Genomic DNA, 225243 nt, shown 5'->3' with positions numbered 1-225243 from the left:
CGGCGGGGGACGGGGCCGCAGCCGGGCGAGCATGCCGGCGCGCGGCGGGACCGGCCCGTCCGCCCGGCGGCGCAGCGCCCCGAGCAGCAGGGCGGCCAGGGCCCAACTCCCCAGGACGGCCAGGCACAGCGACGTCATGTCCATCCCCGCGCCGGGCCCGTGCGAGGCGGACCCGGCGCCGGGGTGCGCGGTGGCCGGCCGGTGGCCGGCGGCCGGCCCGGTGGCCGTGGCCGCGCCGTGGCCCGGGGCCGGGTGGATGCGGGCGGCGGCGCCGTGCGCGGCGGTCCCCGCCGGGGCGTCCGGCGTACCGGAGTGGCCCGTGGGGTGGCCCAGGGTGTGCATCGCGAAGACGCCCAGGGCGAGCACGGCGACCAGCAGCAGGTGCCCCCAGGCACCGGCCGCCCGCATCCGCCGGTTCGTCCGCATCTCCTCGACCTCCCGGACCCGAGGGTAGGGCAGGCCGCGCCCGGCACACCCCCGCCCCCTTTGCCCGGGAGTCACTCGCCGGCCGCCCGGAACCCGCGCAGCCGCAGGCTGTTGCCGACGACGAAGACCGAGGAGAAGGCCATCGCGGCCCCCGCGATCATCGGGTTGAGCAGCCCGGTCGCGGCCAGCGGCAGCGCCGCGACGTTGTACGCGAAGGCCCAGAAGAGGTTGGACTTGATGGTCCCCAGGGTGCGGCGGGAGAGCCGGATGGCGTCGGCCGCGGCCCGCAGGTCACCCCGGACGAGGGTGAGGTCACCGGCCTCGATGGCGGCGTCGGTCCCGGTGCCCATGGCCAGCCCGAGGTCCGCCCGGGCCAGCGCCGCCGCGTCGTTGACGCCGTCGCCGACCATCGCCACGGTCCTGCCCTCCTGTTGGAGGCGCTGGACCACCTCGACCTTGTCCTGCGGCAGCACCTCGGCGATCACCTGGTCCGCGTCGATGCCGACCTCCGCCGCGACGGAGCGGGCCACCGCCGCGTTGTCGCCGGTCAGCAGCACCGGCGTCAGGCCGAGCGCACGCAGCCGGCGAACGGCCTCCGGGCTGCTCTCCTTGACGGCGTCGGCGACCTCCAGCACGGCCCGCGCCGCGCCGTCCCACGCCACCGCGATCGCGGTCCGCCCGTTCGCCTCGGCCGCCGCCTTGGCGCGGGCCAGCTCGTCCGGGAGCGGGATCGCCCACGCGGCCAGCAGCTGTTCCCGGCCGACCAGCACGGCGTGCCCGTCGACGACGCCCTGGACGCCGAGCCCGGCGACGTCGGCGAAGTCCTCCGGCACCGGCAGGGTGCCCACCCGCGCGCTCGCGCCCGCCGCCACGGCCCGCGCGATCGGGTGTTCCGAGGAGTGCTCCAACGCGCCGGCCAGCCGCAGCACTTCGGCCTCGTCGGTACCCGCCGCGGTGCGCGTGGCCAGCAGGGTCATCCGCCCGGTGGTCACGGTGCCGGTCTTGTCCAGGACGACGGTGTCGACCTTGCGGGTGCTCTCCAGGACCTCCGGCCCCTTGATGAGGATGCCGAGCTGCGCGCCCCGGCCGGTGCCGACCATCAACGCGGTCGGCGTGGCGAGCCCCAGCGCGCACGGGCAGGCGATGATCAGCACCGCGACCGCGGCGGTGAAGGCGGCGGTGAGGCCGGCTCCGCTGCCGATCCAGAAGGCGAGGGTGGCCAGGGCGAGCGCGATGACGACGGGGACGAAGACCGCGGAGATCCGGTCGGCGAGCCGCTGGGCCGCCGCCTTGCCGTTCTGCGCGTCCGCCACCAGCTTCGCCATCCGGGCCAGTTGGGTGTCGGCGCCGATGCGGGTGGCCTCGACGACCAGCCGGCCGCCGACGTTGAGGGTGGCACCGGTGACGCCGTCGCCGGCCGCGACCTCCACCGGCACCGATTCGCCGGTCAGCATCGAGGCGTCCACGGCGGAGGCGCCGTCCACCACCGTGCCGTCCGTCGCGATCTTCTCGCCCGGGCGGACCAGGAACCGGTCGCCGACGCTCAACCGCCCGATCGGCACGGTCTCCTCGCGGTCGCCGCGCAGTACGGTGACGTCCTTGGCGCCCAGTTCCAGCAGCGCCTTGAGTGCCGCGCCGGCCTGCCGCTTGGCGCGGGCCTCGAAGTACCGGCCGGCCAGGACGAAGGCGGTGACGCCGGCCGCCGCCTCCAGGTAGATGTTCCCCGAGCCGTCAGTGCGGGCGAGGGTCAGCTCGAACGGGTGGGTCATGCCGGGCATGCCGGCCGTGCCGAAGAACAGTGCCCACAGCGACCACAGGAACGCGGCGGAGGTGCCGACCGAGATCAGGGTGTCCATGGTGGCCGCGCCGTGCCGGGCGTTGGTCCACGCGGCGCGGTGGAACGGCCAGGCGGCGTAGGTGACGACCGGTGCGGTCAAGGTCAGCGACAGCCACTGCCAGTACGTGAACTGCAACGCCGGCGCCATGGCCAGCACGATCACCGGGACGGCCAGCACCACCGCGGTCACGAGCCGCTGCCGCAGCGGCCGCAGCGGGTCGGCCTCCGCGGTGCCGCCCGCGGCGTCCCCGGTGCGGTCCGCCGTGCCGGCCTCGCCGGCGGGGACGAGCGGCGCGGGCTCCCGTGCGGTGTACCCGGTGGCCTCGACCGTGGCGATGAGATCCCGGACCGACACGTCGTCCCGGAAGGTGACCTTCGCCTGCTCGGTGGCGTAGTTGACGGTGGCCTCGACCCCGTCCATCCGGTTGAGCTTCTTCTCGATCCGGGCCGCGCAGGACGCGCAGGTCATGCCGCCGATGGCGAGTTCGACCTCGGCGGCGCCGGGACTGGTGGTGGTCATGTCTGCTCCTCGCAGCTCACGGAAAGGGGGGTGCGGACGTGCGGGCCGGTGAGGGGGCCGAGCCCCCGCAGTTCCATACCCTAGGGGGGTATGGAAGGCATGGCTCCATGTATACCCCCCACCCGTATCCAGGGCAAGCGCTCCGAGCGAATTCTCTGAATACCCCATGGGGGTATGGAGTGCGCGATGTGGTCGGCCGCGGTGCCGGCGGTACTCGCCACCGGCGGCCCGCGGGGAGGGGTGGCGTCAGGTGCGCCGGACGCCCCGGCCTTGACCTTTTCCACCGCGAGAGCAGCCGGGAGCTTTACTGCACATTGGTTGCAAGTAAAACCAACCCGCAGGAATGTAGGGGGGTGCTCCGGTAGAGGCCGGTGCCGAACGGAAGAAAGCAGTACCGCTCATGCCTACGCCCCCCGCTCCGACCCTGGCCGGACAGGCCCCGCCGTCACGCCGGCAGCGGATCGCGCGGTCCATGACCCGCGCCGAGTGGGGGCGGATGGCGGGCATGGCCGGGTTCATTCTCGCGCTGCACGTGATCGGCTGGTTCACCCTGGTGGCGATCGTGGCCCCGGAGCACTACAGCCTCGGCACCAAGAGCTTCGGTATCGGCATCGGGGTGACCGCGTACACCCTCGGCATGCGGCACGCCTTCGACGCCGACCACATCGCCGCCATCGACAACACCACCCGCAAGCTCATGCACGAGGGGCAGCGGCCGCTCTCGGTCGGCTTCTGGTTCTCGCTGGGCCACTCCAGCATCGTCTTCGGCCTGGCGTTCCTGCTGTCCCTCGGCGTCAAGGCGCTCGCCGGACCGGTCAAGGACGACAACTCCCAGCTGCACGCGGTGACCGGCCTGATCGGCACCACCGTCTCGGGCGTCTTCCTCTACGTCATCGCCGCGATCAACATCGTGATCCTGGTCGGGATCTGGGGCGTCTTCCGCCGGATGCGCGCCGGCGACTTCGACGAGGCCGCGCTGGAGGACCAGCTCAACAACCGCGGCCTGATGAACCGCCTGCTCGGCCGCGTCATGAAGTCGATCACCAAGCCCTGGCAGATGTACCCGCTGGGCCTGCTCTTCGGCCTGGGCTTCGACACCGCCACCGAGGTCGCGCTGCTGGTGCTGGCCGGCTCCGGCGCCGCCTCCGGCCTGCCCTGGTACGCCATCCTGTGCCTGCCGGTGCTGTTCGCGGCCGGCATGAGCCTGCTCGACACCATCGACGGCTCGTTCATGAACTTCGCCTACGGCTGGGCCTTCTCCAAGCCGGTCCGCAAGGTCTACTACAACCTCACCATCACCGGTCTCTCGGTGGCCGTCGCCCTGATCATCGGGACGGTGGAACTCCTCGGCCTGCTCGCCGACAAGTTCGACCTGCACGGCGCCTTCTGGGACTGGGTCGGCGGCCTGGACCTCAACGTCATCGGCTTCGCGATCGTCGGGCTGTTCTTCCTCACCTGGATCGTCGCCCTCGCCATCTGGAAGCTCGGTCGCATCGAGGAGAAGTGGACGGCCCACGTCCGCCCCGCGGAGGAGCCGGCCGGGGACTGACCCCACCGTGCCACCCGACACCCCGCGGCCCGCTCTCCCCGGCGGGCCGCGGGGCCTCGGCGGGTCAGGGCGCGGGGGCCGCGGCGTCGCCGGAACCGGTGTTCTCGGCCGCGTGCGAGGCCAGCACGCCGGTGCGGTGCCGCTGTACGAACCAGTAGTAGGCGAACCCGCCCAGCGCCACCACGCCGATGAACAGGAACGCACCCCAGCGCAGGTACCAGTGCTGCGGGCCGGTGGCGTTGTAGACCGCCGCGCGCGGCCAGGCGAGGTTGATCGACATGGCCAGGCCCCAGAGCACCGCCAGCACGTTCACCGGCAGCCCGAACCTGCCCAGGGAGAAGCTGCCCTTCGGCACCGACCAGTTGCCGCGCAGCCGCTGCACCAGCATCGGCAGCGTCACCATCAGGTACGCCAGGTAGATCATGATGATCGCGATGCTGGTGATCACCGAGAAGATCTGCGGCTGGTCGACGTTGATCAGCAGGATCACGATCCCGACCAGTCCGATCACGATCGCCGGCACCACCGGCGTCTGGAACCGCGGGCTGACCCGGGCCAGCTGCCCGGACGCCGGCAGGTTGTTGTCGCGGGCCATCGCGAACGCCAGGCGGATCGCCGCGGTGTGCACCGCCAGCTCGCAGACGGTGATCGCGATGACCACGCACCACAGCACGGCCTGACCGACCGTCGACCCCAGGGTGGCCAGGACCACGTACTGCAGGCCGTCCACCGACAACCGCTCGTCGTGCAGGTCGGGCACCGCCAGCAGCGCGAACAGCAGGATCAGCCCGCCGATGAGGAACGAGGCGACCAGCGCCCGCAGGATCGCCCGCGGCGCGTTGCGGGCCGGGTCCTTGGACTCCTCACCGAGCGAGGAGGCGGTGTCGAAGCCGTACATGACGTAGGCGGAGGCGAGCGAGGCGGTCAGGAACGCGCCCAGGTACCCCAGGCTCTGGCCTTGGCCCTTGCCGAAGGTGTCCGTCAGCGCGGTGGCCGGGCCGCGGGTGACGTGCGCCGCCAGCAGCAGGATCAGCACGACGGCGGCGACCAGCTCGATGGCCACGCCCGCCGAGTTGATCCGCGCCATCAGCTTCACACCGAAGGCGTTGACCAGGGTGGTGAAGGCGATCAGGACGGCGCCCAGCAGGACCGCGTTGGCGGCCGCGTCGGTCTTGCCGGTGCCGTCCCCGACGAACTGGAACCACGACGAGATCTGCGGCAGCGTCACCTGGTACGCCAGCGCCACCGCGGCCAGCGACACCATGGACGCGGTGAGCATCATCCAGCCGCCGAGCCAGCCCACGTGCGGACCGCCGAGCTGTTTCGCCCAGTTGTAGATCGACCCGGCCACCGGATAGCGGCAGGCCAGCTCGCAGAAGCAGAGCGCGACCATCAGCTGGCCGGCGAAGACCATCGGCCAGGACCACCAGTACGCGGGACCGCCGTGGCTCACGCCGAAGTAGAAGAGCTGGAAGGTGCCGGTGAGGATGGAGATGTAGCTGATGCCGGCGGCGAAGGTGTGGAAGTTGCCGAGGGTGCGCTTGAGTTCGGGCTTGTAGCCGAGTTCGGCCAGTGCCCCGTCCTCGTGCCCCGCGTCGGGCCCGCCGCCGTCGGACGGGCCGCCGGCGCCGGACCCCGGGGGCACGGAACCGCTCACTCGAACCACCTCTGCGGGACCGGCGCGGTGTTCCGCCAGACGTGCTTGGCCTCCTGGTACTCCGCCAGCCCGGCCGGCCCCAGCTCCCGACCGACCCCGGACTGCTTCATCCCGCCCCACTCGGCCTGCGGCACGTACGGATGGAAGTCGTTGATCCACACCGTGCCGGCCCGCAGCCGGGCCGCCACCCGGTGCGCGCGCTCGGCGTCCTGGGTCCACACCGCCCCGGCCAGGCCGTACACCGTGTCGTTGGCCAGCGACACCGCCTCCGCCTCGTCCCGGAACCGCTCCACGGTCAGCACCGGCCCGAACGACTCGTCGCGCACCACCGACATGTCCGGGGTGCACTCGTCGAGCACCGTCGGCAGGTAGTAGAAGCCGTCCGCCAACTCCGGATCGTCCGGTGGCGCCCCGCCGCAGCGCAGCACCGCCCCCTCGGCCACCCCGGCCGCCACGTACGCCGCGACCTTCGCCCGGTGCTCCGCGGAGATCAGCGGACCGGTGCGGGCGCGCTCGTCGAACGGCCCGCCGAGCGGGATCCGCCGGGCCCGGGCCACCAGTTCGTCGACGAAGCGGTCGTGCAGCTCGTCCTGGACGAGCAGCCGGGCGCCGGCCGAGCAGACCTGCCCGGAGTGCAGGAAGACCGCCGTCAGGGCGTAGTCGACGGCGGTGTCGAAGTCGGCGTCCGCGAAGACGACGTTGGGGTTCTTGCCGCCCAGTTCGAGGGCGATCTTCTTGACCGTGGGGGCCGCCGCGGCCATGATCCGACGGCCGGTCACCAGCCCGCCGGTGAACGACACCAGGTCCACCCGCGGATCCTCGGTCAGCGGCGCCCCCACCAGCGGACCGGTGCCCAGCACCAGGTTCGCCGCCCCGTCCGGCACCCCGGCCTCGGCCAGCAGCCGCATCAGGTGGATCGCGGTGTGCGGCGTCAGTTCGCTCGGCTTGAGCACGAAGGTGTTCCCGGCGACCAGGGCCGGCGCGACCTTCCAGGCGGTCTGCAACAGGGGGTAGTTCCACGGCGTGATCAGCGCGCAGACCCCGACCGGCTCGTGCCGCACGGTGCTGTCCACCTCGGGCGTCCCGGCGTCCACCACCCGGTCGGTGCCGCCGGACGCGCCGAGGTTGCCGAAGTACCGGAAGCAGCCGGCGATGTCGTCCATGTCGTAGCCGCTCTCCACCAGCCGCTTGCCGGTGTCCAGCGACTCGGCCCGGGCCAGCGCCTCCCGGTCCCGTTCCAGCAGCTCGGCGACGCGGAGCACCACCCGCCCGCGCTCGGCGGCCGGGGTCCCGGGCCAGGGCCCGGCGTCGAACGCCAGCCGGGCGGCGCCGACCGCGGCCGCCGCGTCCTTCGGGCCGCCCTCGTCGACCGTCGCGACCGGCGTGCCGTCCGCCGGGCAGCGGATCTCCCGCACCTGCCCGTCGGCCGCTGCGGTCCACTGACCGCCGATGAACAGCTCCGGCATGGGTGCGCCTCTCGGTCTCGTCTCCGGGCGGGTGCCGGCGGGGGCACGCACGGGACGGGCGCCCTGCCGCGGTGATCTGTGACGTCGGTGATCTCGGTACCGAGCGTAAGGCGGCCGTCGGGGGACCGCACGGTGCGCGACGGCGGCGCGCGCGGGCGGGGCGCGGGGAGGGGCCGATGGGGTGACCGATCGGCGCTGTCCGACAATGGGGGCATGCACCTGGTCCCCGACGCCGCCGCGTACCTCGCCGGCCGCTGGCACATCGAGCGCACCGTGCACGACCTGCGGGCCGGCACCACGGGCACCTTCCGGGGCACCGCGGACTTCACCCCGGACGGCTCGGACGGCTCGGACGGCGCGCTGCGCCACGCCGAGGAGGGGGTGCTGACCTGGCAGGGCGTCGAGCACCCGGCGACCCGCACCCTGTGGCTGCGGCCCCGGCCCGACGGCACCGCCGCCGTCACCTTCGCCGACGGCCGGCCCTTCCACGACCTGGACCTGCGCAGCGGCCGGTGGACCGCCGTCCACCCCTGCGCCGCGGACCGTTACGAGGGCACCTTCGCCGTCACCGCCGCGGACCGTTGGGACCTGACGTGGCGGGTCACCGGCCCGCACAAGGACCAACTGCTGCGCTCGGTCCACCGCCGGGCCGACTGACGCCCGCACCCCGGCGGCCGGAGCCGCGGCCCGCTACGGCTTGACCGCCTTCAGCGCGTACAGCATCGGAATGATGGGTTCCGAGTCGGGCAGCCGCCACCAGCCGTTGGCGTCCGGCACCATCGACGAGAAGCGCGGCCACGGCAGCACCTCGGTCTCCCGCACGCCCTGCACGCTCAGCCCGGCCCCGACCACCGCGGTGACGACCTCGCCGACGCCGTGCCGCCACTCGTAGCTCGTCGTCGCGCCCTGGAGGGGCGGGCCGTCGGTGTAGGTGGTGGGGGTGTCGCTGCGCAGTGCGCCCCGACCGGCCAGGTAGTCGTTGCGGAGCAACAGCGGTGGGGCGGTCGGGTCCGCGGGCGGCGTCGCACCGAGGGCGTTCAGCAGCGGGTGGAACTCCACGAGGTAGAAGGTCCCGCCCGGCCGCAGCAGTTCGGCGACGGTCCGGGCCCAGGCGGCGAGGTCCGGCAGGTAGCACACCGCGCCCTTGCCGGTGTAGACCACGTCGAACCGACGGTCGCCGAGCGCCTCCACCGCGCGGTACACGTCCGACCGGACGAACTCCATCTCCCGCCCGGTCGCCGCGGCCAGCTGCCGCGCCTGCGCCACCGCCTCGGCGGAGAAGTCCAGCCCCACCGCCCGCGCGCCCCGGTCGGCGAACGCCGCCGTCTCGGTGCCCAGGTGGCACTGGAGGTGCAGCACGTCGCGTCCGGCCACGTCCCCGAGGTCGGCCCACTCGAACGGTGCGAACCAGTCCTCGGCGCTCCGCGATCCGTCCAGCCCGTAGAAGGCACTGGCGACGTGGACCGGGGTACGCGCGTCCCAGTTGGCTTCGTTGGCGCGCACCATCTCCGCGGTGCCGGGGGGTGGTCCCGCACGTTCGCCGACGGGGCCGGCGGGCACCGCCCGGTCGGGGGACTGGCTCTGTTCTGTGGTCATGCCCCCTCTTCTACCTGTCGACGCCGCCCGCACACCAGGCCGTCGCCCCGCCCCGACCGGTACCGGCCACCCGGCCGACCGCCGTCACCCGGCCGCCGGCGAGCGCCATCCGCCGGGTCGCCCGCCCGGCGAGCGCCTCGTCGTCGGTGGCGATCACGCACGTGAGCCGGTACGCGCCCCACACCCGCACCAGCAGCGCGGCGAAGTCCGCCCGGGCGGCCGGCGGCAGGCCCTCGGTCGGCCGGTCCGCGAGCAGCACCGCGGGCCGTTTGACCAACGCCCGGGCGAGCGCCGCCCGCCGCCGCGCGTACCGGTCCAACTGCCCCGGCAACAGGTCGCCGTGGTCGGCCAGACCGACCTCCGCCAGCGCCTCCCCGGCCAACTCCCAGCGGTCCACCGGCCGCAGCCCCAGCGGGGCCAGCGCGGCGGCCACGCCCTGCCGCACGGTCGATCCGGCGAGCGACCCCAGGGCCTCGTCGTCGCCGGTGCCGAGCAGCCCGACCGATTCGGCGCGGATCCGACCGAGCCGGGACGCGGTGACGGTGGCCAGATCCGTACCGTCGAGCAGCACGCTGCCCTGGGTCGGGCGCTCCAACCCGCCCAGGATCCGCAACAGCGTCGAGGAGCCCGCACCGGGCGGCCCCTGCACGGCGAGCGCGCCGCCGGCCGCCAGGGAGAACCCGACGTCGTCCAGGGCCCGCACCACGTCACCGCCGCGTCGGTAGTGCTTGGTCACGCCGCTCAGGTGGTACACGGTGCCGTCTCCTCACGGGCCGCCGGGCCGCGGCTCCGGGGTCGACCGTAGCCACCCCGTGTGACCGACCCATGAGCGGAACGTGAGAGCCGGATGAGAACGCCCGCGCGGATCGCCCGCCGACGCCGCCCCGGCGACGTTCCCCCGACCGGCGCGGGCGCGCGGCCCGCGCCGGTCGGTGCACCCGGCCGACTGCCCGCCGTGACACGGCAGTTGGAGAAGGGGCGCGGCAGCCGTACGGTGGCCGTCACCGCAATCCGACGGGAAGAGTGGGGAATGAGCCAAGAAACCCGGCCGCTGTCCAGCGCTGTCGACGTGAGCATCCCGAGCGTCGCGCGGATGTACGACTACTACCTCGGCGGCAAGGACAACTACGCGGTGGACCGCGAGGCGTGCGAGGAGCTGAGCAAGGTCGTCCCGAGCACCCAGGTGCTGGCGATCAACAACCGGCGCTTCCTGCGCCGGGTGGTCCGCTGGCTGGCCCAGGAGCACGGCATCCGGCAGTTCGTCGACCACGGCTCCGGCCTGCCCACGCAGGACAACGTCCACCAGGTCGCCCAACAGGTCGATCCGCAGTCCCGGGTGGTGTACGTCGACAACGACCCGATCGTGCTGGCGCACGGCCGCGCGCTGCTGGAGGAGAACGACAACACCGCCGTCATCCAGGCCGACATGCGGGACACCGACGGCATCTTCGACAGCCCGGAGGTCCGCCGGCTGATAGACCTCGACGAGCCGGTCGCCGCGCTCTTCGTCTCCGTGCTGCACTGCATCCCGGACGCCGACGACCCCGCCGCGCTGGTCCGCCGGGTCGCCCAACGCCTCGCCTCGGGAAGCTTCCTGGTGGTCTGTCAGCTGGTCAGCGAGGACGCCGCGACGCGGGACTTCGTCACCGAGTTCATGCGGGTCAGCACCCAGGGGAACTGGGGCCGGGTCCGTCAGCAGGGCGAACTGCGGTCCTTCCTGGACGGGTTGGAGATCCAGGAGCCGGGGTTGGTGGAGGTCTCGACCTGGCGGCCGGACCCGTCGGACGCCGGACCCAGGCAGCTGACCCAGGAGTGGATCGAGTACGGCGGCGTGGCGCGCACCCCGTAGCGAAGCGACGGGGTGGGGCGGCAGCGGGCGGGGCGGGCCGGGGCGGCGGTCCGGCCCCGCAGCCGTCACCCCAGCTGCTCCAGCAGCTGTTCCAGCATCGCCAGCGACTGCCGCGGGGACTCGGCCTGGGCGCTGAGCCGGTCCATCACCGCCAGGTAGTGGTCGACGTCGTCCCGCTTGTCCAGGTAGAGCGCGCTGGTCAGCTGTTCCAGGTAGACGATGTCCGGGAGGTCGGGTTCCAGGAACCGCAGGATGGTGATCGGTCCACCCGCCGCGGCCAGGCCGCCGAGGGCGAACGGCGCTATCTGGAGGGTGACGTTGGGGCGCCGCGCCATCTCCAGCAGGTGCCGGAGCTGATCGGCCATCACCTCCGGCCCGCCCAACGGCCGGCGCAGGCACGCCTCGTCGAGGATGGCCCACAGTCGCGGCGCGTCGGCGAGCGCGAGCAGCTGCTGTCGCTGCATCCGCAGCGCCACCCGCTGTGCGGTCTCCTCCGGCGCGGAGCCCGGGTGTCCCAGCAGCGCCACCGCGCGGGCGTACTCGGGGGTCTGCAACAGGCCCGGTACGAACTGGACTTCGTAGGTGCGGATCACCGAAGCGGCAGACTCCAACCCCAGGTGGGTCTCGAACCAGCTGGGCAGCACGTCGCTGTACTGGTGCCACCAACCGGGCGTGCTGGTCCGGCGGGCGAGGGTGAGGAAGGTGGCGCGGGCGGCGCTGTCGAGGACGCCGTACAGCGTCAACAGGTCCGCGACGTCCCGCTCCTTGCAGCTCACCCGGCCCAGTTCGAGGCGGCTGATCTTGGCGTGGGACGCGCGGATGGCGTCGCCGGCCGCCTCGCGGGTGATGCCGGCGGCCTCCCGGAGCCGGCGCAGCTGGGTGCCCAGCACGATGCGCAGGACGGTGGGGCCGCCGCGTGGATGTTCCAGATAGCGGCGCAGGGACAGGTCGCTGTGCGGCTGCGCGGCGCTCATAACTGACTCCCCTGAGTGGTCGGGCCGAGGCCCAGTGTCCCATTGCCCCGAGGAGGCGTACACCTACGCCGACTATCCGGCCGACATATGCCTCAGTCGTTGCCCCCGAAGGCGGTCGACTGCTCAGTCGTGGGGGAACAGATCGTCGAATTCACCGTCCTTGGCCCCCTGGACGAAGGCGGCCAGTTCGGCGCGGGTGTAGATCAACGCCGGGCCGGAGGCGTGTCGCGAGTTGCGTACCGCGACCCCGCCGTCCGGAAGAAGCGCCAGTTCAACGCAGTTGCCACTGGGGTTGCTGCGGCGGCTCTTGCGCCAGAGCGCGCCCTCGATGTCGCTCGCCGGCATTCCGTTGGTCATCGATTCCATCACGGCTGCTCCCTTGGTGGGGGGTGTGCTCGGGACCGATCCGGGGCGGTGATCACGGTTGGCGTGATCCTGCCCCTGGCTGGCCGTCCGTACCGATGTAATTGCAGATGCACTTGCAGCGATGGGCGGCCGACGAGGATATTAGCCCTCCGGGGCGGCCCCGCCCAGACCGTCCCCGACGCGCCCAACTCGTATGCCCCTCCGCGGAGATCGTGATGACCACACACCCGGCACAGTCCGAGCGCGACGTCCTCCGGGAAGGAGGGGAGCCAGTGACCGGCGACACCGGCCGCGAGGCGTGGTCGCTGCCGGCACCCGACGGGTTCGCGGCCTGCGCCCTCGGCGGCGGGGCGTGCACCGTGGCCGAGGCCCGCCGCTTCACCCGGAACACCCTCGACGCCTGGCGGATGTGTCCGGGACTCGCCGAGAGCGCGGTCCTGATCGTTTCGGAGCTGGTCAGCAACGCGCTGCGGCACGGCGCCACCGCATCCGTCGAAACCGTCTTCGACTCCCTCTTCGAGAACCGCTTCTGCCACGCCTGGTTGGCGCTGACCCGGCAGGAGAACGGGGTGTTGTGCGCGGTCTCGGACGGCGGAGTCCAGTCACCGGTGCTGCGGCCGCAGCACGCACTGGCCGAGTCCGGGCGCGGGCTCCACCTCGTCGACCGGCTCAGCGACTCCTGGGGCTGGACGCCGCCCGACCGGTCGGGGAAGACGGTGTGGGCCTCGGTGGTCACGGCGGCCGGCTGACGGTTCAGCCGCCGCCGCGCAGGAGGTAGCCGTTGCGGATCGAGGAGGGGGCGGCGAACGGTCCGCTGCCGTACGGGTGCAGGGCGATGGCGAGTTCGTTGGCGGCCGGGCCGGCCTCCGGATGGGGTGCGAAGTCCCCGTCCCTCGCGTCCAGTTGACGCTGCACACCCCGCTGGCAGCTCTTGGCCAACTGGTCCGCCGCGACCGGGGACAGCGTCAGACCGGGACGCAGCTGCACGTGGACGACGGGCCCGGCCTCCAGCTCGCCGGACGCGTCGAGGGTGAGGCAGAACCCGGCGATCAACGCGGCCAGCGGATTGCCGTCGAAGAGTCCGCGCTCGACGTCCCGCGGATAGCTGTTGGCCCCCATGGTCGACTCCCAGGCCCCGGACGGTGGGTTGCTCCGCCATTTTCGGGGCCCGGCAACCGGGCGTCATGAGTCGGGCTACTCAGGTGCGCGGGTGAGTACGCTCATCTGGTTTTCAACGCCTGACGGACAGTCAAGTGTGTTGTCCATGGCCTGTTCTGACGAGTCGTCTGGCGTCGGTCCGGGGTAGTCAGTGCCCGGTGTCGCCGGCCGGCGGGTCCACCGGCGCGTCGCCCAGGCCGAAGGCGGCGAGCAGGCGCTCCGCCGCCAGGGTCGCGGTGAGTTCGCCCGCGCGGACCGCCCCCTCGACCTCCGGACCCAACCGACGGACGTCCGGATGCTCCTGGAGCCGGTCGATCAGGCGCTCGCGGACCATCGACCACGTCCAGTCGACCTGTTGGGTGCGGCGGCGCTCGGCGAGCGCGCCGCTGGAGTCCAACAGGGCGCGGTGCTGCTCGATCCGCTCCCACACCGTCTTCAGCCCGGTGCCCTCGCGGGCGCTACAGGTCAGCACCGGCGGCGTCCACGCCGCGTCGGCCGGCTGCAACAGCCGCAGGGCGCCGGCGAGTTCGCGCGCCGCCGCGCGGGCGTCCCGTTCGTGCGGCCCGTCCGCCTTGTTGACCGACACCAGGTCCGCCAGCTCCAGTACGCCCTTCTTGATGCCCTGCAACTGGTCGCCGGTGCGGGCCAGCGTCAGCAGCAGGAACGTGTCGACCATGTTGGCGACGGCGGTCTCCGACTGGCCGACGCCGACCGTCTCCACCAGCACCACGTCGTACCCCGCGGCCTCCATCACCACGATCGACTCGCGGGTCGCCCGCGCCACCCCGCCCAGCGTGCCGGACGTGGGGGAGGGGCGGACGAACGCCGCCGGATCGGTGGCCAGCCGCTCCATCCGGGTCTTGTCGCCGAGGATGGAGCCGCCGGTCCGACTGGAGGACGGGTCGACGGCCAGCACCGCCACCCGGTGGCCCAGCCCGGTCAGCAGCGAGCCCAGGGCGTCGATGAAGGTCGACTTGCCGACGCCCGGAACCCCGCTGATGCCCACCCGCCGGGCCGCCCCGGAGTACGGCAGCAACCGCACCAGCAACTGCTGGGCCGCCGCCCGGTGATCGGCGCGGGTGGACTCGACCAGGGTGACCGCACGGGCGATCCAGGCCCGGGAGCCCGCCCGCACCCCCTCGGCGTACCGGTCGACATCGATCCTCGCAGGCATGGCCCTCCGCCCTACAGCTCGTGGCCCAGGACCGACGCCAGGTCCCGCACCAGGTCGTGGGCCGCGTCCGGAATGACCGTGCCGGGCAGGAAGACCGCGGCGGCGCCCATGTCCCGCAGCGGCTGGACGTCCTGGGGCGGGATCACCCCGCCCACCACGACGGTGATGTCCTCCCGGTCCTCCGCCGCCAACGCCTCCCGCAGCGCCGGCACCAGCGTCAGGTGACCGGCCGCCAACGAGGACACCCCGACGATGTGCACGTCGGCCTCCACCGCCTGCCGGGCCACCTCGGCCGGGGTCTGGAACAGCGGGCCGACGTCCACGTCGAAGCCCAGGTCGGCGAAGGCCGTGGCGATCACCTTCTGTCCGCGATCGTGGCCGTCCTGGCCCATCTTGGCCACCAGGATGCGCGGCCGGCGGCCCTCGGCGCGCTCGAACGCGGCCACCAACTCCCGGGTGCGCTCGACCCCCGACGAGGGGCCCGCTTCGTCTCGGTACACACCCGAGATGGTACGGATCTGGCCCGAGTGGCGGCCGTAGACCTCCTCCAGGGCGTCCGAGATCTCCCCGACGGTCGCCATCGCACGGGCCGCGTCCACCGCCAGCGCCAGCAGGTTGCCCTCCAACCCCGGGCCGGGCGCGGCCTTCGCCGCCTCGGTCAGCGCCCGCAGCGCCCGCCGGCAGGCGTCCTCGTCGCGCTCCGCGCGCAGCCGTGCGAGCTTCTCGATCTGCTGCGCCCGCACCGCGGAGTTGTCGACCTTGAGGACCTCGATCTCCTCGTCGGTCTCCACCCGGTACTTGTTGACGCCGATCAGCGCCTGCCGCCCCGAGTCGATCCGTGCCTGGGTGCGTGCCGCCGCCTCCTCGACCCGCATCTTCGGGATGCCCGCGTCGATCGCCTTGGCCATGCCGCCGGCCGCCTCGACCTCCTCGATGTGCGCCCAGGCGCGGCGCGCCAGATCGTGGGTGAGCCGCTCGACGTACGCGCTGCCGCCCCACGGGTCGATCACCCGGCAGGTGCCCGACTCCTGCTGGAGGAAGAGCTGCGTGTTGCGGGCGATCCGCGCGGAGAAGTCGGTGGGCAGGGCCAGCGCCTCGTCGAGGGCGTTGGTGTGCAGCGACTGGGTGTGGCCCTGGGTCGCGGCCATCGCCTCCACACAGGTGCGGGTGACGTTGTTGAACACGTCCTGCGCGGTCAGCGACCAGCCCGACGTCTGCGAATGGGTGCGCAGCGAAAGGGACTTGGGGTTCTTCGGGTCGAACTTCTGGACCAGTCGCGCCCACAGCAGCCGGGCCGCGCGCAGCTTGGCGACCTCCATGAAGAAGTTCATGCCGATCGCCCAGAAGAACGACAGCCGCGGCGCGAACGCGTCCACGTCCATCCCCGCCGCCAGCCCGGCGCGCAGGTACTCCACCCCGTCGGCGAGCGTGTACGCCAGCTCCAGGTCGGCCGTCGCGCCCGCCTCCTGGATGTGGTACCCGGAGATCGAGATGGAGTTGTACCGCGGCATCTTCTGCGAGGTGTACGCGAAGATGTCGGAGATGATCCGCATCGAGGGCTGCGGCGGATAGATGTAGGTGTTGCGGACCATGAACTCCTTGAGGATGTCGTTCTGGATGGTCCCGGCCAGCTTCTCGGGCGCGACGCCCTGCTCCTCGGCGGCCACGATGTAGAGGGCGAGAACGGGCAGCACCGCGCCGTTCATCGTCATCGACACCGTCATCCGGTCCAGCGGGATGCCCTCGAAGAGCTGGCGCATGTCGTAGATCGAGTCGATCGCCACGCCCGCCATGCCGACGTCACCGGTCACCCGCGGGTGGTCGCTGTCGTAGCCGCGGTGGGTGGGCAGGTCGAAGGCGACCGACAGGCCCTTCTGCCCGGCGGCGAGGTTGCGCCGGTAGAAGGCGTTGGACTCCTCGGCGGTGGAGAAGCCCGCGTACTGCCGGATCGTCCAGGGCTGGTTGACGTACATCGTCGGGTACGGGCCACGCAGGTACGGCGCGATGCCCGGGTACGTGCCCAGGAAGTCCAGATCGTCGAGGTCGGCCGCGGTGTAGAGCGGCTTGACGTCGATGCCTTCCGGCGTCTCCCAGGTCAGGTCCGCGACGCTCTTGCCGGTGGCCTGCTGGACCGCGTCCGTCCACCGGTCCCGATCGCCGGCCGCGGCCGTCCCGGACAGGTCGCCCAGCTCCACCGTGCTGAAGTCGGGGACGGCTCCCGCGCGTCCCGGGGCGTGGCGTGACGCAGCGTCCATGGCGCCCTCCTGCCGTGCCGTCTCCGTCATCCCGCCACCTCCGTGACATCCAGGGCCGAGGACAGCGCCCCGGCCACGTCGCAGCCCACGAACACGAACGTGTCCACTCCGGCCGCCACGAACTCCTCGCGCTGCCCACCGGGCTTGCCCGCCAGGTACACCCGCACCGCGCCCGCCGCCTTCAGCGCCGCGGTCACCTCCGCCGCCTGCTCGGCGTAGACCGCGTCACTGGAGCACACGCACGCGATCCGCGCGCCGCTCGCCGCGAAGGCCGCGGCCACCGACTGAGCCGTCACCCGCTCCGGCACGGTCTCGATCCCGCCCGCCTGGAAGAGGTTGGCGGCGAACGCCACCCGCGCGGTGTGCGCCGCGACCGGACCCAACGCGGCCAGGAACGCCTTCGGTCGCGCCCCGGTCGCCGCCAGGTGCTCGTCGGACCGGGCCCGCAGCGCCTCGAACGCGTCGTCCCGACGCACCCGCGGCAGCCCTCCACCCGCGGGAGCCGGCGCCGGCTCCCGCTCCAACGGCGCCTCGGCCAGGTGCGGGAACTCGCTGACCCCGGTGATCGGCTCCCGTCGGTGCGCCAGGTCCGCACTGCGTCGCCGCCAGGTCGCCGCCAGCCGCTCGCCGATCATCTGGGACCGCAGCGCGGCGGCCTGACCGCCGACCGCCTCGATCTCCTGGAAGAACGCCCAGCCGGCGCGGGCGAGTTCGGCGGTGAGCCGTTCGACGTACCAGGAGCCGCCGGCCGGGTCGATCACCTTCGCCAGGTGCGACTCCTCCAGCAGCACCGACTGGGTGTTCCGGGCGATCCGCCGGGCGAACGCGTCCGGCAGGCCCAGCGCCGCGTCGAACGGCAGCACGGTCACCGCGTCCGCGCCGCCCAGGCCCGCGGACAGCCCGGCCACCGTGGTCCGCAGCATGTTCACCCACGGGTCCCGACGGGACATCATGACCGCCGAGGTGACCGCGTGCTGGCGCTGCCCGGCCGCGGCCGGCGACACCCCGCAGACCTCGGTGACCCGGGACCACAGCAGCCGGGCGGCGCGCAGCTTGGCGATGGTCAGGAACTGGTCGGCACTGGCGGCGTAGCGGAACTCCAGCTGCCGGCAGGCGTCGTCGAGGCTCAGCCCCCGCCCGTCCGCGGCCAGTTCCCGCAGGTAGGCCACGCCGGTGGCCAGCGAGGCGCCCAACTCCTCGGCCGCCGAGCCGCCCGCCTCGTGGTAGGGCAGCGCGTCGACGCTCACCGTGCGCAGGCCCGGGGCGCTCCGGGCGACCTGACCGGCCAGCCGGGCGGTGGCCGCCAGCCCGTCGGCCAGCGCGCGGTCGTCGCCGGTGCGGGCCAGCAGCCCCAGCGGATCGGCGCCCAGGACGCCCGCCGTCTCGGACGGCGCCACCCCGGCCTCCCGGTACAGCCGCAGCAACTCCTCGGCCGCCGCCGGGAATTGTGCGCCCGCGTCCAGCACCACCGGAGCCAGGTCCAGATAGACGCCCCGCAGCGCCTGTGCCAGGCCGGACACCGGTACCCCGCCGTCGCCCACGGTCAGCCACACGGAGGTGACGCCGTTCTCCAGGTCGGCGAGGAGCGCCTCGTTGACCCGCTGCGGATCGGTACCGACCTGGCGCTGGCGGACGTCCCATCCGGAGATGGTGCCCTCGGGCCGGGCCGCCCGGACGAACGGGGCGAAGCCGGGCAGCCCCGCGGCGGGCGGCGCGTCCTCGGCGGTGTACAGGGGAGGGACGCGGATCCCGTCCTGGAGATCGGTGGCGAGCGCGTCCTCGGCGGCGGCGCCGGTGGCCTCGGACGCGCCCGATTTGCGGAGCACGCCTTCGACGAGACGCTGCCACTGCTCGCGTTCGGCAGCCGGGAAGGCTGCGGCCAGGGGGAGTTCGGGGGACTCGGCGGTCATGGCAGCAGGCTAGGCGAACGACCGTTAGCCGGAGCAGGGGCCCGAGCTGTGACCTTGCACTCGTTGAGGGCGGCGCCGATCGCCGTGTACAGGGCGAATCCACCGAGGAGGGGCGGCGGCCGGCCCCGCCGACGGCTCCCGGAACCCGATCTTCCGGCGCGCTACGGTGGCCCCGGCACCCCACCGAGGAGCGGAATGCGCACACCGCCGATCCCCCGCACCACCCTCGCCGTCGCCCTGCTCGCCCTCCTGGTCCTGACCGTCACCGCGGCCCTGCTCGTACCGGCGCCGGCGCGCGCCCCCGAAGAACCCGCCGCCTGCCAGGGGCGCGCCCCCGCCCACTGGTCCACCGACCCGGCCACCACCAAGGCGTTCGCCCACTACGGCGACGACGACTCCCGCACCGACGACTGGACCGGCGGCGACGGCACCCACTCCGTGCGCCTCCCGGACGGCCGGACGCTCTGGCTGTTCTCCGACACCTTCCTCGACGTGGTCCACCCGCCCCCCAACCCGCAGGGCGCGCCCACCCGTTGGCGCACCACCGGCACCGGTGGCACCCCGTTCCTGCGCCACAATTCGCTCGTTGTGATGACGCCGGAGGGCCGACCGGAGCGCACACTGACCGGCCGGACGCCCGCCGCGCCCGGGCCCTTCTTCCCCGACCCGCCCGGCGGCGGCTGGCGCTGGCCGGTCCACGCGACCGTGGAGCCCCGCGCACCCGGTGCCGCCGAGCAGGTCGTCCGGGTGCTGCTGTGGAACCGCGTCCCCGGCACCGGCCCGTGGGTCTTCGGCGTGCCGCACGGCACGGAGGTCGCCACCCTCTCGCTGCCCGACCTCCGGCTCCGGTCCCTCACCCCGGTCGCCGACCAGGGCGCCGTCGCCGACCCGGGCCGCCGCGTCCTCTACGGCACCGCACTGGTCCGCGCCGGCGACGTCGACTACGTCTTCGGCGGCGACGACCCGCCCGGGTCCCCGGCGGACAGCGCCTACCTGGCCAGGGTCCCGGTCGGCCGGCTCGCCGACCGGGCGGCCTGGCGGTTCTGGGACGGCGCCCGCTGGCGGCCGGACGCCGCGGGCGCGGTGCCGGTGCTGCGCGGCGGCGGTCGGCGCGGCGTCGGCAGTGCCTTCACCGTCGTCCGCGACGGCCGGACGTGGGTGCTGCTCACCATGGACACCGCGGGCGGCGGCACCGCCGGGCTGCGGACCATCACCGGCTACTGGGCCTGTTCGCCCCGGGGCCCCTGGCACGGTCCGGTCGGCCGGATCACCCCACCGCGCCCGACCGGCCCCGATCCCGACCACGTGGTGGTCTACAACCCGCAGGCGCACCCGGAATTCACCGACGGCGCCGGCCTGTTGCTGAGCTACGACGTCAACTGGCTGGGGCCGCCCGGCGCCGCCGCCGATCCGGTGGTCAACGGCGACGTGGAGCTGTACCGCCCGCGGTTCCTGCGGGTCCGACTGGCACCGGCGGGGCCGTGACGGGCGGCCCCGCCGACGCTCACCTCCCGTGCGCGACCCGCCAGGCGCGGGCCTGCTCCTCGACGTCGAACGGGACGCGGTTCAGCGGCGGGCCCTCGGGCGGGCTGGCCAGCGCCGCCCGGATCCGGACGTTGATCTCGGTCAGGAGGCGGCGCAGCGCGGCCTCGCTCGGCGCGTCGGCGGCGGCGGCCTGCGCGTCCTCGATCTCCTTGCGCAGGACGAGGCTGGGCGGGAGGAAGGACACCTGTTCCCGGTCCATCTTCTCCTTGATCCACCACATCTCGTCGTAGGGCCGGTCGAGATGGCGCAGCGGCTTGCCGAAGCCCGGCAGGTCCTCGAACCCGCCGCGCTCGGTCGATTCGCGGATCTGCTTCTCGACCCAGCTCTCGTAGCTGACGCCGGGGGGTTTGCGCTCGGTCATCGTGGGGGTCTCCCAAGGTGTGGCCGGACGGTCCTCGTGCCTCCACGGTAGTCCAGCCGAGCCCGGCCGTCCCGGGCCTGGGGACAAGGCTCCCGGTCAGCCGCCGCCGCCCTCGACCGGGCCGGTCGGGCTCGGCTGCACCAGGGGGAAGGCGTTGCTGCCACCGCACACCATCGGGCCGACCCGGACGCCCTCGCCGACCAGCGTCACGGTGACCTGGCCGGGCGGCTTGTTGCCGGGCACCCGGGCGTTGGCCGCGGTGCACACCAGTTGGTTGAGCGAGGCCGGGTCCAGCAGTTTGGCGTTGACCGGCAGGGTGATGGTGACCTGCCCGGTACCGGACGTGGCGGTGAGCGGGGCCGGGAACTTCGGCACCACGCTGGACAGTCCGCGCATCCGCTCGGCGTGGTTCGGCCCCTGCACCAGCAGGTCCATCGCGGCCTGCGGGTCCAGCGGCTCGCGTGCCGGGCGGATCGCCGGGTGCAGCCCGTCCGGACCGTAGAAGAACAACTGCACGTTGGCGGTGGGCTTGCCCGGGGCCCGCACCCCGGTCGCCGGCTCACCGGCGTCGATCACGTCGGTGGGTTCGATCCCGCAGCCGGCCAGCGTCGCGGTGAGCACGCCGGCCAGGGTGCCCAGGACGACCCGTCGGGCGGGCGTCCGGCCCGCGGCGGGGCGGCCCGCGGCGGTGCGGCGTGCGGTCAGGCGTCGGTCGGTCATGCGGTGTCGTTCCCCTTCCCGGCGGCGCCGGGCTTCTCGCCGGGCTCGTCGGCGGACCCGTCGGCCGGTGCTTCCTCCTGGTGCAGCGGCAGTTCCACGGTGAACACCGCACCGCCCTCGGACGCGTTGGCGGCACGCAGCACACCGCCGTGCAGCCGGACGTTCTCCTGCGCGATGGCCAGGCCCAGGCCGCTGCCCTCGGACCGGGCGCGGGCCGAGTCCGCCTTGTAGAACCGGTCGAAGACGTGCGGCAGCACCTCGGGGTCTATGCCCGGGCCGCTGTCGCGGATCTCGATGAGCAGCACGGCGTCGGCGGGCTCCGGCGCGTGCAGCTCCACCCGGACCGGTTCGCCGCCGTGGTGCAGGGCGTTGCCCACCAGATTGGCGACGACCACGTCCAACCGGCGCGGGTCGAGCCGGGCGCGGACGTCTGCCGGCAGGTCCGCCGTCACCCGGCTCTGCCAGGCCCGGGCCTGGAGGGTCTTGCGGATCGTCTCGCCGACGTCCACCTCGTCCAGGTGGAGGGCGGCGGCGCCGGCGTCGAACCGGGAGACCTCCATCAGGTCCTCCACCATCCGCGCCAGCTTCCCGGTCTCCTGGCTGATCAGCCGGACCGCGGAGGCGGTGTCCGGGTCGAGCGAGTCGGCGTCCTCGTCCAGGACGTCGGTGACCGCGGACATCGCCGCCAGCGGCGTCCGCAGCTCGTGCGAGACGTCGGCCGCGAACCGCCGGGCATTGGCCTCCATCCGGCGCAGCTCGGCCATGCTCTCCTCCAGCTTCGCCGTCATCTCGTTGAACGACCGTGACAGGTCAGCGAGTTCGTCGGCGCCCTTGACCTCCAGCCGGGTGTCCAACTTGCCCTCGGCGATCCGACCGGCGGCCTGCCGCAGCCCCCGCACCGGCCGCAGCACCCCGCGCGCCGCGAACAGCGGCAGGATCACCGCCAGCGCGAACGCCGGCAGCGCCCCGCCCCGCGCGGCGGTCACCAGCGCCTCGACGTTGGCCTCCTCGGCGCGCAGCGGCAGCTGGGCGTAGACCGTCAGCGGGGACGGCTGGTTGTCGGTCTGCCGCACCGGCATCCCGATCAGCAGCCACGGCGAGCCGTCCCGGTCGATGCGCTGGAACGCCGGCACCCGGCGCTTCTCCACCGACGCCTTGAAGGCGGCCGGCACCACCATGTCGCGTCGCAGGCCGCCCTCGTCGTCGTCCGGCACGCCGTTGTAGTGCACCGAGACGTCCCAGTCGCGGGACTTGCCGGAGCGCTCCAGCTTCACCCGGAAGAAGTCCAGGTCCGACCGGGACGGCGGCACCGCCAGCTCCGGCGCCAGCGAATTGACCTGGGCCCGCAGGTCGTTGACGGCGCCGTCCTGGGACCGCTGGAGGATGGCGTTGCGGGCCTCCCGGTAGGTCAGTCCCGCGGTGGTCAACGCGCTGACCGCCGCCACCAGCAGGAACGCCACCACGAGCCGGGCGCGCAGTCCGCGCACCGCCGAGACGCCGGGCACCAGGCGGCGGAGGCGGCTCACAGGGGTCCGAAGCGGTAACCGAAGCCGCGCACGGTCTGCACGTACCGGGGGCTGCGTGGGGTGTCCTCTATCTTCGTCCGCAGCCGCATCACGCAGGCGTCGACCAGCCGCGCGTCGCCGTGGTAGCTGTGCTCCCAGACGTGTTCCAGCAGCTGCTGCCGGCTGAAGACCTGGCCCGGGGTGGCGGACAGGAAGAGCAGCAGCTTCATCTCGGACGGCGCCAGCGCCAGGTCCTGGCCGCCCTTGCTGACGACCAGTCCGGCCCGGTCGACGGTGAGTTCGCCGTACGTCTCCACCGGCGCGGGCCCCGGCTCGACGGCCGGGGCGCCCTCGGCGGGCAGCGCGGTGCGCCGCAGCACCGCCCGGATCCGCGCCTCCAGGACCTCGCCGCGGGCCGGCTTGACGATGTAGTCGTCGGCCCCGGCCTCCAACCCGAGGACCACGTCGAGGTCGTCGCCGCGGGCGGTGAGCATGATGATCGGCAGCTGGCGCTCGGCGCGGATCAGCCGGCAGATCTCGAAGCCGTCCTTGCCCGGCAGCATGAGGTCCAACAGGACGATGTCGGGGCGGAAGCCCGGCAGCGTCGCCAGCCCTTCCTCACCGCTGGCCGCGGCGGCGACCTCGTGGCCGCGCCGGCGCAGCGCGAGGGACACCCCGTCCCGGACAGCGGCGTCGTCCTCGATCAGAAGTACTCGTGGCATGGGACCAGTATCAATAATTTTCATGATGGATCCGTAACAGGAGCAGCCCGACCCGAGTCCTGTGCATCTGTGGAGGTGCGGGCGGCGTCCGTGCAAAGGGGCACACCACGCCGCCGGCAGGTAGACAGCACAGCACACGAGGGGCGGGATCGACATGGCAAGGCGCTTCGGCACGGGACGGCGCTTCGGGATCGAGGGCGGGATCATCGGCGTGGCCACGGCGGCGGTGGCGTCGCTGGCGGCGGTCGGAGCGTTCGTGCTCCTCCAGCCCAGCGCCGAGGCGGACACGGTCAACCAGGCACGGAAGCCGGCCCAACCGCCGCGCACCGCCCCGGTCGATCCGACCATCGTGCACGCCTCGGACCGCCCCGGCCGCAGCCTGAACATCACCATCGACGACGGCCCGGACCCCGTCTGGACGCCGAAGGTCCTCCAGGTCCTCAAGGACAACGGGGTCAAGGCCACCTTCTGCATGATCGGCCCGCAGGCCGCGGCGCACCCCGCCCTCGTCAAGAAGGTGGTGGCCGACGGGCACCGGCTCTGCGACCACACCGTCAGCCACAACACCGCCATGGACCACCGGCCCGACGACTACCAGTCCCGGCAGATCCTCGAAGCCAAGAAGATGATCGAGGACGCGGCCGGCGGCGCCAAGGTCGAGTACTACCGCGCCCCCGGCGGCGCCTTCACCCCCTACAGCCGCAAGCTCGCCGCCGACAACGGCATGCGCCCGCTGGGGTGGAACGTCGACAGCAAGGACTTCGAGGGCGGCTCGGTCGCGACGATCGAGTCGACGGTGCGCGGCGAACTCAAGAACGGCCCCACCGTCCTCTTCCACGACGGCGGCGGCAACCGGGCGCGCACGGTGGAGGCGTTGGAGCGGCTGCTGCCGTGGATGAAGCAGCAGGGCTACGGCTTCGGGTTCCCGCAGCGGTAACGCCCCCGGACGCAGTCGAACGGGCCGGTCACCACCGGCCCGTTCGTCGTGTCCTGCCCGTCGCCCGCCCGCGGCGGCGTCCCGCACGCCGCCGCCTCACGCGGCGCCGAACAGTTCCGCCAGCCCCTGCTCCACGCCCAGGTGCTCGTGCTCCCGACCGGCCGGCACCGCCTCGTAGGAGCGGGCCAGGAAGAGCCGGACGTCCGCGGTCCGCAACTGCACCATGGCGATGCCCTCGTCGGCGTGGAACTCCATCACCGTGCGGTCCGGGCCCGACGGCCGCACCCGCACGTCACCCCGGCCGACCGCGCCGCGCAGTCCGTCGGCGAGCAGGTCCCGGGCGAACGCCCAGTCCACCGCCGCGCCGTCGAGCGAGATCTCCGGCGGGAAGGTCATCCGCACCGCCAGCGGGTCGGTCCGCTGGTAGCGGAGCACCGCCGGCACCGAGTGGCCGACCGACGTCGCGAGGAGGCGGACCTGGACGGCTTGGTCGATGGCGGTGTGCATCGCGGCGACTCCCTCACGGCTGGGCGACCCGCGCGGGCGCGGGCGTGGTCATCCTGTAGGACGGTCTGCCCGGCCCGGCCGTGCATGCGGCGGGGGTGTGATCTGCGTCATGTCGACGGGGTCCGGCCGCCGTTGCGTGCCGGGTGGGTGAGGAATTCGTCCAGGATGCCCGGTGTCGCCGTCGCCGCGAAGCCGGGCGCCGCGCCCGCCGCGAGATCCGGTACGCGGTAGCCCTCCTCGCCCGCCGCCACCGCCGCGGTGAGCGTCACCAGCCCGGCCCGCCGGGTGAACGGCGAGGTGGTGAACGTCCAGGCGGCGACGGCCTCGCGGCGCAGCGCCAGGGTGTCCCGGCTGAAGGTGCCCGAGCGGACGACGAGGTGCTCCCCGACGATCCCGTGCCCCAGGTTCCGGTACGCGTCCCGGGCCAGCCACAGCACCGCCGGCGTGGTGAGCACCGCGTAGATCCACGCGGCGTGCAGCAGCACGGGGCCGAAGACCGCCCCGAGGCCGGCCAGCAGCGCAACCCCCGGCAGCACGGCGAACAGCAGCCCGCGCATCCGTCGCCGGCGCAACGCGGCCCGGGGGTGGGGTGCCAGGTGGTGACCACCATCGATCTGATGGCCCGTCACTTCTGGGTCCGGGAAGGGGGTGCGCAGCGTCCCGCCGGCCACCCGGACCGCCTCCCGCCGGGGTGCCGGCGGGAGCAGTCCGCTGCGCTTGCGGTTCTCCTCCTTGTTGCCCAGGCCGCCCGCCACCGCCCGCACCGTCGCCCCGCCGCCGGCCCGCAGCAGCAGCGGTTCGCGCACCACCACGCCGCGCAGCCGGGCCCGCTCGACGGTCACCGAGCGGGTGGTCAGCAGCCCCCGGTGCACCCGCAAGGTGCCGGCGTCGGCCCACTCCAGGCGGTAGTTCCACCAGTTCTCGACGTAGAGGACCAGCGCGCCCACCGAGCCCAGCGCGATCACCGCCAGCAGTGCCGCCGGGAGGGTCAGCCACAGCATCCCGTTGCCGAACTCCTCGAACGCCCGCCGGACGAAGCCGAGCTTCCAGGGCTCGATCCCCATCTCGTGCAGCGCCCGGTACGCCGAGCCGCCGGCGACGAACACGCCGCCGACCACCCAGAAGGTGAGCGGCGCGTACCGCAGCCAGCGCCAGTTGATCCGCGCCAGCACCGGGTCCTCGGCAACGGCACCGGTGGCCGCCCGGGCCAGCAACTCCGCGCGCAGCCGCTCGGCCTCGGCCACCGGCAGGGCCTCCAGGGCCAGCTCGCCGCCGCCCTCCCCTGAACCCGCCGTGCCGGCGCGCAGCACCGTGACGCCCAACAGTCGGTGCAGCGGCGACGCGGTCAGGTCGACCGTGCGGATCCGGTGCAGCGGCACGCTCCGCAGCCGCCGGGTGAGCAGGCCGCTGCGCACGTCCAGGCTCTCGCCGGTGACCCGGAAGTCCGTGCGCGCCCAGCGGACCAGTCCGACCGCGGTGAGCACGGTGAAGGTGGCGGCGATCGCGGCGAGGGTGACCCACGCGCCGCCGGTGATCCGGCCGCCGGTGGCCAGCGCGGTCAGCGCCAGCGAGCCGAGCGGCGCGCCGAGCCAACCGCAGTGCACCAACAGGGTGCGCGGGCTCAGTCGCCGCCACCCGGCCGCACCGGGCACCGCCGGCCCGTCGTCGTGCGGCGCGGGAGCCGGCGCGCCGTCGCCGGTGTCGGGCCCGTCGTGCCGTGCGGCGCTCATGCGGCGTCCCCCGGCACGTCCTGGGCGACCTCGCCGATCCGCCGGGAGAGCGCCTCGGCGTCCGCGTCCGACAGGCCGGCGATCTTGATGTCGCCGGCGGTCGAGGCGGTGGTGACGGTGACCGTCGCCAGCCCGTAGCGCCGCTGTATCGGCCCGCGCACGGTGTCCACCGTCTGCACCCGGGACAGCGGCGCGATCCGCCGCTTCTGCCAGAACCAGCCGCCGGCCGCGTAGACCGCGCGCTCACCCAGCTCCCAGGCGTGCACCGCGTACCGCATCCGCGGCATCACCAGGAGGTAGGCCACCGCCGGCAGGACCAGGACGACCAGCAGCAGCGGACCCAGCCACGGCAGCGCACCGGGGAAGAAGAGGACCGACAGCACGGCCATGACCAGCGCCGTCAACAGCATCGGCCCGCTGAGCGTGAGCAGTGCCTGCACCCGCCACCAGGCGCGGGCGCGGGGATCGACGCGGTGCCGGGGCGGGCGCAGGAGCGGTGCGGCGTGCTCGGACATGGGGGTCACCGTTTTCCAAGTCAAACGTATTGTGTGGCGGTACGTTATAACGGTACGAGCGACTTGTAAAAGTGCGCCGGTCGGCGGGGGCGAAGGGGCGCTTCGCGGCGCGGTGTCGCGACGAAGAGCAGTGACGTACGGAAGAAGGGAAGCCACCCGTGCCGAAGAAGGTGGATCACGAAGCCAGGCGCCGGGAGATCTCGGCGGCGCTCTGGCGGCTCGCGAACACCCGGGGCGTGGACGGGGTCAGCCTGCGCGACGTCGCCGCCGAGGCCGGCATCTCGCTCGGCCGGATCCAGCACTACTTCCGCAACCGCGACGAGCTGCTGCTGTTCGCCCTCCGGCACATCAACCACCAGGCCGCCGAACGGATCCGGCAACGCATCCTGGCCCTGGAACGGGACCCGACACCGCGCACGGTGATCCGCGCCTGCTGCGCCGGGATGCTCCCGTTGGACGCCGAGAGCCGCGCCGGTCTCCTGGTCGCCGCCGCCTACTACTCCCGTGCGGTCCACGATCCCGCCCTGGGGGCGGAGGCCCGCGACGGCATCCCCAAGCTCCGTGACCTCTTCGTCGACCAGCTGCGGTCGGCCGCCGAGCGCGGTGAGGTGCCGCCGGAGCGCGCCACCGCGGACGAGGCCATGATCCTGATCGCTCTCGCCGACGGCCTGGCCTCCTACGTCCTGCTGGGCATCCACGGCCCCGAGCAGGCGCTCGCCCTACTGGACCGACAACTCGACGACCTCTTCGGGACGGCGGGCGCCTAGGGCGGATGGGGTGGATGAGGTAGATGGGGCGGACAGGGCGGATGGGATGGACGGGGTGGGGGAGCGGCGAGGTCGATGCGGGAGCAGGGTGGTCCCGGACTGGACCGGCCCGGCCCGGCCCGGCCCGGCCCGGGCTGACCTGACGGTCGGTCAGTCGATGGTGGGAGGCACCTCGGCCGGCTTTCCGCGCTTTCCCGCCACCGCCAGCCGGCCCGTTCGCACGGTCTGCCATTCTGCTGTCCGACCGTCGCGCTGGACCCGCCCCCGCCGCACTCCGGTGGGGCGCTTTCGCGCGGCACCAGCACGACCAAGGGGAGGCGGCCATGCCGTACATCGGGGAGACCTGGCGGGTGGAACGGGGCGCCGACGTGGTCGGCGAGATCACCGTCACGCAAGCGGACTTCCCCTGGCTGAACGGACGCTTCACCCCCGGTCCGGCCTTCGCCGAACTGCGGCCGCACTTCGCCCGCGAGTTGGCGCTCGTCGACACCATCGACGACGACCTCACCGCCTGGGAGGACGCCTACGCGCGCGCCAGCGACGGCGTGCGGCTGATCGCCCCGGGCGGTCCGGTGGCGGAGTTCCTGCTGCACATCGAGGACGACGCGGCGTGGTTCCGCTGGAGCGACGAGCCGTTCCCGGCGGTGTGACGAACGGCCCGGCGGTGTGACGAACGGCCCTGCGTGTGCCGGCCGGTCCCGCGGTGTGCTGACAGGTCCTGGGGTGAGCTGACAGGTCCTGGGGGCGGCGGGTGTGCGTGATGGTGCGGCGAGTGTGTGTGGTGGCGCGGCCTGAGTTCGTGGCGATGCGGCCGGTGTCCGTGGTGGTTCGGCTGGCGTGCGTTTGCGGTGCGTCGAGCTAGCGGTCGTGACGGTGCGACGAGAGCGTCGCCGGGCGGGCGTCGGCGCGCCCGGCCACCCGTCAGTCCATCAGGCTCCCCAGCCGTCCCTCCAGCACCACCAGCAACTCACCCAGCGCCGTGGAGAGTTCCTCCTGCCGCTGTGCGCCGATCCCCTCCAGCAGCGCGGCCTCGTAGCGCAACTGCTCCGGCAACAGCCGGTCGATGGTGTCCCGCCCCTCCTGGGTGAGCGAGAGGTGGGTGACCCTGCGGTCCCGGTCGTCCGGCCGGCGACTGATCAGCCCGCGCTCCTCCAACTGCCGCAGGCGTTTGGTGACTGCCGCCCCGGAGGCGAAGGTCTCCCGCGCCACCCGGCCCGGCGTCAACTCGCGGTCCATCCGGCGCAGCGTGCCGAGGACGTCGAACTCGGGTCGGGTCAGCCCGGCCCGCCGCAGCGGTGCATCGGCGGCCTGCTGGAGCAGCGCGGAACAGCGGTTGAGCCGTCCGATCACCGCCATCGGGCCGGTGTCCAGCCCGGGGTGCACCTGTTGCCACTGGCGCAACACCCCCGCGACGATGTCCTCGGTCACCCGCACGCTCCTCTCCGCCCCGTCCGTCCGGCCGGCACCCCGGTCGCCCACAGACTTCATTGTGCCTGCCCAGGGCGGGCGGAGGGCACGTCAGGCGGCCGGCGCCAGCGGGCAGCTCAGGCGGCGAGCGCGGGCGTGGTCAGGCGCCGCACCAGCACCGCCAGGGTCCGGTGCCCCTGCCGTTCGGCGCCGGCGATCCGCTCCTCGGGCAGCGCCCGTTGCCACCACTCGCCGTTCGCCACGTCCACGGCCTCCCGCAGCTCGACCAGGCACCCCGCGAGCCGATCGCGCGCCCAGCCCGCTTCGGGCGCCCAGCCGGCTTCGTGTGCCCAGCCGGTCTCTTGCCCTCCGTCGGTCTCGTGCGTCCCGTCGACCTGGTGCGCCTCGTCGACCTGGTGCGCGCCGTCGGCCTGGCGCGCCCCGTCGGCCTGGTGCGTCCCGTCGATCCGGTGCGTCCCCTCCGTCTCCTGTGTCCTGTCCGCCTCGTGCTTCCTGCCCGTCTCGGGCGTCCCAGCAGCTGCGCGCGTAGTGCTCGCCGTGGTGGGCCGACCGTCCGCTCCTGTGGGCGCACCGTCGGTCCCGATGCGGGGTGCGTTAGCCCCCATGGGCGGTGCGCCCGGCCCCACGGGTGCGGTACCGCTCCCGGCGCGTGCCGCGTTCGCGCCCGGTCCGGCCACCAGCAGTCGGGCCGCAGCCGCCTCGGCCTCCGCGACCCGCTCCAGCGCCAGATCGATCCGGTCGGCGGCCCGCCGATTGGTGACCAGCACGCAGCAGACGAGTCCGACCGCCGCGCCCACCACGGTGTCCAACCACCGGTCGGCGACCAACGTGCCGGCCGGCAGCGGCCGGCCGAACTCGGTCAGCAGCAGCGCCATCGGCGTCACGCACACCGATCCGAGCCAGTAGTTCCGGGTGATCGTGGCCTCCGCACCGAGCTGGAACGCCAGCGCCAGCGCGATCATCGTGACCTGACCGGTGTGGATCAACGGCAGCAGCACGGTGAACAGGACCAGTCCCAGCAGGTTCCCGAGGGTGCGTTGGAAGGCGCGCTGCCAGGAGAGCGTGGTGTTGGCCTGGTAGATCGACGCAGCGGTGACCACGGCCCAATACGGATGCCCCACGCCCACCGCCAACGAGGCCCAGCCCGCCAAGACGCACCCCACCGCGACCCGTGCCCCGATGGGCAGCAGGGGCGACCCGGGACGGAGCCGCCCGACCACCGCCCGCAGGCCCCGCGGCCGCCCGGGCGCCGGACGCCGTAGTCCGCCGCCGTCCACGAACCGCCCGGCACGGGACCCGGCGGCCGTGCCGCCCTCCGGGGACGTACCGAACTCCGCCGCCCCGCGGGCCGGCGCCGCCTCACCGGTTCGGACCCCTGCGCCCTGCCGAGCCGCCCGCGCCCGCCCCGGGGCCACGGACCGCGAGGCCATGCCGGACCGCAGCGCCATACCGGGCTCCAACGCCACCCCGGCCTCCCAGGCCGCCCTGGCCTCCCACGCCACCCCGGCCAGTTCCGCGGCCTCCGCACCGGTCAGCGTCACCTCGGGCAGCGGACGCCCGCTCCGGAGTTCCCGCGCCCATCCGCCGAGCCGCCCGGCCTCGGCCGCGACGTCCCGCGGCCCGCCGCCCAACGACGACTCCGCCCGCACCAACAGTCGCTCCAACCCCTCCCGTGCCGCGGCCTTCGCCGGCGTACGGGTCGGGACCAGGAACAGCGCGTGCCAAGCGGCGTTCACGGCCGCCGCGGTGGCGTGCCGGGCGTGCACCACGCCGGAGGGTTCGGGCTCCCCGGCCGACGACGCGCCGGCGGCTTCCGCCCGCGCCCGCAGCAGCCCGGCGGCGGCCTGCAGCGCCCGCGCGGTGGCGATCCGCTCCGGCCCCTGCGGCCGCACCAACGCCGGCGCCATGCACACCACCCACGCGAACGCCCCGGTGGCCAGCGCCAGCGCCGCGTGCGGCAGCACGTCGGCCGGTCGCTGCGGAACGAAGAACGCCGAGGCCGCGATGAACGTCAGGATCAGGTTCCCGGGCGGCCCGATGTGCGTCGCGTCGCACACCACCTTGTGCGCCGCGGCGACCAGCGAGGCCAGCACCACCAGCACTGCGGCCGAGGTGACCAGCGACGCCGCGGTCAGCGCCACGGCCAGGCTCGCCACCATGCCGAGCACCACCCACGGCAGGGTCCGGGCCCGTGCCGCGTACGGCAGGCCGTGCGCGTACAGCGCGCACATCGCGCCCGCGGAGGTGTACAGGACCAGGTCGAGCCGCCCCAGCCCCAGCAGCACCAGATCCGGCACGGCCAGCGCCACCAAGGCGCTGAGCGCGGGCTTGTGCCAGATGTCGACCGGCCGTCGCAACCGCACCGTGCTCCGGACCGGCAACGGACGGAACCGCACGGTGCCCGTGCCCGTTCCGCCGGGCGCCGTCCCCGTCTTCCACCGCCCCGTGGGCCTGGCGTGCTTGGCATGCTTCCCCATGCCAAAAGCTTAACAGGTATTTTACCTGTAAAAGATATGCGCTGAGTCACCTCACGAGCGCGCGACAATGACCCCGTGCCAACCGCGAAGAACGTCAAGAACACTGCGAACGCCGCGACCGCCGAGGCGACGGAGCCGACCGAGCCGGGCAAGTCGACCGGGTCGACCGGGTCGGCTGGGCTGACTGAGCCGACTGAGCCGGACGAGTCCGCCGAGGCAGCCAGGACCCCCGAGACCGCGAAGACCGCGAAGGCCACCGACGACACCAAGCGGCCCCAGGGCACCAGGAGCACCCAGAGCACCAGGAGCGCCCGGGAAACCAAGTCCACCACCGGAACCAAGTCCGCCAAAGCCGCCAAGAGCACTGGTGGCACCAAGAGCACCGGTGGTACCAAGAACGCCGGTGGCGCCAAGAGCACCGGGGGCGCCAAAACCGCCCGGAGCGTCAAAACCGCCCGGAGCGTCAAGAAGGGAGAGGCGGCCCCCGCGCCCGCTTCCCCCGACCGCCGCCGTGAACTCCTGGACACCGCGGCGGAGGTGTTCGCCGCGCAGGGCTACAACGCCACCACCGTCCGCCAGATCGCAGACGCGGCCGGGATGCTCGCGGGCAGCCTCTACTACCACTTCGATTCGAAGGAATCGATGGTCGACGAGATCCTGGCCACCTTCCTGGACGAGCTGTGGGCCGGTTACGACGCGGTGCTGGCGGCCGACCTGGCGCCGCGGGAGACCATCGAGGCGCTGGTCACCGAATCGTTCCGGGAGATCGACCGGCACCGCGCCGCAGTCGCGATCTACCAGAAGGAGGCCCGGCACCTCGCCACCCAGCCCCGCTTCGACTACCTCGCGGCATCCCGCCGGAAGTTCGAGCGGGCGTGGCTGGGCACACTGGAGCGTGGGGTGGCCGAGGGCGCCTTCCGCGGCGACCTCGACCTCCGGCTCGCCTACCGCTTCCTGCGCGACACGGTCTGGGTCGCCGCCAGCTGGTACCGCCCGCAGGGCCGACACACCCCCGAGGAGATCGCCCGCCAATACCTCGCAATGGTCCTGGACGGCATCGCACTCCCCGGGACCGCATGACGCTGGACGCGTCCGCGGTTGCCCGCGCCTCTGGCCGTTCCCGTGCACCTGCGCATATGCGAGTGCATGAATGCGAGCGGGTGTGAAGGAACACGTCCGCCCGCACGGTGCGAGGACCTGCGCAGGGAGCCGGTCCGGTCCACCGCCCCTCAGCCCCCGCCGTCACCCCCCGCCCCTGCCCGCAAGGGAACGCGAGCGCACGGTGACGCGGCGCGACAACGGCTGTGCGCGGCCCAGGGACGGGGCGTGACGCGGAACGCTGGCCCGGCTCGCGCAATCGGCCCCTGGCTCAGAGGGCCACGGCCACGGCCAACGAAACGGCGGGCCGTGACCGCTCGGGAGTGGGCCGCGGTCCACGGGAGCGCGTCACCGCCCGCGGGTCCCGTCGCTTCAGCAGGCCACGTTCTTGACGTACAGCGCCCGCGAACCGGCCGTCGTGCCGTACCGCACGTCCTTCGTCGTTCCCTTGGGGAGCCGCCCCCGTGGATCCGCCTGGTGCGGGATGACGATGGTGTAGCAGGCCGGCCGCTGGGCGCACAGGTTCGTCAGTCGGACGTAACGCTGCCCGCCCTGGTCGAAGAACTTGCGCACCTTCACACAGCGTGGCACCTGATCGGCCATCGCCTGCGTCGCAGTGGCCAGCGTCATCGAGGCACCGCACACCGCACCCGCCAGCGCTATCGACATGATCTTCCGCATTCGGTTTCCCCCGTTCCTCGCGCGGCGACGGTCCGCTTCCCGGCCCTCATCTCCGCCCGGTCGGCGTCCGCCCCGGCGCGCTCTCGGCCTTCTTCGCCGTTTCGGCTGTCCGGGCTGCCCACGCCTTCGTCGGCCCCGTCCCATTGTCCACACCCGCACCCCGAATTTCAGCCCCGGCTGCCGCCTGGAGTTCGTCCACCCGTAGGTACGCGAGCGCCCGCCGCGTGAGTTCCGCCACGTCGTCCGGCTCCTCCTGCCACGCCCAGTGCTCCATGGCCACCGACAGTGCGTCGATCAACGCGCAGGCCAGCAGTCGCACTTCCATGCTGTCCGCGGACGCTCCGGTGCGCACCGCGAGCACCGGGACCAGCTGGTCCTGCATGTCCCGCCCCGCCGCCAGCCACCTCATCCGGATCGCCGGCACGCTCCCCATCACGCGGATCAGCCGCCGGGCCTTGTCCGGGTCGGCCAGCCGCCGCGCCGCCTCGGCGTCCTCAAACGCCGCCCGTACCGCACTGGTCAGCGGCTCCTCGACGGGCCGACCGGCGAGCTGCTGGACGAGCACCCCCACGCTGGACGTCAGCACGGGCGTGAGCGCGTCCTCCTTCGCCGCGCAGTACCGGTAGAACGTGCGCAGTGAGATCCCGGCCGACGCGGCGATGTCCTCGACGGTGGTCGCCTCGTAGCCCCGCTCGGAAAACAGCGCGGCCGCGGTCTCGGCGATCTCCATCCGCGTCTCCTGTCGCCGTCGTTCGGTCAACGAGGGTCTGCCTCGCCCTGCCGTCATGCGCCTCTCCCCCTCCCAGCGGCCACCCGGCCCGCCTCACCCGATTCCGCATATTGTCACGAACCAGCACCTTGGCACGACATGCCAAAAAAGCTATGTTGGCCCCGGCTGATCACCAGGCGCCGCCCCGCTCCACCCCATCACCCGACCCCGCCCTCCCACACACCGATCTCTCCTCCACCTCTCCACCTCTCGACCCATCCGCCTTCCCGACTGCCCGCCCGGCCCACCGGCCCGGCCCGCCGTGCACCGCACCCACGAACCCGAGCCCGAGAGCCCGGCCGCGAGTCCCTGCACGAAGCCCGAGCGCAACAGGCCGGGTCCACACGGACCGTCCCTCACGAGCCGCCCGCCTCCCACCGCCGTCTCGCCGTCGTGCCTGTCTCGCCGTCTCGCCGTAGTGCTTTCTTGTGCCAACCACGCCGCCTTCCCCGTACGGCGCCGCCGGTTGTCCCGGGCCCCATTCGGCTCCTGGGCGGGATTTCCTGATCCGGGTCTCGTGATCCGGGTCTCCTGATCCGCCCGTCGGGCATCGTCCACCTCGCCCGTCGCAGACGGCCTGCGGCGGGCGGCTCGGGATGGACGGTCCGCGGCGGGCGGTCCGAAGCGAACGGTCCGCGACGCCCCCCCCCGCGACGCCCCTCGGCCTTTCACCTGCGACGTTCCACCCATGAAGTCCACCCGTTACGTTCCATCCACGGCATCTCACCTGCGCGTTTCGCGCGTTTCGCACCACGAGGGATCGAAGGAGCCAACCATGCCCCGCCGTACCTACCTCGTCACCGGCGCCGCCTCCGGCATCGGCCGGGCCACCGCGGCCCGCCTCCGCGACGGGGGCCACACCGTGATCGGCGCCGACCTCAAAGGCGCCGACATCTCAGCCGACCTCGCCACGCCCGCCGGCCGAACCGGACTCGTCCAACGTGCCGACGAGTTGACCGGCGGCCGCCTGGACGCCGTGATCGCCTGCGCCGGGCTCGCCCATCCCGACCCCGTCACCCTCCGAGTCAACTACTTCGGCATGGTCGCCAGCCTCGAAGGGCTGCGCCCCCTGCTCGCCGCCGGCACCGACCCCCGCGCCGCCCTCGTCTCCTCCGCCATCGCCATCCACCCGTCGGACCCGGCGATCGTCGACGCCGCGCTCGCCGGCGACGAGGCGGCGGCCGTCGCCGCCGCCCAGGCCGCCGTCGACCGCGGCGAGGGCCACACCATCTACGGCGCCTCCAAACAGGCCATCGCCCGTTGGCTGCGCCGCACCGCCGTCACCGAGGGCTGGGCGAACGCCGGCATCCCGCTCAACGCCGTTGCCCCCGGCACGGTCGTCACGCCGATGACCGCACCGCTGCTCGACGACGCCGCGACGCGGGAGGTCGTCGACGCCAGCCTGCCGATGCCGTTGAACGGGCACGCCCGCCCCGAGCAGATCGCCCCCGTCCTCGCCTGGCTGACGTCCGCGGACAACACGCACGTCACCGGTCAGATCCTCTTCGCCGACGGCGGGGCCGACGCCACCCTGCGCGGCGAGACAGGCTGGTGATGCACCGACCCCGGTGATGCACCGGCCCTGCTGACGCACCGATGCTGCTGACGCACCGAGGCCGATGATGTGCATGCCGACCCTCGCACCGCCCGGATTCCGCTGCCCTCGGCGCTCGCCCTGCGGACCAACGTCCCGCCGGCGCCGGGGGACCGGTCCTCGGCGGTGCGGGGTCAGTCGTTCCCCGACGGGCGGGCCGCCACCACCTTCAGTCCCCGCTCCGCGAACTCCCGACGGGTCTCGTCGGTCACCGCGCCATCGGTGATGAGGGTGTCGAAGACGTCGGCGCCCCCCACCCGCGCGAAACAGCGCTCGCCGATCTTCGACGAGTCCGCGACGACCACGGCCCGCTGGGCGCGCTCGGCCATGAGACGGTTGATCCGGGCCTCGGCCTCGTCGTGCACCGTGGCCCCCCGCATCGGATCCACGCCGTTGGCACCGATGAACGCGATGTCGATGGAGATCTGCTGGAGCACCAACTCACTGAACGGGCCGACCAGTTCGTAGGACCGCGAGTGCGCCACCCCACCCGTGAGCACGATCTTGATCTGCGGTCGGACCGCCAGCTCGCTGGCGATGTTCAGGGAATTGGTGACGATGGTCAGATGCGCCTGCGGGCCGGCCTCCGCGAAGTCCGCCCGGGTGGCGAGCACCCGCGCGATCGCGGTGGTCGTGGTCCCACCGCTCAACCCGACCACGTCCCCGCGCTCGACCAGCCGTGCGGCCGCTTGCGCCACCGCCTCCTTCTCCGCCGACCGGTGCCCTTGCTTGTACCGGATCGGAAGGTCGTACGCCACGGAACTCAGCACCGCCCCACCCCGGGTGCGGACCAGTAGCTGCTGCTCGGCGAGCGTGTCCATGTCGCGCCGCATCGTGGCGGCCGAGACCTCCAGCTCGGCCGCCGCCTCCTCGACCTCGACCCGGCCCCGATCTCCGAGCAGCTCAAGCAGTGCGTTCATCCGTTCATGGCGCTTCATGGCGCGAGCCTAATTCGTTTCCTTGCCCGCACCGGCCCCGGACCGAACTCATTCCCTCACCTCCGCCTCCCCCCCCCTCACGCTCGCTCGACCCACGCCCTTCTCCCTGCCTCCCACCACCTGCCTTCCGCCCCACCGGTGTTCTGGCGACGCAGCGGCGGTGGCCGGGAGCCGTCACCCGCGGACCGTGGCCTCCATCGTCTGTGGGGTGGGCACCGTCACCGGGGTGCTGAGCACCTCCAGCAAGCGGGCGGCCTCCTGCGCCACGGCTTCCCGGGCCGGCTTGACGTACTTCCGGGAGTCGATCAGCGCCGGATCGGCCTGCAGTGAGTGCCGTATTGAGCTGGTGAAGACGGAGACCAGATGAGTAGAGATGTTGATCTTGGTCATGCCGGCGCCGATGGCCCGGCGGAGCTCGTCGTCCGGCACTCCGGACGAGCCGTGCAGGACCAGGGGCACCGGGAGGGTCGTGCGCAGCGCCGTGATCAGGTCCTTGTCCAACTCGGCGGTGCGCTCCCGCATCGCGTGGGAGGAGCCGACGGCGACCGCGAGGGCGTCGACTCTGGTGGCCCGGACGAAGGCCAGGGCCTCCCCGGGGTCCGTGCGCACCCCCGGTGCGTGGACCCCGTCCTTCCCGCCGACCTCGCCGAGTTCCGCCTCGACGTAGGCGCCCCGCTCGTGGCACCAGGCGGTGAGCGTGGCGGTAGCGGCGACGTTCTGTTCGTAGGAGAGGGCGGAGGCGTCCACCATGACCGACCCCACGCCGGCGGTGATGCCCCGGTGGACCAGCTCCGCCTCGGTGATGTGATCGAGGTGGACCGCGATCCGGGCCGTGGACTCCTCGGCGAGGGCGAGCGTGGCCCGGGTGAGGGGGAGCAGGCTCCCGTGATAGCGGATGCAGTTCTCGCTGAGTTGCAGGATCAGCGGGTGCCCGGTGCGCTCGGCGGCCGTCACCAGGGCTTCGGCGGTTTCCAGATGGATGACGTTGAAGGCCGCGGCGCCGACCCGTGCGGCGCGCGCGGCATCGACGATCGACGCGGTGGGAACGAGTGGCATGGTGTCCTGACTCCCTTGGGAGGAAGGGTGAGTTGGCGTCGGCGCGGACGGTGCGGCGAGCAGCTCGCGGCACCGGCGCGCGGACGGGGCGCCGCTAGGAGGCGGCGGGCTCCTGGAGCATCACGGAGCGGGTCAGGCTGCGCGGGTTGTCCGGGTCCAGGCCCCGGGCGCGCGCCCTCTCCAAGGCGACCCGCTGCACCAGCACCAGATCGGCGAGCGGATCCCTGGCATGGGACACGAAGTCCGCTCCGGTGCGTGTCACATCGGCCTCCAGCCCCTCGGGGGCCTCGCCGAAGAGCCAGGTCACCCGGCCCGGTGCCGCTATCGAGATCGGGCCGTGACGGTACTCCATCGCAGGATAGGACTCCGTCCAACTCTGCGACGCCTCGCGCATCTTGAGCGCCGCCTCGTTGGCCAGGCCGTACGTCCAGCCGGTGCCCAGGAACGCGAACTGCTCGGCGTCCACCCACTCCTTCTTGACCGGAACCGCCAGGGCCTCCTCCGCGTCGCCCACCGCCCGCGCGACGTCTTCGCCCAGATGGGCGCGCAGCAGTGTCAACGCCGTGGTCGCGAACCGGGTCTGCACCACCGATCGTTCGTCCGCGAACGGCAGCGCCACCGTCGCGTCCGACAGCTCGACCGCCGGAGTCTCGGGATCGCCGAGCACCGTCACCGTGGGGATACGCCCCTTGACCGCCTCCAGCACGCGCAGCACCTCGGTCGTCGTCCCCGAGCGGGTGATCGCCACCACCGCGTCGTACCGCCGGTCGGCGCCGAGGAACGCCTCCGAGGCGGGGAAGGGGTCGGTGACTCCCAGCCCCGCACCTTCGCGCAGGGCCGCGTAGGACTGCGCCATGAACCACGACGTGCCGCAACCGACGACGGCCACCCGCTGACCCGCCTCGGGCAGCGGGCTGCCGCCGGCGCCGATCCGGGCGGCCTCCCGCCACGTGTCCGGCTGACTGTGCAGCTCCTGCTCCATGTACGAGGTCTCGCTCATGGCCACCCTCCCGTGGTGCGTGCTCAGTGTTTACCGATCAATTGCAGCGAGGCTGCAACTTTCTGCTTTGTTGGGTGCAACTCTACGCAGGTTCGCGCAAGCGTTCCATCCCTCGCACGGGTGATGGTGTCGGAAGAGGTGTGTGGTTGCGGGCACATGAGTGGCTGATTGCTTGCGGTGCGGAGGCGTGGCGGGGAGCGAAAATCGGGTAAGTGACTGTTGACATCTGCGCGAAAGGTGCCTGATATTCGCAAGATCAGTCATGTCGGTGCCCGGGCATGGCCGACGACACGGCGTTCAGGCGCCCGTCACGCAGTCATCCCGTCATGCAGTCACGCAGCAAAGACGCTCCGTCGCACGAAGGACTCCCGATGTCCACTGCCTCGCACTCCGCACCGCGCCCGTCGCCCCCGACCTCACTCCGCACCGGCCGGATGTTCGCGCTCACCGGCGCCGTCGTCGGTGTCATCTACGGCTACGACACCGGCAGCATCTCCGGTGCCCTGGTCTTCCTCAGCAAGGACTTCGGCCTGACCGAGACGGAGAAGGGCCTGGTCAACAGCATCCTGGTACTCGGGTCGATCGTGGGTGCGCTGATCGGCGGCAAGCTTGCCGACGCCCTGGGCCGCCGGGTCGCGATGTTGATCGTCGCCGGTTCGTACACGGTCTTCGTCGCGCTGTCCGCGATCGCCCCCACCGTCGAAGTGCTCGATGCCGTCCGGTTCCTGCTCGGGGTCGCCATCGGCATCTCGATCGTGGCCGCGCCGCTCTACGTCGCGGAGTCGACCCCGGCCCGCATCCGGGGCGCCTCGGTCGCCGCGTACCAAGTGGCCACGGTCGTGGGCATCGTCCTCACCTACTTCGTCAACTGGGGCCTGTCCGGCGGCGGTCACTGGCGCTGGATGCTCGGCCTGTCCGCGATCCCCGCGGCGCTCGTCGTGATCCCGCTGCTCCGCCTGCCCGACACGCCCCGTTGGTACGTCCTCAAGGGGCAGACCGAACGGGCCGTCGAGGTCATGGCGGTGACCGACCCGGAGGTCGACCCGCGTGCCGAGGTCGCGTCGGTGCGCGCCGCGCTCGACGAGGAGAACGGCGGATCGGCGCGCTCCCTGCTGCGCAAGCCGTACGCCCGCGCCGCGTTCTTCGTGGTCGGCCTCGGCTTCTTCTGTCAGATCACCGGAATCAACGCGGTGACGTACTACAGCCCGCAGATCTTCGAGGAGATGGGCTTCACCGGCAACGGTCAGAACTTCCTGCTGCCGTCCTTCGTCGAACTGGCTTCCCTGGTCGCGGCCGTGCTGGCGATCCTCATCATCGACCGGATCGGCCGCCGGGTGGTGCTGCTGTCGGGGATCGGCACGATGGTGGTGATGCTCGGGGTCCTGACGGTCGTCTTCGGCGCCGGAAAGCTGCACGGGACCACCACCTGGGTGGGCTTCGTCGCGATCCTCCTGTTCACCGCCGCCTTCAACTTCGGCTTCGGCTCTCTGATCTGGGTCTACGCCAGCGAGGCGTTCCCCGCCCAACTGCGTTCCACGGGTGCCTCGGTGATGCTCACCGCCGACCTGGTCGCCAACCTCCTGATCGCCCAGTTCTTCCCGTCGCTGATGGCGAAGGCCGGGGCGGCCGCGACCTTCGCGGGGCTGGGCGTGCTCGCCGTGGGCGCCCTGGTCTTCGCGGCCTTCACCGCGCCCGAGACCAAGGGCCGCCAGTTGGAGGAGATTCAGGATTATTGGCGTAACGGCGGTCGCTGGCCCACCGCCGCCACGCCCGGACCGGTCGGCGCCGCCGGGCCACTGGGTGATTCCGCAGCTCAGCCGACGTCGCCCTAGTGGGGCGGGGCCCCGATCACTGGTCGTTCGGGGACCCTGCCTTCACGCCGCCTCGGGCACCTGGCGAGAAGGCAGGGTGGTCGGATGTTGCTCCACGCGTGCACGCGGGCGGGCTGCCAGGTGGCAGCGGGAGCGGAACATCGCCCTGGGCGGGCGCCGGGCTGACGCCCCCTGTGTTGATCGGGCTGAAGCGGCAGGTTCTGGCCGCTGCCAGTTGGGGTTGGGGTTGCCGAGTCAGGGGCTCCCGGAGGGAAAGCCGCGTTATACCGGAATTTCATTGCCGGCTACTAGCGTGCACCGGGAATTGACCGAATTGACCATGCGGTATTCCGGCAGTCACGAGTATCGCCTCCGGCCATGGAGAATTAGTGCGTAAACTCGCTTCAAAGCTGACGCAGGTCGGCTTGTCCGTTGCCTTCCTCGGAGGGGCGCTCCTGTTTCCGCAGGCGCAGGCGGCCCATGCGGCGGCAGGAGTGCCCGGGCGCTTCGTCGCGGACGCCGACATCCTGGGAGCCCCCGACGGGGCGATCGTGGGCAAGGGCCACAACGGCCAGCCGGTCACGATCAACTGCCAGACGGCTGACGGCAATTGGTGGAACCTCAACGCTCCCGAAGCCGCCGGCTGGGTATGGCAGCCTAACCAGGTTCTGCGCGACTGGGGAACTCCCAACCCGCCGGTCTGCTGAGCGTCTCCCGGCTTGATCGACCCCTCGGGCTCCCCGCCGGTTACCAGCTGGTGGGGAGCCCTGCACGTCTGTGAACGAGCACCGGCGAAGGGAGGGGCGTGGAGTGGATGCGCCCGCAATTCGCGGACCTCGTGGCGGCAACAAATGAGGACTGCGTACGCCGCAGTCGGAAATGAGGGCGGCCCCGCCGATTCGAGGTTATGTCGTCGGTGAGCCGGCTGGTGGCGTCCACGGGCCCGCGCAGCGCAGGGCCCGGCCCGCCGGACGGTTCCGGCGGGCCGGGCCACGGGTGCGACGGAGGTTCAGGACGGGAGTTGCTCCCGGTATTCCGCCAGTGCCGGTGCCGTCTTGGTCGCCGTGAACTCGGTGATCCGGTACGCGCAGACCCCGGCCCGGACGAACGGGTCGTCGGCGGTGAGCTGCTCGACGGTCGCCCGGTCGCTCCCGGCGGCGATGATGATGCCTCCGTCACGCGGGTTCTTCCGTCCGGACGCGATGAAGTGTCCGGCGGCGTACGCCTGCTCCAGCCACGCCACGTGGTCCTGGAGGGCGGCGTCGACGCGGTCGAGGGGAGCGGTGTAGGTCAGTTCCAGTACGAACATGGCTGCAATATAGAGGAGGGGCGGCGGACGCCCGCAGGCGGTACGCGGCCACCCGCAACCGTGCAGCGGTTCGATAGCGTGGCGGCACCATGGACACTTCCGGAACCCTCTCCCGCGCCGACGAACTGCGGCACTGGCCCGCGGACGAAGCCGGGGCCCGCGCGGTCCAGGACCGGCTGCGCAGCCACGTACGGCTCGACGAGCCCGGCCCCGTACCGGGCTTCGAAGGCACCGCCGTCGGCGTGGACGTCGCCTACGACGACGAACGGGACGTGGTCGTCGCGGCCGCCGTCGCCCTCGACGCCCGCACCCTCGCGGTCGTCGACCGGGCCACCGCCGTCGGTCCGATCTCCTTCCCCTACGTCCCCGGCCTGCTCGCCTTCCGGGAGATCCCCACCGTCCTCGACGCGCTGGAGCGGCTCGCCCGCACCCCCGACCTGGTGGTCTGCGACGGCTACGGGCTGGCCCACCCGCGGCGCTTCGGTCTCGCCAGCCACCTCGGTGTGCTGACCGGGCTGCCCACCATCGGGGTCGCCAAGACGCCGTTCACGTTCCGGTACGAGCCGCCGGGGCCGGAGCGCGGCGCCACCTCGCCCCTGTGGGACGACCGGGCGGCGGACGGCGAGCCCGAAGAGGTGGGACGTGCCCTGCGCACCCAACGGGGCGTCAAACCGGTCTTCGTCTCGGTCGGCCACCGGGTGGACCTGGACCGGGCCTGTGCGCACACCCTCCATCTGGCGGCCTCCTACCGCCTGCCGGAGACCACCCGGGCCGCCGACTCGCTCTGCCGCAAGGCCCTGGCGAGCCTCTGACGGCCGGCCCGGGCTATCCGCGGACCACTCGGAAGACGATCCCCGCGTCCTGGAGGCGCCGGGTCAGCGCGTCTCCCATGGCGACGGCCGTCGTCACCTGGCCCGCGGTGTCCGGGAGGTCGTCGAAGGCGAGGCTGAGCGCTCCCTCGGCGAGCATCTTCGCGGTCTCGTCGTAGCCGGGATCGCCGCCCCTGACCTCGGTGACCAGGTGCGCGCCGCCGCCCGACGCCACGAACCGCACCGCGAACCAACTCCGCGCCCGGCGCTGCGGACTCGGCCCCTCGCCCGGTTGCAGCCGTCCGGACATCCAACGTCGGACGGGTGGTACCTGGGCGAGTGCGGTGAGGGCCCCCGCGCCCGCCGTCGCGGCCACCGCCGTCGGCAGCCGGCGCACCCCCGCGTAGTGCCGGTAGCGGAAATCGGGGCCGTACTGGTCGAGGGCGGCCGCCGAGCGGGCCACGACCTGCGGGTCCAGGGTCGGCAGCGGCAGGCCCCAGGTGCCGGTGTCCCGGCTCCGCACGGGCGGCCCGAACGGGGCGCGCACGGTACGGTCCGCGGGCTGCGGCTCGACCCGACGACGGGCCCGCGCGGCCCGGGCCATGTCGGCCGGCCGGGAGGCCGCGGCGAGCGCGGAGGCGAGCGTCCCGCCGGAGAAGCCGGCGTCGGTCCGCACGAATCCGTCGATGCGCAGCGGGACCCCCTTGGGGAGCAGCCCCACCGTGTAGTGCACCCCGAGGTCGTACGGGACGGAGTCGAAGCCGCAGGCGTGCACGAGCCGGGCCCCGGTGGCCCGCGCGGTGGCGTCGTGGCGCAGGTACGTCCGGTCGACGAACTCCGCCTCGCCCGTGAGGTCCAGGTAGTCGGTGCCGGCCTCGGCGCAGGCCGCGACCAGGGGCTCGCCGTGCAGCAGGTAGGGCCCGACGGTGGTGGCCAGGACACGGGTGGCGCCAGCCAGGGCGCGCAGCGAGCCGGGGTCGGCGCTGTCGGCCCGCAGCAGCGGGAGGTCCGCGCAGTCCGGGTTGATCGTCGCCAACTGGTCGCGCAGCCGCTCCAGTTTGGCGGTGCTGCGGCCGGCGAGCGCCCAGCGGCAGCCTTCGGGGGCGTGCCGCGCGAGGTACTCCGCGGTGAGGGCGCCGGCGAACCCGGTCGCTCCGTACAGGACGAGGTCGAGGTCCCGTCCTGAGGTGTCCTGCCGTGACATCTGCGTCCTCTCTGGTCCGAGGTCCGGACCCTAAGGACTCGCTGACGGATACGTCAACGACGGGGCGGGTCGGCGAGGTTGCCGGCGCCGGTCCGGGAAGGCGGGTCGAGGTGCGTCCGGTCTTGACGCGGCGGGGGAGACCGGCCAGATTCAGTCGGTGAGGTAGGACATCCGATGTCCGGATTGTCCCAGGGTGTGGGGCGGGCGAGTCGGGCCGCTCCTGAAGGAGGCCGGCTCCTGTGACGACGCAGCCCGCGGATCCGGCCGGCCCGAGCCCGCGCGGAGCCTGGTACCACGAGGTCACCCCGCGCCAGTGGAAGGCGCTGTCCGCCGCCTGGATCGGCTACCTCCTCGACGGCTTCGACTTCGTGCTGATCACGCTGGTGTTGACCGAGGTCGCCGGGGCATTCCGCCTGGACACCGCGACCGCCGCCTCGCTGGTCTCCGCCGCCTTCATCACCCGTTGGCTGGGTGGCGCCCTCCTGGGGGCGATGGGCGACCGCCACGGCCGCAAGGCCGCCATGATCGCCAGCATCCTGCTCTACTCGCTCGGGACCTTCGCCTGCGGGTTCGCCTGGGACTACACCAGTCTGTTCGCTGCCCGGCTGGTGATCGGGCTGGGCATGGCGGGGGAGTACAGCACCAGCGTGACGTACGTGCTGGAGAGCTGGCCCGCCCGGTTGCGCAACCGCGCTTCCGGGTTCCTGATCTCCGGCTACGCCGCCGGTACGGCCGTCGCGGCGCAGGTCTACGCCTGGGTGGTGCCCGCGTGGGGCTGGCGCTGGATGTTCTGGCTCGGGGTGCTGCCCGTACTGGTCGCACTGTGGATGCGCCGGTCACTGCCGGAAGCCGGGGACTGGCACGCGGAGGTCGGCACCGCGACCGGCGGAGGCGGTGCGGCGCCCCCGGACCGGCCGCATCCGTTTCGCCCGCTGCTCACCGGCCGCCTGCGCCGCCGGACCAACGCGGCACTGGCGCTCCTCGCCACGGTCGCGCTGTTCTGCGCGTTCACGCCGTGGGGCGCGGGGTTCGTGCCGTGGTCGGCCGGGCTCGCCACCCTGTGCCTGCTCGCCTTCGCCGCGCAACTGGGCGGTCGCCGCGGCTGGCTGCTGTACGTCTCCTTGATGGTGACGGTGTTCTGCGCCTTCCTCTACAGCTGGCCGGTGCAGGCCCTGTTGCCGACGTACCTCAAGACCGCCCTGGGGTACTCGCCCGCGCAGGTCGGCGACGTGATGTTCGTCGCGGGCTTCGGCGCCATGGCCGGCTGCTGGCTGGCCGGTTTCACCGGGGACCTGCTCGGGACCCGGCGCGCCTACGCGTACACCCTGCTGGCCTCACTGGCGTTCGTGTTCCCGGTGTTCGCGGTGCGCGGGAGCGTGCTGGGGCTGGGCGTGCTGGTCTTCGTTCTGCTGGCGCTGGGGCAGGGCATCTCCGGCATCCTGCCGAAGTACGTCGCCGGCCACTTCCCGACCGGGACCCGCGCCGCGTCGCTCGGCTTCGTCTACAACGTGGGGGCCCTGGGCGGGGCGGTGGCACCGGTCCTGGGGGCGCAGCTCGCCCGCGGCATGCCCCTGGGGCGGGCGCTGGCGGTCCTCACCTTCGGGCTGACGCTGCTGGTCGTCCTCCTCGTGGGCGGCGACGTCCCGCGGCGACTCGCACGGCTGGTGGACCGTCAGGTGCCCGCTGACCACCTCGTGCCGGGGACGGCGGGCGGAGCGGAAACGGGCGAGGAGCGTCGGCGGGGCGCTCCGCGCGGCACGTCGTCGTCCGATGTGGCGTAGCGCGGGCGCGGGGGACGGGCCGGGCCGGTGCCGCCGGCCACGGGCCCGGCCGGAGTCACTCGGTGCTGTCGTCCTGCCGCCCCAGCGCCACCCCGCGCACCCCCTCCAACTCCGTCAGCGCGTCCACCAGGCGATGCGCGGAGCCGTCGCCCTCCAACCGGAGCAGCACCTCGGCCGCCACCTGGGTGTCGTCCGGGCGGGTCTCCACCTGGACGTCGGTGACGCGGAACCCGCTGCCGGTGCACAGCTCCAACATCCGCCCGAGCAGACCGTGTTGCGCCTGATAGGTGAGACGCAGGTCTATGCGGTGGGAGGACGACCCGGCGGCGATCCGCTCCGACACCTTGGAGAAGCCCCGGACGATCAGGAAGTGCACCGCCGTCGCGCCGATCGCGAGCAGCGGCAGCCCGCCCCCGCAGGCCATCCCGATGGCGCAGGTCAGCCAGATGGTCGCGGCCGTCGTCAGCCCCCGGACCGCGTCCTTGCGGACGAAGATGAGCCCGCCACCGATGAACCCGATGCCGGAGACGACCTGCGCGGCGACCCGGGACGGGTCCAACGCCACGCCGTCCGTGCCCAGCAGCGCGCCGAAGCCGTGGATCGACACCTCCATGAACAGGGCGCTGCCCACCCCGACGAGGGTGTGGGTGCGCAGCCCGGCGCTCTTCTGCCGGGCCTCGCGCTCCAACCCGATCAGCGAGGACAACAAGAGGGCGATGGCCAGTTCGGCGAACTGACGCAGTCCCTGGCCGGCATGGACGTCGAAGAGTGCGGCGGCGAGGTGTGACATGACGGCATTGTCCCTCCGCCGGACCGGCGCAGGGCGTTCCGCGGGCCGTTGACAGTGGTCGCGGTTAGCGTGGGGGCGATGGGCGGTGCGGACTTCCGCGCGGCCCGGCCAAGGCGCCGAGGACGGTGCCGGACGGGGGAGCGGACGTGGAGGACGGGATGGCGCAGGCGGCGCGGCCGAGGACGGTGCGGGCGCCACGGTGCGCGCGCCCGCACCGGATAGCCCCCGAGCTGCTCATCGGCCGGCTCGGCGGGGGATAGCAGCGCGGCGGCAGGCGCGCGAAGGCCCGTGACGGCGGTGGCAGTTGAGCACCGTCGTCACGGGCCTTCGTCGTTCAGGCCCGCGGGGGCACGGGGGGCTTGTGGAAAGTGGAACACGTTCTTAACATCACGAGTGTTACATCAGAAGTGTCACAGTGCGGAAGGCGTGGGGCGCGATGACGCAGTCAGGGAACGGCCCGCTCGGCGGGGTGCGGGTGGTGGAGCTCGCAGGCATCGGCCCCGGCCCCTTCGCGGCCATGCTGCTGGCCGACCTCGGCGCCGACGTCGTACGGGTCGACCGCCCCGGAGGCGCCCCACTGGGCATCGATCCGGCGTGCGACCTCACCAACCGCAACAAGCGCTCGGTGCTGGTGGACCTGAAGCAGCCCGCCGGAGTCGCCCGGGTCCTCGATCTGGCCGAGCGCGCCGACGTCCTGATCGAGGGGTACCGGCCGGGAGTGGCCGAGCGGCTGGGCGTCGGGCCCGAGCCGTGCCTGGCGCGCAACCCCCGCCTGGTCTACGGCCGGATGACCGGCTGGGGCCAGGCCGGGCCGCTCGCCGGCACCGCCGGCCACGACATCGGCTACATCGCGCTCACCGGTGCCCTCGGCATGATCGGCCCGGCCGACGGTCCACCCGCGGTCCCCGCCAATCTGCTCGGCGACTACGCCGGCGGTTCCCTCTACCTCGTCGTCGGTGTGCTCGCGGCCCTCCAGCACGCCCGCACCGAGGGCGGGACGGGACAGGTCGTGGACGCCGCGATCGTCGACGGCACGGCCCATCTCACGGCGATGATCCACGGCATGCTGGCCGCCGGTGGCTGGCAGGACCGGCGCGGCGCCAACCTGCTCGACGGCGGCGCGCCGTTCTACGGCACCTACGAGACCGCCGACGGCGGCCACATGGCCGTCGGCGCGCTGGAGCAGCGGTTCTACGCCGAGTTCGTCCGCCTGCTGGGCATCGAGGACGAGGTCCCCGGCCGGGACGACCTCGCGGCCTGGGACGACCTGCGCACCGCCATCGCCGCCCGCTTCCGGACCCGCTCCCGGGACGAGTGGACCGCCGTCTTCCAGGAGTCCGACGCCTGCGTCGCCCCGGTGCTCTCCCTGCGCGAGGCCCCGGGCCACCCGCACCTCGCGGCCCGCGGGACCTTCACCGAGCACGCCGGTCTGACCCAGCCGGCCCCCGCGCCCCGCTTCTCGGCCACCCCGGGGACCCTCCGCAGGGCTCCCGCCCTTCCCGGAGCGGACACCGAAGAGGTCGCCCGCGACTGGCAGCTGCCCGGCCTCGCCGACCCGGCCGACGCCCCCCATCGCACCGAGCGAGAGGAGACGGCCCGTTGACGCAGCCGCCCACCGCCGTTCCGGACGCGACCGGTCCGCGCCCCGCCCCGGCCGTCGCCCGCGACGGCCGGCTGCCCGCGTACCGGCCGACAGTCGCCACGGTGCGCAACGTCCAGCCCATAGGCCCCGACCCCGCCGACCCCGCCGACCTCGTCGAGACCGTCGAGCACCGGCTCTGAGCGGACGCGGGCGCGCGCCACGCCCGCCCAGGCGGTCCCCGGCCCCGGCCGAGCCGCCCGTCGACCATCCAGGCCCATCCCCGAAGGGACAGCTAAGTGGAGCGCCAGATCTTCACCGAGGACCACGACGCCTTCCGCGCCACGGTGCGCACCTTCCTCGCCAAGGAGGTGACGCCGCACTACGAGCAGTGGGAGAAGGACGGCATCGTCAGCCGGGACGCCTGGCGGGCGGCCGGCCGACAAGGTCTGCTGGGTCTGGCCGTGCCCGAGGAGTACGGCGGCGGGGGCACCACGGACTTCCGCTACAGCGCCGTCCTCGCCGAGGAGTTCACCCGCGCCGGCACCCCCGGCTTCGCCATCGGACTGCACAACGACATCGTCGGCCCCTACCTGACCTCGCTCGCCACCGAGGAGCAGAAGCGCCGCTGGCTGCCCGGGTTCTGCAGCGGTGAGACGATCACGGCGATCGCGATGACCGAGCCGGGCGCCGGCTCCGACCTCCAGGGCATCCGCACCACCGCGGAGGACCGCGGCGACCACTGGGTGCTCAACGGCTCCAAGACCTTCATCTCCAACGGCATCCTCGCCGACCTCGTCATCGTCGTCGCCAAGACCACCCCCGAGGGCGGCGCGCACGGCCTGAGCCTGCTGGTCGTCGAACGGGGCGCGGAGGGCTTCGAGCGGGGCCGCAACCTCGACAAGATCGGCCAGAAGTCGCAGGACACCGCCGAGCTGTTCTTCAACGACGTGCGGGTGCCCAAGGAGAACCTCCTCGGGGATCTCGACCGCGCCTTCGTGCACCTGATGACCAACCTCGCGCAGGAGCGGATGGCGATAGCGATCGCCGGGATAGCCGCCGCCGAGCACCTGCTGGAGATCACCACCCGGTACGTCAAGGAGCGCGAGGCCTTCGGCCGGCCGCTGGCCAAGCTCCAGCACATCCGGTTCGAGATCGCCGAGATGGCCACCGAGTGCGCGGTCACCCGCGCCTTCCTCGACCGCTGCATCACCGACCACTCCGAGGGCACCCTCGACGCCGTGCACGCCTCGATGGCCAAGTGGTGGGCCACCGAACTCCAGAAGCGGGTGGCCGACCGCTGCCTCCAGCTGCACGGCGGATACGGCTACATGACGGAATATCCGGTCGGCCGGGCCTTCACCGACGGCCGCATCCAGACCATCTACGGAGGGACGACCGAGATCATGAAGGAGATCATCGGCCGCTCCCTGCTCGGCTGACCCTCCCCGACCGCGCCGTCCCGGGGCACGACACCGGCGGCCGACCCCGCGGTCCCCGACCCCGGCCGGAAAGAAAGGCTTTTCTGTGAGCACCGAAGCGTATGTGTACGACGCGATCCGCACCCCCCGCGGTCGCGGCAAGGCCAACGGCGCCCTGCACGGCACCAAGCCGATCGACCTGGTCGTCGGCCTGATCCACGAGGTGCGGCGGCGCTTCCCCGATCTGGACCCGGCCGCGATCGACGACATCGTGCTGGGCGTGGTCGGGCCCGTCGGCGACCAGGGCTCGGACATCGCCCGGATCGCCGCGATCGCCGCCGGTCTGCCCGACACCGTCGCCGGCGTACAGGAGAACCGCTTCTGCGCCTCCGGTCTGGAAGCCGTCAACATGGCCGCGGCCAAGGTCCGTTCGGGCTGGGAGGACCTGGTCCTGGCGGGCGGTGTGGAGTCGATGTCGCGGGTTCCGATGGCCTCCGACGGCGGCGCCTGGTTCGCCGACCCGATGACCAACTTCGACACCGGCTTCGTCCCGCAGGGCATCGGCGCCGACCTCATCGCCACCATCGAGGGGTACTCCCGCCGCGACGTCGACGAGTACGCCGCGCTCTCCCAGGAGCGGGCCGCCGCGGCGTGGAAGGACGACCGCTTCGCGCGCTCGGTGGTCCCCGTGCAGGACCGCAACGGCCTGGTCGTCCTCGACCACGACGAGCACCTGCGCCCCGGCACCACCGCCGACTCGCTCGCGGCCCTGAAGCCGTCGTTCGCCGCCATCGGCGACGCCGGCGGCTTCGACGCGGTCGCGCTCCAGAAGTACCACTGGGTCGAGAAGATCGACCACGTCCACCACGCCGGCAACTCCTCCGGCATCGTGGACGGCGCCGCACTGGTCGCCATCGGCTCCAAGGAGGTCGGCGAGCGCCACGGCCTCACCCCGCGGGCCCGCATCGTCTCCGCCGCGGTCTCCGGCTCCGAGCCGACGATCATGCTCACCGGCCCCGCGCCCGCCAGCCGCAAGGCCCTGGCCAAGGCCGGTCTGACCATCGACGACATCGACCTGGTCGAGATCAACGAGGCGTTCGCCGCGGTCGTCCTGCGGTTCGTCAAGGACATGGGCCTCAGCCTGGACAAGGTCAACGTCAACGGTGGCGCCATCGCCCTGGGCCACCCCCTCGGCGCCACCGGCGCCATGATCCTCGGCACCCTCGTCGACGAGCTGGAGCGCCAGGACAAGCGCTACGGCCTGGCCACCCTCTGCGTCGGCGGCGGCATGGGCGTCGCCACCGTCATCGAGCGCCTCTGACCCCTCGTCCCACCCACTACGGAGAACTACCCATGAGTGCAACCGCTGCTGCGTCGACCATCCGCTGGGAACAGGACGAGACCGGCGTCGTCACCCTGGTCCTGGACGACCCCCACCAGTCCGCCAACACCATGAACAACGCCTTCAAGGCCTCCCTGACCGCGGTCGCCGACCGCCTGGAGGCCGAGCGGGACACCATCCGCGGCATCATCGTCACCTCCGCCAAGAAGACCTTCTTCGCCGGCGGCGACCTGCGCGACCTGATCGCCGTCACCCCCGCCCAGGCACAGCAGGCGTTCGAGGCCGGCAACGGCATCAAGCGCGACCTGCGCCGGATCGAGACGCTCGGCAAGCCCGTGGTCGCCGCCATCAACGGCGCCGCGCTGGGCGGCGGCTACGAGATCGCGCTGGCCTGCCACCACCGCATCGCCCTGGAAACCCCCGGCACCAAGATCGGCCTGCCCGAGGTCACCCTCGGCCTGCTGCCGGCCGGCGGCGGCGTCACCCGGACCGTCCGGCTGCTGGGCATCACCGACGCGCTGCTGAAGGTGCTCCTCCAAGGCACCCAGTACAACGCCACCCGCGCCCAGGACAACGGGCTGATCCACGAGGTCGCCGCGACCCGGGACGAACTGCTCGCCAAGGCCCGGGAGTTCATCGACGCCCACCCCGAGTCCCAGCAGCCCTGGGACGCCCCGGGCTACAAGATCCCCGGCGGCACCCCGGCGCACCCGAAGTTCGCCGCCAACCTCCCGGCGTTCCCCGCCAACCTCAAGAAGCAGCTCAACGGCGCCCCCTACCCGGCGCCGCGCAACATCCTCGCCGCGGCCGTCGAGGGTTCCCAGGTCGACTTCGAGACCGCCCAGACCATCGAGGCGCGCTACTTCGTCGAGCTGGTCACCGGCCAGGTCTCCAAGAACATGATCCAGGCGTTCTTCTTCGACCTCCAGGCCGTCAACTCCGGTGCCAACCGCCCCAAGGACGTCGCACCGCACACGGTCCGCAAGGTCGCCGTCCTCGGCGCCGGCATGATGGGCGCCGGCATCGCCTACGCCTGTGCCAAGGCCGGCATCGACGTCGTCCTCAAGGACGTCACCCTGGAGGCGGCCCAACGGGGCAAGGGGTACTCCGAGGGGCTGCTCGCCAAGGCGTTGGCCAAGGGCCGCACGACCGAGGCGCAGCGCGACGAACTGCTGGCGCGGATCACTCCCACCGCCGAGCCCGCCGACCTCGCGGGCTGCGACGCGGTCATCGAGGCGGTCTTCGAGGACGTCGCCCTCAAGCACAAGGTGTTCAAGGAGATCCAGCACGTCGTCGAGCCCGACGCGCTGCTGTGCTCCAACACCTCCACCCTGCCCATCACGCTGCTGGCCGAAGGCGTCGAGCGGGACACCGACTTCATCGGCCTGCACTTCTTCTCGCCGGTCGACAAGATGCCGCTGGTGGAGATCATCAAGGGCGAGCGGACCGGTGACGAGGCGCTGGCCCGCGCCTTCGACCTGGTACGCCAGATCCGCAAGACCCCCATCGTCGTCAACGACTCCCGCGGCTTCTTCACCTCCCGGGTCATCGGCCACTTCATCAACGAGGGCGTGGCGATGATCGGCGAGGGCCTCGATCCGGCCTCGGTCGAACAGGCCGCGGCCCAGGCCGGCTACCCGGCCAAGGTGCTGTCCCTGATGGACGAGCTGACCCTCACCCTCCCGCGCAAGATCCGCAACGAGACCAAGCGGGCCGTCGAGGAGGCCGGCGGCACCTGGCAGCCGCACCCGGCCGACGCCGTCATCGACCGGATGGTGGACGAGTTCGACCGCCCCGGGCGCAGCGGCGGCGCCGGGTTCTACGACTACGGCGACGACGGCCGGCGCACCGGCCTGTGGCCCGGGCTGCGCGAGCACTTCCAGCAGGAGGGCGCCGCCGTCCCGTTCCGGGACATGCAGGAGCGGATGCTGTTCTCCGAGGCGCTGGACACCGTCCGCTGCCTGGAGGAGGGCGTGCTGACGTCCGTCGCCGACGCCAACATCGGCTCCATCTTCGGCATCGGCTTCCCGGGGTGGACCGGCGGCGTGCTCCAGTACGTCAACGGCTACCAGGGCGGGCCGGGCCGGGAGGAACTCGTGGGCCTGCCCGGGTTCGTGACCCGCGCCCGCGAGTTGCAGGCGGCCTACGGCGACCGGTTCGCGCCCTCCGCGCTGCTGGTCGAAAAGGCCGAGCGGGGCGAGAAGTTCAGCGACTGAGCCGGACGCGCGGGGGTGGGCCGGCGCGGCCCGCCCCCGTCACCGGCCGGCCGCGCCGCCGACCCCGTCCCGGTCCGTGCGGTCCGCCCGGCCGTCGTGCCCGCCGGTGCCGAGCCACTCGCGCAGCTCTTCCTTCATCGACCGTTGGAAGGCGGTGACCAGTGCCTGCACCACCATCGGCTGCATGTGCGCGGAGAGCGACTTCATCCGCGCCACCTCCTCGGCGTCCGGCCCGCCGTCCCGGTAGGGCTCCCACACCTCGTCCTTGAAGAGCCGGCTGAGTTCCCGGGCCGCCGAGCGGGTGTGCTCGATGACGACGGTGCGGGCCGCCAGGATCGTCTCCAGGGCGATCGGCACGTCGAGCAGCCGCGCCCCCAGGTGCAACAGCCCCGGGTCGATGCGGAAGACGTGCGGCTGATCGGTCCGGACCAGGACGTTCATCGCCGCCAGCCGGTCGAGGTCCTCCTCGGTCAGCTCCCGGCCGACGCGCCGTTCCAGCTGGTCCCGGGTGGCGTCCTCGGCCGTGTCCGGGATCCAGCTCGCCACCAGGGCGCGGTGGATGGCCAGGTCCTGGGCGCTCAGGTCGGGCGGCAGCTGCGCCAGGTAGCGTTCGATGGCGGACAGGGTCAGGCCCTGGTGCTGGAGTTCCTCGATCAGCGCGAGCCGCGAGAGGTGGTCCGGACCGTAGCGACCGACCCGGCGGGGGCCGATCTCGGGCGGCGGCAGCAGTCCGCGGGTGCTGTAGAAGCGGATCGTGCGGACCGTGACGCCGGCGCGGGCGGCGAGTTCGTCGACCGTCAGGTCGGGGGCGGACTCCATCATGTTCAACAGTATTGCTGTCTCACCAGACCTGTGAAACCTTCGTCACCGCTCAGCGCGCGGCCGGGCCCCTCCGAGCGGGCCCGCATCCTCCGTACGGTCCGTAGCTCAGGCCCACGCCTTCGGGAGGCGCCATGACCACGCTCCTGCGCATGCCCGGCGAGCCGGGCGAACTCACCCTGCCGGCCCTGCTGTTGCGCAACGCCGAGGACCACGGCGCCCGGCCCGCACTGTCCTGGCGCGCGCCCGACGGCGGCGGCTGGCGGACCCTCGATTGGGCGGCGGCGCGCCGCCGGATCGGCGAACTGGCCGCCGGGTTCCGGGCGCTCGGCGTCCGGCGCGGGGAGATCGTCCTGCTCATGATGGGCAACCGGCCCGAGCACTGGCTCGGCGACCTGGCCCTGGTGCACCTGGGCGCGGTGCCGGTCACGGTCTACGGCACCGCCGCCCCCGAGCAGATCGCCCACGTCGTCCGGCACAGCCGGGCCCGCCTGGCCGTGGTGGAGGGGCCCGGCGAGCGGGCCCGCTGGGAGCCGCTGCTCGACGATCCGGCGGCGCGGCTGGAGCGACTGGTGGTCGTCGAGCCGGCGGCCGACCCGGCGGGCACCGGGGGCGCGCAGGACCGGTGCGAGGACTTCGCCGCGGTGGCGGCCCGCGGGGCCGAGGCGTACGACCCGGCGTCCTTCGAGGCGACCTGGCGGCAGGGCGACGCGGACGACACGCTCACCGTCGTCTACACCTCCGGCACCACCGGCGACCCCAAGGGGGTGGTGGTCAGCCACCGCCACGTGCTGCTCAACGCGGTGGCGCTGGACGGCGTCGTCGAGCTGCCGGACCACGCCGCGCACCTGTCCTACCTCCCGTTCGCGCACATCGCCGAGCGGATGCTGGGCCTCTACCTGCCGGTCTTCCGGGCCGCGCACGTCCACCTGTGCCCGGATCCGGCTCAGGTGGCGCCGCTCGCCCGGGAGCTGCGGCCGGCGCAGTTCTTCGGGGTGCCGCGGGTGTGGGAGAAGCTGGCGGCGGCCGTCGGCGGCGCCCTCGCGGAGCTGCCGGAGGAACACCGGGCGGCCGTGGCGGCGGCGGCCGAGACCGCCCGGGCGCACGTCGCGTACCGGGAGCGCGGGCAGCGGCCGCCCGCCGGGCTGGCGGCGGCCTACGCCGCGGCGAAGGCGCGGGTGCTGGACCCGCTGCTGGCGGCGGCCGGTTTCGACCGGCTGGTGTGGACGGCGAGCGCCTCGGCGCCGATGCCCCCGGAGGTGGTGCGGTTCTGGGCCGGTTTCGGCATCGTGATCATGGACGCGTGGGGGCTGACCGAGACCGTGGGCGTGGCCACGACCAACGCCCCGGGCGGCTTCCGGCTGGGCTCGGTGGGCCGGCCGCTCGCCGGTCTGGAGGTGCGCACGGCCGCCGACGGGGAGATCGAGGTGCGCGGCCGGACGGTCTGCGCGGGCTACCTCCGAGAAGACGGCACGGTGGAGCCGGCCACCGGCGCGGACGGCTGGTTCCGCACCGGCGACGTCGGGCGGATCGACGCGGACGGCTTCCTGTGGCTCACCGACCGCAAGAAGGACATGATCGTGACGTCGACCGGCAAGAACGTCTCGCCCGCGCTGGTCGAGAACGCTCTCAAGGAGCATCCGCTCATCGGGCAGGCGCTGGCGCACGGCGACGGCCGGTCGTACGTGGTGGCGCTGCTGGTGCTCGATCCGGAGCTGGCCCCCCTCTGGGCGGCCCGGCACGGCATCGGGGGGAGCCTGGCGGAACTGGCCCGGCACCCGGCCGTCCGGGCGGAGGTCGAACGGGGCGTGGCAGCGGCCAACACACGACTAAACCGCACGGAACAGGTCAAGCGATTTTCCTTGTTGGGCGAGGAATGGCGGCCGGAAACTGGCGAACTCACTCCCTCGTTGAAGCTCCGCCGCTGTGTTATTCGCCACAAATATGGACAAATCCTAGAGCGAATGTACGCCATGTGATCTCTCACACAGACGGGGGGCCGCTCTTCGGGGAAGGTGTGCCGACTGGCCGTTCGCGCGATCCGCGGTGCCGGTCACGTGCCAGCTCTCCGAAAGCGAGATGAACCACCAGTGAGCACAGAAACCGTCGTGGATGAAGCCCAGCGGCCATCGGACGGGGGGAGCGGGGTCCAGCAGGACGCGGGGGACGCCGGCTACAGCAAGGCCCTCAAGGGTCGCCACATCAACATGATCGCCATCGGCGGGGCGATCGGCACCGGCCTCTTCCTGGGCGCCGGCGGGCGCCTGCACTCGGCCGGTCCCGCGCTGGCCATCGCCTACGCGGTCTGCGGCCTCTTCGCCTTCTTCGTCGTCCGGGCCCTCGGCGAACTGGTGGTGCACCGCCCGTCGTCCGGCTCGTTCGTCTCCTACGCCCGGGAGTTCCTGGGCGAGAAGGGCGCCTACGTCGCGGGCTGGATGTACGTCGTCAACTGGTCGACGACCGGCATCGCCGACATCACCGCGATCGCCCTGTACACCCACTACTGGAGCATGTTCACCAGCGTTCCGCAGTGGGTGATGGCGCTGATCGCGCTGGCGGTGGTGCTCACGATCAACCTGATATCCGTGAAGATCTTCGGTGAGATGGAGTTCTGGTTCGCGATCGTCAAGGTCGCGGCGCTGGTCGCCTTCATGTTCATCGGGATCTTCCTGCTGGCCACCCAGCACCCGGTCGACGGACACACCCCGGGCCTGAACCTGATCACCGACCACGGCGGCTTCTTCCCGACCGGTCTGATGCCCGTGGTGATCGTGCTCCAAGGCGTCGTGTTCGCCTACTCCGCCGTCGAACTCGTCGGCGTCACCGCCGGTGAGACCAGCGAGCCGCACAAGGTCGTCCCCAAGGCCGTGAACTCGATCATGTGGCGGGTCGGCATCTTCTACGTCGGCTCGGTGGTGTTGCTGGCGATGCTGCTGCCGTGGAACGTCTTCAGCGCCAACGAGAGCCCCTTCGTCACCGTGCTGTCGCACGTCGGCATCCCGCACGCCGGCGACGTGATGAACCTCGTCGTGCTCACCGCGGCGATGTCCAGCCTCAACTCCGGGCTCTACTCCACCGGTCGCATCCTGCGCTCGATGTCCATGGCGGGCTCCGCGCCGAAGTTCGCCGCGCGGATGAACCGCAGCCAGGTGCCGTACGGCGGCATCATGCTCACCTCCACGGTGTGCGTGCTCGGGGTCGGGCTCAACGCCTGGCTGCCCAGCCAGGCCTTCGAGATCGTGATCAACATCGCGGCGCTGGGCATCATCAGCACCTGGTGCACGATCATGGTCTGTCACATGGTTTTCGTCCGCCGGTCCAAGGAGGGCCTGGTCGAGCGTCCGCGCTTCCGCCTGCCGGGTACGCCGATCACGGACATCGCCACCATCGTCTTCCTGGTCGGCGTCATCGTCCTGATGTGGTTCGACGACGGCGTCGGCCGGCAGACCGTGCTGCTGATCCCGGTGCTGGCCGCCGCGCTGGTCGGTGGCTGGTTCGTGGTCCGCGGCCGGGTCCGCCGGATCGCCGAGGAGCGCGAACTCGCGAAGTAGCGAGGGAGCAGCCCCACGCCTGCACGCCGGAGGGCGGCCGCGGTGGACCGGAAGGTCGCCGCGGCCGCCCTCCGGCGTGCAGGGCCGTTGTCAGTGGTCGCCCGTACCGTGGGGTCATGGCTGAGAAACGGGGATCGACGCCGCAATCGTCCACGTCAAGGGGGACGCCACCGCACCTCAGGGCAGGGGCGTCAAAAGGATCGCTCGCCGGGCGGAGCGCGCACCGGGTGGCGGACCGACCGGTCCGCCACCCGGTCGGCGGGGTCAGCCGCCGATCAGCGGATAGTGGTCGGAGAGGTTGGTGTAGGTGTACTGCTTGCCCCAGCTGGAGACGGTCCAGGGCGCCGACTCCTCCTTGACCACGGTGTTCTGCCAACCGGCGGGCCGGGCATGGCCGTTGCGGAACAGCACGTAGTCCAGGTCCTCGCGGGGGTCGTTCGGGTAGCGGTACGCGGCGATCGAGTTCTCCGCGGTGTCGAAGGAGTACGGGTGGCCCGTGCGCCGGTCGGCCGGCGCCAGGTCCGCGTTGGCCAGCAGGGCCGGGTACTCGGTGCCGTGGAAGTCGATGTTCATGTCGCCGGCGACCATGACCTCCTCGTTCGCCGGGATGTTCTTGGCGTCGAGGAAGGCGTCCAGCTCCTTGAGCTGCTTGGCGCGGTCGGCGGCGGCCTCGCCGGCCTTGCAGCCCGAGTCGGTGGACTGGGTGTGGGTGCCGACGACGTGCACCTTGGCTCCGTCGACGTCCAACACCGCATAGACGAAGCCCTTGTTGGAGAAGGCGTCCGACCCGCAGGCGTCCTTGTAGACGTACTGCTCCTTGCGCAGCACGGGCCACTTGCTCAGCAGCGTCACCCCGCCGTCCTCGGGCGTGACGGCCGAGTAGGCGCCCGAGGTGGCGTCCCAACCGCTGCGGCTGCGGCCGACCACCGGGGTCTGGTGCGGATACTCCGCGGCGGCCCGGGACTTGAGCGCGTCGGAGGAGGAGTTGTCGAAGGCTTCCTGGAGCACCACGACGTCGTTGCCGTGGAAGAAGTCCGCGGCGGCGATGGCCTGGGCGCGGTGGTCCTGGCCCCAGTTGGGATACAGGTTCTTGCTCATGAGGAAGGTGTTGTAGGTGAGCACCTTGAGCCGGGGCGCGCTGGCGGCGGCCCGGGGCCCGGCGGGCCCGGCCGGGGTCGAGGTCGTGGCGGCCGACGCGGTGGGGGTCGCGACGGCCAGCGCGGCGGTCAGGGCCGCGCAGAGCGCGGCGGCACGGGACGTGCGCAGGGGGGAGTGCGGCACGAAAACTCCCTAGGAAGAGGGGGGACACGGGATGTTGAACCGGCGACGCACATCAAACCAGCTGGGGTTACTTCTAGGTAACCGCCCGGCGGGCAGCAGATTTACAGCGCGAAGCACCAGTCGAGGGCGTCGCGCCCGCGTGCCGTGACCCAGGGCCGTGGAATCCCCCTGGACAGGGGCTCGTTACAAAGTTATTCAGTTAGTGTCACTGTTGCTTCCGGCGGGTGCGCCGGCCGGCGGCGGTGTGCGGAGGGGGACGGATGACGGACGAACGACGGCTGCCGGCAGGGGCGTTGACGGGGGCGCCGGGAGCCGGCGGAGGGTTGTCGGAGAAGATCCTGGACGCCGCGCGGGAGCAGTTCATGACCTTCGGACTGCGCCGCTCCACCGTCGACGACGTGGCCAAACGCGCCGGGGTCTCCCGGGTCACGGTGTACCGACGGGTCGGCAACAAGGACGAGTTGGTGCAGCGGGTCCTGCTGCGGGAGTACCGGCTCTTCGTGGCCGAGGTGGACGCGGCGGTGGCCGGGCTGCCGACGATGGAGGAGCGGATGGTGGAGGGGTTCGCGGCCATCCTGCGCCTGATCCGCGGGCACCCGCTGATCGGCGGGCTGTTGCGGTTGGAGCCGGAGACGATGTTGCCCCACCTGACGCTGGAGAGCGGGCCGTCCTTCCTGGCGATGCGCGGGTACCTGGCAGGGCACCTGCGTCGGGCGGCACGGGAGGGCGCCGGCGGGGTGTGCGAGGAGCGCGCCGACCGGGACGGGGAGGGCGACGGGGACCCGACGGCGGTGGCCGAGCTGATGGTGCGGATCACCGTGTCGTTCCTGCTGAATCCGGTGAGCTGCTTCGCGTTGGACGACGACGAGCAGGCCCGGCGGTTCGCCCGGCGGTACCTCGCGCCACTGCTGCACCGGTGAGCGGCGGGGCGGCTCCCTGCCCGAAGGCCGTCCCGCCGTGGGACTTCCCGGCAACAGGACCCGGCGGCGGTGGGGGAGGAGTCGCCGGGCCGCGGTCAGCGCCGGCTGTGCAGCCAGCGCCCCGCCGCGACGGCCCGGTCCACCCGGCGCCCCGGCGTGCTGAACGACGTCAGGTCCACGGGCGGACGGAAGCGCCGGACGGTGAGCGCCTGCGGGGCGGTGAAGCCGCGCAGGCCCTCGGCGCCGTGGACGCGGCCGTGGCCGGAGGCGCCGGAACCGCCGAACGGGAGGGCCGGGACGGCGGCGCCGGCGCGGACCAGCGCCTCGCCGGTGCTGCCCGGTCCGGTGCCGGTCTGGAGGAGGTGCGGCTGGTCGGGGACCGCGTCGGCGAACGTGGCGGCGAGCAGGACGCCCACGCCCGGGGTGAGTTCGGAGGGCTTGAGGACCACGGCGTTGCCGGCGGCGAGGGCGTGGCCGACGGGGCCCATGGGCGTGTAGAGGGGGGTGGTTCCAGGGGCCGATGACGCCGATCACGCCCAGCGGCCGGTGGGTGAGCAGCGCGCGTTGGTGACACCCGAGCGGGCCGGCGGGGACGCGGCGGCCCAGCCGCAGGCCGCCCAGCCGCGGGCCGCCGCCCGGCCCCGGTCGACGGCGGTGTGGACCTCGGCGGGGCCGTGCACGGGATGCTCGCCGACGGGTTCGCCGGTGAGCGGTGAGCGGTGAGCGGTGAGCGGTGAGCGGGAGATCAGTACGGTCGTCGGTCGTCCTCGCAGGGCAGGGGGCGCAGCGGGCGGTGTTGGGCCCAGGCGGGCCCGAGGTCGTCGAGGGCGTAGCCGAAGGGGTAGGAGCGGGGCCGGGACAGGCCCGGTCGTCCCTCGGGTCGCGCGGGCAGCAGCCGTACGAGGGCGGCCCGGGCGCGCAGCGTGCGGTGGGCCAGGGTCCGCAGCCAGGGCGGTTGCGGGGGGAATCCCAGGGCGTGCAGCAGGGGTTCGTCCAGCAGGGCGAGGGAGAAGCGGGCGACGGCGGGGCGCAGGACGGCGGGGTACCAAGACGCCAGCACCCGGAAGGTGGCGTTGGCCACCCGGTGGTTGGCCGGATGGTAGGCGAACGCGGCGGCCTCGTGGTCGTCGAGGAGCTTCTCGTAGCCGGCCATGGTGCGCGGGGCGTCGGGGATGCCCATCAGCGCGGCGAGCCGGTGGCCGACCAGGGCGAGGGCGGCGTTCTCGTGGGCGCACAGCGGACGCCAGCCGTAGCGGTCGATCCACCGCTTCGGGCCGACGACGGTGGTGGCCAGGACGTAGCGGAAGTCGTCGTCGGGAATGCGGTACTTGGCGTGGATGCGGTTGAGGTGGCGGGCCGCGGCGCGACCCCGCTCCGAGTCGAAGCCGTCGGCGGCCATCTCGTAGCCCAGGAGCACCGTGTCGTCGTAGCGCTTCTGCCCGTTGCGTTCGAACTCCTGGGTACGGTCGAGGAGTTGGGAGATGCGCGGGACGCCGAAGTCGCGCAGGAACGCGACCGACACGCCCTTGGCGTAGTCCCAGGGGAACTCGTACTGGGTGATCCAGCGGAAGATCTGCTCGAAGTCCCGCTCGGGGTCCATCCGGCGGATCTCCCGCAGTCGGGCGTAGCGGCCCATGGCGCGTGCCTCCTGACGTGGGGTGGCGTGCGGTGGTCTCCCGGGGGCTGCCCGGGAGGCGGTGCGCGGGCCCGTCGGGCGGGGTGGCGTCGGACGGGCCCCGGGGCGTGCCGGTGACGGATCTCCGCGGCGCTCTAGTGGCCGCCCAGCACCCGGTAGCGCACCTCCGCGGCGTCGACGAGGACCTGGCCCGCGGTGACGGGCCGCAGGGTGAGCGAGGGCAGCCGGACGGCGATCGGGAGGTTGGCGGGGACGACGTCGGCGCCGAGGCAGAGCTGCGGGGTGCTGACCCCCAGCCAGGGGATGACGAGGGCGCCCCGCAGGGAGGTGGCGTAGACGTCGACGTTGCGGATGTCGAGTTGCACGTCGAGGACGTGGTCGAAACCGTCCGGTCCGGTGACCCGCAGGTGGTAGTCGTCGGCGACGATCCGCGCGGCATGCACCCACAGGACCTTGATCCGGCCGCCGCCCGCGGTGGGCAGGTGGGTCGCGCCGTGCACGAGGGCGTCGGTGGCGGTGAGCCGGGTGGCGCCGACGGTCGGGTGGTAGGGGCTGACGGGGTAGTCGGCGCGGCCCGGGCCGGGCTGGTCGCCGACGACGACGGGTGGGGCCAGGGGCGTGCGGTCGTCGGGGGCGCCGATCGCACCGGGGCGGGCCGTCCGGGTCGGCGGTGCGGGGCGGTCGCCGCCGGAGGGCGGCGGGCCGGTGGGGGCGGGGTCGTCCGCGCCGCCGGTGTCGACGCCGCTCAGGCAGGGCAGCCCGAGGGCGTCGCGCGGATCCGGGTCGGCCGCGCGGGCCGGTGCGCCGGTGACCAGGCCGGCGGCGAGGACGAGCGGCAGCGTCAGGGCGAGGGCGGCGCCGGGCGGAGCCGGTCGGGCGCCCGCGCCCTCAGGCCCTTTTGGGCGCGGGCCCACCGCCCCGGACACCGTGTCGTCTGTGTCGGCCGCACCGTCCGTATCTGCCGCCGGCCCGTCCGGCAGCCATCCGAAGGCCATCGACGAGCCCACCAACCCGAGCCCGCAGCCGATCCCGAAGCCGCCCAGGTTGGTGGTGGCGAGCGAGACCAGGGAGGCGATGGCGGTGACGACGGAGACGAACATCCGCTGGGCGGGGGCGAAGACGAAGAACAGTCCGCCGGCGATCAGCACCAGCCCGACCCCGATCGCCGACATCGCGCCGATGCCGACCTTCAGCATCAGCGGGAGCGGCGCCAGCGGCAGGGCGATCAGTTCCAGACCGCCGGCCACCGCCCACAGCCCGGCCCAGAACGGGCGGCTGCGGCGCCAACGCCGCAACGGTCGGCGCAGTCCGGCGGCGGGCAGGATCCGGTCGAGCCAACTGCCGGTCTCCTTGGCGAGTTCGGCGAGGAAGCCGAAGACGAAGGTGAGCACGGGGCCTCCTGCGGCTAGTAGCACTCTTTGCCGGTGCGGCTCAGCTCGATCTCGACCTTGTCGAGGGTGAGCGACCCGCCGTTGGAGGCCCAGGCGGTGCTCTTGACGTCGCGGGCCAGCGCGGTGTCGGCCTGGACGCCGAACAGTCCGCGCGGTCCGCTGACGCCCGGCGCCCCGGTGAGCGTGCCGGCGTCCCGGCCGGCCTGCACGCCGGTCACCCGGCCGCCGCTGCTGGTCAGCGCGTCGGCGTCGACCACCAGGTGCTCGCCGCTGACGGGCCGGTCGCCGCCGGAGCGGACCAGCAGCGAGACCTCGCCGACCAGCGGCAGCCGCTGCTTCATCGACAGGCAGACCCCGCGGGCCGTGCCGGACTCGATGCCGGCCAGCAGCACCGGGTGGCCGGTGCCGTCCGCGCTGCCGAGGGAGGAGGGGAAGCTGGAGATGCCCCGGCCGGTGATCTCGTCGGCGGAGACCTTGAAGTTCTTGCCGGACACCGCGAAGGACGCCGCCATCGCGCCCTGCGCCAGGGCGATCACCACGGCGCCGACGCAGGCCACCCCCGGCACCAGCATCACGGCGGTGCGCTTCCAGTGCGTCCGTCCCTGGGGGCTCAACTCACGTGCTCTCGCAGCCATTTCAAGGACCTCCCGAGGGAGTGAGTCAATGTTACAAGGACTATTGACTTGTTTCACGAGCCGCGTCAACACTGCTGACACGGATTCAGTGACGCGGCGGGAGGGACACCGTGGCAGCAGCCGACACCCCCTTCGACGACCCGGCGCAGCGGCCCCCGGCGCAGGTCCGGGCGCCGCGCCGGGGCGGCGTCGCCTGGCGCCACTTCGGCGACACCCGGGCGTTCCTGACCTCCCCGCAACTGCTGTTGCTCCAGGTCGCGCACCCCGTGGTCGGCGCCGGCGTCACGGACCACTCGACCTTCCGCACCGAGCCCTGGCAGCGCCTGCTGCGCACGGTCGGCTCGCTGGCCACGGTGATCTACGGCGGACAGGCCGCGGCCACCGCCGAGGCCCGACGCCTGATCGAGGTGCACCGCCGGATGCAGGGCACCGACGCCCGGGGCCGCCGCTACCACGCCCTGCACCCCGAGGCGTACCACTGGGTGCACGCCACCCTCGTCCGCGGCCCGGTCGAGGCGCTGCGGCTCTTCGGCCCCGGGCTGAATGCGGCACAGACCGCGGAGTACTACCGCGAGATGCGGGACGTGGGACGCGTCTGGGGCCTCAAGGAGCACCACCTGCCACCCGACTGGCCGGCGTTCTGCGCCTACTACGACCGGATGGTGGCCGAACGCCTGGAGTTCAACGACGCGGTGCGCGACGTCCTGGCGGAGCTGGCCCGGCCGCAGAAGCCGCCGGTGTGGTGGGTCCCGGCGGTGCTCTGGCGGCCGTTCGCCGCGCTCGCCGCCCGCTACGCCCTGCTGGTCACCGTGGGTGCGCTGCCCCCGGTCCTGCGCGAGCGGTTCCAACTGCCCTGGAGCGCCCGGCACGCGCGCCGGCTGCGCCGGCTCGCCCGGGTGGTGCGCTGTCTGATGGCGCTGGTGCCGCCGCCGCTGCGGATCGCCCCGTCGCTCTTCCTCGCCTACTGGAACACCCACCGGCCCGGCACCGACCCGCGGGCCCGCCGCCCGCTGGGAGCCACCGTATGATGCGTAAGCGTATGAACACGCTACGCACGGACACGGAGCGCACGGAGCCGGAACCCCCGCCGCCGGGCGGGGTGCTGTGGACGCTGGTCGGCGACGTCAGATCGCTGCTGACCCTGCCCGCGGCCCTGACGATGCAGGTCGCACACCCCGCGGTGGGCGCCGGCGTGGACGACCACTCGGTCTTCCGCACCGACCCCTGGGGGCGCGGCGAACGGTCGCTGACCTCGCTCCAGCTGTGGGTCTACGGCGGGCCCGCCGCGGTCGAGGAGGGCCGGCGGCTGCGGAAGCTGCACCGGTCCATCCAGGGCACCGACGCCCACGGCCGCAGGTACCACGCGCTCACCCCCGCCTACTACGCCTGGGTGCACGCCACCGGCTACCCCGTCTTCCGGCACGCCCAGCGCTACCTCGGCCGCCCCTTCACCCCCGCGCAGGAGCGCCAGCTGTACGCGGAGTGGCTCCAGGTGGGCCGGATCCTGGGCCTCCACGACCGGGACATGCCGCAGACCATCGAGGAGTTCTGGCCGTACTACCGCGCGGTGCTCGACACCGAGATCGAGCAGACCGCGGTGGTGCGGGAGTTGACCGCCACCGACCGGCCGCTGCCGGCCCCGGACCGCGGCCCCTGGTGGGTGCGGCTGTCGCTGCGCCTGGTCTGGCCGGTGCTCTTCCCGGGCTTCGCGCGCTTCAGACGGTTCGTCACCATCGGGCTGATGCCGCCGGACGCCCGGCGGGCCATCGGCCTGCCCTGGACCGACGCGCAGGAGCGCCGGCTGCGCCGTCTGGGCCGGGTGGTGCGCCTGGTGGTGCCGCTGCTGCCGGAGCGGGTGCGGTTCATGCCGATCGCCCGCCGGGCCCGCCGGTCACACCGGGCGTCCGCCCGCTAGCGACGCGGACGGGCGGGGTCCGGACGTGCCGGACCCCGCCCGCCGCTGCCGGTCAGTGACCGGCGTGCACCTCGTGGGTGGCCTGGATCTGCTTCCAGGACTTGGGCTGGGCGACCGGACCGCGCGCGACGAACGCCCGCGCGCCCGCCCCGGCGGCCGGCCGGGTCGGCTGGTACAGCCAGGTGTCGAAGAAGTCGGCCAGCGGCTTCCCGGACTTCTTCTCGGCGAACTTCACGAAGTCCCCGACCGCGGCGTTGCCGTACCGGTGCTCCGTCGGCCACGACTTGAGCAGGTCGAAGAAGACCTTGTCACCGACCTTGTTGCGGAGCGCTTGGAGGGCCAGCGCGCCCCGGTCGTAGACCGCCGAGTCGAACTGCTTGTCCGGGCCCGGGTCGCCCGGCTTCACCGTCCAGAACGGGTCGTCGGCGGGGTGCTGGGCGTAGGTGTAGTCCGCCAGCTGCTGCGCGGTGCCCTCGCCCTCCTTCTCCGACCACAGCCACTGGCTGTACGCGGCGAAGCCCTCGTTGAGCCAGATGTCCTTCCAGCCCTTCAGCGACACGCTGTCGCCGTACCACTGGTGCGCCAGCTCGTGCACCACCACCGAGACGTTGGCGCCCTTGTCGAACGCCTTCTTGCCGTAGAACGGGCGGGTCTGGGTCTCCAGCGCGTACCCGGCCGGGACGTTGGGGACGTAGCCGCCGACCGAGTTGAACGGGTACGGGCCGAAGACGCCCTCCAGCCACTCGGTGACCTCGGCGGTGCGCTCGATGCTCGCCCGCGCCGCCCCCAGGTTCGCGCCCAGGTCCGGGCTGACCGCGTTGATCACCGGCAGGCCGTCGGCGGTGGTGTCGGTGGTGACGTCGAACTTGCCGATCGCCAGCGTGGTCAGGTACGTCGCCTGCGGCTTGTCCGAGCGCCAGTTGAAGCGCGTCCAGCCCAGCTTGGAGGACTTCGACGTGAGCACGCCGTTGCTGAGCGCCTGGGTGCCGTCCGGCACCGCGACGGAGATGTCGTACGTCGCCTTGTCGGTGGGGTGGTCGTTGCTGGGGAACCACCACACCGCGGACTCGGGCTCCTGCGCGACCACGCCGCCGTCCGGCGTCCGGGCCCAGGCGGTGAAACCGTCGATCTTCAGCTCGGAGGGCTTGCCCGCGTAGCGGACGACCACGCTGACGTCCTTGCCCTTCTCCAGGGGCGTGGCCGGCGTCACCTCCAGCTCGTGCTTCCCGGACGTGGCGAAGGTGGCTTTCTTGCCGTTGATCCGGATCTCGCTGACCTTCAGGCCGAAGTCCAGGTTGAAGCGGGAGAGGTCCTGCGTGGTCCGGGCGAGCAGGGTCGCCGTGCCCTCCAGCAGGTCCGTCGCCGGCTGGTACTTCAGCCGCAGGTCGTAGTGGGAGACGCGGTACCCGCCGTTGCCGCTCTCGGGGTAGTAGCTGTCGCCCGCACCCGGGGCACCCGGCGTGAAGTCGGCGGCCGACGCCGGGATCGCCAGCATCAGGCTGAGCGCGGCCGCGCCCGGGACCAGGAGTCTGTGACGCACGAGTCCTCCAACTCGTAGGGGAGGTCGATCTGTTACGGAGCCTATGTACGCATCCCCGCCCGCGTCATGTCCATGGCCACATCTGACACATGACCGACATCTCACCGACACGCGCCCCGGACGGACCCCTTCTGCACGGGAGTTGACCCGCGCTACGGTCCGGCCGTGACGATACGCACGGGAACCCCCCACCCCCCATGGAAGACCCTCGTCCTGTCCGCCGTCCTCGCCCTCCTCGCCCTGGTCGCCGTCCCCGGCGCGGCGGGCGCGGCCGCCGCCCCCGGGGAGAGCATGCCGGTCTACTCCTACGCCCACGCCGTACGCGAAACGGTCTGGGTGGACACCGGACTCGACGGCGACGGCGACGGCCACCCCGACCGGGTCGCGGCCGACATCGTCCGGCCCGCCGAACCCGCCCGGCAGGGCCGCCGGATACCCGTGATCATGGACGCCAGCCCCTACTACTCCTGCTGCGGACGCGGCAACGAAAGCCAGAAGAAGACCTACGACGCCCAGGGCCGCCCGGTCCAGTTCCCGCTCTTCTACGACAACTACTTCGTGCCCCGCGGCTATGCGACCGTCCTCGTCGACCTGGCCGGAACCAATCGCTCGGACGGCTGCATCGACGTCGGCGGCCGCTCGGACGTCCAGTCGGCCAAGGCCGTCGTCGACTGGCTGGGCGGCCGGGCCCGCGGCTACACCGCCCGCAGCGGCGGGAAACCCGTCACCGCCGACTGGTCCAACGGCAACACCGGCATGATCGGCAAGAGTTGGGACGCCACCGTCGCCAACGGGGTCGCCGCCACCGGCGTCCCGGGCCTGAAGACCATCGTCCCGATCGCCGGCATCTCCTCCTGGTACGACTACTACTTCGCCCAGGGCGCCCCCCTCTACGACGGCGGCCCCGACGGGCTCGCCAGTGCCGTCGAGAGCCCCGGCGCGCACAAGAACTGCGCCGCGGTCCAGAAGAAGCTCGTCGACGGCGCCCCGCGCAACGGCGACTGGACCGACCTGTGGACCGAACGGGACTACGTCCGCCACGCCGACAAGGTCCGCGCCAGCGTCTTCCTCGTCCACGGCATGCAGGACCTCAACGTCCGCACCAAGAACTTCGGCCAGTGGTGGGACGCGCTCGCCCGGCACGGCGTGCAGCGCAAGATCTGGCTCTCCCAGACCGGCCACGTCGACCCGTTCGACTACCGCCGCGCCGACTGGGTCCGCACCCTCCACCAGTGGTTCGACCACTACCTGATGGGCTACGACAACGGCATCGAGCGCGCCCCGATGGCCGACGTCGAGCGCGCCCCCGACACCTGGCGCACCGACGCCCGGTGGCCGGCACCGGGCACCGCCGACGTCACCCTGCACCCGCGCACCGGCACCACCGCCGGCGTCGGCGTCCTGGGCACCCGGCCGACCCCGGCCGGCCAGACCGCGTCCTTCACCGACGACCCGCAGCTCGGCGAGGCCGACTGGTCCGCCGCGATCGACCGCGCGACCCCGGCCAAGGCCGGCTTCACCACCGGCCCGCTGACCGCGCCGCTACGGCTCTCCGGCGCCGGCACGGTGACCGTCACCGCCACCCCCAGCACCACCAGCGCCCACCTGAGCGCGGTCCTCGTCGACCTCGGCCCGGACACCATCCGCAACTACGGCGGCGACGGCGAGGGCATCGTCACCCGCGGCAACAGCACCTGCTGGGGCGCCGGCACCACCGGTGACACCGGCTGCTTCAAGGAGACCGCCGCCGACACCAGCAAGGTCGGCTTCACGGTCTTCAGCCGCGGCTGGGCCGATCTCGGCCACGCCACCGACCCGCAGCACGGCCACCCGCTGACCCCCGGCAAGCCCTACACCCTCACCCTCCAACTCGCCGCCAGTGACCACGTCGTGCCGGCCGGGCACCGGCTCGCGCTGATCGTGGCCGGCACCGACGCCCACCTCATCGACCCGCCCGCCTCCCGCCCCACGCTCACCCTGGACCTCGCCCGCACCGCCGCCCGGCTGCCGCTCACCGGTGGCGCCCCGGCCCTCGCCCGCGCCACCGCCGGCACCCCGCCGGCCGTCCACCCGTCCGCGACCGCCCTCACGGGCATCGCCCCGCCGACGTCCCCGAGCCGACTGCCGCACGGAGACTGACCGGCCGGGGGCCGTCCCGCACCCACGGGACGGCCCCCACCCACGCTGCCGACACCCGGAGGCACCCTCGTGGCACCCCGCAGCCCGTTCCGCCCCCGCGGCCTCGTCCTCGGTGCGCTGGCCGCCGCCCTCACCGCCGCGTTCGCTCCCGTCCCGTCCGCCCGGACCGTGTCACCGCCCGGGCCGCGGACGGGATTCGAGGTCAGCCACGGCGCCCGCTGGACCAGCGAGCCGGAGGAGACCGCGTTCCTCGCCGCCGTCGCCCGCGCCCCGGGAGCCGCGACGCGGGTGCGCATCGACCGGATCGGCACCACCGTCCAGGGCCGCCCGCTCCGCCTGGTCCGCCTCGGCGCCGCCGCCCCCGCGGGAGCCGCCGCCCGACGCGGCACCTCCGTGCTGCTGATCTGCTCGCAGCACGGCGACGAGCCCGCCGGCCGCGAGGCGTGCCTGACCACCGTCCGCGACCTCGCCCTGGCCCAGGACCCGGCCACCCGGCGCTTCCTCGCGCGCACCGGCGTCCTGGTCGTCCCCACCGCCAACCCCGACGGCCGGGCCGCCGACACCCGCGGCAACGCCGACGGCACCGACGTCAACCGCGACCACCTCGCGCTGACCACGCCCGAAGCCCGCGCGATGGCCGCCGTGCTCCGCGACCACCGCCCCGACACCGTCTACGACCTGCACGAATACACCCCCACGGCGCCCTACTACGTCAAGGACCTGCTCTCCCTGTGGCCGCGCAACCCGAACACCGCGGCCGCCCTCCACCACGAGTCGACCGCGCTGTCCGAGGACTTCGTCGGCCCCGCCGTCCGGGCGGCCGGCTTCAGCACCGGCGTCTACGGCATCTGGACCGACCCGGTCACCGGCGCTCCCGTGAAACAGGTCGCCGGCGACGGGCAGGAGCGGATCCTGCGCAACACCGCCGGGATCAAGGGTTCTGTCGGGCTGCTGGTGGAAACCCGCGTCGACCCGCTCCCCGGGCGCCCGGAAAGCGCCGCCAACGCCACCGCCGCAACCGACCCGGCGCGCACCCACCGCCGCCGGGTGGCCTCCCAACTGGCCGGCCTGAAAGGGCTGTTCACTTTCCTGGACCGACACCGCGAACGCATCGAGGCGGCCACCGCGGCGGCCCGCGCCGCCGGCCTGGCCGACCGCGGCCCGCTCTACCTCGGCGGCGCCGACAACGACCCCCCGACCGCGGACCGCATCCTGACCCACCCGCCGCGCGCCTACCGCCTGGACGCGGCCCCGTTCGCCCGCGTCGCACCCGTCCTGGCGGCACACGGCGTGCACTGGCGGCGGGACGGCGACGGCGGCGCCACCGTCCCGCTGCGCCAGTCACTGCGCGCGCTGGTCCCGCTGCTGCTGGACGCGCGCGCCGACCATCACGTCGCGGTCGGCACCCCGGTCGACCCCTGAGCCGGCGCGAACTCGGCCCGCACCAGGCGCAGCACCTCGTCCGCGCACCCCCAGGACACGGTCACCCCCGCACCCCCGTGCCCGTAGTTGTGCACGCACGCCGTCCCGTCCGGCAGCCGCTCGGCTGCCAGCCGCACCGCCGGACGGGCCGGCCGCAGCCCCACCCGGTGCGCCAGCACGCGGGCCCGCGCCACCTCGGGGAAGTACCGGGCGCACCGCGCCACGATCGCCGCCGCCACCGCCGGGTCCGGCTCCCGCGACCAGGCCCCCTCCCGCGCCGTCCCGCCCAGCACGAGGCCGAAGGGCTGCGGCAGCACGTACGCGGTGTCCTCCGCGCCCGCGTCGGCCGCGGTGAACCACTCCGTGACGCCCGGATTCTCCACGATCACCAACTGCCCCTGGACCGGGTGCACCGACGCGTCCGGGACCAACTCCCGCGCCCCGAGCCCGGAGCAGTTCACCACCGCCCGGACGCCGTCGGCCGCCTGGGCCAGGGACGCCACCGCACCCGCCACCACCGTGCCGCCGGCCGCCACCAGCCGCCGCTCCAGGTAGCCCAGGTGCACCGGCATGTCCACCAGCGGCGTACGGGCCCGCCACCCCGCGCCGCACCCCGCGGGCAACTCCCCGGCGCGGGCCCGCCGCAGCCCGGGCAGCGCGGCGTACCAGGCGTCGAGCCCCGCCTCCAGGCCCGCGTCCCCGCCGTCCGCCGCGGGCTCGCTCGCGAACGTGCCCGTCACCAGCCGGGCGCCGGTCTGCGTCGGCCGCCCGGCCAGTTCGCCGAGCACCTCCAGCGAGCGCAGCGACCAGCGCACCGCGTCCGCGTACGGCTGGATCCGGTACGGCCAGCACAGTCCGCCGGCCACCGCCGAGGTGGTGTCGCCGGCCGTGTCCCGGGCCACCACCCGCACCCGGTACCCGGCCTCCGCGAGCACCACCGCCGAGGTCAGGCCGATCACCCCGCCGCCGACCACGCATATCTCCGGGGCCGACGCCCCGCCCGTCGCCACCGCTCGCCGCTGCGTCATCTCCGCGTCCTCCTGAGGTCCGGTTGCCTGCTGATGTGGTCCCGCCGGGTGCCGGGGCCGTGGCCGGCCCCCTCCCTCCTACCCGCCCACCCGACGCCCTGGGTTTTGGCGCCCGAGGGGCCCGTCGTCCTGCGAACCCCTTGCCGTCACGCCCCTTCCACCTGTGATCTTGTCCACTTGTGATCTTCGCGTAACCCTCCGGAAGCACTCCGGACAGCACCGGACCGTAGGCTGGAGGGGCCCCCGGTGGACCGGCCTCCCGCCCCACCGGCCGGGCCCCCGGCACCGTCGGCCGATGACGCCCCTCGGATCCGCCCGCGACCACCCGTGGCCGCGCCCCGCATCCCGCCCCGCCATCGCCCGAGGAGACCCATGCCCCGCCCCCGGCGCGCCGTGCCCGCCTGGCTCGCCCACCCCTTCCGCTGGCAGCGGCTGCCCGTGCCCTGGGCGGCGGTGGCCCGGGGCGCCCTCTGCGCGGGACCGCTCCTGGCCGCGGGGATCGCCACCGGCCACCCGGCCCCCGGCGTGCTGGTCGCCCTCGGCTCGATGCTGGCGGGCGTCAACGACCGCCCGGGCACCCGACGTACCGGCATCGTCCACATCGGCCTGCCCGCGCTGGCCGCGGCCCTCGGCATGCTGCTGGGCGCCTCGCTGCGGGCCGCCGACGCCGGCTGGTGGGTGGTGCCGGCGCTCGGCGCGGTCGGCTTCGTCTCCGGCGCGGGCAGCGTGGCCGGGCCGGTGCGGTCCACCGCCGCCATGCAGCTGCTCGCCGCCACCGTCCTCGGCGCGGGCATGCCGCTGCCCGGCGCGCCCTGGACCAAGGCCCTCGCCGTCCTCGCCGGCTGCCTGTGGCTGCTGCTGCTCCGGCTCGTCCTGCGGCCGCCGCGCCCGGTGGGCGGACCGCTGCACGGGGAGCGGGCGGCCGTCGCCACGGTCTTCGACGCGCTCGCCGACGCCCTGGCGGCGGTCGGCGGCCCGGGCGCGGAACCCGCCCGCCGCCGGCTCACCGCGGCCCTGGACCGCGCCGACGAGGCGCTGCGGCTGCGCCGGCTCACCGACCGGCTGCTGCGCCGCCCGGCACGCCCCGAGGAACTCCTGCTGGCCGAGCGCTTCGCCGCGGCCACCGCGCTCTGCGAGGCCAGCGTCGCGCTGCTGTGGGAGGCCCGACCGCTGCCGCCGCGGGTCGCCGCGAGCCCCCGCAGCTTCGCCGAGGCGCTGCGCACCGGCCGGTCGCCGGGCCGGCTCGCCGCACCGGAGAACAGCTCCGCCGCCCGCGGCGCCTTCGACCACGCGCTCCTGGACGCCGCCGTCGCCTTCGACCGGGACCGGCCGCTGCCCCGGCCCGCAGCGGGCCCCGACACCCCGCCGGAACGCGCCGGACGCGCCGGGGGCAAGCACGGCGCACTCGGCCCGGCGGCGCGGGACTACGGACTCCGGGTCGCCCTGTGCATCGGCGCCAGCACCGCGGTGGCGCTGGCGCTGCGCGCCGACCACTGGTACTGGCTGCCGGCCACCGTCACCTTCCTCGTCAAGCCCGACCTGGGCCCGCTGTTCTCCCGCACCGTCAACCGCTTCGCCGGCACCGCCGTCGGGGTGCTGGTCTTCGCGGTGACCGGGACCCTGCTCGTCGGGAGCTGGTGGCCGGCGCTGATGGCCGGTGCGGGCGGGGCGCTGCTGCCGTTCGCCACCCGGCACTTCGCGCTGCAGACCGGGGCGATCACCGTGATGGTGCTCTCGTTCGTGCACGTCGGCGGCGCCCCGCAGGCCGCCCCCGAGCGCATCGTGGACACCTCCCTCGCGTGCGCGCTCGTGCTCGTCGTCGGACACCTGCCGCGCCTCGCCGATCCGCGCCGCCGGGTCGGCCCGCGGGTCACCGAGGCGCTGCGGAGCACCGAACGCTTCCTGCGCCACGTCCTCGAACCCCGGCCGGCGGCCCCCGCCGACCCCACCGCCGTGGCCGTCCGACGGCTGGCGCTGCGCCGGGCCGCCTACCGGACGCTGGCGCAGGCCCGGGCCGCCGCGGAGACCGCCGCCGCGGAGTTCCGCCCGTCCAGGGAGCCCGGCCCCGACTGGCTGACCGTGGTCACCGCCGTGGAACGCATCGTCGACGCCGCCACCGCCTGCGCCGTCCGCCTCGACCACGGCGCCCGGCGCCCGGGCCCGGAGGAGGCCGAGCGCCTCTGCCGGGCGCTCGCCGCCACGGCCGACGCGGTGGCGGCCCCCGGCCACCGCCCGCCGGGCACCCCGCCGCCGGCCCTCCGACCCGTCCCGGACTGCGCGACCCTCACCGACGTCGCCGCCGAACTGGAGCGCCTGCGGGAGTACGCGGCCGTCCGGTGACGCGGGCCACCGACGCCCGTCACGCGGCCGGCGCCGGCACCTCCCCGGCACCGCCGGCCGCCCGCCGGCGCACCCCTTCCGCCGCACCGCCGACCAACAGCGCCGCGGCCACCAACAGGGCGCTCACCCACAGCGGCGCGCGGTAGCCGAAGCCCGCGGCGAGCGCGAGACCGCCCCACCAGGGGCCGAGTGCGGCGCCCGCGTTCAGCGCGGCGGTCGCGAACCCGCCGCCCAGCGTGGGCGCTTCGACCGCCGCGTGGAGCGCCTGCGCGATCAGCGTGGAGCCGACCGCGAACGACAGGGTCCCCTGCACGAGCACCCACCCGACGGTGGCCACCGCGTTCCCGGCCGTCAGCGCGAACGCCACCCAGCCGACGCACAGCGCCGCGCCCCCGACGGCCAGCACCGCCCGGGGCCGCCGGTCGGCCAGCCGCCCGCCCGCCGTGACACCGGCGAACGACCCCAGCCCGAACAGCGCCAACACCACCGGCACCCCGGCAGCCCCGAACCCGGTGACGTCCGTGACCAGCGGTGCGAGGTAGGTGAAGGTGCAGAACGTGGCGCCGTTGACCAGCGCGCCCAGCAGCAACGCCACCCACAGCCGCGGCCGGCGCAGCGCCCGCACTTCGGCCCGCACCCCAGGGCCCCCGGGCGTCCCACCGGCCGCAACGTCGCCCGTCGACCCGGCCGGCACCGACCGCACGAGGACGAGGACGGCCGGCACCGACACCGCCGCCACCGCCCAGAACGCCGCGCGCCAGCCCCACTCCTGCCCCAGCACGGCACCGGCCGGCACGCCCGCGATGCAGGCCAGCGTCGTGCCGCCCAACAACACGGAGGTGGCCCGGCCGGTGGCGTCGGGCGCGACCAGCGCGGCGGCGGTCGCCAGTGCCACGGCCAGGAAGCCGGCATTGGCCAGCGCCGCCACCACCCGGGTGGCCAGCAGCACCGCGAAGCTCGTGGTCAGCGCCCCCACGACGTGGACCAGCAGGAAGGCGACCAGGAAGACCAGCAGGGCGCGCCGCCGCGGCCAACGCCGGCTCAGCAGCGCCATCAGGGGCGCCCCGACGATCATTCCGGCCGCGAACGCCGAGGTCAGCGCGCCCGCGGCCGGGACGGACACCTGTAGATCGGCGGCGATGTCCGGGATCAGCCCGGACAGCATGAACTCGGACGTGCCTTGCGCGAACACCGCGAGCGCAAGCACGTAGAGGACGAAGGGCATCAGAGATCTCCGCAACCACACCGTGGACCGGCACGGCCGAGGAGCGCCGTCGGCGGGACCGACGGCGCTCGGCGGGACCGGTCGAGGAGGCGGCAGCCCCGGCTACCGCATGGACAAGACCTGCCTCAACGGGCGGTCCGGTGGTGGAAGGAGACCTCGACGTGACGGCGCGGGAACGCGCACCGGCGCGACGGCGGCCCGAGGGCGGCGTCGTGGCCGGAAAACGGCAGTGCGAGGAGCCACCGGACGACGCCCGGTGGCTAGCGTCTTGAGGACTCGGGGCTGTTCACGATCCGCAGGCTAACCGCGCGGGCCGGCCCCGTCCACGGATTAAGCGCGCCGCGCAGCGCGGCCGCCCGCCGGATCCGCCGGGCGCCCACGCTCCGACGCCCGCCGGCCGGCGGCCCCGCCCCTGTCAGTCCGTTCCGCTCAACGGCCGTCCTTGCCGCCCAACAGCCCGGCCCGCCGCAGCGCGTCCGCCATCGCGTCGTTGACCGGCCCGGCCTGGTGGCCACCGCCGCGGCGCTCGCCGCCCCGCTGGCCACCGCCCCGCTGGGCACTACCCTGCTGGCCGCCGCCCTGCTGGCCGCCGCCCTGCCGCGGTCGCGGCGCACCGCCCCGGCCGCCCTCGCGCGGGGCCCGACCGCCACCGCCACCGCCGCCGCGCCGCTCGCCGCCGGCCGCCGCGCCCTTGCCCGGCTCGTCGTCCAGCCGCAGCGTCAACGAGATCCGCTTGCGCGGGATGTCGACGTCGAGGACCTTGACCCGGACGATGTCGCCCGGCTTCACCACGTCCCGCGGGTCCTTGACGAAGGTCTTCGACATCGCCGAGACGTGCACCAGGCCGTCCTGGTGGACGCCGACGTCCACGAACGCCCCGAAGGCGGCGACGTTGGTCACCACGCCCTCCAGGAGCATCCCCGGCGCCAGGTCGCCGATCTTCTCCACGCCGTCCTTGAAGGTGGCGGTCTTGAACTCCGGCCGCGGGTCACGGCCCGGCTTCTCCAGCTCCAGGAGGATGTCGGAGACCGTCGGCAGGCCGAAGGAGTCGTCGACGAAGTCCGCCGGGCGCAGGGCGCGCAGCACGGCGGTGTTGCCGATCAGGGACCCGACCTCGCTCTGCGCCGCCTGCACGATCCGGCGCACGACCGGGTACGCCTCCGGGTGCACGCTGGAGGCGTCCAGCGGGTCGTCGCCGCTGCGGATCCGCAGGAAGCCCGCGCACTGCTCGTACGCCTTGGGTCCCAGCCGCGGCACGTCCTTGAGGCCCTTGCGGGAGCGGAACGGGCCGTTGCCGTCGCGGTGGTTCACGATGTTCTCGGCCAGGCCCGAGCTGATGCCGGAGACCCGGGCCAGCAGCGGTGCGGAGGCGGTGTTGACGTCCACGCCGACGCCGTTCACGCAGTCCTCGACCACCGCGTCGAGCGAGCGCGACAGCTTGGCCTCGGACAGGTCGTGCTGGTACTGGCCGACCCCGATCGACTTGGGGTCGATCTTGACGAGTTCGGCCAGCGGGTCCTGCAGGCGCCGCGCGATGGAGACCGCGCCGCGCAGCGACACGTCCAGCTCGGGCAGCTCCTGCGAGGCGAACGCGGAGGCGGAGTACACCGAGGCGCCCGCCTCGGACACCATCACCTTCGTCAGCTTCAACTCCGGCTGCGCGGCGATGAGTTCGGTGGCCAGCTTGTCGGTCTCGCGGGAGGCGGTGCCGTTGCCGATCGCGATCAGCTCGACGTGGTGCTCCCGGGCCAGCCGCGCCAGGGTGGCCAGCGCCGCGTCCCACTTCTGCTGCGGCACGTGCGGGTAGATCGTCTCGGTCGCCGCCACCTTGCCGGTCGCCTCGATCACGGCGACCTTCACGCCGGTGCGGAAACCGGGGTCCAGGCCCATCGTGGCGCGCGTCCCGGCGGGCGCCGCCAGCAGCAGGTCCCGCAGGTTCGCGGCGAAGACCCGGACCGCCTCTTCCTCGGCGGCCTGCCGCAGTCGCAGCCGCAGGTCGATCCCGAGGTGCACCTGCACGCGGGTGCGCCAGGCCCAGCGGACCGTGTCCTTGAGCCACGTGTCGCCCGGCCGGCCGCGGTCGACGATCCCGAAGCGGTGCGCGATGGACCGCTCGTAGGCGCTGGGGCCCTCGTCGACCTCGGCCGGGTCCTCCGGCTCCAGGGTGAGGTCGAGGACGTCCTCCTTCTCGCCGCGCAGCATCGCCAGCACCCGGTGGGAGGGCAGCTCGGTGAACGGCTCGGCGAACGCGAAGTAGTCGGCGAACTTGGCGCCTTCCTCTTCCTTGCCCGCACGCACCTTCGCCGCGACCCGGCCGCGCGACCACATCCGCTCGCGCAGCTCGCCGATCAGGTCCGCGTCCTCGCTGAACCGCTCGGTGAGGATCGCCCGCGCGCCCTCCAGGGCCGCCGCCGGATCGGCCACGCCCCTGTCCGCGGACACGAAGGCCGCGGCGGCCGCGGTTGGTTCGACGGACGGGTCCGTCAGCAGCCCGTCGGCCAGCGGTTCCAGCCCCGCCTCCCGGGCGATCTGCGCCTTGGTGCGCCGCTTCGGCTTGAACGGCAGGTAGATGTCCTCCAGCCGGGCCTTGGACTCGGCCCCGCGGATCTGCGCCTCCAACGCGGCGTCCAACTTGCCCTGCGACCGCACGGACTCCAGGACGGCGGTCCGCCGCTCCTCCAGCTCCCGCAGGTAGCGCAGCCGCTCCTCCAAGGAGCGCAGCTGGGCGTCGTCCAGCGTCTCGGTCGCTTCCTTGCGGTAGCGCGCGATGAACGGGACGGTCGAGCCGCCGTCGAGCAGTTCGACCGCGGCCTTCACCTGCCGCTCCTTGACGCCGAGCTCGTCGGCGATGCGCGCTTCGATGGACCCGTGGGTCCCGATGGGCCCAGTGGCTGCCGTCACGTTGATCCTGCCCGCCTTCCAGCGACTTTCTTGAGCCTGCATTGTGCCGCTTGGCGCCCCGGACTGTCGCACCGCCCGGCCGGGAACGCCGGGGTGTGAGAAGACGCACCCGCCGCCGGCGCCCCGGTTCCGGGCGAGCGGCTAATCCCTGGCGAACAGCGCCTGGGGGAACGCCCCGGCCTCCATCAGGCGCGCGGTGAAGCCGGCCGCGAGTTCGGTCAACCGGGCCACGCCGGCCGCCCCCAGGTGCTCGTACGGTGCCCGGTCCAGCCGGTCCGTGGTCCGCTCCAGCTCCTTGCGCAGCGCCGTGCCGGCCTCGGTGAGTTCCTCGGCGCCGACCAGCAGTCCGCGTCCGCGCAGCCGCTCCTGTGCCGCCGTCAGCTCCTCCGGCGTCCAGCCGCGGGTCGCCAGGATGCCGCGGTAGCTCATCCCGTGCCCGCTGGCGGCGTGCGAGACCAGCGCTTCCACCGGGTCCAGCTCGGCGTCGAGCAGCGCCATCAGGTGGCCGTCGCCGCGGTGTTCGCGCAGCAACGTCGCGGCGTGCCAGTAGGCGAGGTGCGGGGCCTCGGGGACCGGGAGATCGGCGTGGGCGGAGTACAACGGCCGGGCGTGCCGGGCGCAGCCCTCGGCGGCGGTCAGCGCGAGCTTCGCCGCCTCCGCCATCTCCGGGGACTGCACCGCGTCGCCGAGGAGCCGGCGCAGGCAGGCGTCCACCGCCCGCAGTCGGGCGTCCAGCACGGCCTGCGGCGTGGCGACCGTCCAGACCTGGGGCACGTGCTGGGCGATCAGTTCGTGCTTGAAGGAGAAGAAGGTCGCGGCGACCGCCCCGGCCCCCACCGCGCCGAGCGGCGCGCTCCGGACGGCGAAGTACCCGGCGCGACCCTCCACGTTCAACCCGGACAGTTCCGCGGTGAGCTCGGGGGCGAAGTAGTGCGCCGAGTGGAAGGGGTTGAGGGCGTTGTGGCAGTGCCGGCCGGCCCGTTCGGGCAGTGCGCTGGAAGACGTCATGCGAGCAGGTTACCGACCCGTCGGTATGGCGCCACCCCCGTGGGTGCCCCGCTCCCACATGGCAGGAAAGGTGGGAATTCCGTCATTGCCGCCATCGTGCCGCGCCATCAGGATGGAGGCATGGAACAGCGCGACGTGCTGGTCGTCCTCTTCGACGGCGTGCAGAGCCTCGACGTCAGCGGCCCGGTCGAGGTCTTCAGCGGGGCCTGCCGCGCCGTCCCCGGCGCCTACCGCATCCGCACCGCCGGCCTGACCGGCGCCCCGGTCCGCACCACCAGCGGCCTGACCCTCGTCCCGGACCTCGCCCTCGACGCCGCCGAGCCCGGGCACACCCTCCTGCTGCCGGGCGGCGAGGGCACCGGCCTCCCCGACCCGCGCCTGGTCGACTGGCTGCGCGCGCACGCCCCCCGCGCCCGGCGGAAGGTCTCGGTCTGCAGCGGCGCCTTCCTGCTCGCCGCGGCCGGACTGTTGGACGGCCGCCGGGCCACCACCCACTGGAGCCTGTGCGCCGACCTCGCCGCCCGCCATCCCGCGGTCCGCGTCGACCCCGAACCGATCTACGTGCGCGACGGCGACGTGGCGACCTCCGCCGGCGTCACCGCCGGCATCGACCTGGCGCTCGCCCTGGTCGAGGAGGACCTCGGCCGCGACCTCGCCCTGTCCATCGCCCGCCACCTGGTCGTCTTCCTGCGCCGACCGGGCAACCAGACGCAGTTCAGCGCCCAACTCGCCGCGCAGACCGCGGAGCGCCGCCCGCTGCGCGACGTCCAACAGTGGATCACCGAGCACCCGGCGGCGGACCTCTCCGTCGAGGCGCTGGCCGACCGCGCCGGGCTCTCCCCGCGGCACTTCGCCCGCGCCTTCCGCGACGAGACCGGGATGACGCCCGGCCGCTACGTCGACCGGGTCCGCCTGGAGGCGGCCCGCCGGCGCCTGGAGGACACCGCCGACGGCGTCGAACAGATCTCCCGCCAGTGCGGCTACGGCACCACCGAGGCGATGCGCCGCGCCTTCGTCCGGGTCCTCGACACCTCCCCGGCCGAATACCGCCGCCGCTTCCGGCCCGCCCGGCTGCCCTGACCGGCTCCCGCACCGCCCGCCACCACCGACCACCCCGGCACACCGCACCACCGAATCAGGAACGAGGCCCCCATGCAGATCGCGATCCTCCTCTACGACCGCTTCACCGCCCTCGACGCCATCGGCCCCTACGAGACCCTCGGGCTCATCCCGGACGCCGAAGTGGTGTTCGTCGCCGAGCGCCCCGGCGTCCACCGCAGCGACAAGGGCTCCCTCAACCTGGTCGCGGAGGCCGGCCTCGGCGACGTCACCGCGCCGGACGTCCTCGTCGTCCCCGGCGGCCCCGGGCAGGCCGCGCTCATGACGGACGGTCCGCTGCACGACTGGATCCGGGCCGTGGACGCCGGCACCACCTGGACCACCTCGGTCTGCACCGGCTCACTGATCCTCGCCGCCGCCGGCCTCCTGCGGGGCCGCCGGGCCACCTCCCACTGGCTCGCGCTGGACCTGCTCCCCACCTACGGCGCCGAACCCACGGGGGAGCGCGTGGTCTTCGACGGCAAGTACGTCACCGCCGCGGGCGTCTCCTCCGGCATCGACATGGGGCTCACCCTGGCCGGCCGGATCGCCGGCGACCTCGTCGCGCAGACGATCCAGCTCGGCATCGAGTACGACCCGCAGCCGCCCTACGACGCGGGCTCCCCGGACAAGGCGCCGGCCGACGTCGTCGCCGCCCTGCGGGAGCACGGCAACGCCATCCTGGCCGGGAAGCGGTGGCGGGACGCCGGTACCGAAGGGAACTGACGGAGCGTCAAGAGCGCGGCCGGCGCACACCGCTCAGCCCTCGGGCCACCTGAACCGCGGCGCCCGGCGCTCCAGGAAGGCGGCGGCACCCTCCGTGGTGTCGCCGCTCTCCCGCGCCTGCGCCGCCCAGGACGCCCCGCGCGCCTCCGCCTCCTCGGGCGGCACGTCCCAGGTCCCGTTGGCCAGCTCCTTCGCCGCGGTCTGGGTCAACAGCGACCGGCTCGCCAGGACGGCGGTGAACTCCGCGATCCGCTCGGCCAGCTCGCCCGCCGCCACCACCTCGTCCACCAGCCCGGTCCGCAGCGCCCGCGCACAGTCGACCAACTCGCCCGAGAACAGCAGGTACTTGGCGGCCGAGAGCCCCACCAGCCGGACCAGCCGCCGGGTCGCCGACGCCGGATAGGCCACCCCCAGCTTCGCCGGCGTCACCCCGAACAGCGCCCCCTCCTCCGCGAACCGCAGGTCGCAGGCGGCCGCCAACTGGGCGCCGCCGCCCACGCAGTAGCCCCGTATCGCCGCCACCGTCGGCCGCGGAAAGGCCGCCAACGCCTCCTCCGCCGCCACCGCCAGCCCCTGCGACGCCCCCGACGGGTCCCGCAGCGAGCCGATGTCCGCCCCCGCGCAGAACGTCCCGCCGTCCCCGGTCAGCACCAGCGCCCGCACCGCGCGGTCCGCCGCGAGCCGCGCCAGCAGCGGCGGCAGCTCCCGCCACATCGCGACGGTCATCGCGTTGCGCTTGCCCGTGTTGCTGATCGTGACGGTCGCCGTACCGCCGCTGACATGCGTCTTCAGACCCGGTTCCATGCCCGGATAGTAGAGCGACCGCCGGGCACCCGGCCGGATACGATCGGCGGCCTGATGTCAGCAACCCTCGTCGCCAAAGACCTCGCCGCCGGCCACGGCGAGCGCGTCCTGTTCTCCGGTCTCGATCTGGTCGTCGCCCCCGGCGACGTGATCGGCCTTGTCGGCGCCAACGGCGCCGGCAAGGCCACCCTGCTGCGCCTGCTGGCCGGACTGGCCACCCCCGAGCAGGGCGGCCTCGCCCTCAGCCCGCCGACCGCCACCGTCGGCCACCTCCCGCAGGAGCCGGAACGGCGCCCCGGGGAGTCGGTGCGCGCCTTCCTCGCCCGCCGCACCGGCGTGGCCGAGGCCCAGCGCACCCTGGACACCACCACCGAGGCCCTCGCCGAGGGGCGCCCCGGCGCCGACGACGCCTACGCCACCGCCCTGGAGCGCTGGCTCGCCCTGGGCGCCGCCGACCTCGACGAGCGCGCCGAGGAGACCGCCGCACAGCTGGGCCTGGCGATCAGCCTCGACCAGCCGATGACCACCCTCTCCGGCGGCCAGGCAGCCCGCGCCTCGCTCGCCTCGCTGCTGCTCTCCCGCTACGACGTCTTCCTCCTCGACGAGCCCACCAACGACCTCGACCTGGACGGCCTGGACCGCCTGGAGTCCTTCGTCACCGGCCTGCGCGCCGGCACCGTCCTGGTCAGCCACGACCGCGAGTTCCTGGCCCGCACCGTCACCCAGGTCGTCGAACTCGACCTCGTCCAGCAACAGGTCAACACCTACGGCGGCGGCTACACCGCCTACCTGGAGGAGCGCGACCGGGCCCGGCGGCACGCCCGCGAGCGCTACGACGAGTACGCGGACACCAAGGCGGCCCTGGAGACCCGCGGACACACCCAGCGCAACTGGATGGAGAAGGGCGTCCGCAACGCCCGCCGCAAGGCCACCGACAACGACAAGATCGGCCGCAAGGGCCGGGTCGAGGCCACCGAGAAGCAGGCCGCCAAGGCCAAGCAGACCCAACGCATGATCGAGCGGCTGGAGGTCGTCGAGGAGCCCCGCAAGGAGTGGGAACTGCGGATGGAGATCGCCGTGGCGCCCCGGGCCGGCGCCGTGGTGGCCACCCTCCGGCAGGCCGCGGTGCGCCGCGGCGACTTCTCCCTAGGCCCGGTGGACCTCCAGATCGACTGGGCGGACCGGGTCGCCATCACGGGCCCCAACGGCGCCGGCAAGTCCACCCTGCTCGCCGCCCTCCTGGGCCGGCTGCCGCTGGACTCCGGCGCGGCCTCGCTCGGCCCCGGCGTGGTGGTCGGCGAGATCGACCAGGCCCGCGGCCAGCTGTTCCGGGGCAGCGGCGACACCTCCCTGATGGACGCCTTCCGGGCCGCCGTCCCGGACCTGGCACCCGCCGACGTGCGCACCCTGCTCGCCAAGTTCGGCCTCAAGGCCGGCCACGTGCTGCGCCCGTCCGGCACCCTCTCGCCCGGGGAGCGCACCCGGGCGGCTCTCGCCCTCCTCCAGGGCCGCGGGGTCAACCTCCTGGTCCTGGACGAGCCGACCAACCACCTCGACCTGCCCGCCATCGAGCAGCTGGAGTCCGCGCTCGCCTCGTACCCGGGCACCCTCCTGCTGGTCACCCACGACCGCCGGATGCTGACGGCCGTGCACACCACGCGCCGGATCGAGGTCGACGGCGGCCGGATCACCGACCGGACGGTGTGACCGGGCCCGAGGCGGCCGGGCACCCGCTCCGGTTTTCGATTTGTCTCCGCGGCCGGGACCCCGTAAGGTCTTCCAAGTCGACGCGGGGTGGAGCAGCTCGGTAGCTCGCTGGGCTCATAACCCAGAGGTCGCAGGTTCAAATCCTGTCCCCGCTACTCAGATGGACAGCAGGCCCGGTGCACACGCACCGGGCCTGCTGTCGTGTGTGCCCGCGGGCGCGCCCGGCTGCCTCTGCCACCTCCCGCAATACGGGGTATACCGGGAAAAACGGTCCCTGAGCGAGGAGGCGGCGATGAGCGGCAGGTCCAGGTCTTCCCGGCGCAGCCCGACGGCCCGGCTGGGGCGCAGCTTCGGGCTGCTCGCGATCCTCGGCGTCGTCCTCGTGCTGGCCGGCATCGTCGGGTTGATCTACGTGGGCGTGGCCACGCTCACCACGATGCTGCTCTTCGGCTGGTTGCTGCTGATCGGCGGCCTGGTGGGGCTGGTGCACGCCGTCCAGTCCCGGGGGTCGAGCTACTTCTGGCTCGCGGTGATCGTCGCGGCGCTGAACATCGCGGCCGGGGTGGTGGTCCTCCGGCTGCCGGACGCGACCGCCGCCGCGCTGACCATGTTCGCCGCCCTGCTCTTCCTGACCGGCGGACTGTTCCGCCTGGCGGGTGCGGTGGTGGTGCGCGGGCCGCAGTTCGGCTGGACCCTGCTCCAAGGCGTGATCGGCATCCTGCTGGGCGTCCTGGTGCTCGGCAACTGGCCGCAGAGCAGTCTCTACGTCATCGGCTGCTTCTTCTCGCTGGAACTGCTCTTCGACGGGCTGGGCCTGCTCGCCATGGGGATCGGCGGCCGGCGCGTGGTCGGCATGGTCGAGGACAGCCGGGTGGCTTGATCTTTGCCCCGACGGCGCCGGTTCCCGTGCCGGGCCGGCGACCGGCCCGGAGGTCACCGTCACAATGCGCATTCAAAACGACGGGATGCATCACGAGAGCGATCAATTCCGACAGAATCGACCAAAAGGCGTCGATAGGCGCTGACTTGTGTTCAGGAGGCCGGCCCGGACCAGCGCATTCTCAACACTCGTCATGTGAGGATGCCTTCCGGACCCCCTGCAGAACCCCCTGAGGAGCTGACCTCCCCGCTCGCGTACGAAGGTGTCTGGCGGTTCACCGCCCCGGCACTGGAGTCGTCGGTGCCCCAGGCACGCCACGCGGTGCGGGACCTCCTCGTCGAACAGCGCGTGCCCGTCGTCGACGACATCCTCGACGGGCTCCTGCTGATCGTCTCCGAGCTGGTCACCAACGCCGTGCGGCACGCCGCGCTGCTCTCCCCGCAGATCGCCGTCCAGCTCACCATCGGAGCCAACTGGCTCCGGATCGCGGTCGAGGACGACCACCCCTACCGCCCCAAGGCACTGGAGGCGGACGAGGGTGACGTCGGCGGCCGCGGCCTGTGGCTGGTCAAGGTGCTGACCGCGGAGGTGGGAGGGAAGTGCGACGTGACGCACACCGTGGGCGGCGGCAAGGCCATCTGGGCCGAGCTGCCGCTGATGCCGCTCGCTACCAGCCCGCCGACTGCCCGGTGAGTTCGCGGACCGCCGGCCGCGCCGCGTCCAGCACGGTCATGAACCACGCGGAGAACGGAACCTGCGCGTGCCGCTCGGCGAGCTCGTCCGGCGTCACGAACGCGACCTCGGAGATCTCCTCCGGGTCCGGCGTCGGCTCGGCCCGCAGCAGCCCCACGAACAGGTGGTTGTACTCCTGCTCCACCAGGCCGGAGGCCGGGTCGGGGTGGTTGTAGCGCACCGTGCCGGCCTCGGCCAGCAGCGCGGGCGCCGCGCCCAGCTCCTCCGCGGTCCGCCGGGCCGCCGCCGCGAACGGCGTCTCGCCGGGGTACGGGTGGCCGCAGCAGGTGTTGGACCACACGCCGGGGGAGTGGTACTTCGACAGCGCCCGGCGCTGGAGCAGCAGCCGCCCCTTCTCGTCGAAGAGGAAGACCGAGAACGCCCGGTGCAACTGACCGGGCGGCTGGTGGGCGGCGAGCTTCTCCGCGGTGCCGATCGTCGTGCCGTCCTCGTCGACCAGTTCCAGCATGATCGGCTCGGCGGCGCCGTCCGGCGCACCCACCGCCGAGGTTCCGGCGGTCTGTCCGTTGGCAGGTGTGATCGGCATGCCCATCCTTGTCGTCGGTCGTCGCTGTCAAGTCTGCCCCACCAAGACCACCGGGATCGGCAGAGCACTGCCGGGTGCCGCCCGGCGTCGGGCGCCCGGTGGGGGCCGGGCCGTCCCCTCGGACGGCCCGCCACACCGGCGCCGGACCACGCCGACCCTTCCGGCATGGCCCTCGCCACAGCTGCTCAGCGGCAACCATGACCAGCCCCCGCATAACCGGCACCCGGGTCGGCGGCCAGTTGTTCCGGTGAGGCCCGATCCACCATGATGATCGCGGCAGGCGCAGCCGTCGCTCACCCGATCGGGTGGTGAATGCGTGGTGAACGGCCGCATCCCGCGATCGGATAGCCTCTGCCGACGTGCCTCCCGGCCTCCCAGGGCCAGGTGTGCCGCACCCGCCGCCCGGGTAGTTCGTGTCGAATGCGGACCGACCGGCGCTGCTCGTCAGCATCCAAGGAGTGAGTTCGTCTGTCGACCGCCATCCTCACCGGTCCCCCGGTCGCCGGGTCGTCGCTCGAAACCGACCTGCGCACCCTGGGTTTTGACGTCCGCACGGCCAGTGACCCCGCCGGCGCCACCGAGCTGCTCGCCCAGGCACCGCCCCAGGAGCGGGTGGCCGTGGTGGACCCCCGCTTCGTCGGCCACCTGCACGCCCTGCGGCTCGCCCTGACCGACCCCCGCTTCCCGGCCGCCGCGGTGCCCGGCGCACTCACCGTGCAGCCCGCGGCCCGCGCCGCGCTGGACCGGGCCGCCGGCCGCATCCCCGTCGGGGCCGGCACCGCGCACCTGACGGACGTGCTCACCGACACCCTGACCGAGGCGCTCGACCGCGCCGACGTCGGACTGCACCGCGTCGAGCCCGGCAGCCTGGTGGCGACCCTCGCACTGACCCCCGCCCAGCGGGAGGAGGCCCGGGAGGCCGTCGCCGCCGTCGACGAGGAGGCGGTCCGGCTGCGCACCGCCGTGAAGTCCCGCGACGGCTTCTTCACCACCTTCTTCATCAGCCCGTACTCCCGGTACCTCGCCCGCTGGTGCGCCCGCCGCGGCCTGACCCCGAACCAGGTCACCACGGCCTCCCTGATCACCGCGCTGATCGCGGCCGGCTGCGCGGCCACCGGAACCCGCGGCGGCTTCGTCGCGGCCGGCGTGCTGCTCCTGCTCTCCTTCGTCCTGGACTGCACCGACGGGCAGCTCGCCCGTTACTCGCTCCAGTACTCGACGCTGGGCGCCTGGCTGGACGCCACCTTCGACCGCGCCAAGGAGTACGCGTACTACGCCGGACTCGCCCTCGGCGCGGCCCGGGGCGGCGACGACGTATGGGCGCTGGCGCTCGGCGCGATGATCCTCCAGACCTGCCGCCACGTCGTCGACTTCGCCTTCAACGAGGGCAGCGACTTCGAGGGCGGGGACGGTGGCGCCGGCCCGGCCGTGGGACTGTCCGACCGGCTCGACCGGGTCGGCTGGACGGTCTGGGCGCGCCGGATGATCGTGCTGCCGATCGGCGAGCGCTGGGCCATGATCGCCGTCCTGACCGCGCTCACCACCCCGCGCATCGTCTTCTCCGTCCTGCTCGTCGGCTGCGCGCTGGCCGCCTGCTACACCACGGCCGGCCGGGTGCTGCGCTCGCGCAGCCGCCGGGCCCGCCGCACCGACCGGGCCGCCCGGGCGCTCGCCGACCTCGCCGACTACGGTCCGCTGGTCGAGCTGCTGACCGGCGGCGGCCGGGGCCGGGCCAGCACCGGTTCCCTCCTCGCACCCGTTATGGCGTTTCTCTCCTCCGCGGTGCTGCTGGTGTGGGTGATCTCCCAGCCGGACCCCGCCTCCTGGCTCACCGTCGGCGTCGCGGTCTGCTCCGCGCTGCTCGCCGCCGCGGCGCTGGCCCGCCCGCTCAAGGGCGCCCTGGACTGGCTCGTCCCGCCCTTCTTCCGGGCCGGCGAATACCTCCTCGTCCTGGTGCTGGCCGCCCGCGCGGACGCCCACGGGGCGCTGCCCGCGGCGTTCGGGCTGGTCGCGGCGGTCGCCTACCATCACTACGACACGGTCTACCGCATCCGCGGTGGCGCCGGGGCCCCACCGCGGTGGCTGGTCCGGGCGACCGGCGGGTACGAAGGGCGGATCCTCGTGGTCACCGTCCTCGCCGCCCTGCTGCCCGCCACAGGTTTCACGATCGCGCTCACGGCACTCGCTGGGGTCCTGGCGCTGCTGGTGCTCGCCGAGAGCATCCGCTTCTGGGTGGCCGCGCACAATCACGGTGCACCCGCCGTACACGATGAAGGAGAACCCGCATGATCGGCCTCGTGCTGGCCGCCGGCGCCGGACGGCGTCTGCGCCCCTACACCGACACCCTGCCCAAGGCGCTGGTGCCGGTGGGCCCTGAAGGGGACGGGGAAGCCACCACCATCCTCGACCTGACCCTCGGCAACTTCGCCGAGATCGGTCTGACCGAGGTCGCGATCATCGTCGGCTACCGCAAGGAGGCCGTGTACGAGCGCCGGGAGGCGCTGGAGCAGAAGTACGGCCTGAAGATCACCCTGATCGACAACGACAAGGCCGAGGAGTGGAACAACGCCTACTCCCTGTGGTGCGCCCGTGACGTGATCGCGGCCCACGACTCGGTGATCCTCGCCAACGGCGACACCGTGCACCCGGTCTCCGTCGAGCAGACGCTGCTCGCCGCCCGCGGCGACGGCCAGAAGATCATCCTCGCGCTGGACGCCGTCAAGCAGCTCGCCGACGAGGAGATGAAGGTCGTCGCGGACCCCGCCAAGGGCGTCCGGAAGATCACCAAGCTGATGGACCCGGCCACCGCGACCGGCGAGTACATCGGCGTCACGCTCATCGAGGGCGAGGCCGCCGCCGAGCTGGCCGACGCCCTGAAGACCACCTTCGAGCGGGACCCGGACCTCTACTACGAGGACGGCTACCAGGAGCTGGTCAACCGCGGCTTCAAGGTCGACGTGGCGCCGATCGGCGACGTCAAGTGGGTCGAGATCGACAACCACGACGACCTCACGAAGGGCCGTGACATCGCATGCCAGTACTGACCCGCCTCATTCCGTCCCCGGTCGTCGTCGACATCAGCGCCGGCGCCCTGGACGACCTGGCGGGTCTGCTGGCCGACCAGCGCATCTCGGCCTCCGGCAAGCTCGCCATCGCGATCAGCGGCGGCTCGGGGGCCCGGCTGCGCCGGCGGCTGGCCCCCGCCCTGCCGGGCGCCGAGTGGTACGAGGTCGGCGGCGGAACCCTGGACGAAGCGATCAAGCTCGCGGACGCCATGAAGAAGGGGCACTACGACGCGGTCGTGGGCCTGGGCGGCGGCAAGATCATCGACTGTGCGAAGTTCGCCGCGGCGCGCATCGGCCTGCCGCTGGTGGCGGTCGCGACCAACCTGTCGCACGACGGGCTGTGCTCGCCGGTCGCCACCCTCGACAACGACGCGGGCCGCGGCTCGTACGGCGTGCCCAACCCGATCGCCGTGGTGATCGACCTCGACATCATCCGTGAGGCCCCGGTCCGCTTCGTCCGCTCCGGCATCGGAGACGCGATCTCCAACATCTCCGCGGTGGCGGACTGGGAACTGGCGCACCGGGAGACCAGCGAGGCCATCGACGGGCTGGCCGCGGCCATGGCCCGGCAGGCCGGCGAGGCCGTGCTGCGCCACCCCGGGAGCGTCAGCGACGACGCCTTCCTCCAGGTGCTGGCGGAGGGGCTGGTCCTGACCGGCATCTCGATGTCGGTGGCCGGCGACAGCCGACCCGCCTCCGGTGCCTGTCACGAGATCAACCACGCCTTCGACATCCTCTTCCCCAAGCGGGCGGCGAGCCACGGCGAGCAGTGCGGCCTGGGCGCCGCCTTCGCCACCCACCTGCGCGGCGACCGGGAGACGGCGGGGTTGATGGTCGAGGTGCTCCAGCGCCACGGCCTGCCGGTCACCCCCGGCGAAATGGGCTTCACCGACGCGGAGTTCGTGCAGGCCGTCGAGTTCGCCCCGAAGACCCGTCCGGGCCGCTACACGATCCTGGAGCACCTGGACCTGTCCACCGATCAGATCAGGGACGCATACGCCGACTATGCCGAAACCATCAGTAGCTGAGCTCCGCCCGGTCGTTCACCCCGAGGGCGTGAAGGACCGGCGCAGCGGAGAGCACTGGGCCGGCCGCCTCTACATGCGGGAAATCTCGCTGCGCTGCGACCGGTACCTGGTCAACACCAAGGTCACGCCCAACCAGCTGACCTACCTGATGACCGTCTTCGGTGTGCTCGCGGCCCCGGCGCTGCTGGTGCCGGGGGTCTGGGGCGCCGTGCTGGGCGTGGTGATGGTCCAGCTCTACCTGCTGCTCGACTGCATCGACGGCGAGGTGGCGCGCTGGAAGAAGCAGTTCTCGCTCGGCGGCGTCTACCTGGACCGGGTCGGTGCCTACCTGTGCGACGCCGCGGTGCTCGTCGGCTTCGGCCTGCGCGCCGCGGACCTGTGGGGCCCCGGCCGGATCGACTGGCTCTGGGCGTTCCTCGGCACCCTGGCCGCCCTCGGCGCGATCCTGATCAAGGCGGAGACCGACCTCGTCGGCGTCGCCCGCCACCAGGGCGGACTGCCGCCGGTCAAGGAGGCCGCGGCCGAGCCGCGTTCGTCCGGGCTGGCGCTGGCCCGCAAGGCGGCGGCGGCGCTGAAGTTCCACCGGCTGGTCCTCGGCATCGAGGCGTCCCTGCTGATCCTGGCCCTGGCGATCGTGGACGCGGTCCGCGGCGACCTGTTCTTCTCGCGGCTCGGCGTCGCGGTGCTGGCCGGCATCGCGCTCCTGCAGACACTGCTGCACCTCGTGTCCATCCTCGCCTCCAGCAGGCTCAAGTGACCACGGCGTCCGGCATGCGACTCGGTGCGGTCGTCCTGACCATGGGCAACCGCCCCGAGGAGCTGCGGGCTCTGCTGGACTCCGTCGCCCGGCAGGACGGCGACCCGATCGAGGTGGTGGTGGTCGGCAACGGCGCACCGCTGCCCGAACTGGCCGTGCCCGGGCTGGACGTGCGGACCGTCGAGCTGCCGGAGAACGTCGGCATCCCGGCCGGCCGCAACGTCGGCATCGAGGCGTTCGCGATCGACGGCACCGACGACTACCGCGTCGACGCCCTCCTCTTCCTCGACGACGACGGGCTGCTGCCCCAAACGGACACCGCCCGGCTGTGCCGCGAGGCGTTCGCCGCGGACCCGGCGCTGGGCATCATCAGCTTCCGGATCGCCGACCCGGACACCGGGCTGACGCAGCGCCGGCACGTCCCGCGGCTGCGCGCCTCCGACCCGATGCGGTCCTCGCGGGCGACCACCTTCCTCGGTGGTGCCAATGCGGTCCGTACGGCGGTGTTCACGCAGGTCGGGGGCCTGCCCGACGAGTTCTTCTACGCCCATGAGGAGACCGACCTGGCCTGGCGCGCGCTGGACGCCGGCTGGCTGGTCGACTACCGGGCGGACCTGGTTCTGCACCACCCCACCACGGCCCCGGCCCGGCACGCGGTCTACCACCGGATGGTGGCCCGCAACCGGGTCTGGCTGGCCCGTCGCAACCTTCCCGCTCCGCTGGTTCCGGTCTACCTCGGTGTCTGGCTCCTGCTCACCCTCGCCCGCCGGCCGTCGTTGCCGGGGCTCCGGGCTTGGCTGGGCGGCTTCAAGGAGGGCTGGGCCACCCCGTGCGGTCCCAGGCGTCCCATGAAGTGGGCTACCGTTTGGCGACTGACCCGGTTGGGCCGCCCTCCCATCATCTGACAAGCTCGTATCTGAGAGCATCAGGCGCGAACCGGGGCGTCCCCGGGAGCGCACCTTGAGGACGAAAGTGTCAACTGTGAGCGAGACTACGCACGACAGTGCGGTCGCCATGAGTGCCCCGCCATCCGCCGACGAAGGACTCACCCCCGTCCAGCGGGCGGAGAAGTACGGACTGGCGCAGAGCGGTGCCCGGCCCAGCCTGACGGAGTACGTCGGCGAGCTGTGGGCCCGCCGGCATTTCATTTCCGCCTTCGCCAGCGCCAAGCTGACGGCGCAGTTCAGCCAGGCGAAGCTGGGCCAGGTCTGGCAGGTGGCGACCCCACTGCTGAACGCGCTCGTCTACTACCTCATCTTCGGTCTGCTGATCGGCACCCGGAAGGGCGTCCCGGACTACGTCCCGTTCCTGGTGACCGGTGTCTTCATCTTCACCTTCACCCAGAGCTCCGTGATGGCCGGTACGCGGGCGATCTCGGGCAACCTGGGTCTGGTGCGTGCGCTGCACTTCCCGCGGGCCTGCCTGCCGATCTCGTTCTGCCTCATGCAGCTCCAGCAACTGCTGTTCTCCATGGGCGTGCTGGTGGTCATCCTGCTCGCCTTCGGGCAGCTGCCCACGTGGTCGTGGCTGCTGGTGCTCCCCGCGCTGGTGCTCCAGTTCGTGTTCAACACCGGCCTGGCGATGGTCATGGCCCGGCTCGGCAGCAAGACGCCGGACCTGGCGCAGCTGATGCCCTTCATCATGCGGACGTGGATGTACGCGTCCGGTGTCATGTTCAGCATCAGCGTGATCCTCCAGGGCAAGCACGTCCCGCACTGGGTCGAGGTGCTGCTGTACGCCAACCCCGCCGCGGTCTACATCGACCTGATCCGGTTCGCGCTGATCGACAGCTTCAAGGCCAGCCAGCTCCCGCCGCACGTGTGGGCGTTCGCGGCCGGCTGGGCGGTGCTGGCGGGCGTCGCGGGCTTCGTGTACTTCTGGAAGGCTGAGGAGCGGTACGGACGTGGCTGAGCAGATGAACGGCGTCCAGCCGACGGAGGCGGCGCAGGAGCGGGTCCCGACCGTGATCGCGGACGAGCTGCACATCGTCTACCGGGTCTACGGCACCGGTACGGGCAAGGGCAGCGCGATCGCGGCGCTCAACCGCATCATCCGGCGCCGGCCGTCGGTGGGCGTGCGCGAGGTGCACGCGGTGAAGGGCGTCTCCTTCACCGCCTACAAGGGCGAGTCGATCGGCCTGATCGGTTCGAACGGTTCCGGCAAGTCGACCCTCCTCAAGGCCGTGGCGGGTCTGCTGCCCGCCGAGCGCGGCAAGGTCTACACCCACGGTCAGCCCTCGCTGCTGGGCGTGAACGCGGCCCTGATGAACGACCTGACCGGCGAGAAGAACGTCGTCCTGGGCGGTCTGGCGATGGGCATGTCGCGCGAGCAGATCCGCGAGCGCTACGACGAGATCGTCGACTTCTCCGGGATCAACGAGAAGGGCGACTTCATCTCGCTGCCGATGCGCACCTATTCGTCCGGCATGGCGGCCCGGCTGCGGTTCTCCATCGCGGCGGCCAAGGACCACGACGTGCTGCTGATCGACGAGGCGCTGGCCACCGGCGACCGTGCGTTCCAGAAGCGCTCCGAGGCCCGGATCCGCGAGCTGCGCAAGGACGCGGGCACGGTCTTCCTGGTCAGCCACAACAACAAGTCCATCCGGGACACCTGTGACCGGGTGCTGTGGTTGGAACGGGGCGAACTGCTGATGGACGGCCCGACCGACGAGGTCATCAAGGCGTACGAGAAGGAGACGGGCAAATAGCCCAACCTTCGCAGGAGGCCCCCGCGCACGGTCATGGCGGGGGCCTCCGATCGTGAAGGAATGGTCAACTCTGTGCGATCCGGGAACAGTTGCTTCCCGGACCACGTTGATCGGATCGTTGCCCGAGGCTTCAGTACCCACTCGGACGCGGTCTGGATGTACGGCGTAAGCTGTACGGGTACTGATCGGCATAAACGGCACAAGTGGTGCAAGTCGGGCAATGTTCACCCGGGCGAGCGACAGGAGCTCGATCGGAGCGCGTCGCTAGCTGCGGCGTGTCCGAAATGGGATGTTTTGGCTTGGCGGTGTAGAACGGGAGACGTGACGGCAATGGCTACTGGTTCGCTCCGGCTCCACAACACGCCGGGTAGCCCCCGGTGAGCCGAGGAGACGAGCAGGCGCGTCGCGCCTTCCTCCGGAGGGTGGCGGTGAGTGGCGGGAGGGACCACACGCGCACCGTGCTCGATCAGGCCGCGCACGAGAACTTCCCGGTCGCGCCGTTCTTCCTGCCCCGCGCCTGGCGCGCCGACCTGATGGCCCTCTACGGCTTCGCCCGCCTCGTCGACGACATCGGCGACGGCGACCTGGCCCCCGGTGGTGGCGACGCCGTCCTCCTCGGCCTGGACCGCGTCCAGTACGACGACCGCCCGGCGCTGCTCGACGCCCTCGAAGCGGACCTGCACCGGGTCTTCAGCGACCGCGCGCCCGGGCCCAAGCACCCGCTGATGCGCCGGCTCGGCCCGACCGTGCGGCGCTGCGGGCTGACCCCCGATCCCTTCCTCGGCCTCATCGAGGCCAACCGCCAGGACCAGCGGATCAGCCGCTACGCCACCTACGGCGACCTCGCCGCCTACTGCGAGCTGTCCGCCAACCCCGTCGGCCGGCTCGTCCTCGGCGTCACCGGCACCTCCAGTCCGGAGCGCGTCCGGCTCTCCGACGCCATCTGCACCGCACTCCAGCTCGTCGAGCACATCCAGGACGTGAGCGAGGACCTCGGCCGGGACCGGATCTACCTTCCCGACGAGGACCTGAAGCGCTTCGGCGTCACCGAGGAGGACCTGGCCGCACCGACCGGTGGCCCCTCGGTGCGCGCGCTGATCGCCTTCCAGGCGGAGCGCGCCGGTGAGCTGCTCGACGAGGGCGCCCCGCTGGTGGGGAGCGTGTCCGGCCGGCTCAAGCTGCTGTTGGCCGGCTTCGTCGCCGGCGGCCGCGCCGCGCTCCAGGCGGTCGCCGCCGCCGATCACGATGTACTCCCCGGACCGCCCAAGCCCACCAAGCTCAGCCTGCTGCGCGAGGTCGGGGCGACACTGCGACGAGAGGGGTGAGTCGGACCGTGGAGGCCACCACACAGATGTCCGCGCCGGTGCTCGCTGCGTACCGCTACTGCGAGACGGTCACCGGGCAGCAGGCGCGCAACTTCGCGTACGGGATCCGGCTGCTGCCGGCCGAGAAGCGGCAGGCGATGTCGGCGCTCTACGCCTTCTCCCGCCGGGTCGACGACATCGGCGACGGTGCCCTGGCCCCCGAGGCCAAGGGGCGCCGGCTGGAGGACACCCGCGCCCTGCTCGCCCGCATCAAGGACGGCCGGATCGCCGAGGACGACACCGACCCGGTGGCCGTCGCGCTCGCCGACGCCGCCCGGCGCTTCCCCATCCCGCTCGGCGCGCTGGACGAACTGATCGACGGGGTGCTGGCGGACGTCCGCGGCGAGACCTACGAGACGTGGGACGAGCTGACGGTCTACTGCCGTTGCGTGGCCGGGGCGATCGGCCGGATCTCGCTCGGCGTCTTCGGCACGGTACCGGGCGCACTCGACGCCGAACGCGCCCCCGAGTACGCCGATACGCTCGGGCTCGCGCTCCAACTGACCAATATCCTCAGGGATGTTCGCGAGGACGCGGGCAACGGACGGACGTACCTTCCGGCCGAGGACCTCGCCAAGTTCGGCTGTTCGGCGGGGTTCCAGGGCCCGGTGCCGCCGCCCGGCGCCGACTTCACCGGCTTGGTGCAGTTCGAGGTCCGGCGGGCCCGTGCACTCTTCGCCGAGGGCTTCCGGCTGCTGCCGATGCTCGACCGACGCAGCGGCGCCTGTGTGGCGGCCATGGCCGGTATCTACCACCGGCTGTTGTCGCGGATCGCCGACGACCCGGCGGCCGTGCTGCGCGGCCGGGTCTCGCTGCCCGGTCGGGAGAAGGCGTTCGTCGCGGTGCGCGGGCTCTCCGGGCTCGACGCGCGGGCGATCGGCCGCCGGCAGGCCGAGAGCAGGAGGCGTGGATGAGGTGCCGGACCGCGTACACCGACCACGGTCCGGCGTCGGTGCGGCGGGCAACCCTTCGCCGGACAACGGCGTCCATCACAGGCGTGAGGGGGGAGCACACATGACAGTGGGAGCCACGCTGCCCGGGCGTGCCTCGTCGCGCCCCGCCGGCCGTCCCGAAGGGGCGGCCGCGGTGGTCATCGGGGGCGGACTCGCGGGTACCACCGCGGCGCTGGCCCTGGCCGACGCCGGCCTGCGGGTCACGCTGGTGGAGGGCCGGCCGCGCCTGGGCGGGCTGGTCTTCTCGTTCCGCCGCGACTCCGCCGTCGGCCCGCTGACCGTCGACAACGGCCAACACGTCTACCTGCGCTGCTGCACCGCCTACGGCAGTCACCTGGAGCGGCTCGGCGCGGGCCACCTGGCGCCCCTCCAGGACCGGATGGACGTCCCGGTGCTGGACGTCGGGCACGCCGGCGGCCGGCTGCGGCTCGGCCGGCTGCGCCGCACCGGCCTGCCGGTCCCGCTCCACCTGGCCAAGAGCCTCGCGCTCTACCCGCACCTCTCGCCGGCCGAACGCGCCGGCGTGGTCCGCGCCACCCTCGCCCTCGGGCGGCTGGACCCGGCCGACCCCGCGCTGGATGCCACCGACTTCGGCAGCTGGCTGCGCCGCTACGGGCAGAGCCCGCGCGCCGTCGAAGCGCTGTGGGACCTGGTCGGCGTCGCGACCCTCAACGCCACCGCCGGCGACGCCTCGCTGGGCCTGGCCGCCAAGGTCTTCAAGACCGGCCTGCTCTCCGCGCCCGGTGCCGCCGACATCGGCTGGGCCCGGGCGCCGCTCGGCGAGCTCCACGACACCCACGCGGCCAAGGCGTTGGACCAGGCCGGCGTCCGGGTCGCGCTGCGCACCCGGGCGGCCGCGGTCACCCGCGACGACGCCGGCTGGCGGGTCACGGTGGAGAACGGCCCGCACGGCCGGGAGACGCTCACCGCGGACACCGTCGTCCTCGCCGTGCCGCAGCGCGAGGCGCACGCCCTGCTGCCCGACGGCGCACTGCCCGCCAAGGAACGGCTGTTGGAGATCGGCACCGCACCGATCCTCAACGTCCACGTCCTCTACGACCGCAAGGTGGTGCGCCGCCCGTTCTTCGCCGCGATCGGGTCCCCGGTCCAGTGGGTCTTCGACCGCACCGAAGCCTCCGGGCTGGCCCGCACCCCCGGCCACGAACGCAGCCAGTACCTCGCCCTGTCGCAGTCGGCCGCACAGGCGGAGATCGACCAGCCGGTCGCCGCGCTCCGCGCCCGCTACCTCCCCGAGTTGGAACGGCTGCTGCCGGCCGCCCGGGGCGCCCGGATCCACGACTTCTTCGTCACCCGCGAGCGCACCGCGACCTTCGCGCCCGCACCGGGCGTCGGCCGGCTCCGTCCGGCTGCCCGCACCCAAGTCCCCGGCCTGTACCTGGCCGGCGCGTGGACCGCCACCGGGTGGCCCGCGACCATGGAGAGCGCCGTCCGCAGCGGCACCGCAGCCGCCCGTGAGGCACTCACCGAACTCGGCGTCCCCCAGGGCCAGTTGCCTCAGGAGGCGGCATGACCAGGCGTACGGGCGCTCGCACGAGCACCAGCATCGGAAACAGAGGAGAAACCGTGGCTTCCCCGGCTATCGACACCGCGAGCGTCACCGCGCTGCTGGAGCGCGGGCGGACACTCGCCACTCCCGTGCTGCGTGCCGCCGTGGCCAGGCTCGCCCCGCCCATGGACACCGTCGCCGCCTACCACTTCGGCTGGATCGACGCGGCGGGCAACCCCAGCGCCGGTGACAGCGGCAAGGCGGTGCGCCCGGCGCTCGCCTTGCTGTCCGCCGAGGTCGCGGGGGCCGACCCGGAGGTCGGGGTGCCCGGTGCGGTCGCCGTCGAGCTCGTGCACAACTTCTCCCTGCTGCACGACGACCTGATGGACGGTGACGAGCAGCGCCGGCACCGCGACACGGTCTGGAAGGTGCACGGTCCCGCGCAGGCCATCCTGGTCGGCGACGCGCTGTTCGCGCTCGCCAACGAAATACTGCTGGAGCTCGGCACGGTGGACGCCGGCCGGGCCACCCGCCGTCTGACGCTGGCCACCCGCAAGCTGATCGACGGTCAGGCGCAGGACATCTCCTACGAGCACCGCGAGCGGGTCACCGTCGAGGAGTGCCTGGAGATGGAGGGCAACAAGACCGGCGCCCTGCTCGCCTGCGCGGTCTCCATCGGTGCGGTCCTCGGCGGCGTCGACGACCGCACCGCGGACATCCTGGAGCGGTACGGCTACCACCTCGGCCTCGCCTTCCAGGCCGTCGACGACCTGCTGGGCATCTGGGGGGACCCGGAGGCCACCGGCAAGCAGACCTGGAGCGACCTGCGCCAGCGCAAGAAGTCGCTGCCGGTCGTCGCCGCGCTCGCGGCCGGCGGGCCCGCCTCCGAGCGGCTCGCCCGGATCCTGGCCGCCGACGCCAAGAAGAGCGAGACCGAGATCGCCGACTTCACCGAGGAGGAGTTCGCCTCCCGCGCGGCGTTGATCGAGGAGGCCGGCGGCCGCGAGTGGACCTCCGAGGAGGCCCGCCGCCAGCACGCCACCGCCATCGCCGCACTCGACGAGATCGACATGCCCGAACACCTCCGCGGGCAGCTCGTCGCGCTCGCGGACTTCGTCGTCGTACGAGAGAGATGATGACCATCAACACGCCATAGCTCGCAGTCGCCGGCCGACGCCGTCCGGGCGTCGGCCGACGGAATCCCTGAACACGCATTGACAGTTCACTGCAGAAGGGGAAGCCATGACAGCGACGACCGACGGCAGCACCGGGGCGCTGCCGCCCGGGGGCTCCTCGGCCACCGATGCCGCCGACGAGACCGCATCCGCCGGCCCGGCCGGCAGACCGACCCCCGCCGTGCTCACGGTCACGGCGGACGCCGCGCGGGAAGCGACCGCCCGCGCCACCGACTACCTGCTCTCCCTCCAGGACCCTGCCGGCTGGTGGAAGGGCGACCTCGAAACCAACGTCACGATGGACGCCGAGGATCTGATGCTCCGTCAGTTCCTGGGCATCCAGGACCCGGAACTCACCGCGGCCACCGCCCGCTACGTCCGCGGCGAGCAACTCCCGGACGGCACCTGGACCACGTTCTACGGCGGGCCCGGCGAACTCTCCACCACCATCGAGGCGTACGTGGCGCTCCGGCTGGCCGGTGACGCGCCGGACGCCCCGCACATGGCCACCGCGTCGGCCTGGATCCGCGCACAGGGCGGGATCGCCGCCTCCCGCGTCTTCACCCGCATCTGGCTCGCCCTCTTCGGCTGGTGGAAGTGGGACGACCTGCCCGAGCTCCCGCCGGAGCTCCTCTACTTCCCCAAGTGGTTCCCGCTCAGCATCTACGCGTTCGGCTGCTGGGCCCGCCAGACGATCGTCCCGCTGACCGTCGTCTCGGCCAAGCGCCCGGTCCGCCCGGCGCCGTTCGGCCTGGACGAGCTGCACGCCGACCCCCGCAACCCCAACCCGCCGCGGCCGATGGCCCCCGCCGCCAGCTGGGACGGGCTCTTCCAGCGCCTGGACCGGGCGCTGCACCTCTACCAGAAGGTCGCGCTGCGCCGGCCGCGGGCCGCCGCGCTGCGCTCGGCCGGCCGCTGGATCATCGAGCGGCAGGAGAACGACGGGTGTTGGGGCGGCATCCAGCCCCCCGCCGTCTACTCCGTCATCGCCCTGCACCTGCTCGGCTACGACCTCGACCACCCCGTACTGCGGGCCGGCCTGGACTCCCTGGAGCGGTTCGCGGTCCGGCGCGCGGACGGGGCCCGCATGATCGAGGCGTGCCAGTCGCCGGTGTGGGACACCTGCCTGGCCACCATCGCCCTGGCCGACGCCGGGGTGCCCGCCGACCATCCGCAGTTGGTCCAGGCCGTCGAGTGGATGCTCGGCGAGCAGATCGACCGGCCCGGCGACTGGTCCGTGCGCCGCCCGCAACTGCCCCCCGGGGGCTGGGCGTTCGAGTTCCACAACGAAAACTACCCAGACATCGACGACACCGCCGAGGTGGTCCTGGCGCTCCGTCGGGTGCGCCACCCCGACCCGCAGCGGGTCGAGGCCGCCGTCGAGCGGGCGGTGCGCTGGAGCCTCGGGATGCAGTCGAAGAACGGGGCCTGGGCCGCGTTCGACGCCGACAACACCAGCCCGTTCCCCAACCGGTTGCCGTTCTGCGACTTCGGCGAGGTCATCGACCCGCCGTCGGCCGACGTCACCGCGCACGTCGTCGAGATGCTCGCCGAGGTCGGGCGGGTCCACGACCCGCGCACCCGCCGCGGCCTGGCCTGGTTGCTGGCCGAACAGGAGCCCAGCGGCGCCTGGTTCGGGCGCTGGGGCACCAACTACGTCTACGGCACCGGCTCGGTGCTGCCCGCGCTCACCGCCGCCGGCATCCCGACCTCCCACCCCGCCGTCCGCCGCGCCGTCGGCTGGTTGGAGCGGGTGCAGAACGACGACGGCGGCTGGGGCGAGGACCAGCGCTCCTACCAGGACAAGGAACGGTGGGCCGGCCGCGGCGCCTCCACCGCCTCGCAGACCGCCTGGGCGTTGATGGCGCTGCTCGCGGCCGGCGAGCGGGATGGCGAGGCGGTCCGCCGCGGGGTGCGCTGGCTGGTGGAGAACCAACTGCCGGACGGTTCCTGGGACGAGCCGTACTTCACCGGTACCGGCTTCCCGTGGGACTTCTCCATCAACTACCACCTGTACCGCCAGGTCTTCCCCGTGACCGCCCTCGGCCGCTACGTCCACGGCGGACCGGGCACCGGCGCGGCGGCCGGGGCACTGGTGGGGGACTGATGCCGAGACGGCCCGTGCCGGATGCGGATCCGCCGCTGCTGGTCGCCTGCGCGCTCGGCATCGAACGGTTCGCGCTGCGCGGGGGTGGGCGCGGGGCAGCGGCTTCGCCCGCGGTCACCCTCCGTACCGGCATGGGACCCCAGGCGGCGGAGCGGGCCCTGGCCGCCGCCCTGGGTGCGGGGTCGGTCACCGCGGGTTCAGCCGTGGTGGCCAGCGGGTTCTGTGCCGGACTGGCACCGGGGATGCGCCCCGGAGACGTGATCGTCGCCGAGGCCACCCGGGACCACCGGCCCGGCTTCCCCGACGTGCCGTGCCGTGACAACGGCCCGCTGGTGCACTCCCTGCGGGCGCGCGGCCTGCGGGTGCACACCGGACTGCTGCGCGGCTGCGACCACGTCGTGCGGGGCGCCGAGCGGGCCGCGCTGCACTCCGAGGGCGCGATCGCGGTGGACATGGAGTCCGCCGCGACGCTCCGGACCGCGGTGCACTGCGGCAGCCGCGCGGTCGCGGCCGTGCGGGTGGTCGTGGACGCCCCGGAACACGAACTCGTGCGGATCCAAACGGTGCGCGGTGGGATATCCGCCTTCCGCGTGCTGCGTTCGGTATTTCCTGTTTTCTTTGAATGGCACCGTTCTTTGTTGCTCCCCAGGAGGTGAGCCAGATGGCCATGCCGCTCCGCCAATCCATCCGGGTCGGGACCTATCTGTTTGAACAGAAAGTGCTGCGCAAGCGGGAGAAGTTTCCGCTGATCGTCGAGCTGGAACCGCTCTTCGCCTGCAACCTCAAGTGCGAGGGGTGCGGGAAGATCCAGCACCCGGCCGGGGTCCTCAAGCAGCGCATGCCGGTGGCCCAGGCGGTGGGAGCGGTGCTGGAGTCCGGTGCCCCGATGGTCTCCATCGCCGGCGGCGAGCCCTTGATGCACCCTCAGATCGACGAGATCGTGCGGCAGTTGGTGGCCCGCCGGAAGTACGTCTTCCTGTGCACCAACGCGATGTTGCTGCGGAAGAAGATGGAGAAGTTCAAGCCCTCGCCCTATTTCGCCTTCGCGGTGCACATCGACGGGATGCGGGAGCGGCACGACGAATCCGTGGCGAAGGAAGGCGTGTTCGACGAGGCGGTGGCGGCCATCAAGGAGGCCAAGCGCCGCGGCTTCCGGGTCACCACCAACTCCACCTTCTTCAACACCGACACCCCGCAGACCATCATCGAGGTCCTCAACTTCCTCAACGACGACCTCCAGGTCGACGAGATGATGCTGTCGCCCGCCTACGCCTACGAGAAGGCCCCCGACCAGGAGCACTTCCTGGGCGTGGAGCAGACCCGGGAGCTGTTCCGGAAGACGTTCGCCGGCGGGAACCGGCAGCGTTGGCGGCTCAACCACAGTCCGCTGTTCCTGGACTTCCTGGAGGGCAAGGCGGACTTCCCGTGCACCGCCTGGGCGATCCCCAACTACTCGCTCTTCGGCTGGCAGCGCCCCTGCTACCTGATGAGCGACGGGTACGTCCCCACGTACCGGGAGCTGATCGAGGAGACCGACTGGGAGAAGTACGGCCGCGGCAAGGACCCCCGGTGCGCCAACTGCATGGCGCACTGCGGCTACGAGCCCACCGCCGTCCTGGCCACCATGGGCTCGCTGAAGGAGTCCCTCCGGGCGGCCAGGGAGACCGTCGCCGGGAACCGCGGCTGACGCGACGTGCGGAGAACCGGCGGCACCGGGGCCTTCCGGTGCCGCCGGTCCGGCTGGGGGCGGCACCGCAACGCCGCCCGTGAGGAGAGGACCCCGTGACCGGATTCGACCTGACCGAGCTGCTCGCCGCACGCGGCGCCGAGCGCTACGCACTGCACAGCCGCCACCTCAACCACCAGCTGCCGCGGATGCTGCACACCATCGGCTTCGACAAGGTCTACGAACGGGCCGAGGGCGCCTACTTCTACGACGCCGACGGGCAGGACTACCTCGACATGCTCGCCGGGTTCGGCGTGATGGGCCTGGGCCGGCACCACCCCGTCGTCCGCCGGGCCCTGCACGACGTGCTCGACGCCCAACTCGCCGACCTCACCCGCTTCGACTGCCCGCCGCTGCCGGGGTTGCTCGCCGAGAAGCTGCTCGCCCACGCGCCCCACCTGGACCGGGTCTTCTTCGGGAACAGCGGCACCGAGGCCGTCGAGACCGCCCTGAAGTTCGCCCGCTACGCCACCGGCCGGCCGCGCGTCCTGTACTGCACCCACGCCTTCCACGGCCTGACCACCGGCTCGCTCTCGGTCAACGGCGAGGACGGCTTCCGCGACGGGTTCGCGCCCCTGCTGCCGGACACCGCCGTCGAGATGGGCGACCTGGCGGCGTTGGAACGGGAACTCCGGCGCGGCGACGTGGCGGGTTTCGTCGTCGAGCCGATCCAGGGCAAGGGCGTCCTCGCCACCCCGCCCGGATTCCTGCGTGCGGCCCAGGAGTTGCTGCACCGCCACAAGGCCCTGCTGATCGCCGACGAGGTGCAGACCGGCCTGGGCCGGACCGGCGACTTCTTCGCCTACCAGCACGAGGAGGGGGTGGAACCGGACCTGGTGTGCGTCGCCAAGGCGCTCTCCGGCGGCTACGTCCCGGTGGGCGCCACCCTGGGCAAGGACTGGATCTTCAAGAAGGTCTACTCGTCCATGGACCGGGTGCTGGTGCACTCCGCCAGTTTCGGGGCCAACGCCCAGGCGATGGCGGCCGGGCTGGCGGTGCTCGCGGTGATGGAGGACGAGGAGACCGTCGCCCACGCCCGGCACACGGGGGAGCTGCTGCGCTCCCGGCTGGCCGCGCTGGTCGACCGGTACGAGCTGTTGCACGAGGTGCGCGGCCGCGGCCTGATGATCGGCATCGAGTTCGGGAAGCCCAAGTCCCTGGGGCTGCGCAGCCGTTGGACGATGTTGCAGGCCGCGCGCAAGGGGTTGTTCGCGCAGATGGTCGTGGTGCCGTTGCTCCAGCACCACCGGATCCTGACCCAGGTCTCCGGCGACCACCTGGAGGTCATCAAGCTGATTCCGCCGCTGATCATCGGCGAACGGGAGGTGGACCGCTTCGTCGAGGCGTTCACCGCCGTCATGGACGACGCCCACAACGGCGGGCTGCTCTGGGACTTCGGGCGGACCCTGGTCAAACAGGCGGTCGCCAACCGCTGACCGCGGGGGCGCGCCGCGGACCGCGCGGCGTGGGAGCGGGCCGTCCCGCGTGGACGGCCCGCCGGCCCGCTGCGCGGCCGGTCGGAGGTCAGTCCGCCAGCAGCCGGTCGCGGAGCTGCTCGCGGGTGGCCGGCGAGAGCTTCAGGCCGTCGGTGAGGTAGCTCTCGGTCGAGCCCCAGGTCTCCGCGATCGCGTCGAAGGCGGCCGTGAGGTAGTCGATGTCCGCGCCGAACAGCGGCGAGAGCAGCTCCATGACCTCCGGCGACATGCCGGCCGCGGAGTGGTCGGAACGGCGGACCTTGTAGCGCCGGCTGGGGTCGTTGGACTTGAGGTAGTCGGCCTCGATGGCGTCCCGCTCCACGCCGACGGCGAGCAGGGTGACCGCGACGGACAGCCCCGCGCGGTCCTTTCCGGCGGCGCAGTGCATGAGCGCCGGCACGCTGTCCTCGGCGAGGGCGTGCAGCACCCGGCTGTGGTCCTCGGCGCGGGTGGTGATGATCTCGCGGTAGGTGCGGGCCATGCGGTCCGCGGCCTTGCCGTCACCGAGGACGACCCGGAGCTGGTCCAACTCGCCGTCCCGTACCATCGTCCAGAATTCCGCCCCGTCCGCGGGATCGGTGAGCGGAATGTTGACGTTCCGCACCCCGGGCAGCGCGACGTCGGGGCCTTCGAGCTTGATGTCGGAGGCGTTGCGGAAGTCGAAGATGGTGTGCAGCCCGAGGCCGGCGAGGAACGCGGCGTCCGCCTCGGTGGCGTGTGCCAGATGGCCGCTGCGGAAGAGCCGGCCCTGCTGGACGCGACGCCCGTCGACCGTCGGCAGCCCGCCCACGTCGCGGAAGTTGCGCACCTCGGCGAGGTCGGGCTGGGACTGGGGGACCTGCGGCGTCTGCTGCGTCACGGGCGCTCCTCGGGATCGGTCGCCGACGCTGCTCGTCGACGAGGCGGGGCTCCTTCGACGATACGACATGGATGCCGCAGGCAATCAGGTGCCGAGGGCGCGCGAGGACGTCGAAACGGCGCGCATCATCCCCCATGTGTGGCGCCTGAGCAGCATTCCGGGACCGATCGTTATTCCGACTTGGACAGAATTTGACCTGGTGGCGTTAATCACCTCCCGTCAACCCCTGGTTACGGTGGCGTAGGTCACTTAGGAAGGTGAAGTATGTCCTGACGTGGCAGACGATTCGAAGAACATCAGCAAGGGCGCGATACGCGCCATCGGGTCGTACGCAGCCGTCGGGGACAGCTTTACCGAGGGGGTCGGGGATCCCGGTCCGGACGGGGCGTACATCGGTTGGGCGGACCGGCTCGCGGTCCTCCTCGCCGACCAGCGTGACGAGGGGGACTTCCGCTACGCGAACCTCGCCGTGCGCGGGCGGCTCCTGGACCGGATCATCGAGGAGCAGGTGCCACGGGCGCGGGAGCTCGCCCCCGAGCTGGTGACGTTCTGTGCCGGCGGGAACGACATCCTGCGGCCGGGCTCGGACCCGGACGCGGTGGCCGAGCGCTACGAGGCGGCCGTGGTCGCGCTGCGCGAGACGGTGTCGACGGTGCTGCTGTGCACCGGCTTCGACACTCGGGGGATGCCGGTCCTCAAGCACCTGCGGGGCAAGATCGCCACGTACACCGCCCACGTGCGGGCCATCGCCGACCGGCACGACTGCCCCGTGCTCGACCTGTGGTCGCTGAAGTCCGTCCAGGACCGGCGGGCCTGGAGTGAGGACCGGCTGCACCTGTCGGCCGACGGGCACACCCGGGTGGCGCTGCGGGCCGGGCAGGTGCTGGGCCTCGCGGTGCCGGCCGATCCGGACCAGGCGTGGCCGCCGGAGACCGAGCGGACCCCCGCCGAGGCGCGGCGCGACAACATCCACTGGGCGCGCGAGCACCTGGTGCCGTGGATCGGTCGCCGCCTGCGCGGCGTCTCGTCCGGCGACGACGTGGAGCCCAAGCGGCCGGACCTGCTGCCGCTGTAACCCTGCACCTCTGCCAGGCCCCGTGTCGCCCCCGTGGCGGCGCGGGGCCTCAGTGCGTCGCGGTGCGGTACGGGAGGTCCGCCCAGACCACCTGGCCCCCGCCGCCGTCGTCGGGCCGGGTCCCCCAGCTCTCGGAGAGCGCGCCGACCAGGAACAGTCCGCGCCCGCCCTCCTGATCGAGGGTGCCGGGTTGGGCGTGCGGCGCGGAGCGGCCCGGCCCGCCCTCGTCGGTGATCTCTATCCGTATGTGCGCGCCGACGACCGCGATCTCGCAGCCGACCTTCTCGCTGTCGGTGTGCCGCACCGCGTTGGTGAAGAGCTCGGTGACCACCAACTCCACGTCGTCGCGCACCTGTTGGGCGGCGCCCCACTCGCGCAGCAGCGAGCTGACGCGCTTGCGCGCCTCGGGCACGGAGGTGCGCCGTGCCGGCAAGTGGAACGCGTCCTGAGGGGTCTGGGCGAGGAATCCGCCGCATCGCCCTAACGACGGAGCGTTTTTGTAGGAAGCCACGACATAACTATGTGCGATGTTGCTCACCGTTGGCAAGGATCAGTCTGTAATTTGCAGAATTGAAAGTGCAGTCTGTTCGAGCTGATGACGGCATGACACACTGCTGAGCACTGAAGCTGGTTGGAGGGGATCGGACGTGGCGGACCCACGGTCTGCAGGTGCACCGACCGTCCTACGGGTGGTGCTCGGCAAACGACTGCAGGACCTGCGGGAGAGGGCGGGGCTCTCCTTCGAACGGGCCGCGGCCGCGCTGGACGTGACGCACGCCACGATACGACGCATGGAGAAGGCCGAAGTCGGCCTCAAGATCCCCTACGTCGAGAAGCTGTTGGCGACCTACGGGGTCACCGACCAGAAGGAGATCGACGGCTTCGTCTCGCTGGCCCGCGAGGCCAACCGCCCCGGCTGGTGGCACCGCTTCCGCGACGTCCTCCCCGAGTGGTTCAGCGCCTTCGTCAGCCTGGAGAGCGAAGCCAACCTCATCCGCTCCTACCAACCGCACTACGTCCCCGGCCTCTTGCAGACCGAGGACTACGCCGCCGCCGTGCTGCGCGCCGGGATGCCGCACGCCACGCCGGCCGACGTCGACCGCATCGTGGCCCTGCGCATGGAGCGGCAGGCGCTGTTGACCCGCGAGAACGCCCCGATGCTGTGGTCGGTCATGGACGAGACCGTGCTGAGACGGCTCATCGGCGGACCCAAGGTGATGCGGGACCAGATCGCGCGGCTGATGGAAGCCACCTCGATGCCGAACGTCCGGCTCCAGGTGATGCCCTTCGCCGCGGGCCCGCACCCCGCCATGTACGGGCCGTTCCACATCTTCCGCTTCCCGATCCCGGAGCTCCCGGACATCGCGTACGCGGAAAGCCTCGTCGGAGCCGTGTACTTCGACCAGCGCAACGACGTCTCGCAGTACCTGGAGGCCCTGGACCGGATGTGTGCGCAGGCCGCGCCGGCACACGCCACCCAGGCCATTCTGGGTGGCTTTCGCAAGGAGATCTGAACCCCCCATGGATCGCATACGTATCTACAACGGCATGCCCGCCAACGAACTGGGCAGCGACGGCTGGCACAAGCCGTGGAGCGGCGGAAACGGCGGCGAGTGCGTCGAGGCCATGCGCCTGCGGGACGGCCGGGTCGCGCTGCGCCAGTCCACCGACCCGGACGGTCCCGCGCTGATCTACACCCACCGCGAGATGGTCAGTTTCATCGAGGGCGCGAAGGCCGGCCACGCCGACTTCCTGCTCTCCGCCGCGCCGTGCTCGGCGCACTGAGGGAGGAGCCATGACCGACCAGCACGGCCTTCCCGAGACGGCCGCCGGCGTTCCGGAGATCGGCCCGTACCCGCCCGGCCCGGACCATCTGGGCTTCGCCGCCGAGGAGATCGACACCAGTCGGCCGCATCCGGCCCGGATGTACGACTACTTCCTCGGCGGATGGGACAACTACGAGGTCGACCGGGTCGCCGCCGACCGGGTCATCGAACTGCACCCGCAGGTGCGCGACAGCGTCCGCGCCAACGGGGCCTTCCGCCAGCGCGCGGTCCGCGCCGTGGTGGCGGCCGGGGTGCGGCAGTTCCTCGTCCTCGGCATCGGCATCCCCACCTCGCCCAATGCCCACGAGGTGGCCCGGCGGACCGCACCCGAGACCCGGGTGGTGTACGTGGACAGCGACCCGATCGTCGCCACCCACGCCCGGGCCCGCCTCGCCAACGCGCCCGGGACCGCCTTCGCCCTCGGTGACCTCCGCGACCCCAAGGCCGTCCTGGACGACCCGGTGGTCCGCGAACTGATCGACTTCGAGCGGCCCGTGGGCCTGCTCATCGGCGGAGTGATCGACTTCCTCGGGGACGAGGACCAACCCGCCGCGCTGCTCGCCGCGTTCGGCGCCGCACTGCCGGCCGGCAGCCACCTGATCCTCTCGCACGGCACGTACGAACCGTACGAGGGCTACGCACAGGGCCGCATCGACGAGGCGGCCCGGGCCCATGTGGAAGAGGTCTACAAGAGCGCCACCACCCCGCTCGCGCTGCGCACCAAGGACGAGATCGCGGCCCTCCTCGGACCGTTCGCCCCACTGGAACCGGGCGTCGTCCGCGTACCGCTGTGGCGGCCCGACGGCGCCGTGCCCGGACCGAAGCAGCTCAACGACACCATCTTCTACGGAGCGGTGGGCCGCAAGGACTGAACCGGCAGCGCTCCGGCACGGTCGGACACCGGCGCCCCCGCCGTGCGGGGACGAACCGGAGTGGGGGTCCGACCGGGGACGGGATCCGTTCCAGCACAGGAGGTCGACCCCCGTGGGCAGGTCGGCGCGGAGCCTGCGGGCCACGTCGAGGTGCTCGGGAAAGCCCACCACGCCCACGCTGAAGCGCACGCCCCGACCGGCCAACTCCCGTGTCCTCGCCAGGAAGCGGTCGTACGGCGTCTGCCCCGGGTGGAAGGTGCACCACAGGGCCAGCGCGTCGAGGTCGGCGTCGGCCAGTCACTCCGTGCGGCAGCCGAGGTTGGTCTGGATGGCCACCCGCCGCACGTGCGGCAGCCGGCTCAACTCGACCAGGGCGCGCCGGTACCAGGAGCGCACCAGGCCCTCGCCCCACGGGGTGAACAGCACGGACAGTCGGTCGTCCGTCTGCTGCGCGGCCCAGGCCACGAAGCGGTCCAGCGCCGCCCGGTCGGCGCGCAGCTGCCCCCGGCCGTCCCGCCGCTTGGCGAACGGGCAGTAGGGCAGGCGTAGTCGCGGGACGCCAGCGGCCCGCGGTACAGCAGCGTCAAGTCCATTGCGCGGCCCGTCACTTGAGGTCGTAGGCGGCCATCCGGGACCGGACGCCGGGGGAGAACAGCATCGGGCCCAGCGCGTCGGAGTGCGCCAGCCCCTCGGGGGACAGCCGCAGCAGGTCCGGGCCGGCGGTCTCGTCCAGCCAGCCGCGCTCGGCGAACGCCGCCAGCTCCGTCGGGAAGTCGTTCGCGGTGAGCAGGTGGTCCCGGCCGTGGCGGTACAACCGCAGCCGCTGGGCGTCCCACTCCGGGTCCGGCCCGGCGCCCTCCGTGCGGCCCAGGCCCGTCAACGGCCGCACGTACAGCGGGTAGAGGCAGAGCTCCTCGGGGCGCCAGCGCAGCGCGGCGTCCAGCGAACGCCGCCAACTGCGCTCGGTCTGGCCGTCGACCACTATCTGGCGGAGTCCGGTGCCCGGCCGGTCAATCGCGACGCGACCGGCGTGCTGTGGCGCGTCGACCTGCCCGACGACGAGCCGGTGGTCATGGTCGAGGTGGTCAACTCCACGCCCGAACCGGACGGCACCCACCGCACGTACTGGCTGCGGGTGCCGCCGCGGACGCGGACCGCGCGGCAAGGCGTCGCCTGGACCTTCGGCATCGCGGAGGAGGGCTACGCCCCGGTGCTGGAGACCTGAGCCTCGACGGCGGGTACCGGGGGTGGGGGCGGCGGCGGGCTGGCGGAGGCCAGGAGGTCGTCGGGACGGGCCAGCGCGGTGTGGGTGCCCGCCGCCGTGCAGGCGTGGGCACCGGCGACGGCGCCGAGCCGCGCGCACTCCTCCAGCTCGTGGCCCGACAGCCGGCCGTAGAGGAAGCCGCAGGTGAAGGCGTCGCCGGCGCCGTTGCTGTCCACGACCGGGGTGGGCGGCACGGCGGCCGGCACCAGCCGCGGGGTGCGGTCCTCGGGCGTGAGGAGGTAGGCGCCGCCCGCGCCGGCGGTGGCGATCACGGCCTTGGCCCGGCCCTCGCGGATGATCTCCCGCATGATCTGGCCGATCCGCTCCCCGGCCCCCGCCGTACTGAGGAAGACCAGGTCGGAGCGGAACGCGAACGCGCGGTGGTGCTCGGTCAGGCCGTCCCAGTCGTGCAGGTCCGTGGAGACGGGGACGCCCAGCGCCTCGATGTCGTCGAAGAGGTAACGGGCGAAGTGACTGATCGACAGGTGGACGTGCCGGGTGCGGCGCAGGAGGGGGAGGTAGTGCTCGGGCGGCATCCGCAGATCGAGCGGGTCGCGCGCGTCGTAGAAGGACATCCGGCGGCCGTCGGGCGAGACCAGGTTGACCGCCCGGCGGGTGCCGTGCGGGGAGATCAGCGGACGGAAGTCGACCCCGCTGCCGGCCAGCCGCTCACGGACCAGCGCGCCCGGCGGATCGTCGCCGAGGAAGTCCACGAAGCCGGTGGTGAGGCCCAGCGCCGCGCAGCCGAGCGCGACTCCGGTCCCGGTGTGCCCGGCCCATTCGCGGACGGGCGGCACCGCATGGCTGTCGGCGGACGGGACGGGCAGTGCGCCGACCCGCACGATGGTGTCCACGCCCGATCCGCCGACGACGAGTACGTCATATGGCTCAGATACCTGCTGGAAGGTCACAAGCGTCCCTGAATCCCTTGCTGGTGAGACGAGTCCCGTGCTGGTGGGAGCGGCCGCGGCCGCGGTGCGCCCGCCGTCGGGAGTCTAGACGCACAGTCGCCTCATATCGGGATGTTCGGGACTGATGTGACGCGAGGGAGGACGGGCGCCCGGGAGGCCGCTTCCCGGGCCCGGAAGAGGGGTAGCAGGCGGTGCCCTCGTGGCGTCCGCGCGACGGCCGGGCGGCTCCGACCGCACGTCAGGACGGAGGGCCGCGAGCGTAGTCGGAAGCCCGATCCGGGGGCGACGGAGACGCCCACGGGAGTCGAGGAGGTGGCGGGAGCGCAGCGGGAACCAGCCGGCAGTGGGGGACGGGGAGCACGTGAGAGCAGTGGGGGAGCGGGCGTCGGGTCGTTGACACGGGCGCGCCGGGCGCTGAGGCTGAGGCGCACGGGTGATCGGGCCCCGCGAGCGGGTCCCGCAGGCGGGGAGAAGGGGAACGCGCATGGCGGAGCACACCGGGCCCGGGCGCAGCGCCGTCGTGATCGGCGGCGGACTCGCCGGGATGCTCGCGGTCACCGCGCTGCGCGGGCACTTCGACGTGGTCACGGTCGTCGAACGGGACCGCTACCCCGCCGACCGGACGTTCCGCAAGGGCGTCCCGCAAGCCCGCCACCTGCACATCCTCCTCAGCGGCGGGCAGCGAGCACTGGAGCGGCTGCTGCCCGGCACGGTCGCCGCGCTCACCGAGGCCGGGGCCCGCCGCCTCTACCTCCCGCGCGATCTGCTCACCCGTACGCCCACCGGCTGGCAGCGCCGGTTCGACGAGCGCCGGCATCCCACACTGAGCGTCACCCGACCGGTCCTGGACGCCGTCGTCCGCGAGCGGGCGTTGGGCGCCGCGGCCGGCCCGGCCACCCGGGTCGAGGTCCTGGAGGCGACCGAGGCCGTCGGCCTCACCGGTGACGCCCGGCGGGTCACCGGCGTCACGGTCCGGGCCCGCAACGGCGACCGCGGCGCCGCCAGCCGGGTGCTCCCCGCCGACCTGGTCGTCGACGCCTCCGGCCGGGGTTCCCGCACGCCCCAGTGGTACGCCGAACTCGGCCGGGAGGCGCCGCAGGAGGTGACCGTGGACTCCGGCCTCGCCTACGCCACCCGGATGTACCGCCCGACTGCCCGGGGCGAGGCGCCGGACGCCGGCGTCAACGTGCCCGGTTGGCCGGAGTGCCCGCGGGGCGCCGCCTACGTCCCCGTGGAGGACGGCAACTGGCTGCTGACGTTGTCGGGGGTGCGCGGCCACCACCCGCCGACCGACGAGGCGGAGTTCACCGCGTTCAGTGCCACCATCGGCGACCCGTACGTCCACGAACTGCTCGCCCGCGCCGAACCGGTCTCGCCGGTGCACGGCTTCCGCGACACCTGCAACCGGCGCCGGCACTACGAGCGCCCCGGTGGCGTCCCGGACGGCTTCCTGGTCCTGGGCGACGCGAACTGCACCTTCAACCCGGTCTACGGGCAGGGCATGTCGGTGGCCGCGCTCGGCGCGGTGGCCCTGCGGGACACCCTGGACGCGGCCGGTGGGCCGGGGCCCGGGGTCCTCGCCCGGGCACAGCGGGCGGTCGGCCGGGCCGCGGAACCGGCCTGGATCGCGGCGGTCGGCGCGGACCGCCCCTACGTCCGCGGGGGCGGCGCCAAGGCGGGACTCGGCGAACGGCTGACGACGTGGTACCTCGACCGCCTCACCGCCCGGGCCGCCGTCGACCGCGTCGTCGGCGCCGCCTTCCGGGACGTCTTCTGCCTCACCGCCCCGCCCTCCCGCCTGATGGCCCCGCGGGTCGTCCTGCGCACCGTCCTCCTGCCCCGCCGGCCGGGCCTGCCCCGGCCGCCCACCGCCGTGGAGCCGGCCTGACGCTCCGTCGGTCCCTGACCTTCAGAGCCCGCCCCGTGCGCTCGAACCACCGGGGCTTCCGCTCCCGTCGCAGGACCGCTCGTCACGGACCCCGCGCGACGCACCTGCGAATCCGAGCGGGAATCCGGCCGGGAATGCCGCTCCACCGGCGGATCGGTTGCCGGCCGGTCGGGGCCACCCGGTCGTCGGGCTCGGCGCGGGGAGGGGCTCCGTGACGGGTGGGGTGGAAGGCGAAGGAGGGGCGGGACGGGCGTGGGGCCGGGGCGCAGGGGCGGGGCACCCCGTCTGACGGACGTCACGCGCTGCACGGGCCCGCTCGCCTCCGATTCACTCGAACGGATGCTTTCGGCTGGCGCGGCCGTTCATCCGGGCGTAGGCGCCCGCCTCCGGCCGTCACCAGCCGGTGCACCGGCCCGTCACCCGCACCGGGAATGCACCGACGGGCTGCGCCGTTGCCCCGAGGAGTGCCCGGTGCTGGTCCGCGGTCGCCGCCCGGCGGCTCGGCGGTGCCGGAACCCAGCGTTCGCGCGGTCCGTTCACTTCGCGACTGCCCCGACCATGGAGGTGCCGTGACCGCATCCCGACCCCGCCCCACGCCCCTGTCCGCGCTGCGCCCCGCGACGTTCGGCGCCGAGCCGACCGGGGAGCGACTGGCACGGATGCGCAGATCACCGCAGTTCGTCGACGGGCAGTTCCGCAACCCGGCCCCCACCCGCCAGCTGCTGCGGGGCGCCGCCCTGCCGATGGCCCGCACGCAGCTCAGCCGCGAGGGCCGACTGCGGCGCGCGCCGGTGGGACGGATCCCGGTGCACCACCCGACCGACGAGGACTGGGGGCGCCCCCCGGCTTCCGGGCTGCGGATCACCTGGATGGGACATTCCAGCGTGCTCGCCGAGATCGACGGGCAGCGGGTGCTGTTCGACCCGGTCTGGGGCGAGCGCTGCTCACCGTTCAGCTGGGCCGGACCGAAGCGGATGCACCCGGTGCCGGTGGAGCTCGCGGAGCTGGCCCCGGTCGACGTCGTGGTCATCTCGCACGACCACTACGACCACCTCGACATGTCCACCGTCAAGGGCCTGGTGAGTTCCGACGCGCTCTTCGTCGTGCCGCTCGGCATCGGCGCCGACCTGGAGTTCTGGGGCGTGCCCGCGGCCCGGATCACCGAGCTGGACTGGCACGAGTCGACCCGGGTCGGCGGGCTCACCCTCACCGCCACACCGGCCCAGCACTTCTGCGGCCGGGGGCTGCGCGGCGCCCAGCACACGCTCTGGGCCTCCTGGGTCGTCGCCGGCCCCGAGCACCGCGTCTACCACAGCGGTGACACCGGCTACTTCGCCGGATTCGCCGGGATCGGCGCGGCCCACGGCCCGTTCGACGCGACGATGGTCCAGGTGGGGGCCTACTCCGACTTCTGGCCCGACATTCACATGACCCCGGAGGAGGGGCTGCGGGCCCATCTGGACCTCCAGGGCGGGGAGCCGCGCGGGGTGTTGATGCCGATCCACTGGGGCACCTTCAACCTCGCGCCGCACCCGTGGGCCGAGCCCGCGGAGCGCACCGTCGCGGCGGCGCACCGGGTCGGCGCGGAGGTGGCGGTGCCGGCGCCGGGTCGGCCCTTCGAGCCCGCCGACGCGCAGGTCGTGGAGCCGTGGTGGCGGGCGGTGGCGGTGCCGCCGGTGCAGGGGTGGCCGAGCTGGCCGCCGGCGGGCCCGGTGGTGGCGCGGGCCGGTGCGGTCGCGGAGGGGGCGGTGGGCGCGGTCCCGGTCGAACTCCCGGAGTGAGGCGGGACCCGTGGTGCGGTTGAGGCGGCCGAGGCCGCCCCAACGACGCATTCCTGTACGGAGGTTCGGATCTTTTCGCACCTCCGTGCGGGGTGTGCCTACCCACGGAGGTGGCGCGGGGTAGCGAAACCCCGAAGGGGGTCCGAACCCCACCCCCGCAACAACTAGCGTGCGTGCTCCGCGAACTGCCAACGGCCGATCCGGAGGGCACCGATGCCTACCGCAACCCCGCCGAGGACCGAGACGTCCCTGGAGGCTCCCAGGTCCCCTGGCGGCCGGCGCGGCCGGGCGGTTCCCGCGGAGCCGGTCACCGACGCCGCCATACGGTCCCGCCTGGTCCGACTCGCCGCCGTCCCCGCCCTGCTGACGGCGGTGGTCTGCGCGGGCGTCACCGCGTTCGTGGTCCGCAGCGGCGGCGCGCGGCTCACCGGCCGCGAGTGGCCGGTGCTGGTCGGTGGCCTCGTCGCGGTCTGCGCCGTCGTCCTGGTCGGCGGTCTGGTCGGGAACGCCGAGGCCCGCGCCCTGGCGCACCGTTGCGCGCGGCTGCGCCAGGTGTGCGCCCGCGCGCAGGCCGACATCGCCGACCTGCTCGACCGGGTGCGCCACGACGCGTGGCTGCACGCCCGGGAGGACCGGGAGCCGCCCTCCGAACCCGGTGGTGACCCGCTCGGGCAGCTCGCGCACGAGGTCGCCGCCACCGGCCGGGCCGCCGAGGCCGCGCTCATCGAGGCGGTGGGGATCGTCCGCAGCGACGCCACCGGCAACGAGCAGAAGCTGGAGGTCTTCGTCAACCTCGCGCGGCGCCTGCAATCCCTCGTGCACCGCCAGATCCTGACCCTCGACGCGATGGAGCACCAGGTCGAGGACCCGGACCTGCTCAAGGGCCTGTTCGTGATCGACCACCTGGCCACCGGGATCCGCCGGCACGCCGAGAACCTCGCGGTGCTCGGCGGCGCCATCACCCGCCGTCAGTGGACCCGTCCGATCACCCTGACCGAGGTGGTGCGTTCCTCGACCGCCGAGGTCGAGCAGTACACCCGGATCAAGCTGGTGTCGCCCTTCGAGGGCACCCTGCGCGGGCACGCGGTCGCCGACGTCGTGCACCTGCTCGCCGAACTCGTCGAGAACGCCACCGAGTTCTCCGACCCGGAGACCCCGGTCACGGTGCGGGCCCGGCACGTCACCGCCGGGCTCGCGGTGGAGATCGAGGACCGTGGTCCGGGCATGCCGGCGGACGAGCAGGAGCAGATGAACCGGCTGCTCACCGACCCCGCACGGATCGACCTCACCGAACTGCTCGACGACGGCCGGATCGGCCTCTACGTGGTCTCCTCGCTCGCCCAGCGGCACGGCCTCGTGGTCCGGCTCCAGAGCAGCATCTACGGCGGCGTACAGGCCGTCGTGATCGTGCCGCCGGAACTGCTCGGGGACGACTCCGCCGAGACCCGGGAGGAGTTCTCGGACGGCATGGCGGACGAGGAGGGCGAACCGCTCCCGGCGCGCGGCCAACGCGGCCCCGACCACCGCCTCGACGGCCCCGCGGGGCGCAGCGGACCGGCCGCCGCCCCCGCCCTCCGCGCCGCCGGCGACCGTGCGACCCGTGCCCTGCCGGCCGCCCCCGCGCACACCGCAGGGCCCGACGACCCGCCGGCCCGCCGGCGCATCGTGCGCACCCCCGCCGCGACCACCATCGCCAGCGTCGAGGCCGCGGCGCTGACCCCGCAGCACGGCTGCGGTGCGCCCGACGGCCTGTCCGCCGGCGGGCCGGTCGGCGGGCACCCCGCCGATCCCGGTCCGGTGGTCCTGCCGCCCCCGCCGCTGCCCCTCGACGACGGCCGCCGCCCCCGGCTGCCGCGCCGCGTCAAGCAGGCGCACCTCGCCCCCCAACTGCGCGACGTGCCGGTCCGCCCGCCCCAGCGCACCGGCCCCGAGCGCCTCCACGACCCGAATCTGATGGCCGCCTACCAGCGTGGCTTCAGCCGCGGCGACCCCAGCTACGCGGCCGGCCTCACCGCCGCCGGCCACCCCGCCCCCGCGCCTGCCACCACCCCGGGCCAGGACCGCGCACCCGGCAGCCGGCAAGACCCCGAACTGCTCCTTGCCCCCGATCACGACGGCCCGACGGCCCGCCCCCGAGGAGACGACCCCGACCATGGTGAGTGATGTGCGCGCGCAGACGACCACGGAGTTCAGCGGCACCCAGCACACCGACCTTTCCTGGCTGCTGACCGGACTCGTCCAGCGGGTGCCGCACACCCGCAGCGCCGTCCTGCTGTCCGCCGACGGCCTCGTCAAGGCCGCCCACGGCTTCGAACCGGACGTCGCCGACCACATGGCGGCGCTCTCCTCCGGCCTGTACTCCCTGGCCCGCAGCGCCGGTTCCCGCTTCGGGGAGGGCAGCGACATCCTCCAGGTCGTCGTCGAGATGGAGCAGACCTTCCTCTTCGTCGCCGCCGCCGGCTCCGGCGCCTGCCTGGCCGTGCTGGCCGGCCGCGAGGCCGACGCGGGAGTGCTCGGCTACGAGATGGGGATGCTGGTCAAGAGCGTCCGGCCGTACGTGTCGACGCCCCCGCGCCACCACGCCCCGGCGGGTGGCCGTTGACCGTGGTCCTCCCGTGCCGGCAGCGGTCGTACGGGCCGGACGCGCCGTGGATCGACGAGGTGGCGGGCCGGCTGGTCCGCCCCTTCACCGTCAGCAAGGGCCGCACCCGACCCACGGCCGACCTCGACCTGATGACCATGGTGCGGGCGACCGGGCGGCGACCCGCCGGCCTCCAAGGCCCCGACTACGACCGGGTCCTGGAGCTGTGCGACGGGCCCGTCCCGGTCGCCGAGGTCGCCGCGCACCTCGGGCAGCCCGTCGCGGTGACCAAGGTGCTCCTCGCGGACCTCGTCGACTGCGGGGCGCTCACCACGCGGACCCCGCCGGCCCTCTCGGCCGAGCCCGTCCCCCGTTCCGACCGCGCCCTGCTGGAGGCCGTGCTGCATGGACTTCGTCAACGACTCTGACGCCCGGCTCCCGGAGCACCCCGCGCCCGACGCCTTCCCGATCGCGCTGAAGGTCCTGGTGGCGGGCGGCTTCGGCGTCGGCAAGACCACCTTCGTCGGTGCGGTCAGCGAGATCGAACCGCTCAGCACGGAGGAGCTCATCACCCAGATAAGTGCCGGCACCGACGACCTGTCCGGCGTGGAGGACAAGACCACCACGACCGTCGCGCTGGACTTCGGCCGGATCACGCTCGATCCGGAGCACGTCCTCTACCTCTTCGGGACGCCCGGGCAGCACCGCTTCTGGTTCCTGTGGGACGAGTTGTCCCACGGCGCGCTGGGTGCGGTGGTGCTCGCCGACACCCGGCGGCTGGACCAGTGCTTCGCCGCGGTCGACTTCTTCGAGGGGCGGGGCATCCGGTTCGTCGTCGCGGTGAACGAGTTCGACGGCGGACACCACTACGCGGTCGCCGAGGTCCGCGCCGCCCTGGACCTCGCCCCACGGGTCCCGGTCGTGCTCTGCGACGCCCGCCAGTGCGCCTCCGGCACCCACGTCCTGGTGTCCCTCGTCGAACACCTGCTCAGCCCCGTCCGCACCGCCACCCCGGAGCCGTCATGAACGTCCCCTCCGCACGCTTCCCGTTCCCCTCGCGCCATCCGTCCCGGCGCTCCCCCCACTCCGAACTCCCGCACCTGCTCGCTGACCTGACGCGTCGTCTGGTGATCACTCCGGAGGACCACGAGGCGCCGGCGCGGGTGGCCCGGCTGCGCGCACTGGGCATCGGCAAGAACCCGCTGCCCGCGTTCGACGCCTTCGCCCGCAGGCTGGCCCGGACCACCAACACCCCCTTCGCGATGGTCAACTTCATCGACGAGCACGAGCAGTACTTCGCCGGGCTCTACGCCCCCGACCTCGACACCGCCGTCGAACTGGGCCCGGCGCCGCCCAGCGGCCGCCCGGAGCGCCTCATGGCCCGGGACCACGGCTACTGCCCGTACGTCGTGGTGCGGCGCAAGGCCCTGGTGCTGGAGGACGTCTGCGACTACCCGCGGTTCGCCGGGAACCCCGTCGTCGACGAACTGGGCATCCGCACCTACCTCGGCGCTCCGCTGATCGACCGCACCGGCACGACCCTGGGCACCGTCTGCGTCGTCGACCGCGAACCCCGGCCCTGGGGGCGCGAGGGGCTGCACACCATCAAGGCGTTCGCCGCCGAACTCGTCGAGCAGGTGCACGAGATGGAGCGGCGGCAGCAGGAGGCCGACGCCTCCTGACGGGCGCACCCGCGGCCCCGTGCGGCCCGTGCGGCCCGTACGGCCGAGCGGGGCCCAACTGCGTGCGGGGAGCGCTCAGGAGACCCGGGCCAGCGCCTCGCGGCCGGCCGGTGGCGCCGCCGCCTCCTCGGGTCGTTCCACCGGGGCGGGGCGCAACAGCGCAGCCAACCGCTCCGACCACTCGCCCTTGCCCTGCCCCAGCGCGAGTTCGCCGAGGCGCAGCAGTTGCACGTCGGAGGTGCCGGCCGGCGCGAAGACGTGGTGCGCGTCGCGCAGGAAGCGCTCCACCGGGCGGTCGGTGAACAACCCGCAGGCGGCGTGGACGTCCATCGCGTCCTGCGCCGACTCCAGCGCCGACTCCACGTTCACCAACTTGGCGTTCATCAGCTCCGCGTCGCACGGCAGCCCCTGGTCCAGCAGCTGCACCGCGTGGTACGCGGACAGTCGGGCGAGCAGCAGCCGGGACTGGATCCGGCCCAACTTGAGCTTGACGGTGGGGAGTTCCGCGAGCGGCTCGCCGTAGCGCCGCCGCTCGGTGCAGAACGCGGTGGTCTCGTCGAGGACCGCCTGGTGGATGCCGAGGGAGACCGCGGTCAGGTTGGGCCGGCCGTACAGCACGCTGGAGGAGTACGCCACGGACAGCCCGTCGCCCTCGCGGCCCAGCAGGTGCGTCGCGGGCACCCGGCAGTCGTCGAAGAACAGCTCGCCGAAGCCGAAGCCGTGCAGGCCCATCGCGGGCCGCTGCGGGCCGACCCGGAGGCCGGGCGTGCCGGACTCGACGAGGAAGGTCGACAGGCCCTTCGCGCCCTCGCCGGTGCGGACCACCACCCCGTGCAGGTCGCCGATGTGGCTGTTGCCGACGTAGGTCTTGCGGCCGTTGAGGACGTAGGCGTCGCCGTCGCGCACGGCGGTGGAGGCCATGCCCAGCACGTGGCTGCCGGACTGCGGCTCGGTGACCGCGATGGTCGGGAGGCAGTCGCCCGCGGCGATCGCCGGCAGCCAGGTCTTCTTCTGCTCCTCGCTGCCGAAGTGGACGATCTTCGCCACGCCGAGCTGGGACGCCTGCACCATGGCGCCCATCGCGGCACTGACCCGGGACAGCTCCTCGATGATGACCGTCTTGGCGACGTGGCCGGCGCCCATCCCGCCGTACGCGCGCTCCACCGTCGCGCCGATCCACCCCTGCCGGGCGATCAGTCGCGAGAGGTCGGGGCGGACGGTGCGGCTCGCCTCCATCTCGGCGATCCGGGGGCGGACCTCGTGCTCGGCGAAGTCCCGCACCCGACGCCGGAGTTCTTCCTGTCGCTGGTCGATGAAGTAGCGATGCAAGACGGGCCCTCCTCCGCGAACCCCCGCGTGTCGGCCGCTCCTTGCCTCGGGCGACACGGGCGGTGCCGCCGAGATCGTATCGGAAATGATCTTGAACCTACCGTGTGCAACACCCGTTGGCATACCAGGCGCGGGTCGCGCAAAACGTCGACCAGGCGCATCCATACGCGCACTTGGAGTGCGTGAACGCGCCGCACAACCCCTGAGCGCGGAATGCCGGAATGCGCGGTTCCGGGGCGTCCCGGAACCGCGCCACCCCACGCCTCCCCGACCCTCAGTGCCCGGCGTCGCAGCAGGACTCGCGGCGCTGCTGCCGCCCCACCGCCAACCAGTCGGTGCCCGCCGCCGCGCGCAGCGCCGGCCCGCCGGGCGCCGGGAACGACTCGACCAGTGCCCGCTGTTCGAACAGCCGCCCGCCCTTGACCACGGCCGACGTCCGCACCAGCGCCCCGAGGTCGTGGAACGGATCGCCGTCCACCAGCACCATGTCCGCCAGCTTGCCCACCTCCAGCGTCCCGAGGTCCCGGTCGGCACCGAACACCCGGGCCGGCAGCACGGTCGCGGTGCGCAGCGCCTCGACGACGCTCAACCCGCCCCGGTGCAGCGCCCGCAGCGACAGGTGGAGCGAGAGGCCGACCGGCACCAACGGCTGGTCGGTGCCCAGCGCGACCCAGCCGCCGCCGTCCAGGATCCGGCGGTACACCCCCACCTCGGTCGCGATGTCCGCCAACTGCGCGGGCGTCGGCCGGCGCGCGGCACCCTCCCGCACCACTGCACCGTCCCACGGCGGCATCAACCGACTCACCCGCACGTCCTCGGCCAGCGCCGGGTCCTCGCCGATCAGCGGCGCCGACGAGAACGGCGTGGCCAGCATGTGCAGCCCGCCGGTCGTGTAGACGTCCTCGACGTCCTGGTACGCGTGCCCCGAGGCCGACACCGCGTGCCCGAACTCCAACCGCTGGGTGGCCTGGAGGTGGGTGGTCAGGTCCTGGCCCACCTGGATGCCGGGGGTGAGCAGATGGCTTCCCGAGCGCACGCCCAGCTCGCCGTGCGCGAAGCGGGCCGCCTCCGCCATCACCCAACCCGGCGCCCGCACGTAGGTCTTGACGAAGTCCCAGTCCAGCGCCGCGCCCCGGGCCAGCGACCGGCGCAGCCCCGCCGCGGTGCGGTGCGCCCGGCCCATGCTGTACGCCACCCGCCCGCCGTCCAGCAGCTCGCCGCAGGTCAGCAGCCGCGGACCGGCCAGCACCCCGGCGGCCAGCGCCTCCCGCAGCCGCGCCTGCTCGTACGAGAAGCCACCGCAGGACACCGTGGTGGTGATGCCGTACGCCAGCTGCAACGCGGTCTGCCGCCCGCCGTACGTCGTCTGCCAGGGGTGGGTGTGCGCGTCCCACAGGCCCGGCAGCACGGTCCGTTCTGCGGCGTCCACCCGGCGGGCGGTGCCGGCGCGGGACGCCCGGTGCGGCTCCACCGCCGTGATCCGCCCGTCGCGGACCACCACGTCGACGTCCTCCCGCACGGTGTCGCTGGTGCCGTCCCAGAACCGGCCGGCGTGCACCACGGTGTCCCGGGCGCGCGCCGGCCGCCGGTCCAGGGCGACCGGCACGGTCCGGGCCGGACCGCCGGACACCGGGACCAGCCGCAGCGTGCCCGCCGAGAGGTACAGCAGCGTCGTGGCGTCCCCGGACCACGACGGATGGTCCGCGGCCTCCTCGGTCAACTGCCGCGCCGCGCCGTCCGGCGTCCCGTCCGGCCGCACCGGCAGCACCCACAGCGCCGACTCGGCGATCAGCGCCAGCCACTTCCCGTCCGGCGACCACACCGGCCCCGAGTCGTAGCGGTCCGCGATCGAGACGTGCTCGGCCACCTGGTGGAGCCGGTCCCTGCCGGTCTCCGCGTCGACGATCCGGATGACGTTGTAGCCCTCGCGGAACCGGCGGTTGAGCCGGTTGCGGTCGCACAGCGCCAGGTACCTGCCGTCCGGCGACCAACTGGGCCGCCCCGGCAGGCCGCCCGCCCCCATCGGTGCGGCCAGCGCCCGCTCCGAACCGTCCGCCAGGGTCCGCACGACGAGGTTGCCCATCATGTCCAGCGCCGCCAGCCGCGAACCGTCCGGCGACAGCGCCGGCTGCACCCGCCCACCGGAGGCCAGCACCGTCTCCGCACCCGAGTCCAGCTCCCGGCGCCGCACCGCGAACAGCCCGTCCCGGTCGTCCGCGTACACCAGCGCCCGGCCGTCCCGGGACCAACTCGGTGCGAGCACGTAGCGGGTGGGGGCGGCCGCGGTGATCCGGCGCGGCGCGCCGCCACCGGAAGTGGGCACCAGCCACAGGGAGTTGAGCGCCGCGAAGGCGACTCGACGGCCGTCCGGGGAGAGCGCCGGCAGGTGGATGCCGCGGACCGGACCGCCTGCGGTCCGCTCGAAGCCGTAGTCCTTGACGCGGTACCGCGGACGGTCCAGGGGCAGCCGCGCGGCGAACGGAATGGTCTCGGCCCGCTGCGGCGCGTCCGGCCGGACGATCCGGAACTGGCCCCCGACCGTCACCAGCAGCGCGTCCCGCGACACCCAGCGCGGCGGCACCGGCTCCACGTCCCCGTCCACCGCCACCGCCGCGCCGTCCACCACCAGCGTGCAGGTCGGCCCCGGCGCGTCGGTGGTCCGCAGGTACGCCAACCGCCCGGCGGGGGACAGCGCGGGCACCATCACCTGCGCCACGGCCGTCTCGGTGTGCTCGGTGCGCACCGCGCCCCGCCCGTCGGCCGGCACCGACGCCACCGTCCGGGAGACCAGCGCGGTGCCGTCCAGCCGGCCCCGCACGAAGACGATCCGGGCACCGTCCGGCGACCAGCAGGGGTCGAAGTCCTCCCAGGCGCCGGTCTGGTGGGGGCCGTCCTGACCGGGGAGTCCGGTCACCCGGGTCAGCCGTCCGGACGCCACCTCCAGCACCCATAACCGGTACGGGCTGCCGCCCACCGGGTCGCCGCCGCGCTCCGAGGCGAACGCGAGCCGGGTCCCGTCGGGCGACCAGGCCGGCCCCCGGTCGTCCCACGGGCCGTCGGTCACCTGCGTCAGGCCCGAGCCGTCCGGGGCCAGCGTCCACAGGTGGAAGTTCCCGCCCCGGTAGGCGCAGACCGCGATCCGGCGGCCGTCGGGGGAGTGCACCGGACGGGTGGGTTCCAGGTCGGGCGGGGTCAGGGCCCGGGCCTCGCCACCGGCCCGGGGCAGCGACCACAGGACGTTCTGCACCTCGGCGACCAGTCGGTCGCCGGACGGTGCGAGGGAGGCCGCGCCGTTGGTGGCGGCGGTGAAGGACAGCGCCGCGGGCGTACCGGCCGCGGCGCCCGGCAGGGGCGCGGCCGTGGCGGGCGGTGCGGCCACGCCCGCCAGGCCGGCCGCGGCGGCGGCCGACGCGGTGCCCTGGAGGAACCTGCGGCGGGAGAGTGGCGAACGGGGGGACGGAACGTGCTCGGGGCGGTCTGCGGTGTCCAACGATCCTCCTGTGAAAGGGGGTTGCGGCACAGTGCCGGCACAGAACCGACCGATCGTGTCACGCCGGGCCGGCCGCGGACCATCTCCGCCACGCGCGCCCCCGTGGCCAACCACCGCCCCACGGGTCAGAGTGGGCCCGACCGACGATCCGTCAGCCCCGGGAGAGCACCATGCAGCAGGACGTCCACCAGGCCCCCGACGGCGCCCGCATCGCCACCTACACCTGGCTACCGGAGACGGGCGCCCCGCGCGCCCTGGTCCAGATCGCCCACGGCGCCGCCGAACACGCCCGCCGCTACGACCGCTTCGCCCGTTTCCTGGCCGGGCACGGCTACGCCGTCGTCGCCTCCGACCACCGTGGGCACGGCGCCACCGCCGCCTCCACCGGCGGCCGCGGGGTCACCGGCGAGGACGCCTGGCGGGCCATCGTCGGCGACCTCAAGGGCATCGGCGACCACGCGGCCGCCGCCCACCCGGGCCTGCCCCTGGTCCTCCTCGGCCACAGCATGGGGGCGATGCTGGCCCGCGACTACGCCCAGGAGTACGGCGCCGACCTGGCCGGACTCCTCCTGACGGGCGTCTTCCGCACCCTGCCCGGCCTCGACGTCGACACCGCCGCGGCGGCACTGGAGGCGGAGATCGCCACGCACGGCCGGGCCCACCCGTCCCCGTTCCTGCCGCAGGTCTTCGGCTCCTTCAGCGACGCGTATCCGCACCGCACCGGCTACGAATGGCTTTCCCGCGACACCGCCGAGGTCGACCGCTACGTCGCCGACGCCGACTGCGGCTTCCCGTTCTGCGCCGGCCTGGCCCTGGACTGGGTCCGCGCCGTCCGCAAGGTCAACGACCCGGCCCACCTGGCCCGCATCCCTCGCGGGCTGCCGATCCACGTCGCGGTCGGCGACCAGGACCCCTGCCACCAACGCATGACCCTGGTCCACGAACTCCTGGAGGACTTCCGCTACCTCGGCATCCGCGACCTGACCTGGCGCGGCTACCCGGGCGCCCGCCACGAGATCCTCAACGAGACCCACCGCGACGAGGTCCAGGGCGACCTGCTGGCCTGGCTCGACGCGCACCTCTGACCCGCCGGGCGCCGCCCCCGGCGCGCCCCACCTGCCCGGGACGGCGTCGGTCCGGTCCGGCAGGCCCCGCGGGCCCGGACCGGCGCCCCGGACCCGCGGCGGCCGGACCTCAGACCTGGCCCGGCTTGAAGACGTCCTGCTCGATGAGGAGCTTGTCGATCCGGGCCTTGTCCACCCGGTTGGTCACCTCCGTGGCCTCCTGCCTGTCGCGGACGCACTTGGCCAGGGTGAACGCCGACGAGACCACGAAGACCAGCCCCAGCGCGAGGAACCCGCGCTCCCAGGCGCCCACCGGGAGCTTGATGATCCCGATCACCAGCGCCGCCAGCGACAGGCCGAACGAGAGCGCGGCCTGCACGAAGAAAGCCGTGGTCGTCGGCCGCTGAATCGTTGGAGTACTCATGCGCGTAGCGTGGCGGCACGGTGACGCCGCCGCATGAGTACGGGTACTCATCCCGGCCACGCCCGCCGCCCGTCCCGCCGTCCACCCCGGCCGGAAATGGCGACGCGCACCCTCTGACTTGGGGTATTGTTCTCGTGCACGACCGCTCGGGGAGATCCCCGGAGGATCGGGCAACGGGACGTGGCGCAGCTTGGTAGCGCACTTGACTGGGGGTCAAGGGGTCGCAGGTTCAAATCCTGTCGTCCCGACTTGCATAATTGCAGGTCGTAGGCCGTTTCCACCGGATGGTGGGGGCGGCCTTTTTGTGTTGGTGGTCGTTGGGTGGTCGCAATCCCAGCCATCGGCGTCTCCGGGGTTCTGATGTCGCTTCATGCCGCCTTCCCGTATGGGGCGCTGTGGGCCGAGTGCTGCCTGGTGGGCGCGCTGGTGGTCGTTGGGTGGTCGTGGGGTTTCTCTTCGCGGTTGAGGGCGGTGGCGATGGCGTCGACGGCTTGGTGGGCGGTGCGCGGGGTGAGGTGGGCGTAGAGGTTGGCGGTGGTGGAGAGAGCGGAATGGCGTGCGGTCTTGGAGAGGATCACCAGGTCGACCAGCGGATGACCCGGGTCGTCGCCCGGCCGGAGAAGCAGGGCTGGGTCGAGCGCGCCAAGAGCGCCGAGGACGGGCGCGGCTGGAATGCCGCACTGACCGACGCCGGCCTCGCGCGCCTCGAACAGGGCTGGCCGACATTTCTGGTCAGCGTGCGACGCCACCTCGTCGACCACTTCGACGGCCAGGACCTCGCCCGCCTCACCGCCGCGCTCCGACGCGTCGCGACCTCCGGGGGCGGGCCGGCCTGACACCCCGGGCGGGTCGCGCGGGGGTGTCTTCGGTAACCTTGACATCGTCTAAGACGACCGGTCATATTGAGAATCCATTGCATGGGCACCGGCCATGGGCGGGTTGCCACGAGAGGGGTTCACGATGGTGACGACGGAGCATTCCGGCGACGGCGGCACGGGCCGCCGCCGCTTCCTGGGGCTGGCGGCAGGTGCGGCAGGACTGGTGGCCGCCTCCGGGCTTGCGGTGCCCGGCATGGCGTCGGCCGCGACCGGTGGGGCGGACGAATGGGCCGGGGCGGGTGGTTACGCCGCCGTGCCGGAGATCGCCGGGGTGCGGCCGTTCCGGGTCAAGGTCGCGGAGCAGGAGTTGCAGCAGCTGCGGCGGCGCGTCCGGATGACCCGCTGGCCGGACGGGGAGACCGTGTCCGACCGCTCCCAGGGCGCGCAGTTGGCGAAGCTGCGGCCGCTGATCGAGTACTGGGGCGACGGGTACGACTGGCGCAAGGTCGAGCGGCGCCTCAACGCCCTGCCGCAGTTCGTCACCGAACTCGACGGCCTGGACATCCAGTTCGCCCACATCCGCTCGCCGCACGCCGACGCCCTGCCGATGCTCATGACGCACGGCTGGCCCGGCTCCGTCGTCGAGCTGCTCAAGGTCATCGACCCGCTGGTCAACCCCACCGCGCACGGTGGGCGGGCCGAGGACGCCTTCCACCTCGTCCTGCCGACGCTGCCCGGCTACGGCTTCTCCGGCAGGCCGACGAAGGCCGGCTGGAACCCGGTCCGGACGGCGCAGGCCTTCCACACCCTGATGCAGCGCCTGGGCTACCGGCGCTACGTCTCCCAGGGCGGCGACTGGGGTGCGATCGTCTCCGAGATCCTCGCCACCCAGCGGCCCGCCGGACTGCTGGGCATCCACGTCAACATGCCCGGCACCGTCCCGCCGGACATCCTCCGCCACCTGCTGAACTCCGACCCCGCCCCGGCGGGCCTGTCGGCGGGCGAGGTCAAGGCGTACGACCGCCTGCTGCACTTCTACCGCGACGGGTTCGGCTACGCGGCGATGATGAACGAGAGCCCGCAGACGCTCGCCTACGCCCTGCACGACTCGCCGGTCGGCATGGCCGCCTACTACTACGACAAGTTCGCGGAGTGGACCGACTCCGGGGGTGAGCCGGAGAAGGTCCTCAGCTACGACGAGATGCTCGACGCCATCTCGCTGTACTGGCTGACCGGCACCGGGGCTTCGTCCTCGCGGCTGTACTGGGAGGGCCACCAGGCCGGCGGCGGCCCGTTCAACGCCGTCCCGATCCCGGACCTCCCGGTCGCGGTCACCGTTTTCCCCGGCGAGATCTACCCCGCGCCGCGCAGCTGGGGCGAGCGGACCTTCGGCAACATCATCCACTGGAACGAAGTCGACCGCGGTGGGCACTTCGCGGCGTGGGAGCAGCCGCAGATCCTGGCCCGGGAGCTGCGGACCGCGTTCCGCTCGCTGCGGTAGCAGAGCGGTCGACCCGATGCCCCGTAGGTCCGGCTGTCGTGCCGGACCTACGGGGCATCGGCCCGACCGGACGAGGGAAAGGCCCGTCGGTGAACCGACGGGCCGTCATGATGTCGAGGACCAAAGGTTGCTGATGATCTGATGGTCAGTGGAGGGCGGGCCGGCCGGTGCGGACGGCGTGCAGGGCGCGGTCGACGGTCTCCTGGTTCTCGCCGACGGGGGCGACGTAGTCGAGGACCGAGCGGGCGGCATCCTCGCCGAGGGTGCGGGTGATGACCCAGGTGGCGAGGTACTGGGACGCCAGGCAGCCGCCGGCGGTGGCGATGTTGCCCTCGGCGTGGAAGGGCGCGTCCAGGACGGTGAGGCCGGAGGCCTCGACGTAGGGGCGGCTGGTGCGGTCGGTGCAGGCCGGCCGACCGGCGAGGAGGCCGAGGCGGGCCAGGACCAGGGCGCCCGAGCACTGCGAACCGATCAACTGCCGGGCGGGGTCCAGCGGCAGCATCGAGATCAGCCGATCGTCCGCGACCACGTCGCGGGTCTTCACCCCGCTGCCGATCAGTACGACGTCGGCCTCGGCCGCGAAGCCGAGCGGCCGCTGTCCGGTCACCTGCACGCCGTTCATGGACGTGATCACCGGCGTCGGCGTCGTGATGAAGGCCTCCAGGCCGTCCTTGCGGCACCGGTTGATCAGGGCCGAGGCGATGAAGCTGTCGAGTTCGTTGAACCCGTCGAACGTGACGACTGCTACCTGCATCACAACTCCTCTGCGCGGGGCGGCGGATGACGAAAGCCGTTCAGCGGCCGGTGGTGACGACCATACGGAACCGTGCCCGGCCCGAGGCCATCTTCTCCACGGCCCGAGCGGTCTCCTCCAGTGGCACTTCCTCGATCCAGGCGCGCACTCCCGTGCGGGCCGCGAAGCGCAGCGTGTCCTGGGTGTCGACCGCGGTGCCCGAGGAGTGGCCGTAGACCCTCCGGTCGCCCCTCAGCAATTGCAGGGCCGTCAGCTGCAACGGCTCGGACCCGATGCCGATGACGACGAGCTCGCCGCGGCGGCCGAGTCCGTCGACGGCCGCGGACATGGCGGCCGCGTCGGCGGCGGTGGCCAGGACGACCTTCGCGCCGCCGAGGTGTCGCAGCGCCTCGGCGACGTCTTCCGCGGTGCTGTCGATGTAGCGGGCGGCGCCGAGTTCGAGCGCGAGCGCCGCTTTCTCCGGGCCGCGGGCGATCGCGACGGTCCGGAAGCCCATCTTCTGGGCGAACTGCACGCCCAGGTGGCCCAGGCCGCCGAGTCCGAGGACGGCGACGGTGTCGCCCGGGCGGGCGGCGGAGCGGCGCAGGGCGTTGAAGACGGTCACGCCCGCGCAGGCCAGCGGCGCGGCCTCGGCGGCGGTGAGCTCGTCCGGGACGGCCGCCAGGGCGATCGCCGGGACAACGACTGAGTCGGCGTACCCACCGGGGTAGGCGACACCGGGAATCGCGAGCCGGGGGCAGTGCACGGCGTCGCCCGACCGGCACGCGTCGCAGTGCCCGCAGCTGCCGCCGTACCAGCCCACCGCGACCCGGTCGCCGACCTGCCAGCCCTCCACACCGTCGCCGAGCGCGTCGATGCGGCCGGCCATCTCGTGGCCCGGCGTGATGGGGAAGGCGCTGCCGGGCAGCTTGCCGCCCGCGATGAGCAGGTCGGAGTGGCACACACCGCACGCCTCCACCGTGATCCGCACCGCGCCGGGCCCCGGCTCCGGCCGGGCGACCTCGACCAGCGCCGGGGCCGCGCCCGGAGCGGCGACCTGGACCGCGCGGAACACGCCGGTCGGGGGGTTGGGGGAGATGGTCATGAGCGTGTCCCTTCGTCCTTCGGAGTGCGGCCGATTCAGGATTGAATATGACCGGTCGTTTTGTCAATCGGATGCCCGAGGCGCCGGAGCGAGCCGACGCAAGACGCATCCAAAGTCGTGTTGCTTCTTACCTCTGGCGTGCGGAGCGGGCCCAGGTCAGCAGGGCGGGGCCGACGGCCCATGCGGCGAGGGTGAGCAGCGGGACGGTGGCGTGGGCGCCGTGGAAGTAGCTCAGGTCGGTGATCGCGCGGACGGCCGCTCCGGGCGGCAGCAGGTCCGACAGGACGCGGGCGGCGCCGGGGAGCAGGTCCGCCCCTATCGAGGCGCCGCTGGTCGAGTTGCCGACGGTGAGCAGCAGCAGGATGGAGATCGGGATACCCACCGAGCCGAAGAAGGTGCCGAGGAGCTTGGTGGTGAACGCGGCGGCGCCGGCCAGCAGGGCGAGGGTCACGGCCAGGGGGGCGAACGGCGCGGGCACCGCCCCCAGGACCGGGCCCGCGAGGACGGCGCCGACGACGCCCGCGGTCGCGGCGAACGCCGCCATCACCGTGAACCGGTGTCGCAGGTGCAGGGTCCTGGCCAGGCCCAGGATGTTCTGCGCCAGCACGAATCCGGACAGCGTCACCCCGAAGGCGACGTAGAAGCCCGCCAGGCCCCGGCTGTCGTAGCGGGTGAGCGGCACGCCGTCGTGCATGGTCACCGTCTTGTCCGCGCCGTGGGCGTAGGCGGAGACCAGGTTCTGCGCGGCGGTGGTCGTCGACAGGCCGTTCGCCCCGGCCACCTCCAGGTGCAGGGCGTCCGCCCCGAGCGGGGTCAGGACCGCGACGACGTCCCGATGCCTGAGGGCGTGGTCGGCCGCGGCGGCGTCGGGCTCGGTGTGCACGGCGACGCTGTCGCCCAGTGCCTGCTGGATCTGTGCGGACAGTCGGCTGTCGACGACGGCGATCGGGAGTCGGTGGGGTTTCGCGGCGCGGGCGATGCCCACGTAGCAGCCGATGAAGGCGGCGACGACGACCAGTGCGATCAGTGACGGCTGGAGCCAGGCCCGGACCGGCGGCTTCTCCGGCGGGGTCGGCCGGGCTCGGCGGTCGGCCGTGCTGCCGTGCAGCTCGGCCGAGGGGGTGGTGGGCGTGGTGTTCATGGGGGCCTCGGTCTCCGGGGTGGCGGCGGGGTGATCCGCCTCGGTGGGCGCCCGAGGCTTCGCCTCAAGCGACGTATGCATTAGGTAATAGGATCTTTCGCCTGGCCTGTCCGGACCCTTCGCGCGGATCCGGCCACGGCCGCATCGGTGTCCGAGTTGACAAGGTGAATATGACCGGTCATCTTAATCCTATCGACCGCACGGAACACACCACCGAGAGGGACAACGCGATGACCGAGATCAAGCCCAGGTTCCGCACGATCGACGGGTTGTCGATCAGGTACGCCGAGAGCGACGAACCGCACGAGCGCGAGGCGCTGCTGCTGAGCCCCTGGCCGGAGAGCCTCTACTCCTACGACGCGACCTGGTCGAAGCTGGCCCGGCACGCACGCCTGGTCGCCGTGGACCTGCCCGGGTTCGGGCACTCCGAGCTCCGCGCCGACCTGCTCTCGCCCACGGCGATGGGCGAGTTCATCGTCCGGATCGCCGACGAGTTCGGACTTGTGGCCCCGCACGTCGTGGGCCCGGACATCGGCACGGCCGCGTCCCTGTTCGCCGCCGCCCGGCACCCGGGTCGGTTCCGGACCCTGGTCGTGGGCACCGGCGGGACGGCCGTCCCGCTGGCGCTGGGGAACCCCCTGAAGGACTGGGTGCTGACCGAGGACCTGGCCCCGTACCGGGCCCTGGGCCCCAAGGCGGCCGTCACCGTCGCGATGCAGACCATCAACGGCTACCGACTGCCGGACGTGGTACGGGAGGACTACCTCGCCTCCTACGTCGGTCAGCGCTTCGTCGACCAACTGCCCTACGTCCGCGCCTACCCGGCCGAACTGCCGGTCCTGCGCGACCTGCTGCCCACCCTGGAGACGCCGGTCCAGATCCTCGCCGGCCGCGACGACGCGGTCGTGCCGCCGGAGAACGCCGAGTACCTCCACGCGCACCTGCCCAACAGCAAGCTCGACATCATCGACGCCGGCCACTTCGCCTGGGAGGAGAACGCCGACGACTACGCCGACGTCATCACCCGGTGGTGGCAGGCGCACTAGGGACTGCCCTGCGAGAGGCCGCACGCGCCTCGCCCGAGGCCGGCCCGCGGTCCGGCTCGGACCGGGATCCGCGGGGCCGGTCCCTCCGGTCGTCCGTCTGTCCCTTCCTGCCCTGTGTGATTCCGGTGCCCGGCCCGGCGGCCGGGCCCGCTTGACGAAACGAGAGACCCACGTGACCACGACGTACCCCCCGTTGACCGAGACCGAGGCGGCCGCCCTGGTCGCACGACTGCGCACGACCCACCGCAGCGGCCGCACCAAGCCCCTTGCCTGGCGCCGCGAGCAGCTGACCCGGCTGCGCGCGCTGCTGACCGACAACCGGAAGGCGATCGCCGAAGCCCTCTGGGCCGACCTGCGCAAGAACGCGGACGAGGTCGACCGCGCGGAGATCGACCTGACGGTCCTGGAGATCGACGACTACCTGGAGAACCTGGAGGGGTGGCTCGCGCCGCAGCCCGCCGAGATCGCGGCCCCCCACCTGCCCGCGGGGACGACCGCCCACACCGAGTTCGACCCGCTGGGCGTCGCCCTGGTCCTGTCGGCCTGGAACTATCCGATCTACCTGCTGCTGACCCCCGTCGCGGGAGCGCTCGCGGCCGGCAACGCGGTGGTCGTCAAGCCGTCCGAGCTGGCCGAACAGACGTCCGCGCTGCTGGCCCGACTCGTCCCCGCCTACCTCGACCCCGGCGCCGTCGCCCTGGTCGAGGGCGGCGTCGCGCAGACCACGTCGCTGCTCGCCCAGGACTTCGACCACGTCTTCTACACCGGCAACGGCACCGTGGGCCGGATCGTGATGCGCGCGGCCGCCGAGCACCTGACGCCCGTCACCCTCGAACTGGGCGGAAAGTCACCGGTGTTCGTCGACCGCGACGCCGACATCGCCGCGGTCGCCGCCCGCATCGCGGCCACCAAGTTCACCAACGCCGGGCAGACCTGCGTCGCCCCCGACTACGTCCTCACCGACCCCGACACCGCCGGGGCGCTGACGACCGCCCTCGCCCGCGCGGTCCGGGACCTGTACGGCGACGACCCCCGGGCCTCCGACGGCTACGGGCGCATTGTCAACGAGCGGCACTTCGACCGGCTGCGGAAGCTGCTCGACTCCGGCCGCACGGTGATCGGCGGAGAGAGCGACCGCGCGGAGAAGTACATCGCGCCGACCGTGCTGCTCGACGTCCGGGCCGACGAACCGGTGATGCAGGAGGAGATCTTCGGGCCGATCCTGCCGATCCTCACGGTCGCCGACCTCACCGAGGCCATCGAGTTCATCAACGACCGCGACAAGCCGCTGGCCCTCTACGCGTTCACCGGGAACGAGGCCACGAAGTCCCGGCTGATCGCCGAAACCTCCTCCGGCGCCGTCAACTTCGGCCTGCCGATCTACCACCTGACGGTGCCGGCCCTGCCGTTCGGCGGCGTCGGGGAGAGCGGCATGGGCAACTACCACGGCCGCTATTCCCTGGAGGCCTTCAGCCACCGGAAGACGGTCTTCGACGCCCCGCTGACCTGACCCGGAGACGGAGGTGGGCGGAACCGACCCGGGTCGGTTCCGCCCACCTCCGTCTTTGGCGTCGGCCGCCGGGTCAGGCGGTCAGTGAATCGAACACGGTGAAGAAGTCGTCCAGCGGCGCGCTGCCGCGGACGACCTTCGCCTGCATGGCCGCGCCCTCCCAGGCGCTCACCAGGAATCGGGCCAGGACCGCGGTGTCCACCCCGCTCGCCAGAGCCCCGGCCGCGCGGGCCTCGTCCAGCGCCGAGGCGAGCGCGGAAGCCCACCGCCCGAGCCGGCTGCCCACCTCGTCCCGGACCGTGGGGCTCTGCGTGGACAGCTCCGCCCCGAAGTTGCCGAACATGCAGCCCCGGGCGTAGTCGTACCGCTCCAGGTCCGCCATCAGGTAGGCGAAGTGGCCACGGATGCGCTCGACGGGGGGAACCGACGTGTCGGCGAGCATGTCCATCCCGCGCGACTCGGCGTAGCGGCGCATGACCTCGACGGCCATGGCTTCCTTGCTGTCGAAGTGGTTGTAGAACGAGCCCTTCGGCGTGCCGGCGGTGTCGGTGATGTCCTTGATGCCGATGCCGTTGAAGCCGTGCTCGTGGAAGCGATCGTGCGCGGCTTCGATCAGATGTTCGCGCATGCTGGGCCGCGGCATGGTGCACACTCCTTCTGTCACATCCAATATGTCCGGTCGTCTTTCGATTTGTCAAGCAGTGCGACCGGCCTCGGGCCGGTGCGGGAGCTGCCCCACGGCCTCGCCCAGGCGGGCCTCGACGTCGCCGGGCGTCTGGAGGCCCCGGCGTGCGAGACGGTCCAGGCGTTCACGCGTCTGCGGCAGGGCGACGAGGCTCTGGAAGACGGAGGCGTCGGAGCGGACCTGCGCGGGGTCCGCCAGCGTGAGGTCGCCGATGGCGCGCTTGGCGACCCTGACTCCCTCGGGCGGGAAGCCCGCGATGCGCCTGGCCAGCCGTTCGACGAAGCCGTCCAGCTCGTCGTCGGGCAGGGCGCGGTTGATCCAGCCGTAGCGCTCGGCGAGGTCCGCGTCGAAGTCGTCGGCGCCCACGACGGCTTCGACGGCCCGCGCCCGGCCCAGCCGTCGGGTCAGGTGCTGGATGCCGCCGGCGCCGGGCAGGGCGCCGGTGCCGACCTCGAACTGCCCGAAGACCGCGTTCTGCCGCGAGGCGAAGGCCATGTCGCAGGCCAGGACGAGCTCGTTGCCGCCGCCGCGGGCCCGGCCGCGGACCTTGGCGATGGTGATCACCGGGACCCGCGCCAGCCGGTGCAGGAACATGCCGAGCGAGGCGTCGCCCGGGCCGCCGGCCTTCGCGGCCTCGGCGGTGTACTGCGCAACGGCCGCGAGGTCCACATGCGCCGAGAAGTACTCGGGGGAGGCGCTGTCGAAGACGACGACCCGCACGTCGCCGGGGTCCGCGTACAGCGTGTCGACGAGTCCGACCAGGTCGCGGACCAGGTCGACGCCGATCAGGTTGAGCGGGCCGGCGTCGAGGGTGGCGAACAGGACGCCGCCCTCCGTCCGGGTGCGGATCGAGGGGTGGTCGAAGCTCACGAGGACTCCCAAAGGGTCGTGGATGAAGGGTGGTTGAGGCCCGGAACCCGCCGCGGGCGACTCCTTGACACTATCAAGACGACCGGTCATATTTAAGTCCGCTGCACGGTTTGCACGTGCCATCGGCGGAGTCAGGAGGAGTACGGATGAACACACTGCTCGACGAGGTGCTGGAAGCCCACGGCGGGACGGACCGCTGGCGCCGGTTCAGCTCCGTCCGCGCGACGATCGTCAGCGGCGGCGACCTGTTCGCGATCAAGGGCGTTCCGCAGGACCCGACGCCCCGGGAGATGGCGGTGCGGCTGCACGAACAGCACGCCTCGGTCGCCCCGTTCGGAGCCCCCGACCAACGGACCGACTTCACCCCCGACCGCATCGCGATCGAGCGGACCGACGGCACCGTGGTCGCCGAGCGCGCACAGCCGCGCAAGGCCTTCGACGGACACGCCCTGCAGACCCCGTGGGACGCGCTGGACCGGGCGTACTTCAACGGCTACGCCCTGTGGACCTACCTGACCACCCCGTTCCTGCTCGCGATGCCCGGCGTGCGCGTCGAGGAGATCCGGCCCTGGCACGAGAACGGCGAACAGTGGCGCGTCCTGCGCGCGACCTTCCCCGCAGCCCTCGCCACCCACAGCACCGTCCAGGACTTCTACTTCGGCCCGGACCGGCTGCTGCGCCGCCACGACTACCAGGTCGACATCGCCGGCGGCCTCGCCGCCGCCCAGTACGTCCACGACATCGTCGAGGCCGACGGCATCCTGCTGCCCACCCGGCGCCGCGCCTGGAACCGCGCCGCCGACCTGCGGCCCGTCCCCGGCCAGGTCATGGTCGCCATCGACCTCGCCGACATCCACTTCGGCTGAACCCGGCGCCCGCCGCCGACCCGGCCCCTTCCGCAGGGACCGAAGCCCGACACTCCCCAGGAGGACGATCTCCATGGTCGAACGCACGGACATCGAGTTTGAGGCCGACGCGGCAGTGACGCTGCGGGGCTGGCTGTATCTGCCGGACGGGCCGGGCCCCCACCCGGCGATCACGATGGCCCACGGCTACGCCGGGGTCAAGGAGCACGGCCTGGAGCCGTTCGCGCGCGCCTTCGCCGAGAACGGATTCGTCGTGCTGCTCCACGACCATCGCGGCTTCGGGGCCAGCGACGGCGTGCCGCGTCAGGACGTCGACCCCTGGCGGCAGATCGCCGACTGGCGGCGGGCCATCTCCTACCTGGAGAGCCGGCCCGAGGTCGACCCCGGCCGCATCGGGCTGTGGGGCACCAGCTACGCCGGCGGCCACGCCCTCGTGCTGGGCGCGACCGACCGCCGGCTGCGCGCCGTGGTCGCCCAGGTGCCGACCATCAGCGGCTACGAGCAGGGCCTGCGCCGCATCGCCCCGGAGGCCGTCGCAGCCCTGGAGGGGGCCTTCGACGAGGACGAGCGGGCCCAGTTGCGCGGCGAGGCTCCGCGCACCCAGGCCGTGGTCGGCAAGGACCCCGCGGTGGCGGCGTCCTACCGGACGCAGGAGGCCGTCGACTTCTACCTCCGGCCCGTGCCCGACGGCGCGTGGGAGAACCGGGTCACCGTCCGCTCCACCCGCGCGGCCCGGATGTACGAGCCCGGCAGCTGGATCGCCCGGGTCTCCCCGACGCCGCTGCTGATGGTGGTCGCCCTCGCCGACACCGTCACCGTGACCGACCTCGCCCTCGCGGCCCACGAACGCGCACTGGAGCCCAAGCGGCTGGAACTGATCCCCGGCGGCCACTTCGCGCCCTACGTCGATCGGTTCGAGCAGTCGAGCGGTGCCGCACTGGCCTGGTTCCGGGAACACCTCGGACGGACCGGGGAGCCCGGAACGCCGTGACCGGGGCACGGCACCCGGGGCGTCAGCCCCCGGGCGCCGCCGCGGTCTCCCGCCTGCGCGCGCGGTGCGCGCGCAGGTTCGCCGCGTTGCCGCAGGTGCGCACGTCGTGCCAGACGCCGCTGTTGTTGCGCGAGCGGTCGTAGAAGGCGACCGCGCACCGGGGGTTGCGGCACACTTTCAGGCGCCGGTCGTCACCGCTGTTCTGGGCCTGCCACAGCGTCAGGAGCAGCGTGGCGACCAGGAAACCCGCGCCGCCGCCGCGCGGCTCCAGACGCACTGCGCCGGTGGCGTCGAGTTCCAACGCGGCCTGTGCGGTCTCCACGACGGGGGACCCGGCGTACCCGCTCGACTCCGGCGCTCCGTCGGCCGGCTCGGCCAGGGCGTCGCGCAGTGCCGTGCGCAGGTCGCGGAGCCGGGTCAGGTCCTCCTCGTGGAGGCGCGGCCTCGGGACGGGCTGCCGTGTCGTGGCCGCCCAGGCGGCCAGCGCCGAGTCCGCCCAGGCCTGCGCGGACTCGGGGTCCGCCAGCAGGTCGGGCTGGCGGGGCCGGCCGGCCGGGAGAGTGTTGAGAAGATCCTGGACCAGGCCCAGCGCGCCGGGCGCCGACGCCAGCTCGTACCGGCCGGTCGCCTGCCACGTGGCGTCCATGGAACCCATCGCCTTCCTGTCCCGGGGCGGTGACGATCGCCCCGTGCACGTCGAACGACCGATCCTAGACGGTCCTTCCCGAGGGCCTTCCGGCTCCCGCCCGGGCAGGTGTGCTGCCCCTGCCCGGGCGGGCCGTCCGTGCTGCGCCGGGTTCACTCCCGGACCGCTCCGGAGGCGGACCAGCCCGAGCCGTCGACCGCCGAGTAGTCCTCCCCGTGGCGGTCGATCCGCCGCATCCGCCGTGCCGCCCGCTCGGCCATGACCTCGTCGGTGAGCGGCGGAACGAAGGCGTTGTCGACCACGGTGTACTCCGCCGCGAGACGGCCGACGGGGGCGAGCGCGCCGAAGTCGATCCGCCCGTTGACGTAGATGTCGTCGCGGACGTGGAAGCTCACGACCTCCCCCCACACCACGTGGTGCAGTCCGTCCGGGGCGGAGAAGATCGTGTCGACCTTGCACTCCAGGGCGATCGGCGCGCCCTTGACCCGGGGCGGGACGACCAGTGCGGACGGCTCCTTCTCGACTCCCACCGCGTCGAACTCGTCGACGTCCGGCTCGAATTCGACGGCGCTGCGATGCAGCGGCACGATCTGCGGGAGCGTCGCCAGGTTCGTGACGAACTCCCCGGTGTCACGGATGTTCAGGAAGCTGTCCTTGAGCGACAGCCCGTCCGACTTGGGCTGGATGGACAGCGAGACTTTCGGGGGCTTGCGCCCCACGCAGGTGAAGAACGAGATGGGCGCGAGGTTGCCGACGCCGGCCGCGGACTGGGTGCTGATCCACGCGACGGGACGCGGGATGATGCTGCCGATCAGCAGCTTGTACGCCGCTTTCGCGTCGAGCGTGCGCGAGTCGATGTCCATGGGTGCTCTCCCTCTCCGTCTCAGGCGCCGAGCAGGCCGACGGCGCCGTACCAGACCGGCCCCGGGTTGAGGCGGTCGGGGTGGAGCCGCAGCAGCTCCCGGTAGAAGTCGCGGGCGGTCGGTTTCTGCTCCAGCAGGCGGATCACGTCCCGCAGGTACTGCCGGGTGCCGGCGATCGCCGCGGGGTCGTCCGGCAGCGCCGCGTTCTTGTGGCCGGCGACCACGTGGCGGGGATCGAGCGCCTCGATCACGTCGAGCGCCGCCAGCCAGGACTCCAGCCCGCCCTCCCCGCCTTCCAGGAGGTACTGGTGCACGCCGTTGTAGACGGCGTCGCCGGCGACCACCAGGCCGATCGACGGCACGTGCAGCACGGAGGTGCGGTCGGTGTCGGTGTGGCCGACGTCGACGGCGCGCAGCAGCTCGCCCTCCAGCAGGAAGCCTCCGTCGGGAACCGGCTCGGCGAGCACGGGTGACGGCGGGACCCGGCCGGGGAAGTCGACGTCCCACATGGCCGCCCGCCCCTCGGTGGCCTGCTGGTGCATGACCTCGATCGTGCCCGGCGTCGCGTAGACCCGGGCGTCCGGGAAGTCGGGGAGCAGCGCGGCGGTGCCGAACCAGTGGTCGCCGTGGCCGTGGGTGGCGAAGACGTACCGGACCTTCTTGCCGGAGGCGGCCACCCAGTCGCGCACCTGCGCGATCTGGGAGTCCAGGAACGGCGGGTCGACCAGCACCGCGTCCTTTCGCCCGTGCACCAGGACGGTGGAGACGGGCGAGGAGACGAGTGGATCGCCGTTCGGCAGGGTCTTTCCGGCGCGCTCCGCGCCGGGTGTGACCAGCACGTCGTAACCGAGGTGGGAAGCCATGGGGGCTGTCCTCCGTCCGGGTAGCGGGAGAGTTGCGAACAGAAACAACCATACAGCTGACGGGTCTGTCTTTCGCTACCACTGGTGCTGAAATTCGTCGCATGCGTAAGATATGAATGCGGTTTGATTGGTACTTGCCGCTGTGGAAGCAGGGGTGGGCGGTCAGGAGGCTGTGCGATGGGTGGATCGAGCGAGAAGCCGGGCGGGAGCACGGCGCCCGGAGTGGAGGGCGGCGCGTGGACCCGGGCGTTCGCCGCCGGGACGGAGGACGCCTTCGCCGGCGCCTTCGCCCCGGACGTGGTCCTGGAGGGGGCCGCGCTGAACCGCCCGGTCCAGGGGCGGGAGGAGGTCGCGCTGATCATGGGGACGGCGAGCCGGGTCTACGAGTCGCTGGTCTTCACGCACGAGGCGCACCGCGGCGACCGCAGCTACGTCGAGTGGGAGGCGACCGCCCTGGGCGGGACCGCGCTGGCGGGCTCGACCGTCCTCGTGCGCGACCAGGAGGGGCGGATCGTCAAGGCGGTCGTCCAGCACCGGCCCCTTTCGGGCCTGCTCGCCTTCTCCGCCGAGCTGGGGCGGCTGCTCAAGGGGCGGGTCGACGACGACCTGTTCCACCGGCTCGCGGACTGACCCCGGCAGGTGGCTGACTGGCCCGTTCGGGTGGGGCAGGGGCAGGGGCAGGGGCAGGGGCAGGGGCCGAGGTCGAGGTCGAGCACGGGCGCGGGGAGACCGGTGCAGCGCCGCAGCAGGCTGTGGTCGGCGCCGGCCGCCGGCGCGTACCAGCGCTCGATGTCCGGGCGCAGTCGCAGGCCGTCGTCGCGGCGCAGCCACAGTGGGCCGCGACCGGTGCGGACGGCCTCGGTGAAGGGGTCGTCCACCCAGGCCGTGGTGACCGTCAAGTCGCCACCTCCGGTGCCGGCGTGAGGGAGCCCAGCCGGGCGGCGAAGCGGCTTCCCGGTGCCTCGGCGGCAACCTGCCGGGCGTCGTCGAGGGCGTCCACGTCGGTCAGCACCGGCAACTGATGGGCGGTCAGGCCAGCCGCTGCCAGCCGGCCCAGGAGCGCGTCGCCCGTGTCCGGGGTGGACATCGGCAGGTCGTGCAGCCGGAGTTCGGCCAGTCGGGCGTTCGGCCGGGCCAGGCCCAGCGCCCAGAAGCCGCCGTCGGCAGCCGGTCCGAACCAGGCGTCGGTGCCGGGGCCTCGGGCGGCGGACAGCGGCTCGGCCAGCGCGGCGGCGCCCACGTGGGTCGTTCCCCGCGTTCCGGGTCGCCTTGGGAGCCCGTCCTCCGCGCGTCCGCTCCCGACCGCCGCCTGCCCCTCCCGCCCCAGACGCCCCGACCGTTGCGCGCACAGTTGTTGTCGGATCACTCAACTCGCGGTTAAGTCCGGCCTTCCTCACTGTCCGTATGTGGACTGGTGCGGCCTGTTCCCGGCGTGTCAGGATGGGGACATAGCTTCGACGGCCTTAACTGCGCGTTGGGCCGGCCCGACGAACGGGGGAATGGCAGTGGGGGGCGACAGCCGGCCCAAGGGGGAGGGCAGCGTGCTCGCGGAACGGCTCAACCACCTTTTCGCGCACATGCACCCACCGGGCGCTCCGTACACCAACGCCCACGTCGCGGACGAGATCAGCCGCGGCGTGGCGGAGTACGGCGGTGTCAAGGTCACCGAGCAGTACCTGTCGATGTTGCGCAACGGGCGGCGGACCAACCCGGGTCCCGAACTCCTGCGCGCGCTGGCGAAGTTCTTCGCCGTACCGGTCGGGTACTTGCTGGGGGACCTCTCCCAGCCGCAGGCGGCGCGGGTGGAGGAGGAGGTCCGGTTCCTCGCCGCCATGCGCGACCAGCGGGTGCGCGCCATCGCACTGCGCTCGGTCGGGCTGCCCCCGGAAGTGCAGGACAGCCTGACGACGATCATCTCCCAGTTCCGCCGGCAGATGAACCTGCCGGACGGCCCGCCGGAGCAGGGTGGTGATCGGCGTGGCGCACGGCCCGATACGGACCGCTGAGCGCGACCAGATCTTCACTACCTGGCGGCGGGCCGGACACGAGGACGGGACGAGCATGCGAGTGGGGCAGATGCGCAGGCGGTGCAAGCAGCTCATCAAGGAGTTGCAGGTGCCCGCCTCGACCGATCTGCGGGGGATCTGCGACGTCGTCGCGGCGCGGGTGGAACGGCCCGTCCACCTCGTGCCGATGAGCCTGGGCGGCGTGGTCTCCGGGATGACCGCCACCACCGACGACGGCTACTGGGTCTTCTACGAACTCAAGACCTCACCCTGGCACCAGACCCACATCGTGCTGCACGAACTCAGCCACCTCCTCCTCGGGCACGCCCAGGACCCGGCCGTCACCGAGGACGCGCTGCGGATGTGGACCCCCTCCGTCGACGTCGCCACCGCCATGCAGCGGATGGGCCTGACCATGGGCTTCGCCCGCCACCACGGCTACGACAACCTCGCCGAGCGGGAGACCGAGGTGCTCGGGACGCTCCTGATGGAACACGTGGTGCCCGCCACAGCGGAACGGGAACTCCCGCCGACGGGACCCGCCGCCGAGGTCGCGGCCGCGCTGGGCCCCGCGCTCCAGCACATCCGCCGCCAACAGGAGGCGGCCGGACCCGCGGGAGGCCCCGGTGTTTGACGTCGTCTACCTCTGCTTCGCGGCCGCCGCCTGGGCGTTGGTGGCCTACAAGGCGGTCGCGTGGTTCCGGGACCGTCGCAACACCGACCTGGGCCTGGCCTGCGTGATGACCGGCGGCGTGGCCACCGTCTTCCTCTTCTCCGCGCCCAGCCTCTACCGGGGATTCGACCGGCTGGTCGGCGTCGCCAACCTCGCCATGGTCTTCCTCTACTCCTCCGTCGTGGTCTTCGCCGCCGGGGCGCTGGTGCTGCTGCTCCGGTGGACGGCCGGTGAGGGCGGGGCGGCCCGGGCCCGGGGCAGGGCGCGGCTGGTGGTCGCCGCGGTGGCGCTCCTGTGGGCAGTGGCCGTCACCGGCTTCGCCGTCGGCCGCCCGGACGCCGTCGAGCACCCCCGCGACTTCAGCACCGCCTACACCGGCGCCCCCGGCGTGATGCTCTTCCTGGTGCTGTATCTGGCCATCTTCGGGGCGAGCCTGGCGGGGCTGGGGACGCTCTGTCCGCGCTACGCCGCCCGGCTCGGCGGCTCGTGGCTGGCCCGCGGACTGCGGGTGCTGGCGGCGGGCTGTTGGCTCGGCCTGCTCTACTGCGCCTGCAAGGTCATCGGCTTCCTGCTGTCGTGGACCGGGCACCCCGCGCTCTGGCTCTCCAACGGCGTCGCCCCGCTCAGCGCCTCGGTCGCCGCCATCCTCGTGCTCATCGGCTTCAGCCTCCCCGCGGCCGGCCCGCGCGCGGCGGCCTGGCGCCGGCTGCGCCGCCTGACGCCGCTCTGGCGGACCGTCACCGCACAGGCCCCGGAAGTCACCATGGACGGTTCCCGGTGGACCGGCCGCTGGCCCTTCGCCGACCTGGAGTGGCGCGCCAACCGCCAGATGGCCGAGATCCGCGACGTGCAGCGCGGCCTGCGCCGGCACGTCGAGTCCGACGCCATCGACATCGTCCTCGAACGCGCCCGTGCGGTCTCGCTGGACGACCGGCAACTGGCCGCGGTCGCCGAGGCGGCGGCCCTCCGGCGCGGCCTGGAGAACCGCGCGGTCGGTCACGTCCCGGACCACGGCGCCGACAGCGTGGTGGTCGCCGAAGGCCGACAGGCCGACCGACTCTCCTCCGAATACGAGCACTTGGCGCTGGTCGCGGACGTCTACCACTCGCCGCTGATCGAGACCGTGCTCACCGAGTTGCGACAGCGCAGCGCCACCGCGCACAGCTGACCGCAACGCCGCAGACGGGGGGCCCGGTACGGGGGTCCGGGCCTCCCCACCGCGCACGGCGGCACCGGCCCACGCGGCCGGTGCCGCCCGGCGCCCGGTCCCCGGTGATCTAGGCTCGGGCGCCATGCAGAACACCGCCGAGACCGGCCCCGACGCCCCCCTCGACACCGCCCCCCTCCTGGACGACCCGTACGCCGCCTACGCGGCACTGCGCGCTGCGGGCCCGGTGCACCGGATCACCGGCACCGACGGGCAGCCCGCCTGGCTGGTCACCCGCTACGACGACGTCCGCAGCGCGCTGGCCGACCCCCGGCTCTCGCTCGACAGGCGGCACGCCACGCCGGGCAACTACCGCGGTTTCTCGCTGCCGCCCGCCCTCGACGCGAACCTGCTCAACATGGATCCGCCGGACCACACCCGGATCCGCCGCCTGGTCGTCAAGGCCTTCACCCCGGGCCGCATCGAGGCGCTCCGGGCGCCCGTGCAGCGCATCGCCGACGACCTGCTGGACGCCATGGCCGCGCGAGGCCGCGCGGAACTCGTCGCCGACTACGCCGGACCGCTGCCGATCACCGTCATCTGCGATCTGCTCGGCATCCCCGCCGAGCGCCGGCGCGACTTCCTGGCCTGGTCGGACGCGCTCATCACGCCCGACCCCAGCCGTCCCCAGGCGATGAAGGAGGCGATCGGCGCGATGCTGGAGTTCTACACCGGGCTGATCGCCGCGAAGCGCGCCGAGCCCGGTGACGACCTGCTCTCGGACCTGATCGCGGTCCGCGACGACAGCGCGGACGACCCGGCCGGCGACCGGCTCAGCGAGGACGAACTCACCTCGCTCGCCTTCCTGATCCTCTTCGCCGGCTACGAGAACACCGTCCAGCTCATCGGCAACTCCGTCCTCGCCCTCCTCGACCATCCCGAGCGACTCGCTGCGTTGCGCCGAAATCCGGCCGAACTGGCTGCCGCCGTCGAGGAGTTCCTGCGGTACGACGCCCCGGCCGCCCTGGCCATCCGCCGCTTCCCCGTAGAGGACCTGGAGATCGGCGGCGTTCGCATCCCGGCCGGCGAGAGCGTGCTGCTCTCGATCGCTTCCGCGAACCACGACCCGAAGCGGTTCGCCGACCCGGAACGGCTGGACCCGACCCGCGAGCCCTCCGGTCACCTCGCCCTGGGACACGGCATCCACTACTGCCTGGGCGCGCCGCTGGCCCGCATGGAGGCGGAGATCGCCATCGGCGCCCTCATCAGCCGCTTTCCCGAGCTGCGCCTCGATGTGGCGCGGGACGAAGTGCGGCACCGTCGGACCATCCGGGCGCGTGGCCTGATTTCGCTGCCCGTGGCCTGGTAATCCGGGAACGCACAAGTTTTTGATGCGTAACCGTTCAGACATGCGGTAGAAAAGTGCTGTGACCCGCCCGGTGTGCATCCCCCGTCGCACCGGGCGGGTCTTTCTTTGCGGGTGCGCACCTCCGCGACACGCCGGGCGCGGCACCCCTCGGTGGCCCGTCTGGCGCATCCGCGCTGCGCCCGCCGCCACCCCTCCTTAGCGTGACCCCATGGCATGTGACGCGCTTGTCTCCAAGAAGGTCGGTGCGCTGGTACTCCTCGCCGCCGCCGGAGTGTCCCTGAGCCCGATACCGGCCGATGCCCGTCCCGCAGCACCGACGGGACGTCAGGCCGCCGCCCCCGCCCGGAAACTGCCCGGCGGCCTCAGCGCCCTGGCCTGGATGGTCGCCGACGCCGACACCGGCAAGGTGCTGGCCGGCCGGAACCAGCACCGCAGACTCGCCCCCGCCAGCACCCTGAAGACCCTCTTCGCCGTCACGGTGCTGCCCAAGTTCTCGTCCGGCAAGGTGCGCCAGGTCAGCGCCGGCGACCTCGCCGGCCTCGGGTCCGGCAGCAGCGTCGTCGGCGTCCGCCAGGGCCAGCGCTACACCGTCGCCGACCTATGGCGCGGCGTCTTCCTGCGCTCCGGCAACGACGCGGTGCACGTCCTCGCCGCCATGAACGGCGGCTGGTCGGCCACCGCCCAGGAGATGCAGCGGACCGCCCGCCGGCTCGGCGCCCGCGACACCACGGTCAAGTCGCCGGACGGCTACGACACCCCCGGCCAGGAGTCCTCCGCGTTCGACCTGACGGTCTTCGCCCGCGCCGGCCTCGCCAACGCGGACTTCGCCCGCTACTGCTCCACCACCCGCGCCGGGTTCCCGGCGGCCGGCGGGGGCACCCTGCAGATCGAGAACACCAACCGGATGCTGGTCGGCTCGCACGGCCTGCCCCGGTACCCCGGCATCATCGGCGTGAAGAACGGCTACACCAGCAAGGCCGGCAACACCCTGATCGCCGCCGCCCGCCGCAACGGCCACACCCTGATCGTCACCGTGCTCAACCCGCAGTCGGGTGAGGCCAACGGCGTCTACAAGGAGGCGAGCGCCCTGCTGGACTGGGGCTTCAACACCGTGACGCGCGCCGAACCGGTCAGCCGCAGCGAGTCCGACGACGACGAGTGACGCGGCGCCCCGACGCCGTCCCGCCGCATGGACGGGCTCCCCGGCCGCGCGCCTAACGGGCGCGCAGCCGGGGAGCCTCGCCGGTGGCCGAGACCGGACCGGCCGCCCCGTCCTGCGGAGTTCCGTCCAGACGGCCGATCAGCTCCCGTGCCCAGGCCGTCAGCCCGTCGACGTCGATGCCGTACGGGGCGGCACCGGCGTACCGGGTCAGCGCCGCCGCGCCCCGTCCCAACAGGGCCGCACCTCCGCCGGCGTTGCCGCGCGCCGCGTGCGTGAGCCCCACGGCCAGCTGCGCCAGCCCGCGCCACAGCTCCCGCTCGGACTCCGGCGCGGCCTTCCAGGCGTCCTCCAGGACCTCGTGGGCGTGGAACGGCATCCCGGCGTCCAACAGCCGCTGCGCCTCGCTCAGCGCTTCGTCGGGGGTGCGGTCCACCCCCTCGGGCTGCCGGGCGACGCCCGGTGCCCCGTAGGGCAGCGGACGACCCAGGCCGTCCCGGGGCCGGGCGTTGCGGGCCCGGCCCTGCTCGTCGCGGTCACGGGCGCGCGGCGCGGGGGCGCCGCCCTCCTCGTGCCGGGTGGGGTCCGGATGGTCCTCTGGGGCGTTCACCCTTCGATTGTGCGTCGTGGGTCGCCGTGCCGTCGCCGCGGGGCCACGGAGCGGCCGGCGACGGTCCGGCCCCGGGCGGCCCGGGCGGCGGCCCTCACTCCGCCAACTGCACCTCGTAGAAGCAGAGGTGATCCTTGATCTCCGCCACCCCGGCGTGCGGCTCGGGGTAGGCCCACACGAGGTCCTCGGGGCCCTGGGCGAGCGACCAGTAGGAGGCGGTGCCCTTGAACGGGCAGACGGTGTGGGTCGCGGAGGGCGTCAGCAGATCGGTGCGGACGTCCTGTGGAGGCAGGTAGTAGCGCACCGGACAGCCGGTCTCCAGGAGCAACAGCGGTCGCCGGCTCTCGGCGAGCAACTGCCCGTTGACCACGACCCGGACGTGTGCGGTGCCCTGCTTGATCTCGATGTGGTGGCCTTGCATGGACATGACCCTGATCTCCGTTCGCGTGTCGGACGGCTACCCGCTCAGGGTCGCATCCGGGACGGGTTCAGGGAGATCCCTGAGGCCGGCGAGCCCGGAGATCGGCACAGTGTCGGACATGACTCCACAGCAGCCCTCCCGACCGCCCTTCGGCGCCGGTTCGAGCACGGTCGCGGACGCGACGAACCCGCTGTCCCGCAGGGCGGTCGTCGGCGCGGCGGTGGCCGGCGCGGCGGCCCTCGCCGCCTTCGGGCCGGGGCGCCCCGCCGCCGCGGCGCCCCGGCCGGCACCGCCCGTCCCGCCCGCACCGCTCCCGCCGCTGGACGTCGCGGCCCTGCGCGCCGCGCTGTCCGACCTGGCGCACCCCGAGGTCACCGGCGCCCAGCTGCGGATCACCGGTTCCGCGGGCCGCTGGTACGGCACCGCCGGCGTCGCCGACCGGGCGAGCGGCCGGCCCATCGGCGCGCACGACACGTTCCGCATCGGCAGCATCACCAAGGTGTTCGTCGCCACGGTGGTGCTGCAACTGGCCGCCGAACAGCGGCTCGTGCTCGACGCGCCCCTCCAGCGCTACCTGCCCGGCCTCCTCCCGTCCGCGTTCCCGCGCCTCAGCGTCACCCATCTGCTCAACCACACCAGCGGTCTGCCCGACGAGTCGCGCGACGGGGTTCCGGACCTCTCCACCCCCGAGGGCATCGTCCGTCACCGTTACGACAGGTGGAGCCCGCAGCAACTGGTGTCCCTGGTCTCGCACGGCCCGATGAAGTTCGCCCCCGGCAGCAAGCAGGAGTACCGCGGGATCAACTACGTGCTCCTCGCCCTGCTGATCGAGCGCCTGACCGGCCGGCCCTACGGCGCAGCGGTCACCCGCCGCATCCTGCACCCGCTCGGCATGCGGCGGACCTCACTGCCCGGCAAGGACCCCCGCCTGCACGGCCCGCACGTGCACGGCTACCTGAGGATGACCGACGGCAGCCTGCTCGACATCACCGCCTACGACCAGACGGCCGCCTGGGGCGAGGGCGAGATGATATCGACCACCGGTGACCTGGACCGCTTCCTGACCGCCCTGTTCTCCGGCACGCTGGTGCCGCGCCCCTTCCTGGAGCGCATGTTCACGCTGCCCGACGGGGTGCGCATGGTCGACGGCAGCCCGGCCCGTTACGGCGCCGGTCTCCAGACCGTCACCGTGAACGGCACCGCCTTCTGGGGCAAGACCGGTGAACGGTACGGCTACGCCAACGCGCTGGTCGCCACCCGCGACCAGCAGCGCCGCGCGGTGATCGCCTTCAGCCCGACCCACCGGGACGCCACCCAGCTCCAGATGACCCTCCGGGTGGCTCAGGCGCTGACGAAGCGCTGAGCCGGAGCCGTCCGCCCGGGGAGTCAGGGGCCGAGGGGGTGCTCGGTGAAGCGGCCGCAGGGGCGGAAACCCAGCCGCCGGTAGACGGGTTCACCGTCCGCTGACGCCTGGAGCACGGCGACGGTGGCGCCCTCGGCGCGGGCCGTGTGGAGCGCGGCCAGGGTGAGGGCGGTGCCGTGCCCGCGGCGGCGGTGGGCGGCCAGGGTGCAGACGTTGTAGATCCCGGCGACGCCGGCGTGGTGGAACACCTCGGCCGACGCGACCGGGTGGCCGTCCGCGTAGCCGACCAGGTAGCGGGCCGGGCAGTCGGCGTCAAGCGCGTGCCGGGCGGCGCGGTCGTAGAAGCGGCGGACGGTGTCGGCGGGCGGGTCCCAGTTCGCGGCGAGGACCGCGGCGTAGTGCGCGAGCTGTTCGGGGGTCCGCACCCGCTGGACGTCCAGGAGGCCCGGGGCGGGGGCGGGGAGGGTGCCGTCGAGTTCGGCCCACAGGGCCGTCTCGTGTGCGGAAGGGGGGAGGCCGGCGGCCGTGAGCCGGGCGGCCAGGTCCGGTGGGGTCGAGGCGGGACCCACCCACCAGGAGAAGGGGCGGCCGGTCGCGGCCACCGTGCGGACGGTGTCGGCGATCCGGGCCGCGGCGGTGGCGGACGTGAAGCGGGCCCCGGCGACGACGTTGAAGGTGTCGTCGGCGAGGCCGCTGTCCGCGACGAGGAGGTCGGCGGTCTCGGTGACGGCCGCGTCCGGGAGGTTCCGGTGCAGGTGGCAGGCGTGCTCGGCGAGGTTCCGTGCCATCTTGGCCGGCAGCTCGTGCGGGTGGGGGAGAGGGGGGTGCACAGGGCGCATGATCGGTGATCAGAACACCGTCGCGGCCGGCGGGCAAGCGCCTTTCGGGTCGGTGCCCGGCCGTGCGGGCCGGGCACCGACCCGCGGCACGGCCAGCGGGGCCGGGCGTGCCGCGGGCCGCCGGTCAGGCGCCGACCGGGCGGATCCCGTGGCCGGCCCAGTCCGGCGCCGGTGTGGTGAGGGTGGCCAGTTGGTCGCGGGTGGCGTCGGGGAACGGGACGGCGGAGCCCCGCTGCTGGTCGACGTGGAGCAGGAAGAGCTCCTCGGTGGCCACCGGGGCGCCGCTGGGAGCGCCGGCGGGATCGCAGCGGTACATCTCGTGGACCACCCGGAGCTTCTTGGCGGCCGCGCCGAGCACCGTGGTGCGGACGGCCAGTTGGCTGCCGCGGGGGACCTCGTCGAGATAGCGGACGTGGGCCTCGACGGTGTAGAGGGAGCAGCCGGTGCGCTCCCGGTACGTGGCGTCGAGACCGCACGCGTCCATCAGGGCGTCGGTGGCGAAGCCGAAGACCAGGACGTAGTAGGCCTCGCTGAGGTGGCCGTTGTAGTCGATCCAGTCTTCCCGGACGACCTGACGGAAGAGGGGGAGGGGGCGGGGCTGGAGGGGGGCGGGGTCCCCGGCCGGCGACGTGACCGGATCGGGGGTCATCGGGCGGCGCTCCCGGGCGTGTGGGGGCGCTGGCCGGGGACGGCCGGGTCCGGGGCGCCGGCCCGGTCGGCCCGGGGGAGGCGGCCGGTGGCGCGGAGGACGTCGATGACGCCCTGGTCGCGTTCGGCCACCAGGTCGGCGTAGGTGCGGTCCCCGGCGGCGCTCGCGCAACCGTCGACCATGGCGTCCCGGAGCGCGCTGTCCAGCTCGGGTGCCTCCAGGCGGGTCCAGGGGGACTTCAGGGAGGGGCCGAAGTGGTCGAGCATGTGGGCCATGCCGCCTTCGCCGCCGGCCAGGGCGAAGGTCAGGCAGGGGCCCATGAACGCCCACCGCAGGCCCGGCCCCTCGGTGATGGAGGCGTCGATGTCCTCGACCGTGGCCTCGCCGTTGGCGACCATGTGCAGCGCCTCGCGCCACAGCGCCTCCTGGAGGCGGTTGGCGATGAAGCCGGGCAGTTCGCGGTCCATGGTGATGACCGACTTGCCGGCGACGTCGTAGAAGCGGGAGGCCCACGCCACCGCCGCGGCGTCGGTGTGGGTGCCGCCGACGACCTCGACGAGCGGGATGAGGTACGGCGGGTTGAACGGGTGGCCGACGATCAGGCGGGACGGGTCGGCCGCGGTGGTCTGCATGTCGGTCATCGGGTAGCCGGACGTCGAGGAGGCGATGACCACGCCGGGGCGCGCGGCGGCGGCCAGCTCGGCGAGGAGCGCGCGCTTCAACTCCAGCTTCTCCGGGGCGCTCTCCTGGACGAAGTCGGCGTCGGCGACGGCCTCGGCGAGGGTCGGGGCGACCGTCAGCCGGTCCGGGGAGGCGCCGTCGGCGAGCCCCAGTTGTTCCAGGGCGGGCCAGGCGGCGGACACCAGGCGGCGGAGCTTGTCCTCGGCGTCGGCGGCGGGGTCCCAGGCGGTCACGTCGTAGCCGCGGGCGAGGAAGTGGGCGACCCAGCCGCCGCCTATGACGCCGGCGCCGATGCAGGCCACCCGGCGGACGGCCTCGGGGGTGGTGGAGGGGGTGAAGGGCATGGGGTGCTGCCTCCTGGGCGGGAGCCCGCGCAACGGCTCGGGGCGGTTGCGGGGCGTCGGGGGTGGGGGAGGTGGGTGTTGCGGGGGCGACGGCCAGGGGCGACGAGGCGGGGCGGGGGCGGGCGGGAGCCGGTGGGCTGTGCCCCCGCGGCCCCTGCCCGATGACCTCGGACCCCAGGGGCTCAGCCGCGCGGCTTCAGGCCGAGGCGGGCGCGGGCCTGGTCCGGGGTGGCCACCGTGGCACCGAGGAGTTCGGTGATCTGGACGGCGCGCTCGACGAGTTGGGCGTTGGTGGCCTTGACGCCGCGGCTCAGGTAGAGGTTGTCCTCCAGGCCGACGCGGACGTTGCCGCCGAGCAGGATCGACTGGGCGACCCAGGGCATCTGCATCCGGCCCAGCGCGAAGCTCGCCCACTGGGCGCCCTCGGGCAGCATGTTCACCATCGACTGCAGGACCCCGGGGTCGGCCGGGGCGCCCCACGGCACGCCCATGCAGAGCTGGAAGACGGTGGGGTCGTCCAGCAGGCCCTCGGCGAGCAGCTGCTTGGCGAACCACAGCTGGCCGGTGTCGAAGATCTCCAACTCCGGCCGGACGCCGAGCTCCTGGATCCGCCGGGCGCCGGCGCGCAGCATGTCGGGCGTGGAGACGTAGAGCGTGGAGCCGTCGCCGAAGTTGAGGGAGCCGCAGTCCAGGGTGCAGATGTCGGGGAGCAGGTCCTCGACGTGCGGGAGCCGTTCCAGGCCGCTGACCAGGTCGGTGCCGGGCAGCTGCGTGAGCGGGCGCTCCGGGTCGATGACCAGGTCGCCGCCCATGCCGGCGGTGAGGTTGATGACGACGTCGGTGCCGGTCTGCCTGATGCGGTCGACGACCTCGGCGTACAGGCGGGGGTCGCGGGACGGGTCGCCGGTCTCGGGGTCGCGGACGTGGATGTGCACCACCGCGGCGCCCGCGGCGGCCGCCTCGACGGCGGACCGCGCGATCTGCTCGGGCGTGACGGGGACGTGCGGGGAGCGGCGGACGGTGTCACCGGCGCCGGTGAGCGCGCAGGTGATGATGACGTCGCTGGTGGGGGTGGTCATGGGTTCCCTTCGAGGCGGAGGAGCGGGCGGGCAGGGGGTGACGAGCGGAGGGGGACGGGGCGCGCGGGGGTGTCAGGAGCGGCGGTGGCCGCCCGGCCGCGCGCTCGTCACGGGCGGTGCGCGTCGAGTTCGTTCTCGACGAACGTCAGCAGGGCGGCGTGCATGGTGTCGGGGCTGGTGCTGTCCGGGGCGGTGGCCAGCACCTGGGTGGCCAGGCCGTCGATGAGCGCGGTGAGCCGGAGGGCGGTCACGTCCGGGTCGACGGGGCGGAAGACGCCCTGCTCGGTGCCGCGCGTGAGGACGTCGGCGACGGTGGTGCGCCACTGTCGGTAGTAGTGCTCGTGGAGCCGTCCCACGGCGGTGTCGCGGGCGGCCTGCGCCCACAGGTCGAGCCAGACCAGCCACTGCCGGCGCTGCTGCGCGGTGCGCGGCGTCTGCAGGGCGATCAGGTGCAGGAGTTCGGCGCGGGCGTCGGGGGCGGCGGCCAGCCCGGCCGCGCGGCGGTCGGTGTCCTCGTCCATGCACCAGCGGACGGCGGCTTCCAGCAGCTCGTCGCGGCCGGGGAAGTGGTAGTGGACGGCGGCCGGGCTGGTGCCGCAGGCGGCGGCGATGTCGGCGACCCGCACGGCGTGGAAGCCGTGCTCGGCGATCAGCCGGACGGTCTCCCGGACGATCTGGAGCGGCCGGCCGCCCTCGGGGACCGCGGCCGGCTCGCGCTCGGGCGGGGCCGCGGGGCGTTCCGGGGCGCCCAGCAGCCAGCCGGTGTCCACGCCGCCCAGGTCGGCGATGCGGACGATCTCGGCGAGGGCGAACCGTCGGGTGCCGCCCAGGGACCGGGAGAGCTTGGAGGGGTCCATCACGATCCGGCGGGCGAACTCCCGATGGCTGCACCCGAGCCGTGCGATCACCTGCCGGACGCGGTCGGTGACGTGTCCGGCGTCGTCGGCGATCCGGTCCCCGGGGTCTGCGTTCATGGCCGGGGACGCTAACAGGGCGTTGAGAACATCGCAACGCCCTCGGAGGGTGATTGGGGATAAAAGTCCTGATCCATGGGCATCTGTCGAGGAGTGTTGTGGGGATACTGAGCCTTGAGTCAGTGGTGTTGCGGAGGGGGCGGAGCGCATCCGTCCGAAGGGGCGGGACCGGTCGGGGCGGGTCGTTCCGGAGGCGGGGGGCGAGCGCGGGCGGTGGTGCTGGACAAGCCGCAATACGGGTGAATGTGGCAAAGTGACGGCATGGCTGACCGGGGAGCGAAGCGGCCCACCGTGTCGGTGCCGGACGACTGGCCCGCCCACCCGGACCTGACCCTGGCGCTCAACGGGATGGGCGGCTTCGACTGGGACCTCGACAGCGGGCTGATGCACCTCGATCCGCCCGCACTGGAGGTTTTCGACCTCCGGCCGGCGGAGTACGACGACCGCCCGGCGAGCCTCGGCCCCCGCGTGCCGGGCCACGAGGCGGCCCGCCTCGACGCCCTGCTGGCCCGCGCGCTCAAGGACGGCAGCCACTCCTACGGCGCCTACTTCCGGATCCGGCGGCGGGACGGCGAACTGCGCTGGACGCACGCCCAGGGCAGCATCCGCCGCGACCCCACCGGCCGGCCCCGCCGCATCATCGGCGTGGTCCGCGACGCCAGCGACGAGTACGCGCAGGCCACCGAGCGGATCGCGGTCACCGAGGAGCGCCGCCGGCACACCAGCATCGTCGAGCGCACCACCGCCGCCCTCGCCCACGCCCGCACGGTCGGCGAGGTGATCGGCGTGCTCGCCGACGAACAGGGACTGAGCCGGCTGGGCGCCGAGAACGTCATCCTCGGCCTGGTCGAGGCCGGGCGGATCCGGCTGGTCTCCGAGGGCAAGGCGGGCAGCTTCGTCCCGGACCTGGAGTACACCCGGATCGGCGACGAGTTCCCGATGAGCGAGGTGGTGCGCACCCTCGCCCCGCGGTTCGTGCACAGCCGGGAACAGTTCCGCACCCACTACCCGCGGCTGTGGCCGGCCATCGAGCCGCTCGACGTCAGCTCCGCCGCGTACCTGCCGCTGATCGCGCAGGGCCGCCCGATCGGGGTGATCGGGCTGTTCTTCGAGCGCGAGAGCGACTTCCGCGACCAGGAGCGCAACGTGCTGATCGCGCTGGGCAGCAGCATCGCCCAGAGCCTGGCCCGGGCGATGCTCTACGACCAGGAGCACGAGATCGCCGCCGGCCTCCAGCAGGCCATGCTGCCGCGCCGGATCCCCGGCTTCCCCGAGGCGCAGATCGCCGTCCGCTACCGCTCCGCCCGGATGGGCCGGGACATCGGCGGCGACTGGTACGACGTGATCCCGCTGCCGGACGGCCGGGTCGCCGCGGTCATCGGCGATGTCCAGGGCCACGACACCCAGGCCGCCGCCCTCATGGGCCAGCTGCGGATCGTGCTGCGCGCCTACGCCGCCGAGGGGCACGCGCCGGCCACCGTGATGGCCCGGGCCTCCGCGTTCCTCAACGAACTGGACACCGACCGCTTCGCCACCTGCACCTACGTCGACGCCGACCTGGCCACCGGTGCCGCCCGGTTCGTGCGGGCCGGCCACCTCGACCCGATGGTGCGGCACGCCGAGGGCATCTGCCGGCGGCTCCCGGTGGCCGGTGGCCTGCCGCTGGGCCTCTCCTCCGAGTTCCGACTGCTGGACTACCCGGTCACCACCGTCCACCTCGCCCCCGGCGACACCCTGGTGCTCTGCACGGACGGGCTGGTCGAGGAGCCCGGCGCCGATCTGGACGCCGGCCTGCGGCAGTTGGCGCGGGAGGTCCGGGACGGCCCGCAGGACGTCCAGCAACTCGCCGACCGGCTCTGCGAGTCGGCGGACGACCGGCGGGGCGAGGACGACATGGCGCTGCTCCTGCTGCGTCGCCTCGGCGCGCCCGAGCACGACACGGCCGGCCGCTTCCGGCAGCACATCGCCCCCTCCGACCCCGCGGGACTCTCCGCCGCCCGCCACATGATCCGTGCCGCGGTGCGCGCCTGGGGCGCCCGCGAACGCGCCGACGAGATCGAACTGGTCGCCGACGAGCTGATCACCAACGCCCTGTTGCACACCGACGGCGAGGCCGTGGTCAACATCCGGATGCCGCACGGCGCCGAACGCCGACTCCGGCTGGAGGTCGAGGACGGGTCCAGCAGCCTGCCGCGCCGCCGGGAACCGGGCGAGGCCGGGGTCTCCGGCCGCGGTCTGCTGCTCGTCGATCGGCTGGCCGATGTCTGGGGAGTGGAACCGCGCGGCGGCGGAAAGTGCGTATGGTGCGAGTTCCACTGCCCCTGACCGGGAAGGCCCTGGCCGACCCCGGCACTCAGCGGGAACGAGCGCCGAGGGATCGGCACGGCCACGTGAGGACTGCACTATGGGATCGCGGGCGGAACAGCGCGAGAGCGCCCGCCAGTTGGCGGCGCGCCTCGACGCGGAAGGCGTCGGAAACGTGGCGCTGACCTGGGTGGACAATGCGGGCATCACCCGCGTCAAGTCGGTTCCGGCGCCCCGACTGAGCGACGTCGTGACCCGCGGCGTCGGCATGTCCCCCGTCTTCGACGTCTTCACCTCCGACGACGCCATCGCGACCTCCGAGCACCTCGGCGGCCCCGACGGCGACCTGCGGCTCTTCCCCGACCTGGACCGGCTCACCACGCTCGCCGCGCAGCCCGGCTGGGCCTGGGCGCCGGTCGACCGCTACGACCAGCTGGGGCAGCCGCACCCCGCCTGCCAGCGGCTCTTCGCCCGCCGGATGGTGGACCGGGCGGCCGCCGCCGGCCTGGAGCTGCGGATGGGCTTCGAAACGGAATGGGTGGTCACCCGCGCCCCGCAGGACCTGGCCGACGCCGCCGCGCTCGACTACCCGTGCACCGGCCCCGCCTACGGCATGGCCCGGGTCGTCGCGCTCTCCGACTACCTCCGCGACGTCACCGAGGCCCTCACCGTCCAGGGCGTCGAGGTGCTCCAGCTCCACCCCGAGTACGCGCCGGGCCAGTTCGAGGTCAGCACCGCCGCCGGCGACCCGCTGCGCGCCGCCGACGACGTCGTCCTGGTCCGCGAGACGATCCGCGCGGTCTCCGCCCGGCACGGCCTGCGCGCCGGCTTCGCCCCGTCCGTCGTCGCCGGCGAGGTCGGCAACGGCTGCCACCTCCACCTCAGCCTGCACCGCGCGGGGACGAGCCTGCACCGGACCGCCGGCGCCGACTGGGGCCTGGCGCCCGAGGCGGTGGCGTTCCTCGCCGGCGTCCTGGACGCGCTGCCCGCCCTGCTCGCCGTCGGCTGCCCCTCGCCCGCCAGCTACCTGCGCCTGCAACCCTCCCACTGGGCCGGGGTCTACCAGTGCTGGGGCGTGGAGAACCGCGAGGCGGCGCTGCGACTGGTCACCGGCGCCCCCGACGACCCCGACGGCGGGCACACCGAGGTCAAGACCTTCGACGCCGCCGCCAACCCCTACCTCGTGGTCGGCGCGGTGATCGCCGCCGGGCTGCACGGCATCGACACGGCGGCCCAACTGCCCGCCCCGCAGGCCGGCGACCCGGGCATCCTGGGCGTCCGCGAGCGGGCCCGGCGCGGCATCGTCCGGCTGCCCGCCACGCTCACCGAGGCCGCCGACCGGTTCGAGAAGGCGACGCCCCTGCGCGAGGCGCTGGGCGACGTGCTGCACGGTGCGGTGCTCGCGGTCCGACGGGCCGAGGAGGCGCACTTCGCGGGGCAGGAGCCGGCGGAGATCGCCGCCGCCACCCGCTGGCGCTGGTGAGGGCCGCCGACGCCGGACGGCCCGGCGCCCCCGCCGGGCCGTCGGCGCCCGACAGTGCCGCCGCGGTGCTGGCCGGACTGCCGCCGCTGGTGGACCACCACTGCCACGGGGTGGTCCACCGCGAACCGGACCCCGGCACGTTCGCCGCGTTCCTCACCGAAGCGGACCGGCCGCCCGCGGCCGGCACCACCTTCTTCGACACCCAGGCCGGCTTCGCGGTCCGCCGCTGGTGCCCCCCGCTGCTCGACCTGCCCGCGCACTGCCCGCCCGAGCGCTATCTGGCCCGCCGCCGCGCCCTGGGCCCGGACGAGACCCGGCGGCGGCTGCTGTCCGCCACCGGGATCGGCGCCTACCTCGTCGACACCGGACTCCCCGGCGACCTGACCGGACCGGCCGAGACGGCCGCCGCGGGCGGCGCCACCGGGCACGAGGTGGTGCGGCTGGAGGCGCTGGCCGAGCGGAGTGCGACCGACCACCGCGGGCCGGGCACGGACGCCGCCGAGGCGTTCCTCGACACCCTGGCCCGCGCCGTGCGGGCGGCCGCGGACACCGCCGTCGCCTTCAAGTCCGTGGCCGCCTACCGGCACGGCCTCGCCCTGGACCCCGCGCCGCCCGGACCCGACGCGGTGCGGCCGGCCGCCCGCGCCTGGTTCGCCGCCGGCGCACCCCGGCTCACCGACCCGGTCCTGCTGCGCCACCTGGTCTGGCTCGCGGTCGCCACCGGCCGCCCGCTGCAACTCCACACCGGCTTCGGCGATCCCGACCTGCGGCTGGACCACGCCGATCCGGCGCTGCTCACCGACCTCGTACGGGCCACCGCGGACACCGGCACCGACCTGGTGCTGCTGCACTGCTACCCGTACCACCGGCAGGCCGCCTACCTGGCCGCGGTCTTCCCGCACGTCTACGCCGACGTCGGACTGACCCTCACCCACGTCGGGCCGCGGGCCACCGCGGTGCTCGCCGAGTTCCTCGAACTGGCCCCGTTCGGGAAGCTGCTGTTCTCCACCGACGCCTACGGCCTGCCGGAGCTGTACACGGTGGGCAGCGCGCTGTTCCGGACCGCGCTGGGGGAGGTGCTGGGCGGTTGGACGGCGTCCGGTGCCTGGTCGACGGCGGACGCCCGGCGGGTCGCGGCGATGATCGCCGCCGGGAACGCGCGGCGGGTGTACGGGCTGGCGGACGACGGCCCGACGGAGCCCGTCGGGTAAGGGGCACTCGCCTCCTGCGCCTATTCCCCCGCGGCCGGGCGACGTGGTTAACTGCCGCGTGCCACGTACAACTACCTCCGACGAGCCCGCCGATGACCAGGCCGGAACGTCCGACGAGCCCCGGATACCGGCCCGCGGCCGGATATTCGCCGACCTGACCCCGCTGCGCACCTCGCCCGACTACCGCCGCCTGTGGTGCGGCAACACCGTCTCCTGGATGGGCCAGCAGATGACCGCGCTGGCGGTCTCCCTCCAGGTCTACGCCCTCACCCGCTCCACCTTCGCCGTCGGCCTGGTGGGCCTGTGCTCGCTGGTCCCGCTGGTCGTCTTCGGGCTCTACGGCGGCGCCATCGCCGACACCGTCGACCGCCGCAAGCTGGGCCTGTTCAGCGCCGCCGGCGCCACCACGATGTCCGTGGCGCTGGCCACCGCGGCACTGCTCGACTACCACCGGGTCTGGCTGCTCTACACCGTCGTCGCCCTCCAGGCCGTCTGCTTCGCGATGAACTCCCCGGCCCGTTCGTCGATGATCCCCCGCCTGCTGCCCACCGCACAGCTGCCGGCCGCCAACGCACTGCAGTCCCTCACCACCAACCTGGGCCTGATGGGCGGACCGATGCTCGGCGGCGTGATCGTCGGCATGTGGGGCTACCAGGCGGCCTACCTCATCGACGTGGTGGCCTTCACCGCCTCGCTCTACGCGATGTGGCGGCTGCCCGCCATGCGACCCGACCAGGGCGACGGCCCGACCCGCCGCGCCTCCGTCCTGGCCGGCCTGCGGTTCCTCGCCACCCGCCCCAACCTGCGGATGACGTTCTTCGCCGACCTCGCGGCGATGGTGCTGGCCCAGCCGCGGGCCCTGTTCCCCGCGGTCGCCGCGCTCTGGTTCGGCGGCGACGCCAAGACCGTCGGCCTGCTGGTCGCCGCGCCCGCGATCGGCGCCGTCCTGGGCGGCCTGTTCTCCGGCTGGCTCGGCGGCATCCGACGGCACGGCCTGGCCATCCTCGTCGCGGTGGCGGCCTGGGGCGCCGCCGTCGCCGCCTTCGGCCTCTCCCGGCACCTGTGGCTCGGCCTGTTCTTCCTGGCCGTCGCCGGCTGCGCGGACACCGTCTCCATGGTCTTCCGCAGCACCATGCTCCAGGCCGCCACCCCGGACGAGATGCGCGGCCGCCTCCAGGGCGTCTTCATCGTCGTGGTCGCCGGCGGGCCCCGGCTCGGAGACTTCCTGGCCGGTTCCGCGGCCGACCTGACCTCGCCCGCCGCCACGGTGATCGGCGGCGGCCTGGCCTGCGTCCTGGTCGTCACCGCACTCGCGCTGGGCCGCCGCGCCTTCGCCCGGTACGACGCCCGCGACCCGCAGCCGTGACCTCCGGGGCCGGGCCGGCCCCTGCCGGGGCCCGGCACGGCCCGGCGTCGTGATCCGCCGTGCGGGCCGGCCATGGACGGGCGAGACTCGGGTACGGGGGCTTGTAAGCCACCCGTCGTCCCACCCCGGAGGCCCGTCGTGCAGCGGCAACCGCCCGTCCGCCGTCAGCCCACCCCCGACTGCGACCGGCAGCCCCCACCGATCCCGCCGGACCCCGCAGGTCCGCCGCCCGGCCCGGTCCCGGAGCCGCCGCCCGGCCCCGTGCCGCCCGAGCCGCTGCCCGGGCCGCCCCAACCGCCGGCGCCACCGGACCCGATGCCCCCGGACCCCTCGCCGGTGCCGCGCCCGCCCGGTCCCGACCCGGTCCCGGAGCCGTCCCCGGCCCCCGGACCGCTCTCCCAGGCGTCGCCCGGACACTCCTAGCGCCCGGCCCCGGCGTCCCCGCCCAGCCATCGCAGCACACCGCAAGGAGGTGTCGAACATGGCCATCGCCACGGTCAACCCGGCCACCGGCGAGACCCTCAAGACCTTCGACGCGCTCAACGCGGGCGAGATCGAGGACCGCCTGGTCCGCGCGGAGCAGGCCTTCCAGGACCACCGCCGCACGTCCTTCGCCCACCGCGCCGAACTCCTGCACCGCGCCGCCGACCTGCTCGAAGCCGACCAGGACGGCATCGCCCGCACCGTCACCACCGAAATGGGCAAACCGCTGGCCCAGGCCCGCGCCGAGGCCGCCAAGTGCGTCAAGGCGATGCGCTGGTACGCCGACCGCGCCGAGGCCCTCCTCGCCGACGAGCACCCCGACCCCGCCGACGTCCGGGACTCCGGCGCGGCCCGCGCGGTGGTGCGCTACCGCCCGATCGGCACCGTCCTCGCGGTGATGCCGTGGAACTTCCCGCTCTGGCAGGTCGTCCGGTTCGCCGCCCCCGCCCTGATGGCCGGCAACACCGGTCTGCTCAAGCACGCCTCCAACGTCCCGCAGACCGCGCTCTACTTGGAGGAGCTGTTCCGCCGTGCCGGCTACCCCGACGGCTGCTTCCAGACCCTGCTGATCGGCTCCGCCGCGGTCGAGGAGGTCCTGCGCGACCCCCGGGTCGCCGCCGCCACCCTCACCGGCAGCGAACCGGCCGGCCGCGCAGTCGCCGCCGTCGCCGGTGACGAGATCAAGAAGACCGTCCTGGAACTCGGCGGCAGCGACCCCTACGTCGTCCTGCCGTCGGCCGACCTCGACAAGGCCGCCCGGATCGCGGTCACCGCCCGCGTCCAGAACAACGGCCAGTCCTGCATCGCCGCCAAGCGCTTCATCGTCCACGCCGACGTGCACGACGCCTTCGCCGAACGGTTCACCGCCCGGATGGCCGCGCTGACCGTCGGCGACCCGATGGACGAGGCCACCGACGTCGGCCCGCTCGCCAGCGAACAGGGCCGCTCCGACCTGGAGGAGCTGGTCGACGACGCGGTCCACCAGGGCGCCCGGGCGCAGTGCGGCGGCCGTCGCCCGCCCGACCGGCACGCCGGCTGGTTCTACGAGCCGACCGTGCTCACCGGCATCACCCCCAGCATGCGGATCCACCAGGAGGAGGCGTTCGGCCCGGTCGCCACGCTCTACCGCGTCGCCGACCTGGACGAGGCGATCGCGCTCGCCAACGCCACGCCGTTCGGCCTGAGTTCCAACGCCTGGACCCGGGACGCCGCCGAACAGGACCGCCTGGCCCGGGACCTCCAGGCCGGCGGGGTGTACTTCAACGGCATGACCGCCTCCCACCCCGGGCTGCCCTTCGGCGGCGCCAAGCGCTCCGGCTACGGCCGGGAGCTCTCCGGCCACGGCATGCGCGAGTTCTGCAACATGACGACGGTGTGGTTCGGACCGCAGGAGTGAGCCCGCGGGCCCCGACCCGGCGGGACCGTCCGGCGGGTCAGGGCGCCGCCCACAGGGTCACGGACAGCCGGAAGGTCGGGTTGTCCGCGCTGGCGCCGCTGCTGCCGTCCGCCGGGTCCACCGCGGTGAAGGTCACCTTCGCCACCTGGTTCCGCCCGGTCACCACGCACCACACCGTCCCGACCGGGATCTTCCCGGCGTTGGTGTACGTGCCCAGCGGGCTGCTCTCGGCGGCCGTGCGGCAGGCCGTGGCGGTGTCGGTCCCGGCGTCGGCGACCCCGGCCCGCACCGGACTGCCGTAGCGGCTGCTGACCGTGATGACCGCCTGGGCGCCGTTCCGGCCGTTCTGGCAGCCGATGTAGGTGAGGTCGGTGCTGGAGGACGTGTCCATCAGGCCGGGGGTGACCGTGGCCGCGTCGAGGTCCAGTGCCTGGGAGACGCTGCCCAGGCAACTCGCCGCGCGCCAGACCACCTTCCGGTCGCGGAAGACCACCTTGGCCGGCGCCGCGCCCTCGCCGGCCTCCGGCGAGGACGTGCGGGCGGCCGCCGGGGGAGTGCCGCCGGAAGTGCCCCCGGACGCGCCGCCGGAAGACGTTCGGCCACCCGCAGCGGACCCGTCCGCGGTGCCCCCGCCACTCCCCTCGTCACCCGAGAACACCCCCCTGACCAGCGGCGACGTCAGCAGCAGGGCCACCACCGCGCCGACCGCCGCCGCCACCAGCACCGGGCGGTGGCGGCGGGCGGAACGCGGCCGCGGGACGGGCGCGCCGAGGTCGAACGCAGGGCCGCCGGGGGGCGGGGTGCGCGGCGGCGGAGGCGGCAGCGGGCCCGCGGCGCGGGCGGCACCCGCCGTACCCGGCACCCCCGACGGCCCGCGCAGCAGCACCAGGGACCCCGCCGCACCGGCCGACCGGCGCTGCGGTCGGGGCAGTCCCCGGGCGTGCAGCGCCCGGTCGACCTGCGCGTGTACCTCGTCGAGGGTGAGCGGGACCGGGGCGGCCAGCGCGTCCAGCAGCGCGCCGGTGAAGGCGGTGCAGGTCTCCCCGGCGGGCGCGTGGGCCGGTGCGGTGCGCGTGGTGGACGTCAGGGTGTAGGTGCCGGCCAGATCGAGCTGGCCGACGGCCAGGCCGGCCGGCTCGGCCATCGCGGAGACCGCCCGGCCCGAGAAGCAGCAGTCCACGACCAGCACCCGGGCCCGCGCCCGGGCCTCGCCGACGTGCCGCTTCACCAACTCGATCGGGACGGCGGTGAAGCCCACCTGGTCGAGGTCGGAGTGGACCAGCCCCAGGTGCAGCAACCCGGTGTCGTCGAGGATCCCGTGCCCCGCGTAGTAGACCAGCAGCAGTTCCTCGGCCTCCCGCACCGCCCAGGCCAGCGCCGCACCGACGGCGGACTGGTCGGTGGGGTCGGCCACCACCCGGCAGTGCTCCGGGGCGAGCAGCCCCTGCACCGGGTGGGTCAGGGCCGCCCACAGCCCCTGGAGATTGCCCGGGACCGACGGGATGCCCGGCAGGTCCGGACTGGTGAAGCGACCGGTCCCGATCAGTACGGCGCGACTGCCGGGCCCGTACGGGAACCACCGGCCGGCGGCTCTCCCACTCATCGATGCCCTCCCCCTGCATGACGAACGGTTCCCGTCATCCTGGCACGATCACCCCGGGTGCGGGCCCGGTTCGACGGGTCGGACGTGCACCGTGTGCCAGGGGGCATCTCCCGTGCGGAACAGCGGAGTTCAGGTTCCGCTTGCCGGCGGGTCGTCCGGCACCACGAACTCGCACCACAGGGCCTTGCCGGACCCCCGCGGCTCGGCGCCCCATCGGTCCGCCAGCGCCTCCACCAGGAGCAGCCCCCGCCCGGAGGTCGCCGTCTCGCCGGGGCGCCGGCGCCGCGGCCACTGGCTGGACCGGTCCTCGACCTCCAGCCGGATCCGGCGCGGCGCACCGGGCAGCAGCTCCACCGCGACCAGCGCGCCGCTCTCGGTGTGCGTGAGCGCGTTGGCGATCAGCTCCGAGGCGGCCACCTCCACGTCGTGGGTGACGGCGCCGGCCCGCCACTGGTCGAGCGTGCGGCGCAGCGCCGAGCGGACCTCCGCGGTGCCCGCCGGGTCGGCCTGGTGGACGTGCAGGCGCAGCCGTGGCGTGGCGGCCTCCCCGGGGATCGCGCTCCGGTGCAGCAGCAGGAGGGCCATGTCGTCGTCCGAGCCGGGTTCGGCCCACAGGTGGTTGGAGAGCCGGTCGGCGAGCGCGTCGAGCTCGACGGGCCCGGCGCGGACCGCCGCGGAGAGCGCGTCGATCCCGGCCGAGATGTCCTGGCCGGGCTGCTCGACCAGGCCGTCGGTGCACAGCAGCAGCGTCGACCCCGGCTCCAGGAAGAGCTGGGTCTCCGGGAAGTGGTCCTGCCCGAAGGCGGTGGCCAGTCCCAACGGCAGCCCGCCGCGGATCTCCGGCCAGTCGATGTGCCGGGAGCTGTTGCAGATCAGCGGGCCCAGATGGCCGGCCCGGGCCAGGTGCAGCGCCCCGGACTCCAGGTCGGCCTGGACGTAGGTGCAGGTCGCGAACCGCTCGGTCTCCAACTCCGCCAGGAAGCGGGAGGCCCGCACCAGCACCGTCTCCGGCGGGTGGCCCTCGCTGGCGTAGGCGCGCAGCGCGATCCGCAGCTGGCCCATGACCGCGGCGGCGTGCGTGTCGTGCCCCTGGACGTCGCCGACCACCAGACCGGTGCGGCCCTGCGGCAGCGCGATCACGTCGTACCAGTCGCCGCCGACGTCCCGGCCGACGCTCGCCGGGTGGTAGCGGACGGTGACCTCGCCGCCGGCGATCGGCGGCAGTCGGCGCGGCAGCATCGCCGCCTGGAGGCCGGTCGCGAACTCCCGCTCCTGGTCGAAGAGGGTGGCCCGTTGCAGGGACTGCGCCACCACGCCGGCCAGCGCCAGCGCCAGGTTCCTGGCCTCCGCCGACTGCACCGCCGGCTCGTGGTTGAACAGCCCCAGCGCCCCGAGGACGGTGTCCTGCGCGATCAGCGGCAGGAAGGCGGCGCTGCCGGTCGGCAGCACGTCCCCGTAGGGGCGCAGCCGCGGGTAGCGGGCGATCAGCTCGCCGCGGGTACTCAGGAAGCTGGGCCGTCGGGTGCGCACCGCCTCGGACAGCGGCAGGGTGTCGTCCAGCCATGAGTTCATCATGTCGGCGGGCACCTCGCCGTCCAGCCCGGCGGTGGCGATCACCTCGAACCGGTCGTTGGTGACCAGGCCGAGGACCAGCGCGTCCGCTCCGAACCGGCGGGCGCCGCCGGCGCCGGTCAGCACCCGCGTCACGTCCTTCACCGACAGGGCACGGGCCAACGCCGCGGTGGTCTGCTGCACCATCACCGTCTGCCGCTGCCGCTCCTGCTGGAGCGAGCGCAGCAGCGCGGAGTCGGCGAGTTCGCTGGTCGCCTCCCGGACGATGCCGATGATCCGGTACGCCACGCCCCGGGCGTCGTGCAGGATCCGGCCCTGGGAGTGCGTCCAGCGCCGCGTCCCGTCCCGGCACTGGACCCGGAAGTAGGCGCCGTAGGAGGAGGTGCCGTCCTGGAGGGCCTGTGAGACCGCCGCGTCCAGGCGCAGGCCCTCCTCCGGCGGCACCCGGGAGATCAGGGACATCGGCGCGCCGTCGTACTCGCCGGGGCGCAGGTCGAAGACCTCCATGGCACCGGGGTCCAGGTCCATGAACCCGCTGTCCAGGTCCCAGTCGAAGGTGCCCATGCGGTTCAGCGACAGCCGCTCGCGCAGGCCGATCGGCTCGTGGTGGGACACCCCGGGTGCCTCCTCCTCGACCCGGGGCGTGGGCCGGTCGGCACGGGGGTCGTAGCCCTCCGCGGAGGGGTCGGGGGGCCGCTCGGCCATGCGAACACCTTAGGCGGGGCGCACGGGCCCCGCATTCCCGGCGGCCGTGCCCCGTGGTGCGGGCGTTGCCGCACGTCACGGCCGGGCCGCCGGGGGCGGACGCTAGGCGGTCGCCGCGGTCCGCGCCGCCGGGGCGACCGGCCGGGTGCTGTGCGTCCGGTGCGCCAGCGTGGCCCGCCGGGTCGGCACGTCGACGGTGTAGACGTCCACGGTCAGCCGGGTGGCGGACGCCTTGAGGACCAGGAAGCCGTGGGCGGCGAAGTCCTGCCAGGCGGCCGGGTGGTCGAAGTGCGCCCGGCCGTCGCCGGTCTTCGCCGACGCCCCGCACACCACCTGCCCGGTGCCGCCGGTCCGGGCGGTGGGCTCCAGCACCTGGAGCGTGTGGTCGTGGCCGGACAGGATCAGGTCGGTCCGCCCGCAGACCACCTGCTCGTAGAGGTCCTTGAGGTGGACGCCGCTGGTGTAGTTGCCGACGGTGAACCCGTCGTAGGCGCCGGCGCTGCCGTGCTTGCCGTTGTTGAGGTACGGGTGGTGGCTCAGGACGACCTTCCAGCGGGCCCGGGACGCCCGCAGCGCGCCGTCCAGCCAGGCCCGCTGCTGCCGCATGTACGGCCCGTCCCAGTGGTAGTACGGGTCGAGCTGCACGACGTAGGACGACCAGGGGATGGTGTCGAGGACGAAGAACTCCACCAGCGGGTGGGCGGCCGGCAGCGGCACGCTGTAGTAGCGGGCGGGCATGTACCAGCGCCGTGACCGGGTGGCGTACAGCACCTCCCGGTCGCCCCGGGACGGGTCGCCGCCGCTGCCCGGTATCAACCCCGAGCAGTCGTGGTTGCCCAGCACCATCAGCCACGGCACGTCGATGCCGGCGTTGGGCCTTTCGAACTTGTCCTGGAACTCCGCGTCGTGGTCCGACTCCGGGCCGTTCTCGTAGAGGTTGTCGCCCAGGCCGACCGCCAGCCCGACGCCCTCGGTCCGGCACACGTCCCGGGCGGCGGCCGCCACCGCGTACTGGGCGTCGTCGCCGGTGCCCGCGTCCCCCGTGATCAGGACGGCGAACTCGCCATGGCTGTTGGGGTGTTCGGGGAACGGGAAGGAGTCGGCCGGACCGCCCGAGCGGGGCGCGGCGGCGGCCGTCCCGGCGCCCGCGGGCAGCGCCGCCAGCGCCGCGCCGGCCATCGCCGTGCCCAGCAGCGCCCGACGCCCCAGGGAGCCGGGGACCCGCCCGGTGGTCCGCGGCGGCGGGCCGCCGGTCGGCGCCTGAGGGCCGGTGCGCAGCCACTCCTGCTCCGTCAAGTCCGCCCGGGGCGGAATCAGTTCGTCATCGCACATGGCTGGTTTTCTCTCACGGCGGGCCGGGCCGGTGGTGACGGAACGATGAAGCGCGCGTGGACGTATGACGATCAGTGGCCGTCGTCCGCCGCCCCGTGCCGACCGGCGCCCGCCGCGAACCGCGCCGCGCCCGCCAGCCCCTGTGCCACCACGGCCTGCCCGTGGCGGAACTCGGCGGCCAGCGCGCCCTCCTCGTCGAGGCCCTCCTGGTCCAGCAGCGACGCCCGGTCGCTGCGCAGGCACGCCTGCGGGAGCCGCGCCAGCTCCGCGGCCAGTCGCTCCGCCGCGGTGCGCGCGGTGCCGGTGGGCACCACCCGGTTGACCAGCCCGATGTCGAGGGCCTCCGCGGCCGGGACCGGGCGCCCGGTCAGCACCAGGTCCCGCGCCCGGCCAGCGCCGATCAGCCGGGGCAGCCGGACCGTGCCGCCGTCGATCAGCGGGACGCCCCACCGCCGGCAGAACACGCCGAAGACCGCGTCCTCCTCCGCCACCCGCAGGTCGCACCAGAGCGCCAGCTCCAGGCCGCCGGCCACCGCGTGCCCGGCGACCGCCGCGATCACCGGCTTGCCGAGCCGCATCCGGGTCGGGCCCATCGGCCCGTCGCCGTCCGGCGCGACGCGGTTGCCGTGCGCGGTGCCGACCGTCTTGAGGTCGGCACCGGCGCAGAACGTGCCGCCCGCGCCCCACAGCACCGCCGCCCGCGCGTCGTCGTCGGCGTCGAACGCCCGGAAGGCGTCGGCGAGTCGTCGGGCCGTCGGGCCGTCCACGGCGTTGCGGGCGGCGGGCCGGGACAGCACCACCGTGGTCACCGGCCCGGCCCGCTCGACCCGCACCGCGCCGTCGCCCTCCTGCGGCATCAGCCGGCGTCCCGGCCGGTCCGGGCGCCCCCGAGGATGCCGGTGAGGTCGGCGCCGGGCGGCAGGGTGCCGAAGGCGTGGCCCCACGCGCCGTCCAGCCGGGAGGCGCAGAACGCGTCGGCCACCGCCGGGGTGCCGTGCCGCACCAGCAGCGATCCTTGGAGGACCAGCGCCAGCCGTTCGGCCAGCGAACGGGCCACCAGCTGGGCCCGCTCCGGGTCGCCGAGGCCGGCGAGCATGGTGCGCAGGCCGGCCACCGCCGCGTCCAGCCGACGGTCGGCGCCGGCGGCGGCCTCGACCTCGGTGAAGTAGGCGTCCAGCGCGGCCGGTTCGCGGGTCAGGGCGCGCAGCACGTCGAGCGCGGCGACGTTGCCCGAGCCCTCCCAGATCGACAGCAGCGGCGCCTCCCGGTACAGCCGGGGCAGGCCCGAGTCCTCGACGTAGCCGTTGCCGCCCAGGCACTCCAGGGCCTCCGCGGCGTGCGTGCTGCCCCGTTTGCACACCCAGTACTTCCCGGCCGCCAGCGCCAGCCGGCGCAGCGCCGACTCCCCGGCGTCGCCGGCCTGCGACCGGTCCACCGCGGCCGCCAACCGCATCCCCAGCACGGTCGCCGCCTCCGACTCGACGGCCAGGTCGGCCAGGACCGAGCGCATCAGCGGCTGCCGGTCCAACTCCCGCCCGAACGCCCGCCGGTGGGCGGTGTGGTGCAGCGCCTGCCGCAGCCCCGCCCGCATGCCGGCCGCCGAGCCCAGCACGCAGTCCAGCCGGGTCACGTTCACCATCTCGACGATGGTCCGCACCCCGCGGCCCGGCTCGCCGACCGGCCAGGCGACGGCGTCCGCGTACTCGATCTCGGACGAGGCGTTGGAGCGGTTGCCGAGCTTGTCCTTGAGCCGCATCAGCCGCATGCCGTTACGGGTGCCGTCCGGCAGCACCCGCGGCACCAGGAAGCAGCTCAGTCCCTCGGCGGTCTGCGCCAGGGCCAGGAACACGTCGCTCATCGGAGCCGAGGTGAACCACTTGTGGCCGGTGAGGCGGTAGCTGCCGTCCCCCGCCGGCACCGCCCGGGTGGTGTTCGCCCGGACGTCGGAGCCGCCCTGTTTCTCCGTCATCGACATGCCGGCGATCAGACCGTGCTTGGTGAGCGGGGCGCGCAGCCCGAAGTCGTAGGTGCGGGCGGCGAGCAACGGCTCGTACTGCGCGGCGAGTTCGGGCGTGGCACGCAGGGCGGGCACCGCGGCGTAGGTCATCGAGACGGGGCAGCCGTGGCCCGCCTCGGCCTGCGACCAGACGTAGAACTTGGCGGCGCGCACCAGGTGCGCCCCCGGTCGGGCGTCGGTCCACGGCGCGGCGTGCAGGCCGTGCTCCACGGCGGTGGCCATCAGCTGGTGCCAGGCCGGGTGGAACTCGACCTCGTCGACCCGATGGCCGTACCGGTCGTGGGTGTGCAGCCGGGGCGGCTGCTCCTCCACCCAGCGGGCCTGGTCCTGCACCGCCGCGGAACCGGCCAGCGCGCCGAGTTCGAGCACCTCGGGCTCGCCCCACGCACCGCCGTCCCGCCGCAGCGCCGCCAACAGTGCCGGGTCGTCCGCGGCGCTGAAACCCGTCAGCGGCGGTGCCTGGTTGGTTACTTCATGGGTGACGGTCATGGTCTGACGTTACAGATTTCCTACGGCCGACGGAAGGCCGTAAGAACGGGCGTGGCGCGGGGCAACCACCGCCCCTCGGTCGCCTTCCGCCCCAGCCGCCCCGCCCGTACGACTTAGACTTCCCGGACCCATGAACGACGCCCCGCTCACCCTCCGCCCGCTGACCGCGCGCTCCGTCGTGCTGAGCACCCTCCTCGGCCACCATCCACCCCGACTGCCGGTGCGCGTGCTGGTGCGGGTCGGCGAGCTGTTCGGCATCGCCGAGGGCACCGTCCGGGTCGCGCTCTCCCGGATGGTCGCCGCCGGTGACCTGCGCCAACAGGCCGGCGGCTACGCACTGACCGCGCGCCTGCTCGCCCGCCAGGCCCGGCAGGACGAGAGCCGGACGCCCCCGACCCGCCCGTGGCACGGCGGGTGGGAGATCGCCGTGGTCACCGCCGACGGCAGCCGCCCGCCCGCCGAACGCACCGCGCTGCGCCAGGCGATGGCCGGGCTCCGGCTCGCCGAGCTGCGCGAGGGCAGCTGGCTGCGCCCCGCCAACCTCGACCGGCCCCGCCCGGCCGTGACCACCGCGCAGTGCACGTGGTTCACCGGCGCCCCCGACGGCGATCCCACCGCACTGGCCCGGGGGCTGTGGGACCTGGCCGGCTGGGCGGCGCACGCCCGGGACCTGCTGGCCGCACTGGACCGGGCCGGGACGCCCGCCGAGCGCTTCACCGTCGCGGCGGCGGTCCTGCGCCACCTCCTCACCGATCCGCTGCTCCCACAACCCCTGCTGCCGGACACCTGGCCGGGGGCCGCGCTCCGCTCCCGCTACGACGCCTTCGAGGCCGAATTCCGGGGCCACCTCCGGCACTTCCTCGCCCCCGGCGAGGGGTAGTGCGCTTGCCCCGCGCACGTGCCACCCCGCGGGCGCGGTGCTCCCCGCCCCCCGCGGACGGCGGGTCGGCGGGGCGGAGGGGCGCACGGGCGGCGCGGTGACGCGCGGGGATGCGGAGCGCACCGGCACGGCCGGGGGCGCACGGGGCGGGCCACCCGGGGCCGGACCGGTGCGCCGGGCCGACCCGGGGCGCGCGGTCGGTCGCCGAGGGCCGCGCCACCTGCCGCCTTCCGGCGAAACCCGGGTCGCAGCACCGTCCGGCCGGCCGTGCGCGGTGCGTGCGGCCCCCGCCGCGCGCATGCCCCGAGGGCGGCGGATGTACGGGGCGTGACCCCGCGGAGTCGAACGCGCGGGCGATCGCCGCCCGACCGGGCACCCGGGGCACGAGGGGTGCGCCCCTACCCGTCGGGCCCCTGCGCCATGCGGAGGATTTCGTCCCCCTTCCGGCGGCGAGGGGGCAGACCGGCTGCCGAAAGCGCTACCGCGCGCTCTCCCGGTGGAGACGCGGGCCGTGGTTGTCTCTTCCTCGTCGAATTCGACCGGCCCGGAGAAAACCAACCGACGAATCCAGATTCCCAAAACTCGCCGAAAACGCTGACATCTCTGCGCGCCCACCGAAATGCCGGCACCCCCGGCATTCGAAAGTGAGCGACACACCAGTACGCACAGCAACAAGCGACGGGAGCACGCACATGGAAACTCAGCAGGTACCGGAAACGCACGAATCGCCGGAACCGCAGGACTGCCGGGGGACGGAAGCGCCCCAGCCGGCGGACCGGGCCGTCCGGGGCGAGGCGCTGCGCGGCCGGGGGGCCCGGGGCGTCACCGCGGCCGCCGTCCTGCTGGCCGCCGGGGCGCTGGGCGCGGTGTCCGAAGAGCCGGCCGAAGCCGTCAGCAGCGGCACCTGGGACCGCCTGGCCCAGTGCGAAAGCGGCGGCAACTGGCGGATCGACACCGGCAACGGCTTCTCCGGAGGGCTCCAGTTCGGCCACTCGACCTGGCACTCCTACGGCGGCGGGAGCTACGCGCAGCGCGCCTCCCGGGCCTCGCGCACCCAGCAGATCCAGGTCGCCGAACGCGTACTCGCCCGCCAGGGCTGGGGCGCCTGGCCCGCCTGCTCGGCCTCGCTGGGACTGCGCGGCGTTCCCCGCGGTGGCGGCGCGCACACCCTGCCGGCCCCCGGGAAGGCCGGGCCCAAGCGCCCCCACGGCCGGTACCCCACCCACCAGGAGAAGCCCTACAAGAAGGAGCGGCATCGCCCTTCCGGGGGCACCGTGGTGGTCAATGCGGGGGACACCCTGAGCGGTATCGCCGACGTCCACGGAAAACCCTGGCGGGAAATCTACCGGCAGAACCGACAGGTCATCGGTGGCGATCCGAACCTCATCTACCCGGGCACCCGACTTCAGGTTCACGCGACCAACGCGAGGTGACTTGCGACGGCTGACGAGCCGTCGCGGAAATTTCTCGAAAGGGTAAGTACGAAGGACGCGACAAGCGAAATCCGAAGGAAAGCGCGGATCGTCCGACGGTCCCGTGAACGGATTTCGCAGAGGGATTTCGGGGGGAAATTCCGGGAGTCGACGTCCCAGCGGGAGGCAGGCCGTCCGTGGCGCCGCGGACGGCCTGCCCACCTGCGGATCCAGCGCGCTTCGTCAGCAGCGCCCTAGGGGCGCCGGACCCGCCGCCGGATTTCGTAGGCCGCCAGGACGACACCCAGCGTGAGCAGGCTCAACCAGAACTGCGCCCGGCTGTCCGGCAGCACCGCCATCGCCCCGATCACCAGCGCCATCAGCGCCACGGTCAACCGGCTGAGCCACGGGAAACCCCACATCCGCAGGGTCAGCCGCCCCGGATCGTCACGTTCCAGCACGCGCCGCATCCGCAGCTGCGCCACCGCGATCGCCAGATAGACGAACAGGGCAATGGCGCCATAGGAGTTGATGAGGAACGTGAAGACGACATCGGGCGAGATCCACGCCGCGATCACCGACAGATATCCGACCGAGGTGCCGGCCAGCAGCGCCCGCCGCGGCACCCCGCTCGCACTCAGCTTCGTGAGGCCGCGCGGTGCATCGCCGTTCCGGGTGAGCGCGAAGAGCATCCGGGACGAGGTGTAGAGCGCGGAATTCAAGCAGGAGAGCACCGCCACCAACACGATCGCGTTCATCACCGTCCCGGCCGCCGGCACCGCCAACCGGTCCAGCACCGCCGCGTACGGACTGACCTCGATCGCCTTCGACGTCCACGGCACCACCGCGACCACCAGGAAGATCGACAGCACGTAGAACGCCACGACCCGCAGCACGATCGACCGGATCGCGTCGGCCACCGCCCGCTCCGGCTCGACCGATTCGGCGGCGGCGATGGTGACGATCTCGGCACCGGTGAAGAAGCCCACGCAGGGCACCACGGCGGCCAGCACCGCGCCGACGCCCTGCGGAGCGAAGCCGCCGTGCGCGGTGAGCAGCGCCAGCCCGCCGGTCGAGCCGGGCCACAGCCCGCACAGGTAGAGCGCGCCGAGGAAGAGGAACACCACGATCGCCACGACCTTGATCGACGAGAACCAGTACTCGAACTCGCCGTAGGAGCGCGCCGACACCATGTTCGTCGCCGTCAGCAGCGCCATCAGCACCAGGCTGACCGCCCACAGCGGGGCACCGGGCAGCCACAGCCGGATGATCCGGCCGCCGGCCACCGCCTCCACCGCGACCACGATCACGAAGAAGTACCAGTACAGCCAGCCCACGGCGAACCCGGCCCGGTGGCCGAGGGTCTCCCGGACGTGCGCGTAGAAGGAGCCCAACGCCGGGCGGGCCACCGTCATCTCGGCGAGCATCCGCATGATCAGCACGGTCAGGCCGCCGGCCGCCAGGAAGGACACCACCGCGGCCGGCCCCGCGGACCGGACCACCACCCCGCTGCCGACGAACAACCCGGCCCCGATGACCCCGCCCAGCGCGATCAGCTGCACGTGCCGGCGTTGGAGGCCCTGCCGGAGCCCGGCGCCGGCGGCGTCCGAGCCCGGGGCGGTCGACCGTGGAGGCCGTGCGGGGGCGTCGGAGGCGGTGCCGGCGCCGGATGTCGTGGATCCCGTACTCATGGGGCGCGACGCTAACGCGCCAATCCTGCGGGCCTGTTGCCGCAGTGTTTCGGCATGTCGGCGCCGCGGGCCCCGGGTCCCGGCCGGTGCCCCCGGCCGGTCAGCGCGGCAGTACGCAGACCGCCACCGGCGCCGCGAACGGCTCGCCCACCCGCACCAGCGTCCCGGCCCGGGCGTCCACCGCGAACACCGTCACCGACCCCGACTTCTGGTTCGCGGCGAACAACCACCGCTGGTCCGGCGAGAACGCGATCTGCCGGGGGAAGTCGCCGCCCACCGGCACCGTGTCCAGCAGCCGCAGCCGGCCCCCGCCCGCCGTCACGGCGTACCGGGTGAGGCTGTTGTGACCGCGGTTGGCGAGGAAGGCGAACCGGCCGTCCCGGGTGACCAGGACCTGCGCCGGATAGCTGACGCCCGGGCCGGTCCCGGTGGACTGCGGCTCCCCGGGCACCAACCGCCCGCTGCCCGGGTCGTACCCGCACACCACCACGGTGTTGTCGACCTCGTTCGCCAGATAGGCGTACCGCCCCGACGGGTGGAAGGTCAGCTGGCGGGGCCCGGCGCCGGGCCGCAGCGTCGCGGACGCCACCCGCGTCAGCTTCCCGGCCCGCGGATCGAGCCGGTAGGTGTAGACGGTGTCGTTGCCGAGGTCCACGGCCAGCACGTACCGGCCGTCCGGCGCGGTGACGACCTGGTGCGCATGCGGTCCCGTCTGCCCGGGGCCGGGCGGCGGACTGTCGTGCACGACCAGGTCGGTGCGCGGGCCCAACGCACCGCTGCCGGGGTCGATCGGGTGCACGGCCACGCTCCCCGAGAGGTAGTTGGCGCTCAGCAGCCACCGCCCGCCGGGGTGCACCGACAGGTGGCACGGCCCGGCCCCGCCGGTGGGCCGACTGCCCAGCACCACCGGTGCGCCGCCGTCCCCCGGCAGCGCGAGGGCGGTCACCGCGCCGGCCTCCTGCTCGTCGACCGCGTAGAGCGTGCGGCCGTCCGGCGCCAGCGCCAGGTACGACGGATCGGCGACGCCCGGGATCACGCCCGTGGCGGTGAGCGCACCGGTCCCGGGGTCGTAGCCGGCCAGCCCGATGCCGCTGCCGCCGCCCGGCTGCGAGGTGTACGTCCCCAGGAACAACGGGTGCAGCCGCCGCGGACCGGACCGGGCCCACGCGCGGTCCCCGCCCGGCCCGGCCACGGACCCGACCACGCCCCACGCGCCCGCCCCGAGCGCCCCGACGAAACGCCGCCGGCCGACGCCGTCGCGCCCTTCGACCGCCTCCTGCATGCCACACCTCCGGTGTCGTGCCCGCCAGGGTGACCCGCCCCGCACCGCCCCGCAAGAGCCCCGCAAGAGCCCGGCACGTGACGAACCATCAGCACCCATCCCCACCTTGGACCCCGAGAACGACATACATCCCGGTGATGACCCCCACCCCCACCCGTAGCACTCCAGACGTACACGACAACCCATACGCGGACGGATTCGCCGCACCCCTCGCCTTCCGTACGTTCGTGGACAGGCAAACGCATGATCGAGAGGCCACGGATTGATGTACGGCAAGGCATTCGCCCCGGAGTACCAGGGTGAACTGGGCTCGGCGCTGAGCGTGAACTCCTCCTACGAGGAGGTACTGGCCACCGCGCACCGGACACTCGCCGCAGCGGACACCGCGCTCGACCGGTCCAGAGCCCAGCTGGCCGTCGCCGAGGCCAACCGGAGACTGGGACGGGTGGACGCGGCGGGCACCGCCTGGCGCGCCGCCTACCGCAGCGGCCGGACCGCCGGCGACCCGGCCGCCATGGCCTGGGCCCTGTGGAGCGGCGGCACCCTCGCCCGCCAGTGCGGCACCCTGGCGCTGGCCCGGCGACTGCTCACCCACGCGGTGGCGTTGGCACATACCGGCGGCGACCGCCTCGCACACGGCTACTCCCTGGCCGGCCTCGCCGAGACCGGCCGCATCCAGGGCGACTACGCCGCCGTCGCCGCACTGCACGAAGAGCTCCTGGAGCAGGCCCGGGCGCACGGCGAGGCCCGGCACATGGTCTGGGCGATGTCCGGCATAGCCCAGATGCACCGCAACACCGGCGACCACCACAAGGCGTTGGAACTCTTCGAGGAGTCCGCCCGGATCGCCGCCGCCGCGGACGACTTCCGCGGCCGGGCCTGGTCGCTGCGCGGGGTGGCCGACGTGCTCTCCGTCCGCGGCGAGCCGGACCGGGCGCTGGCCCTGCTGTCCGAGGCGGAGAACATCTGCCGCACCATGGACCTGGCCGGCGCGCTGGCCTACAACCACAAGATGCGCGGCAACGTCCTGTACCGCGCCGGCCGCTACGCCGAGGCCCGCGACACCTACACCCTCGCACTGGGCGAGTTCCGCGCGATGCAGGAGCCGCGTGGCGAGGCGCTCTCCCGGCTGGGCCTGGCCAAGTCCCGCGCCCGACTGGGCCGCGAACGCGCCGGCACCCTCACCGAACTCGACGTCCTGGAAAGCGACTTCAAGCGGATCGGACTGCGGCACGCCCGCGAGATGGTCATCGCCTTCCGGGCAGAGTTGACCGCGACACCGGCGGCAGGAACTCCCGCTCCGCGCTCCGGTGCCACCACGCGCCGGTCTCCCGCAGTTCCCGCCAGGTCGTGAAGCGGTAGCGGAAGACCCGGGCCCGCACCCGGGCCGGCGGCAGGTCGGGGAAGGGGTTGCGGCGCAGCAGCCGCAGGGTGTCCCGGTCGTTCTCCAGCAGCCGCGCCACGAACGGCACGAACCAGGAACGGGCGTAGGCCGGCGAGAGCGCCGCGAACCACATCAACCAGTCGAGCCGAAGGTGGAAGGGGGCGAACTGGCGTGGCAGACGCCCCGGTTCACCGGGCTTGCCGTGGAACTCGTAGGCGTGCCACGTCGTTTCCGGCCCGGTCACCGCGTCCGCGGTGCCCTCGACGACGATCTCCCGGCGCACCCGGGTGATGCTGCCGAACGCGCCGTAGGAGTTGACCAGGTGCAGCGGCTCGTACGAGGTGTTCATCAGCTGGCCCCGGGACAGCAGGTTGCGGGCCGGACGGTAGCTGAGCGCGAGCACGCCGACGGCGGCCGCGGTCACCACCACCACGAACCACACCGGCGGCGGACCCGGTGCCGACGGGGGGCCGGCCCACAGCGGGGCGGCGGCGGACAGGGCCAGCGCGATGGTGACCCAGTTCAACCAGGCGAAGTTGCCGGACAGCACCAGCCACAGCTGGGTGGCGGCCATCCCCAGGGCCGCCCACCCGGCCACCGGCTGCGGGGTGAACAGCAGGACCGGCAGCACGAGTTGGGCGACGTGGTTGGCCGCCGTCTCGACCCGGTGCAGCGGTGCCGGCAGGTGGTGGAAGAACCAGCTGAGTGGGCCCGGCATCGGCTGCGTCTCGTGGTGGTAGTACAGGCAGGTCAGATCGCGCCAGCAGCGGTCCCCGCGCATCTTGATCAGCCCGGCGCCGAACTCCACCCGGAACAGCAGCCACCGCAGCAGCCACATGATCAGCACCGGGGGAGCGGTGTCGGCGTTGCCGAGGAGGACCGCCAGCGCCCCCGCCTCCAGCAGCAACGTCTCCCAACCGAACCCGTACCAGGTCTGCCCGACGTTGACGATCGACAGGTACATCGCCCACAGCACGGCCCACAGCACCATCGCCGCCCACAGCGGCACCGCGTCCGCCGCCCCCGCCGCGACCGCCGCCGCCAGCACCGCCCCGCTGCCGGACCAGAGGGCGAAGAACCGGTCCGAGTAGTGCAGCTGGAAGACCGAGGGGGCCAGCCGGAACGGCACCCGCGCGGTGAACGTCGGGATCGGCAGCATGCCGCGGGCCCCCAGGAGCGCCCGGAACTGGTGGGCCGCGGCGAGGAACGCGACCAGGTAGAGCACCGCGAGCAGCCGCTGGAAGACCAGCCGCCCGAGCCATGAGCCCGGATCCGAGAACCATTCCACCCGCCCATGGGTAGCACCGCGGCCGCCGCCGGCGGGACGCGGCGCGCGGACGGGCGCCCCGCGGGGATCGGGACGACCTTTCCACGCTACGGAAGGGGCGGCACCCGGCAACCGGTGTCCCGCGAACGCCGCGCGGACGAGGGGTTGACGGCCGTTCGGGTGAATGACGCCGCGTGTTCGTGCGCCCCGGCGCGGGCGCTGGCGCCGGGCGGCCGGTCCGTGTTCCCGAGACGTGCGCTTATCGCCGCAAAAAGTCGAGCGGCGGCCACGGGGCGTCGATATTCTGGAAGGCGACGGACGACCCTCCTGGGAGACGCCAACACCATTGGCCCGTCGCGGGAACGCCACACACCCTGGCCGACCTCCCGGTCTGTGAACAAGGCGCCACCGCGTCGGAACCCATACCTCGATGAAGGAGTGCGTGGTGGCAGTGCACAAGGCTCAGCACAAGCAGCCCCGTCTGAAGCAGGGCGAGCGCCCCGGGCGCATCAAGGAAGTCCGCAGCCTCGAAGCCTGGGACCGCTGTGCCCCGGTGCGCCTGGCCGGCTGCGAGGAGGATCCCGTCGAACCGCACATCGTCCGCGGCATCGACTGACCCCGCCGCGGAACGCCCGCCGGCCCCGGCCCCACCGAGGGGTCGGGGCCGGCGGGCGTCACCGGTGATCCGTCGCTCAGGGGCGGCGGCCGAGCAGGCACAGCAGCCGGGTCAGGTCGTCCGCGTCCGCCGGGGGTTCCACCGGCGCGGCGAACAACCCCGTCCCCGCCAGCGCCTCCGCGTACGGCTCCACCTCGCGCAGCGCCGCGGCCACCAGGTGCGCCGGCACCCGCTCGTCGGCGCCGATCGCGCGGGACAGGTCCCAGGCGTGCACCACCGCGTCGGCGGTCAGTTGCGTGCAGTAGGCGTCCGCCGGCGTGGTGCCGTAGGACAGGTGGACCGAGCGGTGCAGGACGCCCGGTGCGGCGAACGCCGACCGGGCCGCGGCCGCGGCCCCGTCCCACGCGCCGACCGGGTCCTCGCCGAGCTGGTCCCCGTCGAAGTCCCCGTCCACCTCGGCGATGGTCGCCCCGTCCCGCACCAGGCGCGGCACCCACAGCTGCTCCGCCGTGAGGTGGTTGACCAGGTCGAACACCGACCACTGCGTGCACGGGGTGGGTGCCTCCCACTGGTCGTCCCGGACGGCGTGGACGCGGGCGCCGAACAGCGTCAACGCCTCGGTGTGGGTGCGCAGGATGTCGTTGTCGGCCATGGTCTTGAGGATAGGAGCGGCCGCCGGTGACGGCGCCCGGTGCGGGGCGATCGGAGCACCGCGCCGGGCGCGCGCGGATGGCGCGGCGCGCTCTGGTGGGCACCCGGCGGGGCGCTGTTCAATGGGCCGGACCGGTGTGCGCCGGTCCTGGCCGCTCCCTCCTGGAGGCACCATGGAAACCGTCGCACCGTCCGCCGCCCGTGCCCCCGCCATCCGCTGCGCGGGCCACGAACGCGGCTACCCGGAGTTCTTCGACCGCGCCGCACGGATCGCAACGGGCCTGGCGGAGCTGGGGGTCGAGCCCGGCGACCGGGTCGCCGTGGTGCTCCGCAACGAGCCCGCCCACCTGGAGATCACCACCGCGGCCGCCCAGCTCGGTGCCGCCGCCGTCCCCGTCAACTGGCACTTCCGCACCGACGACCTGCGGTACGTACTGGCCGACAGCGGCAGCGCAGTGGTCTTCGTCCACACCGACCTGCTCGACGCGGTGAGCGCGGTCCTGCCCGAGGGCGTGCAGGTCGTCGAGGTCGCGGTGCCGCCCGGCGTGGCGGCCGCCTGCGGGACCACCGCCCCGCCCGTCACCGGCCGGTACCCCGTCCTCGACGACTGGCTGGCCGGGCGGCCGCCGCTGGCCCGGCAGGTCGCGGCCCGACCGCCCACGGTCCTCTACAGCTCCGGAACGACCGGTCGCCCCAAGGGCGTTCTGCGGGAACCGGTCGGCCCGGAGCGGCTCGCCGAAGCGGTGGCGAGCTTCCTGGAGTACTTCGCGGTCGCCCCCGGCGGCCGGACCCTGATCCCGGCCCCGCTCTACCACGCCTCGCCCAGCCAGCACGCCGTCCTGGCGCTCGCCGCCGGCCTGGACGTCACGCTGATGCCGCGGTTCGACGCGGAGGAGTTCCTGCGGCTGGTGGAGCGGCACCGCATCGAGCAGGCGCAGGTGGTGCCCACCATGTTCGTCCGGCTGCTGCGGCTGCCCAAGGAGGTCCGGGAGCGCTACGACCTGTCCTCCCTCACCTCGGTGGTGCACGCCGCCGCGCCCTGCCCGCCGCACATCAAACACGCCATGATCGACTGGCTGGGACCGGTGCTGCGCGAGTACTACGGCGGCAGCGAGACCGGCGCGGTGACCTGGTGCGACAGCGCGGAATGGCTCGCCCACCCCGGGACCGTCGGCCGGGCCCAGGGCACCTGCGACGTCCTCGTCCTCGGACCCGACGGAGCGCCGCTGCCGCCCGGCGCCACCGGCGAGATCTACGTCCGGCCCGCCGAGAACTGGCCCCGCTTCAGCTACCTCGGCGACCCGGACCGGCGCGCCGCCATGGAGGCGCCCGGCCGGCCCGGACACGTCACCCTCGGCGACGTCGGCCACCTCGACGAGGACGGCTTCCTCTACCTCAGCGACCGCCGCAACGACCTGGTCATCTCCGGCGGCGTCAACATCTACCCGGCGGAGATCGAGGGGTGCCTGCTCGCCCTCGACGGGGTGCGGGACGCGGCGGTGTTCGGCATCCCCGACGAGGAGTTCGGCGAGGCGCTCGCCGCGCACCTGGAGACGGAGGCCGGGGTGCGGCTCAGTGCCGCCGAGGTCCGGGCCCACGTCGCCGAGCGGCTCGCCGCGTACAAGGTGCCCCGGGCCGTGGTGTTCGAGGAGCTGCTGCCGCGTGACGAGTCCGGCAAGCTCTTCAAGCGGCAGCTGCGGGACCCCTACTGGGAGGGGCACGGCCGCCGGATATGACCCGGCGGCCGTCGCCCCGTTCTCAGCCGGCCAGCGCGTCGAGCACCGGGATCAACTGCTCCTCCTCGTAGGTGAGATGGGCCTCCAGCTGGTCGGTGAGCCGCTCGACCTCGGCGCCGATGCCGCCCGGGGCGGCGGACGGTTCGGCCAGCGCCCGCTGCAGTGCGTCCAGGATCGCCGCGAGGGCCCGGTGCTCCTCGTCCAGCCGGTCCAGCACCGGGGCGAGGTCCGGCCGGTGGCGGCGGAGCGCGGGGAACATCCCGCGGTCCTCGCCGGTGTGGTGGTTGTGCAACCCCTGGCACAGGGTCAGGCAGTTGATCCGCAGTTGGGCGCCGAGCACGCTGCCCGAGGCGGCGAACTCCTTGCGCAGGGTGGCGATCTCGCGGCGGAAGGCGTCGTGGACGAGGGCGACCGTCTGCCCCGGCGTCGCGCCGGCGAAGCGCGGCGGACCGGCCTCGACCGACGTCAGGGCCACCACCGGGATGGTGCGTCGGGTCTTCGCCTGGTAGTCGGCCCAGCCCGGGTTGGCCTCGACGGCGCGGGCGAAGACCCGGTCGCGTTCCTCACCGGCCAGCACCTCGGCCGCCGCCTCGTAGGTGAAGACCCCGGTCTCGACGGTGACGCGGGGGTGGGTGCGGAGGTTGTGGAACCAGTCCGGGTGGTGCGGTGCGCCGCCGGCCGAGGCGATCACCAGGATCCGTTCGCCGTCGGGGAGGTAGCCGACCGGGGTGGTGTGCCGGGTGCCGCTGCGGGCGCCGGTGGTGGTCAGCAGGACCAGCCGGCCGCCCTCGAAGGGGCCGCCGACCCGGCCGGCGTTGGCCCGGAACTCGTCGATGACGTGCTGGTTGAAGTCATGGGGCATGAAGGGTGCGTCTCCAGGAATGAGGTGCCCGGCGCGCGGGCGCCAGGGCAGGGGGAAGCGCCCACGCGGCGACGGCGCGGCGCGGCAGGGCGCGGCACGGCGGCAGGCGTGGTGCGGTACACAGAAGAGCGCGCGGAACGTTCTCGCGCGGTGGAGGAAGTGGCGCGCAGCGCGCGCGGGGGAGAGGCAATCTGGGGCGGGCGGGTCTCGGACCCGCCGCACGGTCACTGAGTGACCGGGTGCCTCACTCGCTCGTGGCCCATGGCCGACCCGGTAGTCACGTCGTCAACCGTACGGGCACGCACGTGCGAAGGCAATTCCTCCGCCGCCCGCACCGCGCGGCCCCGCCGTCCTCCGCCCCTTCCGCCGGCGGGAGTTGGCTGCCACGATGTCCTCGCTCGACTGTGCGAAGGAACCCTTGCTCGTGCCCCTGCACGTCCGTGCTTCCGTCCCGGAGGGGTGTTCATGGAACGCCGGCACGTCCGCACCGTCGCCGTCCTGCGCCGGGTCGCCGACCACTGGATCGGCGCGCACCGCGACCCCGGTGACAACCAGTGGGCCCGCGCCACCTTCTTCTGCGGGCTGACGGCCCTGCACCGCCTCACCCGCGAACCCCGCTACCTCGCCTACGCCCGCGCCTGGGCGGAGCACCACCACTACGGTCTGCACGGTGGCCCCACCACCCGGCACGCCGACGACCAGTGCGCGGGCCAGGTCTACCTCGACCTGTACGCGCTGGACCCGGCGCCCGACCCGGCGAAGTCCGCCGCCATCGAGGAATCCGTGCGGCGGATGGTCGACACCGCCGGGCAGCGGCACGACGACTGGTGGTGGGACGACGCGCTGCACATGGCGATGCCGGCGTTCGCCCGGCTCGGCGCACTGCGCGCCGACCGCTCGTACTGGGACGCGATGCACGCCTTCTACACCCACACCCGGGACGCCGAGGGCGGGCCGGGCCTGCGCGACCCCGCCAGCGGGCTGTGGTACCGCGACCAGCGCTTCCTGCCCGGCGGGATCACCGGGCCGGACGGCGGACCGGTGTGGTGGTCGCGCGGCAACGGCTGGGTCGCGGCCGCGCACGCCAAGGTGCTGGCGGTGCTGCCGGACGCCTTCGGGCCGACCGCCGGCTACCGCCGCACCCTCGCCGCGCAGTTGACGGCCCTGCGCGCGGCGCAGCGACCGGACGGCTTCTGGAACGTCGACCTCGCCGACCCCGGGCACCCGCCGGGCCCGGAGACCAGCGGCACCGCGCTGTTCACCTACGCCCTCGCCGCCGCGGTCCGCGCCGGAGTCGTCGCGCGCGCGGAGCACCTGCCGGTGGCCGCCCGCGCCTGGGCGGCGATGGTGGACACCGCCGTCCACCCCGACGGCTTCCTGGGCTACGTCCAGGGCGTCGGGGACCGGCCGGAGTCGGGCCAGCCGGTCACCCGCGACTCCACCGCCGACTTCGGGGTGGGGGCGTTCCTCCTGGCCGGCACCGAACTGGCCGCACTGGGCGGTTGACCGGCGCCGGCCGGTCCGTCCGGCCGCCCGGTGCACCGCGCCCGCGGCGGCGCGGCTCGGACGCCGGGGTCGTCAGGCGACCGGGCCGTTGGGGACGATCTGGAGCTTGCGGCCGGTGCCCTGCCGGAAGGTCTCCAGCGCGGTGGCGTACCCGTCCAGCCCGAACCGGTGCGTGATCATGGTCTCGGCGTCGATGACGCCCTTGCCCAGCAGCTCCACCGCGCGGCCGTAGCTGTGCAGGATCGCCATGCTGCCGACGATCCGGATCTCGTCGTTGTAGATCCGGAACGGCGAGAACCGCGCGGTCTCCTGGTCGGGTGCGCAGCCGAACTGCTGGAAGGTGCCGCCCCGGGCCGGCCGGGTCAGGCCGTCCTCGATGGCGCGGATGTTGCCGGTGCAGTCGGTGACCACCTCCCAGCCGCGCGGGTGCGCGTCGGCCAGTGCGTCGGCGTGGGTGGCGACGGCGTCCGCGCCGAGCTTGCGGGCCACCGCGAGCCGGTCCTCGTTGACGTCGACGACCGAGACCGAGGCGGCGCCGGAGCGTTGGGCGACCTGGAGGTAGAGCAGGCCCATGGTGCCGGCGCCGTAGATGAGGAAGTTGTCGCCGAGCTTGGGCGCCACGAGGTCGAAGCCGCGCACGATCGTCGACAGCGGCTCGATCAGCGGCGCGTGCGCCAACGACACGCCCTCCGGCAGGCGGTAGCAGTTGCGGACCGGCACCGCGACGTACTCCGCGCAGGCGCCGTCCTGGGTGATGCCGATGGTGCCCCAGCGTTCGCAGAGGTTGCCGCGGCCGATGGCGCAGAAGTGACAGGCGCCGCAGTAGATCGCCGGGTCGGCCGCGACGGCGTCGCCCTCGGCGAACTCCGTGACGTCCGCGCCGACCGCGACCACCTCACCGGCGAACTCGTGCCCGGGTATCACCGGATAGCGGGTCGGCCCGAACTCGCCGGCCAGCATGTGCACGTCGGTCCCGCACAGGCCCGCCGCCGCGACCTTGACGACGACCTCGCCGGGGCCGGGCGTGGGGTCCGGGACGGTGGTGACGTCGAGCCGGTGCGGTTCCTCTAGGACTACTGCGCGCATGGCCGTGACCGCCTTTCGGGAGGGAGGGGGTGTGGGGGAGCGGGGGAGTGCGGGCGTCGGACTCAGGCCGCGCGCAGGTTACGCGATTCGACCTGCTTGATCTTCTCCACCTTGGGGGCCGAGCGGCCACCGGCGAAGTCGGAGTCCAGCCAGTGCCGCAGGCAGACCAGCGCCGCCTCCACACCCATGGTGCGACTGCCGAAGCAGGCGATCTGGGCGTCGTTGGACTTGCGGGCCCGTTCGGCGCTGTAGCTGTCGGGGATCTGCGCGGCGCGGATCCCCGGGACCTTGTTGGCGGCGATCGCCATGCCGATGCCGGTGCCGCAGATCAGCACCGCGCGCTCGTGCTCGCCGCTGGCCACGCTCCGCGCGACGCGCTCGGCGACGTCGGGGTAGTCCTCGGTGGCGTCGGCGCTCAGGTCGGTGACCGAGTGGCCGTGCTCGGCGAGGTACGCGGCCATGGCGTCCTTCATGGCGGTGCCGGCGTCGTCGGCACCGATCGCGATCGGGAACGTACGGGACATGTCGGGCTCCAATTCCGGCTCCACTGTGGGCTCCTGAGGCGGGGTGGGACGCGGGTCAGCTGCGGGCGATCTCGTCGAGGACCGTCCGCAGTCCCGCGGTGTCGTGGGCGAGCCGGCCCAGGAACAGCCCGTCGACGGCACCGGCCAGCTCGGTGTAGGTGCCGGGGCCCGCGGTCCCGCCGTAGATCAGCCGACCGCGCACGTCGTGTGCGCGCAGCGCGTCGCGGAGTGCCGTGGCGACCGCGCGGACGTGCCCGGCGGGCGCCGGTGCGTCGGCCCCGATCGCCCAGACCGGTTCGTAGGCGACGATCACTTCGCTGCCCGGGGCGGCGCCGGTCAACGCGGCCCGGACCTGGGTCAGCGCCTCCTCGGCGGCCGTCGCCGGGTCCGCGGCGTGCCGCTCGCCCGCGCAGATCACCGGGATCAGGCCGGCCGTGGTGGCGGCCCGGGTCTTGGCGGCCACGACCTGGTCGGTCTCCCCGAAGTGGCGGCGGCGCTCGGCGTGGCCGACCTCGACGTAGCGGGCGCCGGTCTCGGCCAGCATCCCGGCCGAGACCTCGCCGGTCCACGCGCCCCGCTCGGCCCAGTGCACGTCCTGGGCGCCGTAGCCGACGCCGGTGCCGGCCAGGAGTTCCCGGGCGTCCGCCAGCGCCGGGAAGGAGGGCAGTACGAAGAGGTCGACGGGGCGCGGCAGGCCGGCCAGCACCTCGCCGAGGGCGGCGACCTCGGCGAGCCAGGCCCGGGTCTGCGCCAGGCCGAAGTACAGCTTCAGCGAGACGCCGACCAGCGGGCGGGGTGCCGTGGGGACCGCGGTGCCCGTCGAGTTCTCAGGAATCACGTCGCTCATGATGCATCCAACAGAATCACATGTGAAGTTCTCAATTCAAGACGTGAACTTCACGAGATGTCTGTGATTTTTGCGCGCTGCCGGGGAGCACGCGCCGACCTCCGCCCGGCACCGATCAGGACCGGTCACCCCCTGATCGCCGCCGCCCGCCCCCGCTAAAGTCGCCTCACCACGACGGACCAGGCCAGAGGGGCAGGGAAGCCGCCGCCACGGGTTCCGGGGGCGCCGCCCCGGGGGGAGGACGAACCGCGAGATGAGCCGCCGTTCCCAGGGATTACTCGGCATGTGGGCCGAGGCGCAGCGCCAGCAGCAGCGCCGCGCGGAGGTCGCCCACCGCGCGCAAGTGCAGCAGCAGCGGGAACAGGAGCGGCAGGCCCGCGCCGCCGAACGCGCCATGGCCCGGATGCACCGTGAGCGGCAGACCGCCTACCGTCGGCAGCGCGAGGCCGACGCCCGCCGCCGCACCGAGGAGCTCGACGCCCGGGTCGCCGCCCTCGGCGACCTGCTCGCCACCGGCTGCCGGGCACCGGCCTTCACCGCCGCCGCCCTGCTCCGCCCCGAACGCGTAGAACCCTTCGCCCCCGGCGCGTTGGCCACCCCGGTGGTCATGCCCGACCCGGCCCGCTACCAGGTGCCCACCGGCAGCCTGCGGTCCGGCGCCCGCCGCGACCGTGACCAGCAGGAGGCCCGCGCCCGCTACGAACAGGACTGGTACGCGGCCCAGTCCGCCGAGTCCCGGCGCCAGGCCCAACTGGCCGCCTACCAGCAGCAGTACGACCAGTGGGCGGCCGGCGCCCTGGACGGGATCCGCCGGCACAACGCCGGCGTCCAGGAACTCGTCGCCGGCCTGCGCGCCGGCGACGCGGACGCCGTCGTCGAGTACTTCTCCGCCGCCCTGTACTCCGGCACCTCCTGGCCCGAAGGCTTCCCCCGCCAACTCAGCGCCGGCTACGACACCGCCGCCCGCCAGCTCGTCCTGGACTGGGAGCTGCCCGGCTACGACGTGGTCCCCGCCGTCAAGGCCGTCCGCTACCTGCCGACCGCCGACGAGGAGCGGGAGACCGCCCGCCCGACGGCCCAGTGCCGGGCGCTCTACCGCGACGTGCTGGCCCAGAGCGTGCTGCTGGTCCTGCGCGACCTGTTCGCCGCCGACACCTACGGCGCCCTCGACTCGGTGGTGCTCAACGGCTTCGTCGACGACGTGGACCCGGTCACCGGGCGCCCCGCCACGCTCTTCCTCGCCACCGTCCTGGCACCGCGCGACGCCGTCGAGTCCTACCACCTGGCCCAGGTCAGTGCCCTGGACTGCCTCACCGACGGGCTCCGCGGCCAGCTCTCCGCCCGCCCCGACCAGCGCACCCCGATCCGTCCCGGGCGGCGGCCGGACGACATCGCCGGCGGCGCGGTGGTCTCGCACGGCACCGACGGCGATCCGGACCTGCACGCGATGGACCCGCTCGCCTTCGAGCAGCTGATCGCCGAGCTGTTCCGCGCGATGGGGATGCGGGCCGTCACCACCGAGCGGTCCGGCGACGGCGGCATCGACGTGGACGCCCTGGACCCGGACCCGATCCGCGGCGGCAAGATCGTCGTGCAGGTCAAGCGCTACCGCAACACCGTCCCGCCGACCGCGGTCCGCGACCTGTACGGCACCGTCCAGTCCGCAGGCGCCAACAAGGGCGTGCTGGTGACGACGTCGCAGTTCGGCCCCGGCGCCCACCGCTTCGCCCAGGGCAAGCCGCTCACCCTCATCGCCGGGCCGGAACTCGTCGACCTGCTCGGCCGGTACGGGCTGCGTGGCCGCCTCGGTCCCGGCGACGGCCGCCCCGCCGCCCCGGAGCCCGCCGCGCCGGCGCCGGAGGACACCACCCTCGCCGTGAACTGGTCCGGCGAGGCCGCCCTCGACGTCTGCGCCCTGGTCTGCAAGGGCACCGCCGTGCTCGACGACGACCACTTCGTCTTCTTCAACAACCCCGCCACGCCCGACGGTTCGGTGCGGATGCTGGCCGGCGTGACGGAGGACCGGGCGGCGCTGCGGGTGCGCTTCGCGGACCTGCCGCCGCACGCGGACCGGCTGGTCCTGGTCGCCGCGGTGGACCCGGAGACCGACCCGGACGCCGATCTCGGCGGCTTCACCGACGCCCGGATCCGCCTGGTGGACGCCGCCGGGACCGAACGGGACCGGCTGCCGGTCTCCGACGGGCGGCCCGGCGAGCGGGCGCTGGTGCTCGGCTCGTTCCGCCGGCGCACCGGCGACGACTGGGACTTCGTCCTGGGGGGCAGGGGCTACCCCGGCGGGCTGGCCGAGCTGATCGGCGACTTCGGGATCGAGGCGGCCTGAGGACGGTCGCCGGGCCCCGGGCCGACCGGGGTCCCGCCGCCCGGCCGTCGCCCCCTCAGCCCTGCCACAGCCGGGTCAGGACCTCGTTGACCACGTCCGGCCGTTCCTGGTGCGGCAGGTGGTCGGTGCCCGGCACCCGCACGTGGCGGGCCCCGATCATCTCGGCGAGGTACTCCCCGCAGGCGGCCAGCGCGTCCCCCACGAACTCCCGGTAGGCGGCGTGCGCGGTCTCCCACGTCCCGTTGACGACCGTCTTCGGCATCCGGGCCCGGGCCAGCGGCGCCAGCGGGATCTGCGCGTCCCAGACGGGCCGCTCGCGCATCGCCGTGCGGACCGCCCGCAGGACGCGGGGCGTGAACTCCGGCAGCCGCATCCCGTACGCCTCGGTGGACTGCCGCAGGTACTCCTGCGGGCTCACCTCCCCGGCCCCCTCGGCGCTCGCGTACGCCGCCCGGATCCGCTCCACCGCCGCCCGCACGACGGGGTGCGCGGCGGCGGTGCGCAGCGGCGACGGCTCGATCAGGGTGAGCGACTGGACGGCCTCCGGACGGGCCGCGGCGGCCAGCATCGCGACCGCCGCGCCGTACGAGTGCCCCACCAGATGGGCCCCGTCGCCGAGCAGCCGGCCGACGTCCTCGGCGTCCACCGCGTAGTCGCTGCGCTCGACGTCGGGGCTGTCGCCGAAGCCGCGCCGGTCCACCAGCTCCAGCCGGAACGCCCCGGCCAGTGGCCGCTGCGCCGCGAAGCAGTCGGTTCCCCAGCTCATCGTGCCGTGCACCAGCAGCGCCCGCGGGGCGCCGGGCAGCGCCTCGTCCCACACCGTCACGTGAAGTGGTTCCTCATTCATACCGGGCCACCCTAGGGGCGGCCGGGGCGGTTCGGCCCGACAACAGGCCGGAGGTGGTGAGGTGTTGCGGGCGACAGTCGGACAACGGGGCGACGGTGGAGTGGAGTTGCGGGGACGGGGCCGGCCGGTATGCGTCCGTCCCTGGGGCGGGGCGGGGCCCGGTGGTCGACGGGCCTCGGTCCCCTGGTGTTGCGGGGCGGGCGCCGGGCGCCGGCTCCTTCGCTCCGGGGCCGCCGTGCGTGCGACCCGTGCCGGCCTCTCGTTCCCGCCGCACGTACCGGGGCCGTCCGAGGGACAGCGCCGGACACCACGCCCTACGGTCATATTCCGGCGGGAAGTGACTGATATCTGTCGGACATGAGCGCGTTCACCCGGTATGCGACGGCGGTGCTGCTCGTCGGGCTGGCCGTCGGCTGCGGCGCCCGGCCGGACGACCCGCCGCGCGCCCCCCGATCCACCCCGCCGCCCGCCGAGCGCCGCCCGGCCCCGCCCGCCACGGCCTCCGCCCCGCACCACCGCGCCCGCCCCGCGGACGCCGCCCCGGCCCGCCCGTTCACCCTGGTCGCCACCGGTGACGTCATCCCCGCCCACCCCGACGTGCTCGACACGGCGCGGGACGACGCACCGGTGGACGGCGGCTACGACTTCCGGCCGATGCTCCGCGGCGTCGCCCCCGTCGTCGCCGGCGCCGACCTGGCGCTGTGCGACCTCGAAGCGCCGATCGGCCCGTTGGACGGCCCGTTCACCGGCTACCCCGAACTCCAGGCCCCGCCGCAGATCGCCACCGCCCTCAAGGCCACCGGCTTCGACTCCTGCGCCACCGCCTCCCACCACGCCCTCGACCAGGGCGAGGAGGGCGTACGCCGGACCCTGGAGGCGCTGGACACGGTCGGCCTGCGGCACGCCGGCACCGCCCGGAACCCCGCCGAGGCCGCCCGCCCCACCCTGTTGCGGGCCCCCGGCGGCGCCCTGGTGGCCCACCTGGCCTACACCGACGACGCCGAGGACAGCCGGCCCCCCGAGGACGCGCCCTGGATGCTGAACCCGCTCGACCCGGAGCGGATCGTCGCCGACGCCCGGGCCGCCCGCCGGGCCGGCGCCGACGTGGTGGTCGTCAGCCCCTACTGGGGCACCGAGTACCGCACCGCCCCCGACGCCCGCCAGCTCCACCTGGCCCGCCTCCTGGCCGCCGCCCGCACCGACGGCCGCCCCGACATCGACCTGATCGTCGGCAGCCGCGCCCACGCCCCGCAGCCGTTCGAGAAGGTCGGCGGGACCTGGGTCGCCTACGGGCTCGGCGACCAGCTCGCCGGTGTGATGTCGCAGGCCCGCGGCGACTGGGGCACCGCCGCCCGCTTCCGGTTCGCCCCGCCGGCCGGACCCGGTGGGCGCTGGCGGGTCACCCGGGCCGAGTACGTCCCGCTGCTGACCGACATCGGTCCACCGGTGCGGGCCCTCGACCTCACCCGCACCCGCGGCCACGACGCCGTCCGCAAGGAGATCGACCGGGCCGTGCTGAGCCGGGGCGCCGCGGACGACGGGCTGGTGCGCCGCCGCTGACCGGCGGTCCGCGGCACGGGCACCGACCGGCCGACGGACCGGACCGTGCTCCTCCGGTACGGTCCGCCCGCGCGGTGTGAAACCCTGGTGAAAGAGTGCCGACCCCGCCGACGACCGGATCGGCCAGGCCAGGAAAGGACCGGAGGGCAGTGAGCGAGAGTGCGGCCGTCCGGCCCCGCAACCCGCGGGGGCAGGGCGAGCGCCTGCGGGAGGAACTGCTGCGGGCGACCGAGCGCCTCCTGGAGGAGGTCGGCAGCGAGGACGCGCTGTCGCTGCGCGCGGTGGCCCGGGAAGCCGGCGTCGCCGCGCCGAGCATCTACCGGCACTTCGCCGACAAGACCGAACTGGTCTGGGCGACCCTGGAAGTCAGCTACGAGCGGCTGGCGCACGCGATGACCGACGCCGCGCAGGCCGAAGACGACGACCCGGTGGCCCGGCTGCGCGCCCAGCTGCGCGCCTACTGCCGCTACGCCATCGAGCACCCCGCGAACTACCGCCTGCTCTACGAGACCCGGCAGACCCCGGTCGGCCCCGAGCGGCTCGCCGGCCACCCGGCCGGGCTGCTGGTCCGCAGCTGGCACCACGCGCTGACCGCCTGCGAGGAGGCCGGCTGGCGGGTGCGCGGTTCGCGGGCCGAGGCGCCGTACCTGCTGTGGTCGGCGGTGCACGGCCGGGTGATGATCTGGCAGGTCATGCCGAGCCGCAAGGACACCAGCCGACTGGACGGGTTCGTGGAGGAACTCCTCCAACTGCTGCTGGAGCGCTGACCCCCTCCCCGGACCGTTCTGCCCCCTCTTCCCGAGGCCCCGTGAGGCCCCGGCCGCCCGTCGGCCGGGGCCTCACGCGTACCCGCCGCCGGCCGTCGAGGGGCGTCGAGGAGTGTTCCGTTCGTCACGTTCCACGGAAACCCCCGAGGCGTTTACCCGATCATTACGGATGTAAGTTTACGGTTGTTAGGCGATGGATCGACTCATGGCGCACACCCGACCGGTGTGCGCACGAGGAGCGAGATGACCGAGATGATCGACATGACAGTTCCCGCCGCCCCGGCACCGCTGCCCGTGGAACCCCCGAGCGGCTGCCCCTTCGACCCCCCGGCCGAGTTCGGCGCCCTGCGCACCGAGGAGCCGATCTCCAAGATCTCGCTCCCCGACGGCAGTTGGGCCTGGCTGGCCACCCGCTACGCCGACATCCGCGCGATCCTCGGCGACACCCGCTTCAGCTCCGACACCACCCTGCACGGCTACCCGCTCAGCGGCATGACCGGCGGCGGCAACCAACAGAACCGCGGCTTCATCCGCATGGACCCGCCCGAGCACACCCGGCTCCGCCGGATGGTCACCCGCGAGTTCATGGTCAAGCGCGTCGAGGCGCTGCGCCCCGAGATCCAGCGCCTCACCGACGAGCTGTGCGACGCCATGGAGCGCCGCGCCGGCGAGCCGGTGGACCTCGTCGAGGCGCTCGCCCTGCCGGTCCCCTCGCTCGTCATCAGCCTGCTGCTCGGCGTCCCCTACGACGACCACGACGTCTTCCAGCGGCTCACCGGCAAGCTGCTCTCCCGCACCATCGCGGAGCCGGAGCGCGAGGCCGCGCGGCGCGAACTGCGCGACTACCTCGACGCGTTGGTCACCGCCAAGGAGAAGGCGCCGGGCGACGACATCCTCGGCCGACTGATCGTCGAGCAGCAGCGCACCGGCGAGATCAGCCACGACGACGTCGCGGCCTTCGCCGCCCTGCTGCTGATCGCCGGGCACGAGACCACCGCCAACATGATCGGCCTCAGCGCCCTCACCCTGATGCGGGACCCCGACTCCGCCGAGCGGCTCCGCCAGGACCCGACGCTGATCCGCGGCGCCGTCGAAGAACTGCTCCGCTTCCACAGCATCATCCGCAACGGCCCGCGCCGCGTCGCCACCACCGACCTGGAGATCGACGGACAGCTCATCCGCGCCGGCGAGGGCGTCGTCGTGGCCGTCCCGTCCGCCAACCGCGACGCGACCGTCTTCGCCGACCCCGACCGCCTCGACGTCGCCCGGGCCAACGCCCAGCACCACGTCGCCTTCGGTTACGGCATCCACCAGTGCCTCGGCCAGGCCCTGGCCCGGGTCGAACTCCAGGTCGTGATAGGCACCCTGCTCCGCCGCTTCCCCACGATGCGGCCCGCCGTGCCGGTCGAGGAGATCCCGTTCCGCACGGACATGGCCATCTACGGCTGCCACGCCCTGCCCGTCACCTGGTGACCGGCCGCACCGGCCGACCCACCGTCCCCACCGACCCCCACGGAGCCACCGCCATGAAGATCACCCTTGACGCCGACAAGTGCTGCGCCGCCGGCCAGTGCGTGCTGATCGCCCCCGACGTCTTCGACCAGCGCGACGAGGACGGCGTGGTCGTCCTGCTCGACGCCGCACCGCCCGCCGAGCAGCACGCCGCGGTCCGCGAAGCCGCCGCCATCTGCCCCGCCGCCGTGATCGAGGTGCAGGAATGACGACCCGCCCGATCGCCGTCGTCGGCGCCTCCGCGGCCGGGATCACCGCCGTCGAGGCCCTGCGCCGGGCCGGCTGGACGGGCCCGCTGACCCTGATCGGCGACGAACCCCACCTCCCGTACGACCGCCCGCCGCTCTCCAAGCAACTGCTGCACGGCGCCTGGGAGCCCGCGCGGCTGCTGCTGCGCACCGCGGAGCAGCTCGCCCCGCTCGACCTCGACCTGCGGCTCGGCACCCGGGCCACCGGCCTCGACGTCGCCACCCGCACCCTCACCCTCGACGACGGCCAGCGGCTGGCCTGCGCCGGCGTGATCATCGCCACCGGCGTGGCGGCCCGCACGCTGCCCGCCGCCGACGGCCTCACCGGCGTCTTCACCCTGCGCACCCTGGACGACGCGCTGGCACTGCGCGACCGGCTCTCGGGCCCCGCCCGCCGGCTGGTCGTCGTCGGCAACGGCGTCCTGGGCTGCGAGGCCGCCGCGGTGGCCCGGGAGCTGGGACACGAGGTCACCCTGGTCGGCCGGGAACCGGTGCCGATGGCCGCCGCCGTCGGCCCGGGCATCGGGGAACTCCTCGCCGACGAGCACCGGGCCCGTGGCGTCCGGTTGGTGACCGGCGACGTGGCCGCTTTCGAGACCGCCTCCGAGACCGCCGACGCCACCGCGGACCGCCCGGCGCAGGTCGACGGCGTCCGCCTGGCCGACGGCAGCCTCCTGGCCGCCGACCTGGTGCTGCTCGCCATCGGATCCGAGCCCGCCGTCGGCTGGCTGGCCGACCCGGCACTGGACACCGCCGACGGCCTGGGCTGCGACGCGTACTGCGCCGCCGCCCCCGGGATCTACGCCGCGGGCGACGTGGCCCGCTGGGAGCACCCGGTGCACGGCCGCCCGCTCCGCTTCGAGCACCGGATGAACGCCACCGAGCAGGCCATGGCGGCCGCCCGCAACCTCGTCGCCGAACTCACCGCCGAAGCCGCCGCCCACGGCACCGCGGAAGCCGGCGCGGACGGTGCGCGGCCGCCGGAGCGCCAACCGTTCGCCCCCGTGCCGTACTTCTGGTCCGACCAGTACGGCCTCAAGCTCCAGGCGTACGGCCTGACCACCGGCGCCGACCAGGTCCAGACCACCGTCCTGGACCGGGACGCCCGCCGCGCCGTCGCACTGTTCGGCCGCGCCGGCCGGGCCGTCGGCGTCCTGGCCTGCGCCCTGCCGCCACGTCAACTGCGGGCACTGCGCGCACTGGTCGCCACCCCCCTCCCCTGGGAGGAGGCACGCGACCGGGTCCGGGAGGCCACCACCGCCGGCTGACGCCTGCGCCCACCGCGCACGGATGCCGTGCGCACCGCGGACGGTGTCCGATCATGGAGGGATGACCGACTCGTACGTCCGGGTGCGCGGCGCCCGTGAGCACAACCTCCGCGGCATCGACGTGGACATCCCGAGGGACGCGCTGGTCGCGTTCACCGGGGTGTCCGGATCGGGCAAGTCCTCGCTCGCCTTCGGCACCCTCTACGCCGAGGCGCAGCGCCGCTACTTCGAGTCGGTCGCCCCGTACGCCCGGCGACTGATCCACCAGGTCGGCGCGCCCAAGGTCGAGGAGATCAGCGGGCTGCCGCCGGCCGTCGCGCTGGAGCAACGGCGCTCCGCCCCCACCTCCCGCTCCTCCGTCGGCACCGTCACCACCCTCTCCAACACCCTGCGGATGCTGTTCTCCCGCGCCGGCGCCTACCCGCCCGGCAGCACCGGGCGGCTCGACTCCGACGCCTTCTCACCCAACACCGCAGCCGGCGCCTGCCCGAAGTGCCACGGACTGGGCACTGTCCACCGCGTCACCGAGGACTCCCTCGTCCCCGACCCGTCGCGCTCGATCCGCGACGGCGCCGTCGCCGCCTGGCCCGGCGCCTGGCAGGGCAAGAACCTCCGCGACGTCCTCGCCACCCTCGGCCACGACGTCGACCGCCCCTGGCGCGACCTGCCGGCGGCCGACCGGCACTGGATACTGTTCACCGACGAACAGCCCGTCGTCACCGTCCACCCGGTCCGCGAGGCCGGCCGCATCCAGCGCCCCTACCAGGGCCAGTACATGAGCGCCCGGCGCTACGTCCTGCACACCTTCGCCGACTCCAAGAGCGAGACGCTGCGCAAGCGCGTCCGCCAGTTCATGACCGCCGAGCCCTGCCCCGCGTGCGACGGCCGGCGCCTGCGCCCGGAGGCGCTGGCGGTCACCTTCGAAGGCCGCGACATCGCCGCCTTCGCCGGCCTCCCGCTGGCCGCCCTCGCCGACGTCCTGCGCCCGACCGCCGCCCGCCCCGGCGACGACCCCGCCCCGACCCTCGCCCGCGACCTGGTCGCCCGCATCGAGGTCCTCACCGAACTCGGCCTGGGCTACCTCAGCATGGACCGGCCCGCCCCCACCCTCTCCGCCGGTGAACTCCAACGCCTGCGCCTGGCCACCCAACTGCGCTCCGGCCTCTTCGGCGTGGTCTACGTCCTCGACGAACCGTCCGCCGGACTGCACCCCGCCGACACCGAAGCCCTGCTCACCGTCCTCGGCCGCCTCAAGGAAGCCGGCAACACCCTCTTCGTCGTCGAACACGACATGGACGTGGTCCGGCGCGCCGACTGGCTCGTGGACATCGGCCCGCGCGCCGGGGAGCACGGCGGCCGGGTGCTGCACAGCGGCCCGGTCGCCGCCCTCGCGGACGCCGAGCACTCCGCCACCCGCCGCTTCCTCTTCGTCACCGAACCGCCGCCCGCCCGCACCCCGCGCACCCCCACCGGCACCCTGACCCTGCACGGCGTCACCCTGCACAACCTCCGCGACCTGGACGCGGCCTTCCCGCTCGGCGTCTTCACCGCCGTCACCGGCGTCTCCGGCTCCGGCAAGTCCACCCTGGTCACCCGGGTCCTCGCCGAGGCCGTCCAGGACCGCCTGGGCGCCGCGGCCACCCGCCCGGACACCGACGAACCCGGCGACGACCAGGACACCGGGCCGGCGGTGCGCGCCCGGCTCACCGCCACCATCGGCCTGGACGCCGTCGACCGCCTGGTCCGCGTCGACCAGAAGCCCATCGGCCGCACCCCGCGCTCCAACCTCGCCACGTACACCGGCCTGTTCGACGCCGTCCGCAAGGTCTTCGCCGCCACCGACGAGGCCCGCGCCCGCGGCTACACCGCCGGCCGGTTCTCCTTCAACGTCCCGGCCGGCCGCTGCGGGACCTGCCAGGGCGAGGGGTTCACCGCCGTCGAACTCCTCTTCCTGCCCGGCACCTACGCCCCGTGCGCCGACTGCCACGGCGCCCGCTACAACCCCGAGACCCTCCAGATCACCTACCGCGGCCGCACCGTCGCCGACGTCCTGGGCCTGACCGTCGACGACGCCGCGGAGTTCCTCGCCGACGTGCCCGCCGCCGCCCGCAGCCTGCGCACCCTGAAGGACGTCGGCCTCGGATACCTGCGCCTCGGCCAGCCCGCCACCGAACTCTCCGGCGGCGAGGCGCAGCGCATCAAACTCGCCGCCGAACTCCAGCGGGCCCGCCGCGGCCACACCCTCTACCTCCTCGACGAGCCCACCACCGGCCTGCACCCCGCCGACACCGAGGTGCTGCTCCGGCAACTGCACGGCCTGGTCGACGCGGGCCACACCGTGGTGGTCGTCGAACACGACATGGGCGTCGTGGCCGGCGCCGACCACGTCATCGACCTCGGTCCCGGCGGCGGCGCGGAGGGCGGCCGGATCGTCGCCGCCGGCACCCCCGCCGAGGTCGCCGCCGCGCCCGGCAGCCGCACCGCCCGCTACCTCGCCCGCTACGGGGCCCACCAGGAACGTTCTTGACGGTCCGCTGATGTACGCGGGTCAGATCACCCCGCGGTTCCGGCACACGACGGGCCGCGGCACGACGAAGGGGCACCACCCGCGGTAGACATAGAGCAGGCCGGGGCCACGTTCGCGCGGTTCGACGCGGACGGCGACGGCCGGGTCACGCCGGACGAGTTCCAGCACGCGATGGCCGAGATGGGCGACCACCTGGTCACCGGCCCGGTGGCCGAGGCGGTCATCAAGGCCAAGGACACCGACGGCGACGGCCTGATGTCCTTCGACGAGTTCTGGACGTCCGTCCAGGGCTGAGCCGCGGGACCGGGCCGGGGCCCCGCGCAACGGCGCCCGCGCCAGCGCCGCGCCCCCGGCCGCCGTGCGCTCAGCGCCCGCCCCGGTAGTGCTGGTGCGGTGCCGCGGCGAGCGCCCCCGGCGTGCCCACCGGCGGCGGGGCCGCCCGGTCGCCGGTGCCCCACCGCGACGGCTCGGGGCCCACCGCGAAGCGGAGTTCACGGCCGGCGCGCAGTTCGGCGGTGGTCAGGTAGGTGCGGTCCCGGGGCGTGCCGTCGAGCCGTACGGACTGCACGTAGCGGTGGTCGGCCGACGTGCCGGGGGCCGCGACGGTGAAGTGGCCGGCGGGGTAGTAGCGCCGGTCCAGGGCCAGGTCGACCCGGTCGAAGACCGGGGTGCTCAGGCCCCAGGTGTCGGTGCCCGGCTGGACCGGAAAGATGCCGATCGCGGAGAGCACCATCCACGCCGACATCGTGCCCAGGTCGTCGTTGCCGGTCAGGCCCGTGGGGGCGTCGGTGAACAGGGTCAGCGCGGCGTGCACCACGTCCGTGGTCTTCCAGGGCTGGCCGGTGGAGAGGTAGGTGTACGGGGCGATCAGATCGGGTTCGTTCTGCGGGTTGTACTTGTCGGCGTTGTAGTAGTCGTAGGGGCCGTTCACCCACACCTCGCGGGCGGTCCCGGCCGGATCGGCGAGCAACTGCCGGTAGGCGAAGAAGGAGTCCAGCCGGGCCGTGGCCGCCGCCTTGCCGCCGATCAGCGCCGTCATCCCCGGCAGGTCCTGCGGCACCAACCACTGGTACTGCCAGGCCGTGCCCTCGTGGAAGCCCTCGCTCTTGGCCGGGTCGGCGGGGCCGGTGAACGCCCCCTGCCCGTCCCGGGCCCGGAAGAAGCCGGTCGAACGGTCGTACAGGGTGCGGTAGTTGAGCGCCCGGGCGGCGTACCGGTCGGCGTCCGCGTGATGGCCGAGGTCGTGGGCCATCTGCGCGAGCATCGCGTCCGACAGGGCGTACTCCAGGGTCGCCGAGGCGCCGTGGTCGAAGTCGGAGTCACCGGGCTTGGTGTGCGGGCGGCCCTTGAGGTACGGCACGTAACCGTTCTTGAGGTAGGCGGCGTTGGCCTCCCGGCCGACGGCGGGGGAGTCTGCCGGCGGCACCCCGTCGGCGTTCTTCCTCAGCGCCGCGTACGCCTCCTCCTCGTGGCCCTTGAGCAGCCCCTGACGGTGGGCGTTGGTCAGGAACGGGGTCACCGGATCGCCGGTCATGATGTTGGTCTCGACCGTCCCGTAGCCCCACTTCGGCAGCCAGCCGCCCTCCGCGTCGATGCGCAGCACCGACAGGGCCATGTCACGTGCCTCCTGCGGTGCGAGCAGGGACAGCAGCTGGGTCTGGGTGCGGTAGGTATCCCACAGTGACCAGTTCTGGTAGTAGGTGAACCCCCGTTCCCGGTGCGGGCGTTGGTCCCAGCCGGTGTAGCGGCCGTCCACGTCGCTGCCGACGTTCGGGGCGAGGAACGAGCGGTAGAGGGCGGAGTAGAAGGTCCGGCGCAGCGTGCGGTCGCCGCCGCGGACGCGCACCGCGGCGAGCCGCCGCTCCCAGGCCGCGTCCGCCGCCGCCTTCGCCGCGTCGAAGGAACTGCCGCCCTCCGCACGGAGGTTGCGGGCCGCGCCGGCCGCGTCCACGTAGCTCAGCGCGGTCGTCGCCTCGACGACGCGGTCGGTGCGAGTGTCGAACCGGACGTAGGCGCCGTGCCGACCCGGCGCGGTGGAGTCCCGGGAGCCGGGCGTCACGGTGTCGCCGCGCCACGTCCCGTACGCGGTGAACGGCCGGTTGAAGCGGGTGAGGGTGTGGACGGTGTACGGCCGGGTGTCCTGGCAGAAGCCGCGGCCGGTGATCGTGGTGCGCACGGTGCGGGAGTCCACCACCTCGACGTGCGTGGAGACCGTCCGGTGCAGCGACTGACCGGCGTTGAGCAGCACGTTGGCCTTGTCGGTGGCGGGGAAGGTGTAGCGCTGCCTGCCGGTGCGGGCGGTCGCGGTCAACTCGGCGGTGATCCCGCCGTACGAGGTGAGCCGGACGCGGTAGGAGCCCGGCCGGGCCGCCTCGCCGTCGTGGGTGTACCCGGCGGCGTACTTCGCGTAGTCGGTCTCGGTGACGTCGCCGGTGGTCGGCAGCACCGGCAGGTCCCCGCCGAGCCCGCAGCCGACCCCGGAGACGTGCACCGCGCTGAAGCCGCGGACGTGGTCGTCGTCGTAGTCGTAGCCGGTGGTGTGCCCGGTGTCGGGGGAGAGCTGCACCATGCCGAACGGCACCGCGGCCCCGGGGTAGGTGTTGCCGTCGTTCTTGCTGCCGATGAAGGGGTTGACGAGGTCGGTGAGGCGGCCGCCGGACGGCTCGGCGGGGGTGGCGTGCGCGGCCGGGGCGGTGAGCACGCTCCCGAGGAGCACGGCCGCCACCGTGGCGCCCGCGAGGCGTGGCCGGTTGAGTCTGGTCCAGGGCATGGGCAGACCTCCAGGAGGGCCGACAACGTTGTCAAGGCGGACTTATTCTTGGACCCCGGCCACGGCGCGTCAAGGGGACCCGATGCGCCAACCCCGCCCGCCCACGCCTGCGCTGTACAGCCGTCAGCACCGCTTTCGACACCGCTTTCGACCGGCGCGCGACACCGAGCCGGACGCGGACGGCTGCGCGCCCGTCCCGCGCCGCCGCCTGCCGTGGTGGCGGTGGTGGCGGCGGTGGTGGCACCGGATCGTCGGGCGGCGGCCGGGCGGCGGTGCTGGTGCTGCTGGGCACGCCGAAGAGCACCACCCAGTTGGTGGCCCTGACCGGCCAGGGCCTGGGTTCGGTCGGCCGGCACCTGCAAGTGCTGCGCGACGCCGGCCTGATCGCCCGTCGCCGGGCCGGGCGCAGCGTGCTCTACCGCCGGACGGACGCCGGCGAGGCCGTCGTAGGGGCCGTCACCGCGGCTCCGGAGCCGTCCGGCCCGCCGTCGCCAACTCCGACTTGCGGTAGGAGTACGAGAAGTAGATGACCAGGCCGATCACGAACCACACCGCGAACCGCACCCAGGTCTGCCACTCCAGGAAGGTGATCAGCCACAGCGAGAAGCACACCCCGAGCGCCGGCACCACCGGCATGCCCGGCGTGCGGAAGGTGCGCGGCAGGTCGGGGCGCTTGTAGCGGAGCACGATCACCGAGACGCACACCACCACGAAGGCCAGCAGGATGCCGATGTTGGTGAGTTCGGCGGCCTGCCCGATCGGCAGGAAGCCGGCGATGAGCGCGGACGCCGCGCCGACGATCCAGGTGACCCGCACCGGCACGTGGTGGGTGGCGCTGGTCTTGGCGAACCACTTGGGCAGCAGCCCGTCCCGGCTCATGGCGAACCACACCCGGGTCACCCCCAGCATGAAGGTGAACATCACCGTCAGGATGCCGATGATCGCGCCGACCGCGATCACGTCCGCCAGCGCGTTCAGCCCGACCGACTTGAAGGCCGTGGAGAAGCCGCTCTCCGGGTCGATGTGCCGGTAGTTCTGCATGCCCGTCAGCACCAGGCAGGCGAGTACGTACAGCACCATCGAGATGGCCAGCGAGTACATGATCGCCCGGGGCATGTGGCGTTGGGCGTCCTTGGACTCCTCGGCCGCGGTGCTCATCGCGTCGTAGCCGAAGACCGCGAAGAACACGGTGGCCGCCCCGGTGAACGCGCCGCTCACCCCGAACGGGAAGAACGGCCGGTAGTTGGCGGTGTCGAGGTGGAAGAAGCCGACCCCGATGACGACCAGCACCACCAGCACCTTCAGCCCGACCACGATCGTCTCGAAGCGGGCCGCGTTCTTGATGCCCAGCGTCAACAGGTAGGCGATCAACAGGCAGAGCACCGACGCGAAGAGGTCCACGCGGTGCCCGGGGCCGGTGCCCGGCGCGCCCAGCATCCACAGCGGCAGCTTCAGCCCCATCTCGCCGAGCAGGAAGGCGAAGTAGCCGGAGATGCCGATCGCGACCACCGCCACGATCGCGGTGTACTCCAGCAGCAGGTCCCAACCGATGAACCAGCCGGCGAGTTCGCCCAGCACCGCGTAGCCGTAGGTGTAGGCGGAGCCGGCCTTCGGGATCAGCCCGGCGAACTCGGCGTAGGAGAACGCCGCCGCGGCGCTGGCCACGCCCGCGACGAGGAAGGAGACCAGGACCGCGGGGCCGGCCTTCTCGTGGGCGATGGTGCCGGCCAGCGTGAAGATGCCGGCGCCGATGATGCCGCCGACGCCGATCGCGGTCAGCTGCCACAGCCCCAGCTCACGCGTGAGCTGCTGGCCCGCCGTGCCCTCCGGCTCGTCGACGTGCTCGATGGGTTTGCGGCGCCAGACGCCCTGACCCGCGCGCAGCAGGCGTGCCATGCGTGATCCTTCCGTACGCTCGGTACGTGCCCGTCGTGGTGCGACGGCGGATCATCATGGACCGCCGGCGGCGCGGTGCGAAGGCGACGCGGCGGCGGGCGGCCATTCGGCCCCGGGGCTTCAGCCCGTCTCCTCCAACCGGAAACCGACCTTCAGACCGACCTGGTAGTGATCGATCCGCCCCTCGATGATGTGGCCGCGGACCTGCGTGATCTCGAACCAGTCGAGATTGCGCAGCGTGCCTGAGGCGCGCCTGATGCCGTTCTGGATGGCGGCGTCCACGCTCTGCTGGGACGTTCCCACGATCTCGGTCACGCGGTACGTGCGGTCGGTCACGGTCTCTCCCTCGTCGGGGTGGTGCGCCCCCCGTCCTCTTTCCACCGTGCCTCAGCCCGGCCCGCCCCACCAGCGGGCCGGGACCGGCGGGCGTACGGTTCCTTAAGGCACGACCGTGACCGGCCAGCGCCCGGCCTTGACCAGCCGCACCGCGACCGAGCCCATGATGCGGTGCCCGGCGGACTCCGAGGCGCCCACCACCACCGCGTCCGCCTTGAGCTCGTCGGCCATCTGCACCATGCCGTTGTACGGGTCCCCGCGCAGCGTGTGGAACTCCCACCGCAGGTGGAACATGCCGTCGAGCCGCTCGGTGGCCTTGCGGATCTCGGCCATCAGCTCCTCGGCGACCTCGTTGGTGGTGTCCATGACCGGTGCGCCCAACGCGGCCCCGGTCGCCAGCACCGGCTGGACGTAGACCAGCACCAGCTTCGACCCCTGCCGCCTGGCCAGCCCGGCCGCGTACGCCGCGGCCCGCCAGGACGAATCGGAGCCGTCGACGCCGACGACGATGACCTTCGGGCCGTCCGTTCCGCGCTCGAACGGCGCGGCTGCATTGTCCTCCACACCAGGGAGGTTATCCGCACACACGTGCAGTCGACCTCAGGGGCCGGGTGGTCGCGGCCCGCCGTCGTCGTCGGGCACCGCGGGCGCGGGCGGCCAGCGGTCCGCGGCGAGCACCCCCAGCACGTACGCCTTGGCCACCAGCGCGGTGCGGCCCTGGACGCGCCAGCGGCGGGCCAGCCGGGTCAGGTGGTAGTTCACCCCGTCGACGGTCAGTCCCAGCGCGCTGCCGATCGCGGCGGTGGTCGCCCCACCGGCCGCCAGCGCCAGGATCCGGGCCTCGACGGGGCTGGTGGCGGCGCGCGGCGCGGCCGGCGGGGCGGCGGCGGACCCGGTGTCCTCGCGCAGCAGGGCCAGCAGCGACGGCGGTGCCGCGGACGGGTCGCCGACCGGATCGATCGTCAGCTGCCCCTGCCGCTCGGGCTCGTCGGGCCCGGTCCGCCACCGCACTTCGACCGGGTAGCGGGACCGCCGGCCCAGCCGCAGCGCCTCCATGATCCGGGCGATCTGTGCGGGCTCGCGGGGCCGGAACAGGTCGAGCAGGTTGCGGCCGCGCAACTGCCCGGGGACCGCGCCCCACTGCGCCGCCATCGCCGGATTGGCGATCAGCACCTGGCCGTCCGCCCGGCACACCGCGATCGGCGTGGGGATGCGGTCCAGCAGCATCACGAAGTAGTCGCGGTAGGCGCTGGCCGGGGGCGGGGCGGGTGGGGTCGGCGGTCCGGGGCGTGGACAGTCCGTGCCGGTGTCGTCCTCCGGCGCCCCACCGTGCGTCGTCCTGCTCATCGCCCGGATTCCGCCCTTTCTGCCGTCGCGCCGGCCGCCGCTGCCCCATCCTCGCCGCACGCGCAAGGGCGCGCGACGACGAACCACTGCACAATCATGCAGTTCCCCGGATCGGGGGCGGGCACCGGGCCGGTCACGCTGGAGACATGACCGACACCATCGCGCCCCAGACGGGCGACCGCGCCACCGCCGTGGGCGTCCCGGTCGCCGACCTCACGGCGACCGGGATCAGCAGCACCCCCCTCCAGCAGGCCATGGACCTCGCCCGGATCCACGGCCCGGCCTACGTGCGCAAGTTCGGTGCGCGCGAGACGCTCTTCCTCTCCTCCGTCGACCTGGTCACCGAGGTCTCCGACGAGACCCGTTTCGCCAAGGGCGTCTCGGTGGTCCTGGAGAACGTGCGGGAGTTCGCCGGTGACGGTCTGTTCACCGCCTACAACGACGAACCCAACTGGGCCAAGGCGCACGAACTCCTGATGCCGGCCTTCGCCCTGGGCTCGATGCGGACCTACCACCCGGCGATGCTGAAGGTCGCCCGCCGGGTCACCGCGTCCTGGGACCGGCGGATGGCCGAGGGCCGCCCGGTCGCGGTCGCGGAGGACATGACCCGGATGACGCTGGACACCATCGGACTGGCCGGCTTCGGCTTCGACTTCGAGTCGTTCTCCCGGGACACCCCGCACCCCTTCGTCGAGGCGATGGTGCGCTGCCTGGAATGGAGCATGACCAAGTTCGCCCGCCAGCCCGACGACGACCACACCGCGGCCGACGCGGCGTTCCGGGCGGACGCCGACTACCTCGCGTCCGTCGTCGACGAGGTGATCGCCGCCCGCACCGCCGGCGGGGAGCGCCGCGACGACGACCTGCTGGGCCTGATGCTCGCCGCCGGGGAGGGCGAAGCGGCGCACCAGGGGCCGGCCCTCGACCTCGCCAACATCCGCAACCAGGTCATCACCTTCCTCATCGCCGGCCACGAAACCACCTCCGGCGCGCTCTCCTTCGCCCTCTACCACCTGCTCAAGGACCCGGTCGCGCTGCGCCTGGTGCAGCGCGAGGCCGACGCGCTGTGGGGCGACGAGACGGACCCGGACCCGACGTTCGAGGACATCGGCAAGCTGGCGTTCACCCGGCAGGTCCTCAACGAGGCGCTGCGACTGTGGCCGACCGCCGCGGCCTTCACCCGCCAGGCCCGCACCGACACGGTCCTCGGCGGCCGTTACCCGGTCGCCGCCGGGGACCTGGTCACCGTGCTGACCCCGATGCTGCACCGCGACCCGGTCTGGGGCGACAACCCCGAGGCGTTCGACCCGTTCCGCTTCACGCCGGAGGCCGAGGCGGCCCGCTCCCCGCACGCCTACAAGCCGTTCGGCACCGGCGAACGCGCCTGCATCGGGCGGCAGTTCGCGCTGCACGAGGCCACCATGCTGCTGGCCCTGCTGGTGCACCGCTACCGGCTCGTCGACCACGCCGACTACCGGCTCCGCGTCAAGGAGACCCTCACCCTCAAGCCCGACGGCTTCACCCTCACCCTGGCCCCGCGCACCCCCGCCGACCGGGCCGCGGTGCGCAGTGCGCTGGCCGTGCTGCCCGGCGGACCCGCCGGAGCGGCCCAGGACGACGCCACCGGCGTCGCGTCCGACGAGGGCCTGCCCACCCGCGTCCCGCAGGGCACCCCACTGCTCCTGCTGCACGGCACCAACTACGGCACCTGCCGGGAGTTCGCCGAGCGGCTCGCCGACGAGGCCACCGCGCTGGGCTTCGCCACCGAGGTCGCGCCGCTGGACGCGCACGCCGGCGGCCTGCCCACCGACCGCCCCGTCGTCCTCGTCGCCGCCTCGTACAACGGCCAACCGACCGACGACGCCACCGCGTTCACCGCCTGGCTCGGCACCGCCGCGGAGGGCGCCGCGGCCGGCGTCCACTACGCCGTGCTCGGCGTCGGCGACCGCAACTGGGCCGCCACCTACCAGCAGGTCCCCACCTTCCTCGACGACCGGCTGGCCGCCCTCGGCGGCGAGCGGCTGCTGCCCCGCGCCGAGGCCGACGCCTCCGGTGAACTCGCCGGCGCCGTAAGGAAGTTCGGCGCCGCACTGCGCACCGAGCTGCTCGTCCGGCACGGCGACCCGGCGAGCATCGGCGACCGCGGCCCGGACGGCGCCGACACCGGCTACGCCGTCACCGCGCTCACCGGCGGTCCGCTCGACGCGCTGGCCGCCCGGCACGACCTCGTCCCGATGACCGTCACCGAGGCGTACGACCTGACCGCCGACGGCTGGGCGCGGCCCAAGCGCTTCCTGCGCCTGGCCCTCCCGGACGGCGTCACCTACCGCACCGCCGACCACCTCGCGGTGCTGCCGGTCAACACCCCCCAGGCGGTGGCCCGCACCGCCGCCGCCCTCGGCGTCGACCTGGACTCCGTGCTGGCACTGCGCCCGCCCACGGGCCGCCCGACCCGCGACACGCTGCCCGTCGACCGACCCCTGACCGTGCGCGAACTCCTGTCCCACCACCTGGAGTTGGGCCTGCGCCCGACGCCCGAACAGCGGGCGCTGCTCGCCGCCCACAACCCCTGCCCGCCCGAGCGGCACGCCCTGGAGAACCTTCCCGACGACGATCCGCGCAGCCTGATCGAGCTGGTCGAGGCGCACCCCGCGCTGCGCGGCGCGCTGTCCTGGCCGGTGGTCCTGGAACTGCTGCCGCCGCTGCGCACCCGCCACTACTCGCTGTCCTCGTCGCCCGCCGCCGACCCGCGCCACGCCGACCTGATGGTCTCGCTGCTGCCCGGCGGCACCGGTTCGACGCACCTGCACGCCGTGCGCCCCGGCGACACCGTGCTGGCCCGGGTGCAGCCGTGCCGGGAGGCGTTCCGCCTCGACCCGGCCGACGACACCCCGGTCGTCCTGGTCGCCGCCGGCACCGGGCTGGCGCCGTTCCGCGGCGCCGTCGCCGACCGCGTGGCGGCCGGCCGGACGACCCCGGCCCGGCTCTACTTCGGCTGCGACGACCCCGACGGCGACTTCCTGCACGCCGCGGAGTTCGCCGCCGCCGAGCGGGCCGGCGCGGTCGCCGTCCGCCCCGTCTTCAGCGCCCGCCCCGAGCACGGCCACCGCTTCGTCCAGCACCGGATCGCGGCCGAGGCCGCCGAGGTGTGGGAGCTGTTGCAGGCCGGCGCCCGGGTCTACGTCTGTGGCGACGGCAGCCGGATGGCGCCCGGCGTCCGGGACGCCTTCCGCGCGGTACACCGCGAGCGCACCGGCGCGTCGGAGCAGGAGTCCCAGGCGTGGCTGCGCGAACTGACCGCGTCGGGCCGCTACGTCGAGGACGTCTACGCGGCGGGCTGACGCACCGCGGGGCGCCGGCGGCGGGTGCGCGCGGAGCGCACCCGCCGCCGGTGCGTCACGCGTCGGTGGGCTCCGGCCGCCGGCCGGCCCCCGAGAACTGCACCACCAGCAGCACCACCCCGGTCATGAGGAAGTTCCGCACCGCGGCCTCGACCCCGTTCCACTGCTTCGACTGCCACATCGCGAACCACTCGCCGCCGATCGCCCAGAACCCGGCCCCGAACAGCACCATCATCATCAGCAGCCCCACGGTGGCCAGTTGTCGGGCCCGTCCGGCGCCGCCGGACCGCCCCCGCACGGCCCACAGCGCGGTCGCCGCGAGCAGCACCAGCGCCGCCACCGACTCCCAGGCGATCACCCCGACGTAGGCGGCGTCCTGCACGCCCCGCGAGGTGACGGCCCGCCACATCAGGTCCGGGTCCTGGAAGGTGGTGTCCATCGCCAGCACGTGCCGGACGTACTCCCGGTTGGTGCCGAAGTCGGTGATGTTGCCGAACGCGACCAGCGCTATGTAGAGCGCCACCGTCCCCGTCAGCACCGCCGCCGTCCACGACAGCCCGCCCGAGCCGGCCCCGTCGTTCCCCCGCATCCGCATCCGCACACCCTTTCGCTTGATCGTTTGCGTCGCTGACCGTACCGCGCCCGTCGTCGTCGCGCTCGCCGACCGGCAACTCCCGTACTCTGCTCACCGACCTGGCAGGACACGAGGGGAAGCGGGGCCCATGAAGCGGAAGCGGTGTGCGGGGACGGTGGCCGTCGCGGCCGCGGCGATGATCGCGGCGACCGGCCCGGCGGGGGCCGCGACGGCCACCGCGACGACCTATGGCACCAGCACCGCGGTGGGGGTGCACAACGCCTACGAGAAGGCCAAGTACCCCTACTTCGCGGATGCGTTGGACTCCGGCGCCGCGCTCGTCGAAGTGGACGTCTGGACCAACGGCCTGGGCGGCACCTGGCGGGTCTCGCACGGCAACCCGCTCGGCAACAACAACAACTGCGTCGGCGCGGCCACCGCCGCCGACCTGCGCAGCAAGGACCGCAACCAGGACTTCGCCGGCTGCCTGGCCGACCTGCGCGCCTGGCACGACGCCCATCCCGGCCACCGCCCGATCCTGGTCAAGGTCGAGATGAAGGACGGCTTCAACGCCAAGGGCGGCCGCGGCCCCGCCGCATTCGACGCCCTGGTACGCCAGAAGCTGGGCGACGCGGTCTACGGGCCCGGCGACCTGGCACACGGTCACGCCACCCTCGACGCGGCGGTCCGGGCCGGCGGCTGGCCACCGCGCGCGGACCTCGCCGGGAAGTTCCTCTTCGAGCTGATACCGGGCACCGTCGAGGAGAAGAACCCGTTCGACAAGCTGTGGACCGACGTCGAGTACGCCGGCCACCTGCGGGACCTCGCCGCCCGCGGCCAACTCGCCCAGGCCGCCGCCTTCCCCGCCGTGCACGGCGCCGCCCCGGGCGACCCCCGGGACCGCTACGCCGACCCGGCGCTGCGTCCCTGGTTCGTGGTGTTCGACGGCGACGCCGCCACGTACCTCGACGGCACCATCGACACCTCCTGGTACGACGCCCGCCACTACCTGCTCGTCATGACCGACGCCCACAAGGTCCCGCCGGCCCTGGACCCCACCCACCCCACCGAGGCGGACGCCCTGGCCCGGGTCGGGAAACTCGCCGCCGCGCACGCCAGCTTCGCCACCGCCGACTGGTACCCGCTGCCGTCGGTCCTCGCCACCGTCCTCCCGCGCGGCGGCGCCTGAGCGGGCCCGGAGCCGGGGGCGGGGCCGGGCCGCCCGCTAGCCGCGGGTGGCCCGCCGGTACAGCGCCGCCACGTCCGCCCCGAAGCGGCTGCTGTACGACGTGTTGTCGTCACCGCCCCCGTCCTGACCGCCGATCAGCCCGATCAGCGAGCCGGTGCCGGTCGTCGGATCGAGGTCGGTGAGCATCGGGCCGCCGCTCGTCCCGGCCGGGAAGCCGGCGCAGGGGAAGCGTAGTTGGCCCGGGCCCTCGGCGTCGGCGGTGTGCCGGCAACTGACCGGGGCGTCGCGGTCGGACGGGTAGCCGGTCAGCTGCGCGGGCCGCCCGGGCGGTGCGTCGAACCGCATCCGTTCGGCGCCGGTGACGTCCTCGATCCGCTGGTCCGTGTCGCCGTGCCGGCGCACCCGGAGGAACGCCACGTCGTGGTCCGGGTCCCGGTCGCTGATCCAGCGCGGGTCCACGTAGACGCGGGTGGGCACCCACAGGCCGTAGGGCGCGATCCCGTCGTGCAGGCCGGGGGCGAACACCAGCCGGGTGCGGAAGCCGCCGTCGTGGACGCAGTGCGCTGCGGTGGCGACGAGGTTCCCGGCGGGGGAGTGCACCACGCTGGCCGTGCAGTAGTGCCCCGAGTCGCCGTCGCCGCCGGGCGAGAAGAGCGCCCCGACCGGCGGCGAGGGGGCCGCCGCGTTGGCCGCCAGCGGGCGGGAGGCGGGCAGCGGCGCCGGGGCGTCACCACTCCGGCGCACGGCGACCACCCGCGGCCCCGGTGCCTCGCGGTACGGCCCGGCCAGCACCGCGGCGGCCGCCCGGTCGCCGGCCACCCGCGAGGCGACGTACGTCCCGGTGGCCGGGTCCCCGGGCGCCACGTACGGATCCTGGTGCGCGGCCTTGAGCGCCAGCGCCGTGCCGCCCACGACGACGGTGAGCACCGCGAGCGCCACGGTCACCCGCAGCGGCACCCCGGCGCGGGCCCGGCCGGTGCGGACCGGGCCGCCCGCTCCCGGCCCGGTGGGCGCCGGCGCGGGCCCGTCGTCCGCCGGCCGTGCGTCCCGTGCCGCCGCCCCGGGCCCGCGTTCGCTCGTCTCCACCAGGTGCCGCCTTGCCGCTTCAGTCGGCGCGGCCGCACCGCGCACCGTCGTGCGGGGCGGGGCAGCGCCGGAACCAGACATTTCAACCAGTCTGATGCACGGAAGCGCGTCGTGGTTCGGTTCGACGTCCGATCACGCGTGCGCGTGGGCCGGCCGGGTGACGCCGAGACCGGACAGGTTGTGCCGGATCACCGTCTCGGCCAGCTGGAACTCGTTGGGGAAGTCCATCGGGACGATGCCCAGCCCCCGCCAGGCACTGCCCTCGGCGCCGTCCAGCAGGGCCTTGACCCGGGGGTTGAGGCGGTCGGCGTTGGACCGCGGCGGGAGCAGGGCCGCGGTCGAGACGTAGTTGACGAAGAGCTTGCCGGGCTCGGCGACCGCCTTGCGGAACTGGGCCTCGACCTTGGGGTACTTCCCGATCGGCTCGGCCATGTAGTCGTCCTGGACGTCGAACAGCGCCGGGTCGGCGTACCGCACGCCGCCCAGCCCGTCCGCGTCGGCCAGCAGCACGACCCGGCCCCGGGCCTCGCCCAGCGTGGGCAGCCCCGCGTCCAGCCGGAACAGCGAACGGTAGCCCTTGCCGTCCAGGTAGCTGACGAAGACCTGCCGGAACTCCTCGGCGGAGACCTCCGAGTACTCCTGCTTGACCCGCATCAGCACGGTCTCGGTGGGGTGCGCCCGCAGGAAGTCCCGGCAGGCGTTGAGCACGTCGCCGAACATCAGCTCCTGGTAGAACGCGCCGTGATGGATGGCGAAGACGCCGTCGACGGCCCGGCAGCGCACGTCCAGGAACCGGATGCCGGCGGCGAGTTGTGCGGCGATCGAGGTGTTCTGGCAGGCCACCCAGGGGCCGCCGATCCGGGCACCGGAGTCGTGGGTGCCGGGGATGCTCAGCCGCTGCACGGGCGTGCCGTCGCCGAGCGCGGACATCCAGTCCTGTACCGAGACCGCGGTGGGCGCCGCGGCCGCCGCGGTCCCCCCGCCGCCGAGGCCCGCGAACAGCCCGGCGGCGGACAGTCCCGCCGCGCCCCTGAGGAAACCCCGTCGATCCAGCGCCGTGGCCATGCCCCGCCCCTTAGTCGAGCCCGTGTGGCTCCGTACGCGGCGGGCGCACCCGACGGCGCGTACGGATGTGCGATCGGGGCATCGAACCACATCGACGGGGAGCCGGGTACCCGCCCCGCACGCGCCGGCCGGACCGGCACCGCTCAGAGGCGCAGCGCCAGGGACAGCGCGAACCGGCCCGCGCGGTCCGTCCACCACTCGGTCAACTTCCAACCGGCAGCACAGAGTTCGGTGCGCACCCCGTCCTCGCGGAACTTCGCCGAGACCTCCGTGCGTACCTCCTCGCCGGCCGCGAACGGCACGACCAGGTCGACGCCGGGGATCTTCACGGTCAGTTCGGTGCGGGCCCGCAGCCGCATCTCCATCCACTCCTGCGCGGCGTTCCACCGCGCGACGTGGTCGAAGGCGTCCGGGTCGAAGTCGCCGCCCAACTCGCGGTTGATGACGGCCAGCACGTTCTTGTTGAACGCGGCGGTCACCCCGCGGGCGTCGTCGTACGCGGCGACCAGGGTGGCCTCGTCCTTCACCAGGTCGGTGCCGAGCAGCAGGGCGTCGCCGGGGGCGAGCAGGTCGTGGACCGCGGTCAGGAACGCGGCCCGCTCCTCGGGCAGGAGGTTGCCGATGGTGCCGCCGAGGAACGCCAGCAGCCGGGGGCCGGGCGTCGGCGGGAGCACCAGGCCCTGTTGGAAGTCGGCGACGAGGGCGTGCACGGTCAGGTCCGGATGCTCCGCCAACAGCCCCTCGCCGGCGGCCCGCAGCGCGGACTCGCTGACGTCGACCGGCAGGTAGGCGTCCAGGTCGGCGAGGGCGCGGAGCAGGTGTCGGGTCTTGTCGGAGGAGCCGGAACCCAACTCGATCAGGGTGCGCGCGCCGGTGGCGGCGGCTATCCGGTCCGCGGTGGCGCGCAGGATCTCGCGCTCGGCGCGGGTGGGGTAGTACTCCGGCAGGGTGGTGATCTCGTCGAACAGCTCCGAGCCGCGGGCGTCGTAGAACCACTTCGGCGGCAGCTGCTTGGGCGTGCGGGACAGTCCCGCGACGACGTCGGCGCGCAGCGCGGCCGCGGTGGCGTCGGCGGGCAGGGTGCGGGTGAGGCTGAGCGGGCTCACGTTGCGGGCTCCTTGAGCGGGGAGAGACGGACCTCGGTGCGGGTGGCGCACAGCAGCGTGCGGTCGGGGACCTCGGTCCAGTGGGGGGACTCGTCATAGGGCTCGGAGGCGACCACCCGGCCGCCACCGGGGACGGCCCGGTGGAACAGGGTGTCGCCCCAGGTGGTGCCGGCGATGCCGACGCCGTCGGTCAGCAGCAGGGTCAGCCGGGAGCCGGGCGCCGCCGCGGCGACCTCCTCCACCGTGCCGGCCAGCGCCCGGCCCGGGTCGTCGCCGGCGACCAGCCGGCGGTGCACCAGGGCCCACAGGAACGCGGAGTCGCTGCGGGCCTGGAGGCGCAACAGCTCCCCCGGGGGCAGCCCGGCGGCCAGCGGCGCCATGGTGTCGGGCCAGCCGGCCACCGCGCCGTTGTGGCTGAAGAGGTACCGCCCGGTGGCGAACGGCGCGGCGGCCGCCTCGGCGTCCGCGCCGGCGACGGTGGCGTCCCGGACGGCGGCCAGCAGCGCCCGGGTGCGGACCACCCGTGCCAGGTCCGGCAGTTGCTCGTCGGCCCAGATCGGCCCGGCGCGCCGGTAGCGGGCCGGCACCGGGTCGTCGGGCGCGTACCAGCCGACGCCGAAGCCGTCCGCGTTGACCGTCCCGTGCCGCTGGTGGCGCGGCGCCCAGGACTGCCGGTAGAGGCCGTACGGCGGCTCCAGGACCACCTTCCCGAGCGGGACCTCCGCTCCCACGTAGGCCAGGTGACGGCACATCAGGCGCCGTCCCGGGCCGGTCCGGCGTCCCGGGCGGTGCGGAAACCGGCGAAGATCTGCCGCCGCACCGGGAGGTCCCAGTTGCGGAAGGTGCCGCGGCAGGCGACCGGGTCCACCCCGAACGAGCCGCCGCGCAGCACCTTGTGCGCACTGCCGAAGAACACCTCGGAGTACTCCCGGTAGGGGAACGCGGCGAAGCCGGGGTAGGGCAGGAAGTCGCTGGCCGTCCACTCCCAGACGTCCCCGATCAGCTGGTGCACGCCGAGCGGCGAGGCACCCTCGGGGTAGGCGCCGACCGGCGCCGGCCGCAGGTGCCGCTGGCCGAGGTTGGCGCGCTCCGGGGTCGGGTCCGCGTCGCCCCACGGGTAGCGCCGGTCCCGGCCGGTCGCCGGGTCGTGGCGGGCCGCCTTCTCCCACTCGGCTTCGGTGGGCAGCCGCCGCCCGGCCCACCGCGCGTAGGCGTCGGCCTCGTACCAACTGACGTGCAGCACCGGCTCGTCGGGCGGCACCGGCTCGGTCACTCCGAACCGGCGGCGCAGCCACTGCCGGCCCTCCCGCCGCCAGAACAGCGGGGCCCGCAGCCGGTGCGCGCGCACCTGCGCCCAGCCCTGCGGGTCCCACCAGCGCGCCTCGTCGTAGCCGCCGTCGTCGATGAACCGCTGGTAGGCGCCGTTGCTCACCGGGGTGGCGTCGAGGAAGAAGGGCGGCACCGACCGTCGGTGCGCGGGCCGTTCGTTGTCCAGGGCCCACGGTTCGGTGGACGTCCCCATCAAAAACGGCCCGCCGGGCACGAGGACTTCGGACGGCAGGGGGCCGGCCGGCGCGGCCGGCGGATCGGGCGCGCCGAGCACCGGCGGGCCGGCGCGCAGCTGGTGGGTGATCAGCATCGTCTCGTCGTGCTGCTGCTCGTGCTGCGCGATCATCCCGAACGCGAACCCGGCGGACAGCAGCGGAGCGCCGTGCAGTTCGGCGCGCTCCAGCACGTCCAGCACCCGGCCGCGCACCTCGGCGACATAGCCGCGGGCCTCGGCCGGCGCCAGCAGCGGCAGCGCGGGCCGCTCGGCCCGCGGGTGCTCGAAGGCGTCGTAGACGGAGTCGATGTCCGGGCGCAGCGCGTCGAGACCGCCGACGGTGCGCAGCAGCCACTGCTCCTCTTGGTTGCCGATGTGCGCCAGGTCCCACACCAGGGGGGACATCAGCGGGGAGTGCTGGGCGATCAGGTCCGGGTCCTCGACGCAGCCGGTCAGCGTGCGGGTGCGGTCGCGGGCGGCGAGCAGCGCCGCGGCGGCCCGCTCCCGGAAGGGTTCGCAGTCGAGGGTCACGGGCTGTCCTTCCCACGGACGAGGCGGCCCTCGGCCGCGGCGGGCAACGCGTCCAGTTGGTCGTCGGCCGGGCAGCGGCCGCGCGCCACGTAGCGCTCGGTGAACTCCGCGACCGCCGCGCGGATCTCGCCGGAGGCGCCCAACCGGGGCAGCGCCTCCTGCGCGGCGGCGAAACACGCCACCGCTGCGGTGTGCAGTTCGGGGTCGGTCAGCGCGTCCCGGGCGGCGGCCCGCCACAGCGGGTTCTCCGGCGCCGGCCGCGCCCCCGCCGTCTCCGCGAGGGGCTTGACCGCGCGGTAGGCGTACTCGGCGGCCTCCGGGTCGTCGAACAGGGCCGCCGTGACGGCCAGCGGCACGATCCACCCGTTGGGGCCGGGCTGCGCGTCGATCATCCGCAGCTCCAGGTGGCCGCGCGGCCGGACCGGCGGGAAGAGCGTGGTGACGTGGTAGTCGAGGTCCTCCCGCGTCACCGGCCGCGGCGCGCCGGTGCGGATCCACTCCCGGAACGTCAGCCCCTCCGGCGCGTGCCAGGGGCCGTCCGGGCGGGGGACGCACATCACCGGCGCGTCCAGGGCGTAGCGGACCCACGCGGCGCGCGGGTCGGGGCCCGGGGACGGGGCGAAGGTGCGGCCCGGGTCGAGCTGCGCCCAGATGGCCTGGCGGGTGGTGCGGTAGCCGGTCGGCCGTCCCTCGGCGAGCGGGGAGTTGGCGAACGCGGCGGCCAGCACGGCGCCCAGCAGGTGCGCCAGCACCCACCGTCGGCCCAGCCCCAGGGGCCCGGGCTCCTCGTGCCCGGCGTCCACGCAGACCTGGACCGAGGCGGTGCCGCACATCATGGACCGGCCGGCCGGTCCGCGGCGGTCGAAGTACGCCTCCATGGCGTCGTAGCGCGGGGCGAGGAGCACCCGCCGCGGGGGGTGCCAGGGGTTGTGGCCGTGGCCGGCGAGCCCGAGGCCCCGCTCCTGCAGGGTGGGGCGGACCAGGGCGAGGTCGGCGCTGACCGCCTCGACGCAGGCGGTGAGGGAGGTGGCGGGCAACGAGCTGAGCTCCAGTTGGCCGCCGGGTTCGAAGGTGAGGCAGGAGTCGAGCGGCAGGGCGCGCAGGGCGTCGGCCGCGGCGTGCATCCGGTCGGGTGCGACCGGACATCGGGGGTTGCGGGCGTCGTGGACCAGCAACTCGATCTCGACGCCCAGGCGTCGGGGTGGACCCGTCTTGAAACAGATCCCGCTCAGGTGCGCTTCGAGCTCCGCTTCGGACACTGTCGGCCGTACGGGCATCGCTTCTCTCCCCTCCGGGGCGGCGGCTGGATCGCCGCCCTCCACCTAAGCCGGTGCCGGCGGTCCGCTCAAGAGCGCGTGCCGGCGGCGGGCGGCCCGGTGCCGGGGACCGGGCAGGTGGGACGGGGGAGGACGGCCGGAAATCCGCTACGTCCGTTCGGGTGCCGGGTGCCGGGTGCCGGGTGCCGGGTAGGGCGGCGGGCGGCGGAGCGGGGGGGAGGTGGCGGACGCGCCTCCCCGCTCGCGGCGGCGCGGCGGGCCCGCTACTGCCGGTAGCCGGCGAGGAACCGCCCGATCCGGCTGATCGCCGCGTCCAGGTCGTCGGCGTGCGGGAGGGTGAGGATCCGGAAGTGGTCCGGGCGCGGCCAGTTGAAGCCGGTGCCCTGCACGACCTGGATCTTCTCGCGCAGCAGCAGGTCGAGCACGAACTTCTCGTCGTCGTGGATCTTGTGGACCGCGGGGTCGAGGCGGGGGAAGGCGTACAGCGCGCCCTTGGGCTTGACGCAGGAGACGCCCGGGATCTCGTTGAGCCGCTCCCAGGCCCGGTCGCGCTGCTCCCGCAGCCGGCCACCGGGCAGGACCAGGTCCTCGATGCTCTGCCGGCCGCCGAGCGCCGCCTGGATGGCGTACTGCGCGGGGGCGTTGGGACACAGGCGCATCGACGCCAGGGTGTCCAGCCCCTCCAGGTAGTCCGCGGCGTGCTCCTTGGGGCCGGTCACCACCAGCCACCCGGACCGGAAGCCGGCCACCCGGTACGACTTGGACAGCCCACTGAAGGTCAGGCACACCAGGTCCGGTGCGAGGACCGCCGCGTGGTGGTGCACGGCGTCGTCGTAGAGGATCCGGTCGTAGATCTCGTCGGCGAAGACCATCAGCTGGTGGCGGCGGGCCAAGTCGAGCATGCCCTGGAGCACCTCGCGCGGATAGACCGCACCGGTGGGGTTGTTGGGGTTGATGATCACCAGGGCGCGGGTCCGGTCGGTGATCTTCGCGGCCAGGTCGTCGAGGTCCGGCAGCCAGTCGGCGGACTCGTCGCAGACGTAGTGCACCGGCGTGCCGCCGGCGAGCGAGGTGACCGCCGTCCAGAGCGGGAAGTCGGGCGCCGGGATGAGGACTTCGTCGCCGTCGTCCAGCAGTGCCTGGATCGCCATCGAGACCAGCTCGGAGACGCCGTTGCCCAGGTAGACGTCGTCGACGTCGACGTCGGGCAGTCCGGCCTCCTGGTAGCGCTGGGCCACCGCGCGGCGGGCCGCCAGGATGCCGCGGGACTCGGTGTAGCCGTGTGCGCGGGAGAGGTTGCGCATCACGTCCTGGAGGATCTCCTCCGGGCACTCGAAGCCGAACAGCGCCGGATTTCCGGTGTTCAGCCGCAGGACGCTGTGGCCGGCCTCCTCCAGTGCGTTCGCGTGCTCGATCACCGGTCCGCGGATCTCGTAGCAGACGTCGGCCATCTTGCTGGACTGCTTGAACTGCACGCGGCGGCCTCCTCGTTCCCACGCCCGCCGCGGGGTGCGGCAGCACTCGTGACACCGTACTTGGTTTTCCCAACTTGTCACTTGGAAAATCCAATCACATGTCTATGCTGGTGTCATGCCGCGCCGAAGTTATGACCAGTACTGCGCCGTCGCCCGGGCCCTGGACGCCGTGGGCGACCGCTGGACGCTCCTGATCGTCCGGGAACTGCTCGGCGGCTCCCGGCGGTACACCGACCTCCACGCTGACCTGCCGGGCGTCAGCACGGACATGCTCGCCTCCCGCCTGAAGGACATGGAGCGCGACGGCCTGCTCACCCGCCGCCGCCTCCCCCCGCCCGCCGCCGCCTCCGTCTACGAACTCACCCCGCGCGGTCACGGCCTGCTCCCCGCGCTGGCCGCGCTCGCCGACTGGGGCGCCCCGGCGCTCGACGAACAGCGCCCCACCGACGCGGTCCGCGCCCACTGGTTCGCCATCCCGCTGATGGCCCGGCTCGCCCGGCACTTCGCCGACGGCCCGGTGCGGACCGTCGACGTCGCCCTGGACCAGGGCGCGTTCCACGTGGTGCTGGACCCGCACGACCCCGGCGCCGCCCGCTACGCCGACGGCCCGGCCGCCCACCCCGACGCCGTCCTGCGGATGGACACCGCCACCTGCGTCGCCCTCGCCCACGACCGCTTCTCCCTCACCGAGGGCCTCGCGGCCGGCTGGATCGAGGAGTCCCGCCCCGAGGACCGCACCACGGACCCGGCCGCGGTCTGAGCGAGGGGCCGCCCGTGTGCCGGCGACCGTCCCCGCCGGCTGTCGCCGCGCCCTTGCTGCCGTTCACCGGGCGTGCCACCGTGCGTCCGGTGAACGCGGACCCGCCGCCATCCCGCCCACCCTCCGGGGCGGTCCCCTGGCACACCCACGACGTCGTCCTGCACCCCGACCGGGTCGTCAAGCGCTTCCGCCGATCCGAAGGGCGCGACCCCTTCGTGCGAGAACGGCGCGCGCTGGTGCTGCTCGCCAGGCACGCCCCGGACCTCGCCCCGGTCCTCCTGGACGTCCGGGACCCGACGGGTGCGGCGGCCCCACCCACCCTCGTGACGTCCCGACTCCCGGGCGACTGCTTGCGCGGAAAACCGCTCGGACCGCGGCAGTTGACGGCCTGGGCGCGGGCCGTCCAGGCCGTCCACTCCGCACTGCCGCCCGCCGAGCTGGCCCGGCTCCCGCTTCGCCGCGGCCACCAGCGGGACGCCGTCGCACGGGTGCGCGCCTGGTGCGCGACGCCGCCGGACCGGCCGCTCGCCCCGGCCGTGCGGCGGGCGCTGCGCGCCGGCACCAACTGGCTCGACCGGGTGTGGCCCGACGCCCCGGACGCCGACCGTCCCCTCCCGGCAGAGGTCCCGGCAGATGTCCCGGCCGTGTTCGGCGCGGGCGACGGCAACGCGGCCAACTACCTCTGGGACGGCCGCCGCGTCCGGGTCGTCGACTTCGAGGAGTCCGGCCGCAGCGACCGGGCCTACGAACTCGCCGAGATCGTCGAGCACGTCGCCGCCTGGCTGCCGCGCCCGTTCGACACCGCCGCGTTCCTGGACCGCTTCGCGCTGACCCCGGCCGAGTCCGCCCGCCTGCGGGAGTGCCGCACGCTGCACGCCCTGGTGTGGCTCTGCCTGCTCGCGGCCGACGATCCCGCGCGCCCCAGGAACCCGCCCGGCACCGCCGAACGGCAGGCCCGGCGACTGTGGCGGCGACTCGACGACGCCCCGTGACCGCCGGCCCGCCGCCCCGCCATTCGGCCGCACTGATGGGGCGTCAGGCGACCCGGCGGGCGAGGCTTGAGGGCATGGAACGAGCACGGTGGACGCCGAGGCGCGGGCGGGTCGGCGGGGTGGTGCTGGCGGTGTGGGTGCTGCTCGCCGGGGTGGTGCTGCCCGCCGGGGCGGCCGGCGCCGCGCGGCCGGCGGAGCGGGCGGGCCGGGGATCGGCGTGGCTGCCGTTCTGGGGCGACGTCGAGGGCGCCTACCGGGACGCGTTGGCGCACGCCGACCAACTCCACACCGTCAGCCCCTTCTGGTACGAGACGACGGGGGAGCGCGCGGTCACCGGCCGGCCCGGCGCGGTCCGGCCGGAGGTCGTCGCGGGGCTGCACCGGGCCGGGATCGCGGTGGTGCCGACGGTGACCGAGACGCTCGACGCGGCGGCGATGGGGGAGTTGCTGCACGATCCGGCGCGCCGCCGGGCCCACGTCGACGCGCTGCTGGGCGTGGTGGCGAGCCAGCACTACGACGGGATCGACCTGGACTACGAGACGATGGCGGTGACCGGCGACGCGGCGGCCCGGGCCCGGGTGCGCAGCGGCTACGTCACCCTCGTCGACGAACTCTGCGCGCGACTGCACCGCCGGGGCAGGACGTGCGTGGTGACGGTGATGCCGCGGATCCGCGGCGCCGGCGCGGCCTTCGCCTACCGGCGCCTGGGCGCGCTCGCGGACACCGTGCGGTACATGGGCTACGACCTGCACTGGTCGCGGGGCGAGCCGGGCCCGCTGTCGTCGAGGGACTGGTACGCGCGGATCCTGCGCGACGCCACCGCCGAGGTGCCCCGGGACCGGATCGAGCTGGCCTTCCCCGGCTACGGCTGGGACTGGGTGCCCGGCAGCGGCCGGCGCGCCACCCACGTGACCTGGCACGAGGCCGAGGCGCTGCGGCGGCGGGTCGGCGCCCGGTACGGCTTCGACGCGGACTCCGGCACCCCGCACTTCCGCTACGCCAGCGGCGGTGAGCGGCACGAGGTCTGGTACCAGGACGCGCGGGGCGTCCGGGAGCAGCTGCCGCTGCTGGCGGCGTACGGGGTGCGGGGGCGGGGGCTATGGGCGCTCGGGTTCGAGGATCCGGGCGTCTGGGCCGCGTTCCGCGGCGAGCAGGCGGAGCGCGGCCTCGGACGGTGAGCCGTCGGCGGCGGTGAACATCAAGACGGCCTGCCCGGAGCCGTCCGGGGTCTGCATCATCTCGAAGTCCAGGGTCATCTCGCCCACCAGCGGATGGTGGAAGTGCTTGGTGCCGAAGGCGCAGTTGCTCACCGAGTGGCGCGACCACAGGGCGCTGAACTCGGGACTCTTCATCGACAACTCGCCTATCAGCTCCGCCAGTTGCGGGTCGTCGGGGCGCTGGCCCGCGACCACCCGCAGGGCGGCGACGGCGCGCCGGGCCTCCTCCGCGCGCTCCGGGTACAGCTCGCGGGTGTGCGGGTCGAGGAAGAGCAGCCGCTGGGTGTTGGGCCGGTCCTGGGGGCGGGACGGGGCGTCGAAGTCCAGGTGGCCGGCGAGCAGCGCGTGCCCGAGGCGGTTCCAGGCCAGCACCTCGAAGCGCGGCCCGAGGGCGACGGCCGGCACGCCCGACACGGCGGCGAGCAGCTGCCGCACGCCGGGGCGGGCGGTGGCGGGGCGGGCCGCCGGGCGGCGCCGGCCCGGTGCCGGGCGGGCGAGCTGCCGCAGGTGGGCGCGCTCGTCGGGGGTCAGCCGCAGTGCCCGGGCCAGGGCGTCCAGCACGCCCTCCGAGGCGTTGTGGCTCTGGCCCTGTTCGAGGCGGGTGTAGTAGGCGACGCTGACGCCGGCGAGCTGGGCGAGCTCCTCGCGCCGCAGCCCGGGGACCCGGCGCCGGGCCCCGTAGGAGACCAGGCCGACGTCCTCCGGCTTCAGCCGGGCGCGGCGGGTGCGCAGGAAGTCCCCGAGTGCACTGGGGCCGGTGGCGGGTGAGTCCATGCCGGCCAGTCTGCGCCATGGGACGGCCCGGGTGCCTGTCCCTGTCATGGCCAGGCTGGCGGCCGGGCGAGGGGGGTCGTCCGGTGGCCGGGAGGGCCGCGGCGGGCCCGGCCGGAACTGTTCCTTCGGAGATACCGACCGCTTAGTATGCCCCGTGGCGGGGGCCGGTTCCCGGTCCCGCACCAGCCGTACGTCCGAGGTCTGTGGAGGCATCAGGTGAAGGCATGGCGCGTGCACGCGAACGGGGAGCCGCGAGCGGTGATGCGGCTGGAGGACGTGGCCGACCCGCAGCCCGGCCCCGGCCAGGTGCTGCTGCGGGTGCGGGCCGCCAACGTCAACTTCCCCGACGCGCTGCTGTGCCGGGGCCAGTACCAGGTCCGGCCGCCGCTCCCGTTCACCCCCGGCGTGGAGATCTGCGGCGAGGTGCTGGCCGCCGGTGACGGGGCGCGCGCGCAGGTCGGCGCGCGGGTGCTGGCCCAACCGGCCCTGCCCGGCGGCGGCTTCGCCGAACTCGCGGTCGCCGACGCCGCGACGCTCCGACCGGCCCCCGACGCCCTCGACGACGCGGGCGCCGCCGCGCTGCACATCGGCTACCAGACCGGCTGGTTCGGACTGCACCGCCGGGCCCGCCTCCAAGCCGGCGAGACGCTGCTGGTGCACGCCGCGGCCGGCGGCGTCGGCAGCGCCGCCGTCCAGCTGGGCCGGGCCGCCGGCGCCCGGGTCATCGGCGTCGTCGGCGGCCCCGAAAAGGCCCGCACCGCCCGTGCGCTGGGCTGCGACCTGGTCCTCGACCGGCACGCAGACGACCTCGTCGCCGCCGTCAAGGAGGCCACCGACGGGCGGGGCGCGGACGTGGTCTACGACCCGGTGGGCGGCGACGCCTACGCCAAGTCCACCAAGTGCATCGCCTTCGAGGGCCGGATCGTCGTCGTCGGCTTCGCCGGCGGCACGATCCCCACGCCGGCCCTCAACCACGCCCTGGTCAAGAACTACGCCGTCCTCGGCCTCCATTGGGGCCTGTACAACACCAAGGACCCGGCCGCCGTCGACGCCTGCCACGAGGAGCTGACCAAGCTCGCCGCCCGGGGCGCGATCGAGCCGCTGATCGGCGGACGGGTCCCGTTGTCGGGCGCCGCCGACGCCGTCCAACGGGTCGCCGACGGGGACTCCGTCGGCCGCCTGGTGGTGCTCCCCGGCGCGGAGGAGGCCCGATGACCGACGCCGCCGACCTGCGCCGGCGCACCGCCGCCCTGCTCGCCGCGCACCCCGTGGCCACGACCGACCGGCTGGACTTCCTGCGCGCCCGCTTCGACGCCGGACTGGCCTGGGTGCACTTCCCCGAGGGGCTCGGCGGCCTCGGCGCCCCGCGCGCCCTCCAGGCCGTCGTCGACGCCGAACTGACCGCCGCCGGCGCCCCGGACAACGACCCCGGCCGGATCGGCATCGGCCTGGGGATGGCCGCGCCGACCGTCCTGCGCTACGGCACCGACGAGCAACGGCGGCGCTTCCTGCGGCCGTTGTGGACCGGCGAGGAGGTGTGGTGCCAGCTCTTCAGCGAGCCCGGCGCCGGCTCCGACCTGGCCGGACTGGCCACCCGCGCGGTCCGGGACGACGACGGTGGCGGGTGGGTCGTCGACGGCCAGAAGGTCTGGACCTCCAGCGCCCACCTGGCGCGTTGGGCGATCCTGGTGGCCCGCACCGACCCGACGGTCCCCAAGCACCGCGGCATGACGTACTTCGTGTGCGACATGACCGACCCCGGTGTCGAGGTGCGGCCGCTGCGCCAGATCACCGGCGAGGCGGAGTTCAACGAGGTCTTCCTCACCGGCGTCAAGATCCCCGACGCGCACCGCCTCGGCGAGGTCGGCGACGGCTGGCGGGTCGCCCAGACCACGCTGATGAACGAGCGGGTCGCCATCGGCGGCGCCCGCACCCCGCGCGAGGGCGGCATGATCGGGGTCGCCGCGGCCGCCTGGCGCACCCACCCCGAACTGCGCACCCACGACCTGCACCAGCGACTGCTGAAGCTCTGGGTGGACGCCGAGGTCGCCCGCCTCACCGGCGAACGGCTGCGCCAGCAGCTGACCCAGGGCCAGCCGGGCCCCGAAGGCAGCGGCATGAAACTGGCCTTCGCCCGGCTCGCCCAACAGATCAGCGGCTGGGAGGTGGAGTTCCGCGGCGAGGACGGCCTCACCTACGACGACTGGACGCTGCGCCGCCCCGAGGGCGTCGACTTCACCGGCCGGGTCGCCGGCTACCGCTACCTGCGCGCCAAGGGCAACTCCATCGAGGGCGGCACCTCCGAAGTGCTGCTCAACATCGTGGCCGAGCGCGTCCTGGGCCTGCCGCCCGAGCCGCGCACCGACAAGGACGTCGCGTGGAAGGACCTCCCCCGATGACCGGCACCGACGCGAGTGCACCCGACCTGCTGTACTCCGCCGAGGAGGACGCCCTGCGCGCCGCCGTCCGGGCACTGCTCACCGACCGCTGCGCGCCGGCCGCCGTCCTCGCCGACCTGGAGACCGGCCGCCCGTACGACCCGGAGCTGTGGCGCGCCCTGACCGCTGAGATCGGCGCCGCCGGGCTGCTGGTCCCCGAGAAGCTCGGCGGGCAGGGCGCCGGCGCCCGCGAGGCCGCCGTCGTCCTGGAGGAGCTGGGCCGGGCGGTCGCCCCGGTGCCCTACCTGAGCAGTGCGGTGCTCGCGGTCACCGCGCTGCTCGGCTGCGACACCGACCGGGCCGAGGTCGCCGACCCGCTGGCCGCACTCGCCGCGGGCCGCACCGTCGGGGTGCTCGCCGTCCCGCTGCCGACCGCCCCCGGCGGGCCGGGCACGGCCACCGTGCGGGCGGACGCCGCCGGCGCGCTCACCGGGCGGATCACCTCGGTCGCCGACGCCGCCGGCGCCGGGTTGCTGCTCGTCCCGGCCGAGGGCCCGGACGGGCCGGCGCTGTACGCCGTGGACGCCGCGGCGGACGGCGTGCGCACCGAGCCGCTCACCCCGCTCGACCTGACCCGACCGCTGGCCCACGTGGTGCTGGACCGGGCCCCGGGCCGCCCGCTGGCCCACGGGGAGCGGGCCCGGACCGCCGTGGACCGGGCGCTGCGCACCGGCGCCGGGCTGCTCGCCTCGGAACAGCTCGGGCTCGCCGAGTGGTGCCTGGAGGAGACCGTGCGGTACACCGGCGAGCGCACCCAGTTCGGCCGCCCGGTCGGCTCGTTCCAAGCGCTCAAGCACCGGATGGCCGCGCTCTGGCTGGACGTCGTCTCGGCCCGGGCGGCGGCCCGCAACGCCGCCGACGCGCTGGCCGCCGACCGCCCCGACGCGCCGGTGGCGGTCGCGGTGGCACAGGCGTACTGCGCGCCGGTCGCGGTGCGCACCGCCGAGGAGTGCGTCCAACTGCACGGCGGCATCGGGATGACCTGGGAGCACCCGGCGCACCTGTTCCTCAAGCGCGCCAAGGGCGACGAACTCGCCCTCGGCGCGCCGGGCCGCCACCGGGAGGCGCTGGCCGGCCTGGTCGACCTGGCCGCGCCCTGAGCCCGTCGGCCCGGTGCCCCGGCGGCCGGCGTGCCCCGGCGGTTCAGTCGGTGACGGCGAACGGGCGGCTGAAGGCGCGGGCGGTGCCGTTGCCGGCGGCGACCTCCAGCGCGTAGGCCCGGCCGGGCGGCACCGCGGGCAGCGTCACCAGGGCCTCGCCGGCACGCGCCGCGCCGGCGCGCGGGGAGACCAACGCCAGTCGCTGTATCCGGCCGCGGCCGGCGGTCGCGCTCAGCCAGACGTCCACCTCGGCGCCGGTGGAGTTGGTCCAGGCGAGCGGGAAGCTGCCGTTGGCCCGCAGGTTCACCGGGCCGGCGGGCGCCGTGACCTGGATCTTCCCGGCCGGCCGGGGACCGGCGGGGCGGGCCGCGGCCGGGCCCGGCGCGGCGGTCGCGGCCCGGACCGCCGGTTCCGCGCCGGCCGGCCCGTCGCGGCTGAAGGCGGTGCGGCCGGCGGCGACCGTGCCGGCGGCGACCGCCGGGGCCGCGGCGGGGGACGCGGCCCGTTCGGAGCCGCGGTGCGTGGGGGCCAGTTCGAGGACCAGCGTGCAGCCGACCGCGGTGGCGGCGACCGCGACGGCGAGGGTGTTGGCCGTCTCGGCAACCCTGCCCATCGTGTCCTCCTTCGCTCGGGGGAGGGACGGCCGGAACCTCCCCCGCGACCTTGATCATCAAAAACCCACGCCCGGCGACCACCTGCATGGGCAGCTCCGGCGCGACAGGCTCCGGAGCACGCGGCATACTGCGCGCCGCACGCGGCCCGTAGGTAAAAGATGCGTAAAGTGGCGAGGGTGTCTGGAAAGTGCGGTTCGGGTAGCGTCGGAGCCATGAAGACCGCAACCCGCCGTGTGCTGATCGGACCGGTGCTCCTGCTGCTGGCGGCCCTCCTCACGATGGTCACGGTGGCCGCGCCCGGCGCGCACGCCGCGGGTGGCCTGGACGAGGCGGCCGCGGCGCTGCGGAAGGGCCCGGTCTACGTCGACCCCCGCGCCTCAGGTCAGTTTTCGGCCAGCCAGGCGGATGCCCTCACCAAGAAGATCAAGGACTCCGGCAAGCCGGTCTTCGTCGCCGTCCTGCCCCGGACCTCCGACTACCCGCCGGCCACGCTGCTACGGGACCTGCGGACCAAGGTCGGCATCGCCGGCGTCTACGCGGTCGAGCTCGGCGACGGCTTCAACGCCGGCGCCGACCCCCGGGTGATGCCGCGCACCGCCGTGCAGAACCTCGTCGGCGCCGTCAACCGCTCCTCGTACCCGACCGTCTCCGCGCGCGTCAACAGCTTCGTCGACACCGCGGTCACCGAAGCCCACGGGCACGCCCCGGCCTCCTGGGGCGGCGCCGCCGGCGGCTTCGGCACCGGCACCGCCATCGGCCTGGGCGCGCTGATCGTCGTCGGGGGCGGCGGCGCCTACGCCATCGCCCGCCGCAACCGCCGCCAGCGGGCCGAGGAGGAGCGCGCCGCCCTCGAAGACCTGCGGATCGTGGTCGACGAGGACATCACCGCGTTCGGCGAGGAACTGGACCGGCTGGACTTCGACCCGGGCGAGTCCGGCGCCGACGACGCGATGCGCGCCGACTACGCCCACGCCCTGGACGCCTACGAGGACGCCAAGTCGGCGATGGCCGCGGCCGAGCGCCCCGGCGACGTGCAGGCGGTCACCAAGGAGCTGGAGGAGGGCCGCTTCGCGCTCGCCACACTGGCCGCGCGCCGCACCGGTCAGCCGCTGCCGGAGCGGCGGCTGCCCTGCTTCTTCGACCCCCGGCACGGCCCGTCGGTGGTGGACGCCGCCTGGGCCCCGCCCGGTGGCGCGGAGCGCACCGTCCCGGTCTGCGCGGCCGACCAGAGCCGGCTTCAGGACGGCCGCGAGCCGCTGGCCCGCACCGTCCGCACCGCGCAGGGCGACCGCCCCTACTGGGACGCGGGGCCGGCCTACGCCCCCTGGGCCGGCGGCTACTTCGGCGGCGGGCTGCTCCCCGGCCTCCTGGTCGGCACCACCCTCGGCCACCTGATGGCGGCCGGCCCCGCCTACGGCGCCGACTTCGGCGGCTACCAGGGAGCGGAGGGCGGCGACGTCACGGGTGCCGACTTCGACCCGGGGGACTTCGGCGGCGGCTTCGGCGGCGACGGCGGCTTCGGCGACGGGGGCTTCGGCGGCGGCGACTTCTGACCGCGGCGGGCCGCCCGGCGCCGGCTACCCGGCCCGGCCGTCGCCCGGCACCACCCGCTTGGCGCCCAGGAGACGGGCGTACCGCGGCCGCACCGCGAAGTCGGCGTAGCTCCACACCACCGGGCGGCCCACCTCCCGGCACAGGTGCAGCACCCGGTCCGGGCCCAGGTGGACGCCGACGTGGGCGCCGTACCCGGCGGGCCGTCCGGCGACCGGGCCGGCGTCGAAGAGCACCAGGTCCAGCGGGCCCGGCGGGGCGGCCGGCCGGGTCGCGGCGCGGTCCGCCCAGAGTTCGGCCGACCGCAGCGGCGGCACCCGCAGCCCGAAGTGGCCCAGTACGGCGTAGGCGTAGCGCTGGCAGTTGGCGCCCCGGGTGAGGTCCGGGAGCGCCGCCGGGCCGGCCGCCGGCGGCCCGGCCGGGTGTGACGGGCATTCAGGTGCCCCGGCTCCCGGATGGCGGGCGGCCGAGTAGGCGACGTTCCGCAGCGCCCCGGGCAGCCCCGCGAACGCGACCGGGCCGTGGGGGGTGGGGACTTGGGGGCGATCGGGAGCGGTCACCGGACCATGATGCGGCCGCTCCTCCCGGTGCTGCCCGGCGCGGTGTCGAGGAGTCTCGACTAGGGCTGATCCATGCACACGCCCAAGTCCGGTCCGCCGGGCCCGACGTGTACTCGACACCGCGAGGAGACCCCGATGGAACGCCGCATTCCCAAAGTCGCGCTGTGGAGCGCGGCCGCGGCCGCCGTGCTGGCGGCCGTCGCCCCGAACGGTCCGGCGCGGGCCGTGCCGCAGCCCGACCCCAGCCCCCAGCCCTCCCAGCGGGGCATGCTCGACGCGATGCGCCGGGACCTCGGACTCTCGCCGGTGCAGGCCCGCACCCGGCTCGCGCAGGAGGCCGAGGCCCAGCACACCGCGCTCGCGGTGCGCCGGGCGCTGGCCGCGCCGCCCGCCGGGATGTGGTTCGACGCCTCGCTCGGCCGGCTCGTCGTCGCGGTGACCGACGCCGCCGACGCCCGCCGGGTGCGGTCCGCCGGCGCGGTGCCCAAGACCGTCCGGCACAGCCGGGCGACGCTGCGCGGCATGGTGCAGCAGATCGCCGAGCGGGCCGGGCGCGGCGTGCCCGGCGTCACCGGCTGGGGCATCGACGAACGCGCCAACGGGGTGGTGGTGCGGGTCGACCGCGCGGCGCGCACCAACCGCACCGCCGGTTTCGAGAGCACGGTCCGCCAGCTCGCGGTCCGTTCGCGGGTGCCGGTCTCCGTCGAGCGCAGCGACCAGGCGCCGCGCCAGCAGAGCGGCACGGTCGTCGGCGGCGAGCGCTGGATGCCGGGCACCGACGGCATCTGCTCGATCGGCTTCTCGGTGACCGGTCCCAGCGGGCTCCGCGGCTTCGTGACGGCCGGTCACTGCACCTTGAAGGCCAACCAGCCCGCGTACGGCAAGGACAACAGCCGGCTGGGCACCTCCAACCAGGGCGGCGCGCACAGCGTCAACGGCTACGAGGGCGACTTCGGCCTGGTGACGGTCGACCAGCAGGGCTGGAAGCTGAGCCCGTCGGTGGCCGGCCAGGGCGGCAGCCCGGTGACCGTCACCGGCTCGCAGGAGGCGATCGTCGGGATGTCGATCTGCCACTCGGGCCAGACCAGCGGCTGGCGCTGCGGCGAGGTGACCCGCACCGACCAGACCGTGGACTACGGCAACACCGTCATCTCCGGCCTGTCCTTCACCAACGCCTGCTCGGCGGCCGGGGATTCGGGCGGTTCGTACGTCACCCAGCCCGGCGCCCCGAAGGCCGTCGGCGTGCACTCCGGCGGCGGCGCGGCCACCTGCGACGTCGGCGGGGACACCGTCACCATCTTCCAGCCGATCGACGAGCCGCTGCGCAAGTGGGACCTGAAGCTGGTGACCGGCACCCCGTGAGCCGCGGTCCGGTCCCGGGGGTGGCCGCGGTCGAGCAGATCGGAGGCGTCCGGGACCGGTTCATGACCACACCTTTACGTACTGTTTAATGGCAACCGCATAATTGCG

The 225243-nt window shown here is 73.8% G+C and carries 197 protein-coding genes, 2 tRNA genes and 4 pseudogenes (1 of these 203 running past the window's edge); 105 read left to right on the top strand and 98 right to left on the bottom strand.

Going from position 1 to position 225243, the window contains the following annotated elements; translation table 11 throughout:
* Positions 1-426, bottom strand: partial view of a DUF6153 family protein gene (locus ABD385_RS02810; protein WP_344573232.1) — the 5' portion only. Its footprint begins 42 nt before the window's first position; 426 of the gene's 468 nt are visible here — the first part of the coding sequence; the start codon lies at positions 424-426; the stop codon falls past the left edge of the window.
* Between the two features lie 71 nt (positions 427-497).
* The gene (locus tag ABD385_RS02805) at positions 498-2783 is read right to left on the bottom strand and encodes a heavy metal translocating P-type ATPase (RefSeq protein WP_344573231.1); all 2286 of its coding nucleotides are present in this window, start codon (positions 2781-2783) and stop codon (positions 498-500) included.
* Between the two features lie 400 nt (positions 2784-3183).
* Here ABD385_RS02805 and nicT point away from each other — a divergent pair, with 400 nt between their 5' ends.
* On the top strand, positions 3184-4332 hold the full coding sequence (gene nicT / locus ABD385_RS02800) for a Nickel transporter NicT (protein ID WP_344573230.1): 1149 nt from the start codon (positions 3184-3186) through the stop codon (positions 4330-4332).
* 64 nt (positions 4333-4396) lie between these two features.
* Here nicT and ABD385_RS02795 read toward each other — a convergent pair whose 3' ends face one another.
* Positions 4397-5989 carry an APC family permease gene (locus ABD385_RS02795; RefSeq protein ID WP_425585335.1) on the bottom strand — a complete coding sequence of 531 codons (1593 nt, stop codon included), beginning with the start codon at positions 5987-5989 and terminating at the stop codon, positions 4397-4399.
* A complete protein-coding gene (locus ABD385_RS02790) occupies positions 5986-7455 on the bottom strand; it encodes an aldehyde dehydrogenase family protein (protein ID WP_344573229.1) in 1470 nt (489 codons plus the stop codon). The genes ABD385_RS02795 and ABD385_RS02790 overlap by 4 nt, the downstream gene beginning before the upstream one ends.
* 213 nt (positions 7456-7668) lie before the next feature.
* Here ABD385_RS02790 and ABD385_RS02785 point away from each other — a divergent pair, with 213 nt between their 5' ends.
* Positions 7669-8112, top strand: a complete 444-nt coding sequence (locus ABD385_RS02785; protein ID WP_344573228.1) for a DUF6314 family protein — start codon at positions 7669-7671, stop codon at positions 8110-8112.
* 33 nt (positions 8113-8145) lie between these two features.
* Here the strand turns inward: ABD385_RS02785 and ABD385_RS02780 are convergent, their stop codons facing one another.
* Entirely contained in the window at positions 8146-9051 is a 906-nt protein-coding gene (locus ABD385_RS02780) for a class I SAM-dependent methyltransferase (protein ID WP_344573227.1), read from the bottom strand.
* A gap of 10 nt (positions 9052-9061) precedes the next feature.
* Entirely contained in the window at positions 9062-9805 is a 744-nt protein-coding gene (locus tag ABD385_RS02775) for an ATP-binding cassette domain-containing protein (RefSeq protein WP_344573226.1), read from the bottom strand.
* Between the two features lie 276 nt (positions 9806-10081).
* On the opposite strand from ABD385_RS02775, the gene ABD385_RS02770 reads away from it, so the two are divergent.
* Positions 10082-10900, top strand: a complete 819-nt coding sequence (locus ABD385_RS02770) for an SAM-dependent methyltransferase (RefSeq protein WP_344573225.1) — start codon at positions 10082-10084, stop codon at positions 10898-10900.
* A gap of 65 nt (positions 10901-10965) precedes the next feature.
* Here ABD385_RS02770 and ABD385_RS02765 read toward each other — a convergent pair whose 3' ends face one another.
* Together ABD385_RS02765 and ABD385_RS02760 are read right to left on the bottom strand one after the other, a co-directional pair.
* Positions 10966-11874, bottom strand: a complete 909-nt coding sequence (locus tag ABD385_RS02765; protein ID WP_344573224.1) for a helix-turn-helix domain-containing protein — start codon at positions 11872-11874, stop codon at positions 10966-10968.
* Between the two features lie 123 nt (positions 11875-11997).
* Positions 11998-12240: a DUF397 domain-containing protein gene (locus tag ABD385_RS02760; protein ID WP_344573223.1), complete on the bottom strand. Its 243-nt coding sequence runs from the start codon at positions 12238-12240 to the stop codon at positions 11998-12000.
* 272 nt (positions 12241-12512) lie between these two features.
* Here ABD385_RS02760 and ABD385_RS02755 point away from each other — a divergent pair, with 272 nt between their 5' ends.
* Positions 12513-12989, top strand: a complete 477-nt coding sequence (locus ABD385_RS02755) for an ATP-binding protein (RefSeq protein ID WP_344573222.1) — start codon at positions 12513-12515, stop codon at positions 12987-12989.
* A 4-nt stretch (positions 12990-12993) separates the two neighbouring features.
* On the opposite strand, the gene ABD385_RS02750 is transcribed toward ABD385_RS02755, so the two are convergent.
* From ABD385_RS02750 to ABD385_RS02735, 4 genes are all read right to left on the bottom strand, one after another.
* Positions 12994-13359, bottom strand: coding sequence for a coenzyme f390 synthetase (locus ABD385_RS02750; protein ID WP_344573221.1), 366 nt, complete (start codon positions 13357-13359; stop codon positions 12994-12996).
* Positions 13360-13546: 187 nt separating this feature from the next.
* On the bottom strand, positions 13547-14572 hold the full coding sequence (meaB, locus tag ABD385_RS02745; RefSeq protein WP_344573220.1) for a methylmalonyl Co-A mutase-associated GTPase MeaB: 1026 nt from the start codon (positions 14570-14572) through the stop codon (positions 13547-13549).
* Between the two features lie 11 nt (positions 14573-14583).
* Positions 14584-16827, bottom strand: coding sequence for a methylmalonyl-CoA mutase (gene scpA, locus ABD385_RS02740; RefSeq protein WP_344573218.1), 2244 nt, complete (start codon positions 16825-16827; stop codon positions 14584-14586).
* Positions 16828-16853: 26 nt separating this feature from the next.
* Entirely contained in the window at positions 16854-18737 is a 1884-nt protein-coding gene (locus tag ABD385_RS02735) for a methylmalonyl-CoA mutase family protein (RefSeq protein ID WP_344573217.1), read from the bottom strand.
* Between the two features lie 195 nt (positions 18738-18932).
* On the opposite strand from ABD385_RS02735, the gene ABD385_RS02730 reads away from it, so the two are divergent.
* Positions 18933-20222 (top strand): glycoside hydrolase family 183 protein, encoded by a 1290-nt coding sequence (locus tag ABD385_RS02730; protein ID WP_344573215.1) that lies wholly within the window; start codon positions 18933-18935, stop codon positions 20220-20222.
* A gap of 19 nt (positions 20223-20241) precedes the next feature.
* Here the strand turns inward: ABD385_RS02730 and ABD385_RS02725 are convergent, their stop codons facing one another.
* From ABD385_RS02725 to ABD385_RS02710, 4 genes are all read right to left on the bottom strand, one after another.
* The gene (locus ABD385_RS02725; RefSeq protein WP_344573214.1) at positions 20242-20643 is read right to left on the bottom strand and encodes a DnaJ family domain-containing protein; all 402 of its coding nucleotides are present in this window, start codon (positions 20641-20643) and stop codon (positions 20242-20244) included.
* 96 nt (positions 20644-20739) lie between these two features.
* Positions 20740-21363 (bottom strand): hypothetical protein, encoded by a 624-nt coding sequence (locus ABD385_RS02720; RefSeq protein ID WP_344573213.1) that lies wholly within the window; start codon positions 21361-21363, stop codon positions 20740-20742.
* Positions 21360-22889: an ATP-binding protein gene (locus tag ABD385_RS02715; RefSeq protein ID WP_344573212.1), complete on the bottom strand. Its 1530-nt coding sequence runs from the start codon at positions 22887-22889 to the stop codon at positions 21360-21362. Before ABD385_RS02715 ends, ABD385_RS02720 begins: the two co-directional genes overlap by 4 nt.
* A complete protein-coding gene (locus ABD385_RS02710; RefSeq protein WP_344573211.1) occupies positions 22886-23590 on the bottom strand; it encodes a response regulator in 705 nt (234 codons plus the stop codon). The genes ABD385_RS02715 and ABD385_RS02710 overlap by 4 nt, the downstream gene beginning before the upstream one ends.
* Positions 23591-23744: 154 nt before the next feature.
* Here ABD385_RS02710 and ABD385_RS02705 point away from each other — a divergent pair, with 154 nt between their 5' ends.
* Positions 23745-24527, top strand: coding sequence for a polysaccharide deacetylase family protein (locus ABD385_RS02705; protein ID WP_344573210.1), 783 nt, complete (start codon positions 23745-23747; stop codon positions 24525-24527).
* A 96-nt stretch (positions 24528-24623) separates the two neighbouring features.
* Here the strand turns inward: ABD385_RS02705 and ssgD are convergent, their stop codons facing one another.
* The 3 genes from ssgD to ABD385_RS02690 all read right to left on the bottom strand — a co-directional run bounded on the left by ssgD (position 24624) and on the right by ABD385_RS02690 (position 27279).
* Positions 24624-25034 carry a spore wall synthesis regulator SsgD gene (gene ssgD, locus ABD385_RS02700; protein ID WP_344573209.1) on the bottom strand — a complete coding sequence of 137 codons (411 nt, stop codon included), beginning with the start codon at positions 25032-25034 and terminating at the stop codon, positions 24624-24626.
* Between the two features lie 107 nt (positions 25035-25141).
* Positions 25142-26764, bottom strand: a complete 1623-nt coding sequence (locus ABD385_RS02695) for a PH domain-containing protein (RefSeq protein WP_344573207.1) — start codon at positions 26762-26764, stop codon at positions 25142-25144.
* Positions 26761-27279 (bottom strand): PH domain-containing protein, encoded by a 519-nt coding sequence (locus tag ABD385_RS02690; protein ID WP_344573206.1) that lies wholly within the window; start codon positions 27277-27279, stop codon positions 26761-26763. The genes ABD385_RS02695 and ABD385_RS02690 overlap by 4 nt, the downstream gene beginning before the upstream one ends.
* Positions 27280-27437: 158 nt before the next feature.
* Between ABD385_RS02690 and ABD385_RS02685 the strand changes: the two genes are divergently transcribed.
* Complete coding sequence (locus ABD385_RS02685) at positions 27438-28046, top strand: TetR/AcrR family transcriptional regulator (protein WP_344573205.1); 609 nt, start codon at positions 27438-27440, stop codon at positions 28044-28046.
* Positions 28047-28369: 323 nt separating this feature from the next.
* A complete protein-coding gene (locus ABD385_RS02680) occupies positions 28370-28696 on the top strand; it encodes a hypothetical protein (protein WP_344573203.1) in 327 nt (108 codons plus the stop codon).
* Between the two features lie 271 nt (positions 28697-28967).
* Here the strand turns inward: ABD385_RS02680 and ABD385_RS02675 are convergent, their stop codons facing one another.
* Both ABD385_RS02675 and ABD385_RS02670 read right to left on the bottom strand, forming a co-directional pair.
* Positions 28968-29474, bottom strand: a complete 507-nt coding sequence (locus ABD385_RS02675; protein ID WP_344573202.1) for a MarR family winged helix-turn-helix transcriptional regulator — start codon at positions 29472-29474, stop codon at positions 28968-28970.
* Positions 29475-29590: 116 nt separating this feature from the next.
* Positions 29591-31870, bottom strand: coding sequence for an FUSC family protein (locus tag ABD385_RS02670; protein WP_344573502.1), 2280 nt, complete (start codon positions 31868-31870; stop codon positions 29591-29593).
* A gap of 600 nt (positions 31871-32470) precedes the next feature.
* On the opposite strand from ABD385_RS02670, the gene ABD385_RS02665 reads away from it, so the two are divergent.
* The gene (locus tag ABD385_RS02665; RefSeq protein ID WP_344573501.1) at positions 32471-33031 is read left to right on the top strand and encodes a TetR/AcrR family transcriptional regulator; all 561 of its coding nucleotides are present in this window, start codon (positions 32471-32473) and stop codon (positions 33029-33031) included.
* 390 nt (positions 33032-33421) lie between these two features.
* Here the strand turns inward: ABD385_RS02665 and ABD385_RS02660 are convergent, their stop codons facing one another.
* The gene (locus ABD385_RS02660) at positions 33422-33730 is read right to left on the bottom strand and encodes a hypothetical protein (RefSeq protein ID WP_344573199.1); all 309 of its coding nucleotides are present in this window, start codon (positions 33728-33730) and stop codon (positions 33422-33424) included.
* A 46-nt stretch (positions 33731-33776) separates the two neighbouring features.
* Positions 33777-34460 carry a TetR/AcrR family transcriptional regulator gene (locus ABD385_RS02655; RefSeq protein ID WP_344573198.1) on the bottom strand — a complete coding sequence of 228 codons (684 nt, stop codon included), beginning with the start codon at positions 34458-34460 and terminating at the stop codon, positions 33777-33779.
* Between the two features lie 814 nt (positions 34461-35274).
* On the opposite strand from ABD385_RS02655, the gene ABD385_RS02650 reads away from it, so the two are divergent.
* The gene (locus ABD385_RS02650; protein ID WP_344573197.1) at positions 35275-36054 is read left to right on the top strand and encodes an SDR family oxidoreductase; all 780 of its coding nucleotides are present in this window, start codon (positions 35275-35277) and stop codon (positions 36052-36054) included.
* 173 nt (positions 36055-36227) lie between these two features.
* Here the strand turns inward: ABD385_RS02650 and ABD385_RS02645 are convergent, their stop codons facing one another.
* The 3 genes from ABD385_RS02645 to ABD385_RS02635 all read right to left on the bottom strand — a co-directional run bounded on the left by ABD385_RS02645 (position 36228) and on the right by ABD385_RS02635 (position 39087).
* Complete coding sequence (locus ABD385_RS02645; RefSeq protein WP_344573196.1) at positions 36228-37031, bottom strand: DeoR/GlpR family DNA-binding transcription regulator; 804 nt, start codon at positions 37029-37031, stop codon at positions 36228-36230.
* A gap of 174 nt (positions 37032-37205) precedes the next feature.
* Positions 37206-38087: a class II fructose-bisphosphate aldolase gene (locus ABD385_RS02640; protein ID WP_344573195.1), complete on the bottom strand. Its 882-nt coding sequence runs from the start codon at positions 38085-38087 to the stop codon at positions 37206-37208.
* 94 nt (positions 38088-38181) lie between these two features.
* Positions 38182-39087 (bottom strand): SIS domain-containing protein, encoded by a 906-nt coding sequence (locus tag ABD385_RS02635; RefSeq protein ID WP_344573194.1) that lies wholly within the window; start codon positions 39085-39087, stop codon positions 38182-38184.
* Between the two features lie 371 nt (positions 39088-39458).
* On the opposite strand from ABD385_RS02635, the gene ABD385_RS02630 reads away from it, so the two are divergent.
* Both ABD385_RS02630 and ABD385_RS02625 read left to right on the top strand, forming a co-directional pair.
* On the top strand, positions 39459-40919 hold the full coding sequence (locus ABD385_RS02630; RefSeq protein ID WP_344573193.1) for a sugar porter family MFS transporter: 1461 nt from the start codon (positions 39459-39461) through the stop codon (positions 40917-40919).
* Between the two features lie 368 nt (positions 40920-41287).
* Positions 41288-41605, top strand: coding sequence for an SH3 domain-containing protein (locus tag ABD385_RS02625; protein WP_344573192.1), 318 nt, complete (start codon positions 41288-41290; stop codon positions 41603-41605).
* A 302-nt stretch (positions 41606-41907) separates the two neighbouring features.
* Here the strand turns inward: ABD385_RS02625 and ABD385_RS02620 are convergent, their stop codons facing one another.
* Entirely contained in the window at positions 41908-42207 is a 300-nt protein-coding gene (locus tag ABD385_RS02620; RefSeq protein WP_344573191.1) for a YciI family protein, read from the bottom strand.
* 89 nt (positions 42208-42296) lie between these two features.
* On the opposite strand from ABD385_RS02620, the gene ABD385_RS02615 reads away from it, so the two are divergent.
* A complete protein-coding gene (locus ABD385_RS02615; protein ID WP_344573190.1) occupies positions 42297-43019 on the top strand; it encodes an endonuclease V in 723 nt (240 codons plus the stop codon).
* Positions 43020-43032: 13 nt separating this feature from the next.
* Here the strand turns inward: ABD385_RS02615 and ABD385_RS02610 are convergent, their stop codons facing one another.
* Complete coding sequence (locus tag ABD385_RS02610; RefSeq protein WP_344573189.1) at positions 43033-44220, bottom strand: saccharopine dehydrogenase family protein; 1188 nt, start codon at positions 44218-44220, stop codon at positions 43033-43035.
* Positions 44221-44459: 239 nt separating this feature from the next.
* Here ABD385_RS02610 and ABD385_RS02605 point away from each other — a divergent pair, with 239 nt between their 5' ends.
* Positions 44460-46001: a sialate:H+ symport family MFS transporter gene (locus ABD385_RS02605; protein ID WP_344573188.1), complete on the top strand. Its 1542-nt coding sequence runs from the start codon at positions 44460-44462 to the stop codon at positions 45999-46001.
* 55 nt (positions 46002-46056) lie between these two features.
* Here the strand turns inward: ABD385_RS02605 and ABD385_RS02600 are convergent, their stop codons facing one another.
* The gene (locus tag ABD385_RS02600) at positions 46057-46791 is read right to left on the bottom strand and encodes an MgtC/SapB family protein (protein WP_344573187.1); all 735 of its coding nucleotides are present in this window, start codon (positions 46789-46791) and stop codon (positions 46057-46059) included.
* Positions 46792-47227: 436 nt separating this feature from the next.
* On the opposite strand from ABD385_RS02600, the gene ABD385_RS02595 reads away from it, so the two are divergent.
* The 5 genes from ABD385_RS02595 to ABD385_RS02575 all read left to right on the top strand — a co-directional run bounded on the left by ABD385_RS02595 (position 47228) and on the right by ABD385_RS02575 (position 53349).
* Complete coding sequence (locus ABD385_RS02595; RefSeq protein WP_344573186.1) at positions 47228-48394, top strand: CaiB/BaiF CoA transferase family protein; 1167 nt, start codon at positions 47228-47230, stop codon at positions 48392-48394.
* Positions 48391-48573 (top strand): hypothetical protein, encoded by a 183-nt coding sequence (locus ABD385_RS02590; RefSeq protein WP_344573185.1) that lies wholly within the window; start codon positions 48391-48393, stop codon positions 48571-48573. Before ABD385_RS02595 ends, ABD385_RS02590 begins: the two co-directional genes overlap by 4 nt.
* 96 nt (positions 48574-48669) lie before the next feature.
* Positions 48670-49812, top strand: a complete 1143-nt coding sequence (locus ABD385_RS02585) for an acyl-CoA dehydrogenase family protein (protein WP_344573184.1) — start codon at positions 48670-48672, stop codon at positions 49810-49812.
* A gap of 85 nt (positions 49813-49897) precedes the next feature.
* Entirely contained in the window at positions 49898-51112 is a 1215-nt protein-coding gene (locus ABD385_RS02580; RefSeq protein ID WP_344573183.1) for an acetyl-CoA C-acetyltransferase, read from the top strand.
* Between the two features lie 32 nt (positions 51113-51144).
* Positions 51145-53349 (top strand): 3-hydroxyacyl-CoA dehydrogenase NAD-binding domain-containing protein, encoded by a 2205-nt coding sequence (locus ABD385_RS02575; RefSeq protein ID WP_344573182.1) that lies wholly within the window; start codon positions 51145-51147, stop codon positions 53347-53349.
* 39 nt (positions 53350-53388) lie between these two features.
* Here the strand turns inward: ABD385_RS02575 and ABD385_RS02570 are convergent, their stop codons facing one another.
* A complete protein-coding gene (locus ABD385_RS02570; RefSeq protein ID WP_344573181.1) occupies positions 53389-54171 on the bottom strand; it encodes a MerR family transcriptional regulator in 783 nt (260 codons plus the stop codon).
* 131 nt (positions 54172-54302) lie between these two features.
* Between ABD385_RS02570 and ABD385_RS02565 the strand changes: the two genes are divergently transcribed.
* Entirely contained in the window at positions 54303-56147 is a 1845-nt protein-coding gene (locus ABD385_RS02565; protein ID WP_344573180.1) for an AMP-dependent synthetase/ligase, read from the top strand.
* A 129-nt stretch (positions 56148-56276) separates the two neighbouring features.
* Complete coding sequence (locus tag ABD385_RS02560) at positions 56277-57719, top strand: amino acid permease (protein WP_344573179.1); 1443 nt, start codon at positions 56277-56279, stop codon at positions 57717-57719.
* 264 nt (positions 57720-57983) lie between these two features.
* Here the strand turns inward: ABD385_RS02560 and sph are convergent, their stop codons facing one another.
* The gene (gene sph, locus ABD385_RS02555) at positions 57984-59000 is read right to left on the bottom strand and encodes a sphingomyelin phosphodiesterase (RefSeq protein WP_344573178.1); all 1017 of its coding nucleotides are present in this window, start codon (positions 58998-59000) and stop codon (positions 57984-57986) included.
* Between the two features lie 260 nt (positions 59001-59260).
* Between sph and ABD385_RS02550 the strand changes: the two genes are divergently transcribed.
* Positions 59261-59920 carry a TetR/AcrR family transcriptional regulator gene (locus ABD385_RS02550; RefSeq protein ID WP_344573177.1) on the top strand — a complete coding sequence of 220 codons (660 nt, stop codon included), beginning with the start codon at positions 59261-59263 and terminating at the stop codon, positions 59918-59920.
* 95 nt (positions 59921-60015) lie between these two features.
* On the opposite strand, the gene ABD385_RS41315 is transcribed toward ABD385_RS02550, so the two are convergent.
* The 5 genes from ABD385_RS41315 to ABD385_RS02530 all read right to left on the bottom strand — a co-directional run bounded on the left by ABD385_RS41315 (position 60016) and on the right by ABD385_RS02530 (position 63582).
* Positions 60016-60408: an aldehyde dehydrogenase family protein gene (locus ABD385_RS41315; RefSeq protein WP_425585334.1), complete on the bottom strand. Its 393-nt coding sequence runs from the start codon at positions 60406-60408 to the stop codon at positions 60016-60018.
* 42 nt (positions 60409-60450) lie between these two features.
* Positions 60451-60600, bottom strand: coding sequence for a hypothetical protein (locus ABD385_RS41310; RefSeq protein WP_425585333.1), 150 nt, complete (start codon positions 60598-60600; stop codon positions 60451-60453).
* A gap of 65 nt (positions 60601-60665) precedes the next feature.
* On the bottom strand, positions 60666-61556 hold the full coding sequence (locus ABD385_RS02540; RefSeq protein ID WP_344573176.1) for an oxygenase MpaB family protein: 891 nt from the start codon (positions 61554-61556) through the stop codon (positions 60666-60668).
* 134 nt (positions 61557-61690) lie between these two features.
* Positions 61691-62947, bottom strand: a complete 1257-nt coding sequence (locus ABD385_RS02535) for a DUF6114 domain-containing protein (protein ID WP_344573175.1) — start codon at positions 62945-62947, stop codon at positions 61691-61693.
* Between the two features lie 14 nt (positions 62948-62961).
* Positions 62962-63582 (bottom strand): DUF6230 family protein, encoded by a 621-nt coding sequence (locus ABD385_RS02530; protein ID WP_344573174.1) that lies wholly within the window; start codon positions 63580-63582, stop codon positions 62962-62964.
* Positions 63583-63692: 110 nt separating this feature from the next.
* Between ABD385_RS02530 and ABD385_RS02525 the strand changes: the two genes are divergently transcribed.
* Together ABD385_RS02525 and ABD385_RS02520 are read left to right on the top strand one after the other, a co-directional pair.
* A complete protein-coding gene (locus ABD385_RS02525; RefSeq protein ID WP_344573173.1) occupies positions 63693-64610 on the top strand; it encodes an oxygenase MpaB family protein in 918 nt (305 codons plus the stop codon).
* Complete coding sequence (locus tag ABD385_RS02520) at positions 64607-65497, top strand: oxygenase MpaB family protein (protein WP_344573172.1); 891 nt, start codon at positions 64607-64609, stop codon at positions 65495-65497. Before ABD385_RS02525 ends, ABD385_RS02520 begins: the two co-directional genes overlap by 4 nt.
* Positions 65498-65549: 52 nt before the next feature.
* Here ABD385_RS02520 and ABD385_RS02515 read toward each other — a convergent pair whose 3' ends face one another.
* Complete coding sequence (locus ABD385_RS02515; RefSeq protein WP_425585343.1) at positions 65550-66992, bottom strand: M1 family metallopeptidase; 1443 nt, start codon at positions 66990-66992, stop codon at positions 65550-65552.
* 210 nt (positions 66993-67202) lie between these two features.
* Between ABD385_RS02515 and ABD385_RS02510 the strand changes: the two genes are divergently transcribed.
* Entirely contained in the window at positions 67203-69176 is a 1974-nt protein-coding gene (locus ABD385_RS02510) for a Xaa-Pro dipeptidyl-peptidase (RefSeq protein ID WP_425585332.1), read from the top strand.
* A gap of 69 nt (positions 69177-69245) precedes the next feature.
* On the top strand, positions 69246-70598 hold the full coding sequence (locus ABD385_RS02505) for a M14 family metallopeptidase (protein ID WP_344573169.1): 1353 nt from the start codon (positions 69246-69248) through the stop codon (positions 70596-70598).
* On the opposite strand, the gene ABD385_RS02500 is transcribed toward ABD385_RS02505, so the two are convergent.
* The gene (locus ABD385_RS02500) at positions 70565-71626 is read right to left on the bottom strand and encodes an FAD-dependent oxidoreductase (protein ID WP_344573168.1); all 1062 of its coding nucleotides are present in this window, start codon (positions 71624-71626) and stop codon (positions 70565-70567) included. The genes ABD385_RS02505 and ABD385_RS02500 overlap by 34 nt on opposite strands.
* A gap of 372 nt (positions 71627-71998) precedes the next feature.
* Between ABD385_RS02500 and ABD385_RS02495 the strand changes: the two genes are divergently transcribed.
* Positions 71999-73966, top strand: a complete 1968-nt coding sequence (locus ABD385_RS02495) for an FUSC family protein (protein WP_344573167.1) — start codon at positions 71999-72001, stop codon at positions 73964-73966.
* Between the two features lie 19 nt (positions 73967-73985).
* Here ABD385_RS02495 and ABD385_RS02490 read toward each other — a convergent pair whose 3' ends face one another.
* From ABD385_RS02490 to ABD385_RS02480, 3 genes are all read right to left on the bottom strand, one after another.
* Positions 73986-75191, bottom strand: coding sequence for a Cmx/CmrA family chloramphenicol efflux MFS transporter (locus ABD385_RS02490; protein ID WP_344573165.1), 1206 nt, complete (start codon positions 75189-75191; stop codon positions 73986-73988).
* Positions 75192-75620: 429 nt separating this feature from the next.
* The gene (locus tag ABD385_RS02485; RefSeq protein WP_344573164.1) at positions 75621-78092 is read right to left on the bottom strand and encodes a Tex family protein; all 2472 of its coding nucleotides are present in this window, start codon (positions 78090-78092) and stop codon (positions 75621-75623) included.
* 141 nt (positions 78093-78233) lie between these two features.
* Positions 78234-79100, bottom strand: coding sequence for an SCO6745 family protein (locus ABD385_RS02480; protein WP_344573163.1), 867 nt, complete (start codon positions 79098-79100; stop codon positions 78234-78236).
* Between the two features lie 120 nt (positions 79101-79220).
* Between ABD385_RS02480 and ABD385_RS02475 the strand changes: the two genes are divergently transcribed.
* Complete coding sequence (locus tag ABD385_RS02475; RefSeq protein ID WP_344573162.1) at positions 79221-80180, top strand: GlxA family transcriptional regulator; 960 nt, start codon at positions 79221-79223, stop codon at positions 80178-80180.
* 72 nt (positions 80181-80252) lie between these two features.
* Positions 80253-80924, top strand: a complete 672-nt coding sequence (locus tag ABD385_RS02470) for a DJ-1/PfpI family protein (RefSeq protein WP_344573161.1) — start codon at positions 80253-80255, stop codon at positions 80922-80924.
* Positions 80925-80957: 33 nt separating this feature from the next.
* Here the strand turns inward: ABD385_RS02470 and ABD385_RS02465 are convergent, their stop codons facing one another.
* Positions 80958-81728, bottom strand: coding sequence for an enoyl-CoA hydratase/isomerase family protein (locus ABD385_RS02465; protein ID WP_344573160.1), 771 nt, complete (start codon positions 81726-81728; stop codon positions 80958-80960).
* 54 nt (positions 81729-81782) lie between these two features.
* On the opposite strand from ABD385_RS02465, the gene ABD385_RS02460 reads away from it, so the two are divergent.
* From ABD385_RS02460 to ABD385_RS02445, 4 genes are all read left to right on the top strand, one after another.
* On the top strand, positions 81783-83435 hold the full coding sequence (locus tag ABD385_RS02460) for an ABC-F family ATP-binding cassette domain-containing protein (RefSeq protein WP_344573159.1): 1653 nt from the start codon (positions 81783-81785) through the stop codon (positions 83433-83435).
* Between the two features lie 81 nt (positions 83436-83516).
* Positions 83517-83590: transfer RNA gene (locus ABD385_RS02455), tRNA-Met, on the top strand.
* 137 nt (positions 83591-83727) lie between these two features.
* The gene (locus ABD385_RS02450) at positions 83728-84315 is read left to right on the top strand and encodes an HdeD family acid-resistance protein (RefSeq protein ID WP_344573158.1); all 588 of its coding nucleotides are present in this window, start codon (positions 83728-83730) and stop codon (positions 84313-84315) included.
* A gap of 201 nt (positions 84316-84516) precedes the next feature.
* Positions 84517-85008 (top strand): ATP-binding protein, encoded by a 492-nt coding sequence (locus tag ABD385_RS02445; RefSeq protein ID WP_344573157.1) that lies wholly within the window; start codon positions 84517-84519, stop codon positions 85006-85008.
* Here ABD385_RS02445 and idi read toward each other — a convergent pair.
* The gene (idi, locus tag ABD385_RS02440; protein ID WP_344573156.1) at positions 84983-85594 is read right to left on the bottom strand and encodes an isopentenyl-diphosphate Delta-isomerase; all 612 of its coding nucleotides are present in this window, start codon (positions 85592-85594) and stop codon (positions 84983-84985) included. The two genes, ABD385_RS02445 and idi, sit on opposite strands and share 26 nt — an antisense overlap.
* Positions 85595-86062: 468 nt before the next feature.
* Between idi and ABD385_RS02435 the strand changes: the two genes are divergently transcribed.
* The 15 genes from ABD385_RS02435 to ABD385_RS02365 all read left to right on the top strand — a co-directional run bounded on the left by ABD385_RS02435 (position 86063) and on the right by ABD385_RS02365 (position 103419).
* Positions 86063-87883, top strand: a complete 1821-nt coding sequence (locus ABD385_RS02435; protein ID WP_344573499.1) for a DUF5941 domain-containing protein — start codon at positions 86063-86065, stop codon at positions 87881-87883.
* Positions 87880-88638: a phosphocholine cytidylyltransferase family protein gene (locus ABD385_RS02430; RefSeq protein WP_344573155.1), complete on the top strand. Its 759-nt coding sequence runs from the start codon at positions 87880-87882 to the stop codon at positions 88636-88638. Before ABD385_RS02435 ends, ABD385_RS02430 begins: the two co-directional genes overlap by 4 nt.
* Positions 88626-89687, top strand: coding sequence for an iron-containing alcohol dehydrogenase family protein (locus ABD385_RS02425; protein ID WP_344573154.1), 1062 nt, complete (start codon positions 88626-88628; stop codon positions 89685-89687). Before ABD385_RS02430 ends, ABD385_RS02425 begins: the two co-directional genes overlap by 13 nt.
* Entirely contained in the window at positions 89665-90444 is a 780-nt protein-coding gene (locus ABD385_RS02420; protein ID WP_344573153.1) for a CDP-alcohol phosphatidyltransferase family protein, read from the top strand. Before ABD385_RS02425 ends, ABD385_RS02420 begins: the two co-directional genes overlap by 23 nt.
* Positions 90445-90458: 14 nt before the next feature.
* On the top strand, positions 90459-91349 hold the full coding sequence (locus ABD385_RS02415; protein ID WP_344573498.1) for a glycosyltransferase family 2 protein: 891 nt from the start codon (positions 90459-90461) through the stop codon (positions 91347-91349).
* A 76-nt stretch (positions 91350-91425) separates the two neighbouring features.
* On the top strand, positions 91426-92355 hold the full coding sequence (locus ABD385_RS02410; protein ID WP_344573151.1) for an ABC transporter permease: 930 nt from the start codon (positions 91426-91428) through the stop codon (positions 92353-92355).
* A gap of 4 nt (positions 92356-92359) precedes the next feature.
* Entirely contained in the window at positions 92360-93151 is a 792-nt protein-coding gene (locus tag ABD385_RS02405; RefSeq protein ID WP_344573497.1) for an ABC transporter ATP-binding protein, read from the top strand.
* A gap of 458 nt (positions 93152-93609) precedes the next feature.
* The gene (gene hpnC / locus ABD385_RS02400; protein WP_344573150.1) at positions 93610-94476 is read left to right on the top strand and encodes a squalene synthase HpnC; all 867 of its coding nucleotides are present in this window, start codon (positions 93610-93612) and stop codon (positions 94474-94476) included.
* Positions 94477-94502: 26 nt separating this feature from the next.
* Positions 94503-95429: a presqualene diphosphate synthase HpnD gene (gene hpnD / locus ABD385_RS02395; RefSeq protein ID WP_344573496.1), complete on the top strand. Its 927-nt coding sequence runs from the start codon at positions 94503-94505 to the stop codon at positions 95427-95429.
* Between the two features lie 100 nt (positions 95430-95529).
* On the top strand, positions 95530-96999 hold the full coding sequence (hpnE, locus tag ABD385_RS02390) for a hydroxysqualene dehydroxylase HpnE (protein WP_344573148.1): 1470 nt from the start codon (positions 95530-95532) through the stop codon (positions 96997-96999).
* Entirely contained in the window at positions 96996-98111 is a 1116-nt protein-coding gene (locus tag ABD385_RS02385; protein ID WP_344573146.1) for a polyprenyl synthetase family protein, read from the top strand. The genes hpnE and ABD385_RS02385 overlap by 4 nt, the downstream gene beginning before the upstream one ends.
* 106 nt (positions 98112-98217) lie before the next feature.
* On the top strand, positions 98218-100257 hold the full coding sequence (shc, locus tag ABD385_RS02380; protein ID WP_344573144.1) for a squalene--hopene cyclase: 2040 nt from the start codon (positions 98218-98220) through the stop codon (positions 100255-100257).
* The gene (locus ABD385_RS02375; RefSeq protein ID WP_344573143.1) at positions 100257-100913 is read left to right on the top strand and encodes a phosphorylase family protein; all 657 of its coding nucleotides are present in this window, start codon (positions 100257-100259) and stop codon (positions 100911-100913) included. Before shc ends, ABD385_RS02375 begins: the two co-directional genes overlap by 1 nt.
* 5 nt (positions 100914-100918) lie before the next feature.
* On the top strand, positions 100919-101944 hold the full coding sequence (gene hpnH / locus ABD385_RS02370; RefSeq protein ID WP_344573142.1) for an adenosyl-hopene transferase HpnH: 1026 nt from the start codon (positions 100919-100921) through the stop codon (positions 101942-101944).
* Between the two features lie 95 nt (positions 101945-102039).
* Positions 102040-103419: an aspartate aminotransferase family protein gene (locus ABD385_RS02365; RefSeq protein ID WP_344573141.1), complete on the top strand. Its 1380-nt coding sequence runs from the start codon at positions 102040-102042 to the stop codon at positions 103417-103419.
* 88 nt (positions 103420-103507) lie between these two features.
* On the opposite strand, the gene ABD385_RS02360 is transcribed toward ABD385_RS02365, so the two are convergent.
* Positions 103508-104317 (bottom strand): tyrosine-protein phosphatase, encoded by an 810-nt coding sequence (locus tag ABD385_RS02360; RefSeq protein WP_344573140.1) that lies wholly within the window; start codon positions 104315-104317, stop codon positions 103508-103510.
* 274 nt (positions 104318-104591) lie between these two features.
* On the opposite strand from ABD385_RS02360, the gene ABD385_RS02355 reads away from it, so the two are divergent.
* The gene (locus ABD385_RS02355; RefSeq protein ID WP_344573139.1) at positions 104592-105392 is read left to right on the top strand and encodes an SGNH/GDSL hydrolase family protein; all 801 of its coding nucleotides are present in this window, start codon (positions 104592-104594) and stop codon (positions 105390-105392) included.
* Between the two features lie 49 nt (positions 105393-105441).
* Here the strand turns inward: ABD385_RS02355 and ABD385_RS02350 are convergent, their stop codons facing one another.
* A complete protein-coding gene (locus tag ABD385_RS02350; protein WP_344573138.1) occupies positions 105442-105903 on the bottom strand; it encodes an ATP-binding protein in 462 nt (153 codons plus the stop codon).
* Positions 105904-106039: 136 nt separating this feature from the next.
* On the opposite strand from ABD385_RS02350, the gene ABD385_RS02345 reads away from it, so the two are divergent.
* Genes ABD385_RS02345 through ABD385_RS02335 form a run of 3 tightly spaced genes read left to right on the top strand, consistent with a single transcriptional unit; the run spans position 106040 to position 108090 of the window.
* Positions 106040-106906: a helix-turn-helix domain-containing protein gene (locus ABD385_RS02345; RefSeq protein ID WP_344573137.1), complete on the top strand. Its 867-nt coding sequence runs from the start codon at positions 106040-106042 to the stop codon at positions 106904-106906.
* 7 nt (positions 106907-106913) lie between these two features.
* On the top strand, positions 106914-107177 hold the full coding sequence (locus ABD385_RS02340) for a DUF397 domain-containing protein (RefSeq protein WP_016571016.1): 264 nt from the start codon (positions 106914-106916) through the stop codon (positions 107175-107177).
* 10 nt (positions 107178-107187) lie between these two features.
* Complete coding sequence (locus ABD385_RS02335) at positions 107188-108090, top strand: SAM-dependent methyltransferase (protein ID WP_344573136.1); 903 nt, start codon at positions 107188-107190, stop codon at positions 108088-108090.
* Between the two features lie 99 nt (positions 108091-108189).
* On the opposite strand, the pseudogene ABD385_RS02330 reads toward ABD385_RS02335, so the two are convergent.
* Positions 108190-108683: pseudogene (locus ABD385_RS02330) on the bottom strand (STM4011 family radical SAM protein); the annotation flags it as partial.
* A gap of 11 nt (positions 108684-108694) precedes the next feature.
* Positions 108695-109069: pseudogene (locus ABD385_RS02325) on the bottom strand (STM4012 family radical SAM protein); the annotation flags it as partial.
* On the opposite strand from ABD385_RS02325, the pseudogene ABD385_RS02320 reads away from it, so the two are divergent.
* Positions 109067-109315: pseudogene (locus ABD385_RS02320) on the top strand (DUF6745 domain-containing protein); the annotation flags it as partial. The pseudogenes ABD385_RS02325 and ABD385_RS02320 sit on opposite strands and share 3 nt — an antisense overlap.
* On the opposite strand, the gene ABD385_RS02315 reads toward ABD385_RS02320, so the two are convergent.
* The gene (locus tag ABD385_RS02315; RefSeq protein ID WP_344573135.1) at positions 109291-110208 is read right to left on the bottom strand and encodes a carbohydrate kinase family protein; all 918 of its coding nucleotides are present in this window, start codon (positions 110206-110208) and stop codon (positions 109291-109293) included. The pseudogene ABD385_RS02320 and the gene ABD385_RS02315 overlap by 25 nt on opposite strands.
* Positions 110209-110749: 541 nt before the next feature.
* On the opposite strand from ABD385_RS02315, the gene ABD385_RS02310 reads away from it, so the two are divergent.
* The 7 genes from ABD385_RS02310 (at position 110750) to ABD385_RS02280 (ending at position 118197) form a co-directional block, all read left to right on the top strand.
* Positions 110750-112153, top strand: coding sequence for an NAD(P)/FAD-dependent oxidoreductase (locus ABD385_RS02310; RefSeq protein ID WP_344573134.1), 1404 nt, complete (start codon positions 110750-110752; stop codon positions 112151-112153).
* Between the two features lie 569 nt (positions 112154-112722).
* A complete protein-coding gene (locus ABD385_RS02305) occupies positions 112723-113934 on the top strand; it encodes an MBL fold metallo-hydrolase (protein WP_344573133.1) in 1212 nt (403 codons plus the stop codon).
* A gap of 213 nt (positions 113935-114147) precedes the next feature.
* Complete coding sequence (locus ABD385_RS02300) at positions 114148-116097, top strand: sensor histidine kinase (RefSeq protein WP_344573132.1); 1950 nt, start codon at positions 114148-114150, stop codon at positions 116095-116097.
* On the top strand, positions 116087-116536 hold the full coding sequence (locus tag ABD385_RS02295; protein WP_344573131.1) for a roadblock/LC7 domain-containing protein: 450 nt from the start codon (positions 116087-116089) through the stop codon (positions 116534-116536). Before ABD385_RS02300 ends, ABD385_RS02295 begins: the two co-directional genes overlap by 11 nt.
* On the top strand, positions 116533-116943 hold the full coding sequence (locus ABD385_RS02290) for a DUF742 domain-containing protein (protein ID WP_344573130.1): 411 nt from the start codon (positions 116533-116535) through the stop codon (positions 116941-116943). The genes ABD385_RS02295 and ABD385_RS02290 overlap by 4 nt, the downstream gene beginning before the upstream one ends.
* Complete coding sequence (locus ABD385_RS02285) at positions 116921-117541, top strand: GTP-binding protein (RefSeq protein ID WP_344573129.1); 621 nt, start codon at positions 116921-116923, stop codon at positions 117539-117541. Before ABD385_RS02290 ends, ABD385_RS02285 begins: the two co-directional genes overlap by 23 nt.
* Positions 117542-117615: 74 nt before the next feature.
* Complete coding sequence (locus ABD385_RS02280) at positions 117616-118197, top strand: GAF domain-containing protein (protein ID WP_425585342.1); 582 nt, start codon at positions 117616-117618, stop codon at positions 118195-118197.
* Between the two features lie 75 nt (positions 118198-118272).
* Here the strand turns inward: ABD385_RS02280 and ABD385_RS02275 are convergent, their stop codons facing one another.
* Complete coding sequence (locus ABD385_RS02275) at positions 118273-119526, bottom strand: acyl-CoA dehydrogenase family protein (RefSeq protein WP_344573127.1); 1254 nt, start codon at positions 119524-119526, stop codon at positions 118273-118275.
* Between the two features lie 274 nt (positions 119527-119800).
* A complete protein-coding gene (locus tag ABD385_RS02270) occupies positions 119801-123016 on the bottom strand; it encodes an amidohydrolase family protein (protein ID WP_344573126.1) in 3216 nt (1071 codons plus the stop codon).
* 170 nt (positions 123017-123186) lie between these two features.
* Between ABD385_RS02270 and ABD385_RS02265 the strand changes: the two genes are divergently transcribed.
* Positions 123187-124101, top strand: a complete 915-nt coding sequence (locus ABD385_RS02265; protein ID WP_344573125.1) for an alpha/beta fold hydrolase — start codon at positions 123187-123189, stop codon at positions 124099-124101.
* 109 nt (positions 124102-124210) lie between these two features.
* Here the strand turns inward: ABD385_RS02265 and ABD385_RS02260 are convergent, their stop codons facing one another.
* Complete coding sequence (locus ABD385_RS02260; RefSeq protein WP_344573124.1) at positions 124211-124504, bottom strand: YiaA/YiaB family inner membrane protein; 294 nt, start codon at positions 124502-124504, stop codon at positions 124211-124213.
* 174 nt (positions 124505-124678) lie between these two features.
* On the opposite strand from ABD385_RS02260, the gene ABD385_RS02255 reads away from it, so the two are divergent.
* Positions 124679-124752 (top strand) — tRNA-Pro (locus ABD385_RS02255).
* 120 nt (positions 124753-124872) lie between these two features.
* Here ABD385_RS02255 and ABD385_RS02250 read toward each other — a convergent pair.
* A complete protein-coding gene (locus tag ABD385_RS02250) occupies positions 124873-125082 on the bottom strand; it encodes a hypothetical protein (protein ID WP_344573123.1) in 210 nt (69 codons plus the stop codon).
* A 15-nt stretch (positions 125083-125097) separates the two neighbouring features.
* On the opposite strand from ABD385_RS02250, the gene ABD385_RS02245 reads away from it, so the two are divergent.
* Positions 125098-125340, top strand: coding sequence for a MarR family winged helix-turn-helix transcriptional regulator (locus ABD385_RS02245; RefSeq protein WP_344573122.1), 243 nt, complete (start codon positions 125098-125100; stop codon positions 125338-125340).
* A 124-nt stretch (positions 125341-125464) separates the two neighbouring features.
* Complete coding sequence (locus tag ABD385_RS02240) at positions 125465-126823, top strand: epoxide hydrolase family protein (RefSeq protein ID WP_344573121.1); 1359 nt, start codon at positions 125465-125467, stop codon at positions 126821-126823.
* A 145-nt stretch (positions 126824-126968) separates the two neighbouring features.
* Here ABD385_RS02240 and ABD385_RS02235 read toward each other — a convergent pair whose 3' ends face one another.
* The 3 genes from ABD385_RS02235 to ABD385_RS02225 all read right to left on the bottom strand — a co-directional run bounded on the left by ABD385_RS02235 (position 126969) and on the right by ABD385_RS02225 (position 129802).
* Positions 126969-127577, bottom strand: coding sequence for a DJ-1/PfpI family protein (locus tag ABD385_RS02235; protein ID WP_344573120.1), 609 nt, complete (start codon positions 127575-127577; stop codon positions 126969-126971).
* Positions 127578-127617: 40 nt separating this feature from the next.
* The gene (locus ABD385_RS02230; protein ID WP_344573118.1) at positions 127618-128661 is read right to left on the bottom strand and encodes an alcohol dehydrogenase catalytic domain-containing protein; all 1044 of its coding nucleotides are present in this window, start codon (positions 128659-128661) and stop codon (positions 127618-127620) included.
* A gap of 127 nt (positions 128662-128788) precedes the next feature.
* Positions 128789-129802 (bottom strand): ABC transporter permease, encoded by a 1014-nt coding sequence (locus ABD385_RS02225; protein ID WP_344573117.1) that lies wholly within the window; start codon positions 129800-129802, stop codon positions 128789-128791.
* Between the two features lie 230 nt (positions 129803-130032).
* Here ABD385_RS02225 and ABD385_RS02220 point away from each other — a divergent pair, with 230 nt between their 5' ends.
* Together ABD385_RS02220 and ABD385_RS02215 are read left to right on the top strand one after the other, a co-directional pair.
* Entirely contained in the window at positions 130033-130848 is an 816-nt protein-coding gene (locus ABD385_RS02220) for an alpha/beta fold hydrolase (RefSeq protein WP_344573116.1), read from the top strand.
* A gap of 172 nt (positions 130849-131020) precedes the next feature.
* Positions 131021-132358: an aldehyde dehydrogenase family protein gene (locus tag ABD385_RS02215; protein ID WP_344573115.1), complete on the top strand. Its 1338-nt coding sequence runs from the start codon at positions 131021-131023 to the stop codon at positions 132356-132358.
* Positions 132359-132431: 73 nt separating this feature from the next.
* On the opposite strand, the gene ABD385_RS02210 is transcribed toward ABD385_RS02215, so the two are convergent.
* Both ABD385_RS02210 and ABD385_RS02205 read right to left on the bottom strand, forming a co-directional pair.
* A complete protein-coding gene (locus ABD385_RS02210) occupies positions 132432-133001 on the bottom strand; it encodes a TetR/AcrR family transcriptional regulator (RefSeq protein ID WP_344573114.1) in 570 nt (189 codons plus the stop codon).
* A 51-nt stretch (positions 133002-133052) separates the two neighbouring features.
* The gene (locus tag ABD385_RS02205; RefSeq protein WP_344573113.1) at positions 133053-133913 is read right to left on the bottom strand and encodes an enoyl-CoA hydratase/isomerase family protein; all 861 of its coding nucleotides are present in this window, start codon (positions 133911-133913) and stop codon (positions 133053-133055) included.
* Positions 133914-134059: 146 nt separating this feature from the next.
* Here ABD385_RS02205 and ABD385_RS02200 point away from each other — a divergent pair, with 146 nt between their 5' ends.
* On the top strand, positions 134060-134779 hold the full coding sequence (locus ABD385_RS02200; protein ID WP_344573112.1) for a hypothetical protein: 720 nt from the start codon (positions 134060-134062) through the stop codon (positions 134777-134779).
* Positions 134780-134852: 73 nt separating this feature from the next.
* Positions 134853-135770, top strand: a complete 918-nt coding sequence (locus ABD385_RS02195; protein ID WP_344573111.1) for an alpha/beta hydrolase — start codon at positions 134853-134855, stop codon at positions 135768-135770.
* 22 nt (positions 135771-135792) lie between these two features.
* On the opposite strand, the gene ABD385_RS02190 is transcribed toward ABD385_RS02195, so the two are convergent.
* From ABD385_RS02190 to ABD385_RS02180, 3 genes are all read right to left on the bottom strand, one after another.
* A complete protein-coding gene (locus tag ABD385_RS02190; RefSeq protein WP_344573110.1) occupies positions 135793-136416 on the bottom strand; it encodes a CGNR zinc finger domain-containing protein in 624 nt (207 codons plus the stop codon).
* Between the two features lie 152 nt (positions 136417-136568).
* Positions 136569-137279: a flavin reductase family protein gene (locus tag ABD385_RS02185; protein ID WP_344573109.1), complete on the bottom strand. Its 711-nt coding sequence runs from the start codon at positions 137277-137279 to the stop codon at positions 136569-136571.
* A gap of 20 nt (positions 137280-137299) precedes the next feature.
* Complete coding sequence (locus ABD385_RS02180; protein WP_344573108.1) at positions 137300-138142, bottom strand: MBL fold metallo-hydrolase; 843 nt, start codon at positions 138140-138142, stop codon at positions 137300-137302.
* Positions 138143-138319: 177 nt separating this feature from the next.
* Between ABD385_RS02180 and ABD385_RS02175 the strand changes: the two genes are divergently transcribed.
* Positions 138320-138772 (top strand): nuclear transport factor 2 family protein, encoded by a 453-nt coding sequence (locus tag ABD385_RS02175; protein ID WP_344573107.1) that lies wholly within the window; start codon positions 138320-138322, stop codon positions 138770-138772.
* Positions 138773-139037: 265 nt separating this feature from the next.
* Here the strand turns inward: ABD385_RS02175 and ABD385_RS02170 are convergent, their stop codons facing one another.
* Positions 139038-139382, bottom strand: a complete 345-nt coding sequence (locus tag ABD385_RS02170; RefSeq protein WP_425585331.1) for a hypothetical protein — start codon at positions 139380-139382, stop codon at positions 139038-139040.
* Between the two features lie 259 nt (positions 139383-139641).
* Between ABD385_RS02170 and ABD385_RS02165 the strand changes: the two genes are divergently transcribed.
* The 5 genes from ABD385_RS02165 to ABD385_RS02145 all read left to right on the top strand — a co-directional run bounded on the left by ABD385_RS02165 (position 139642) and on the right by ABD385_RS02145 (position 144499).
* Positions 139642-140148 carry a helix-turn-helix domain-containing protein gene (locus ABD385_RS02165; protein ID WP_275461847.1) on the top strand — a complete coding sequence of 169 codons (507 nt, stop codon included), beginning with the start codon at positions 139642-139644 and terminating at the stop codon, positions 140146-140148.
* Between the two features lie 61 nt (positions 140149-140209).
* The gene (locus ABD385_RS02160) at positions 140210-140782 is read left to right on the top strand and encodes a hypothetical protein (RefSeq protein ID WP_344573495.1); all 573 of its coding nucleotides are present in this window, start codon (positions 140210-140212) and stop codon (positions 140780-140782) included.
* A complete protein-coding gene (locus ABD385_RS02155; RefSeq protein WP_344573106.1) occupies positions 140775-141989 on the top strand; it encodes an MAB_1171c family putative transporter in 1215 nt (404 codons plus the stop codon). Before ABD385_RS02160 ends, ABD385_RS02155 begins: the two co-directional genes overlap by 8 nt.
* 124 nt (positions 141990-142113) lie before the next feature.
* A complete protein-coding gene (locus ABD385_RS02150) occupies positions 142114-143337 on the top strand; it encodes a cytochrome P450 family protein (RefSeq protein ID WP_344573105.1) in 1224 nt (407 codons plus the stop codon).
* Between the two features lie 208 nt (positions 143338-143545).
* Positions 143546-144499 carry a D-alanyl-D-alanine carboxypeptidase family protein gene (locus ABD385_RS02145; protein ID WP_344573104.1) on the top strand — a complete coding sequence of 318 codons (954 nt, stop codon included), beginning with the start codon at positions 143546-143548 and terminating at the stop codon, positions 144497-144499.
* 52 nt (positions 144500-144551) lie between these two features.
* Here ABD385_RS02145 and ABD385_RS02140 read toward each other — a convergent pair whose 3' ends face one another.
* Together ABD385_RS02140 and ABD385_RS02135 are read right to left on the bottom strand one after the other, a co-directional pair.
* Positions 144552-145106, bottom strand: a complete 555-nt coding sequence (locus tag ABD385_RS02140; protein WP_344573103.1) for a DUF309 domain-containing protein — start codon at positions 145104-145106, stop codon at positions 144552-144554.
* Positions 145107-145200: 94 nt separating this feature from the next.
* A complete protein-coding gene (locus tag ABD385_RS02135; RefSeq protein WP_344573102.1) occupies positions 145201-145533 on the bottom strand; it encodes a DUF427 domain-containing protein in 333 nt (110 codons plus the stop codon).
* Between the two features lie 112 nt (positions 145534-145645).
* On the opposite strand from ABD385_RS02135, the gene ABD385_RS02130 reads away from it, so the two are divergent.
* Positions 145646-146890: a serine hydrolase domain-containing protein gene (locus ABD385_RS02130; protein WP_344573101.1), complete on the top strand. Its 1245-nt coding sequence runs from the start codon at positions 145646-145648 to the stop codon at positions 146888-146890.
* A 23-nt stretch (positions 146891-146913) separates the two neighbouring features.
* Here the strand turns inward: ABD385_RS02130 and ABD385_RS02125 are convergent, their stop codons facing one another.
* From ABD385_RS02125 to ABD385_RS02105, 5 genes are all read right to left on the bottom strand, one after another.
* Positions 146914-147678 (bottom strand): GNAT family N-acetyltransferase, encoded by a 765-nt coding sequence (locus tag ABD385_RS02125; RefSeq protein WP_344573494.1) that lies wholly within the window; start codon positions 147676-147678, stop codon positions 146914-146916.
* A 175-nt stretch (positions 147679-147853) separates the two neighbouring features.
* Entirely contained in the window at positions 147854-148378 is a 525-nt protein-coding gene (locus ABD385_RS02120) for a thioesterase family protein (RefSeq protein ID WP_344573100.1), read from the bottom strand.
* The gene (locus tag ABD385_RS02115; protein WP_344573099.1) at positions 148375-149403 is read right to left on the bottom strand and encodes a 3-hydroxyacyl-CoA dehydrogenase NAD-binding domain-containing protein; all 1029 of its coding nucleotides are present in this window, start codon (positions 149401-149403) and stop codon (positions 148375-148377) included. The genes ABD385_RS02120 and ABD385_RS02115 overlap by 4 nt, the downstream gene beginning before the upstream one ends.
* Before the next feature lie 182 nt (positions 149404-149585).
* Positions 149586-150482, bottom strand: coding sequence for a beta-keto acid cleavage family enzyme (locus ABD385_RS02110; protein WP_344573098.1), 897 nt, complete (start codon positions 150480-150482; stop codon positions 149586-149588).
* Positions 150483-150589: 107 nt separating this feature from the next.
* On the bottom strand, positions 150590-151456 hold the full coding sequence (locus ABD385_RS02105; protein ID WP_344573097.1) for a TetR/AcrR family transcriptional regulator: 867 nt from the start codon (positions 151454-151456) through the stop codon (positions 150590-150592).
* Between the two features lie 261 nt (positions 151457-151717).
* On the opposite strand from ABD385_RS02105, the gene ABD385_RS02100 reads away from it, so the two are divergent.
* The 5 genes from ABD385_RS02100 to ABD385_RS02080 all read left to right on the top strand — a co-directional run bounded on the left by ABD385_RS02100 (position 151718) and on the right by ABD385_RS02080 (position 159699).
* The gene (locus tag ABD385_RS02100; protein WP_344573096.1) at positions 151718-153781 is read left to right on the top strand and encodes a SpoIIE family protein phosphatase; all 2064 of its coding nucleotides are present in this window, start codon (positions 151718-151720) and stop codon (positions 153779-153781) included.
* 79 nt (positions 153782-153860) lie between these two features.
* Positions 153861-155243, top strand: a complete 1383-nt coding sequence (locus tag ABD385_RS02095) for a type I glutamate--ammonia ligase (RefSeq protein WP_344573095.1) — start codon at positions 153861-153863, stop codon at positions 155241-155243.
* Between the two features lie 68 nt (positions 155244-155311).
* The gene (locus ABD385_RS02090; RefSeq protein WP_344573493.1) at positions 155312-156454 is read left to right on the top strand and encodes an amidohydrolase family protein; all 1143 of its coding nucleotides are present in this window, start codon (positions 155312-155314) and stop codon (positions 156452-156454) included.
* Positions 156455-156512: 58 nt separating this feature from the next.
* Entirely contained in the window at positions 156513-157820 is a 1308-nt protein-coding gene (locus ABD385_RS02085; RefSeq protein ID WP_425585330.1) for an MFS transporter, read from the top strand.
* A 481-nt stretch (positions 157821-158301) separates the two neighbouring features.
* On the top strand, positions 158302-159699 hold the full coding sequence (locus ABD385_RS02080) for an NADP-dependent succinic semialdehyde dehydrogenase (protein ID WP_344573094.1): 1398 nt from the start codon (positions 158302-158304) through the stop codon (positions 159697-159699).
* 37 nt (positions 159700-159736) lie between these two features.
* Here ABD385_RS02080 and ABD385_RS02075 read toward each other — a convergent pair whose 3' ends face one another.
* The 5 genes from ABD385_RS02075 to ABD385_RS02055 form a co-directional block, all read right to left on the bottom strand.
* Positions 159737-161302, bottom strand: coding sequence for a caspase, EACC1-associated type (locus ABD385_RS02075; protein WP_344573093.1), 1566 nt, complete (start codon positions 161300-161302; stop codon positions 159737-159739).
* Positions 161303-161431: 129 nt separating this feature from the next.
* Entirely contained in the window at positions 161432-163579 is a 2148-nt protein-coding gene (locus ABD385_RS02070; RefSeq protein ID WP_344573092.1) for a SpoIIE family protein phosphatase, read from the bottom strand.
* A 102-nt stretch (positions 163580-163681) separates the two neighbouring features.
* A complete protein-coding gene (locus ABD385_RS02065) occupies positions 163682-164911 on the bottom strand; it encodes a metallophosphoesterase (RefSeq protein WP_344573091.1) in 1230 nt (409 codons plus the stop codon).
* A 71-nt stretch (positions 164912-164982) separates the two neighbouring features.
* Positions 164983-165768 (bottom strand): crotonase/enoyl-CoA hydratase family protein, encoded by a 786-nt coding sequence (locus tag ABD385_RS02060; RefSeq protein WP_344573090.1) that lies wholly within the window; start codon positions 165766-165768, stop codon positions 164983-164985.
* A complete protein-coding gene (locus ABD385_RS02055) occupies positions 165768-167417 on the bottom strand; it encodes an acyl-CoA dehydrogenase family protein (RefSeq protein WP_344573089.1) in 1650 nt (549 codons plus the stop codon). Before ABD385_RS02055 ends, ABD385_RS02060 begins: the two co-directional genes overlap by 1 nt.
* A 130-nt stretch (positions 167418-167547) precedes the next feature.
* On the opposite strand from ABD385_RS02055, the gene ABD385_RS02050 reads away from it, so the two are divergent.
* Together ABD385_RS02050 and ABD385_RS02045 are read left to right on the top strand one after the other, a co-directional pair.
* Positions 167548-168297 carry a PaaX family transcriptional regulator C-terminal domain-containing protein gene (locus ABD385_RS02050; RefSeq protein WP_344573088.1) on the top strand — a complete coding sequence of 250 codons (750 nt, stop codon included), beginning with the start codon at positions 167548-167550 and terminating at the stop codon, positions 168295-168297.
* 692 nt (positions 168298-168989) lie between these two features.
* A complete protein-coding gene (locus ABD385_RS02045; RefSeq protein WP_344573087.1) occupies positions 168990-169730 on the top strand; it encodes a transglycosylase family protein in 741 nt (246 codons plus the stop codon).
* Positions 169731-169963: 233 nt separating this feature from the next.
* Here the strand turns inward: ABD385_RS02045 and ABD385_RS02040 are convergent, their stop codons facing one another.
* Positions 169964-171400, bottom strand: coding sequence for an amino acid permease (locus ABD385_RS02040; protein WP_344573086.1), 1437 nt, complete (start codon positions 171398-171400; stop codon positions 169964-169966).
* A gap of 100 nt (positions 171401-171500) precedes the next feature.
* Positions 171501-172682 (bottom strand): lactonase family protein, encoded by a 1182-nt coding sequence (locus ABD385_RS02035; RefSeq protein ID WP_344573085.1) that lies wholly within the window; start codon positions 172680-172682, stop codon positions 171501-171503.
* Between the two features lie 265 nt (positions 172683-172947).
* Here ABD385_RS02035 and ABD385_RS02030 point away from each other — a divergent pair, with 265 nt between their 5' ends.
* On the top strand, positions 172948-174036 hold the full coding sequence (locus ABD385_RS02030; protein ID WP_344573084.1) for a tetratricopeptide repeat protein: 1089 nt from the start codon (positions 172948-172950) through the stop codon (positions 174034-174036).
* On the opposite strand, the gene ABD385_RS02025 is transcribed toward ABD385_RS02030, so the two are convergent.
* Positions 173930-175354 (bottom strand): lipase maturation factor family protein, encoded by a 1425-nt coding sequence (locus ABD385_RS02025; RefSeq protein WP_344573083.1) that lies wholly within the window; start codon positions 175352-175354, stop codon positions 173930-173932. The two genes, ABD385_RS02030 and ABD385_RS02025, sit on opposite strands and share 107 nt — an antisense overlap.
* A gap of 424 nt (positions 175355-175778) precedes the next feature.
* On the opposite strand from ABD385_RS02025, the gene ABD385_RS02020 reads away from it, so the two are divergent.
* Positions 175779-175949, top strand: coding sequence for a hypothetical protein (locus ABD385_RS02020; RefSeq protein WP_344573519.1), 171 nt, complete (start codon positions 175779-175781; stop codon positions 175947-175949).
* 76 nt (positions 175950-176025) lie between these two features.
* Here the strand turns inward: ABD385_RS02020 and ABD385_RS02015 are convergent, their stop codons facing one another.
* The gene (locus tag ABD385_RS02015) at positions 176026-176601 is read right to left on the bottom strand and encodes a TIGR03086 family metal-binding protein (RefSeq protein ID WP_344573082.1); all 576 of its coding nucleotides are present in this window, start codon (positions 176599-176601) and stop codon (positions 176026-176028) included.
* A 172-nt stretch (positions 176602-176773) separates the two neighbouring features.
* On the opposite strand from ABD385_RS02015, the gene ABD385_RS02010 reads away from it, so the two are divergent.
* The gene (locus ABD385_RS02010) at positions 176774-178336 is read left to right on the top strand and encodes an AMP-binding protein (RefSeq protein WP_344573081.1); all 1563 of its coding nucleotides are present in this window, start codon (positions 176774-176776) and stop codon (positions 178334-178336) included.
* 22 nt (positions 178337-178358) lie between these two features.
* Here the strand turns inward: ABD385_RS02010 and ABD385_RS02005 are convergent, their stop codons facing one another.
* The gene (locus ABD385_RS02005) at positions 178359-179198 is read right to left on the bottom strand and encodes a nitroreductase/quinone reductase family protein (protein ID WP_344573080.1); all 840 of its coding nucleotides are present in this window, start codon (positions 179196-179198) and stop codon (positions 178359-178361) included.
* Between the two features lie 465 nt (positions 179199-179663).
* Here ABD385_RS02005 and ABD385_RS02000 point away from each other — a divergent pair, with 465 nt between their 5' ends.
* Positions 179664-180704 (top strand): glycoside hydrolase family 88 protein, encoded by a 1041-nt coding sequence (locus ABD385_RS02000; RefSeq protein ID WP_344573079.1) that lies wholly within the window; start codon positions 179664-179666, stop codon positions 180702-180704.
* 72 nt (positions 180705-180776) lie between these two features.
* Here ABD385_RS02000 and ABD385_RS01995 read toward each other — a convergent pair whose 3' ends face one another.
* From ABD385_RS01995 to ABD385_RS01985, 3 genes are all read right to left on the bottom strand, one after another.
* The gene (locus ABD385_RS01995; protein WP_344573078.1) at positions 180777-181790 is read right to left on the bottom strand and encodes a zinc-dependent alcohol dehydrogenase family protein; all 1014 of its coding nucleotides are present in this window, start codon (positions 181788-181790) and stop codon (positions 180777-180779) included.
* A gap of 62 nt (positions 181791-181852) precedes the next feature.
* Complete coding sequence (locus ABD385_RS01990) at positions 181853-182314, bottom strand: RpiB/LacA/LacB family sugar-phosphate isomerase (RefSeq protein WP_344573077.1); 462 nt, start codon at positions 182312-182314, stop codon at positions 181853-181855.
* Positions 182315-182369: 55 nt separating this feature from the next.
* The gene (locus tag ABD385_RS01985; protein ID WP_344573076.1) at positions 182370-183161 is read right to left on the bottom strand and encodes a triose-phosphate isomerase family protein; all 792 of its coding nucleotides are present in this window, start codon (positions 183159-183161) and stop codon (positions 182370-182372) included.
* Between the two features lie 253 nt (positions 183162-183414).
* Between ABD385_RS01985 and ABD385_RS01980 the strand changes: the two genes are divergently transcribed.
* Entirely contained in the window at positions 183415-185502 is a 2088-nt protein-coding gene (locus tag ABD385_RS01980; protein WP_344573075.1) for a restriction endonuclease, read from the top strand.
* 55 nt (positions 185503-185557) lie between these two features.
* Here ABD385_RS01980 and ABD385_RS01975 read toward each other — a convergent pair whose 3' ends face one another.
* Positions 185558-186349, bottom strand: coding sequence for an alpha/beta fold hydrolase (locus tag ABD385_RS01975; RefSeq protein WP_344573074.1), 792 nt, complete (start codon positions 186347-186349; stop codon positions 185558-185560).
* A 357-nt stretch (positions 186350-186706) separates the two neighbouring features.
* Between ABD385_RS01975 and ABD385_RS01970 the strand changes: the two genes are divergently transcribed.
* The 7 genes from ABD385_RS01970 (at position 186707) to ABD385_RS01940 (ending at position 194525) form a co-directional block, all read left to right on the top strand.
* Positions 186707-187909 carry a CapA family protein gene (locus ABD385_RS01970; protein ID WP_344573073.1) on the top strand — a complete coding sequence of 401 codons (1203 nt, stop codon included), beginning with the start codon at positions 186707-186709 and terminating at the stop codon, positions 187907-187909.
* Between the two features lie 149 nt (positions 187910-188058).
* Positions 188059-188676, top strand: a complete 618-nt coding sequence (locus ABD385_RS01965; protein WP_344573072.1) for a TetR/AcrR family transcriptional regulator — start codon at positions 188059-188061, stop codon at positions 188674-188676.
* A gap of 243 nt (positions 188677-188919) precedes the next feature.
* A complete protein-coding gene (locus ABD385_RS01960) occupies positions 188920-190149 on the top strand; it encodes a cytochrome P450 (protein WP_344573071.1) in 1230 nt (409 codons plus the stop codon).
* 53 nt (positions 190150-190202) lie between these two features.
* Entirely contained in the window at positions 190203-190397 is a 195-nt protein-coding gene (locus ABD385_RS01955) for a ferredoxin (protein ID WP_344573070.1), read from the top strand.
* Positions 190394-191704 carry an NAD(P)/FAD-dependent oxidoreductase gene (locus ABD385_RS01950; protein WP_344573069.1) on the top strand — a complete coding sequence of 437 codons (1311 nt, stop codon included), beginning with the start codon at positions 190394-190396 and terminating at the stop codon, positions 191702-191704. The genes ABD385_RS01955 and ABD385_RS01950 overlap by 4 nt, the downstream gene beginning before the upstream one ends.
* 61 nt (positions 191705-191765) lie before the next feature.
* Positions 191766-194231 carry an excinuclease ABC subunit UvrA gene (gene uvrA / locus ABD385_RS01945; protein ID WP_344573068.1) on the top strand — a complete coding sequence of 822 codons (2466 nt, stop codon included), beginning with the start codon at positions 191766-191768 and terminating at the stop codon, positions 194229-194231.
* A 90-nt stretch (positions 194232-194321) separates the two neighbouring features.
* Positions 194322-194525, top strand: coding sequence for an EF-hand domain-containing protein (locus ABD385_RS01940; protein WP_344573490.1), 204 nt, complete (start codon positions 194322-194324; stop codon positions 194523-194525).
* A 70-nt stretch (positions 194526-194595) separates the two neighbouring features.
* Here ABD385_RS01940 and ABD385_RS01935 read toward each other — a convergent pair whose 3' ends face one another.
* Positions 194596-197001, bottom strand: coding sequence for a GH92 family glycosyl hydrolase (locus ABD385_RS01935; protein WP_344573067.1), 2406 nt, complete (start codon positions 196999-197001; stop codon positions 194596-194598).
* 254 nt (positions 197002-197255) lie between these two features.
* On the opposite strand from ABD385_RS01935, the pseudogene ABD385_RS01930 reads away from it, so the two are divergent.
* Positions 197256-197531, top strand: a pseudogene (locus ABD385_RS01930) (ArsR/SmtB family transcription factor); the annotation flags it as partial.
* On the opposite strand, the gene ABD385_RS01925 reads toward ABD385_RS01930, so the two are convergent.
* The 4 genes from ABD385_RS01925 to ABD385_RS01910 all read right to left on the bottom strand — a co-directional run bounded on the left by ABD385_RS01925 (position 197458) and on the right by ABD385_RS01910 (position 200580).
* A complete protein-coding gene (locus ABD385_RS01925) occupies positions 197458-198897 on the bottom strand; it encodes an amino acid permease (protein ID WP_344573066.1) in 1440 nt (479 codons plus the stop codon). The pseudogene ABD385_RS01930 and the gene ABD385_RS01925 sit on opposite strands and share 74 nt — an antisense overlap.
* Before the next feature lie 120 nt (positions 198898-199017).
* Entirely contained in the window at positions 199018-199233 is a 216-nt protein-coding gene (locus ABD385_RS01920) for a dodecin (RefSeq protein WP_344573065.1), read from the bottom strand.
* Between the two features lie 102 nt (positions 199234-199335).
* Positions 199336-199797 carry a universal stress protein gene (locus ABD385_RS01915; RefSeq protein WP_344573064.1) on the bottom strand — a complete coding sequence of 154 codons (462 nt, stop codon included), beginning with the start codon at positions 199795-199797 and terminating at the stop codon, positions 199336-199338.
* A gap of 36 nt (positions 199798-199833) precedes the next feature.
* Positions 199834-200580 (bottom strand): PAS domain-containing protein, encoded by a 747-nt coding sequence (locus ABD385_RS01910; RefSeq protein WP_425585329.1) that lies wholly within the window; start codon positions 200578-200580, stop codon positions 199834-199836.
* Between the two features lie 146 nt (positions 200581-200726).
* Here ABD385_RS01910 and ABD385_RS01905 point away from each other — a divergent pair, with 146 nt between their 5' ends.
* Complete coding sequence (locus ABD385_RS01905; protein ID WP_344573063.1) at positions 200727-203921, top strand: cytochrome P450; 3195 nt, start codon at positions 200727-200729, stop codon at positions 203919-203921.
* A 55-nt stretch (positions 203922-203976) separates the two neighbouring features.
* Here ABD385_RS01905 and ABD385_RS01900 read toward each other — a convergent pair whose 3' ends face one another.
* Complete coding sequence (locus ABD385_RS01900; protein WP_344573062.1) at positions 203977-204516, bottom strand: DUF2165 domain-containing protein; 540 nt, start codon at positions 204514-204516, stop codon at positions 203977-203979.
* A 127-nt stretch (positions 204517-204643) separates the two neighbouring features.
* Here ABD385_RS01900 and ABD385_RS01895 point away from each other — a divergent pair, with 127 nt between their 5' ends.
* The gene (locus ABD385_RS01895) at positions 204644-205684 is read left to right on the top strand and encodes a phosphatidylinositol-specific phospholipase C domain-containing protein (protein WP_344573061.1); all 1041 of its coding nucleotides are present in this window, start codon (positions 204644-204646) and stop codon (positions 205682-205684) included.
* 36 nt (positions 205685-205720) lie between these two features.
* Here the strand turns inward: ABD385_RS01895 and ABD385_RS01890 are convergent, their stop codons facing one another.
* The 7 genes from ABD385_RS01890 to ABD385_RS01860 form a co-directional block, all read right to left on the bottom strand.
* Entirely contained in the window at positions 205721-206770 is a 1050-nt protein-coding gene (locus ABD385_RS01890; RefSeq protein WP_344573060.1) for a trypsin-like serine peptidase, read from the bottom strand.
* A gap of 132 nt (positions 206771-206902) precedes the next feature.
* Positions 206903-207835: a phosphatidylinositol-specific phospholipase C gene (locus ABD385_RS01885; RefSeq protein ID WP_344573059.1), complete on the bottom strand. Its 933-nt coding sequence runs from the start codon at positions 207833-207835 to the stop codon at positions 206903-206905.
* A gap of 143 nt (positions 207836-207978) precedes the next feature.
* Entirely contained in the window at positions 207979-208941 is a 963-nt protein-coding gene (egtD, locus tag ABD385_RS01880; RefSeq protein ID WP_344573058.1) for an L-histidine N(alpha)-methyltransferase, read from the bottom strand.
* Entirely contained in the window at positions 208938-209693 is a 756-nt protein-coding gene (egtC, locus tag ABD385_RS01875) for an ergothioneine biosynthesis protein EgtC (protein ID WP_344573057.1), read from the bottom strand. Before egtC ends, egtD begins: the two co-directional genes overlap by 4 nt.
* Entirely contained in the window at positions 209693-211015 is a 1323-nt protein-coding gene (gene egtB, locus ABD385_RS01870; protein WP_344573056.1) for an ergothioneine biosynthesis protein EgtB, read from the bottom strand. The genes egtC and egtB overlap by 1 nt, the downstream gene beginning before the upstream one ends.
* Positions 211012-212292 carry an ergothioneine biosynthesis glutamate--cysteine ligase EgtA gene (egtA, locus tag ABD385_RS01865; RefSeq protein WP_344573055.1) on the bottom strand — a complete coding sequence of 427 codons (1281 nt, stop codon included), beginning with the start codon at positions 212290-212292 and terminating at the stop codon, positions 211012-211014. The genes egtB and egtA overlap by 4 nt, the downstream gene beginning before the upstream one ends.
* Positions 212293-212555: 263 nt before the next feature.
* Complete coding sequence (locus ABD385_RS01860) at positions 212556-213767, bottom strand: pyridoxal phosphate-dependent aminotransferase (RefSeq protein WP_344573054.1); 1212 nt, start codon at positions 213765-213767, stop codon at positions 212556-212558.
* A gap of 115 nt (positions 213768-213882) precedes the next feature.
* Here ABD385_RS01860 and ABD385_RS01855 point away from each other — a divergent pair, with 115 nt between their 5' ends.
* The 3 genes from ABD385_RS01855 to ABD385_RS01845 all read left to right on the top strand — a co-directional run bounded on the left by ABD385_RS01855 (position 213883) and on the right by ABD385_RS01845 (position 216697).
* On the top strand, positions 213883-214527 hold the full coding sequence (locus tag ABD385_RS01855; protein ID WP_344573053.1) for a winged helix-turn-helix transcriptional regulator: 645 nt from the start codon (positions 213883-213885) through the stop codon (positions 214525-214527).
* Positions 214528-214616: 89 nt separating this feature from the next.
* Positions 214617-215519 (top strand): aminoglycoside phosphotransferase family protein, encoded by a 903-nt coding sequence (locus tag ABD385_RS01850; RefSeq protein ID WP_344573052.1) that lies wholly within the window; start codon positions 214617-214619, stop codon positions 215517-215519.
* A gap of 74 nt (positions 215520-215593) precedes the next feature.
* Positions 215594-216697, top strand: a complete 1104-nt coding sequence (locus ABD385_RS01845; protein ID WP_344573051.1) for a glycosyl hydrolase family 18 protein — start codon at positions 215594-215596, stop codon at positions 216695-216697.
* On the opposite strand, the gene ABD385_RS01840 is transcribed toward ABD385_RS01845, so the two are convergent.
* Entirely contained in the window at positions 216617-217510 is an 894-nt protein-coding gene (locus ABD385_RS01840) for a helix-turn-helix transcriptional regulator (protein ID WP_344573050.1), read from the bottom strand. The two genes, ABD385_RS01845 and ABD385_RS01840, sit on opposite strands and share 81 nt — an antisense overlap.
* 216 nt (positions 217511-217726) lie before the next feature.
* Here ABD385_RS01840 and ABD385_RS01835 point away from each other — a divergent pair, with 216 nt between their 5' ends.
* The 3 genes from ABD385_RS01835 to ABD385_RS01825 are packed head-to-tail and all read left to right on the top strand — an operon-like array spanning position 217727 to position 221048.
* Positions 217727-218725 (top strand): NADPH:quinone oxidoreductase family protein, encoded by a 999-nt coding sequence (locus ABD385_RS01835; RefSeq protein ID WP_344573049.1) that lies wholly within the window; start codon positions 217727-217729, stop codon positions 218723-218725.
* Positions 218722-219909 (top strand): acyl-CoA dehydrogenase family protein, encoded by a 1188-nt coding sequence (locus ABD385_RS01830; RefSeq protein WP_344573048.1) that lies wholly within the window; start codon positions 218722-218724, stop codon positions 219907-219909. Before ABD385_RS01835 ends, ABD385_RS01830 begins: the two co-directional genes overlap by 4 nt.
* Entirely contained in the window at positions 219906-221048 is a 1143-nt protein-coding gene (locus ABD385_RS01825; protein WP_344573047.1) for an acyl-CoA dehydrogenase family protein, read from the top strand. Before ABD385_RS01830 ends, ABD385_RS01825 begins: the two co-directional genes overlap by 4 nt.
* Positions 221049-221091: 43 nt before the next feature.
* Here ABD385_RS01825 and ABD385_RS01820 read toward each other — a convergent pair whose 3' ends face one another.
* Positions 221092-221661 (bottom strand): hypothetical protein, encoded by a 570-nt coding sequence (locus ABD385_RS01820; protein WP_344573046.1) that lies wholly within the window; start codon positions 221659-221661, stop codon positions 221092-221094.
* Positions 221662-221874: 213 nt separating this feature from the next.
* Here ABD385_RS01820 and ABD385_RS01815 point away from each other — a divergent pair, with 213 nt between their 5' ends.
* A complete protein-coding gene (locus ABD385_RS01815; protein ID WP_344573045.1) occupies positions 221875-223215 on the top strand; it encodes a hypothetical protein in 1341 nt (446 codons plus the stop codon).
* 24 nt (positions 223216-223239) lie between these two features.
* Here ABD385_RS01815 and ABD385_RS01810 read toward each other — a convergent pair whose 3' ends face one another.
* A complete protein-coding gene (locus ABD385_RS01810; RefSeq protein WP_344573044.1) occupies positions 223240-223773 on the bottom strand; it encodes a cell wall hydrolase in 534 nt (177 codons plus the stop codon).
* Positions 223774-223908: 135 nt separating this feature from the next.
* On the opposite strand from ABD385_RS01810, the gene ABD385_RS01805 reads away from it, so the two are divergent.
* Positions 223909-225135: a S1 family peptidase gene (locus ABD385_RS01805; RefSeq protein ID WP_344573043.1), complete on the top strand. Its 1227-nt coding sequence runs from the start codon at positions 223909-223911 to the stop codon at positions 225133-225135.
* The last annotated feature ends 108 nt before the right edge of the window (positions 225136-225243 follow it).

Source organism: Streptomyces lunalinharesii (assembly GCF_039532155.1).
Taxonomy (GTDB): Bacteria; Actinomycetota; Actinomycetes; order Streptomycetales; family Streptomycetaceae; genus Streptomyces; species Streptomyces lunalinharesii.
The sequence above is the reverse complement of the archived record's forward strand: the minus strand, read 5'-3'. Positions and strand labels throughout refer to the sequence as shown.

What these genes read in the sequence shown, in the direction of transcription:
- ABD385_RS02805 (WP_344573231.1), bottom strand. Translation starts at nt 2,783, where the DNA reads ATGACCACCACCAGTCCCGGCGCCGCCGAGGTCGAACTCGCCATCGGC.
- nicT (WP_344573230.1), top strand. Translation starts at nt 3,184, where the DNA reads ATGCCTACGCCCCCCGCTCCGACCCTGGCCGGACAGGCCCCGCCGTCA.
- ABD385_RS02790 (WP_344573229.1), bottom strand. Translation starts at nt 7,455, where the DNA reads ATGCCGGAGCTGTTCATCGGCGGTCAGTGGACCGCAGCGGCCGACGGG.
- ABD385_RS02785 (WP_344573228.1), top strand. Translation starts at nt 7,669, where the DNA reads ATGCACCTGGTCCCCGACGCCGCCGCGTACCTCGCCGGCCGCTGGCAC.
- ABD385_RS02780 (WP_344573227.1), bottom strand. Translation starts at nt 9,051, where the DNA reads ATGACCACAGAACAGAGCCAGTCCCCCGACCGGGCGGTGCCCGCCGGC.
- ABD385_RS02770 (WP_344573225.1), top strand. Translation starts at nt 10,082, where the DNA reads ATGAGCCAAGAAACCCGGCCGCTGTCCAGCGCTGTCGACGTGAGCATC.
- ABD385_RS02765 (WP_344573224.1), bottom strand. Translation starts at nt 11,874, where the DNA reads ATGAGCGCCGCGCAGCCGCACAGCGACCTGTCCCTGCGCCGCTATCTG.
- ABD385_RS02760 (WP_344573223.1), bottom strand. Translation starts at nt 12,240, where the DNA reads ATGGAATCGATGACCAACGGAATGCCGGCGAGCGACATCGAGGGCGCG.
- ABD385_RS02750 (WP_344573221.1), bottom strand. Translation starts at nt 13,359, where the DNA reads ATGGGGGCCAACAGCTATCCGCGGGACGTCGAGCGCGGACTCTTCGAC.
- meaB (WP_344573220.1), bottom strand. Translation starts at nt 14,572, where the DNA reads ATGCCTGCGAGGATCGATGTCGACCGGTACGCCGAGGGGGTGCGGGCG.
- scpA (WP_344573218.1), bottom strand. Translation starts at nt 16,827, where the DNA reads ATGGACGCTGCGTCACGCCACGCCCCGGGACGCGCGGGAGCCGTCCCC.
- ABD385_RS02735 (WP_344573217.1), bottom strand. Translation starts at nt 18,737, where the DNA reads ATGACCGCCGAGTCCCCCGAACTCCCCCTGGCCGCAGCCTTCCCGGCT.
- ABD385_RS02730 (WP_344573215.1), top strand. Translation starts at nt 18,933, where the DNA reads ATGCGCACACCGCCGATCCCCCGCACCACCCTCGCCGTCGCCCTGCTC.
- ABD385_RS02725 (WP_344573214.1), bottom strand. Translation starts at nt 20,643, where the DNA reads ATGACCGAGCGCAAACCCCCCGGCGTCAGCTACGAGAGCTGGGTCGAG.
- ABD385_RS02720 (WP_344573213.1), bottom strand. Translation starts at nt 21,363, where the DNA reads ATGACCGACCGACGCCTGACCGCACGCCGCACCGCCGCGGGCCGCCCC.
- ABD385_RS02710 (WP_344573211.1), bottom strand. Translation starts at nt 23,590, where the DNA reads ATGCCACGAGTACTTCTGATCGAGGACGACGCCGCTGTCCGGGACGGG.
- ABD385_RS02705 (WP_344573210.1), top strand. Translation starts at nt 23,745, where the DNA reads ATGGCAAGGCGCTTCGGCACGGGACGGCGCTTCGGGATCGAGGGCGGG.
- ssgD (WP_344573209.1), bottom strand. Translation starts at nt 25,034, where the DNA reads ATGCACACCGCCATCGACCAAGCCGTCCAGGTCCGCCTCCTCGCGACG.
- ABD385_RS02695 (WP_344573207.1), bottom strand. Translation starts at nt 26,764, where the DNA reads ATGAGCGCCGCACGGCACGACGGGCCCGACACCGGCGACGGCGCGCCG.
- ABD385_RS02690 (WP_344573206.1), bottom strand. Translation starts at nt 27,279, where the DNA reads ATGTCCGAGCACGCCGCACCGCTCCTGCGCCCGCCCCGGCACCGCGTC.
- ABD385_RS02680 (WP_344573203.1), top strand. Translation starts at nt 28,370, where the DNA reads ATGCCGTACATCGGGGAGACCTGGCGGGTGGAACGGGGCGCCGACGTG.
- ABD385_RS02660 (WP_344573199.1), bottom strand. Translation starts at nt 33,730, where the DNA reads ATGCGGAAGATCATGTCGATAGCGCTGGCGGGTGCGGTGTGCGGTGCC.
- ABD385_RS02655 (WP_344573198.1), bottom strand. Translation starts at nt 34,460, where the DNA reads ATGGAGATCGCCGAGACCGCGGCCGCGCTGTTTTCCGAGCGGGGCTAC.
- ABD385_RS02650 (WP_344573197.1), top strand. Translation starts at nt 35,275, where the DNA reads ATGCCCCGCCGTACCTACCTCGTCACCGGCGCCGCCTCCGGCATCGGC.
- ABD385_RS02645 (WP_344573196.1), bottom strand. Translation starts at nt 37,031, where the DNA reads ATGAAGCGCCATGAACGGATGAACGCACTGCTTGAGCTGCTCGGAGAT.
- ABD385_RS02640 (WP_344573195.1), bottom strand. Translation starts at nt 38,087, where the DNA reads ATGCCACTCGTTCCCACCGCGTCGATCGTCGATGCCGCGCGCGCCGCA.
- ABD385_RS02635 (WP_344573194.1), bottom strand. Translation starts at nt 39,087, where the DNA reads ATGAGCGAGACCTCGTACATGGAGCAGGAGCTGCACAGTCAGCCGGAC.
- ABD385_RS02630 (WP_344573193.1), top strand. Translation starts at nt 39,459, where the DNA reads ATGTCCACTGCCTCGCACTCCGCACCGCGCCCGTCGCCCCCGACCTCA.
- ABD385_RS02620 (WP_344573191.1), bottom strand. Translation starts at nt 42,207, where the DNA reads ATGTTCGTACTGGAACTGACCTACACCGCTCCCCTCGACCGCGTCGAC.
- ABD385_RS02615 (WP_344573190.1), top strand. Translation starts at nt 42,297, where the DNA reads ATGGACACTTCCGGAACCCTCTCCCGCGCCGACGAACTGCGGCACTGG.
- ABD385_RS02610 (WP_344573189.1), bottom strand. Translation starts at nt 44,220, where the DNA reads ATGTCACGGCAGGACACCTCAGGACGGGACCTCGACCTCGTCCTGTAC.
- ABD385_RS02600 (WP_344573187.1), bottom strand. Translation starts at nt 46,791, where the DNA reads ATGTCACACCTCGCCGCCGCACTCTTCGACGTCCATGCCGGCCAGGGA.
- ABD385_RS02595 (WP_344573186.1), top strand. Translation starts at nt 47,228, where the DNA reads ATGACGCAGTCAGGGAACGGCCCGCTCGGCGGGGTGCGGGTGGTGGAG.
- ABD385_RS02575 (WP_344573182.1), top strand. Translation starts at nt 51,145, where the DNA reads ATGAGTGCAACCGCTGCTGCGTCGACCATCCGCTGGGAACAGGACGAG.
- ABD385_RS02570 (WP_344573181.1), bottom strand. Translation starts at nt 54,171, where the DNA reads ATGATGGAGTCCGCCCCCGACCTGACGGTCGACGAACTCGCCGCCCGC.
- ABD385_RS02565 (WP_344573180.1), top strand. Translation starts at nt 54,303, where the DNA reads ATGACCACGCTCCTGCGCATGCCCGGCGAGCCGGGCGAACTCACCCTG.
- ABD385_RS02550 (WP_344573177.1), top strand. Translation starts at nt 59,261, where the DNA reads ATGACGGACGAACGACGGCTGCCGGCAGGGGCGTTGACGGGGGCGCCG.
- ABD385_RS41315 (WP_425585334.1), bottom strand. Translation starts at nt 60,408, where the DNA reads ATGGGCCCCGTCGGCCACGCCCTCGCCGCCGGCAACGCCGTGGTCCTC.
- ABD385_RS02540 (WP_344573176.1), bottom strand. Translation starts at nt 61,556, where the DNA reads ATGGGCCGCTACGCCCGACTGCGGGAGATCCGCCGGATGGACCCCGAG.
- ABD385_RS02530 (WP_344573174.1), bottom strand. Translation starts at nt 63,582, where the DNA reads ATGGCTGCGAGAGCACGTGAGTTGAGCCCCCAGGGACGGACGCACTGG.
- ABD385_RS02520 (WP_344573172.1), top strand. Translation starts at nt 64,607, where the DNA reads ATGATGCGTAAGCGTATGAACACGCTACGCACGGACACGGAGCGCACG.
- ABD385_RS02515 (WP_425585343.1), bottom strand. Translation starts at nt 66,992, where the DNA reads ATGCTGGCGATCCCGGCGTCGGCCGCCGACTTCACGCCGGGTGCCCCG.
- ABD385_RS02500 (WP_344573168.1), bottom strand. Translation starts at nt 71,626, where the DNA reads ATGACGCAGCGGCGAGCGGTGGCGACGGGCGGGGCGTCGGCCCCGGAG.
- ABD385_RS02495 (WP_344573167.1), top strand. Translation starts at nt 71,999, where the DNA reads ATGCCCCGCCCCCGGCGCGCCGTGCCCGCCTGGCTCGCCCACCCCTTC.
- ABD385_RS02490 (WP_344573165.1), bottom strand. Translation starts at nt 75,191, where the DNA reads ATGCCCTTCGTCCTCTACGTGCTTGCGCTCGCGGTGTTCGCGCAAGGC.
- ABD385_RS02480 (WP_344573163.1), bottom strand. Translation starts at nt 79,100, where the DNA reads ATGACGTCTTCCAGCGCACTGCCCGAACGGGCCGGCCGGCACTGCCAC.
- ABD385_RS02475 (WP_344573162.1), top strand. Translation starts at nt 79,221, where the DNA reads ATGGAACAGCGCGACGTGCTGGTCGTCCTCTTCGACGGCGTGCAGAGC.
- ABD385_RS02470 (WP_344573161.1), top strand. Translation starts at nt 80,253, where the DNA reads ATGCAGATCGCGATCCTCCTCTACGACCGCTTCACCGCCCTCGACGCC.
- ABD385_RS02465 (WP_344573160.1), bottom strand. Translation starts at nt 81,728, where the DNA reads ATGGAACCGGGTCTGAAGACGCATGTCAGCGGCGGTACGGCGACCGTC.
- ABD385_RS02460 (WP_344573159.1), top strand. Translation starts at nt 81,783, where the DNA reads ATGTCAGCAACCCTCGTCGCCAAAGACCTCGCCGCCGGCCACGGCGAG.
- ABD385_RS02450 (WP_344573158.1), top strand. Translation starts at nt 83,728, where the DNA reads ATGAGCGGCAGGTCCAGGTCTTCCCGGCGCAGCCCGACGGCCCGGCTG.
- ABD385_RS02445 (WP_344573157.1), top strand. Translation starts at nt 84,517, where the DNA reads ATGCCTTCCGGACCCCCTGCAGAACCCCCTGAGGAGCTGACCTCCCCG.
- idi (WP_344573156.1), bottom strand. Translation starts at nt 85,594, where the DNA reads ATGCCGATCACACCTGCCAACGGACAGACCGCCGGAACCTCGGCGGTG.
- ABD385_RS02430 (WP_344573155.1), top strand. Translation starts at nt 87,880, where the DNA reads ATGATCGGCCTCGTGCTGGCCGCCGGCGCCGGACGGCGTCTGCGCCCC.
- ABD385_RS02425 (WP_344573154.1), top strand. Translation starts at nt 88,626, where the DNA reads ATGCCAGTACTGACCCGCCTCATTCCGTCCCCGGTCGTCGTCGACATC.
- ABD385_RS02420 (WP_344573153.1), top strand. Translation starts at nt 89,665, where the DNA reads ATGCCGAAACCATCAGTAGCTGAGCTCCGCCCGGTCGTTCACCCCGAG.
- ABD385_RS02415 (WP_344573498.1), top strand. Translation starts at nt 90,459, where the DNA reads ATGCGACTCGGTGCGGTCGTCCTGACCATGGGCAACCGCCCCGAGGAG.
- ABD385_RS02405 (WP_344573497.1), top strand. Translation starts at nt 92,360, where the DNA reads ATGAACGGCGTCCAGCCGACGGAGGCGGCGCAGGAGCGGGTCCCGACC.
- hpnD (WP_344573496.1), top strand. Translation starts at nt 94,503, where the DNA reads ATGTCCGCGCCGGTGCTCGCTGCGTACCGCTACTGCGAGACGGTCACC.
- hpnE (WP_344573148.1), top strand. Translation starts at nt 95,530, where the DNA reads ATGACAGTGGGAGCCACGCTGCCCGGGCGTGCCTCGTCGCGCCCCGCC.
- ABD385_RS02385 (WP_344573146.1), top strand. Translation starts at nt 96,996, where the DNA reads ATGACCAGGCGTACGGGCGCTCGCACGAGCACCAGCATCGGAAACAGA.
- shc (WP_344573144.1), top strand. Translation starts at nt 98,218, where the DNA reads ATGACAGCGACGACCGACGGCAGCACCGGGGCGCTGCCGCCCGGGGGC.
- ABD385_RS02375 (WP_344573143.1), top strand. Translation starts at nt 100,257, where the DNA reads ATGCCGAGACGGCCCGTGCCGGATGCGGATCCGCCGCTGCTGGTCGCC.
- hpnH (WP_344573142.1), top strand. Translation starts at nt 100,919, where the DNA reads ATGGCCATGCCGCTCCGCCAATCCATCCGGGTCGGGACCTATCTGTTT.
- ABD385_RS02340 (WP_016571016.1), top strand. Translation starts at nt 106,914, where the DNA reads ATGGATCGCATACGTATCTACAACGGCATGCCCGCCAACGAACTGGGC.
- ABD385_RS02335 (WP_344573136.1), top strand. Translation starts at nt 107,188, where the DNA reads ATGACCGACCAGCACGGCCTTCCCGAGACGGCCGCCGGCGTTCCGGAG.
- ABD385_RS02310 (WP_344573134.1), top strand. Translation starts at nt 110,750, where the DNA reads ATGGCGGAGCACACCGGGCCCGGGCGCAGCGCCGTCGTGATCGGCGGC.
- ABD385_RS02300 (WP_344573132.1), top strand. Translation starts at nt 114,148, where the DNA reads ATGCCTACCGCAACCCCGCCGAGGACCGAGACGTCCCTGGAGGCTCCC.
- ABD385_RS02295 (WP_344573131.1), top strand. Translation starts at nt 116,087, where the DNA reads ATGGTGAGTGATGTGCGCGCGCAGACGACCACGGAGTTCAGCGGCACC.
- ABD385_RS02285 (WP_344573129.1), top strand. Translation starts at nt 116,921, where the DNA reads ATGGACTTCGTCAACGACTCTGACGCCCGGCTCCCGGAGCACCCCGCG.
- ABD385_RS02265 (WP_344573125.1), top strand. Translation starts at nt 123,187, where the DNA reads ATGCAGCAGGACGTCCACCAGGCCCCCGACGGCGCCCGCATCGCCACC.
- ABD385_RS02260 (WP_344573124.1), bottom strand. Translation starts at nt 124,504, where the DNA reads ATGAGTACTCCAACGATTCAGCGGCCGACGACCACGGCTTTCTTCGTG.
- ABD385_RS02245 (WP_344573122.1), top strand. Translation starts at nt 125,098, where the DNA reads ATGACCCGGGTCGTCGCCCGGCCGGAGAAGCAGGGCTGGGTCGAGCGC.
- ABD385_RS02240 (WP_344573121.1), top strand. Translation starts at nt 125,465, where the DNA reads ATGGTGACGACGGAGCATTCCGGCGACGGCGGCACGGGCCGCCGCCGC.
- ABD385_RS02235 (WP_344573120.1), bottom strand. Translation starts at nt 127,577, where the DNA reads ATGCAGGTAGCAGTCGTCACGTTCGACGGGTTCAACGAACTCGACAGC.
- ABD385_RS02230 (WP_344573118.1), bottom strand. Translation starts at nt 128,661, where the DNA reads ATGACCATCTCCCCCAACCCCCCGACCGGCGTGTTCCGCGCGGTCCAG.
- ABD385_RS02225 (WP_344573117.1), bottom strand. Translation starts at nt 129,802, where the DNA reads ATGAACACCACGCCCACCACCCCCTCGGCCGAGCTGCACGGCAGCACG.
- ABD385_RS02220 (WP_344573116.1), top strand. Translation starts at nt 130,033, where the DNA reads ATGACCGAGATCAAGCCCAGGTTCCGCACGATCGACGGGTTGTCGATC.
- ABD385_RS02210 (WP_344573114.1), bottom strand. Translation starts at nt 133,001, where the DNA reads ATGCCGCGGCCCAGCATGCGCGAACATCTGATCGAAGCCGCGCACGAT.
- ABD385_RS02200 (WP_344573112.1), top strand. Translation starts at nt 134,060, where the DNA reads ATGAACACACTGCTCGACGAGGTGCTGGAAGCCCACGGCGGGACGGAC.
- ABD385_RS02195 (WP_344573111.1), top strand. Translation starts at nt 134,853, where the DNA reads ATGGTCGAACGCACGGACATCGAGTTTGAGGCCGACGCGGCAGTGACG.
- ABD385_RS02190 (WP_344573110.1), bottom strand. Translation starts at nt 136,416, where the DNA reads ATGGACGCCACGTGGCAGGCGACCGGCCGGTACGAGCTGGCGTCGGCG.
- ABD385_RS02185 (WP_344573109.1), bottom strand. Translation starts at nt 137,279, where the DNA reads ATGGACATCGACTCGCGCACGCTCGACGCGAAAGCGGCGTACAAGCTG.
- ABD385_RS02180 (WP_344573108.1), bottom strand. Translation starts at nt 138,142, where the DNA reads ATGGCTTCCCACCTCGGTTACGACGTGCTGGTCACACCCGGCGCGGAG.
- ABD385_RS02175 (WP_344573107.1), top strand. Translation starts at nt 138,320, where the DNA reads ATGGGTGGATCGAGCGAGAAGCCGGGCGGGAGCACGGCGCCCGGAGTG.
- ABD385_RS02165 (WP_275461847.1), top strand. Translation starts at nt 139,642, where the DNA reads ATGGCAGTGGGGGGCGACAGCCGGCCCAAGGGGGAGGGCAGCGTGCTC.
- ABD385_RS02150 (WP_344573105.1), top strand. Translation starts at nt 142,114, where the DNA reads ATGCAGAACACCGCCGAGACCGGCCCCGACGCCCCCCTCGACACCGCC.
- ABD385_RS02145 (WP_344573104.1), top strand. Translation starts at nt 143,546, where the DNA reads ATGGCATGTGACGCGCTTGTCTCCAAGAAGGTCGGTGCGCTGGTACTC.
- ABD385_RS02135 (WP_344573102.1), bottom strand. Translation starts at nt 145,533, where the DNA reads ATGTCCATGCAAGGCCACCACATCGAGATCAAGCAGGGCACCGCACAC.
- ABD385_RS02130 (WP_344573101.1), top strand. Translation starts at nt 145,646, where the DNA reads ATGACTCCACAGCAGCCCTCCCGACCGCCCTTCGGCGCCGGTTCGAGC.
- ABD385_RS02125 (WP_344573494.1), bottom strand. Translation starts at nt 147,678, where the DNA reads ATGGCACGGAACCTCGCCGAGCACGCCTGCCACCTGCACCGGAACCTC.
- ABD385_RS02120 (WP_344573100.1), bottom strand. Translation starts at nt 148,378, where the DNA reads ATGACCCCCGATCCGGTCACGTCGCCGGCCGGGGACCCCGCCCCCCTC.
- ABD385_RS02115 (WP_344573099.1), bottom strand. Translation starts at nt 149,403, where the DNA reads ATGCCCTTCACCCCCTCCACCACCCCCGAGGCCGTCCGCCGGGTGGCC.
- ABD385_RS02110 (WP_344573098.1), bottom strand. Translation starts at nt 150,482, where the DNA reads ATGACCACCCCCACCAGCGACGTCATCATCACCTGCGCGCTCACCGGC.
- ABD385_RS02105 (WP_344573097.1), bottom strand. Translation starts at nt 151,456, where the DNA reads ATGAACGCAGACCCCGGGGACCGGATCGCCGACGACGCCGGACACGTC.
- ABD385_RS02100 (WP_344573096.1), top strand. Translation starts at nt 151,718, where the DNA reads ATGGCTGACCGGGGAGCGAAGCGGCCCACCGTGTCGGTGCCGGACGAC.
- ABD385_RS02095 (WP_344573095.1), top strand. Translation starts at nt 153,861, where the DNA reads ATGGGATCGCGGGCGGAACAGCGCGAGAGCGCCCGCCAGTTGGCGGCG.
- ABD385_RS02080 (WP_344573094.1), top strand. Translation starts at nt 158,302, where the DNA reads ATGGCCATCGCCACGGTCAACCCGGCCACCGGCGAGACCCTCAAGACC.
- ABD385_RS02075 (WP_344573093.1), bottom strand. Translation starts at nt 161,302, where the DNA reads ATGAGTGGGAGAGCCGCCGGCCGGTGGTTCCCGTACGGGCCCGGCAGT.
- ABD385_RS02070 (WP_344573092.1), bottom strand. Translation starts at nt 163,579, where the DNA reads ATGGCCGAGCGGCCCCCCGACCCCTCCGCGGAGGGCTACGACCCCCGT.
- ABD385_RS02065 (WP_344573091.1), bottom strand. Translation starts at nt 164,911, where the DNA reads ATGTGCGATGACGAACTGATTCCGCCCCGGGCGGACTTGACGGAGCAG.
- ABD385_RS02060 (WP_344573090.1), bottom strand. Translation starts at nt 165,768, where the DNA reads ATGCCGCAGGAGGGCGACGGCGCGGTGCGGGTCGAGCGGGCCGGGCCG.
- ABD385_RS02055 (WP_344573089.1), bottom strand. Translation starts at nt 167,417, where the DNA reads ATGACCGTCACCCATGAAGTAACCAACCAGGCACCGCCGCTGACGGGT.
- ABD385_RS02050 (WP_344573088.1), top strand. Translation starts at nt 167,548, where the DNA reads ATGAACGACGCCCCGCTCACCCTCCGCCCGCTGACCGCGCGCTCCGTC.
- ABD385_RS02045 (WP_344573087.1), top strand. Translation starts at nt 168,990, where the DNA reads ATGGAAACTCAGCAGGTACCGGAAACGCACGAATCGCCGGAACCGCAG.
- ABD385_RS02040 (WP_344573086.1), bottom strand. Translation starts at nt 171,400, where the DNA reads ATGAGTACGGGATCCACGACATCCGGCGCCGGCACCGCCTCCGACGCC.
- ABD385_RS02035 (WP_344573085.1), bottom strand. Translation starts at nt 172,682, where the DNA reads ATGCAGGAGGCGGTCGAAGGGCGCGACGGCGTCGGCCGGCGGCGTTTC.
- ABD385_RS02030 (WP_344573084.1), top strand. Translation starts at nt 172,948, where the DNA reads ATGTACGGCAAGGCATTCGCCCCGGAGTACCAGGGTGAACTGGGCTCG.
- ABD385_RS02015 (WP_344573082.1), bottom strand. Translation starts at nt 176,601, where the DNA reads ATGGCCGACAACGACATCCTGCGCACCCACACCGAGGCGTTGACGCTG.
- ABD385_RS02010 (WP_344573081.1), top strand. Translation starts at nt 176,774, where the DNA reads ATGGAAACCGTCGCACCGTCCGCCGCCCGTGCCCCCGCCATCCGCTGC.
- ABD385_RS02005 (WP_344573080.1), bottom strand. Translation starts at nt 179,198, where the DNA reads ATGCCCCATGACTTCAACCAGCACGTCATCGACGAGTTCCGGGCCAAC.
- ABD385_RS02000 (WP_344573079.1), top strand. Translation starts at nt 179,664, where the DNA reads ATGGAACGCCGGCACGTCCGCACCGTCGCCGTCCTGCGCCGGGTCGCC.
- ABD385_RS01995 (WP_344573078.1), bottom strand. Translation starts at nt 181,790, where the DNA reads ATGCGCGCAGTAGTCCTAGAGGAACCGCACCGGCTCGACGTCACCACC.
- ABD385_RS01990 (WP_344573077.1), bottom strand. Translation starts at nt 182,314, where the DNA reads ATGTCCCGTACGTTCCCGATCGCGATCGGTGCCGACGACGCCGGCACC.
- ABD385_RS01985 (WP_344573076.1), bottom strand. Translation starts at nt 183,161, where the DNA reads ATGAGCGACGTGATTCCTGAGAACTCGACGGGCACCGCGGTCCCCACG.
- ABD385_RS01980 (WP_344573075.1), top strand. Translation starts at nt 183,415, where the DNA reads ATGAGCCGCCGTTCCCAGGGATTACTCGGCATGTGGGCCGAGGCGCAG.
- ABD385_RS01975 (WP_344573074.1), bottom strand. Translation starts at nt 186,349, where the DNA reads ATGAATGAGGAACCACTTCACGTGACGGTGTGGGACGAGGCGCTGCCC.
- ABD385_RS01970 (WP_344573073.1), top strand. Translation starts at nt 186,707, where the DNA reads ATGAGCGCGTTCACCCGGTATGCGACGGCGGTGCTGCTCGTCGGGCTG.
- ABD385_RS01960 (WP_344573071.1), top strand. Translation starts at nt 188,920, where the DNA reads ATGACCGAGATGATCGACATGACAGTTCCCGCCGCCCCGGCACCGCTG.
- ABD385_RS01955 (WP_344573070.1), top strand. Translation starts at nt 190,203, where the DNA reads ATGAAGATCACCCTTGACGCCGACAAGTGCTGCGCCGCCGGCCAGTGC.
- ABD385_RS01950 (WP_344573069.1), top strand. Translation starts at nt 190,394, where the DNA reads ATGACGACCCGCCCGATCGCCGTCGTCGGCGCCTCCGCGGCCGGGATC.
- uvrA (WP_344573068.1), top strand. Translation starts at nt 191,766, where the DNA reads ATGACCGACTCGTACGTCCGGGTGCGCGGCGCCCGTGAGCACAACCTC.
- ABD385_RS01935 (WP_344573067.1), bottom strand. Translation starts at nt 197,001, where the DNA reads ATGCCCTGGACCAGACTCAACCGGCCACGCCTCGCGGGCGCCACGGTG.
- ABD385_RS01925 (WP_344573066.1), bottom strand. Translation starts at nt 198,897, where the DNA reads ATGGCACGCCTGCTGCGCGCGGGTCAGGGCGTCTGGCGCCGCAAACCC.
- ABD385_RS01910 (WP_425585329.1), bottom strand. Translation starts at nt 200,580, where the DNA reads ATGAGCAGGACGACGCACGGTGGGGCGCCGGAGGACGACACCGGCACG.
- ABD385_RS01905 (WP_344573063.1), top strand. Translation starts at nt 200,727, where the DNA reads ATGACCGACACCATCGCGCCCCAGACGGGCGACCGCGCCACCGCCGTG.
- ABD385_RS01900 (WP_344573062.1), bottom strand. Translation starts at nt 204,516, where the DNA reads ATGCGGATGCGGGGGAACGACGGGGCCGGCTCGGGCGGGCTGTCGTGG.
- ABD385_RS01895 (WP_344573061.1), top strand. Translation starts at nt 204,644, where the DNA reads ATGAAGCGGAAGCGGTGTGCGGGGACGGTGGCCGTCGCGGCCGCGGCG.
- ABD385_RS01885 (WP_344573059.1), bottom strand. Translation starts at nt 207,835, where the DNA reads ATGGCCACGGCGCTGGATCGACGGGGTTTCCTCAGGGGCGCGGCGGGA.
- egtC (WP_344573057.1), bottom strand. Translation starts at nt 209,693, where the DNA reads ATGTGCCGTCACCTGGCCTACGTGGGAGCGGAGGTCCCGCTCGGGAAG.
- egtA (WP_344573055.1), bottom strand. Translation starts at nt 212,292, where the DNA reads ATGCCCGTACGGCCGACAGTGTCCGAAGCGGAGCTCGAAGCGCACCTG.
- ABD385_RS01855 (WP_344573053.1), top strand. Translation starts at nt 213,883, where the DNA reads ATGCCGCGCCGAAGTTATGACCAGTACTGCGCCGTCGCCCGGGCCCTG.
- ABD385_RS01845 (WP_344573051.1), top strand. Translation starts at nt 215,594, where the DNA reads ATGGAACGAGCACGGTGGACGCCGAGGCGCGGGCGGGTCGGCGGGGTG.
- ABD385_RS01840 (WP_344573050.1), bottom strand. Translation starts at nt 217,510, where the DNA reads ATGGACTCACCCGCCACCGGCCCCAGTGCACTCGGGGACTTCCTGCGC.
- ABD385_RS01830 (WP_344573048.1), top strand. Translation starts at nt 218,722, where the DNA reads ATGACCGACGCCGCCGACCTGCGCCGGCGCACCGCCGCCCTGCTCGCC.
- ABD385_RS01825 (WP_344573047.1), top strand. Translation starts at nt 219,906, where the DNA reads ATGACCGGCACCGACGCGAGTGCACCCGACCTGCTGTACTCCGCCGAG.
- ABD385_RS01820 (WP_344573046.1), bottom strand. Translation starts at nt 221,661, where the DNA reads ATGGGCAGGGTTGCCGAGACGGCCAACACCCTCGCCGTCGCGGTCGCC.
- ABD385_RS01815 (WP_344573045.1), top strand. Translation starts at nt 221,875, where the DNA reads ATGAAGACCGCAACCCGCCGTGTGCTGATCGGACCGGTGCTCCTGCTG.
- ABD385_RS01805 (WP_344573043.1), top strand. Translation starts at nt 223,909, where the DNA reads ATGGAACGCCGCATTCCCAAAGTCGCGCTGTGGAGCGCGGCCGCGGCC.